Raw genomic sequence first — 195,276 nt, forward strand, 5'->3', positions numbered from 1 at the left:
TCTTTCTCATGGCGTGCGATCATGTGCCGGCCCGCCGCCTGGCAGAGGAAGAACACCGACTTGAGGTTGGTGTCGACGACCGCGTCCCAATCCTCCTCGGTGAAATCGACCGCGTCGGCCCGGCGGATGATGCCGGCATTGTTGACGAGGATGTCCAGCCCACCGAGCTTGGTCACCGTCTCGTCGACGACGCGTGCCACCGGCTCGATGCTCGACAGGTCGGCGGAGACGATCTCGGCACGGCGGCCGAGATCGCGGATCTGCCGCACCGTCTCTTCGGCCGGCGTACGGCCGACGCAGGCGACGTCGGCACCCGCGGCGGCGAGCGCCACCGCGATCGCCTGGCCGATGCCGGTGTTGGCGCCGGTGACGATCGCGACCTTGCCCGTCAGATCGAAGGGATTGGCCATCCCGCTCACGCCAGCTGGCAGATGTCGAGGACGTTCATGTCGGTATAGTCCTGGTTCTCGCCCGCCATCGCCCAGATGAAGGCGTAGGACTTGGTCCCCGAACCCATGTGGATCGACCAGGGCGGGCTGATCACCGCTTCCTCGTTCGCCATGACGATATGGCGGGTCGCCTCGCCCTCACCCATATAGTGGAACACGCGATCCTTATCGAGGTCGTCGAGTTCGAAGTAGAAATAGATCTCGCTGCGGCGCTCGTGGATGTGCGGCGGCATGGTGTTCCACACGCTGCCCGGCTTCAGCACGGTGAGGCCCATCACCAGCTGCGCGCTGTCGCACACGCCGGGGATGACGAGCTGGTAGATCGTCCGCTCGTTCGATTCCTCCAGGCTGCCACGCTCCAGCGCGTTGGCGTCGGCGATGCCGAGCTTGCGGGTTTCGAACGCCTTATGCGCCGGGCAGGACGCCAGATAGAAGCGCGCGCCGTCGCCCGAGAACTGGACGTCCTTGGCGCCCATCGTCACGTACAGGCAGTCCTTGTTGCCGAGCGTGAAGGTCTCGCCGTCGACGGTGACGGTCCCTTCGACCGCGGACACGTTGACGATCGCGAGCTCGCGGCGTTCCAGGAAGGGGTGGCCCTTCGCCGACGCCGGCTCTTCCTGCGCGGGCAGCGCGACGCTGCCGCTCTCCACATGGACGCCACCGATCACGAAGCGGTCGGCATGCGTGTAGTTCAGCACGCACTCACCGGCGCGGAACAGGTTCTGGATCAGGTAGCGGTCACGCAGTTCGTCGTTGGAGACGCACTCCATCATATCGGGATGGGTGGCGTAATAGGTGCGATCGAACATGGGGACTCCTTAGGCGGCGGTGCCGTTGCACATAGTGGAAGAGCTTCCCAAGCCCTTATCACCCTGTGCATCGATGCGATAGGCGCGGCGGACGAGGCCGCTGGTGAGTTCGTGCGCGAGGTCGGCCGCCTCCCAATCCTCCAGCCGATGCTCGGCGACGAGGCGGGCGAGGAAGCCGCAGTCGATCCGTCGCGCGACGTCGTGTCGTGCGGGGATCGACAGGAAGGCGCGGGTGTCGTCGTTGAAGCCGACGGTGTTGTAGAAGCCGGCGGTTTCCGTCGTCATTTCGCGGAAGCGGCGCATGCCCTCGGGGCTGTCGTGGAACCACCAGCTCGGCCCCAGCTTCAGGCACGGATAATGGCCGGCGAGCGGCGCGAGTTCGCGGGCATAGACGCTCTCGTCGAGCGTGAAGAGGATGATCGACAGGTCGCGCGCGGTGCCGAACCGGTCGAGCAGCGGCTTCAGCGCATGGACGTAATCGGTGCGGCCGGGGATGTCGGCGCCCTTGTCCCGGCCATGGCTGGCGAACAGGCCGGCATTGTGGTTGCGCACCGATCCGGGGTGGATCTGCATGACCATGCCGTCCTCGGCGCTCATCGCCGCCATCTCGGTCAGCATCTGCGCGCGGAAGAGTTCGGCATCGGCGGCGGTCCAGTCATCGCCGTTGATGCGCGCGAACAGCGCCTCGCACTCGGCCGTCGACAGGTTGGCGGTCGCCGCGGTCGGGTGGCCGTGGTCGGTCGCGGTCGCCCCCGCCGCGCGAAAGTCGGCACGGCGCTTGCGATGCGCGGCGAGATATCCCTGCCAGCTATAGACGTCCTCGCCGGTCAGTTCGGCGAAGCGCCGCATCGCGCCTGCGAACTGTTCGTGCTCGACGTCGATGACGCCGTCGGGGCGGTAGGTGGTGACGACGCGGCCGTTCCAGCCGCTCTCCCGGATGCGGTGGTGCGCGTCGAGGCTGTCCTGCGCCCCTTCGGTGGTGGCGAGGAAATCGATGCGGAACCGGTCGAACAGCGCACGCGGACGAAAGGCCTCGGTGGCGAGCTTGTCCCCGATCGTGTCGAAATACAGGTCGGCGGTGGCGGGCTCGAAGGCGACCTCCAAGCCGAACACCTCGGCGAACACATGGTCGAGCCACATGCGTGACGGCGTGCCGCGGAACAGGTGGTAATGATCGGCGAACAGGCGCCACGCGGCACGCCGGTCGGTCGCCGGCACCCCGTCGCGCCGCGGGATCGCCAGCGCGTCCAGGTCGACGCCCTGGCTGTAGAGCATGCGGTACAGGTAATGATCCGGCGCGAGCAGCAGCGTGGTCGCATCGGTCCAGTTGTGGTTGTCCGCAAACCAGGTCGGATCGGTGTGGCCGTGCGGGCTGACGATCGGCAGGTCGGCGATTTCGGCATAGAGCGTCCGCGCGATGGCACGGGTGGTCGGGTCGGCGGGAAACAGCCGATCGGGGTGCAATTCCAGCGGGCGCGTCATCGCCTGTTCCTCTCCGTCGCTCTGCGGGTTGCGTGCTGGTAACCGGTGTCAGGTTCAGGCGCAACCTCTGCCATTCCTCCCCGGCACGGGGAGGTGGCGGCGCATAGCGCCGACGGAGGGGGGCATCCACAAGCGACCTCCTGAGTGGAGAGCCCCCTCCACCATTCGGCTGCGCCGAACGGTCCCCCTCCCCGTGCCGGGGAGGAATGGGTCAACTCCCCGGCGAAGCCACCGAGCCGCGCCGGATCAAGGTCGACAGGAACAGCGACGGCTCCTCGACGTCCCCCTCGCCTTCCTGTTCGCCGGCGATCAGCTTCAGCGCCGCCGAACGCGCCATGGAGGCGATCGGCCAGCGGACCGTCGTCAGCGGCGGCCAGACGTGGGCGGCGATCGGCGTGTCGTCGAAGCCGATGATCGACAGGTCGCGCGGGATGTCGAGTCCACGCTGGCGGGCGGCGTGGATCACGCCCGCCGCCATCTCGTCGTTGCTGGAAAAGATCGCCGTCGGCCGCGGGATCACGTCGAGCAGCCGCTCGGCGGCGACCAACCCCGATTCGAACGTATAATTGCCGTCGGCGATCATGCTGCGCGGCATGGCGATGCCCGCCGCGCCCAGCGCCTCCTCGAACCCGGCGCGGCGTTCGCGCGCCGACCGGAAGCCGTGCGGGCCGCCGACAAAGCCGATGCGGCGGTGGCCCTGCGCGATCAGGTAATCGGTCGCGGCGCGCACCGCCTCGCGGTCGTTGGAGGCGACCATATGATCCGGCCCGTCGAGCGCCGCCGAACCCATACGGACATAGCGGCAGCCGATATCGACGCACAGCCGCGCCACCGTGTCGTTCTCGCTGATCGGCGGCATCAGCAGCACGCCGAACAGCCGCTGGCGTTCGAGGAAGTGGCGCAGATCCTCCAGCATCGTCGCCGAACCGCGGTCGAGCGGGCGCACCACCATCTCGAATTCGGTGTCGTGCAGCGCCTCCAGCATGCCTTGCTGGACGTTCATCACCGTCTGCGCATTGGGATTGTCGTGGACGAGGCCGATCAGGAAATTGCGCCGGAGCGCCAGCGCCCGCGCCTGCGGATTGGGAGTATAGCCGAGCTCGCCGATCACGTCCTCGACGCGCTTGCGGGTTTCGTCGTTGAGCAGCGGCGAACGGTTGATGACGCGGCTGACCGTCTTCTTGGACACGCCCGCGATCCGGGCCACGTCGTTGATCGTCGGCTGGCCGGATTTGCGCATGGGGGCGACGATAGCGAGGGCGGGACGGCCGCGCCAGCCCGGCGACTTGCACTCGCCGCGCATATCCGCCATGAAATTGACACCGGTTCCCAAATTGCGGAACGAGAGAGGATCCATGACCAAGGCGCTTACGATCGCTCCGGGCGACAGCGTGGCGACGCTGCTCGAAGACGGCCATGCCGGCGACCGCATCGGCGACGTCGTGCTGACCGCAGACGTGCCGCGCGGCCACAAGGTCGCGCTGACCGCGGTCGAAGCCGATCAGCCGGTGGTCAAGTTCGGCTTTCCGATCGGCCGCGCCCGCCGCAGCATCCGGCCGGGCGAGCACGTCCACAGCGAAAACCTCGCGACCGGCCTGTCGGGGACCGAAAGCTACCGCTACGCCCCCGTCGCGCCGCCCGCGCCAGAGCCGCGATCGCCCGCGACATTCGAAGGCTATGTCCGCGCCGACGGCCGTGTCGGCACCCGCAACGAGATCTGGATCCTGCCGACCGTCGGCTGCGTCGCGCGCACCGCCGAACGGATCGCCAAACAGGCAGGTGCCGCGCTCGCCGGGCAGGTCGACGGCGTTCATGCCTTCACCCATCCGCACGGCTGTTCGCAGCTTGGCCACGACCTCGACGGCGTGCGTGCGATCCTCGCCAGCCTCGCCTGCCACCCCAATGCCGGCGGCGTGCTGCTGGTCGGGCTCGGCTGCGAAGAGAACCAGGTCAAGGAGCTGCTCGCGGCCATCCCGCCCGAACGGCACGGCGCGATCCGCTATCTCACCGCGCAGTTCAGCACCGACGAGGTGGAGGAAGGCTGCGCGCTGGTCGCCGAACTGGCGGCACAGGCGGCATGCCCGCGGCAGACGGTGGGCATCGACCGGCTGGTGCTCGGCGTCAAATGCGGCGGGTCCGACGGCCTGTCGGGATTGACCGCCAACCCGCTGGTCGGCCGGATCAGCGACCGGGTGGTCGAGGCGGGCGGCCGCGTCGTCTTCACCGAGGTGCCCGAGATGTTCGGCGCCGAACAGATGCTGATGGATCGGGCGGTCGATGAGGGCGTGTTCGGATCGATGGTCGGAGTCATCAACGGCTTCCGCCAGTATTTCATCGATCACGGCGAGCCGATCAGCGAAAATCCCTCGCCCGGCAACGTCGCCGGCGGCATCACCACGCTGGAGGAAAAGTCGCTCGGCGCGGTGCAGAAGGCGGGGCGCGGCATCGTCACCGACGTGATCGGCTATGGCGCCCGTATTCGCAAACAGGGCCTGACGCTGCTGGAGGCGCCGGGCAACGACGCCGTTTCCTCCACCGCGCTGGCGGCAGCGGGGGCGACCGCGATCCTGTTCACCACCGGCCGCGGCACGCCGCTGGGCTTTCCGGTGCCGACGGTGAAGATCGCCTCCAATTCCGATCTCGCCGCGCGCAAGCCCGGCTGGATCGATTTTGACGCGGGCGCGGTGCTCGACCAGGGCTTCGTCGAGGCGGAATCGATGCTGCTGGCGCGGATCTGTGCCATTGCATCGGGCGCGCCGACTGCGGCCGAAACCAACGACGAACGCGAGATCGCGATCTGGAAACGGGGTGTGACGTTATGAACCGACTGAGCCACGCGACGCTGGGCCAGCTGCCGACCGCCATCGCCGCCCCGCGCGGCCGTGCCACCCCGGGCGTCGGCATCGTCCATTTCGGCCCCGGCGCCTTCCACCGTGCGCATCAGGCGGCCTATGTCGACACCGTGCTGGAGCACGATCCGCGCTGGGGCATCGCCGCCGTCTCGATGCGCAGCCGCGGCACCGTCGAGGCACTGGAACGGCAGGACGGCCTCTACACGCTGGCGATCCGCGATGCCGAATCGGATATGCGCGTGATCGGCGCGCACCGCCGCTTCCTCGCCCCCGATGCGGCGGCCGAGACGCATGCGCTGCTCGCCGATCCCGCCGTCGGCCTCGTCACCACGACGGTGACCGAAAAGGGCTATTGCCTCGCCGGCGACGGTACGCTCGACATGACCCATCCCGATATCGTCCGCGACCTCGCCGGCGCGGCGGTGCCGGCGAGCGTGGTCGGCTGGATCGTCGCCGGCCTCGCCGCGCGCCGCGCCGTGGGCGCCAAGCCGTTCGTGCCGATGCCGTGCGACAATCTGGCGAGCAACGGCGCCAAGCTGCACGCCGCATTGGTCGCCTTCGCCCGCGCGCAGGACGGGGCCCTCGCCGACTGGATCGCGGGCGAGGTGCGCGTCCCCTCGACCATGGTCGATTCGATCACGCCCGCCTCCGACGAAGCGCTCTACACAGCCGTCGCCGACGCGCTGGGCGTCAAGGACCGCGCCGCCGTGCAGCGCGAACGCTTCACGCAATGGGTGATCCAGGACATCGGCATACCGCTCGGTCCCGATCTCGCCGCGGCGGGCGCCACCGTCACGAGCGACGTCGCCGGCTACGAGAAGGCGAAGCTGCGCATCCTCAACGGCGCGCATTCGACGCTCGCCTATCTCGGCCTGCTGCGCGGCCATGCCAGCGTCGCCGAGGCGATGGCGGATGCCGATCTCGCCCGTTTTGTCGATGCGATGATCCGCGACGACATCATTCCCATGCTGCCGCAGGTCGCGGGACTCGACCTCGACGCCTATCGCACCGCGGTGCTGGACCGGTTCCGCAATCCGGCGATCGTCCACCGGCTCGACCAGATCGCGATCGACGGCTCGCAGAAGCTGCCGTACCGCCTCGGTGACACGCTGTCGGCCAATCGCGCCGCCGGTCGCCTGCCCGCACATGTCGCCGCCGCGCTGGGCGGCTGGGTCGCCTTCCTCATCGCGCGCACCCGCGCCGGCATCGCCATCGCCGATCCCGCCGCCGACCGGCTGGCGGCTGCGGCAAGCGATGCCGACCCGGTCGCCGTCGTCCGCCGCCTGGTCGAAGCCGGCCTCGGCCTGCCGCCGCAGGTCGCGGGCGATGCGCCGCTGCTCGCCGCGATCGAACGCGCGGCGGTGGCGGCCCATGAGGCGCGCTGGAGCGCGCTCTTCGGCTAGCCCCGAATGTGTGTTTCGATGGCTGGGCCAAGCGGACGCTTGTCAATGACACCGGTTTCCAATAGCCTTCCGACCAGAACAGAAGATCAGCGAGAGGGGGGCGTTCAGCCCGACATGATGCCACAGACCGATTCCGCTTCCGTCCAGGATACCGCCCGCGCCTTCGTCGAGGCGCGCCGCGACGGCCGTGCGCTGCCCGACTATCCGGGCACCATCCCGCCCGACCTCGCCACCGCCTATCGCGTGCAGGATGCCGCGCTCGATCTTGCCAGCGGCGCCGTCGCGGGATGGAAGGTCGGGCGGATCAACCCGCCGGTCGACGGCATCGACCGGTTGAGCGGCCCGATCTTCGCCGACACGGTGTTCGACGCGACCGACGGCACGCTGGAGATGCCGATCTTCGCCGATGGCTTCGGCGCGGCGGAAGCGGAATTCCTGATCCGCATCGGCACCGCCCCCGAACCCGCCAAGACCAGCTACACGATGGACGAGGCGCGCGCGCTGATCGATGCCGTGCACATCGGCATCGAGATCGCGAGTTCGCCCTTCCCCGGCATCAACACGCACGGGCCGACGGTCACCATCTCCGATTTCGGCAACAACTACGGGTTGATCGTCGGCGAGAACATCGCCGACTGGCGCTCGACCGACCTCAACGCCTGGCCGATCACGCTCGACATCAACGGCACGCGGATCGGCGCGGCCACCGCCGCGACGATGCTGGACGGCCCGATCGGCGCCGCCCGCTTCCTGTTCGAACATATGGCGGCACGCGGCATCGCGCTGCACCCCGGCCAGTGGATATCGACCGGCGCGGTGACGGGCGTGCACCCGGTGGCGGTCGGGGATACCGTTGCCGCAACATTCGACGGCCGCTACACGATCGGCTGCACGATCAAGGCTCGCTAAGAAGCCTCTCGCAAACGGAGACAAGGATGGCGACGAGACACGAGCGGGGCAGCGACCGGGCGCGGCAGGAAGCGCAGATCGCCGCCGCCGCCTCCACCGTGGGGCGGTATCGCTGGGTGATCTGCGGATTGCTGTTCGCAGCGACCGCGATCAACTATGTCGACCGGCAGATGATCGGCGTGCTGAAGCCGACCATCTCCACCGAACTCGGCTGGTCGGAAACGACCTATGCCGACGTCATCTTCTGGTTCCAGGCAGCCTATGCGATCGGCTATCTGAGCTTCGGCAAGATCGTCGACGTTCTGGGCGCGCGCATCGGCTATTCGATCGCCTTCGTGATCTGGACCGCCGGGCATATCCTGTGCGGCTTCGTCAATTCGGCGTTCCAGTTCAGCCTCGCCCGCGCCTTGCTCGGCATCGGCGAAAGCGGCAACTTCCCCGCCGGCATCAAGGCGGTGACCGAATGGTTCCCCGCCAAGGAGCGCGCGCTCGCCACCGGTGTCTTCAACGCCGGCGCCAATATCGGCGCGATCGTCACGCCTTTGGTCGTGCCGTGGATCGTCATCGACCTGGGCCTCGGCTGGCGCATGGCGTTCGTCATCACCGGCATCGCCAGCCTCGGCTGGCTGGTCGCCTGGATCGCGCTGTACCGCCGCCCGCGCGAGAGCACCAAGGTCAGCGCCGACGAGCTCGCCTATATCGAGAGCGATCCTGCCGATCCCGTCCAGCCGATCGCCTGGGGCAAGCTGATCCGCTATCGCGAAACCTGGGCGTTCGCGCTCGGCAAGTTCCTGATCGATCCGGTCTGGTGGCTGTTCCTGTTCTGGACGCCCGATTTCCTCGGCAAGACCTACAACCTCGACCTCAAGAGCTTCGGCCCGCCGCTGGTCGCGATCTACCTCATCTCCGATATCGGTTCGGTGGCGGGCGGCTGGTCGTCGTCGCGGCTGATGAAGCGCGGCCTTACCGCCAATGCCGCGCGCAAGCTGACCATGCTGGTCTGCGCGATCCTGGTGATGCCGATCTTCTTCGCCCAATATGCCAGCAACGTGTGGATCGCGGTCGCCATCGTCGGCCTCGCCACCGCCGCGCACCAGGCGTTCTCGGCCAACCTCTACACCCTGCCGTCGGACATGTTCCCGCGCGCCGCCGTGGGTTCGGTGATCGGCATCGGCGGAACGCTGGGCGCGGTCGGCGGCATGCTGATGTCGAAGTTCACCGGCTACATCCTCGAAACGACGCACAGCTACACGCCGATCTTCGCGGTCGCCGGTTCGACCTATCTGGTCGCGGTGATCGTCATCCACCTGCTCAGCCCGCGCCTCGCGCGGGTGGATGCCGCCTAAACCGTCAAATCACCCTCACCCTTCCGGCGCGTTCCGCGCCTCCCTCCCTCTCCCGTCGGGAGAGGGATAGACGCCGAAGGCGGCGCTGGGTGAGGGTGACACCCGGAGAGGTTTCTTGAAGCTCATTTCGACCCTCGCGCTCGCCACCGCGCTGCTCGCGACGCCCGCCATGGCGCAGGATGGCCTCCTCTTCCGCGTCTCCGCCGACAAGGACCTCACCGCCGATCGCGCCGGCGGCGACCCCGTCCCCAATTTCCGCAGCGCGGTGACGGTCACGCCCGATGGCGCGATCGGCGGCGCGGCACGCTGGGCGGACGAGGGCTATGTGGCTTGGAAGGCGCCGGGCAACATGATCGCGCAAGCCGGCACGCTCGCCTTCTTCTGGCGCGCGCGCGAGGCCGTGACCGACGCCCCCTTCGTCATCTTCCGCGCCGGCTTCGCCGACCACACCAGCTGGGACATGGCGTTCCTGCGCATCGACTGGAACGGCCACGGTTTCGATGCCTTCGTCACCGACGCCAATCTGTCGCGCCTGCGCGTGTCGTGGCGGATGCCGACGCCGCCGACGCCCGAGCAGTGGAGCCACATCGCCTTCGCCTGGGACGAGACGCAGGGCGTGCGCCTGTTCGTCGACGGCAAGGAAGTGGCGAAACTCACGCAAAAGGCCGACCTCGATTCCGGCCTCGACCAGTTCGGCATGGCCGGCCGCGTCATCTCGCCGCATCAGGTGCAGAGCCGCTACAATTTCATGCGCGGCAGCGACCTCGACGAGATCCGTGTCTACGATCACATGCTACCCGCCGCCGACGTCGCCGCGCTCGCCGCCAAGCAGGAGCCGACGATCACCGCGCCGCGCGATGCCGTCGCCGAACGCACCGCCTGGCTGCACCGCTATGGCTGGGACACGGGTGCACCGCCGGTGCTCGGCGATCCGGTGACGCGCGTCCGCCGCATCGAATTCGCCGATGCCAGGGACCTCAAGGAATGGATGTACAAGGGCGTCGACGGCATCGCCGAGACGACCTGGCCCGGCGTCTACAACCGCTCCAAGCTGCCCGGCCGCGACGATTATTTCGAACTCCCCGACTGGAACGTCTATGTCGAGGGCGGCAAGCGCTACGACCTGACCGTGCCCGCCGGCCAGCGCTTCAACCGCGTCGAGATCCGCGGCGCGGCCTATGGCGACCTGCTGTGGAACGACCGCAAGGTCGCCGGCCGGTCCAGGGGCGTCGTGCGCAGCGTCGATGCGCTGGCCGGGCGGACGGGCGGCACGCTGAGCTTCGTCAACACGATGCAGGAGCAGCCGATCCAGGAGATCTGGGCCTATGACGTGGCGGGCGAGGCGGAGCCTGCGGGCAGCTTCAAGCTCGCCTACACCGTCGATGCCAAGGCCTCGCCGCGGCTCGCCAGCCTCGACCCGCTCAACGCCTATATCGCTGGCCGCTTCCCCGCCGACGAGCGGGCGACGGTGCTGGCGATGCCGTCGTCGGGGATGAAGGTGGCGGTCGGCGCCGGCGCCGCGGGCGCCGCCGGCGGCGCCATGCAGCGCGCGCCGGGCAAGCCGATCGTCCATGTGCTGATTCCGGCGAGCTTCGGCGACGCCTATCCCGACAAGCCGCTGGCGCGCGCCTGGGATTACGGCTGGCAGAACGTGCACGACGGGCTCGACGGCATCGCCATCGACATCCCGGCGCTAGACGCAAAGCCCGATGCGCGCGGGCTGATCGCGCTCAACATCCGCGTCGCCGATCCGATCTGGCCGGCGCGCGCGATGATCGACCTGTCGGTATCGGTGCGCCCCAACCAGGCACGCACCCTGTGGCTGGACCTGCGCGATCGCATCCTGCCGAACGACGGACTGTTCCTGACCATCGCATCCGCCGCGCCGGATTTCGACGCGCAGAGCCTGGACGGGGCGAAGATCCGCCTGGTCTTCAAGCCGCGCAGCGAGGCGGTGGCGGAGCATGTCGCCGACCGCTTCAACCAGGTGCGCGACAATTGGGGCTTCCTGGTCGAGGAACATACCGCCTCCAAGCGCGAGGCGCTGTACCGCCGCGTCTTCGCCGACATCTCCGACCTGCTGCGCGTCGATCCCGATCACGAACAGGGCCGCGCCTATTGGGCGGACATCAATTATCGGCCGGAGAACCTGCCGAAGGTCGCGTTGCCGGCGATCCCTGCGGGCGTGCCGGACTGGGCGGCGCGGCAGCTCGACGACCTCAAGATCACGCGCGACTTCGTGCTGTGGTGGATCGACCACCGCCAGGTGCCCTATGGCGACTTCGGCGGCGGCATCTCCGACGATACCGACCTTACCCAGCAATGGCCGGGCCTGGCGCTGATGGGCGTCGCGCCGGACAAGGTGAACGCCTCGCTCGTCGCGCTGTCCGACGCGGTGTTCCGGAACGGCATGCGGGTGAACGGCCTCGGCTATATCACCACCGACGAACTGCATGCCTATGAAGAAGGGCTCAACTCGGACGCCGAGCGGCTCTACCTCAATTGGGGCGAACCCAAGGCGCTCGAGCGGATCATGGAGACGACGCGGGCGTTGCAGGGCGTGATCCTGAAGAACCCGGCCGGGCACCTGCATTTCGCCACCAACTGGTATGGCGGGCGCAAGATGTACCGCCAGGGCGCCTTCGCCTGGCAAAAGCCGTACAGCTTCACCGTCCTGCACGGGCCGATCCTGCTCGGCCTCTACAACGCGAGTCCCGCGGCGCGCGGCCTCGTCACCGGTGTGATCGACGGCTGGATGGCGCACGGCACGCAAGGCTCGGACGGCACGTGGAGCTACCCCAACGAGATCAACTGGGACACGGACGCGACGCGGGTCGGCGACGGTGGCGGCGTATCCACGCCGTTGCAGGCGGCCTGGGCGTCGTGGCGCTTCACCGGCGACGAGAAGTACCTGCGGCCGATCCAGGCCCGGCTGGGCAAATCGGGCAATGGCATCGCCGAGTTCAACGAAAACGCCTTCGACCTGATGCCGGGCGGCGCGGCGTTGCGCGCACGGATCGCCAAGGCGGCGAGCAACGATCCCTTTGCGCGCTACACCGCCTGGACGGCGAACGGCGACACCGCATCGCTCGCCGCGCTCCATGCCGACGCCTGGGTGGACAAGGCGCAGCACCAGTACATGTATACCGAGGGGCATTGGTGGTCCGACCGCGTCGGCCAGCCCAACGAGATCCTGCAGCGCGAACGGCTGGGCGGCATCGCGCTCAACCGGAACCAGACGTGGCCGGGCAACACGGTAAGCTGGCGCTTCGATCGGGATGGCGCCGCGGAGCAGGTCGCGATCCTGGTGCCGAACCCGACGCGCGAGGCGTTCAAGGTGATCGCCTACAACACCAGCGACGTGGCGCAGCGCGCGACCATGTCGACGTGGAACGTCACCGCGGGCGAATGGAGCGTCACCGTCGACGGCCAGCCGCCGGTGACGGTGCCGCTGGAGCGCAGCGCGGGGACGCAGGTGACCTTCGCGCCGCACGCGACGACGGTGATCGAGGCGAAGCTGCTGCGCGCGACGACGCCGGTCGAGCAGCGCCCCGATATCGGCATCGGCCGCGACGACGTCATGGTGGCGGGGCGGCGGGTGACGCTGACCGTGCACGGGCTGGGTTCGGTGCCGTCCGGTGCGGGCGTGGCGACGCTGGTGACGGCCGACGGGCGCACCGTGGCGCAGGCGGCGATCCCGCCGATCGCCGCGCCGACGGACCTCAAGCCGCGCACGGTGGCGGTGCGGCTGACGGCTCCGGCGGGGGTGGATGCGAAGACGCTGACCGCGCGGATCGCGCTGGACGGTGACGCGGCGGAGGTGACGCGGCTCAACAACGCCGTGGCGCCGGGGCGGTGACCGCGTTCGATCGGCGATCGGTGATCGCCGGGCTGGGGGCGTCCCTCGCCTGGCCGTCGTCCGCCGTGGCGCAAGACACGGAGAAACTCAGCGCAGCGCTCGATGGAGCCGCCACGCTGCCGCCTGCACAGGCGCTGGCGAGCCTGCGCGGGTTCGACGACCGGGCGTTGCCGCCCGCGCGCCGGCTCGACCTGCTGACCGCGCGGGCCGGGCTCGCGGTCGATGCGCAACTCGCCGCCCTGCCGCAGGCCGGCCCGCGCAAGGCCGGCTACCGGCCGCTGCCCGATGCGGGGCCGATCACCCCCGGCCATTACGCGCTGCTGCTCGCGCGGCCGCTCGGGCGGGTCGATCCCCGTGCGGCGCAGCGGCGGCTGACCCGTGAACTCGCCGCCCTGCACGCCCGCGCCGCACGCCTGTTCGCGACGCTCGGCATGGCGGAAGGGACGATCGGCGCCCGCTTCACCGCCTTGTGGCAGGACGAACGGTTCCTCTACGCCGATCCCGCCGCCGCCGTCGCCGACATGGCCCGCAGCCTCGCCGCCGCCCGCATGCGCGTGCCCGCAGCGGTCGGCCCGGTCCCCGCCTGGTGCACCGATGTCGCCGTACGCAGCCTGTCGCCCGCCGAGATCGCCGCCGGCCGCAACGGCTATCGCATCGTGCCCACGCCGACGCAGCAAGGCGCCTATATCGTCGACCTCAAGCAACTCCGCCGCCGCCCGTCGTGGACGCTGCCCAGCGTCGTCGCGCACGAGCTGCTGCCCGGCCACATGATCCAGCTGGGGCTGGAGGGGATCGCCGCGCCGCACCCGCTCCGGATCGACTATGCGGCAAGCTTCGTCGAAGGCTGGGGCATCCATGCCGAGGCGCTGGCGGCGGCGGAGGGTGCCTTTCGCGATCCGCGCGTGCAGCTCGGCCACCTTCACTGGCTGATCTTCCGCGTCGCCCGCGCGCTCGCCGACCTCGGCATCCATCTCGACCGCTGGAGCCTGGATGCGGCACGCGCGCATCTGGTCGCATGGCAGGGCGAGCCCGCCTATTTCGCGCCGTACGACACCGAACTGCCCCGCATCGCCCGCGAACCGGCGAGCCGCGTCGGCGAGGCGATGGCCTGGCTCGCCATCGCCGACGCGGTCGGCACCCGTGCCGGGCGGCGGCGGATCGCGGCGCATCGCCGCCTGCTCGACCACGGCCGGATGCGCATCGAACAGATCGGCAACAGTTTCTAACGCAGGTTGTCGGACCCTCCGGCGTGCTTCGCGCGTCTCACGTACCATTCCGCTCCCTTCGGAGGACTTACGTGGCCGCTTCCTTCCTCCGCCACCTTTCGCCGACGCTGTTGCCCGATCCCAAGCGCACGGTGATCCGCCCGTTCCTGCCCGACGATCCGGAGCCGTTCCGCGTCGAGGACCATCCACGCGGCGACCGGATCGTCGACCGCATCCAGACCATGGACGATGCCGAGGTCGACGCGATGGTCGGCATCATCCTCGAAGGCCTCGGCGCCCGCCATCGCGAGGTGCCCGCGCTGCTGCTGCGCCGGTTCGAGGAGGTATCCGGCCCGCTGAACCTCGATGCGGATCTTTCGGAAGCGCGCAAGATCCTGATCGGCGGCTATTTCAGCGCCGAATATTCGTTCGAGGCGGCGGCGCTGTTCAACCCCAGCATCGTGCCCCACCCCGACCAGAGCGACTGCGCGGAGGGCGCGATCCGCTTCGTCCTGTCGTTGCGCGGGATCGGCGAGGGGCACCTCTCCTCCGTCACCTTCCGCACCGGCACCTGGGGGCCGGCGGACGACGATCTGGTGATCGACCCGCCGGGGCCGCAGGGCGTGCCGCCGGTGCTGGAGGAACCCGATCCGGAACTGGTCCGCCAGATCGGCGCCAAGGCGCTGGTGCAGCTCAATTGCCGCGCCGCCCGCGAGCCTTCCGAAACCGTGCTGTTCCCCGTCGTCGAGAGCCAGAGCCGCGGCATCGAGGACCTGCGCCTCGTCCGCTTCCGCGAGGACGACGGGCGCGAGACCTATATCGGCAGCTACACCGCGGTAAGCGGTGAGCGCGCGCGGCAGGAGGTGCTGCAGACCGACGATTTCCGCCTGTTCCACATGCACCCGGTCGACGGGCCGGTGGCGAGCGGCAAGGGGATGGCGCTGTTCCCGCGCAAGATCGGCGGCAAGTTCGCCGCCCTTTTCCGCCACGACAGCGAGAACCTGTGGTACGGCACCAGCGACACGCCGCTTGCCTGGGACACGCCGACGCGGATCATGCAGCCCGCCTATCCCTGGGAATTCGTACAGATCGGCAATTGCGGATCACCGATCGAGATCGACGAGGGCTGGCTGGTGCTGACCCATGGCGTCGGCATGGTGCGCAGCTATTGCATCGGCGCCGCATTGCTCGACCGCGACGATCCCACCAAGGTCATCGGCCGCCTGCCCGAACCGCTGATCCAGCCGGACGGCGAGACGTGGGACGGCTATGTGCCCAACGTCGTCTATTCCTGCGGCGGGCTGGTGCGCGGGCGGACGCTGCTCCTCCCCTATGCGCTCGCCGACGACATGACGAGCTTCGCCGTCGCGCCCCTCGACGACCTGATCGCCGCGATGCGGTAAGCCTTATGTCCTCCCCCGCCAGGGGGAGGGGGACCGCTCGCCGCAGGCGAGTGGTGGAGGGGGAGGTCAGCGACGTATTGCATAGGAGAGGACACCGCTCACCTGCCCCTCCGTCACGCCTTCGGCGTGCCACCTCCCCCTTGCGGGGGAGGACGTAACCGGTTGCCGACGTCATCACGGGCTTCGCCATCGCGGCGACGCGGCGAGATCCCGCGCGAACCTAATCCTTCCCCGCCCACACCGTCAGCAGCGTATGGGCGATGGCATAAGGCGGCGGCGGCAGGAACGGCCCCCGTTCCCCCGCCAGCACCGCGCGCACCACGTCGCGCGGCACCCACATCGCATCCTCCAGCTCGTTGGTGTCGAGCGTGATCGTATCGTCCTCGGCCGCGCCGATGCAGGCGATCATCAGCGACGAGGGGAACGGCCAGGGCTGGCTGGCGACGTAGCGCACATCGCGCACCCGCACCCCCGCCTCCTCGCCGATCTCCCGCGCCACCGCCTCCTCCACCGATTCGCCCGGTTCGACGAAACCGGCGAGGGCGGAATAGCGCCCCTCCGGCCAGCCCTTGCCGCGCCCCAGCAGCGCGCGGCCGTCATGTTCGGCGATCATGATGACGACCGGGTCGACGCGCGGGAAATGTTCGGTGTAGCAGGCGTCGCACTGGCGCCCCCAGCCGGCGCGGAACAGGTGCGTGGTGCCGCCGCAACGCGCGCAGAAGCGGTGGCGCGCATGCCAGTCGAGCAGGCTGCGCGCCGCGGCATAGGTCGCCGCCTCGCCCGGCTGGAGCGCGGCGAGCATCGTCATCAGCGCGGGCGAGCGCATCGCCGGCGTCGTCCCCTCGCCGCTCGCGGGCAGCAGCGCGGCGACATGCGCGCGATCCCCGCCATCGAGGCCGAGCAGGATCACCTCCGCCGCTTCCGGCAGGTCGGCAAGGCTGGTCCAGGCGAGCCGGCCGTCCGCCGTCACCTCCGGCGTCAGACCGTCAAGCTTGAGCAGCCGCGCACGCCAGTCGAGCTTCGCCGCCAGCGCGGCAGGATCGTGGCGCAACGCATCGGCGCGATCCAGCGTGCCGCCGGTGAAGCCGGGCACGGGGGTCATCGCTTGAACCGCGACAGGTCGGCGGCGAGCGCCTGCACCGTCTCCTGCCGCACCGGCCAGCGATCGGCGGGGAAATAATTGACCATGATCGTACCGCGCACCTTTTTGACGGGATCGACGAAGGCGACCGTGCCGGCGGCACCGCCCCAGCCATAGGTCCCCCTGGACGGCATGCCGCCGGGGCCATCGGCGAGATAGACCGATCCGCCCGCGCCATAGCCCATCGGCACGGCATTGGCCGACGCGCCACCGGTCGCGCCGCCGACCCCGCCGAAGGTGACGCCGGCCGGCAGCAGGTTGGACATGGCGAGCCGCACCGTCTCGGGCTTCATGATCCGCACCCCGTCGAGCGTGCCCCCGTCGGCGAGCATGTGGAGGAACCGGTCGTAATCGCGCGCCGACATCACCAGCCCGGCGCCGCCGTAAGGAAAGCTCGGCGGCTGGAGGTAGACGGAGGTCGCGCCGGGATCGAGCGGGGCAAGGCCCGCCCCCGTGAAGGCGTAATTGGTCGCCAGCCGCGACGCCTGCGCCGCCGGCACCGTCCAGTAGCTGGAGGTCATCTTGAGCGGCGCGAAGATGCGCGTGTCGACGAAACGGTCGAACGGCATGCCGGACGCCACCTCGATCACCCGCCCCATCACGTCGAGGCCGACCGAATAGTTCCACGCCGTGCCGGGCTGCGCGATCAGCGGCGCCTTGGCGACCTGATCGGCGAAGGCGGCGAGCGTCGCGGGCCGCGTGCGCCGCATGCTCGGCTCGATGCTGGCGCTGACCGCGGCGGGCAGGATGCCGAGCCGCTCATATTCCTTCAGCAGCGCGCCCTTGGCGATGATGTTGTAGGTGAGGCCGGACGTGTGGGTCAGCAGCATGCGGATGGTGATCGGCCGCACGGCGGGCACGCTGGCGAGGTTCTGTTCCGGATCGGTCGCGACCCGCATCGTCTTGAATGCCGGGATGTATTTGGCGACGGGATCGTCGAGGCCGATCTTGCCCTCCTCGATCAGCATCATCGCCGCCATCGCGGTGACCGGCTTGGTCATCGAATAGACGCGCCACAGGCTGTCGGGCGTGGCTTGCGGCGCGCCGGCGTCGGTCGCGATCCGGCCTGCGGACACGAACCAGGTCGGCCGGTCGCCGACGCCGAAGGCCGCGACGATCCCCGGCATCTTGTCGTCGCGCACATAGCCGTCGAACAACGCCTGCGTCTGCGGCAGGACGAGGCGGCCCAGCGCATCGCCACCCCCGGCGGGCGCGACCGGCGCGCTCTGCCGCAGCGCCTGGCCGCCCACGGCCGCCGTCGCCGCCAGCCCGGCCAGCGTCAGGCCGACGATTGCGATGACCCGCTTCATTCCACTCTCCCCGTCACGGCCGCCGCGGCCTTGGCGAACAGCGTCGGCAGACCGGCGCGATCGAGATCGGCGATCGGCCACCATTCGCCGTCGGTGTGATGCGCCTGCCCCTCGCCCACGGCAAGCGCCAGTTCGATGTCGAAGTGCGTGAAACCATGGGAGACTGTCGTGTTCCGCAAGCGCCAGTCGACCGCCGCCGGCGCCTCCGCCAGCGCCGGTCGCGTATCGATCCACGGCCCCGTCGGCAGCGCGCGCATCCCGCCGAGCAGGCCTTTGCCCGGCCGCCGCACCAGCAGCACGCGGTCGCCGTCCTGCAACCAGAAGATGGTACCATAGCGCTGCGGCCGTGCCTTCTTCGCCGCCTTCACCGGCAGCCGTTCGGCCACGCCTTCGCGATAGGCGCGGCATGCGGCGGACAACGGGCACAGCAGGCATGACGGCTTTCGGGGGGTGCAGATGCCCGAGCCCAGATCCATCATCGCCTGCGCGAAATCGCCGGCGCGGGCCTCGGGCGTGATCCGGTCCGCCGCCGCACGGATCGCGGTGCGGGCGCCCGGCAGCGGCTCGGACATCGCGAACAGGCGTGCCACCACCCGCTCGACATTGGCATCGACCACCACCGCCCGCCGGCCGAAGGCGATCGCCGCCACCGCCGCCGCGGTATAGGCGCCGAGCCCGGGCAGCGTCCGCAGCACCGCCTCGTCCGCCGGAAACGCGCCGCCGTGTTCCGCCACCACCACCTTCGCCGCGGCGACGAGGTTGCGGGCACGGGCATAATAGCCAAGGCCCGCCCAGGCGGCCATCACCTCCGCCTCGTCCGCCGCGGCGAGCGAGGCGAAATCGGGCCAGCGCGCCACCCAGGCTTCGAATCGCGGGCGCACCGCCGCCACCGTCGTCTGCTGGAGCATCACCTCCGACAGCCAGACGCGATAGGGATCGGCCACCGCGCCGGGCAGCGCCCGCCACGGCAGCACGCGGCGGTGGCGATCGTACCAGGCGAGCAGCAGCGGCGCGATCGTCGCCGGATCGCCGGCAGGTTCGGGGCAAGAGCGTGTAGCGTCCACGCCCCGGCTATGGCATGGAGCCGCCAATGAGCAAGCGCGCCGGCGCCCCCACGTCCGAAGCCCCCCGCCAGAACCGCGCCCGCGCGGTCAGCGAACTGCTGCCCGCGATCCATGGCGCCGCATTCAAGCGATTCGGCTTCGTGCAGAGCGCGCTCGTCACCCGCTGGGCGGAGATCGTCGGCGAACGCTGGGCCGCCGCCTCCGCCCCCGAATCGCTGCGCTTTCCGCCCGGCAAGAAGGCGGACGGCGTGCTGACGTTGGTGGTGCGCAGCGCGCATGCGCCGATGCTCCAGCATATCGCGCCCGAGATCGTCGAGCGGGTCAACCGCTTCTTCGGCTATGCCGCGGTGGCGCGGCTGACGATCCGCCAGGGTGAGGTCGCCAAGCCGATGCCGCGCAGTGCGCCGCCGTCGCTGAAAGCCGCCCCGCCGGAGATCGGCGAGGGGCTGAAGGTGATCGCCGATCCCGAACTGCGCGCCGTTCTCGAATCGCTCGCCGCCGGCGTCCATACGCCGCGCGGCCTTCCCAGGATCAGCTGAGCCCATGACCCGCCTGCCCCTCCTCGCCTCGTTCGGCCTCGCGCTCGTCGCGGCGGCGCCCGCCACCGACTGGAGCGCCGTCTCGCATCAGACGCCCAAGGGCGCCTATGTGTTCGGCAACCCGGCGGCACCGGTGAAGCTGATCGAATATGGCAGCTACACCTGCTCGCACTGCGCCGATTTCGCGAACGAAAGCGCGGCGGTGCTGAAGGAGCAGATGATCCGCTCGGGCAAGCTCAGCCTCGAATACCGCCACCTGATCCGCGATCCCGCGGATCTCGGCGCGGCGGTGCTGGCACGCTGTGCCGGTCCGCGCGGGTTCGCGGCCGCGCATGCGATGATCTTCGCGACGCAGGCGACGTGGCTGCCCAAGCTTGCGACCTATCAACAGGCCCATCCCGATATCGACGCCAGGCCGCCGATCCAGCAGGCGCGCCTCTATGCCGATGCCGCCGGCCTCACCGCCGCGATGCGCGCGCGCGGGCTGACGCCGGCGCGGATCAACGCCTGTTTCGCCGACAAGGCCGGGGTGGACCGGATCACCGCAATGACCGGCGATGCGCCGATCGAGGTGGCAAGCACGCCGACCTTCTACCTCAACGGCGCGTTGCAGCCGCCTTCGACGTGGCAGCAGCTCGAACCCATCCTGCGCGCCAAGGGCGCCCGCTAAGCCGATCAATCAGGAGCGCATTCCCATGAAGTATCTCGCGTCGCTGCTCGTCCTCCCGCTGGCGCTGGCCGGTTGCTCCAAGGAAGGCGGCACGCCCTCGTCGCCCGCCAGCCCCGTCGCCGCGGTCGCCGCGCCCGCCGGACAGGACTGGACGCAGACCGCCGCGCGCACCGCGGAGGGCACGCTGATCGGCAACCCCAATGCGCCGATCAAGCTGGTCGAATACGGCTCGCGCCTGTGCCCGACCTGCGGCGCGCTGGCACGCGAAAGCTTCGGTCCGCTGATGGACAATTACGTCAAATCTGGGAAGGTCAACTTCGAATACCGCGAATTCCTCGTCCACGGCGCCCCCGACCTCCCCCCGGCCCTGCTGGGGAATTGTACCGACGTCACCGCCTTCTTCCCGATCCTGGAACAGATGTATCAGGCGCAGGAAGGCTTCAACACCAAGCTGCAGGCGACGCCGCCGGCGGTGCAGCAACAATTACAGACCGCCAAGCCGGTGGATGCGATCCGCATCATGGCCGAACAGATGGGGCTGATCGATTTCGCCAAGCAGCGCGGCATCCCCGAAGCCAAGGCGCGGGCATGCCTGGCCGACATGACCCAGATCGACCGCTGGACCAAGCAGACGCAGGACAAGAGCGCCGACGGCACCGTCTCTGGCACGCCGACGCTGATCCTCAACGGCAAGAAGGTCGAGGCGGTGACCTGGGGTCAGCTGGAACCGCTGCTGAAGGCGGCCGGCGCGTAAGTCGGTTGTCGCAAGGACGCGACGGACGCGCGTCCTTGCGGGGCTCTCTTGCCAGGCGGAAACATTAGCGGCACTCCCACAGCGTGCAGATCAAGCGGCTTCGCATCGCCGGGTTCAAGAGCTTCGTCGATCCCGCCGACCTCCGCATCGAGCCGGGGCTGACCGGGGTCGTCGGGCCCAACGGCTGCGGCAAGTCGAACCTCCTCGAAGCATTGCGCTGGACGATGGGTGAGAGCAGCGCCAAGTCGCTGCGCGGCGCAGGTATGGACGACGTGATCTTCGCAGGCACCGCCACGCGGCCGCCGCGCGATTTCGCCGAGGTCGCGATCCTGCTCGACACGGGCGGCGACGAGCGCGAGGTGGTCCGCCGGATCGAGCGCGGCGCGGGCAGCGCCTATCGGATCGACGGGCGCGACGTGCGCGCCAAGGACGTGGCGCTGCTGTTCGCCGACGCCGCCACCGGTGCGCACAGCCCGGCCCTGGTCAGCCAGAACCGCATCGGCGCGGTGATCGCCGCCAAGCCCGCCGAGCGCCGCGCGATGCTGGAGGAGGCGGCGGGGATCGCCGGGCTGCACGTCCGCCGCAAGGACGCCGAACAGAAGCTGCGCGCCACCGAGGCGAACCTCGTCCGGCTCGACGAACTGATCGCCGAACAGGACGCACGCGCCGCCCAGCTCAGGCGGCAGGCACGCGCCGCCGAACGCTATCGCGCCTTGTCCGAGCAGATCCGCGTCGCCGAGGCACGGATGATCTTCGCCCGCTGGCGCGATGCGGTCGCCGCCGCCGACGCCGCCCGGGCGGAGGCCGATGCCGCACACGCCCGCGTCTCCGCCGCGACGGCAGGCGAGTGCGAGGCCGCCGCCGCCCAGCAGACGGCGGTCGAAACGGTGGCGACGCGGCGGGCGGCGGCGCTGGCGGCCCGCGACCGCGCTGCCGAGGCTGGCCACGCCCTCGCCACTCTGCGCAGCGAGCGCGCCGCCGCGGCACGCCGGGCCGCGGACCTTGCCGAGGCACGCCGCCGCATCTCCGAGGATCGTGCGCGCGAAGGAACGCTCGCCAGCGACGCCGCGGCGGCACTCGCCAACCTCGCCGAAGAGGTGAAGGCGCTCGACGCCGGCATCGCCGCCGCCGCCGAGGCCGCCCCGCACCTCGCTGCCGCGCTCGCCGAGGCCGAACGCCAGGCGCGCGATGCCGAGGTGGCGCTGGCGCAGGCACTGGCCCGCCAGGCGAGCGAGGCGGCGGAAACGCGCGTCGCCGATGCGGCGCTCGCCGCGGCGCGCGCCCGCGCCGAGCGGGCCGATCGCGACGCCCGGCAGGTCGCGCAGGCGCTCGCCGCACTGGGCAGCGCCGCCCCCCTCGCTGCGGCGCGCGACGAAGCGGTGGCACGGCGCCGCGCGGCAGCGAGCGCCGGCGAAGCGGCCCGCGTCGCGTTGGCGGAGGCCGAGGCCGCCGAACGAACGGCGGCGGCGGAACGCGACGCCGCGGAGGTCGCGCGTGCCGCAGCGCGGGCGGACCTGGCCGCGATCGACAGCGAGGCGGCGGCGCTCACCAAGGCGACGCAGCGCAGCGGGCGCGACCGGCTGCTCGATCACCTGATGCCGTCACCCGGCGTGGAGCGTGCGCTCGCGGCTGCACTGGGCGACGATCTGGAGGTGACGCTCGCCGCCTGGACCGGCGCGGAGCCGGAACCGGGCGATCCCGCCGCGCCGGCAGGCACCACGCCGCTCGCCGCCTGCGTCACCGCGCCGCCGGCGCTCGCCCGCCGGCTGGCACAGACCTTCCTCGCCACGGAGGATACCGGGCAGGCGCTCGCCGTCGGGCAGAGGCTGGTGACGCGGGATGGACGATTGCGGCGCTGGGACGGCTTCGTCGCCAGCGGCAATGGAGCGGCGGCTGCGGAACGGCTGGAACGGCTCGTCCGGCTGGCGGCGCTCCACGCGGCCCGGCCGGCGGCGGCGGCGGCGCTCGAATCGGCAGAGGGCGTGCGTGCGAGGATCGAAGAGGCGATCGCCGGCGCCCGTGCCGCGGCGCGCGGCGCGCGTACCACGCGGGATCAGGCGGATGCCGCCGGGCGCGAGGCCGAACGCGCCGAAGATCGTGCCGCGGCGGCGCTCGAACGGCTCGACCATCAGCGCGCCGATCTGGCGTCGCGCGCCGAGCGCACCGCGACGGAGGCTGCGGATGCACAGGCGGAACGCACCCACGCGGCGGCCGCGCGCGCCGCCCTGCCCGATGGCAATCAGGCGAATGCCGCGGTCGCCGCCCTGTCGCGCGAAGCGGACGCGCATCGCACCGCTGTGGCGCGCGCGCGCGAGGCGCGGGCCGCGTCCGATCGCAGCGTACAGGCCAATCGCGAACGGCTGGCGGCGGCGCAGGCGGATGGGCGCAGCTGGCGCGCGCGTGCCGGTGAGGCGGCGCGCCGCATCGCCGACATGGACAAGCGCGATACGGCACTTGCCCGCGATGCCGCGGAAGTGGACGATCGCCCCGCCGCGCTCGATGCAGCGATCGCCACGGGTGAAGCCGAGCACGCCCAGGCGCGCAGCGACAGCGAAACCGCATCCGCCGCGGAACGCGTCGCCGACGCCGCCCTGCGGCAGGCCGAAGATGCGCATCGGCGCGCCAACGAGACGCTGGCACAGGCGCGGGAGGCGCGGGCGGGCACGCAGGCGCGGCTGGAGAACCAGGAATTGCGCCGCGTCGAAATGGGCCGCCTGTCCGGCGAGCGTTTCGAATGCCCGGCACCGGTGCTGCCCGAACGGTTGGGTTTCGACAGTGACACGGTGCGCCGCACCGACGAAGAGGCGCAGGCCCACGAGCGGCTGTCCGCGGAGCGCGAGCGCATCGGCCCGGTCAATCTGGTCGCGACGCGCGAACTTGCCGAACTGGAGGCAGCCGGCAGGAGCAACGCCGCCGAGCGCGACGAACTGGGGCAGGCGGTGCATCGGCTGCGCGGATCGATCGGCACGCTCAATCGCGAAGGGCGGCAGCGCCTGCTCGCCGCCTTCCAGGCGGTCGACGGCCATTTCCGGCGGCTGTTCACCACCCTGTTCGACGGCGGCGCCGCGCATCTGCAGCTGATCGATTCGGACGATCCGCTGGAGGCGGGGCTGGAGATCATGGCGCAGCCGCCGGGCAAGCGGCTGCAATCGCTCACCCTGCTGTCGGGCGGCGAACAGGCGCTGACCGCGGTCGCGCTGATCTTTGCATTGTTCCTCACCAATCCGGCGCCGATCTGCGTGCTCGACGAGGTCGATGCGCCGCTCGACGATGCCAATATCGAGCGTTTCTGCGGCCTGCTCGACCGGATGACGGAGGAGACCGAGACGCGCTACCTGATCGTCACGCACAATGCGGTGACGATGAGCCGCATGCACCGCCTGTTCGGCGTCACCATGGTGGAACGCGGGGTCAGCCGGCTGGTGTCGGTCGATCTCGGCGGAGCGACCAGCCTGGTGGCGGCGGAATGATCGGCCGCCCCGGCGCGTCGCAGGCCAGCAGCGCCGCCGCCGCACGTCGCTCATAGTCGAGGTGGCCGCGCATGCGGGCGATAAAGGCCAGCGCCTCGGCCCGGTAGACCTCCGGCGACTCGACCGCACCACTGCTGTGGCGTGCGACGAAGCGTCGCACCTCTTCGCCCAGCGCAAGGCAATCCACCTTCAGCGCCCGCGCGGTCCGCGCCCGATCGGCGCTGCCGCCGGCGATATGCGGATCGAAGATCTCGCGATGCTTGAACATCTGATAGGCAGCGAGCAGCCGCACCAGCTCCCAGCGCAGCCGCGCCAGCCCGGCCATGTCCGGCGCGCCACCGATCGCCAGCAGGCGCGCGGCGCGATCCATGTTGGCACGGATGCCCGCCTGATGCTCCAGAAGCCGATCGACCTGCTGCTGATCCTTCATGCGTGCAAGGCTATCGGGGCAAAGGTGACCGAATTCTTACTCACCCATCTATGTCATTGTTTTACATCAGTTATATAGCAGAGTGGGTGGATTCCCAACGACTATGGGTGCGACACCGGCGTCGCCTGCCTTGTACCCGGCCGCCCGAGAACGTACATGGAACGGATGGCGCAGCTCGACACCCGTGAAAAGCTGGCGATCCTCGCCGATGCCGCAAAGTACGATGCCTCCTGCGCCTCGTCGGGGACGGCGAAGCGCGACAGCCGCGACGGCAAGGGGCTGGGATCCACCGAGGGGATGGGCATCTGCCACGCCTATGCACCCGATGGGCGGTGCATCAGCCTGCTCAAGATCCTGCTGACCAACAGCTGCATCTTCGACTGCCACTATTGCATCAACCGCAAGAGCAGCAACGTGCGGCGCGCGCGCTTCACCGCGGACGAGGTCGTCAAGCTGACGATCGCCTTCTACAAGCGCAACTATATCGAGGGGCTGTTCCTGTCGTCGGGCATTATCCGCTCGTCCGACTACACGATGGAGCAGATGGTCGAGGTCGCGCGCAGCTTGCGCGAGGATCATCACTTCCGCGGCTATATCCACCTCAAGACGATCCCCGACGCCGATCCGGAACTGGTCCACCAGGCCGGCCTCTATGCCGATCGCGTGTCGATCAACGTCGAACTGCCGACCGCCAGCGGGCTGAAGCGACTCGCCCCGGAAAAGGACGGCGCGCGGATCGAAGGCGCGATGAAGGATGTGAAGGCGGCGATCGTCGACACCAGCGATGCCCGCCGCAAATACAAATCGGCCCCGCGCTTCGCGCCGGCCGGGCAATCGACGCAGATGATCGTCGGCGCGGATGCCGCGACCGATGGCGAGATCGTTACGCGGGCCTCCACCCTCTACGACCGGTTCGGGCTGCGCCGGGTCTATTACAGCGCGTTCAGTCCGATCCCGGATGCGAGCACGGTGCTGCCGCTGCAACGGCCGCCGCTGATGCGCGAACATCGCCTGTACCAATCCGACTGGCTGATGCGCTTCTACGACTATTCGCCCGCCGAGGTGGTCGCCGCGGCGGACGAGGCGACGGGGATGCTGCCGCTCGACGTCGATCCCAAGCTCGCCTGGGCGTTGAAATTTCGCGAGAGCTTTCCGGTCGACGTCAACCGCGCACCGCGCGAGATGCTGCTGCGCGTACCGGGGCTGGGCGTGAAGGCGGTCGATCGCATCGTCGCCAGCCGGCGCTGGCGGCGGCTGCGGCTGGACGACGTCGCGCGCCTGACGGTGAGCGTCGCAAAGGTCCGCCCGTTCATCGTCGCCGAGGATTGGCGGCCGGTGATGCTGACCGATCGTGCCGAATTGAAGCCGATCGTCGCGCCCAAGTCGCACCAGCTCGAACTCTTTGCCGCGTGAGAATGATTCGCGGGTGAAACGCTCCGTGCCGTGGCCGGTTGGTCGCGGCGAAGGAGACGGCTGATGGCGCTGGCGCAGATTTACGCAGATTTGAAACGCGATCACGACAAGCAGCGCGGCATGCTGAAGGAGCTGGGCGACATGCAGGGTGCCGGACAGGAACGCCGCGACCTGTTCGAGGCGTTCCGCCTAGAGATCCAGAGCCATGCCGCTGCCGAGGAGGAATCGCTTTACGCCACCATGCTGCGCGATCCCGAATTGCGCGACGACGCGCGTCATTCGGTGAGCGAGCACAAGGAGGTCGACGACCTGCTCGGCGAGATGGCGGACCTGGAGTTCGGCTCCGATGCGTGGAGCGAAAAATTCTTCCATATGCGCCGCCGCTACGAGCACCACATCACCGAGGAAGAGGAAGAGATGTTTCCCGCCGCCGCGGAGGAACTGGATTCATCGACCGAGCAGGAACTCGCGACGATCTATGAAGAGCGCAAGCCCGAGGAACTGGAACTGGCCAAGGCCAACCCGCCGGGCGGCGACGAACGCGACTGACCGCCGTGTTGCGCATCGCCACCCTGCCCGCTCCCGACGATTTCGACGCCTGGCGCGACGCCGCGCGTGCGCTGGCGGCGGCGGAGGTGCCGCCGGATGCGGTGGTGTGGCAGGTGGGCGATGCGCCGGTCGACCTGTTCGCGGCGGCAGGCGATGCAGACGCGGCGCCGGCCGCTGCGCCGGCCGGTTTCTCCGTGCCGCGCGGCTTCATCGATCTGGCCCGCAGCGTGGTGATGGCGAACGATCCCGAACGGTTCGCCTTGCTCTACACGGCGCTGTTCCGCCTGCGCCGCGAGCCCAGGCTGGTCGAGGACCATGCCGATCCGCTGGTCCGCCGGCTGGAGGTGCTTGCCAAGAACGTCCGGCGCGACATCCACAAGATGCGCGCCTTCCTGCGCTTTCGCGAGGTGGAGGAGGAGGGCGGCGCCAGCCGCTACGTCGCCTGGTTCGAACCCGAACATCATATCGTACGCGCCAATGCCGCCTTCTTCGTCAACCGCTTCGCCGCCATGCGCTGGTCGATCCTGACGCCGGAGGTGTCGCTGCACTGGGACGGCAAGGCGCTGTCGGAAGGGCCGGGCGCCAGCAAGGCGGACGCGCCGGAGGGCGATCCGACCGAAGAGGTGTGGAAGACCTATTACGCCAGCATCTTCAATCCCGCGCGCGTCAAGATCGGCGCGATGCTGAAGGAGATGCCGCGCAAATACTGGAAGAACATGCCGGAAACCGCGCTGGTCCCGCAACTGATCGCCGGCGCACAGGCACGGGAGAGCGGCATGATCGAGACGGCACGCAGCAGCGTCGGCGGCAACGTCCAGGCGGCGTGGGAGGCGCTGCGCGACGAGGCGGCGGCCTGCACCCGCTGCCACCTCTACAAACACGCGACGCAGACCGTGTTCGGCGAAGGGCCGGTGGATGCGGCGATGATGTTCGTCGGCGAACAGCCGGGCGATCAGGAGGATCTGGCCGGCACGCCCTTCGTCGGGCCGGCGGGGCAGGTGTTCAACCGCGCCGTCGCCGCCGCCGAGATCGACAGGACGCGCGTCTACGTCACCAATGCGGTGAAGCATTTCAAGTTCGAACAGCGCGGCAAGCGGCGCATCCATTCCAAGCCCGACACCGGCGAGATCCAGGCCTGCCGCTGGTGGATCGAACAGGAACAGATGCTGGTCCGTCCACAGGTCACCGTCGCACTCGGCGCCACCGCGGCACGCTCGCTGCTCGGCCGCACCGTGACGATCGGCCGCGAGCGCGGGCGGGCGATCGCGCTGCCCGACGGCGGTGAGGCCTGGATCACCGTCCACCCGAGCTATCTGCTCCGCCTGCCCGACGAGGCGCAGAAGCAGGAGGAATATGCCCGCTTCGTCGAGGACCTGAAACTGGCGAAAGCGGCGTTGCGGGATTAGCTCCCCCCTTCCCTTCCGCCGCCCGATCCGCCAAGCCCCACGCCCATGTTCGAGAAGATCCTGGGCGTCCTTGCCACCTTCACCATCTGGGTGATCTCCAGCGGCGGCTATGTCGGCATCGCGATTCTGATGGCAATTGAAAGCGCGTGCATTCCGCTGCCGTCGGAGATCATCATGCCGTTCGCCGGCTACCTCGTCTCGACGGGGCGGTTCGACCTGTACCTCGCCGCGACCGCGGGGGCGATCGGCTGCAACCTGGGTTCGATCGTCGCCTATGAGGTCGGCAAGCGCGGCGGGCGGCCGGTGGCGGAACGCTGGGGCCGTTACGTGCTGATCGGGCCGGGCGAGCTCGACGCGGCGGACCGTTTCTTCGCGCGCTGGGGCAGCCTTGCCGTGCTGATCGGGCGGCTGCTGCCGGTGATCCGCTCGTTCATCGCCTTCCCGGCCGGCGTCGCGCGCATGCGGCTGGTGCCGTTCCACGTCTATACGTTTATCGGCAGCTGGCCGTGGTGCTTCGGCCTCGCCTGGGTCGGCATGAAGCTGGGCGACAAGTGGGACAGCGACCCGCGCGTCAAGGCGGCCTTCCACCGCGCCGACCTGTTGATCGGCATCGTGCTGGTCGGCCTCGTCGCCTTCTACATCTGGCACCGCGTCCGTGGCCTGAAGCGCACGCCTCAGCCGTAACCGCGCCGTTTCGCCAGCGCGCGCAGATCATCGTCGCGCGTCGGCACCAGCGCCCGCGTCCGCCGCTCGACCGCCGCGACGACTTCCGGCCCGGCGCGCTCGGGCGAGCCGCTGTCGAATGGCGGCCGGGGATCATATTCGAGGCTCAGCTGCACCGCCCGGGCGTGCGCCTCGCCGCGCAGCAATGCGGTCAGCGTCAGCGCGAAGTCGATCCCCGCGGTCACCCCGCCACCGGTGATGCGGTTCCGGTCGATCGCGACGCGCTCCGCGACCGGTTCGGCGCCGAACAGCGGCAGCATGTGGCGCTGCGACCAGTGGCAGCCGGCGCGATACCCCGTCAGCAATCCTGCCGCGCCGAGGATCAGCGAACCCGTGCAGACGCTGGTGATCCAGGTCGCACCGCCACCGATGCTGCTCACCCAATCCATCACCGCATCGTCGGCGATCACGCCATTGACGCCGAAGCCGCCGGGCACGCACAACACGTCGGCGGCCGGCACCTCCGCCAGCGTGGCGGTCGGCTGGATGGCAAAGCCGGCATCGGTCGACACCGGCTCGCGCGTCTTCCACACCAGATCGAGGCGGGCATCGCCGAGTCGCGACAGCACCTGCACCGGCCCGGTCAGGTCGAGTTGCGTGACGTTGGGGAACAGCAGGAAGGCGATACGCAGCGGATCGGTCATGGGCGTCTCCTCTTTGCGAAGCGAATGCCCAGGCGCGCGGCAGCGATGGCCGCGCGCTCCCTTGTGGTGATCCACTCGGCGCCAGTCACGCCCGGCACGCGGATGCTAGACCCGGCGTATGCGCCAGGCAAGCCAGCCCAGCGCGGGCAGTGCGAGCGCGGCCCAGCAGGCGAAGCCGGCCCAGGTGCTCCAGCCGAACCATTCGCTGGGGACGGTACGCAGGAAACCGCCGGCGAAATTGGTCGCGATCACCCACTGCCATACCGGGAAGGTGGTGACGGGCGGCGCGAAGATGTCGGCGGAGGCGATGCAGGCGTTGATCGCGATCGATACGCCCAGCACCATCAGCATCGCCCAGCGTTCGCCGCGCGTGTTCGACCGCATCCATTCCGCGGCGAGGCCGAGCGCAAGCGGCCCGACGGCGGGAATGGCGAAGCGCGGGCCGGTGGTGTTGCCGCCGTCCCAATAGACGTATGCGGCATTGACCAGCAGCACGACCAACGCGCTGCCCGCCGCGGTCAACGCCAAAGCCCGGCGCTGCGGATCACGTCCCCACGCCCACAGGCCGAGCGGCGCCAGCGCCAGCACCGGCGCGACCCAGATCAAGCCGAGGCGGAAGCTGAACAGGATCGATTGCAGCACGCGCGCGCGCGGCATGCCGAGCCCGAACAGGCCCTGGTGCATCCCCTCCCAGCCGACCACCCCGGAATAGCCGACGCGGAACGGCGTACCGAACGCGAGCAGGTTGTAGAGGGCGAGCGGCAGCAGCGCGACCACACCGGCCACCAGCGCCGCGCCGGCCAGCCGCCAGCGGTCCGGCCGTGTCCGCAGCAGCCAGATGCCCCATAGCGCGATCACTCCGCCCGCCAGCACCGCCTGGTGCTCGACCACGACCGCCCAGCCGAGGCTAGCGCCTGCCACGGCGGCCAGCATAGCCGCACGCATTCCCCCGGCCAGCATGCCGCGCCAGATCGCCCACAGCGCCACCACATACAGGTCGGCGACCACGGCATGGCCGAGCAGCGTCGTCGACCATCCCCACACCGGCGTGCCGAGCGCATAGCCCACAGCCGCGAACAGGCCAGCGGCGGCGCTGCCGGTGAGGCCGGTGGCAAGCTCGAACAGCAGCACGGCCGCGAGTGCGGTGAGCACCGCCGGGCCGATCGCGCTGGCGATCCGCGTCCGCAGGCGCAGATAGCGTTCGAAGTCAGCACCGGCGGGAATCGGGCCGAAGCGGCTCGCGCGGTCGCCGGTCACCGCATCGGCGATCCACACCGCCGGCACCGCCATCAGCGTCATGCCGGGCGGCTTGTCGAGATAGGCGTGGCCCGCGAAACTCGCCTTGTCGATCGTCAGATAGGCGAATTCATCGATCGTCGCGTCGCCATCCTCGGCCAGGCTGACCGCCGCGAACAGGCGCGTCGCATTGTTGGCGTTGAGCTCCCACGAGCCGAACCAGGCACAGCTGAACCACACCAGTGCGAACAGCACGATACGCACGGCGCGGAGCGTGCCGGACCGGCGATGCGCCGAGGTGGCCGACAGGGGCTGCGCCGGACGTTCGACGCTTTCGGTGATCGTCGCCAAGTCCGTCCCCCCTCATCGATCCCGACGCCGTTACCGCATCGGGAGAAGCGGGGCTATCGCCGATGGCCCGGGCGACGGAAAGCCACCCCTTGCGTCAGGGGATGCGCGCTTCCTCTGCCTTGCGGGCCTGGTTCTCCTTGCGCGCGGCGCGGGCGTTCTGGACGAAGCAGCCGGTCTGGCCACCGGCGCCGACCGTCGAGCAGGTGCCGATCCCGTTGACGCCGACGCCGGTGTCCAGCGTACCCTGCGCACGGGCCGCCCAGCTTTCGTTCTGCGGCGTCACCTGGAATTCGCGCAACTCCTTGGGCACGCGATATTGCTCGCGCGCGCTGCGCCGTTCGCAGATCACGATTTCCTGCCCGTCGGTGTTGGTCGGGCAGCGTTCGTTGCCGTAGAGGACCAGGACGCCGTTGACCGGCGCGCGCTTGGCGACTTCGCCCGGTGTCTGGATGACCACCGGCTTGGCCGCGCCGGGCTGCGCCGGCTGCGGGCCGACCTGCTGCGCGGCGGCCGGAACCGTCGTCAGCGCCATGGCCGCGATCATGCCCGCCATCGCGATCGTCGTCGTCGTCGCTCGCATATCCGTCCTCTTCAGATCCTCTTCGCCGCCGCGATCGCGACCTTGCATCCCAGGCGGATGAGGCCGCTCAGCACCGGGTAGCCGACCGCATTCTCGGCGCCCGCGGCCAGCGCATGGTCGCGATGCTCCAGCTCCTCCGCCTGGAAATCGGCGATGGCGGTGGAGAGTTCGGGGTCGCTCGATCCCAGTTCGTCCAGCTGATGCTGGTAATGCTTGTCGATCTCCGTCTCCACCGCCGCGGTGCAGGCCATCGCGGCATTGGGGCCGATCGCCGCGGTGATCGCGCCGAGCGCGAAGCCCGCCTTGTCCCAGAAGGGCTGGAACAGGGTCGGCCGCACGCCGCGCCGCGCGATCAGATCGTCGAAGAAGGCGCGGTGCCGCTCTTCCTGGCTCGCCATGTGGTGGATCGCGCGGGCCGCCGGGTGCCGGTCACCCAGCACGGCGAGCTGGCCCGCATAGATGCGCGTCGCGCCATATTCGCCCGCCTGATCGACGCGGATCATCGCCTGCGTCGGTTCGCGCCGGTCGCCGGGTTTCCAGCGGTTCATCGTGCCTTCCTCATGCACCACAAGATAAGCATCGATCCGCCCAATGACAGGATGGCATTGAATCCGGCAAGCGAGACGCCGAACAGCGTCCATTGCGCGGTGTCGCAGCGGACGACCGGCGCATGCATCAGCGCATCGAGGCGCGCCGCCGGCCCCAGCCCACGCAGGTCGACGGTCTGCGTGCAGGCGGTGAAGCCGTTCCACCAATGATATTCGACGCCGGCATGGGCGACGCCGATCGCTCCCGACACCGCGATCAGCAGCGCGGCGAGGATCACGAACGCCTTGGCGATGCTGCGTTGCGGCACCACGAAGGCGAGCAGGGCGAAGGGCAAGGCGGCATAATGCGGCCAGCGCTGCCAATGGCACATCTCGCACGGGTAGAGATGGCCGACCAGCTGCGATCCCCAGGCGCCGGCGAGCAGCGCTGCGGGCAGCAGCAGCGCGATCCAGCGCCCCAGGCGTTCGGACCGGTTCACTTGGCCGCCGGCTTCGCCGCGGGGATCGGCCGCGGCTTGGTCGCCGCCGCCACCTGCGCCGGACCGCCGAGCCGCGCCACCGTCTTCAGCGCATAATAGAGCTGGAAGTCGTCGATGCCCTGCTTCTTGAGCTGGTCCGGCGTCATCGCGAAGCGCGGATCGTCCTTGGTATCCTCCTCGAGGATCTTGTTGTCGGCCTTGACCTCGTTGATGAGGTGGCGGCGCAGGTCCGCCTCGCGGAAGACGGGCCGCGTCTTGATGTCCGGATCGCTGATCTGCGGCACGCGGATATCGGGTTCGATGCCGCCTTCCTGCACGCTGCGGCCCGAGGGGGTGTAATAGCGCGCGGTGGTGAGGCGCAGCGCGGTCTGCGGGCCGAGCTGGAGCAGGGTCTGCACCGATCCCTTGCCGAAGCTGCGTTCGCCCATCACCAGCGCGCGGTGATGGTCCTGCAGCGCGCCGGCGACGATCTCGGAGGCGGACGCGGTGCCCGGGTTGGTCAGCACGACGACCGGCAGGCCGTGCGCATCGTCGCCCGGCTTGGCGAAGTAGCGCTCGATGTCGCTCTTTTCACGGCCGCGCTGCGAGACGATCTCGCCATGATCGAGGAAGGCGTCACTGACCGCGATCGCCTGGGTCAGCAGGCCGCCGCCATTGTCGCGCAGGTCGACGACATAGCCCAGCGGCCGGTGGCCGAGACTCTTGTCGATCGCCATGATCGCGGCGCGCGTGTCGGCACCGGTCGATTCGGAGAAGGTGTTGATGTTGATGTAGCCGACATCGCCGCGCACCTCCCACTTCACCGGCTTCTGGACGATCACCTCGCGGTTCATCGTCACCTCCACCGGCTTGTCCTGGCCGGGGCGGACCAGCGTCAGGCTGATCTTGGTGCCGGGCTTGCCGCGCATCAGGCCGATCGCCTCATCCAGCGTGTCGCCGTAGATCAGCTTGCCGTCGATATGGGTGATGTAGTCGCCCGATTTCACACCGGCGCGCCAGGCGGGTGTATCCTCCTGCGGCGCCACCACCTTGACCGCGCCATCCTCCATCTGGACGGTGAGGCCGAGGCCGCCGTAATTGCCCTCGGTCTGGATACGCAGGTTCTCGTAATCGAGTGCGTCGACGTAGCTCGAATGCGGATCGAGGCTGGCGAGCATGCCCTGGATCGCGCCCTTGATGAGCTTCTGGTCGTCGACCTTGTCGACATAATCCGCCTTGATGCGGTTGAAGACGTCGAGGAACTGGTCGAATTCGCGATAGGTATCGGTGTCCACCGCCGCCATCGCCTGCGTGGCGAGCGGGATGAGGGACAGCGAACCGAGGATTGCGGTCGCGGTAAGCAGCGGACGGGCCATCGATCATCCTGAAGGCGGCGAGAAAACCGCGCACGTTTAGCCGTATTCTGGGGCCAGAGCAAAGCGCAGCACGGCTGAACGGGGGCTGACGGAGCGATACCCGCCGATGCGCTGCGTCAGCCGAGCAGCGCGGCGATGTCCATCGGGCGGCCGCGGCGGCGCAGTTCGACGGTCACGCGCGGTTCCTCGCCGCCGGCCGCGCTGCCGATGCGGGTGCCGGCGGCCACCCTCTGCCCGCGCCGTACCTGCGCTGCGCCCAAGCCGGTGACGAGGCTGGTCCAGCCATCGGCATGGTCGATGATGACGATGACGCCATAGCCGCGGAACGGCCGCGCATAGCGGACGAGGCCGCCGGCGGGGGCGACGACGGGCGCACCCGGCGCGACGGCAAAGGTCAGCCCGCGCGAGCGGACGCCGGCGTCGGACACTTCGTCGAGCCCGATCACCAGCCGGCCAAGCACCGGCAGGCGATAGACGCCGCGCATCGCCGCGGGCCGTTGCGCGCCGGGTGCGAGCGGGCGCGGCAGCGGCCCAGGCAGCGCGGCGAGTTCGGCCGCGGTCGCCTGTGCGGCATCGCCCTCCCCCAGCGCATCGACGAGGTCGCGCGCGCGTTCGCCGAGCGCCAGCGCCCGATCCGATTCGCTCATCGCATCGCGGCCCAACGAGCCGGCGCGGGCGCGGTGGCTCGCCTCCAGACGGGCGAGTGCGATCCGGTCCGCTTCCAGGCGGGCGCGCCCCTGGCGCAGCGCGGCCGCGGCCAGGGCAGCGCTGCCCTCCAGCGCGCGGGTACGGGCGATCGCGCCGCGCACCGCATCGGTGCGGGCGCGGACCACCGGCAACGCGCCGCCGAGCACGGCGCGGACGTGGACGAGGTCGTCGACCGATCCCGGCTGGGCGAGCGCCGCCACCGTCGGACGCCGTGCAAGCGCCACCAGCGCGGCGAGCAACCGGGCGACCGGTGCCTGTTGCCGCCCCAGTGCCTGCTGCTGGTCGGCGAGCAGGCGGCCGACGATCGCCTGCCGTGCGCCCGCGGCGGCGAGTGTCGCCTCCGCCGCCTCCACCCGCGCGGCGAGGGCGGCCTCCTGCCCCCGCGCCCTGTCGGCGGCATCGCGTTCGGCCACCGCCTTGCGGGCGAGGTCGTCTGCCCGGCGCGCGGCGACGGCGGCATCCCGCTTGGCGGCGGCGAGGCGCTGGCGCTGGTCGGGCAGCGACCGGCCGTAGGCGGGAAGAGCGAGCGCGATCAGGGCGAGGCAACAGGCTGCGCGGCGCGGCACGCTCATCCCTCCCGATGATAGGGATGCCCCGCGAGGATCGCCGTCGCGCGGAACAGTTGCTCGGCGAGCATGGCGCGCGCCAGCATATGCGGCCAGGTGGCGCGGCCGAACGACAGCAACAGATCCGCTCCGGCACGCTCGGCATCGTCGAAGCCGTCCGCCGCGCCGATCATGAAGCGCACCTCGCGCGTGCCGGTATCGCGCCACTGTTCGAGACGGCGGGCGAACGCCATCGATCCCAGCACCTCGCCGGTTTCGTCCAGCATCACCCGGATCGTCTGCGCCTCGACCGGCGGCAGCTTGCCACCGGTATCGGGCAGTTCGGTGACACGCGTCGGCCAGGTGATCCGCTTGAGGTAGCGCATCACCAGCTCGGCCTCGGGCGAGCGCCCGATCTTTCCACGCGCCACGATATGAAGGAGGATATCAGGCCTCTGGATCGGTCTGCGGCAGCGGCTTCAGCGACGACGACACGGTATCGCCGAACTGCCACATCCGCTCGAGATTGTAGAAGGTGCGCACCTCGGGCCGGAACAGGTGGACGATGACGTCATTGGCGTCGATCAGCACCCAGTCGGCGGTCGGCAATCCCTCGATCCGCACGCTGCGGCCGAAATCCGCCTTGATCTTTTCGGCGAGCTTGGCCGCCATCGAGGCGACCTGCCGCGTCGAACGGCCGCTCGCGATCACCATATGGTCGGCGATCGACGATTTGCCGGCGAGCGGGATGGAGATCACCTCCTCCGCCTGATCGTCGTCGAGCGACGCCATGATGAGCCGGTGCAGCGCCTCGACCTCGGCCGGATCGGCCGGCCGCACGGCTGGGGTATTACTCGCCAAGGGTACTCCTGGGTTGCTGGGCCGGATGGCGCCGGTGCCAGTCGGGATCGGCCGCGCGGGCCGCGGTGGCGGAGGTCGGGTCGGGGCGGAAGCGCAACAGCACGAGTGCCGGCAATCTCCACGTCGTCCAATGCTTCGCCTGGCCTGCGGGCCGTTGGAAGCGCCGCAGCCAACCCATCGCGACGCTCGCGCGGGCCTGCCCGTCATACCCCGGACGCGCGATCACCGCAATCGGCATCGTGCGCGCGATCTCCCGCCAGCCGCGCCAGCGATGGAATTGCGCCAGATTGTCCCCGCCCATCAGCCAGATGAACCGACGCCGGGGGTAGCGGCGCTGCAGCTTGCGCAACGTGTCGAGCGTGTAGCGGGTGTGCAGCCGCGCCTCGATATCGGTGGCGCGGATCGGCGCCCGCCGCGCCTGTCGCCGCGCGGACGCCAGCCGTGCGGCAAGTGGCGCCATGTCGGTCGCGCCCGCCTTCAACGGATTGCCCGGCGACACCAGCCACCACGCCTCGTCGAGATCGAGTGCACGGATCGCGGCGAGCGTGATCCCGCGATGCCCCCGGTGCGCCGGGTTGAACGATCCACCGAGCAGGCCGGTAGAGATCATGCCTTGGGCCGCCGCCAGTTTTCGCGGCCGTTATAGGCGCGCAGGATTTCCACGTGCGTTTCCGTCACGCGATAGATCAGGATGAAGTCCGTGCGCGGGATGCGCCATTTGCGTTCGATGCCATCGACGACTGCGCCAGCTCCCGGAAACTCGGCGAGGAAGCGGCCGGCCGCGATCGCCGCCCGCCCGATCTCGTCGGCGAAATCACGATCCCGTGCGGCATTGAAATCGTCGATGCGGGCAAGATCCGCTTTGGCGCGCGGCGACCAGACGGTGCGCATCATCCGCGACGGCGTGCGGCGATGCGCTCCTCGATCCAGGCTTCCATTTCGTCCTGGCTGATGCCGCCTTCGCGATCAATGGAGTCGATGCCGTCCTGGATGAAAGCTCGCAGTTCGGCATCATGTTCGGCCACCTTGCGAATGGCTTCCGCCGCGAACTGTTCACCGCTGATGCCGCGCGCTTTCGCCAGATCCTCGACCATGGCGAGCGTTGCCGGATCGAGTGGCGCGGTGATCGATGCCGGAGCGTTCATCCCCGCAACCTACGCCCGCGCCCTGCCCACATCAACCGCGCACCTGCCCCGCGCCGCGGCCGATCCATTTGTAGGTGGTCAGCCCCTCCAGCGCGACGGGTCCGCGCGCGTGCAGGCGGCCGGTGGCGATGCCGATCTCGGCGCCCAGGCCGAATTCGCCGCCGTCGGCGAACTGCGTCGAGGCGTTCCACAGCACGATCGCCGAATCCACCTGCGCCAGGAACCGTTCGGCGGTCGCAGCATCGGCGGCGACGATCGCGTCGGTATGATGGGAACCATAGCGGGCGATGTGCGCCATCGCCTGCTCCACCCCATCGACCATCGCCACCGAGCAGATCGCGTCGAGATATTCCGTGTTCCAGTCCGTCTCTTCTGCGGACGCGGTGCCCGGCGCGATCGCCTGCGCCCCGGCATCGCCACGCACCTCGCAGCCGGCATCGCGCAATGCCGCGATGAGACCGCTGGCATCCGCATAGGCACGGTCGATCAACAGCGTCTCCATCGACCCGCAGATGCCGGTGCGGCGCATCTTGGCATCGACGACGATGCGACGCGCCATCGTGGGTTCGGCGGAGCCATCGACATAGACGTGGTTGATCCCGTCCAGATGGGCGAGCACCGGCACGCGCGCCTCCGCCTGGACGCGCGCGACGAGGCTCTTGCCGCCGCGCGGCACGACGAGGTCGATGGCGCCATCCGCCGCGAGCATCGCGCCGACCGCGGCACGATCGGTGGTCGGCACCAGCTGCACCACGTCCGCGGGCAGACCCGCCTCCGCAAAGCCCGCCGACAGCGCCGTATGGATCGCGCGATTGCTGTGCACCGCCTCCGACCCGCCGCGCAGGATCGCGGCATTGCCCGCCATCACGCACAGCGCGGCGGCATCGGCGGTGACGTTGGGGCGCGATTCGTAGATGATGCCGATGACGCCGATCGGCACGCGGACGCGGCTGAGCTGCAAGCCATTGGGCCGTTCCGCACGATCGATCGTCCGCCCGACCGGATCGGCGAGCCCCGCCACCGCCTCGACACCGGCAGCCATGCCGTCGACGCGGGCGGGATCCAGCTTCAGCCGGTCGAGCAGCGCGCCCAAGAGCCCCCGCGCCTCACCCGCTGCCATGTCACGGGCATTGGCGGCGAGGATCGCGTCCGCATCGGCGCGCAACCGTGCCGCGGCGGCACGGAGCCCCGCGGCCTTGGCAGGGGTCGGCAAGCTTGCCACCGTGCGCGATGCGATCCGGGCGCGGCGGCCCATCTCGGCGATCAATTCGTTCGGATTTTCCATATCGGCCATAGCGTTCGTTACCATGCGATCCCCTCTCGCGCCATGTCCGGACGCTTGCTAGGCTGGTATGCATGTCGGGGGATATCGCAGCAGCAGGGGACTTCATCACGGGCGCGCTCGCCGCGCGCGCGGTGGAGCCGCACGCCGGGGACACGCAGGGTCATGCCGATGGAGGGTTATGCCTCAATTGCGGTACGCGGCTGATCGGCGCGCATTGCCACGCCTGCGGCCAATCCGGTCACGTCCACCGCACGATCGGTGCGATCGGCCATGAGATCGCCCACGGCGTGTTCCATTTCGAAGGCAAGATCTGGCGCACGCTGCCGATGCTCGTCTGGCGGCCGGGCGACCTGACCCGCCGCTACGTCGCGGGCGAGCGAGCGCGGTTCGTATCGCCGCTCGCGGTATTCCTGTTCACCGTGTTCCTGATGTTCGCGACGATCAGCGCGCTGGGTGGCGACATCGCCGAACTGGTGACGCCGGAGCGGATCAGCAGCAACATCGTCGGCTTCGCCCGCGGGGTGGAAAAGGCGCAGGCGGGGCTCGACAAGGCCGAGACGCAGCGCGCCAGGCTGGCCGCGCAGGGTAAGCCGACGCGCGAGGTGGATCAGGAGATCGCCGCCCTGCGCACCACGATCGCCGCGCTCAAGCGGACCCAGGCAGGCGATGGCCCGAACGACCAGTTCACGCTGACCAACGCCAAAACCGGCTGGACGGCGCTGGACCATGGCATCGCAAAGGCGAACAAGAACCCCGGCCTCGCGCTCTACAAGCTGCAGACCAGCGCCTATAAGTACAGCTGGCTGCTCATCCCGATCTCGACGCCCTTCGTGGCGCTGATGTTCCTGTGGCGGCGACGGTTCGGCCTGTACGACCATGCGATCTTCGTCACCTACAGCCTCGCCTTCATGATGCTGATGGTGATCGCGCTGATGCTGATCGGCGTTGCGGGAATCGGCGCAGGCTGGATCGTGCTCGGCGTGTTCGTCATCCCGCCGATGCACATGTTCCGCCAGCTGCGCGGCGCCTACAGCCTGCGCAAGCGCTCGGCGCTGTGGCGTACCGTGGTGTTGCTCGTCTTCGCCTGGACCGCGCTCATCACCTTCGCGCTGCTGCTGGCGATGCACGGATTGACCGACTGACGGGAGCGGCGATCAACACGGAAAGCGCTTCGCCAGCACCTTTGCATAGCCGTCCTTGAGCGGCAGCCGCTTTTCGGCGGGGGAGAGCGCGTCGAGGCCGGTGAGCATGTCGAGGATGCCGATCTTTTCGCCGTCGGGCATGCAGGCGATCGGCGCCTTGCCGGCCGCCTTGCGTGCCGCGCCCTCGGCGCGGAGCTGGCGGGTGGCGGCGTCGGCCTCCGCTTTCAGGACCTGATAATCGGGGTTGGTGAAGGCGGTGAAGGGGTTGGCGCGCAGCGGCGCGGCCTTTGCCAGGAAGGTGCCGACACTCATCGCCGCAGACGCCGGCGCGGCGAGCCCGAGCGAAACAGCGAGGGCGATCAGGACCTTATACGACATCGGCGGCACTCCCAGGGGAATGCCGCCGATTAGGCGTGTCATGCTGACGGGTGGCTGAACCGCCCCCGTGTCCTGCCCGTGCCGTCAGGCGCCAAGCGGGCTCGGCTGGCCGAACGGACCGCCGGGACGGCGCGTCTTGGGGATCGAGGTGCCGGCCCGCGGCACGCTCGCCTTGGGACCCGATGGATCGGGGCGACCGAGATCCTCGCCGGCGATCAGCTTCTTGATCTCGTCGCCCGACAGCGTCTCATATTCGAGCAGGGCACCGGCAAGCAGGTGGAGCTGGTCGACGTGGTCCGTCAGCAGCTGCTTGGCACGGGTCAGTCCGCCTTCGACGATGCCCTTGATCTCGTCGTCGATCAGCTGGGCGGTGGCATTCGACATGCGCACCGGCTGGCTGGACGAATAGCCGAGGAAGGATTCACCCTCCGGCTGGGCATATTCCACCGGGCCGACCTTGTCGGACATGCCCCATTTGGTGACCATGTCGCGGGCAAGGCCGGTCGCATATTGGATGTCGCCCGACGCGCCGCTCGATACCTTGTCGTAGCCGAAGATGATCTCTTCGGCGACGCGGCCGCCCATTGCCACCGCAAGGTTCGCGTACATCTTGTCGCGATGGTAGCTGTAGCTGTCGCGCTCCGGCAGGCGCATCACCATGCCCAGGGCACGGCCGCGCGGGATGATCGTCGCCTTGTGGATCGGGTCGGACGCCTGCTCGTGGATCGAGACGATGGCATGGCCCGCCTCGTGATAGGCGGTCATCCGCTTCTCGTCCTCGGTCATCACCATGCTGCGACGCTCGGCGCCCATCATGACCTTGTCCTTGGCCTCTTCGAACTCAGCCATCGCGACGAGGCGCTTGCCCTTGCGCGCGCCCATCAGCGCGGCTTCGTTGACGAGGTTGGCGAGGTCGGCGCCCGAGAAGCCCGGCGTCCCGCGCGCGATGACGCGGGAATCGACGTCGGGCGCCAGCGGCACCTTCTTCATGTGCACTTCGAGGATCTTGACACGGCCCTCGATATCCGGCCGCGGCACGACCACCTGGCGGTCGAAGCGGCCCGGGCGGAGCAGCGCCGGATCGAGCACGTCGGGGCGGTTGGTCGCCGCGACGATGATGATCCCTTCGTTCGCCTCGAACCCGTCCATCTCGACCAGCAGCTGGTTGAGCGTCTGTTCCCGCTCGTCGTTGCCGTTGCCGAGGCCGGCACCGCGATGGCGGCCGACCGCGTCGATCTCGTCGATGAAGACGATGCAGGGGGCCGACTTCTTGGCCTGCTCGAACATGTCGCGGACGCGGCTGGCGCCGACGCCGACGAACATCTCGACGAAGTCAGAGCCCGAAATCGTGAAGAACGGCACGCCCGCCTCACCCGCGATGGCGCGGGCGAGCAGCGTCTTGCCGGTGCCCGGCGATCCGACCAGCAGCGCGCCCTTGGGGATCTTGCCGCCCAGGCGCGCGAACTTGGTCGGGTCCTTCAGGAAGTCGACGATCTCGGTCAATTCGCTGCGCGCCTCGTCGATGCCGGCGACGTCGTCGAAGGTGACCTTGCCTTCCTTCTGCGTCAGCATCCGCGCACGGCTCTTGCCGAAGCCCATCGCGCCGCCGCCGGTGTTCTTCTGCATCTGCTTCAGCACGAAAAAGGCGATGCCGAGGAAGAGCAGGAAGGGCAGCGAGTTGATGAGCAGATACTGCCAGATCGAGGTGCCCTCGTCCGGCTTGGCCGAGATCGACACGTTCTTCTGGCGCAGATGCTGCACCAGCGACGGATCGGCGATCGGATAGGTGCGGAACTTGTCGCCGCTCGAATAGGTGCCGGAAATCACGTCGCGGCTGATCGCGACATCCTTGACGGTGCCTTCGTCGACCTGATCGAGGAATTTGGAATAGGCGATCGTGTTGCCGCCCGCCGTGCTGGTGCGGCCGTCGAACATGGTCACGAACAAGGCCAGCGCGAGGAGGATGCCGACCCAGATCAGCAGGCTCTTCATCCAGGGATTTCCGCCCCCGTTGCCACCATCATTGCCGCCATCGCCACGCGGCTGCTTGTCGTTGTCGTTCATGGAAAGCCTTTCAGCCGCCAAGATAGGCGCATGGAGGTTAATGGCAATGGAACGGGAGCCCGGATTTACACCGATCAAGCGTTGCGACGGGCCGGCGCGGGCCGAAATCGCCACAATTCGCCCTGCGGCATGGCCAGGACGCCCGCCTGGGTCGCGCGCTTGCCCACCGCCAGCGCATCGAGCAACGCCTCGATATTGGCCGAGTCGCTCCAGCGCGGCGCCACCACGTCCGCCGATTCGATGACCCGGCCGATCGCCCGCCGTGCCAGCCGCCGCCTGAGTTCGCGCGGCAGGCCCGTCACGTCGATCCGGATGCCCCGCCCGCTCGGGCTCGCCCGCTCCGCCCACAGCCAGTCGACGATCGCGCGCACGTCGCCGTCCGCCTCCGCCAGTGCGGCCGCCGATCGGGCGAGCTGCGGCGGCCCGAGCCATTCGTTGGCGTCGAGCAGCCGGCGGAAGCGGGTGCGATCGTGGGCGGGATCATGGTTGGAGGGATCGTCGACGAACGGCACCTCCGCCCGGCGCACGATCGCGCGCAATTCGGCCCGTCGCCATTCCAGCACCGGCCGCACCACCACTACCCCCTCGATCACCGCACGCGGCCTGACGCCGGCGAGCCCCGCGATCCCCGATCCGCGCGCCGCGCGCATCAGAAAGGTTTCGGCCTGATCGTCGACATGATGCGCGGTCGCCAGCGCCTCCGCCCCGATCGCCTGGGCGTGGGCGGCGAGCAGGCGATAGCGGGCATGACGCGCCGCCGCCTGGATGCTGGCACCGGCGATCGGCACCTCGGGCACCAGCGTCGCGTGCGGCACGCCCAGCGTCGCGCAATGCGTGGCGACCATCGCCGCCTCTGCCGCCGCCTGGGGCCGCAACCGGTGATCCACCGTGGCGACGGCGATGCCGCCGGGAAAGGCAGCGTGGGCAAGCGTCAGCATTGCCATGCTGTCCGGCCCGCCGGACACGGCAAGCAACACTCGCGCACGCACGGGCTCGCCCAGCGCGCGCGTCAGATCGTGGTGGAACCGCTCCGCCTCCTGGGCGAAGGGGTCACTTGCACTTGGCGGCGGTACGGCCCTTCTCGACATCGGCCTTCATGCTCGAAGAGATCTTGGTGCCATAGACGTCGGTCAGCTCGCCATAGACCTTGCAGGCATCGGCCGGCTTGTTGAGCTTCATCAGCGCCTGGGCGAGATAATAGAGGCTGTCGGGCGCGCGTTCGCCGTCCGGCATCTTCTTGTAATTGTCGTAGAAGGCCATGGAGGCGAGGCTAGGCTTGCCTTCGTCCAGATAGGCGCGGCCGAGCAGGTTCTGCGCATAGCTCGCCCGGCGGTGCTTGGGATAGGTGGCGACCACCTTCTTGAGCTGCGCCTCCGCCTCGGGATATTGCTTCGCGGTCCACAGGCGGTAGCCGTAGAGATATTCGTCCTCCGGCGTATCGCCGCTCGACGGCTTGTCGACCTTGGCTGCGCTGGCCGACGGCGCGGTGTCGCCGGCTGCGGCGACCGCGGCCGGAGTGGCAGTGACCGGAGTCCGCGTCGGCCGCGCCGGCGCATCGCTGCCGATACCATCGTCGCCCAGCGGCGCGGACGCCGACGCGCCGGCCAGCGCCGGCGTCGTCGCCAGCGATTGCAGCTTACCGTCGGTGGTGCGCTTGTACGCCTCGAACTGGTCCTGCAGCTGGCGCAGTTTGTAGCCGTTTTGCTCGATCTGGTTGGTCATCGACGCGAGCTGCTGTTCGAGCGCGGTGACGCGGCTGGTCAGGTCGGCGACGGCGCTGGTCGCGGGCACCCCGCCGATGCTCTGCGGCGTATCGGGGCGGGTGATCTCGGGCTGGAGATACTGGCCGGCCCCGCCCGGAAAGACCTTGCGCTGCACCGCGCGCATCTCGCTCTCGAGCTTGCCGACGCGGCCCTCGACATTGCTCTGCGCCGTGGCGGCGGCCGGGATCAGGATGGTGGAGGCGGCAAGCGCCCAGATGATCGTACGCATGGTCAAGGCACCCCCCGGCGCGACATTGGTGGATTAACGGGCGTCATAGCTGCATCCGCGCACCTGTCGCCAGCCTTAAGGTGCCGACGAATTGCCAGTCGCCGCAGGTTCTTGGCTCGATTGCAGGTTGGCGCGTGCCGTGTCGTCCTCGGCGGCACGAGAGGTCCGACGCTCGCGGCGCGGCCGGTCCGTCTCACGCCCACTCTCCCGCGCCGTCTCGCGGGACGCCGCGGCGCTGGGCGAGGGCGTCGGCGCCGGCTGACCGGCGAGCCGCGCCGCGATCGCCGGGCCGCTGACCCGCACGTCCTTGATCGCGCGGCTGCCATCGCCCAGCGGCGGGATCGCCGACCCGTTCAGCGTCACCGCCAGCTTGTCCGGACGGCCGACGTTGATCTTGGGATCGTTGGCGCCCGCGGGCACCACGAAGCGTTCGCCCGGCTTCATCGTGCCGAGGTACAGCGTCTTGTTGTCGGCGTCGTAGACGCGCAGCCAGACTTCGTCATTGGCGGTCAGCACCACCTCGCCGCCGGTCGGCGCGGCCGGCGATGCGGCTGGCGTCGGCTTGGGCGCGATCGTCTGCGCGACGACAACTTCGTCGGCGGGCGCACTCGTCTGCGGGCGGAACAGGCCGGTGCCATACCACAGGCCGACAAGGATCAGCACGGCGAGCGCGATGCCGACGCCCAGCGCTGCGACCCCGCGCGAGGGCACGCGGGCCGGATCGGCCGTCTCGTACGGCACATATTCGGGCTGGCGCGGCCCCAGCCGGTCGAGCTCGCGGCGCACGTCCTGTGCGATGGCGACCTCGTCGACGCCGACGGCGCGCGCATAGGCCTTGGAAAAACCCATCGCATAGGTCGGCGAGGGCAGTGCCGTATAATCGCCCGCTTCCAGTGCCTCCAGGTGGCGCTGCGGCACGCGGGTGCGCGCGGCGACCTCCGCCAGGCTCAGCCCCCGGCTGTCCCGCGCATCACGCAACCGCTCGCCCGGCCGGGCCGGGGGAACAGGGTTCGGGTTGGGCTGGCCGGGATCGACCTCGTCCATTCGTGTCTCCAAGGGAGGGTGCGCTGACGGGCGCGACATTCCTCCATGCCTTACGGCAAGTCAACGCAAGCGCCACCCGGTTCGGCGGCGTTTCAGGCCAGATCGACGCCGTGCGCCCCCGCCCAGTCGGTCAGCGCGGCCCGCATGTCGCGCGGCGGCCGGGCAACGAGTTCGGCGACGTAGGCGCGGCAGGCGGCATGATCCAGGCTGCGCACCATCGCCTTGATCGGGCCGATCGCCGCCGGCGTGATCGACAGCCGGTCGATGCCGAGCCCGATCAGCGCCATCGCCTCCAGCGGCCGCCCGCCCATCTCGCCGCACACCGCCAGCGTCACCCCCGCTTCGCGCGCGGGTGCGATGACGCGGGCCAGAAAGCGCAGGATCGACGGGCTGAGCCAGTCGTAGCGTTCGGCAAGCTTGGGATTGGCGCGATCCGCGGCGAACAGGAATTGCGTCAGGTCGTTGGTGCCGACCGACAGGAAATCGATCTCCGGCAGCAGCAGGTCGAGCTGTTCGGCGAGCGCCGGCACCTCCAGCATCGCGCCGTAGCGGATCTCGACCGGCAGCCGCCGGCCGCGTTGGCCGAGCCAGTGGCGCTGCGCCTCGAACAAGGCCTTGGCCTCGGCGAACTCCCACGCCTCCGACACCATCGGGAACATGACGTTGAGCGTGCGGCCCGCCGCCGCCTCGATCAGCGCGCGGGCCTGCACCTTCATCAGGCCGTCGCGGTCGAGCGCCAGGCGCAGCGCGCGCCAGCCCATCGCCGGATTCTCCTCGTCGGCATCCGCCTTGTTGAGATAGGGCAAGGCCTTGTCGCCGCCGATATCGACGGTGCGGAAGATCACCGGCCGGTCGCCGGCGGCATCCAGCACCTCCTTGTATAGGCGCTGCTGCCGCTCGCGCTGGGGCAGCGTCGCCGACACGAGGAACTGGAACTCGGTGCGGAACAGGCCGATGCCGTCGGCGCCGGTGATGTCCAGCGCCGCGACATCGTCGCGCAGGCCCGCGTTGACCATCAGCGTGATGCGGTGGCCGTCCTGCGTCTCGGGCGGCACGTCGCGCAGCGCGGCGAAGGCGGCCTTGCGCTTCTGGCGCAGCGCCAGCTTGGCTTCGAATGCCTCTTCCATCGCCGCGGAAGGGCGCGCGAACACATTACCCGCAACTGAATCAAGCAGCAGCAGGTCGCCTTCCGCGATCAGCCGCCGCACATCGCGGACGCGACCCAGCACCGGCACCCCCATCGCACGCGCGACGATGGTGACGTGCGCGGTCAGCGATCCTTCCTCCAGCACCACGCCCTTCAGGCGCCGCTTGTCGTATTCGAGCAGTTCGGCAGGGCCCAGGTTGCGGGCGATCAGGATCGTGTCCTGCCGCAGGCCGAGCTGCGCCGCCGTCCCCATCTGACCCGAGACGATGCGCAGCAGCCGGTTGGAGAGATCCTCCAGGTCGTGCATGCGATCGGCGAGCAAGGGATCGTCGATCTGGCGCATGCGCTGGCGGGTGCGCTGCTGGACACGCTCGATCGCGGCTTCGGCGGTGAGGCCGGAATCGATCGCCTCGTTGATCCGCCGCGCCCAGCCCTCGTCATAGGCGAACATCTTGTAGGTCTGCAGCACCTCTTCATGCTCGCCGCCGACGCCGAACTCCGCCTCGCGCGTCATGCGGTCGATCTGCTCGCGCATCTTGTCGAACGCGGCATAGACGCGGTGCCGCTCGGCATCGATATCCTCGGCGACGGTGTGCTCGACGACGATGCGCGGCTGGTGGAAGACGGCGTAGCCCGATCCCATGCCCTCGACGAGCTTCTGGCCGAGCAGCCGCACCGCCGCGGTCGACTGCGGCCGGTTGCTCGCTGCGGCGGCGGTGTCGATCAGGCCGGCATTGGCGATCAGTTCGGACAGCACCATCGCCACCGTCTGCAACGCCTCGATCTCGACATCCTGATAGCGGCGCTGTTCGCTGTGCTGCACGGCGAGAACGCCGACCGCGCGTTCGCGGCGGATGATCGGCACGCCGGCGAAGCTGTGGTAGCGTTCCTCGCCCGTTTCGGGCTTGTAGGCGAAGTCGGGATGGCTCGCCGCCTCGTCGAGGTTCAGCACCTCGACATCCTCGGCGATCGTGCCGACCAGCCCCTCGCCCAGCGCCAGCTTGGTGACGTGCACCGCCGCCTGGTCCAGCCCGCGGGTCGCGAACAGCTCCAGCACGCCCTCGCGCAGGAGATAGATCGAGCACACCTCGCTATCCATCGCCTCGGCGATGATGCCGACGACGGCGTTGAGCTTGGCCTGGGCCGGATTGCGACCGGCCATCACGTCGTGCAGGCGGGTGAGGATTTCGCGGGCGGAGGCGGCGGCCGAGCTGGGCATGACGCTACGGCTAACAGATGCCGCGGCCGGGTGCCACGCAACATTGTGTGGGGTGGGTCGAAACCCTTCCTCCCCCGCCAGGGGGAGGTGGCAGCGCATCAGCGCTGACGGAGGGGGAGGTAAGCGGCGGCCGTCATGCTCGCGGAACCGCCCCCTCCACCATTCGCCTTCGGCGAACGGTCCCCCTCCCCCGCTGAAGCGAGGGAGGAATTAAAGGTCGAATAATCCGTCCTGGCTGCCGACGGGCGGGTTGAGGCCGAGGTGCTTCCAGCCGCCGGCATTCAGCACGCGGCCGCGGGCGGTGCGGGCGACGAGCCCCAGCTGGATGAGGTAGGGTTCGATCACCTCCTCGATCGTGTCGCGCGGTTCGGAGAGGCCGGCGGCGAGCGTTTCGACGCCGACCGGGCCGCCGCGATAGATGTCGGCGATCATGTGGAGGTAGCGCCGGTCCATCGCGTCGAGGCCGAGCGAATCCACCTCCAGCCGGTTGAGCGCGCGATCCGCGGCGATGCGATCGACGGTGATCGTGCCCGCGACATTGGCGAAGTCGCGCACCCGGCGCAGCAGCCGGCCGGCGATGCGCGGGGTGCCGCGCGCGCGCCGGGCGATCTCGCCCGCGCCATCGGGGGCGATCGCAAGGTCGAGCAGCCCGGCGGCGCGCGTCACCACCCGCGTCAGCTCCTCCACCGTATAGAATTGCAGGCGCACCGGGATGCCGAAACGGTCGCGCAGCGGCGTCGTCAGCAGCCCCTGCCGCGTCGTCGCGCCGACCAGGGTGAAGCGCGGCAGGTCGATCCGGACCGAGCGCGCCGACGGCCCTTCGCCGATCATCAGGTCGAGCGCGCGATCCTCCATCGCCGGGTACAGCACCTCCTCCACCGCAGGCTGGAGGCGGTGGATCTCATCGATGAAGAGGACGTCGCCATCCTCAAGATTGGTGAGCAGGGCGGCAAGATCGCCCGATTTCGCGATGACGGGGCCGCTGGTCGCGCGGAAGCCGACGCCCATCTCGCGCGCGATGATCTGCGCGAGCGTCGTCTTGCCGAGGCCCGGCGGGCCGAAGAACAACACATGGTCGAGCGCATCGCCGCGGCTGCGCGCCGCCTCGATGAACACACGCAGGTTCTCGCGCGCCGCCTGCTGGCCGACGAATTCATCGAGGTTCTTGGGCCGAAGGGCGGCATCGACGTCCTCGGGGCGGCGGCTGGCGGAGAGGAGGCGGTCGCTGTCGGTCACGTTCCGTTCCGTAGCGCCGCCCGCCGCCGCGGGCAAACCTATCCGCAGCCGAGCACGCGCGAGAGGAGCGCGAGCGACAGCGGCTCGCAGAAGCGGAAGCCGAAGCGATCCTCGCGCGTCCAGCAGATGGTGCCGAAGGCGGCGGCGTTGACCTCCGGCAGCAGCACGCTGCCCGCCTGGCCGCTGCATACCGCCGCGTCGCTGCGCAGCTTCACTCCGCCGGGCGAGATATCGAGGATATCGACGGCGATCCGCCGGTCGGCGATGCGCAGGCTGGCGGTCGCCGCCATCGCGAAGCGCGGCGTGCGCGCGACGAGGCCGCGATCGTCGCGCAGGCGGAAGATGGTGTCGATGCGCTGCGCCACGTCGAACTCGACACCCGCCTTGTAGCCGTTGACCCAGCGCACCGTCGCCGCGACCTCCGCCAGCCCGCGCACCGCGATGCGCAGTCGCTCGCCGACCACCGGCATCGCGGTGAAGCGCGCCATCAGGCCGTGTTCGGAGATATCGTGGACGAGGCAGGCGGATTCGGCCGCCGCATGCGCGACGCGGCCGATCAGCAGCACGCTGGCATGGCGCTTGTCGCGGCGCTGGTCGCGGGGTGGCGGGGCGAGCGCCGGGATGGCGATGGGAGCGTGCATCATCGGTCGGTGCGGTCCTGCGCGAAGGCGGTGGGGCGGGAAGCGGCGGTGCGGATCATCCGCGAACGGAACTTGACGCGTTGCCAGAAGGTCGCGTCGGTCACCCGCCATTCGCGGATGGCGGTGGCGACCTGCGCGTCGATCAGCGTTTCGGCGTCGACCCGCGGCAAGGCGGCGTAGCGGCGGGCGAGCGCCTCCAGCGAGGGCAAGGTGGCGCTATGGCCGGGGGGCAGGCAGGATGCGGGCATGGCGTTAGGTTCCGAACAAGGCGCGGGTCGCGCCGCCTAGCGAGAGCTGGTCGAACTTGAGGCGCATCGTCATGTACGGCCCCTGCCGGGTGTAGCGATCGTCCTCGAAGTCGCGGTCGCGGTAGCCGGCGACATTGTAGCCGGCGCTGATCCACAGGTTGGCGGCGGGCGAGACGCCGACGGACGGGCCGCCGCTCCACGACCAGACGTTGCGGCTCCAGGCGTGCTGCACCGAGCCGGTGACGCCGATGTCGAACCGGGTGCCGATATCCTGCCTGAGGTCGAAGCCGACCACGTCGATGAACCCGTCGTAGGTATCGTCGGCATAGCGGCCGGCGACGTACTTGGCGCCGTAATAGACGGTCGCTTCGATGCCGTGGCCGAGCCCCTCGGCACCGCTGCGATAGTTGAGCGCGAGGTTGTTGACGACGCGGCTGGTCACCTGGTCGCCGGCGCCATAGGCAGGCACGCCCAGCACGTTGCCGTCGTCGAACGCGCCGTCCGCGCTTTCGTGGCGGAATTCCAGCCGTTCGAGCAGCGACCAGCGGCTGTCGAGCGGCCGCCAGGCGAGCGCGAGGTCGGCGCTCGCCTGCGTCGCGAGCGCGCCCGAGGCGTTGCGGACGCGGAAGGCGCGCAGGCTCGACGCGATCGTCCGCCCCTCGCCCAGGCTGCGCAGCAGGCTGGTGACGAGGCCGAAGCGATCGTCGTTGCGGCCGTCGCGATATTCGATGCGGCCGGTCCACGACCAGCGGGCGGCGCGATAGGTGGCGCCGAGCGTCGCGGCGGCGAAATCCGCATCGCCCTGGCCGTTGCCACCGCCGCCGATCGTCCCTCCCGAGGCGACCGGCTGGAAGGCGTTGATGACCGCGCCCTGCGGGATGCGCCCGCGCACCGTGCTGGTCGCGTCCCAGGTCGCATCGACCGACCAGCGCTTGCCGAGCGGGAGCGACTGGCTGAGGCCGTATTGCGCGTAGGTCCGCCCGCCGTTCTCGCCGATGGCCTGCTGGTTGAGCGTGCTCATCAGCTTGGCGCCGGTCCAGGGCGCGACGTCGAAGCCGACCTGCGCGGTGTGGGCGGTATAATCCTTGCCGCTGGCGATCTCGTAGCCGGTGAGCAGGCGGATGCCCTGCTTCACCTTCCACGCCGCGGTGATCTGGTGGCGGACGGGGAAGTCGACCGACGCCTTCTCGCCGCCGGGCGCGAACTGCGTCTGGCCGGCGAGCGTCAGCCTGCCGCCGAACAGCGACTGCGTGCCGCCGAGGGTGAGCAGCCGCGAGTCGCGATCGGCACCGTCAAGGCCGCGGTCGGACGCGAACTGCCCGCCGACGAAGACGGTACCGGTGGCGCGGCGGTATGCGAGCCGCGCCTCGCCGGCGGTGCGCGTCGCCGGGCTCAGCAACATGTCCTGATACCAGGCGGTGCCGGTCACGCTCAGCCGGTCGGTGAGCGCATAGCGGCCGTCGAGCCCGAGCTTGCGCGTGCCTGCCTCGACGAGGTTCTGCTGGCCGACGCCGAAACCGCCGTCCTGCTGGCGCACGTAACCCAAGAGGTCGAGGCCGCCGCCGTGATGCTCCGCCTCGGCGAGGAAGGCGATGTCGCGGCCGATGCCGCGCTTGCCACCCGCGGCGAACTCCCCGCGAATCTCGGTGGCGGCACCGATCCGCGCCTTGACGTCCGCGCCGGCGACGGTCGCGTTGCCGGCGGTTTCGTCGCGGATCACGCTGGCACCGACGGTGACCCGGCCGAGCTTGGCGGCGACGCGGCCTGCGGCGGCGAGCTTTTCCGTCCTGCCGCCCTCCACCTCGTAGTCCGCGACGATGAAGATCGGATTGAGGCCGGCATCGCGGCTCAGCACCGGCTCGCGGAAGCGCACCGTGCCGAGATCGACGTCGATGTCGTAATCGATATGGCGGGTCAGCTGCGTCGAGGAGACGATCAGTTCCGAACGGAAGCGGTCGCGCACCTCGATCCGCACCTTGTCGCTGTTGGGCACGATGCCGCGGGCACGCAGGCGATAGGGGCCGCTGAGGCCGTTGCCCTGGATCTCGTCGCGGGCATAGAGCGTGTCCGTCTTGGCGGCGAAGCCCTGTACCGACAGCGTGGCGCCCTCATAGGCCGCCTTCACGCCGTTGAGCGTCCGGCTGTAGCGGGTCAGCTGCGTGTCGGTGAAACCCGTCTCGAAATCGCCGAACAGCGCGTAGAATTCCCGGCGTTCGAGGCGCAGGTACAGCTTGCGGCGGGTGGCGGCGTCATAACCCTGCGCGCTGCCGTCGCCATAGACGGTGTAATAGCGGTTGGGATCGATCGTACCGAGCAGGCCGCGCGTCGGATCGTAGGCACGGTCGCTGTCATAGGCGATCGTCATCAGCCACGATCCCTTGATCCGCCCCTTGGCGTAAAAGGCGAGCTGGCCGTCGGTGACGACCGCGTTGCGCTGTGCGCGGGGCAGCGACCGCCCGTGCTTGCTCAGCATGTCGTAGCCGACGCTGCCCGCGCCGAAGCCGACGACCATCCAGTCCTGCTGCGCCGCCTCTAGCCAGGCGCGGATCTCGCTGGTGCGGACCTGACGGTCCTCCTGCAGCGAAACCACCGCATGCACCGCGCCCGCCTGCGTCGTCGGCTGCAGCGCGATGAAGGCATAGCCGTCGTCGCCGACGACGCGTGCAGTGGTGGCGCTGCGTTCGCGGCCGGCGAGCTGGCGGCCTTGTTCCAGCGCCGCCTCGATCGCCGCCTGATAGGGCTGGTCGACGCGGAACGGCACCAAAGTGCCGGCGCGCACCGGCCGCCCGTCCTTGTCGGTGACACGCACCGCGATCAGCGGGCGGTTGAGCCCGTCGGCCTTCAGCCGGCTCTTCGCGGCATCGAAGGTCGCGCGCACGGGGGCGCCGGCATAATGGACGTGACGCTCCAGCGTCTCGACCACGCGGCCATCCTCGGCGAGCACGCGCGCGACGAGGCGATTGTCGCCCGGCTGAAGCGGCAGGCCGGTCCATTTCGACACCGCCACCGCGCCGGCACCGTCGCTGCCGTCGAAGGCGAGCGGATCGGTAGCGCGGCCGTTGACGGTCAGCGCGACCCGCTGGCCGGGGGCATGCTGGATCGCGACGCGCAGCACCGGCGCGCGCGGGTTGTGGTCGACTGCGGGGAACAGCCAGCCGATGCCGGGCGCCTGCCCCGTCAGCCATTCGCGGTTGCCCGCCGCATCGGCATCGCTCGCGACCGCGATCGGCAGCGCATCGTTCGCCGCAGCCTTCTGCCCGGTCGGTCGCAGCTGGAAGTCGACGCGCTTCAGCACGCCGCCGTCCGCTTCGACGAAGCGCGAGATGGCGCTCTTCGCCTGGCGCGTGTCGATGTCGCAGGCGACGGGGGCATGGCTGGCGGGGACGCTCGCGGTATCGAGCTGAACGACGTGGCGGCCCGGCCGCACGCCCTCGAAATGGTACAGGCCGTCGCGGTCGGTGACGACGAAGGTGCCGTCCTCCAGCAGCAGGCGGATGCCGGCGACGCCCTTGCGCTGGGCGACGGGGTCGCCGCAATCGCCCTCGGTCACGCGGCCGATCACGGTCATGGCATCGGTGAACAGCAGCGGGCGCAGGCGGACCGAGGCCGCCGCCGCATTGCTGGTGACGCGCGCCGCGCCCGACACCTGCGCACGGTTCAGCGCCTCGCCGGAGGGGGCGCCGGGTGCGACGGTGACGACATAGCGGATCTCGGCGGTGGCATTGGCGGGGATGGCGGGGATCGCGAAGCTGAGGTTGCGGCCGTCGGCCGTCACGCTCGGTTCGGCGCCGCCGCGGGTCGAGCCCCGCTCGTAGCGCAGGCCCTGCGGCAGATAGTCGGACAGGGTGAGCCCGGTCGCCGTCACGCTGTCGCGATTGCGCACCTGGATACGATATTGGATGAAGTCGCCCGGCGAGGCCTCGCGCACCGAGGCGGTCTTGGTCAGCAGCAACGTGCCGTCGCCCGGCCGGTCGAGCGGCACGTCGACATAGACGGGGTTCTGGTCGACCAGCGTCAGGAAACCGCCGTAGCTCGCATCGGCGATGATGAACGGGTCGCCCGCCGGATCCTGCAGCGCGGCGAGCGTCGCGCGGTCGACCACCGAGGGTGCGGTATAGTCGCCCGGCGGCACGATCTTGAGCGAATAGCGGCCCGGCCGCGCGAAGGGGAAGCGGAAGCGCCCCGGCATCGCGGCATAGCGCCGGCCCGATGCGTCGGTGACCGCGGCGCCGCTGACGACCGTGGCGGGATAGCGGCTGGTGCCGTCGTCACCGAAGACGACCGCAGGCTGGCCCGATTCGTCGAGCAGCGTCACCTCGGCGCCGTCGACCACGTCGCCGGTACGCGAATCGAAGACATAGCCGGCGGGATCGATCAGCAGGTCGATCGTCGAGCCATAGCTGTATTCGTCCTCGGTGAAGCTCAGCCGCAGCCGGTCGCCGCGCTTCAGGTGGAGCGAACAGGGCGCCAGATTGGGATCGCTGGTGTCGTTGGCGGCCGGCACCGCGCCGGCGAACACGCCGGTATCCGCTCCCGTTTCCAGCAGCGGCAGCTTGCCGGACACGCGGCCGGTGTCGAAATCGACGAACACCGTCTCGCGCACCAGCGGGTCGCGATTGTTGCCCTCGGCATCGATCACCATGACGAGCGGCGAGGTGACGTCCACGGCGGCGAGCCGGGGCGCGGCGGCGAGCGTCGCGGCATCGATCCGCGCGGGCGTGAACATCGGCGGATTGCCTTCGCACCGCATGCCGGTGGGCACATAGCCCTGGGGCAGCAGGCGGAAGGTGAAGCTGGTCGGCCGCTTCGCACGCTCGGTATCGAAGCCGACGGCGTTGGATTGCACGACCTGGTCCGCGCCGCCCGACCGATAGGTGAGTGTCGCCACATTCTCGACATGCGTCTGCGCCGCCGCCGGCAGGGCAGCGCCAAGACCTGCGAGACAGGCGAGCATGCGAAGGAAGGGGCGTACGATGGGCATGAGCGGGGCCGTGTCCCGGCGCGAGGGGGGCCGCGCCGGGAGGATGGCAACTCCTTGCTGAGGGGTTGGGCTTAGTTGATCTTGACGCGGAAGCTCGCCGCCACGGACGTGCCGCCCGCCAGCGTCGGGATCGTCGCCGTTACCGTCTTGGTGCTGGCGTTGAACGACCCGGTGTAAGGTCCTGCCGCCTGGCTGCCGTCGTCGTTCTGCGGGAAGCCGTTGAGCAGGCAGACGCCGCCGACGCCGATGCCGCCGACCGTGATCGATCCGGGCACATAGGTGGTGTTGGCGGGAATCACGTCGGTCAGGTTGACGCCGCTCGCCGGGGTGAGGAGGGTCGCGTTGGTGACGGTTAGGCAATATTGCACGATCGCCCCGGGCAGCGCCTTGGGATTGATCGTACTGACCCCGTCCGAGATGACCGCGGCGGTCTTCGTCACCGACAGGTTCACGCTGTGTACGCCGACCTCGTAGGAGGCATAGGCCCAGCCCTGGCCGTTGCGCGGCGCGTCGTAGCCGAGCACGCCGTCATTGTCGTCGTCGGCGAAGACGACGTCGATCTCATTGTCCTGGTTCAGCGTGTTGAGCGGCGTCGGGATCAGCGCCGTACCGGCCGTGCCGCTCGCGCCGCCGGTCGCGACCGTGGCATCCAGCCCGACCTGCGCCATCGAGGCGAGCGGCGAGGTCGGGATATCGCCGACGATGAACACCGTGGCGCGGCCGTCGGCGGGCAGTTCGTCGATGAAGTTGGCGGTGTCGACGCCCGGATCGTAGGTGCCGTTGTTGTTCGAATCGACGTAGATCTTGAGGTTGGCGAGATCGAAATTGTCCGTGCCGGTCAGGATGCCGGCCGGGATCAGCTGGTTGGCCGCCAGCAGGAAATCCTGCGTGCCGTTGGTGTTGTTGGTCACCTGGAACGTCGTCACCGCACCGGTCTGGCCCAGGTTGACCTGCGTTGCGGCATTCTGCGTCGTGATGACGGTCAGGTTGACCTTGCGGTCGACGACGAAGGTCGCGGTGTTGGACGTCGCCGTGCCGGCGGCACCGTTGACGGTGTAGCTGGCGGTGGCGGTGTTGGTGATGGTGGTACCGGCGGCGGTGCCGGTGGTGGACTGCGCATGCGCGGTCCCGATCGACGCCAGTCCGGCCGTTCCGGCCAGCAACCAGCGCCGCGCCCCTGTTGCGGTCATCGGTGTTGCTCCTTGCTTGGTAATCGTGTGGGGGAAATTCACTTGAGGACGGCCTGGAATGCGCGTTCACCCCCCTGCCCGGCCGCCAGCGTGCCAGGGAGGCGCCACCGCACGTGGGTGACATCGGCGGCGCCCGCCGCGCGCGTCCCGCCGTCGGGCGTGGCGACGCGCAGGTCGGCGAGGGCGCCATAGGTCTTGCCGTCGACCGACACCTCGGGCGCCTCCGCCGCCGCGCCGCGATAGGCGACGTTGCGCGGCACCGGATTGGCGAGCACGACATTGCCCAGCGCCGCCGACCCGGTGTTGCGATAGGCGACCACGACGGTGATCCGGTCGCCCGGCACCGCCCGCGCCGCCGGCACCACAGTGGTGCGGGTCGAGCCGTCGGACGCGGCGACGCGCCGTTCCACCATCATGCGCGTGGTGACGGTGAGCGGGCCTTCGGAGGTTGCAGGCCTGGCGGCGGTCGCAGGCTCGGCGGCAGGCGCAGGCATGGCGATGCATGCGACGCCGGCGGCGAACACCGCGGCCAGGGAACGGGTAGTCATGGCAGGATTCCTCATCGGATAGTGACCTGGAACTGGACGGTATGGGTGGTGAAGCCGCCGACCGGGCCGAGCGCGACGCTGATCGCCCGGCCGTCGGCGCGGCCGGCATCGTCGTCCGCCGCATCGGTGAGGGGGACGGCATCGAGCATCAGGCTGCCGGGCAGGTAGGCGGTGCCGGCGGGAATCGGATCGTCGATCCGCGCCGCCGCCGAAGAGCCGGCGAAGCGCGCCTCCAGCCGATAGGTGACGACCGCGCCCGTCACCGGGCGGCTCGACCCGTCGGGCGCGCGCACGCTCTGCGATTTGGAGAGTACCGGCACCGCCGCCGCCCGCACGCCGATCGGCACCGCGACCGCGGCGAGCGCGCCGGTCGACCCGGTCACCGCGGTGGCGCCGCCGTCGCCGGCCTTGGCGAACGCCGTGCCGGCAGGGCCGCTGCCGGTCGCGGCGCGCGCCTCGACGCTCAATGCGGCGACCGTGATCCGCTCCGCGGCGGGATCGAGCAGCACGACGAGGCGCACCGCCTCGCCCGCGTCAAGCAGCGGGGTGCGGCGGTCGGTCAGCACCCTGTCGACGGCCGGATCGAAGCGGCCGTCGCCATCGGCATCGATCGCGATCAGCCGCACGGCGACGCTGGCATCGGACGGCCGCGCGGCGATTTCGAAGGCTTCGCGCCCGTTGCCCGTGTTGGTGAGCCGGAGCGGGATCGCCGCGCCTTCGGCGGGCACGTCGATCGCCACGTCGTCGGTACGGGCGAGCGCGACGTCGAGCCGCTCGGCGACCAGCATCGCGACCGGATTGGATGGCAGGCTGTACGTGCCCTCGCCCTCACGCACCGTGACGGTCGCGACGTTGGTGACCAGCGTACCGGCCCGCGTCTCCGCCCGCGCCGTATTCACCGGCACCAGGCAAGCAAGCAGCGCGCACGACGACGTCAGGATGGCGGCATCGTGCCGCCAGATCCCACCTCTACTTGCGCTGAAGACTCGCAAGATGCGCAATGCCCGCCCCGTTTCTATGCCCGGGGCTGAAAATCGGCTGCGCTACTTAAACAAAACCTACAAAACCAATTCGACGATCGATAGTTACGATGCACCCGTTCCGGTGATCGGGCAGCGGACCGGACCTTGTGCCCCCGCACGAGGGCGATCCACCTCCGCGGGCCGGGAATTGACCGCGATTCCGATCGGTACAGTCATGCTGTCCTACATCGTTTTCGTTGCAATCCAGCGGCTTACCGCCGAGATTTGAACCGTTTCAGGCGGCGCCAAGCCGGCGCAGATAGGCGGTGACGGCGGTGTAGCCCGAATCGCTCAGCGAGATTTCCATCCGCCGCCGGTCGACCGGATCGATCACGCGATCGACGAGCTTCAGCTTGTGGAGGTGATCGATCCAGCGTTGCGAGGTGGTGACCGGCGCATGCGCGCTCGCCACCAGCGTCTTGACGTTCATCGTCCGGCGCTCCTCGTGCGCGACGAACAGCGCGAGCAGCATGTCCCAGGCCGGTTCGTGGAACAGCTCGGCCGGGAAGTGATCGAAGCGGGCCATGCGCTGCGCCAGCAGCTGCTTGGCGAGTTCGCGTGCCTCCGGTTGCGGCGGCGCAGGCAGGTCGGCGGGCACATCGCGTCCCCCGCCGGTCAACTGGTCGGCGCGGGTGCCGAATTCCGTCGCGATCGCAGAGAGCTGCGTCGTCAGGTCCTTGACCAGACCGGCGATGGATTCATGTGGCACGTCGCATTCCCCAAAAAAGCGTCGTCAGCTCCGTTCCCGCTATCATCGACGTGCCAAAAAACACAAGTATATCCGCTATATGGCCATTTTGGTCCGGCGAACGTCGGCCGCGCCGCCCCGCCTGCATCCTTTACGCCGGCAGATGCGTTGCTGCGGCATGCCGGCACCGTTCCTAAGTGCCTAAAAAGGTTTCAGGTGTCGCCAGTTTCATCCGGTCATCCCACCGCGCACATCCAGGCGATCGGCACCGCCGTTCCGGCGCAGGACGTCCACGCCGCCTTCATCGACTGGGCGGCCGAGCGGGTCGAGCCACGCGTGCGGCCGGTGTTCGCCCGCATGGCGGCGCGGGCCGGCATCGCGCACCGCTGGTCGGTGCTGTCCGCCGCGGACGGCGCCAGCCCGGTGGCGCCCGGCGGGTTCTACGCCGGCGAGCATCCCGGCACGGCCGCGCGGATGGAAACCTATGCGCGCGAAGCCCCCGTCCTCGCGCTCGCCGCCGTCGCCGATCTCGCCACGCGGGCGGACCTGTCGGGGATCACCCATCTGGTGGTGGCGAGCTGCACCGGTTTCGTCGCGCCGGGCATCGACCAGATCATCGCCGCCCGGCTCGGCCTGTCGCCCGACACCGAGCGGCTGCTGATCGGCTTCATGGGCTGCTACGCCGCGGTCGTGGCGCTGCGCAGCGCCCGCCATATCGTGCGATCCGATCCGGCGGCGCGCGTGCTGGTGGTGACGGTGGAACTGTCCTCGCTGCACCTGCAGGACACGACCGCACTCGAACCGCTGCTCGCCATGCTCCAGTTCGGCGACGGTGCCGCAGCGGCGCTGGTCAGCGCGGAGCCCCAGGGTATCGCGCTCGGCCGGCCGTTCGCCGCGACGCTGCCCGATAGCGCCGCACTGATCCGCTGGACGATCACCGACACGGGCTTTGCGATGCACCTCGACGGGGCGGTGCCGGCACGGATCGGCGCGGCGCTGGGCGATGCCGATTTCGCCGCGGCGGTCACCGGCTCAGCCGATCCCGCCTCGCTGTTCTGGGCGGTGCATGCCGGCGGCCGCTCCATCCTGGACGCCGTGCAACAGGCACTGGCGCTGCCCCGCGAAGCGCTCGGCGCGTCGCGGGCGGTGCTGGCGGACAATGGCAACATGTCGTCGGCGACGCTGATGTTCGTGCTCGCCCGCCTGCTCGCTGATCCCCCACGGCAGGCCGAGGGCGTGGCGCTCGCCTTCGGTCCCGGCCTCGCCGCCGAGGGGCTGGCGTTGCGCCGCGCGGCATGAGCCTCGCCGTCCGCACTGAGGCGGAGGAGCTGATGGACGCCGACGACCTGCCGGCCGACGTCTATGCCGCGGTGGTCGCCGACCTGGCGCGGGTCAACACGGTGACGCTGGCGGCGCGCCCGACGCTCGCCTTCCTCGATCGCGCGGTCGGGCAGCGAAGCAGGCTGCGGCTGGTCGACGTGGGTTATGGCGATGGCGACATGCTGCGCCGGATCGCGCGCTGGGCGGCGCGGCGCGGCATCGTCGCCGAACTGGTCGGTATCGACCTCAACCCGCGCAGCGAGGCCGCAGCGCGTGCGCATAGCCCGCGCGACCTGCCGATCGAGTGGCGGACCGGCGATTATGCCGATCTCGCCGGTGAAGGCTGGGATGTCGTCCTCTCCAGCCTCGTCGCGCACCATATGACGCGGCCTCAGCTGATCGCCTTCCTCCGCTTCATGGAGCGCGAGGCGGCCTGTGGCTGGCTGGTCAACGATCTTCATCGCCACGGCTTCGCGTATCGCGGGTTTCCGCTGCTCGCCCGCCTCGCCCGCTGGCACCCGATCGTGCGGCACGACGGCACGCTGTCGATCGCCCGCTCCTATCGCCCCGCCGAATGGCCGCCGCTGCTCGCCGCGGCAGGGATCACCGATGCGCGCGTGTTCCGCGCCTTTCCGTTCCGGCTGTGCGTCGAACGGCTGCGCTGATCGTCGGGGGCGGACCGGCGGGGTCGGCCGCGGCGATCCGGCTGGCGCGTGGCGGCGCCCGGCCGCTGCTGCTGGAGCGGCATGCCGATGGCGATGCACTGTGCGGCGGCTTCGTCAGCTGGCGCACGATCGAGCGTCTGATCGCCCTCGGCATCGATCCCGACCGGCTCAATCGCGACCGGTTGACGCAGGTGACGCTGTTCGCAGGGAACCGTGTGCGCGAAGCGACACTGCCGCAGCCGGCGCTCGGCGTGTCGCGGCGGCGGCTGGACACGCTGTTGCGCGCCGCCGCCCTCCACGCGGGCGCCGCCGTGGAAGGCGGCGTGACGGTGCGCACGATCGAAGGATCGACCGCGCAGCTGGCCGATGGCGCGACGATCGCCGGCGATGCGCTGTTCCTAGCCACCGGCAAGCATGACCTGCGCGGCCTCGCCCGCCCGGCGGCGGCGCGGGGCACCGACCCGACGCTGGGCCTGCGCGTGCGGCTGGCGTCCTCCCCCGCGCTGACGCAGGCGCTCGCGGGTCGGATCGAGCTGCACCTGTTCGATCGCGGCTATGCCGGCATCGCCTTGCAGGAGGATGGCAGCGCCAACGTCTGCATGGCGGTGCACCGGTCGCGATTGCAGACCGCGGGCACGCCCGCCGATCTGCTCGCCGCGCTGGGCCGGGAATCGCCCCGCCTCGGCGACCGGCTCGCCTCGCTCGCCGCCGACGCGGACGTCGATGCCATCGCCAACGTGCCCTATGGCTGGCGGCAGCGCAGCGGCATGGCCGGCCTGTTCCGGCTCGGCGACCAGGCGGGCGTCATCCCCTCGCTTGCCGGCGAAGGCATGGGGATCGCGCTGGCGAGCGGCTTGGGGGCCGCCGACGCCTTTCTGGTCGGCGGACCGGTGGCAGCGGCGCCCTGGCAGCGGCGCTTCGCCCGCCGCCTCGCCCGGCCGATGGCCATCGCCGGGGCGGTCCGCCGCATCGCCGAGAGCCGTTGGTCGGCCGCCGCGATCGCGGCGATGCCGCCCGGACTGATCCAGGTCATGGCCCATGCGACCAGAATGGGGCCATGATGGTTGACGACGCCTCCGGCCCTCACGAAATTGGAAGCCATGGATCAGCTCAATCTCTCGGAAACCGAATGGCGCAAGCGGCTGACGCCGGCGCAATACCACGTCCTGCGCGAGGCAGGCACCGAACGCGCCTTCGCCGGCGCGCTCACCGACAACAAGGCGGACGGCCTGTATCATTGCGCGGCCTGTCACCTCGACCTGTTCGACAGCGCCGACAAATACGACAGCGGCTCGGGCTGGCCCAGCTTCACCCAGCCGATCGAGGCCGATCGGGTCGCGGACCACACCGACACCAGCCACGGCATGCGCCGCACCGAAACGCGGTGCGCGCGCTGCGACAGCCATCTCGGCCACGTCTTTCCCGACGGGCCGCCGCCGACCGGCCTGCGCTATTGCATGAACTCGATCGCGCTCGAATTCCGGGCGCGCAAGGCGGCCTGACGCGCCGGACGGCTGCGGGGGCGTGGCGGGTTCGGCTTGTGGGGAACGCGGTTAACCGGTAGTTGCTGCGCCCTTCATGGCCCGTGCGCGCACCCCCCGCTCCGCTCCCGCTCCCCGCTCTCGCTGGCGCCGGCGGATCGTCATCACCTTGCAGGTCCTGATCGGGCTCGCGATCCTCGCTTTCGGGGCATTGGTGATCGCGGTCTATGTCGCGCGATCGCAGTTGCCGAGCTTCGACGAGCTGAAATCGTCGCCCAACGGCCAGATGATCCGCGTCCATGCCGCCGACGGCAGCGTGATCGCCTCGCTCGGACCGAGCTACGGCGAATGGCTGTCGTACGACCGGATCCCGACCGTGATGCGCGAAGCGACGATCGCGGTGGAGGATCGCCGCTTCTACGACCATCCCGGCGTCGATCCGGTCGGCATCCTGCGCTCGTTCGTGGTCAATTACCAGCGCGGGCGCCGGGTGCAGGGCGGATCGACGCTGACCCAGCAGCTCGCCCGCACCGTCTTCCTCAGCAACCAGAAGCGGATCGGCCGCAAATTCCGCGAAGCCATCCTGGCGCTCGCGCTCGAACGCAAGTTCAGCAAGGAAGAGATCCTCGACCTCTACCTGAACAAAGTCTATTACGGCGGCGGTGCCTACGGGATCGACGCCGCCAGCCGCAAGTTCTTCGGCCATGGTGCAGAGCGGCTTAGTCTTGCCGAAGCGGCGGTGATAGCCGGCCTGGTCAAGGCGCCGTCCAACTATTCCCCCACCGCCGACGTCGATGCCGCCAAGGGGCGCGCCGGCGTGGTGCTTCGGCAGATGGTGCGCGGCGGCTTCATCACCCAGGCGCAGGCGGACGCCGCCGATGTCGCCGACCTCAAGCTCAGCCCCGAACCGCGGCAGAATTCGGCGCGCTACTTCACCGACTGGGCGCTGCCGCAGCTCGACACGCTGATCGACGAGACGCAGGCGCCGCTGGAGGTGTGGACGACGCTGGACCTCGGCATGCAGCGCGATGCCGATGCCGCGATCCGTGCCAACGCCCCGCCGGGCGTGCAGGGCGCGCTCGTCAGCCTCGACCGCGACGGCGCGGTGCGGGCGATGGTCGGCGGCAAGGATTACGTGTCGTCGATCTACAATCGCGCGACGCAGGCGGTGCGCCAGCCGGGATCGGCGTTCAAGCTGTTCGTCTACCTCGCCGCGCTGGAGGCGGGCCACAAGCCCGAGGATAAGATCGTCGACGAGCCCGTGACGATCGACGGCTGGAGCCCGCGCAACGATTCGCGCCGCAATTCCGGATCGGTGACGCTGCGCACCGCCTTTGCCTATTCGCTCAACACGGTGGCGGCCAAGCTGGGGCAGGAGGTGGGCTTTTCCACCGTCGCCGACATGGCGCGCCGCTTCGGCATCACCACGCCGATCAACACCCATCCGGCGATGGTCCTCGGCACCAGCGACGTGCGCCTCATCGACATGACCCGCGCCTTCGCCAGCGTCGCCAACAAGGGCGTGGCGGTGACCCCCTATGGCATCACCCGCGTCACCGCCAACGGGCAGGAGATCTACCGGCACGAGGTGGATCGCAGCCGCGTGCTCGTCGCGCCCTATGTCGCGGCGGAGATGGTCGACCTGCTGCAGACCACGGTCAACACCGGGACCGGCCGTTCGGCGCAGATCGGCCGGCCGGTGGCGGGCAAGACCGGCACCACCACCTCGCTGAAGGACGGCTGGTTCCTCGGCTTCTCCAGCGGCCTCACCACGGGCGTGTGGATGGGCCGCGACGATGCCCGGCCGGTATCCGGCCTGCACGGCGGCACCGCGCCGGCGCGCGCCTTTGCCGCGTTCATGAAGCCTGCCACCGCCAACCGGCCGATCGAGCAGTTCGAGACGCAGGTGACGCTGCCCGAGTGGCAGCTGGAGCCCGACGAGGAGGCGTATTTCGGCCAGCCCGACAACGGCACCGCGATGGTGGACGAGGACGGCAATCCGATCGCGGCGCCCTCGCGCGACGATGGGCAGCAGGCGGAGGATGACGGCGTGCCGCAGGCGCCGCCGACCCAGCCGCAGCAGCAGCTCGACGATCTGATCGATCGCGTCACCGGCCGCGATGCTCCCCGCGACGCCCCGCCGCCGCGCGAGGTGCAGCCCGATGGCCGGCGCGACGACCGGCGCCGCGACCTGCCCCCGCCCGTCCGCCAGCCGCTACAGCGGCCGCTTCAGGACGAACGCCCGATCCAGTGAAGCGCGGCACCGTGCGTGCGTAGCCAGGCGCGTGCCGGCGTCGGATCGGCACCGTACAAGCGTTCGACCAGCGCGTGGAAGACGGGCGCGTGGTTCATGTGCACGCGATGCGCGACCTCATGCGCCACCGTCGCGCGCCGGACCCAGCCGGGCGCGAGGATCAGCCGCCAGCTGTAGCGGATCACCCCGTCGACGGCGCAGCTGCCCCAGCGCCCGCGCGCATCGCCGATCCCGACCCTGGCGACGGTGACGCCGGCCTTGGCGGCATAGTCCATCGTCTCGGCGGTCAGCAGGTCGAGCGCTTGCCGCTTCAGCCATGTCTCGACCCGGCGCGGCAGCGTCGCGATCGGCCCTGACAGCGACAGCGTGTCGCCGACCACCTCCACCCGACGCCGGGCACCCGGTTGCCACGCGATCGTCAGCGCCGCGTCGGCGACGGTGAGCACCATGCCCGGCGCATAGGGCTGTGGCTGCGGCAGGGTGGCGCGCTGGGCGGCGATCCAGTCCGCCTTGCCCTGCGCCCAGGCCAGCGCCGGCTTCAGCGCCGCGCGCTTGGGGACGACCAGCCGCACCGCGCCGCTCGCCGGATCGATCGACAGCCGTATCCGCCGCGCCGTGGGATGGCGGACGACCTCGAACGGCGTGGTCACAATTCGCGATCGATGACGTGGTTCTCGAGGTCGCCGACATCGGCTTCGCTCACCGTCCAGCCCCGCACGGAGATGCCGGCGGCGTGCACCGTCTCACGATCGCCGCTGATGAGGTAATGCCAGTCGCGCAACGGCTCGCCCGCCGCGCGCAGGCGGTAGGCGCAGGTGGAGGGCAGCCAGTCGATTCCGCGCACGTTGCGCGCGGTCAGCCGCACGCATTCGGGCACATAGGCGTGGCGGTGCTTGTAATCCGAGCAGAAACCGCTGCGCCGGTCGAGCAACCGGCAGGCGACGTTGGTCGGCACGATGGCGCCGGTATCCTCGTCCTCCAGCTTGTGGATGCAGCATTTGCCGCAACCGTCGCACAGCGCCTCCCATTGCGCACGATCGAGCTGTTCGATCGGCAGCTCCCAGAAGTTCGTCATCTCGCCCAGCGCTTGATCTCGTCGGCCACGGCTTGCGGCCCCTTGTCGGAGGGCAGCAGCGCAAGCGGCTTGCCGTCCGGATCCATCAGATAGGTGGTGCGGCTGTGGTTCACCAGATAGCCGCCACCGGGCTGTGTCTCACCCTTGCCGGCATAGATGCCATAGGCCTTGGCGATGCCCGCGACCTGCTGCGGCGTGCCGGTCAGCCCCACCATGCGCGGGTGGAAGGCGGCGACGAAGCTCTTGAGCACCTTGGGACTGTCACGCTCGGGATCGACGCTGACGAACACCGGCACGATCCGGCGCGCGAGGTCGGGATCGCTGGCATCGACCATCGCCAGCCCCTTGCCGATCGCCGCCGCATCGACGGGGCAGACATCCGGGCAGAAGGTATAGCCGAAGTACATGATCCGGTACTTGCCGGCGAAATCGCGGTCGGTGACGGTGCGGCCGTCCTGGTTCACCAGCGTGAAGGGGCCGCCGATCCGCGCGCCGGCCAGCGGCGGTGCCTCCGTCGGCTGCGGCTGGCATGCGACGAGAGCGAACGCGGCGAACGGTACGGCGGCCCGCAGGAGACGGCGCAGGTCTGGGCGCAAAATGTTCATGACCACGCCAGCTGTGATCTGTTACCTGCGGCAGGGCAAGCCTTCCTCGTCAAGGGACCGTCCATGATCCGCCCGCGTCATCTCCTCCTGCTCGCTCTTGCCGCCGCCTCCGCGCCGGTCGCCGCGCAGCAGCAGTCGGAAAGCTACAAGTTCCTGTCGGCGATCGAGAAGGAGGACGGCAAGGCGGTCACCACGATGATCGAGACGCCGGGCAGCACGATCATCAACACCAAGTCGCCGACCACCGGCAAGGCCGCGCTGCACACGCTGATCGGCCATTCGGGCAGCATGTACGTGCAATATCTGTTGCAGCACAAAGCCGATCCCAACATCCGCGACGGCAAGGGCAACACGCCGCTGATGCTGGCGGCGCTGGCCGGCCGCGAGGACCTGGTCGACCTGCTGCTCGCCTACAAGGCGAATCCGAACCTCGCCAACCAGTCGGGGCAGACCGCACTGATCCTGGCGGTCAACGCGCGCGAAGAGGCGATCGCGCGGACCTTGCTCAACAAGGGCGCCGATCCCGACCAGACCGACAACATGGCCGGCCTGTCGGCGCGCGACTATGCGCTGCGCGATTCGCGCAACCCGATGATGGTCCAGCTGTTCAAGGATGCGCCCAAGAAGGCGCGCGCGCAGGTTGCCGGCCCCAAATTCTGATCGGGTTTCGCGCTACGCCGTCACCACGGGCGCGCCGACCAGCCGCGCCACCTCGGTGAAATCGGCCGCCACTGCCTGCACTCCCAGCGCCTTCAACCGCGCATCATGGCCGACGCCGCAATGCGTGCCGGCGCACAGGCCGATCACATAGCCGCCCGATGCCACCGCCCCGGTGGCACCGACCGGCGAATCCTCGATGATCGCGCAATCGGCGATCGGCACGCCGATCGCGGCGGCACCGTGCCAGTAGAGATCGGGCGCGGGCTTGCCCTTGGCCACATGTTCGCGGCCGCTGTAGATATGCTCGCCGAACGCGTCCGCGAGGCCGATATGGTCGAGGTGGCGGCGGATCCAGCGCGTCGGACTGGACGAGACGACCGCGCGCGGCAGGTCGGCGGGCAGCGAGCGGACGAACGCCACCGCACCCGCGACCGCGTCGATCCCCGCTGCCATCGCGCGCGCATCCTCCGCCTCGCGTGCGGCCTGGAAGCTGTCGGGCAGCGGACCGCCGATCCAGCGTTCGATCGCGGCGCGGAAATCGGGACCGGCCAGCCCCATGAAGTTCGCCATTGAATCCGCCGGCGTGGTCGGATGCCCCGCCCCGGTCAGCCATTCCGCGATCTGGCGGTTGCCGGCATATTCGCTCTCGATCAACACGCCGTCGAAGTCGAAGAGCAGCCCTGCGAACCTCATGCCGCCATCGCCTTGCGTGCGCCGAACAGCGCGCTGCCGACGCGCACATGCGTCGCGCCGAGCGTCACCGCCGTCGCATAGTCGCCGGACATACCCATGCTGAGGCCGCTCAGCCCCTCCTCACGCGCCAGCTTGGCGAGCAGCGCGAAATAGGGCGCCGGCTCGACATCGGCGGGCGGCAGGCACATCAGCCCGACGACCGGCAGACCGGCGGCGCGCGCCCGCTCCAGCAGGGCGGGCAGATCGGCGATGGCGCAGCCCCCCTTTTGATCCTCGGCACCGATATTCACCTGTACGAAGCAATCGGGCCGCCGCCCCGTCTTCGCCATCGCCGCCGCCAGCGCATCGACCAGCGACGGGCGATCCACCGTGTGGATCGCGTCGAACAACGCCACCGCATCCTCGGCCTTGTTGGATTGCAGCTGGCCGATCAGGTGCAGCGCAACGTCGGCATAGGCATCGCGCAACGCCGGCCATTTCGCCGCGGCTTCCTGCACGCGATTTTCACCGAAGACGCGATGGCCCGCATCCAGCAACGGGCGGATCGCCTCGGCCTCCTGCGTCTTGGAGACGGCGATCAGCGTCACGTCGGCAGGATCGCGGCTGGCGAGCCGCGCGGCCTGCGCGATGCCGTCGATCACGGCGGTGAGGGGAGTGGCGGCGGGTGGACGGGTGGCGGCGGTCATGCGCGCCGCTATAGCGGCCGGGTGGCCAATCTGAACCGCAATATCGATCCACGCCGCCATGCGTGGCTGATGACCGACGAGCGGATCGACGCGGACCTGCCGGCCGTCCTCCGCGCGCTGCCGCCGGGGGCGGGCGTGGTGTTCCGCCACCGCAGCCTGCCGCGGGGCGAGCGACACCGGTTGTTCCTGCGCATCCGCCGGCTGGCGCAGGCACGCCGTCTCCGGATCAGCGCCGCCGGGGGGCTGCCGGGGGCGCCGGGCCATGGCGGCCGCGATGCGCTGACCTATCCGGTGCACGATCGGAGCCAGGCGGTGGCAGCCGTGCGGGCCGGCGCCGCGTGGCTGTTCGTCTCGCCGATCTACGCCACCCGCTCGCATCCCGGCGCCCGGCCGCTCGGCGTGTCGCGCGCGTTGGCGATGACCAACGGGCTGGCTGCGAGCCGGGTCGCGCTCGGCGGCATGACGGCCACGCGCTGGCTCCGGCTGCGGCGCTATGGGTTCGAGGGTTGGGCGGCGATCGACGGGCTGGTCACGACGATGCAGTCCGGGCCCAAGCCCAAGGCCGCATTGGCCCCGCCGGACCACGCCGACCTAAGCCGCTCGTGCTGAGCCTGTCGAAGCACAGGTAAGACTCACGCCCGGCGACACGCGCCGCGTCCTCTATCAGCTGATGTTGCGGCGGAAGCATCCAGCCATCATCACGACGCCGCTACCGCAGCATCCAACGCCAGGATCAGAAGCGGAAGGCGGTCCCGACGTAGACCGACTGGCTGTCGTGCCGCGTGTCGTCCAGGCGGGCCAGCCGCTCGCGATCCGAGCGATAGCGCATGCCGGCGGTCACATCCAGGTTGCGGGTCAGCGCGTACGAGCTGCTGACGTCGACCGAATAGCTCGGCAGCTCCTGCGTCAGCTTGGGCGTGTTCTCCAGCGGCCGGTCGGCGACCGCCTGCAGGCGGCTGCTCGCGCGGCCGGCGCGGTAGGTCAGCGCCACGTCGGTCGATTCGCGGCTGCCCGGGATCGGTCCCAGGTCGATCCGGTTCATCGCCCCCGATACGGCGAAGCGCTTCCAGCCTACCGACACGCCCAGATTGTAGGCGATCGGCTGGATGCCGACGGTCGGCGTCGGTACTGCGGCGGCGCGGCCGGCATCGACCAGCGCGGTGCGGTTCGACCGTGCCCGGACGGCGACGGTCACCGCGCGCTTGTCCTGCCGCGCCTCGGCGGGGGTGAAGCGGAACTCGCTGCTGTCGAGGCCACCGCGCGCAATCGCTGCAGCCAGGCGCGGATCGGCCGCGGCGGGGGTAAAGGCGCCGGCGAAGCGTACCGGAGCGACCCGCTTGACGGGGCGGCTGCGCTCGCTCGCGCCGAACGCGGGTGCCACGACGATACCGGTGGCAACCAGCGCCCCCGTCATCATCACAGCCATCGCACGCCCCATGGCACGCTTCGCAAACACAAGCAGTCCCCTCGACTCCCGCTGCAACGCGCCTAACACGATTCAGGCGCATGCCAATATGGCAGCCTCACTTACCGGTGCGACATTTTGTCCGACTGTTGCAATCAGCACACAGATTTTGGGACTCGATGCGTCGCTTGCGGGGGGTCCGCTGCATCTATAGAGCGGATGCGCTCCAATTTTTGCAGGACAGTCACGCCCATGATCCGCTCGTTGCGCACCGCTCTCATGGTCGCCGCCATCGCCCTGCCGCTCGCCGCCTGCGGCGGCCGCAGCGGTGGCAAGGCCGTCGCCCAGTCAGACCTCGCCGCATCGAAGGTCACGACGATCGGCGTCAATTCCTACCTGTGGCGCGCCAGCCTCGACACGCTGTCGTTCATGCCGCTGCTGCAGACCGATTCCAACGGCGGCGTCATCGTCACCGACTGGTACGTCAATCCGCAGGTGCCGACCGAGCGGATGAAGGTGACCGTCTCGATCCTCGACCAGGATCTGCGCGCCGATGCCGTGCGCGTCGCCGCTCTGCGCGAGGTCAATCGCGGCGGCCAGTGGGTGTCCGCCCCCGTCGCCGCATCGACCACGCAGAAGCTGGAGGACGTGATCCTCACCCGCGCCCGCGACCTGCGCCGCGCGTCGATCGCGGGCTAATCCGGTTCATGGTTGAGCGTTTCAACGCATTGACGGCGGACCGGGCCTGGCAGCAGGTCTGGGACGAGCGACAGACCTTTGCCGCCCGCGACGACAGCGGCAAACCGCAAAGCTACGTGCTGGAGATGTTCCCCTATCCGTCGGGGCGCATCCACATGGGCCACGTGCGCAACTACACGATGGGCGACGTGCTGGCGCGCTTCCGGCGGATGCGCGGCTATGAAGTGCTCCACCCGATGGGCTGGGACGCGTTCGGCATGCCGGCCGAGAATGCGGCCATGGAAAAGCAGGTGCATCCCGGCACCTGGACCCGCGCCAACATCCAGACGATGAAGGCGCAGCTGAAGCGCCTCGGCTTCGCGCTCGACTGGAGCCGCGAGCTCGCCACCTGCGAGCCGGACTATTACGGCCACGAACAGGCGCTGTTCCTCGACATGTTCGCCGCCGGCCTCGTCTATCGCAAGGAATCGGCGGTCAACTGGGATCCGGTCGACATGACCGTGCTCGCCAACGAACAGGTGATCGACGGCCGCGGCTGGCGATCGGGCGCTTTGGTCGAGAAGCGCAAGCTCAGCCAGTGGTTCCTCAAGATCACCGACTTCGCCGATGAACTGATCGAGGGGCTCGGCCGCCTCGAACACTGGCCGGACAAGGTCAAGCTGATGCAGGAGAACTGGATCGGCAAGAGCCAGGGGCTGACCTTCGGATTCCAGGTGTCGAACGGCGAGACGATCGAGGTGTTCTCGACCCGCCCCGACACGATCTTCGGCGCCAGCTTCGTCGCTGTCGCCGCGGATCACCCGATCGCGCAAGCACTCGCCGGTCGGCCCAAGGTCGCCGCGTTCATCGAGCGCTGCAAGCAGGGCGGCACCACCGCCGCCGAACTGGAGACGCAGGAGAAGCTGGGCTTCGACACCGGCCTCACCGCCGTCCACCCGTTCGATGCCGACCGGCAGCTGCCCGTCTACATCGCCAATTTCGTGCTGATGGACTATGGCACCGGCGCGGTGATGGGCGTGCCGGCGCACGACCAGCGCGATCTCGATTTCGCCCGTAAATACGGCCTCGCCGTGCAGCGCGTGGTGTCCGACGGCGCGCTCGCCGATCCGGTGTTCGACGGCGACGAAGCCTATACCGGCCCCGGTGCCCTGGTGAATTCGCACTTCCTCGACGGCATGGACGTCGAGGACGCCAAGCGCGCGGTCATCACCCGCGCCGAGGATGGCGGCTGGGGCAAGGGATCCACCGTCTATCGCCTGCGCGACTGGGGCGTCAGCCGCCAGCGCTATTGGGGCACGCCGATCCCGATCATCCACTGCGACGCCTGCGGCGCGGTGCCGGTGCCCAAGGACCAGCTGCCCGTGGTGCTGCCCGAGGACGTGTCCTTCGCCGTTCCCGGCAACCCGCTCGACCGGCATCCGACGTGGAAGCACGTCCCCTGCCCCACCTGCGGCAAGGCTGCGGTCCGCGAAACCGACACGCTCGACACGTTCGCCGATTCGAGCTGGTATTTCATCCGCTTCGCCAGCCAGCCCAAGGACAAGCCTTTCGACCGCGCCGTCGCCGAAAGCTGGCTGCCGGTCGGCCAGTATATCGGCGGCGTGGAGCATGCAATCCTCCACCTGCTCTACGCGCGGTTCTGGACGCGCGCGTTGAAGCACATCGGCCAGCTCGATATCGCCGAACCGTTCACCGGCCTGTTCACGCAGGGCATGGTGACGCACGAGACGTACAAATCGTCGGACGGCCGCTGGCTCTCCCGCGATGACGTGCGCGACGGCGTGGAGATCGCGACTGGTGATCCTATCACGGTAGGCCGGGTCGAGAAGATGTCGAAGTCGAAGAAGAACACGGTCGATCCCGAACCGATCGTCGACCGCTACGGCGCCGATGCGACGCGCTGGTTCATGCTGTCGGATTCGCCGCCCGAACGCGACCTGCCGTGGAGCGAATCGGGCATAGAGGGCGCCTGGCGCTTCGTGCAGCGACTGTGGCGCCTCTTCGACGGTGAGGCCGCAGCGCCCGGAGAAGGCGGCGATCCCGCGCTCGACCGCAAGCTGCACCAGACCATCCTCGGCATCGAACAGGATATCGAAGCGCTCGCCTTCAACAAGGCGGTGGCGAAGCTGTACGAACTGGTGACGGCGATCGAACGCGCCGCTCCATCGGCATCGCGCAGCAACGCCGTCTACACGCTGATGCTGCTGGTCGCGCCGATGATCCCGCACGTCGCCGAGGAAGCCTGGGCGGCCAAGGGCTTCGACGGCTTGATCGCCGACGCCCCCTGGCCGGAGGTCGACGCGCGCCTGCTCGTCGAGGACGAGGTGACCATCGCGGTGCAGGTCAATGGCAAGCTGCGCGACACGCTGACCCTGCCCAAGGACTTGCCCAAGGACGCGATCGAGGCGGCGGCATTGGCTTCCGACAAGATCGTCCGCATCCTCGATGGCAAGCCCCCCAGGAAGGTGATCGTCGTGCCCGGACGCCTGGTGAACCTGGTCGCATGAGCCGTCTGCTGCTCCTCGCCCCGCTCGCGCTGATGACGGCGGGTTGCGGGCTCCAGCCCTTGTACGGCGGCGGGCCGGGCGGCAGCGTCGCACAGACGCTGGCCGACATCGAGGTCGCGCCGATCCAGGGCAAGGCGGGCTGGCTGATGGACAACGCCCTGCGCGATCGTCTCGCCGCCAGCGGCACCGCCCGCTATCGGCTGGATGTGAAGCTGGACGACAGGATCCAGGGCTTCGGCGTGCGGCGCGACGATGCGGTGACGCGCGAGCGGCGCACGCTGCGCGCGCGCTACCAGCTGGTGAACCTGGCCGACGGCAGCGTGCTGATCGACGCCACCGCCGGCTCGGATGCGGGCATCGACGTGGTGCAGTCGGAATATGCGACGATCGCGGCGGAGAACACCGCGCTGGAGCGGTTGTCCGGCATCGTCGCCGATCAGATCGTCGCCCGCCTCGCCGTCTACGCGCGCGGCCGTTCCAAGCCGCGGTGAAGACGCGGCCATGAAAGCCAATGCGCGCGACATCCGCTCCGCGCTGGAACGCCCGTCGCCCGATATCCGGCTGTACCTGCTGCATGGGCCGGATGGTTCGGCCACCGCGGAACTCGCCGCCCTGCTCGCCAGGGCGATGGGGCCGGACGCCGAACGCATCGACCTGGACGGTGCGACGCTGCGCTCCGATCCGGCGCGGCTGGCGGACGAGGCGGCCTCGCTGTCGCTGTTCGGCGGCGCACGGCATATCCGCGTGTCGCCGGCGGGCGAAGAGTGCCTCGACGCCTTTACCGCGTTGCTCGAGGCCGACCATGCCGGCAATCCCGTCGTGGCGCTGGCGCCGACGGTCAAATCCACCGCCAAGATCGTCAAGCTGGCGATCGAGTCCCGCTGCGCCATGGCGTTCGCCGCCTATGAGCCCAGCGCTGCCGATCTGGAGCGGCTGGCCGCCACGATGGCGCGCGACCAGGGCTTGCGTCCCGCGGGAGCCGTTGCGGCGCGTCTCGCGTCTGCTTGCGGCGGCGACCGCGCGGTGCTGGCCCGCGAGATCGAGAAGCTGGCGCTGTTCCTCGATGCCGCCCCGGATCGCCCGCACGATCTCGACGAAGCGGCGCTGGACGCGATCGGTGCCGATCTGGGCGAGGCGGAGATGACGCAGGTCGTCGATGCCGTGATTGGTGGCCATACCGCGGCCTTGGGCGCCGAACTCGCGCGCCTGGACGAAGCGGGGACGTCACCGATCCCCTGGTTACGCCTGCTCGCGCGCCGGCTGATGACGCTCGCCGAGATGAAGGCGGAGATCGATGCAGGCGCCACGCAGGACAGCGTGTTCAAGCGGCACCGCATCTTCTTTCGTGAAGAGGCGGCGACCGGCCAGGCGCTGCGCCGCTGGAACGCCGCCATGCTGTCCGCCGCGCTGCTGCGCGTGCGTCAGGCGGAACGGGCGATCATGGCCAGCGGCAATGCCGGCAGCGTGCTCGCCGATCATGCCCTCACCGAACTCACCCGCGGCGTCGAACGGCGCGGGTAGGCGTCGCCTTCACCGGCACGCACCGTTCGCCCTGAGCGTGTCGAAGGGCATGAGTCTCACCTGTGCTTCGACAGGCTCAGCACGAACGGTTTTCGGTCACTTCACCGGCCTCTAATCCGCCGTCAGCGCAAGACACGATCGAACAATGCCAGCGCCCATCCCGTCGCCGCGACGAACAGGGCGGGATCGTATCGCGGTCCTTCATCGCGCAGGAAGGCATGCTGGGCATTCACCTCATGCCAGCCATAAGTGGCGCCGACCGCTTCCAGCCGGGCGCGGATCGCCTCCCGCCCGGTGAAGGGAACATGCGGGTCCTGTCGTCCCCATACGAACAGCGTTTCGGCACGTAATTCGGCCATCCGGACGAGGCTGTCGTCGCGCCGGCCTTCGCCCAAGGTGCCGGAATGGATATCGGTCGGGTAGAAGAGCGCCGCCGCACTCACCCGCGGGTCCAGCGCCGCGCGATAGGCCAGATGCCCGCCCAGGCATACGCCGATCGTCCCCAACCTGCCGTTGCACGCAGGGTGCGCCTCCAGCGCGTCGAGCGCGCGGCGCGCATCGGCATCGAAGGCTGCCACCGGCTTGGCGAACTTCAGCGCATTGCCGCGATCGGTGCCGGCGGCATCGTAACGCAGCACCGTCCCCGGCGCCTCATGCTCGTGATAGACCTCCGGCACCGCGACGACATAGCCATGGCCGGCGAAGAACGCCGCTAGCCGGCGGATCGGATCGGTGACCTGGTAGATTTCCGAAAACAGCAACAGGCCGGGAAACCGCCCCTCCCCCGCCGGGCGGAACCAGTGCGTGCGCATCACGCCACCGTCGGCGACGGGCAGATCGTCATGTTCGTGCGACAGCAGAATCATCAGATCGTATCGCCGGTCAGCCGCTGGCAGACCATGTCGAGTTGATCGAGCGTCGAATAGGTCAGCGTCAGCGTGCCGCCCTTCTCGCTATGCGCGATCCGCACGTTGAGGCCGAGCAGGTCGGACAATTGCCGTTCCAGCGCGGCGATATCGGCATCGGGCGTCGTCAGGGCCGCCCGTTCGCGTGAACCGCCCGCCCGCTCGGGCTTGGCGCCCTTGGCCAGCTTTTCCGTCTCGCGAACGGACAGTCCCCGCGCCACGACCTGCTCCGCCAGCGCTTCGACATCGCGGGCGCCCAGCAAGGCGCGGGCATGCCCCATCGATAGCGAACCATCGGTCACGCGGTCCTGCACGGCCGCAGGAAGTTCTAGCAATCGCAATAGGTTAGCGACATGGCTGCGCGACTTGTGGACGATCTTGGCCAATGCCTCCTGCGTATGGCCGTATTCGCCGGCGAGCCGCTGATACGCCTGCGCCTCTTCGATCGCGTTGAGATCCTGCCGCTGGATATTCTCGATCAGCGCGATCTCGAGCGTCTGCGCGTCGTCGAAGTCGCGGACGACGACCGGCACTTCATGCAGGCGCGCGCGCTGCGCCGCCCGCCAGCGCCGCTCGCCGGCGACGATCTGATAATCGTGCCCGTGCGGCCGAACGACGATCGGCTGGATCAGCCCGCGCGCGCCGATCGACGCCGCCAGTTCGTCGAGCAGCGCGTCGTCGAAGTGACGGCGGGGCTGATCCGGATGCGGCGACAATGCACTGACCGGCAGCATGCGCACGCCGGTCGGCACGGCGGTGTTGGCGCCGGGGGTCACCGGCGCCTCGGCGGCCATCTCGCCGAGCAGGGCGCTCAGCCCGCGGCCCAGTCCGGCCGGGCGGCGCTTCGCCGCGTCGCTCATGCCGCCACCGCCGCGGCGTGCGGCAGCCGCGCGATCAGTTCGCGGGCAAGGTCGATATAGGCCTGTGACCCCGAGCAGCGATGGTCGTAGATCAACGCTGGCAACCCATGGCTCGGCGCTTCGGACAGGCGGACGTTACGCGGGATCACCGTGTCGAACACCACCCGGCCGAGCACCGCGCGCACATCGGCGGCGACCTGATCGGTCAGGCGGTTGCGGCGATCGTACATGGTCAGCGCCACGCCCAGGATCGCGAGCCCCGGATTGAACCGCTCGCGGATGCGCTCCACCGTCGTGAGCAGCTGCGACAGGCCCTCCAGCGCGAAGAACTCGCATTGCAGCGGCACCAGCAACTTGTCCGCCGCGACCATCGCGTTGATCGTCAGCAGGCCGAGCGACGGCGGACAATCGATCAGCACGATGTCCCAGCGGCCATGCGACCGCCGCAGCGCGCGATCGAGCCGATGCGTGCGATGTTCGAACTCGACCAGCTCGATCTCCGCTCCCGACAGATCCTGCGTCGCCGGAACCAGGTCGAGCCGGGGTACGCGCGTGGTGATGACCGCGTCAGCAATCTCCGCTTCGCCGACCAGCACATGATAGCTGGACCGTCCACGCTGAGCATGGCCGATGCCTAACCCGGTGGAGGCGTTACCCTGTGGGTCCAGGTCGATCAGCAGCACCGTCTTGCCGGTGGCCGACAGAGCCGTGGCGAGATTGATCGCGCTCGTCGTCTTGCCGACGCCGCCCTTCTGGTTGGCCACAGCAATCACGGTCATCGCGCTTATCCTCTCTTGCGATCGACGATCAGGATCGATGATCCGGGATCGGTCAGGCTATGTTCCACGTGAAACACTCTGCGGCGGTCACGCTGCAATGCGGCAAGTGCATCGTCGTCGATCCGCCCTCGCGGCAAAATCCAGCGCGTGTTCGGTTTGGCGCAATGGTCCGCCGCTTGCAAAAGCTTTTCGACGGACGCCACCGCGCGCGCTGAAATAATGTCGAATACGCTTTCGACAGCTTCCACCTTGCTCGAGACGATGAAGGCATTGTCGAGGTGCAGCCGCTCTGCACAATCCTGCAGGAAGGCCGCACGGCGTTTCCGCGGCTCTACCATCGTAACACTGCCGTCGAACAGGATGGCGACGACAATGCCGGGAAACCCGCCGCCCGTGCCGATATCGAGCCATGACGCGGCGGATTGTTTCACGTGAAACATCAGCTGCGCGGAATCCAATGCATGACGGTCCCAGATGCTCGGTACAGTGGAAGGTGCGATCAGGTTCTGACGCTCATTCTCTCCCGCCACCAAAGCCAAAAAGGCCGCAACCTTCTCCGCCTTATCCTCGCCGAACCGATCGGCAATGACCGTCCGGGCCTCGTCTTCAGTCATGCCGCCGCTCGTTGTGCATACAGGTAGATCGCCGACAACGCCGCTGGCGTAACGCCGCGGACGCGGGCCGCAGCGCCGAGCGACACCGGCCGCGCGAGGCTTAGCCGATCGATCATCTCGTTCGATAATCCGGGAATCGCACGATAATCCAGATCCTGCGGCAACGTTGCCGCCTCTTCCCGCTTCATGCGCGCGATCTCGTCCGCCTGCCGTTCGAGGTACGGAGCATAACGGGCATCCTCCACCACTTCATCAACGACACTCTGCGATCCGTCGAGTCCCGGCGCGACGATATCAACCGAAGCCCCCGGCATCCGCAGCCATTCGTACGCGGTCCGTCGACTGCCATCCTGTGCGACCTGCGCACCGCGCGCTGCGAGTTGCGACGCCGTCCACTCGTGCTGCAATGCAGCGTGAACGGATCGGCGTTGTTCGCTGCGGCGCAACTGGTGCTCCCGCCGCTCCGTCGTCAGGCAATCGAGATCCTGGGCGATCGGCCCGAGCCGGGTTTCCGCATTGTCGGCGCGCAGCGACAACCGGTACTCGGCGCGCGCGGTCAACATGCGGTAGGGTTCGGTAACCCCTTGCAGGACCAGATCGTCGATCATCACCCCCAGGTAGCTGGTCGATCGATCCAACACGCACGGCGACAGATCGCAGGCCACCGCGGCGGCGTTGAGCCCGGCGACAAGGCCTTGCCCCGCCGCTTCCTCATAGCCCGTTGTCCCGTTCAACTGCCCGGCGCAGAACACACCGGGGATCGCCGCCAACGCCAGTGTAGCGTCCAGCGCACGCGGATCGAGATAGTCATATTCCACCGCATAACCCGGCATCGTGATTCGGGCGCGCTCCAGCCCGGCGATGCTCCGCACCATCGCCTCCTGCACGTCGGTCGGCAATGATGTGGACAATCCGTTCGGGTAGACAGTCGGGTCGTCCAATCCCTCGGGCTCCAGAAACACCTGATGCCCGTCCCGATCCCCGAAACGGTGCACCTTGTCCTCGATCGAAGGGCAATAGCGCGGCCCCTGCCCCTCGATATCGCCACCGAACAGCGGCGATCGATCAAGCCCGGATCGGATCGCGTCATGCGTCGCCATGTTCGTACGCGTCACCGCACAGGCGACTTGTGGCAGCCGCCGCGTCGGGCTCATCGGGGACATGGTCCAAGGCTCGCGATCGGACGGCTGCTCATCCAGCCGCGCCCAGTCGATCGTGCGGCCATCGATTCGCGGCGGCGTGCCCGTCTTCAAGCGTTGCAGCGGCAGCCCAAGCGCCCGCAGTTGCAGCGCCAATGCGCGGGCCGGACGCTCGCCGATCCGTCCGCCCTCATGCCGCTCGTCTCCCCGGAACATCCGGCCGCCGAGGAACGTCCCCGTCGCCAGCACCACCGTATGCCCCGCGATACGGCTACCGTCACCCAGCACGACACCATCGACCCGCCCGTTGCGCAGGCTGAGGGCATCGACATCGCCCTCGCCGATGGTGAGATGAGGCAGATCGGCCAGCATCCGCTGGATCGCCGCAGCGTAGAGTCGTCGGTCCGCCTGCACCCGCGGCCCCTGCACCGCCGCACCCTTGCTACGGTTGAGCATGCGGTAATGGATCGCCGCCGCGTCCGCGGCGCGTGCGATCAATCCGTCGAAGGCGTCGACCTCCCGCACGATATGCCCCTTGCCCAACCCGCCGATCGCAGGGTTGCAGGACATCGCGCCGATCTGCCGGCGGTCATGGCTGATGAGAAGGGTGGTGGCCCCGCGCCTTGCCGCAGCGGCTGCCGCTTCGGTGCCGGCATGGCCGCCACCCACGACGATCACGTCATACATGCCGCTTCGCCTAGGTCAGCGCGGCGTCCGGGTCAAAACTGTTCCACGTGGAACATCACTTTCCGATGCAGAACCGTCCGAAAAGCGCATCCAGCATCGTCTCGGTCGCGTCCAAACCCAGGATGCTTCCCAGCACGCGCTGCGCCACCCGCAATTGCTCGGCGATGATGAGCAGGTCGTCCTCCGCCGGTGCGAGCGCGTCACCCGCGGCACGGCATGCCGCCCGCTCGCTATCCCGCAGCGCCAGCATATCGCTACGCGGCATCAGCAATTCGGCACGCCCGGCGATCATCGTCCACAGCTGCTGAACACTCGCTGTATCACTCTGCGCCACCGTCACGTCGGCCAGCGGCACGTCTTCCCGCCCGGGCTGATCGGCTCGCGCCTTTACCCAGAGCGCATCCGGCCGCGGCGGCTGGTCGTCGCCTAGCCACAACAGGATATCGGCGCGACCGATCGCCGCCTCGGCGCGCTCCACCCCGATCCGTTCGATCGGATCGTCACTCGCTGTCAGGCCTGCGGTATCGGTCACCTGATAGACGATGCCATCGCGCACCACCGTCGCTTCGATCCGATCGCGGGTCGTCCCCGCGATGGCCGAAACGATCGCGACATCGCGCTGGCTCAGCAGATTGATGAGCGTCGATTTGCCGCTGTTCGGCGGCCCGGCCAGCACCACCTGCACGCCGTCCCGCAGCCGCTCGACCGGCGGATTGGCCAGCACCGCCTGCAGCTCGGCCACCAGCGCATTCTTGCCGTCAACGATCGGAGCGATGTCATCCGCCCCCACATCGTCTTCATCGGCGAAGTCGAGCTGCGCTTCGGTCAGCGCCGCCAGCATCGCCAGACGATCCAGCCAGCCGCGGATCTGCTGACTGACGATCCCCTCGGCCGCCGACAGAGCGGCGACCCGCTGCCGCTCGGTATCGGCGGACAACAGGTCGGCTAGGCCTGCCGCCTCGGCGAGGTCGATCCGGCCGTTGCCCAGCGCCCGCCGGGTGAACTCTCCCCCTGTCGCCGCGCGCAATCCGGGAATGGCCGCCAGCGCCGCCAGCACTGCCGCGATCACCGCACGACCACCATGGCAATGCAGCTCCGCCAGATCTTCTCCGGTCGCCGTGTGGGGGCCGGGAAAGACCAGCACCAGCGCACGATCGAGCACCGCGCCGGACGCATCGCGAAGCACCCTCACCCGCGCGCTACGCGGCGCCGGCAGCGTTCCCGCCAGGCGCTCCACCGCCGCCAGCGCCAATGGACCGCTCACCCGGATCACGCCGATCCCGGCCGGTGCCGCGCCGCTCGACAGCGCAAAGATCGTCGCCATCAGCCGCCCGACTTGCCGCCCGCGCTGGTCGCCTGCTCGAACATCTGCCGCCACATGGCGAAGCCCGCCTCGCTCATCGGCGCCCAGCTCTTCATCATGTTTTCGAGCAGCTCGGGGCGGACCTGACCGTTCATCGCTTCCAGCAGCGATCCGACGTACCGCTCGTGCAGCGGCGTCAGGTCGGGCAGGCCCATCGCGCGTCGTGCCTCTTCCGGCGTCAGATCCACGTCTACCGTCACCTTCATCGTATCGCCCCTTGAAGCAGCCCTCTTGGCCATTGCATAGCCGAGGCCGCCCCCACGCGCGAGAGGACCCCTATGAGCAAGACTATCCAGATCGGGACGCTGGACGACCGCGGCCAGTTCGACGTCTATGTCGCCGAGCCGAGCGGTACGCCCCGCGCCGCCGTCGTCGTCATCCAGGAGATTTTCGGCGTGAACGCCGGCATCCGCAGCAAGGCGGACGCCCTTGCCGAAGCCGGCTATCTCGCGCTGGCGCCCGATCTGTTCTGGCAGATCGCACCGGGCGTCGAGCTCGATCCCGACGTTCCCGATCAGATGCAGCAGGCCCTGAGCTTGATGGGCAAGTTCAACCAGGATGCCGGCATCCGCGATATCGAAGCGACGATCCGCACCGCCCGCACCCTGCTGAACGATGCACAGGATGCCAGCGGCATCGCGGCCAAGGTCGGCGTGGTCGGCTATTGCCTGGGCGGCCGCCTCGCCTTCATGACCGCGACGCGCACCGACGTGGATGCCGCGGTCGGCTATTACGGCGTCGGCATCGACGGCCTGCTTGGCGAAAAGCACGCCATCGCCCATCCGGTGCTGCTCCACATCCCGCAGGAGGATCATTTCGTCGACCATGATGCGCAGGCACGCATGCATGCCGGGCTCGACGATCATCCCAAGGTCACGCTCTATGACTATCCGGGCGAGGATCACGGCTTCGCCGCAGCGATGGGCCAGCGCCGCTCCGAAGCCGCCGCCCGCCAGGCGGACGAGCGCACCGCCGCCTTCTTCGCCGAGCATCTCGGCTGATACGAAAAGGGGGGCTCTGCGGCCCCCCTTCTCTTATCCGAACAGCGTCATGACCCCGACATTGGGGTCGACCACCCCTTCGTAGATCATCTTGCCGGCGACATAGAGGATCACCAGCAGGCCGATGTAGGCGATCCAGCGATAGCGCTCGATATACTTGGCGATGATGTTGGCGGCGATGCCCATCAGCGCCACCGACAGCAGCAGCCCGATGATGAGGATGCCGGGATGCTCGCGCGCCGCACCGGCGACGGCCAGCACGTTGTCGAGGCTCATCGACACGTCGGCAACCGCGACCGCCCAGGCCGCCGCGGCGAAGCTCTTGGCAGGCTTCAGCCCCGATGTTTCGTCGCCTGCCACTTCCGGCGATCCAGCATTGTGCTCCTGGCGCAGTTCGCGCCACATCTTCCACGCGACCCACAGCAGCAGGATACCGCCGGCGAAGATCAGCCCGATCACGCCGAGCAGCCAGCTTACCGCCAGCGCGAAGATGATCCGCAGCACCAGCGCGGCGAGGATACCGATCAGGATCACCTTCTTGCGCTGGTCGATCGGCAGGCCCGCGGCGAGCGCACCGACGACGATCGCATTGTCGCCGGCCAGCACCACGTCGATCATCAGCACCTGCACGAACGCCGACAAGGCCGAGGGCGAGCCGAGGTTCGAGAAATCATTGACGATATGCTGCCAGATCTCGGCCGGCGATCCCGGCCCGCTGGCGGCGGCCGCGCTCAGCATGGCGATGATGGACACGTATGACACTCCCGGTTGATGCCTCGAGTGCATAACGCAGCAGCGCGCGAAAGCCATGGCTTGCACGCGCTGCGAGGATTGTAAGGTTTTGTTGCTGATCCCCCCCCGTTCGTGCTGAGCCTGTCCGCAGCACGTTTGGGGGAGCGGGCCGGACGCGGGCAAAGCCCGCGTCGTCGGACGGGTTGCCTTGCGGCACCCGCCGGCCGCGCTGGCGCGAGTCAGCCGGACGTCGCCGGCTGCCGCACTGCGCACTACTGATTCATGCTGTCGAAGAAATCCTCGTTGGTCTTCGAATTCTTCATCTTGTCGAGCAGGAACTCCATCGCGTCGATCGTGCCCATCTGCATCAGGATGCGGCGCAGGACCCACTGCTTGCTGAGCTTGTCCTTGTCGACCAGCAGTTCTTCCTTGCGGGTGCCCGACTTGCCCACGTCCAGCGCCGGGAAGACCCGCTTGTCGGCGACCTTGCGGTCGAGGACGATTTCGGAATTGCCGGTGCCCTTGAACTCTTCGAAGATCACCTCGTCCATGCGGCTGCCCGTATCGATCAGCGCGGTGGCGATGATCGACAGCGAACCGCCCTCCTCGATGTTGCGCGCCGCACCGAAGAAGCGCTTGGGCCGTTGCAGCGCGTTGGCGTCGACACCGCCGGTCAGCACCTTGCCCGAGGACGGGACGACCGTGTTGTAGGCGCGGCCGAGGCGGGTGATGCTGTCGAGCAGGATCACCACATCCTTCTTGTGCTCGACCAGGCGCTTGGCCTTTTCGATAACCATTTCAGCAACTTGCACGTGACGCTGCGCCGGTTCGTCGAAGGTCGAGGACACCACCTCGCCCTTCACGCTGCGCTGCATGTCGGTGACTTCCTCGGGCCGCTCGTCGATGAGGAGGACGAGCAGGAACACCTCGGGATGGTTGTCGGTGATCGCTTTGGCGATGTTCTGCAACATCACCGTCTTGCCGACGCGCGGCGGCGCGACGATCAGCGTGCGCTGGCCCTTGCCCTGTGGCGAGACGATGTCGATGACGCGCGCCGACTTGTCCTTCTGCGTCGGATCGGCGGGATCGAGCGTCAGCTTCGATTCCGGATACAGCGGCGTCAGATTGTCGAAGTTGACGCGGTGACGCACCGCATCCGGATCGTCGAAATTGACGCTGGTAAGCTTGGTCAGCGCGAAATAGCGCTCGCCGTCCTTGGGCGCGCGGATCTCACCCTCGACGGTGTCGCCGGTACGCAGCCCGTGCTTTCGCACCTGATTGGGCGAGATGTAGATGTCGTCCGGCCCGGCGAGATAATTTGCCTCCGGGCTGCGCAGGAAGCCGAAGCCGTCCTGCAGGACCTCGATCGTGCCGAGGCCCATGATCTGGTCGCCGTTCTCGGCCTGCACCTTCAGGATCGCGAACAGCAGATCCTGCTTGCGCAACGTCGAGGCGCCCTCGACCCCCAGCTCTTCGGCCATGCTGACCAGCTCGGCAGGGGTCTTTTTCTTCAAGTCTTTGAGATGCATGGAATAATCCGAATGCGGAAGTCGGGGGGAGATAGCTTGGGTCGGCGAAGGAACCGCAGCGACGAAAAGCCGATAGGAGGAACGCGGAGTCACCGGACGGCGGCTCTACGCGCGATGAGGAGGTAAGAGCGGCGGCAGGGTTCGTCAAGCGGATTGCCGCCCGCCCTGCCATCTCGACCCGGAACGACGTCTCAGAACGGCTTCACGAACGCCAGCACGACGATGACGATCGCCATCAGCGCCGGCACCTCGTTGACCATGCGCAGCGTCCGGCCGGTCAGCCGCATCTCGCCGCGCGCCAGCCGCCTGGCATAGCCGACCGCCCAGCCGTGATAGCCCGACAGCAGCAGCACGAAGAGCAATTTGGCATGCAGCCATCCTTCGCCCCAATGCTGGCCGATCGTCGCCAGCGTCAGGCCCAGCACCCACACCGCGACCATCGCCGGGGTCAGGATGATGCGGCGCAGCTTCGTCTCGCGCAGGGTCCACAGCGCCGCTTCTTCCGCGCGCCCGGCAGCCAGGGCCTCCTGGTGATAGACCAGGTAGCGCGGCAGCATGAACATGCCCGCCATCCAGAAGATCACGACGATCACATGCGCCGCGACGATCCACAGGTACGCGCCCGCCAGCCAGTCCATCATAGCCCCCGCACCCGCGCCAGCAGCCGCTCGACATGGGCGACCGGCGTGTGCTGGCCGATGCCGTGCCCCAGGTTGAACACATGCGGACGATCCGGAAACGCTGCGAGCACCCGGTCGATGCCGGCGTCGAGTTCCGCCCCACCGGCAAGCAGCGCCAGCGGATCGAGGTTGCCCTGCACCGACATGCCCTGCGGCAGCACCGCATCCGCCCAGGCCGGGTCGACCGTCTCGTCGAGGCCGATCGCATCCACCCCCGTCTCGCGGGCGTAGGCAGGCAGCTTGCCGCCCGCACCCTTGGGGAAGCCGATGATGCAGGCATCGGGACAGCGCGCGCGCAGCCCCGCGACGATCGCGGCATTGGGCGCGATCACCCAGCGTTCGAACTGCGCCGGCGACAGCGATCCTGCCCAGCTGTCGAACAGCTGGACTGCCTCCACCCCGGCCGCGATCTGCCGCGCCAGATAGTCGATCGTCATGGCGACGATCGCATCGATGATCGCCTGGAACGCGCCCGGATCGGCATAGGCGACGCTGCGCGTCTCGCCCTGGTCCTTCGACCCCTGCCCCGCCACCATATAGGTTGCAACCGTCCAGGGAGAGCCGGCAAAGCCCAGGAAGGTGATCTGGGGCGGCAGGGCGGCGGCCACCCGCTCGCAGGTCGCATAGACCGGCTCCAGCCGCTCCGGCACCCGTTGCAGCGCCGCCAGCGCGTGATCCACCAGCGGTGGCGCCAGCCGCGGCCCCTCCCCCGGTCCGAACGTCAGGTCCTGCCCCAGCGCCCAGGGCACCATCAGGATGTCGGAGAACAGGATCGCCCCGTCGAAGCCGAAGCGGCGGATCGGTTGCAGCGTCACCTCCGCCGCCGCGTCCGGGTCGGTGGCGAGCGCCAGGAAGCCGCCCTTCTCCGCCCGCAGCGCGCGATACTCCGGCAGGTAGCGTCCCGCCTGACGCATCAGCCAGATCGGCGGCACGGACGGCTTGGCACCCCGCAGGACGGCGAGCAGCGGCTTGTTCCCGGGGGCGGTATTCACAGGGTCGGGCAGGGCCTTCTTCCTATATAAGAAGATTCTAGAAAAGGATGATGCAGTGGTTGGCACGTGGAACGCGGGATAAAGCGTTTCATGCCCTAATCACCCACAGGTTGACCGGCAAGAAGCCGCGATTCCGTGTCGATTCGGCGATCCGCATGCCCGGTATCCACAGGCTGTGGATAAATCCATTCCCTGTGGGCGCGGCTGTGGATGGAATGCGGGTTGTCCACGCCGCGCCGGTCGCTTGGCGAGGGTGCCGAGTTGCCCTATCCCTTGTCCCCATGTTGTCCACATTTCGGCCCCGGCGCTTCATGAAGATCGTGCGGAAGAGCACGATCTTGCCACGGTACCGGCCCGCTCCCCCTCCCGGCCGCCCATCAGGATACCGTGTGGGTGGCCGGGAGGGGGAGCGGGCCGGTACCGTCCCACGCGCGAAGGCGCGTGGCCGATGATGCGCCTGCACCTCCACCTCCTGTCGGATTCGACCGGCGAGACGCTGGAGAACATCGCCAAGGCCGCACTCGCCCAATATGACGACGTCGAGACCGTGCGCCATTTCTGGCCGATGGTGCGCACCGAGGCGCACCTCGAACGCATCCTTCAGGAGATCGCGCAGAACCCCGGCCTCGTCGTCTTCACGCTCGTCAACGTCGCGACGCGCCGTATCCTCGAACAGCGCTGCCTCGCCCTGGGGCTGCCGGCGGTGGCGCCGCTCGACCCGGTGAACGATGCGCTGTCGGGGCTGCTCGGCCAGCAGGCCAAGGCGCGGCCCGGCCGCCAGCACGCGCTCGACGCCGCCTATTTCGCGCGCGTCGATGCCATCCAGTGGACGATCGCGCACGACGACGGCATCGCGCACGAGGATTGGGAAGAGGCCGATATCGTCCTCGCCGGCGTGTCGCGCTCGTCGAAGACGCCGACCTCGATCTATCTCGCCAACCGCGGGTGGAAGACGGCGAATATTCCGATCGTCGTCGAGAGTCCGCCGCCGCGCATCCTGTTCGCGTTGCAGCGGCCGCTGGTCGTCGGCCTCACCACCAGTGCCGATCGGCTGATCCAGATCCGCCGCAACCGCCTGCTCTCGCTCAACCAGATGCCCGACACCGCCTATGTCGAGGAGGAAGCGGTGACGCGCGAGATCGCCTATGCCCGCCGCATGTTCGCCGACAATGGCTGGCCGGTGATCGACGTCACCCGCCGCTCGATCGAGGAAACCGCCGCAGCGATCATAGCGCTGGCGAACCAGCGCAAGGTGTGATGTGTCACGCCCCTTTCGTCATTCCGGCGAACGCCGGGACCCATGGATGCGGGCGGCTGATGGTTCGCGCTTCGTCCGGATGCGTCGTAACCATGGATCCCGGCGTTCGCCGGAATGACGGATAAAGGTGTGATCGTGAGCAAGCTCCTTCTCGCCTCGCAAAGCGCCTCGCGCCGCGCCATGCTGAGCGCGGCCGGCGTGCCTTTCGACGCCACCGCCGCCGGCGTCGACGAGGATGCCGCCAAGGCGTCGCTTGCCGGATCGAAACCCCGCGACCTCGCCGATGCGCTCGCCGAGCTGAAGGCGGTGAAGGTCAGCCTGCGCCACCCCGACCGTCTGGTGCTCGGCAGCGACAGCGTCGTCGCGCTCGCCGACGGCACCTTGCTCGACAAGCCCGAGAGCCGCGAAGAGGCCGCCGAACATCTCGCCCGCATGTCCGGCACCCGCCACGAACTGTGGAGCGCCGCGGTGATCGCGGAAGGCGGCCGCCCGGTCTGGCGGCATGTCGAGGTCGCCCGGATGCACGTCCGCCCGCTCTCCCCCGCCTTTATCGATGCCTATCTCGACGGGGAATGGCCGGCCATCGCCGGCTGCGTCGGCTGCTACCGGATCGAGGGGCCGGGCGCGCAGCTGTTCACCCGGATCGAGGGCAGCCAGTTCACCGTGCTCGGCCTGCCGCTGCTCAACGTCCTCGATTATCTCAGAACCCGCGGAGTCCTGCCGGCATGAACCGACCCTATGCTGAAGTGATCGGTGATCCGATCGCGCAGTCCAAATCGCCGATCATCCACGGCTTCTGGCTCGAAGCGCTCGGCCTCGACGCCGAATATCGCAAGACCCTGGTCACCGCCGACGACCTGCCGCGCTTCTTCGCCGAGCGGCGCGAGGATCCCGACTGGCGCGGCTGCAACATCACCATGCCGCACAAGCTCGCCGCGCTCGACCATGTCGAGGATCGCGGCGACGTGCGCAGCGGCATCGGCGCGATCAACACCGTGTTCCGGGCAGAGGACGGCACACCCGTCGGCACCAACACCGATGCCGGCGGCTTCTACGCCCCGCTCGCCGGTTTCGACCTGACCGGCAAACCGGTGACAGTCGTCGGCGCCGGTGGTGCCGCCCGCGCGATCCTGTTCGCGCTCGCCCGCATGAACGTCGGCCCGGTGACGTTGCTCAACCGCAACGTGCTGAAGGCAGGCGTGCTGCTGTCGTCGTTCGGCCTCAGGGGGCAGGCGCTGCCGCTCGCCAGCCCGCTTGCCCCCGATACCGCGCTGCTGGTCAACGCCAGCACGCTCGGCATGGCCGGGCAGCCGCCGCTCGACCTCGATATTGACGGCCTGGGCGAAGAGGCGATCGTCTACGACATCGTCTATGCCCCGCTGGAGACGCCGCTGCTCGCCGCCGCGCGCGCGCGCGGGCTGGAGACGGTGGATGGCCTGGAGATGCTGATCGGCCAGGCGGCGCTCGCCTTCGAACTGTTCTTCGGGGCGGAGCCGCCGCGCGATGGCGACGATGCGTTGCGCGACCTGCTGACGGCATGACGATCCTGGGCCTCACCGGCTCGATCGGCATGGGCAAATCCACCGTCGCCGCGATGTTCGCGGCCGAAGGCGTGCCGGTGTTCGATGCCGATGCCGCCGTGCATCGGTTGCAGGGGCCGGGCGGTGCGCTGATCGCAGCGATCGAGGCGGCCTTCCCCGGCACCACAGGGCCGGCGGGGGTAGACCGCCCTGCCCTCGCCGCGGCGGTGCTGGGCGATGATGCGGCGATGAAGCGGCTGGAGGCCATCGTCCACCCCGCCGTCGCCGCGGAGCGGGCCGCCTTCCTCGCCGACCATGCCGATGCACCGCTGATCGTGTTCGATATCCCGCTGCTGTTCGAAACCGGCGGCGACGCGGCAGTGGATCGCGTCGCGGTCGTCTCCGCCGCGCCCGACGTGCAGCGCGCCCGCACGCTCGCCCGCCCCGGTATGACGCCCGCCAAGTTCGACGCGATCCTCGCCCGCCAGCTGCCCGACGCGACAAAGCGCGCGCGCGCGCATGTCGTCATCGCCACCGACGTGCCGTTCGACAGCACGCGCGAGGCGGTCCGCCGCGTCATCGCTTGCATGGCGGCGCGCCCGGGCGGATAGAAGGATCATGCGCGAGATCGTCTTCGACACCGAAACCACCGGCCTCAGTTTCGCCGGCGGCGACCGGCTCGTGGAGATCGGCTGCGTCGAGATGGTCAACCGCGTCGAAACCGGCCGCACCTTCCACGCTTATTACCATCCCGAACGGGGCATGCCGGCCGAGGCGCAGGCGGTGCACGGCATCACCGAGGCGTTTCTCAGCGACAAGCCTAAATTCGCCGACGCGGTGCACGACCTGGTCGACTTCCTCGGCGATGCGCCGCTGGTCGCGCACAATGCCGGCTTCGACTTTTCCTTCCTGAACGGCGAGTTGCAGAAGTGCGGCCGGCCGATCGTCCATGTCGGGCGGATGGTCGATACGCTGCAGATCGCGCGCAGCCGCCATCCCGGCGCCAAGCACACGCTGGATGCGCTCTGTTCGCGCTTCGGCGTCGACCGGTCGCACCGCGTGCTGCACGGCGCGTTGCTCGACGCGCAGCTGCTCGCGCAGGTCTATGTCGAGCTGATGGGCGGTCGCCAGATCGGCCTGGGCCTGGTCAGCGACGTGGCGGCGGTGGAGAGCGTGCAGGTCGCGGTGCGCAAGCCGGTGACGGTGCGCCCGCCGCGGACGTTCCGCGCCTCGGCGACGGAACTTGCAGCCCACGCCGCATTTGTTGCCAAGTTACAGGATCCGCTTTGGGGGGTCGAGGCGTTCGAATAACGCCAACCGGGTACAGGCCAACAGGCCGGCCCACATTGATGGAGAAGACGATGGATATCCGGATTTCTGGTCACCAGGTCGCAACCGGCGACGCGCTCAAGGATCATGCGAGCGACCGGCTTCAGGGTATCGCCACCAAATATTTCGCCCGTGCCATTTCGTCGGAGGTGACGTTCAGCAAGGGGCCGCACGACGTCGGCTTCCGCTGCGACATCGTCGTCCACGTGATGAAGGGGCTGGTGCTGAAGGGCAGCCACCAGGCGCAGGATGCCCATCCCGCCTTCGACGGGGCGGCCGGCAAGATCGAGACGCAGCTGCGCCGCTACATGCGCCGCCTCAAGGATCGCCACGCCAGCGAAGCGGTCGCGATGCAGGAGGACATGGGCTACGACAATGCCGGCTATACCCTGTTCCAGGAAGCGGTGGCCGAAGAGGATGCCGGCGATGCGCCGCTCATCATCGCCGAGACGCGCGTCGACATTCCCGATGCCAGCGTGTCGGACGCGGTGATGATGCTCGACCTGCGCAACACCGCGGCGCTGCTGTTCCGCAACGCCGGCACCGGCACCTACAACATGGTCTATCGCCGCGGCGACGGCACGATCGGCTGGGTCGAGCCGCAGCGGGTCGAGGCAACCCAGCCCGCCGCCGGCTGACCTTCCTATCCCCCGCCGGACCGGCTAGGGCCGGCGGGGTTCCTCCCCTTCCCCAGAAAGCGTCATGCAAGACTTCAGCGACCTGCTGCGTCCGGAGGCCGTCTACAAGGACGTTGCCGTCGCCCATAAGAAGGGCCTGTTCGCGCAGCTCGCCACCGCGGCGGATGCGCTCGGCCTCGACGGGCGGCTGACCGCCGAGCGGCTGGTCGCGCGCGAGAAGATCGGCTCGACCGGCTTCGGCGGCGGCGTCGCCATCCCGCATGCCCGCCTGCCCGATCTGCCGGCGGTGACCGGCGTCTTCATGCGCCTTGCCCAGCCGATCGAATTCGATGCGGTCGACGATCTGCCGGTCGACCTCGTCTTCATGCTGGTGTCGCCGGTGGAGGCGGGGGCGGAGCATCTGAAGGCGCTCGCCCGCGTCTCGCGGCGGCTGCGCGATCGCACCTTCCTCGGCAAGCTGCGCGGGGCGGGTTCGCCCGATGCGCTCTACGCCTTGTTCACCGCCGACGCGGCGCGCGATGCCGCCTGAGGATGCGGGCGCCACGGCGCATTACCGGGCGCTGGAGTCGCTCTATGCCGCGGCGCCGATCAACCGCCTGTTCGAATCGCGGCTGGAGATCGTCGAGGCCGGCGTCGCGCGCATCCATTTCCGTATCGACGAACGCCATTACCACGCCGCCGGCGCGGCGCACGGCACCGGCTATTTCAAGATGCTCGATGACGCCGCCTTCTATGCGGCGAACAGCCTCGTCACCGATCGCTTCCTGCTCACCACCGCCTTCAACCTGCTGCTGACCCGTCCGCTGAAGGCGGGGCCGGTGGTGGCGGAGGGGCGCTGGATCAGTGGCCGGCGCCGCGTCTACGTCGCCGATGCGCGGCTGATCGACGCCGACGGCGAGGAAGCGGCGCGGGGCACCGGCACCTTCATGCGCTCGCAGATTCCGCTGTCCGGCCTGCCCGGCTATCGCATCCCGTGACGCAGCGCCTGCCGACGCAGCTCGTCGTCGGCGCGCTGGTGCGCCGGGTCAACGACGCGGGCGGCATTGCCATGATCCGGGCCAGGGGTGACCCCCATAGTGGCGGCATCCTGCTGCTGGTCGACGATCGTTCAGGTCCGGTACGGGTGCTGGAACGCACGATCGGCCTGGATGGGACTGTGAGTCTGACCGATTCGGTCCCGTCCGATGGGGCCGAGGCCTATTGGCAGCGGCGGCGGTCGCGCGATCCCGATCTGTGGGTCGTCGATCTGGACGGCGCGGAAGCCCAACGCTTCGCCGCTGAAACGATCCTGGCCGATTGACGCATCGCGCGCGGCATGGCGATGCCACAGCCATGTTGAAAACGCGTTGTGCTGCGCCGGGGTGCGATCCGGGCCGGTGACGCAGTCGGGGGGACACCCGGACGATCCGGCCTGGCCGGTTTGCCCGTGATCCAACCGCATGTCGAATACGTTGATGACGATCATGCAGCGTGCCGCGATCATCGCGGCGATGACCCTCTCGCTGGCCGGCCTCGCCGGTGCTGCCTCTGCCGAAACGCCCGATCGCACCGCGATCCCCGCGCCGGCTTCTGCGGTTCAAGTCATCAACACCGTTGCCCCCATCGCGGTTCCCGCCCCCCGCGCCGCCCCGGCGCTGCAGATGGTGCAGAGCCTGCCCGTTTCCCGCCCCGCCGCCCTTCCGGCCGTCACCGAAGACGATGGCGATTACGACAGCCTCGCCGAAGCCGTCGCGGCGCAGCAGAGCGCCGAGATCGACGAGGCGCAACGCTGCCTCGCCGGTGCGATCTATTTCGAATCCAAGGGCGAACCGCTCGCCGGCCAGCTCGCCGTCGCCAACGTCATCATCAACCGCTCGAAATCGGGCCGCTTCCCTGCCGACGTGTGCTCGGTGGTGAAGCAGCGTGGCCAGTTCAGCTTCGTGCGGGGCGGTGAAATCCCGTCGATCGACGAAGGCCGCACCGCCTGGCGCACCGCCCTCGCCGTCGCCAAGGTCGCGATGGCCGCCGCCTGGGAAAGCCCCGCCCCCAAGGCACTGTTCTTCAACACGCCGGATCGCCGCCCCGGCCGCAATCTCACCCGCATCGCGATGATCGGCCACCACGTCTTCTATCGCTGATTGCCGCCCCAGCATTATCCATGGGTGCTTGCCCCGTTCGCTGAATGTTCCTAAAGCGGCGGTCATGCTCGACATGGCCCCGGCTTCCTGCCTCGACGGCGGCGATCCCGCGATCTGCGCTGCCGATGTGGCGCGCGGCGTCACCCGGATGCTGCTGCGCCACGACCTCACCACCATCCCCGAAGTCCCGCTGGAGGGCGGCCGCCGCGCCGACCTGATGGCGGTGGATGCCCGCGGCCAGCTGGTGATCGTCGAGATCAAGGTGTCGCGCGCCGACCTGATGGGGGATGGCAAATGGCCCGATTACCTCGGCCATTGCGATCGCTATTATTGGGCGGTGCCGGCCGGCTTCGACCTCGCGCCGCTCGACGGCAGCGCCTTCCTGCCGGAGCGGACCGGCGTGATCGTCGCCGACCGCTACGATGCGGCGATCGTGCGCGAGGCGCATACCGTGCCGCTGCCCGCGCACGTCCGCAAACGCTGCACCCTCGCCTTCGCTAGGCGGGCGGCCCGGCGGCTGACCGGACTGATCGATCCCGACGCCTTCGTGGAGTGATCGGGGAGCATCCCGCGCTCACCCTCACCCTTCCGCGGCTGCGCCGCTCCTTCCCTCTCCCGTCGGGAGAGGGGAAAGACGCCGAAGGCGGCGAAGGGTGAGGGGGGGCGCGTCCTGCCTACAATTGATGCCCTGTCCGGTCGCGTTTGGTCGCCAGATAGCGCGCATTGTGCGGGTTGGGCGGCAGCGCATGCGGCACCCGCTCGATCACCGCGATTCCCGCCGCCTCCAGCCCGGCGACCTTGGCGGGATTGTTGGTCAGCAGCCGCACCGACCGCTGGCCGATCAGCTCCAGCATCCGCGCCGCCACGCCGAAATCGCGCGCATCCACCGCAAAACCCAGCCGCGTGTTGGCATCGACCGTGTCGAACCCCTGATCCTGCAGCGCATAGGCGCGCAGTTTGTTGACCAGGCCGATCCCCCGCCCCTCCTGCCGCAGGTAGAGCAGGATGCCCCAGCCATACGCACGGATCGCCGTGATCGCGCTACGCAGCTGCGGCCCGCAGTCGCACTTCAGGCTGCCGAGCACATCGCCGGTCAGGCATTCGCTGTGCAGCCGCACCAGCGGCGGCGCGCCATTGGGCTGGCCGATCAGCAGCGCGACATGCTCGTCGCTCGAATCGGGCGCGCGAAAGGCGACGATCTCCGCATCCTCGGCGCCATCGACCGGCAGCCGCGCCCGCGTCGCCAGCCGCAGCGCGCGCGCGTCCTGATGCGCCTCGATCGCCCGTGGCGCGATCGTCACCTCGGGATCGCGCCCGTCGATGACGAAGGCGGGCAGCAGCCCGGCGATTCGCGCCAGCCGGATTGAGGCGAGGCTCGCGACCGGCCGGTCGACCGCCATGGTGCGGAACGGACCTTTCAACGGCGTCGCGAGGTCGAATTGCGGGTCGGCAAGCGCCACCGCGGTGGAAAAGTCGAGCCAGGGTGCCGGCTCGATCACCACCGGCGTATCGGGATCGGCGGCGGCGAGCTGGTTGGTCAGCTTCAGCGTCGCCGCCCGCCCGCTGGAGATCAGCAGCGGAAAGCCGCCATCGGCCGCGAACGCCGCGACACCATTGGGGTCGGCGGTTTCCACCGCGAGCAGGGGCAGGGGGGCTTCGCCGTCGGCATGGATCGCGATCGGCCAGCCGCGGCGCAGCGCGTCGATCGCCCGTGCCACGTCGCGCGCGGTGTCGGACGGGCGGTTCAAAAGGCGAACTCGGTCATGATCGGCACATGGTCCGACGGCTTCAGCCAGCTGCGGCAATCCTCGAACACGCTGTGGCTCACCGCCGCCGCGGCGACGTCGCCCGTCGCCCACATATGGTCGAGCCGCCGGCCGCGATCGTTCCTGGTCCAGTCGGGCGAGCGATAGCTCCACCAGGTATGCAGCCGCGCCGGCGCCGGGTGGAAATGCCGGCCCAGGTCGACCCAGTCGTTCGACGCCTTCAACCGGTCGAGCGCCTCGACCTCGATCGGCGTATGGCTGACCACCTTCAACAGCGCCTTGTGGCTCCACACGTCGCTCGGCAGCGGCGCGATGTTGAAATCGCCGGTCAGGATGGTCGGGCCATCGAGGTCCCTGGACCAGGCGGTCATCCGCTCGACGAAATCCAGCTTCTGCCCGAACTTCGGATTGACCGCGCGATCGGGCACGTCGCCGCCGGCCGGTACGTAGACATTCTCCAGCCGCACGCCGTTCGGCAGCCGCACGCCGACATGCCGCGCCTCGCGATTGGCTTGCCAGTCGAACCGATCGTCCTCGGCGATCGGCACCCGGCTGAGGATCGCGACGCCATGATGCATGCGCTGGCCGTGGATGACGATATGGTCGTAGCCCAGCGCGCGGAACGTATCGAACGGGAAGTCGGCGTCGATCACCTTGGTTTCCTGCAGGCACAGGATGTCGGGTTCGGCCTCGCGCAGGAACTGCTCGACGATGGCGATCCGGAAGCGGACCGAATTGATGTTCCACGAGACGATCTTCACGCGCCGCCATGTAGCGAGGGGAGGGAGCCGCCGCCAGACGTACCGGGCTTTTGGCAAAACCCTTGGCGTCGCGCGCATCCTGCCCCACATGGGCGACAACGCATACGAAGGAGCAGCTTTTGGCCACGTTAGGAATGTCGCCAGCCGAGAAGCAGGCGGTCGAGGCTTTCCGCCGCGACGTCGTCGAACCGTCGATGACCTCCCTCGTCATCATCGATTTCTGGGCGGAATGGTGCGGGCCGTGCAAGGCGCTGGCGCCGGTGCTGGAAAAGGTCGCCGCGGCCTATGCCGACAAGGGCGTCGTGCTGGCCAAGGTCGATACCGACAAGAATCAGTTCATCGCCGCGCAATTCCAGATCAAGTCGATCCCGACCGTCTATGCGATGTTCCAGGGCCAGCTGGTCGCCGACCTGACCAATGCCCGCACCGAATCGCAGCTGCGCACCATCCTCGACCAATTGCTGAAACAGCTGCCGATCCAGTCGGCGGATGCCGATGCGGCGGCGGAGATCGAGCCGCTGATCGCGATGGGCGAGGACGTGCTGGCGGAGGGGGATGCGGCGCGCGCGCTGTCGATCTTCGACCAGTTGTTCGAGATGGCGCCGGATCATCCCGCCGTCCTCTCCGGCCGCATCCGCGCCCTCGTCGCCGCGGGCCAGACCGAAGAGGCGCAGGCGGCGATCGACGCCTTGCCCGCCGACCTCAAGGATGCCGGTATCGAGCGCGCCAAGGCGACGCTCGCACTGGCGCAAAGCGCGCAGCCGGTGGAGGATTTCGCGGGGCTGGAGGCGGAGGTCACCAACAACCCCGACGACCACGAACGCCGCTTCGCGCTCGCCAACGCGCAGATGGCGGCGGGCAACCGCGATGCGGCGGCGGACAACCTGCTCTACATCGTCGCCGCCGACCGCGAATGGAACGAAGGCGCGGCGCGCTCGCAGCTGCTCAAGCTGTTCGAGGTCGTCGGGCTGGAGGATCCCTGGGTTTCCGCGCAGCGCCGGCGACTCTCCGCGATCCTGTTCGGATGACGAACCCGACGCGCCTGTCGATCTTTCCCTTGCCCGGGGCCTTGCTGTTCCCGGGCATGCACCTGCCGCTGCACATCTTCGAGCCGCGCTATCGGGCGATGGTGAGCGATGCGATGGTGCGCGACCGGCGCATCGGCATGATCCAGCCGATGGGAATGGCGGGCGGCGGCGATCGCCCGGCGCTCTACGACATCGGCTGCGTCGGCAGGATCGCCGAGGTCGAGGCGCTGGACGACGGCCGCTACAATCTGGTGCTGGAGGGCGTGGCGCTGTTCCGGGTGCTGCGCGAACTCGACGTAACGACCCCGTTCCGCCAGGTCGAGGCGGCATTGCTGCCGGTGCCGGAGGACGAAACGCTGTCGCTCGGCCGGCGATCGTCGCTGGAACTGGAATCGCGCCGCTTCGCCGATACGCAGGGCTATGCGGTGGATTGGGAGGCGGTCGGCCGGCTCGACGATGAAAGCCTGGTCAATGGCATCGCCCAGATCGCGCCGTTCGATGCCGCCGCGAAGCAGGCGCTGCTCGAGGCACCGGATATCGAGACGCGCGCCGAACTCATCATCCAGCTGATGCAATTCTTCGGCCGCCACGACGGCGAGGACAAGGTGACGCTACAATGAGCATCGACCCCTGGCTGCTCGAACGGCTGGTCTGCCCTGTGACCCGGCAGCCGTTGCGCTACGACGAAGCCGCGCAGGAACTGGTGTCGGAGGCCGCGGGCCTCGCCTATCCGATCCGCGACGGGGTGCCGGTGATGCTGGCGGACGACGCGCGGCGCCTCTGACGCAGAGCCGCCGTCAACCGACCAGCGCCAGCGCCGCCATCAGCAGCGCAGCGACGCTGGGGTAGAAGGTCAGCGCGAAGCCCAACGCACGCGCCTCCGCGCCGTCGCGATAGCCGGTCCAGAACAGCAGCCGCCCGGCCGAGAAGCACGCCGCGAACAGCGCCACCGGCACCCGTGCATGGTCGCTGACCAGGGTCAGCGCGCCATAGGCCAGCAGCGCGAGCAGCGCCTGTTCCGCGGTGTTGCGCAGCACCGCATTGGCCGCATCCACCCGCGGATCGATGCCGTTGCCGCCGTCGATCGCGTTCGTCGAGCCATAGCGCCGCCGCGCCACGTCGCCGATCGCCGCTGCGACCCACAGGCCCAGCGTCAGCGCCGCGATCCCCAGCGTGAACAGCCGCGCATCCAGCGTCGCGGCATAGCTGCGCGCATAGCCGATGATCGCCGCCGCCAGCGTCAGCCCCAACCCGATCCCGATCCCGCGCGCCACCCCGCGCTGCGCCCTGCTCATCGGCGTAGCGGGAGCAGGGGCGGAGGCCGGGGCGGGAGGCGAGGGGGCCGGCTCGCTCACACCAGCAATCCCTGCAGCAGCTTGGGCAGCGCGCCGCTTTCGCCGCGCGCCTCCGCCATGAAGCGGTTCTTGAGCGGCGGCAGCTTGTCGACCGCGCTGATCCCGAAGCGGCGCACCGCACTCGCCGTCTTGCCGGGGATGCCGAACAGCCGGGTCAGCGTATCGGTGGCGGCGGCGACCATCAGCGTGTCGAGCCCGCGCCAGCGCTGGTAGCGTTCGAGCAGCGCGGGATCGCCGAGGTCGAGCCCCAGCCTCTTGCCCTCCACCAGCACCTCGGCCAGCGTCGCCACGTCGCGCAGGCCCAGGTTGAGCCCCTGGCCCGCGATCGGATGGATACCATGCGCGGCATCGCCGACCAGCGCCAGCCGCTCCGCGGTGATCCGCGCCGCATGGTGGAAGCCCAGCGGATAGCTCGCGCGCGGGGAGGGGGCGGAGAGTTCGCCCAGAAACCCGCCCATGCGCTTGCTCGCTTCGGCCAGGAAGGCCCGATCGCCCAGCTTCATCATCGCCGGCCCGTCCGCCCCCCTCACCGACCAGACGATCGCAGACCGGTGGCCGATCTCGTCGTCTGGCAGCGGCAGCAGCGCGAACGGGCCGGAGTGATAGAAGATCTCGAACGCGATATCCTCATGGCTGTGTTCGTGGTGGAAGGCGCCGACGATCGCCGCGTGATCGTATTGCCAGCGCGCCACCGGGATGCCCGCCGCCTCGCGCGTCGGCGAATGGCGCCCCTCCGCCGCGACCAGCAGGGCTGCGGTCACGGTTGCGCCCGAATCGAGCGTCGCGGTGACGCCGGCCGGGCCACGCACCACCTGCGTCGCGCGCGTCTGCATGCGCAGGTCGACATGGGTCGCCGCGCTCGCCGCCTCGAACAGCGCGCGCCGCAGCAGCTTGTTCTCGTACATGGTGCCCAGCGGATCGTCGCGTTCGCCGGGGCGGAAATCGAGCTTGCCGGGGGCAAGACCGTCGCTCACCCGGATATGCCGGATCGCGCAGCCCTGGCCCGCCAGCCGCGCACCGACGCCGATCGCATCGAGCATCCGCCCGCTTGCGCTGGCGATCGCGGAGGCGCGCCCGTCGAAACCGGGGGCGAGCATCACCGCCGGGTCGGCGGGATCGACGACGATGCTGCCGACCCCATGCGCATCGAGCGCGAGCGCCAGCGTCGCGCCGACCAGGCCGCCGCCGAGGATGATGACGTCTGTGTCCATGCCTTCCCCCTACAGGCCGCGGTGGCCCGTGCCAACGCCGATCCATCGCAGCCGTCTTGACGGAACGCCGCCGCGGCCCGATGATTCCGGCGATTTTTCGCACATTGAAGGGATCGGGCGATGGCGAGCCGTGCGCAGCCAGGCTTGTTGCGTGAGACGGTGAAGGCGGGGGCGGTGCGCGGCGGAGCGCTGATCGCGGCGATCGCCATCATCCTGGTGACGCTGCTGATGGTGCTGGCGCTGGCGAGCTACCATGCCAGCGACGCCGCGCTCAACACCGCCTCGGGCGGGCCGATCCAGAACCTCGCGGGCCCGCCGGGGGCGTGGTTCGCCGATCTGGCGCTGACCGTCTTCGGGCCGGCGGTGGCGCTGCTGCTGCCGGTCGGGCCGATCGTCGCGGCGCGGCTGTGGCGCGACCAGCCGCCGGGGCGCTGGACGGCGATGCTGCGCAATGCGGTGATCGGCGTCGCGCTGATGGCGGCGGCGCTCGCCTTTGTCTCCGATTCCTCGGTGCTGGCGCTGCCTGCGGGGTGGGGCGGGGTGGTCGGCCTGTCGGTGGCGCGTCTCGTCGCATGGGCGCTGTCCTTCATCGGCCAGCCGGGCACCGAACGCTGGCTGGCGCGCGGCATCGGCCTCGTCATCGGCGTCGCCGGCATCATCGTCTGGGCGAAGAGCCTGGAGATCGACCTCGGCGAACGCCGCTTCCGCCTGCGCCGCATCCGCACCGCCGACGGCGAGACGATCGAGGATGTGTACGATTACGACGTGGACGAGGAGGAGGATGAGGAGCCGCTGCAACTCGCCCGCAAGGTGGTGGAGCCGCGCGCCGTCGCCACCCCCGATCCGCGCCCCGCGCCGGTGATCGCCGACCGCACCGTCGCCCCCTCCGCCGCCCGGCCCAAGCCGAAGCAGCAGAGCCTCGACCTCGGCTACACCTATGCGCTGCCGCAGATCGACCTGCTCACCCCCGCGCCGCCCGCGCCCAAGGGGACGATCGACAAGGCCTCGCTGGAGCGCAACGCCCGCCTGCTCGAAAACGTGCTCGACGATTTCAAGGTGCACGGCGTCATCAACGAAGTGCGCCCCGGCCCGGTCGTGACCATGTACGAACTGGAGCCCGCGCCCGGCATCAAGGCCAGCCGCGTCATCGCGCTCGCCGACGATATCGCCCGCAACATGAGCGCGGTGTCGGCGCGCGTCGCGGTGATCCCCGGCCGCAACGTGATCGGCATCGAGCTGCCGAACCAGAAGCGCGAATCGGTCAGCCTGCACGAACTCGTCGGCAGCCAGACGTTCGAGGATCAGGCGGCGCAGCTGCCCATCATCCTCGGCAAGAACATCGCCGGCGATCCCGTCATCGCCGATCTCGCGCCGATGCCGCACCTGCTCGTCGCGGGCACCACCGGATCGGGCAAGTCGGTCGGCCTCAACTGCATGATCCTCTCGCTGCTCTACCGGCTGACGCCCGACCAGTGCCGGATGATCATGATCGATCCCAAGATGCTCGAACTGAGCATGTACGACGATATCCCGCACCTGCTGTCCCCCGTCGTCACCGATCCCGCCAAGGCGGTGCGCGCGCTCAAATGGGCGGTGGAGACGATGGAGGATCGCTACCGCCAGATGTCGTCGGTCGGCGTGCGCAGCCTGGCAGGCTTCAACGACAAGGTGCGTGCCGCCAAGGCCAAGGGCCAGCGCCTCGGCCGCCGCGTGCAGACCGGCTATCACCCCGAAACGGGCCAGCCGGTGTATGAGGAGGAGCAGCTCGACTACGAGCCGCTGCCGCAGATCGTCGTCATCGTCGACGAGCTGGCCGATTTGATGATGACAGCGGGCAAGGAGGTGGAATTCCTGATCCAGCGCCTCGCGCAAAAGGCGCGCGCCGCCGGCATCCACCTCATCATGGCGACGCAGCGCCCGTCGGTCGACGTCATCACCGGCGTCATCAAGGCGAACCTGCCGACCCGCATCAGTTTCCACGTCACCAGCAAGATCGACAGCCGCACCATCCTGGGCGAACAGGGCGCCGAACAGCTGCTGGGGCGCGGCGACATGCTCTACATGCCCGGCGGCAAGGGCATCGTCCGCGTCCACGGCCCCTTCGTCAGCGACGACGAGGTGCGCGGCATCGCCGATCACTGGCGCGCCCAGGGTCAGCCCGACTATATCAGCTCGGTCACCGAAGAACCCGAAGACAGCTTCGCACTGGAAGGCGCACCGGAGGGCGAGGACACGGCCGAGGACCAGCAGTACCGCGCCGCGATCCAGCTGGTGTGCGAATCGCAAAAGGCCTCGACCAGCTGGCTCCAGCGCCAGCTGCGCATCGGCTACAATTCGGCGGCGCGGCTGATCGAAAAGATGGAAAAGGACGGCATCGTCAGCCGCCCCGACCACGTCGGCCGCCGCGAGGTGCTGCGCGATACGGAGGGGCACGCGATCTGAGCGCGGGCGCGCGTTCGCCAGGGCTGATCGACATGCAGAATGAAGGACCCTCTTCATCCTCCCCCCCAGGGCAGGGCTATCGCATATGGCGATGATGGCTGCCGGCGGCGGGTGAAGGGGCATGCCGTCCCATTATCCTTCGTCACCCCGGACGTGTTCCGGGGTCCACCGTGCCGCAAAACCCAGAGCGTATTGGTGTGCGGCACGGTGGATGCCGGACCAAGTCCGGCAAGACGGAGGATTGAAGAACACCCGGATCAGACAGCCCATTGCAATAGCCCTGCCTTGGCAGGGAGGGATTGAATGTCGATTGGTCTTAAGCCCCCGATGGACGATCGCGTATGGGTCCGCGGTGCTGCCTGCCATCGACCTCGTTTAAGTAACCGCGCGATCCACGCTGTCCTATTTGGAAAAGCCGTGAAACACCGCTCCGAGATCGTCCCGTCCATCGTTCTTTGACATCCGCTCGCACTCGCTGACGACACCTGCGTTCGTGCGACTTTTGTGACCTTTCGCGGCCACGCTTGCCCGAAACCGCTTGATCCGGGCTACCGACCTGCCACGCTATCGCTTTGATATAACACATCGGGGGAACGCCAGTGAAACGCATCACCGCAGCCGTCACGCTGACCATCGCCGGCGCGGCGATGGCGCAGGATAGCGGCCCCACCGTCGCACCGCCCGCGGCGATCGTCGCCGACGGCATCCCGCCGGTGCCGCAGGCTCTCGCCGACGCGACGCGGCCCTATCTCGAATCGCGCGCCGCCGGGTTCGACGGCTGGAACCCGGTGACGCGCGGCGTGCTGGTGTCCACCCGTTTCGGCAATACCGCGCAGCTGCACGAGGTGGCGATGCCGCTGGGCATGCGGCGGCAGCTGTCGTTCGAGGCGGATGCGATCGCCGGCGCCAGCTACGCGCCCAGACGCGGCGACGTGCTGGTGGTGCAGAAGGACGTCGGCGGCAGCGAATTCTGGCAGCTCTATACGCTGAAGGACGGCCGCCTCACGCTGCTCACCGACGGCAAGAGCCGCAACGCGATCAACGCCTGGAGCCACGACGGGCGCTGGCTCGGCTATTCCTCCACGCGCCGCAACGGGACGGACAACGACCTCTACATCATCGATCCGCGCGATCCCAAGAGCGACCGGCTCGTTGCCAGGGTGCAGGGCGGCGGCTGGGCGATCGGCGACTTCGCGCCCGATGCGAAGACCGCGGTGGTCAGCCAATATCTGTCGGTCAACAAGACCAACCTGTACCTGATGAACGTCGCCACCGGCCGCATGACCCCGATCGGCGACCCGGCGCAGCCGATCGCCTATGGCGATGCGAAGTTCGCGCCTGACGGTACCTTGTGGGTGACCTCGGACGAAGGATCGGACTTCCAGCGTCTCGGCACGATCGATCCGCGCACGGGCCGCTTCACCGCGGTGGCGCCCGAGGCGAAGTGGGATGTCGCCGGCTTCGACATATCCGACGACGGCCGCACCATCGCCTATGTCGTCAACGAAGCGGGCATCGACCGGCTGAAGCTGCTCGATGTCGCCAGCCGGCGGGCTCGCACCGTGCCGCTGCCCGCGGGCGGGATCGGCGGGGTGGCGTTCGCACCCTGGGGGGCGCTGGGCTTCACGCTCACCTCGGCGAAGGCGCCGGCCGATACCTATTCGCTCGATCCCGCGACGCTGAAGGTGACGCGCTGGACGGCGAGCGAGACCGGCGGCCTCGATCCGCAGCGCAACGCCGAGCCCGAATTCATCGAGGTGAAGAGCTTCGACGGCGAACCCGTCTCGGGCTTCCTCTACCGCCCCGATCCGAAGCGCTGGCCGGGCAAGCGGCCGCTGCTGTTCAACATCCATGGCGGGCCGGAGGGGCAATCGACGCCTGGCTTCCTCGGCCGCAACAACTATCTCATAAACGAGCTCGGGATCGCGATCTTCTATCCCAACGTCCGCGGCTCGACCGGGTTCGGCAAGCGCTTCGTCGCGCTCGATAACGGGCCGTTCAAGCGCGAGGATTCGGTGAAGGACATCGGCGCCTTCCTCGACCGGCTGGAAAGGGACCCGCGCATCGATCCCAAACGGATCGCGGAGACGGGGGGCAGCTACGGCGGCTACATGTGCTATGCGGTGGCGATCCGCTACGGCGACCGGTTCAAGGCGGCGAACTGCATCGTCGCCATCTCCAATTTCGTCACCTTCCTCGAAAACACGCAAAGCTATCGCCGCGACCTGCGCCGGGTCGAATATGGCGACGAGCGCGTGGCCGAGCAGCGCGCCAAGCTGACCGCGATCAGCCCGCTGACCCGCGCCGCGGAGCTGAAGATCCCGCTGATGGTCGTCACCGGCGGCAACGATCCGCGCGTGCCGGCGTCGGAGGCGAACCAGATGATCGCCGCGGTCCGCGCCAACGGCGTGCCCGCCTGGCACCTGCTGGCCAAGGACGAGGGCCATGGCTTCGCCAAGAAGGAGAACCAGGACTATCAGTTCTGGACCAGCCTCCTGTTCTGGCGCGCCAACCTGCTCGGGCCGGGCAAGTGAAGGGGGGCCGCCGGGGGCTTGAACCCCGGCGGCCTTTGGCGGTTAAGCACGCATTCAACGCTCGCCCTGCATCAGGATGCCCATGATCCGATACGCATTTGCCCTCACCGCGCTGGTCGCGCCCGCCGTCCTCCCCGCCCAGGCGACCGGCGATCTCGCCGCGGTGCAGCGGCACCTCCAGTCGGTCGAGACGATGACCGCCGACTTCACGCAGACCGATCGCAACGGCAAGGTGCTGACCGGCACCTTCACCCTGAAGAAGCCGGGCAAGCTGCGCTTCCAATATGAAAAGGGCGTGCCGATCCTGATCGTCGCAGAGGGTGGCGCGCTGACCTTCATCGATTATTCGGTACGGCAGGTGCAGCGCTGGCCGATCAAGAATTCGCCGCTCGGCGTGCTGCTCGATCCCACCCGCGACATCACGCGCTATGCGCGGCTGGTGCAGACCGGCAACGACGCGGTCGTATCGGTCGAGGCGAACGATCCGAAGCATCCCGAATATGGCCGCATCACATTGATCTTCGCGCGCCAGCCCTCGGCGCCGGCGGGTCTGTCGCTGCAAGGCTGGGTGGCGCTCGACAGCCAGAACAACCGCACGACGATTCGCCTGTCGAATCAGCGATTCGGCGTACCGGTTAGCGACCAGACGTTCAAATGGAACGACCCACGGCGGACCAATAGCCGCTGACAGGGCAGAATCCGACCCGTCATTCATGCAAGCGACAGGTTGCTTGGCCTAGAAGGGCCCTCGCGGATGTGGGGCGTCCGGGATTTTTCCCCCTGTTGCCCGGATGACATCAACCACTTCCCGCCTGCGTGACGAACGCTAGGTCGGCCCTCGCTCCATGCCCCCGGAGCGGGGGCCATTCCGTTTATGGCGTTGGCGTTGCTGGGACGGTCAGTGGAAATCGCGTGACGGCGGCATGATCCGCACGTCGCGCGGGTGGCGGCCTCGGGGGTCCTGGCTGACGATCGGCTTGGGGCGGATCACCTCGTCCACCGGCAGCAGCGGCGTCTCGGCCCGGTAATCGGAAGAGAGGCGCGCGAGTTCTGCGGTGCGGTCGTATGCCTGGGTCGTCATCAGGTGGACGACGCCTTCGTCGCTCCGCTGGATCACCCCTTCCAGCACCAGCAGCCGCGCCGCCATCACCGCGCGCCGGTGCGCCTCGAAATCGCGCGCCCAGAGCAGGGCGTTGGTGATTCCCGTCTCGTCCTCGATCGTCACGAAGATCGCATTGCCCTTGCCCGGCCGCTGGCGGACCAGCACCACGCCGGCGACGCGCGCCCGCCGCCCGTCCCGCGCGCGGGCCGCCTCGGCGCTCGACAGCACGCCCTCGGCGGCGAACACGGGCCGCAGGAATCGCATCGGGTGATCCTTCAGCGACAGCCGAGTCGTCTGGTAATCCGCCGCCACCTGTTCGGACAGCGGCATGGCGGGCAGGCGCGCATCCGCCTCCTCGGCCAGCTCGGGTGCGTCCGCGGCGGCGAACAGCGCGAGTTGCCTGGGGGGCGTGCGCCGCACCTCCCACAAGGCATCGCGCCGCGGCATCGCGATCGAGCCGAAGGCATCGGCATCGGCGAGCAGGTTGAGCCCGCGCGTCGGCAGTCCGGCCCGCGCCGCCACCGCCTCGATGCCGGCGAAGGGCTCCTCGCCGCGCGCGGCGACCAGCGCCTCCGCCCAGGCCTGCCGGAATCCGTCGACCTGGCGGAACCCCAGCCGGATCGCGTGGCTGCCGTCGTCGAGCGGCTCCAGCGCATTGTCCCAGCCGCTCGCATTGACGTCGACGGGGCGGACGACGACGCCATGGTCGCGCGCGTCCTGCACCAGCTGCGCGGGCGCGTAGAAGCCCATCGGCTGCGCGTTGAGGATCGCACAGCCGAACGCGGCCGGGTGGAAGCATTTGATCCACGACGACACGTACACCAGCCGCGCAAAGGACAAAGCGTGGCTCTCGGGGAAACCGTAGCTGCCGAACCCCTCGATCTGCTTGTAGCAGCGCTCGGCGAAGTCGCGCTCGTAGCCGCGGCCGACCATGCCGCCGACCAGCTTCTCGTGGAAATTGTCCATGCCGCCGACATGGCGGAACGTCGCCATGGCGCGGCGCAGCTGGTTCGCCTCGCCGGGGGTGAAGCCGGCGGCGACGATGGCGAGCTTCATCGCCTGTTCCTGGAACAGCGGCACGCCATAGGTTTCGCGCAACAGGGTGCGCAATTCGTCGGCCGGTCCGCACCGGGGATCGGGGGAGGGGAAGTCCACCGCCTCGCGGCCCGCGCGCCGCCGCAGATAGGGATGCACCATGTCGCCCTCGATCGGCCCGGGCCGCACGATCGCCACCTGCACGACCAGGTCGTACAGCTTGCGGGGGCGCAGGCGCGGCAGCATGTTGATCTGCGCGCGGCTTTCCACCTGGAACACGCCGATGCTGTCGCCCCTGCACAGCATGTCGTAGACCGGTGGCGCGTCGGGCGGGATGGAATCGAGGTCGTGCCGGCCGAGGCCGTGCTCGTCCATCAGGTCGAACGCCTTGCGGATGCAGGTCAGCATGCCGAGCGCCAGCACGTCGACCTTCATCAGCCCCAGGCAGTCGATATCGTCCTTGTCCCATTCGATGAAGGTCCGGTCCTTCATCGCGCCGTTGTGGATCGGCACCGTCTCGTCGAGGCGGTTCTGGGTCAGCACGAAGCCGCCGACATGCTGCGACAGATGGCGGGGAAATTCGAGCAGCTGCGCCACCAAATCGCACAGCCGCGCGATTTCGGGCGTGGCGGTGTCATAGCCGGTCTGCTGGAGATGCTTGTCCTCCAGCCGATCGGTGAAGCTGCCCCAGATCGTGCTGGTCAGGCGCTGGGTCACATCCTCCGACAGGCCCAGCACCTTGCCGACCTCGCGCACCGCGCTGCGCGGCCGGTAGTGGATCACCGTCGCCGCGATCGCCGCGCGGTGGCGGCCATAGCGCTCGTAGATATATTGCATCACCTCCTCGCGCCGCTCGTGCTCGAAATCGACGTCGATATCGGGCGGCTCGTTGCGCTCGGCGGATACGAAGCGCGAGAAGAGCAGGTCGTAGCGCATCGGATCGACCGAGGTGACGCCGAGCAGCCAGCACACCGCCGAATTGGCGGCCGACCCGCGGCCCTGGCACAAGATCGGCGGGCTGGTGGTCCGCGCGAAGCGGACGATGTCGTGCACCGTCAGGAAATAATGGGCATAGCCCTGCGACCGGATGAGCGCGAACTCCTCATGCAGCAGGCCGAGCAGCTTGTCGGGGACATAGCCGTCGTAGCGGTCGATCGCGCTCTGCCAGGTGAGATGCTCCAGCCAGTCCTGTGCCTGCCAGCCGGCGGGCACCGGCTCGTGCGGATATTCGTAGCGCAGTTGGTCCAGCCGAAACTCAATCCGGTCGAGCAGCCGCAGGCTCTCGGCGACCGCCTCCGGCCAGCCGTGGAACAGGCGGGCGATCTCGGCTGGCGGCTTCAGATGCCGTTCGGCATTGGCGGCGAGCAGGCGTCCGGCGTGCGCGACGGTGCGCCCTTCGCGGATGCAGGTGACGATATCGTGCAGCGGCCGTGCGTCGGGCTGCGCGTAGAGCGCATCGGTGGTCGCGAGCAGCGGGACGCCGGCCTGTGCCGCGATCCGCGCATGGCGCGCCAGGCGGCGGCGGTCGCGCCCGCCGCGCGGCATGGTCACGCCCAGCCATGTTCGCCCCGGCGCCATGTCGGCAAGCAGCGCCAGCGTGGCGGCCAGGCCGGGATCGCTGCGCATCGGCGGGATCAGCGCGTCCGGCATCGGCTCAGCGGGCGTCGTGCTGCTGTCGGGCAGGGCGATCAGCAGCAGGTCCTCGCAATGCCGGGCGAGATCGCCCAGCCCCAGGATGCAGCCGCCCTTCACCGCCCTGCGGTTGCCGACCGTCAGCAGCCGCGTCAGCCGTCCCCAGCCATGCCGCGTGGCGGGATAGGCGACGATATCGGGCGTGCCGTCGGCGAACACCAGCCGCGCGCCCACCACCAGCCTGAAGTCGAGCGGCGGCAGGCGCTGGCCGAGCAGGCCCTGTTCGGCGCGCTGCAAGGCATCATGGGCACGGACGACGCCGGCCACCGTGTTGCGATCGGCGATGCCGATGGCGGCAAGCCCCAGCTCCACCGCGCCTGCCACCATGTCGCTCGGGTGACTCGCGCCATGGAGGAAGGAATAATTGGTCGCCGCGACCAGTTCGGCGAATCGCGGCGCATCGCTCATGCGAACAGCCCGTGCAGGTACCAGCGCGGGTGGTCGCGCTCGTCGTGCAGGCCGTGGCGGAAAATCCAGTATCGGCGGCCGCGCCGGTCCTCGATACGATAATAGTCGCGCGTCGGGATCGTCGCGTCGTGGCGGCGCCACCATTCGCCGGCGATCCGCTCCGGCCCCTCGGCACGGGCGACCTCGTGGACCCGCCGCCGCCAGCGGAAGCGGTGCGGCGGGCCGTCCGGCACCTCGGCCATCACGCTCTCGATCGGCTGCGGCGGGTCGAACAGGTAGATAGGGCGCAGCGGCGGCTCGCCCGCCTCCGCCGCGGGCCAGGCGGCGGGCGCGTCGGCGGCGGCAGGGGCGGTGGCGGGCAGCATCAGCTCGGCCTGCTCGGGGATATGGCTGTCGCGCGGGGCGAAGCGGCGCACCCGCCCGCGGCCCAGCCGCGTCGACAGCTGGTCGACCAGCTGCTCCACCTGGCCGCGCTGCGCCGCGCCGCCCTCCAGCCGCAGCTGCGCCGCATCGAGCCGCTCGGCCAGCGCCACGTCCAGCCGCACTAGATCATAGCCGAAACCCGGATCGAGCGGGTCGGCGAGGCTGTCGATCCGCTCGGCGAACAGGCGCATCAGCAGCGCCACGTCGCGCGTCGGCTGCCCCGTCTCGATGCGCAGCGACTGGACATGGCCATCGGCGCGGAACAGCCGCGCCTCCCAGCGCCGGCCGCCCTGGTGCCGCTCGTCGAGCGTTCGCGCCGCCTCGCCGGCAAGCTCCTCCAGCACGTCCAGCGCATCGTCGGTACGCGCGATCGGCTCGGCGAAGCGGCGCTCCACCGCGATCGGCGCCACGCGCACCTTCGGCCGCACCGGCGCCCGGTCGTCGCCAGCCAGCCGGCGCACCGCGCTTGCCGCCGCCTCGCCGAATCGCGCCGCGATGCCGGCGATCGGCCGGGCCATGACGTCGCCGACCGTCTTCAGCCCGGCACGGGTCAGCGCCACCGTCGCATCCGCATCCAGTTCCAGCGCCGCGACCGGCAACCGCTTCACCGCGCGCCGTTCGTCGGGGGCGGGGGCGCCGGCATAGCGGGCCAGTGCCTGCGCGATTTCCGGCGTGTCGCCGAAGGCGTGGCGGGCGAGGATGCCGCGCCGCGCCATCCGCGCCTCCACGTCCGCCGCCAGCGGCCGCTCGCCGTCGAAGGCATGGGTGCAGCCCGCGACGTCGATCACCAGCGCATCGGGCGGCGCCAATGCCACCGTCGGGCTGTAGCGCGCGCAGCCGTCGGCCAGCCGCTCCAGCCAGTCCATGTCGGCATGCGGATCGGCGGGGAATACCTCCAGCTCCGGCACGCGCGCCCGTGCATCGGCCAGCGTCAGGCCCGGCTCCAGCCCCAGGCGTGCCGCGGTACGATCGGTCGCGGTCAGCCGTACCGCCTGGCCGATCGTCTCGACGAAGGCGACCGGCGTCTCACCCGCTTGCACGAACAGGTGCGGCCGGGTGGCGCGCAGCCGGTCGATCGGCAGCCAGGGAAAGACCAGCGCCAGATAGCGGCGCTCCACGGAAACTCTTGGCATTGCGATCCCACTCCACGCGCCAGCGGCCGCCGGCGGGGCCGCCCCGCCGGCGAAGGCATTCGACGTCATAGGCGGGCAGGCCGGGAGCCTCCCCGCCGATTCCCTGATCCAGCGCGGTGGACGTCGCCGCCGCCACCGCCCAGCGCGTCGCCGCGGCGCTGACCGTCGGCTCCGCGCCGACCCGCAGCGACAGCACGGTGACGCCCGATGCCTCCGCCGCCAGCATCAGCCGCCGCGTCGCCGTGAGGTCCAGGCCGGGTGCGCGGCCGACGCTTTCCACCAGCACGCACCCCAGGCCGGCGCAGCGTGCCGCATCCGCCGCCGCGCGCAGCAAGGCCGCTTCGTCGGCGACGATACCCAGCACCAGCGCATCGGCGGGCAGGCCCAGTTCGATGAGGCCAGTGGCATGCAGCCGGCCCTGCGCGCGCTCGCATGCCTCGGTGCGCAACCACAGCAGCGGCAGCGCGCCCGCCGCCAGCGCATTGGCGATGCCGAATCCCGCCCCGCTCGCCCCGTCCTCGGCATCGAGCGCGTAGATCTCGTGCAGCTGCGCGGTGGCGAGGCCCTGCATCAGCCAGCCGTCCACCGGTGCCGGTGCCGCTTGCGCAGCCCCCGTACCGGCGGCAATGCCGCGCAGCCGGGCGATCAGGGCGGACGAGTCGTTCATCCATGTTCTTGTAATGTTCTAGATATCGAGTCGCCAAGCCCCAATCTGCACGCAATTTTCACGATGGGGGTTGCGGCCCCCGAAAGGCGCTGCTAGTGGCGCGCCTCACCCAGCCGGTTCGCCGGTTCAGGCGCCAGAGCGGGCGTAGCTCAGGGGTAGAGCACAACCTTGCCAAGGTTGGGGTCGAGGGTTCGAATCCCTTCGCCCGCTCCAGTTTTCCACCATGATGGTCGCACCAAAAACCCTCCGACGCGGGCGGCAGCTGCTGCATACCGCCCGGCCGAACGGGTGCGCCGATCAGTGCGCCGCGCCGGTGACGATCGGATAGGACACGATCAGCGTCAGCGGCGTCTTGCCGACCTGGCGGATACCTACCGTCGCGCCGGTGTAGAGATAGGCGGCCATGCCGGGCTTCAGCGGCTTCGTCTCCGCGCCCGACGACACCACCCCTTCGCCCGACAGGACGTAATAGACCTCGTCATGCGCCAGCGGATGCGGGCCGATCGCGGCGCCGACGTGCAGCACCCGCTTGCGGAATTCCATCGTGCGCACCGGCACGGCATCGCTGATCCGATAGGCGGTGCTGGTGCCGATCCTGCCATGCGGCGTCGGCTCCTCGCGCATCACCGTCCGCTCGTCGACCACCACCATCGGCCGCTCTGTCGGCGCAGCGGGCACGGTTTGCGCTGCCAGAATTAAAAGTCCCGAGATCATTGCCATAGTCGCCTCCATCTTTGCGGTTTGCGGGATGTTGACATGCGAGCCTGCACACAGCATGCTTCTGACACCGGTTACCTTAGCAGGGACAAGCACCGGTGGCGAGATCATCGGAACGATGGCCGCACAGCGGGAGGATGGCAGCCACGACCTGCCGAATGCGTCATTCTCCCATGACTCTGCGCCGACGCCGGTTACCGGTGTCAGCGCGTGAAAGGCCTCAAAGGCCGTTGGGGAGTGATGTGAGATGATCGGACGTTCGACCTTTGCCCGCGCCGGTGCCGGCCGCCTTGCCGGCGTATCGACGGCCGCGCTGATGCTGGGCATGCTGCTGCCCGCCGCCGCGTTTGCGCAGGCGGCGAAGATCCCGGCGACGCCGGACCAGCCGGGCAGCCCGCCGCACACCGATCCCGCACCCGCCCAGACCGCCGTCGTGCCGGAAGGGCAGCCCGCCGATCCCGCTGCCGACGTCCAGCCGCAGACCACCGCGCCCGACGGCACAGAGGGCGGCGCCGACATCGTCGTCACCGGCTTTCGCCGCAGCCTGGATGCAGCGCTCAACGTGAAGCGCGAGTCGGTGGCGTCGGTCGATGCGATCGTGGCGGAGGATATCGCCAAGTTCCCCGACCAGAATCTGGCCGAATCGCTGCAGCGTATCCCCGGTATCTCGATCCAGCGCGACGCCGGTGAAGGCCGCGCGATCACCGTTCGCGGCCTCGGCGCGCAATTCACCCGCGTCCGCGTCAACGGCCTCGAAACGGTCGCGACCTCGACCGACGGCGCCTCGTCGAACCGCGACCGCGCGTTCGATTTCAACGTCTTCGCCTCCGAACTCTTCAACTCGATCGTCGTCCACAAGACGGCCGAGGCCAGCCTCGACGAAGGATCGCTGGGCGCGGTGGTCGACCTCAACACCGGTAATCCGCTCGGCGGCAAGACCGGCTTCACCGGCGTGCTGTCCGGACAGGCGAGCTACAACGACCTGTCGAAGAACTTCGGCCCGCGCATCGCCGGGCTGCTGTCGTACAAGAACGATGCGGGGACCTTCGGCGCCTCGCTGTCCGCGGCCTATCAGAAGACCAACAATTTCGAACTCGGCAACAACACGGTGCGCTGGTCGCAGGGCGTGTTCGATTCGGTGAACGGCACGCCCTGCTTCACCCAGCCCAACCGCGGCGGCGCCTATACCAACAACGCGACGTGCGACGCGGTCGCGCTCGCCTTCCACCCGCGCATTCCGCGCTACGGCTCGGTGCGGCATGATCGCGAGCGGCTGGGCATCACCGGCAGCGTGCAATGGGCGCCGAGCGACGCGACCAAGATCTCGATCGACGGCCTCTATTCGCGCTTCAAGGAGACGCGTGAGGAGAAATGGGGCGAGGTGCTGCTGCGCTCCAACGAGCGGCAGATGGACGTCAGCAACTACACCATCGATTCGAACAACAACCTGATCGCGGCGACCATCAACGACGCGTGGGTGCGCACGGAACATTATCTGCGCAAGTCGCAAACCGAATTCTACCAGATCGGCGGCAGCTGGGACCAGGACGTGACGGACACATTCCGCTTCACGTTGCTGGGCGGTTATTCGAAGTCGGACGCGACGATCCCGGTCGAGACGACCTTCGTCTTCGACGATCGCGACGCGCAAGGCTTCCGCTACGATTACACCAATTCGCGCAGTCCCCTCATCAGCTTCGGTACCAGCGTCACCGATCCGGCGAATTTCCAGCTTGCGGAAATTCGCGACCGGCCGTCGGAAACGGTCAACAACTTCCGCACCGCGCAGCTGCGCACCGAATGGGACGTCACCGAGGGCCTGCAGATCAAGGCCGGCGGCCTCTATCGCCGCTTCGCGTTCGATACCAAGGGCTTCTCACGCGATGCGGTGGTCTGCCCCAACGCGGGCGGTCGCGACGTGGTACTGGGCACGATCACCTGCACGCCCAATACCAACATCGGGCCGACCGCGGTCTACGGCTTCCCGGCGACCAATCTGGGCGAGATCTTCAACCTCGGCCGCGCCGGTCAGCCGACGGGCACGACCACGCAGTTCCTGATCCCCAACATCGCCGCCGCGGCGCAATATACCGGCCTCTACAACCGCACCGCCGCGGTGCTGGTCGGCGATACGCGCAGCGTGTCCGAAGAGGTGACCGGCGGCTATGGCGAGTTCGACGTAAAGGGCGATCTCGCCGGCCTGCGCTATGCTGCCAATGTCGGCATGCGCTACGTCCACACCGCGCAGAAATCGACCGGCCTGTCCTCCGCCACCGTCAACGGCACGACGGTGAACACGCCCGCGACGGTGGAACGGAGCTATGACGACTGGCTGCCGGCGATCAACGTCGCGCTGTTCCCGGCCGACAAGGTCATCATCCGCGGCGCGATCGCCAAGGTCATCACGCGGCCGACGCTGGGCAGCCTGACGCCGGGCGGCTCGGTCGACGGGTTCAACTATCGTGTCAGCTTCGGCAATCCGCAGCTCGACCCGTTCCGTGCGACCTCGTTCGACCTGTCGGCGGAATGGTATTTCGCGCCGCAATCGATCTTCTCGGTCGCGGCGTTCAAGAAGAACATCGAAAGCTTCCCGGTCTCGCAGCCGCGTTCGGGCACCTTCGCCTCGACCGGCCTGCCGCTGTCGGTGATCCCGGCCAGCTCGCCCGCCGCGCAGAATCCGGAAGGCCAGCTGTGGACGATCACCCAGCCGATCAACGGAACCGGCGCCTCGCTGAAGGGCGTCGAGATCGCGCTGCAATCCTCGTTCCGCTTCCTGCCCGGGTTCCTCAAGAACTTCGGCTTCCTCGCCAACGCCACCTTCATCGATTCGTCGGCGGCCTATACGCAAGGGGGACCGGCGACGAGCGTCTCGCGCGGTGTGATCAACCCGGTGACCGGCGCGGTGACGACGGCAGGCGGCGTGCTCGGCGCCTATCCGAACGTCACGCGGACCGCGACGCTGTTCGGCCTGTCGAAGCGCGCCTACAATGGCACGCTCTACTATGAGGACGCCAAATTCTCGGCACGGGGTTCGATCAGCTATCGCAGCCCGTATATCGATGCGGCGTCGGCGACGGGCAATCTGTTCGAGGGGTATAACAAGACGATCAACGTCGATGCCTCGCTGCGTTACAAGCTGACGCAGAATTTCGAACTGTCGCTGGAGGGGACCAACCTGACCGACCAGTATCGCGACCGCTACGTCGATCTCGACGCCAACCGCAATTACGAGAACAACCACTTCGGCCGCACGTTCCTGATGGGCGCGCGCTTCAAGATGTGAGCGGTATGATCGATCGGCGCGGGGCATTGCTGGCGGCGCTCGCTGCCGGCTGGACAGGGACGGCGGCGGGTGCGCAGATCCCGGCGCCACGGGGAGCGGGCAGCGCAGGACCGGGCCTGCCCGATCCCGCCGAGACGATCGACCTGTGGCCGGGCAATGCGCCCGGCATGCCCCAGGTGCCGCCGGTCGAGGTGGTCGACGAACGCAGCACCGATCCGGCGCTACCGGATCGCGCGGTGCGGGGCATCGTGCGACCGCGGCTGGCGGTGTTTCGACCGGCGGTTGCCAACGGATCGGCGCTGCTCGTTACCCCCGGCGGCGGCTATGCGCGCGTCGTCATCGACAAGGAAGGCTATGAGCTCGGCCGCTGGCTGGCGGCGCGCGGCTGGACCGTGTTCGTCCTCTTCTACCGCCTGCCCGGCGATGGCTGGGCGGCGGGGCCGGACGTAGCGCTGTCCGATGCGCAACGCGCGATGCGACTGATCCGCCACCGTGCCCGCAGTTACGCCATCCGGCCCGATCGCGTGGCGGCGCTGGGCTTTTCGGCAGGCGGGCATGTCTGCGGGGACCTCGCCACGCGCTGGGCGGCCAGCACCTATGCGCCGATCGATGCCGCCGATCGGCTGAGCGCGCGTCCCGATGCCGCAGCGCCGATCTATGCGGTGCAATCCATGACGCGGCCGCTGGCGCATGCCGGATCGCGCGACCTGCTGCTCGGTCGCCAGCCGACCAGCGCGCTGGAGGCTGCGCACAGCCCGGCGCGCAACGTCACCGCGCAAACGCCGCCCTGCTTTCTGGTCCATGCCGAGGACGATCCGGTGGTCGACGTCGGCAACACCCTGGAGTTCCGGGCCGCGCTCAAAGCGGCCCGCGTTCCGGTGGAGACACATCTGTTCGCGCAGGGCGGCCATGGCTTCGGCCTGCGCCGTGCGGCGGGCAAGCCGGTGGAGGCGTGGCCGACACTGTTCCTCGCCTGGGCGAAGAGCCTTGGGTTCAGCTGAGCTTTCGCGAGCGCGTCCGGGCGTATAGGGCGCGCCGATGACCAGCGGCGCGCTCCACGACCTGTTCCTTTCGACGCTGATCCGGCAGGCGGGCGGCAACCGGCGCCGCTGGCGGCTCGTGCTGGGAGACGTACGCGTCTACGATACGGCGACGCATCCGCACTGCAATTGGTCGGTGACGCCCACGGGCTCGGCGGCGGAAAACGACACGGTGGAGCGGATCGCCGACGATCTGCGCAGCACCCATCCGATCGTCCGCGGCTAATCGCCCGATGCTACCCGGCTGCATGTGCCGTAGCCCGGCGGATAAGGCCTTTTACCAAACCGTTGTCCAGAAAGCGGACACATCAACGTCGTATTCGTATACTTTTTAAGTAATCCCTGTTGCCCGTCGAAAACGTTTCTTGTACCCATCCGAAACGGATACAGATCGTGATACCGAAAATCGTCGGGCACGGTTCGTCAGCGGATGGGAGATGAGCGTGAACAGCGACGAGCGCCAGTGCATATGTCAGTTGCTGGACGACGCGCTGAACCTGCTGGACGCGAATAACGCCCGCCTGCCGGCTATTCTCGTCAGTCAGGCTCTGGAGGCGCTGGAATGCCCGGTCAGGCCATCGGTTACTCCGTCCGTTGCAGCGGCAGCGCTACAATCTCCGTGAGCCAGCTGCGGATCGTCGACCGGCCCGTGGTGGTCAGCGCCAGCATGGTCACCCGCCGATCGCTGAGGTCGTCGCTGCCGAGCACGAGGCCGCGGTCCTGCAACAGCTTGATCCAGCGCAGCGCGGTGGTGCGCGGCACGCCCGCGGCGGCGCAGCAGGCGTTGGTGGTCACCGTCGCGCCGTGCAGCCCCTCGGCGAACAGGAAGAGCATGATGTCGAGGCCGGGATTGGCGAAGAGCGACGCTTCGAGATGGGTGCCGAGTTTGCGCCGGGCCGCCGCGATGCTGCGCGCCAGAACCGCAATCTCCGCATCCGCCGCGTCGTGCCCTTCGACGATGGCGTGAACAGGCGCTCCGGCGAACGTGGTGCCACCGGTGTCGCCGAGGTGCAGGGCCGAGACATTCTGTTCGCGTAAACCGGCGTCCATCGTGATCGTTGCTCCCGTTATTGCCCCACGGCATAACCGGAGCCGATCCGAAATCAAGCCGTGTCGTCGATATCCGGCCCGATCGGCACGCCATCACGGCGATACCGATCGAACGATTCACGTAAGTTAGCGCCAAGTTCTTCCAGTGTCACGGCCTCCAGCCGCCGTTCCACCGGGGTCGATGCGCGCAGCAGCTCGGCGATCGCCAGTTGCGCCTGGGTGATGCGATCCACGCCTTGCAGGCTGTGCATATGGTGGCGCAGCGTATCGGGATTGCCGGCGAGGTCGAAGGCGAGGTCGGCGAGCAGGCCGGTCAGGCCGACCAGTTCGTCAGCCAGCGCATGGGCGAGTGCCGGCTCCACCGCACAGGCGCCGTCCACGGCGATGACGTCGGCCCTCACTTGCTGCACAGTTTCAGAAGGCTGCGGGCCAACTGGTCGCCCGGCACCGGCTGGGTCGCCATGCGGCGGGAGAGGACGAAGCCTTGTGCCCGGTCTTCCGCCTGAACGAGGCAATAGCCGCCGCCGGCCTGCAACGCACGGATGCCGGCATCACCATCCTCGCCGTCCGCCCCGAGCAGCAGGCCGACCGCCTCCGCCCCCGCTGCCTTGGCGACCGAGGCGAACAGAATGGAGATCGACGGCCGCTCGCCCGCCACGGGGTCGCGCGGCAGCAACCGCAGCCGCCCGCCCGGCCAGGTGTCCAGCGCGACATGGTGGTCGCCCGGCGGCGCCAGGTAGATCGTGCCCTGTTCCACCGCCATGCCGTCTTCGGCGAGGACGATGCGCGGCGCGATCTCCGCGGCCAGCTTGTCGATCATCGTGCCGGCGAGGCCCGGCCCCAGATGCTGCACCACCACCGTCGGCGGACAATTGGCGGGAAAGCTGCCGAACAGGTCGAACAGGCTCTGCGTCGCCGCCGCCTCGCCGCCGATGGCGAGGATGCGGCCGTTCCAGTCCATCGGCGGCGCGGCGACCGCCTTGGCCGTCGCGGCCCCCTTCACCACCGCGCCCTTGGCGGCCTTGATCCGTTTACCCAGCTTGGCGAGGATCTTGTCGAATTCCGCCGCCACCGCGACCTTGGGCTTGGGGAAGCAATCGATCGCGCCCAGGCGCAACGCCTCCACCGATGCCTCCGCCCCCGCTTCGGTGCGGGTGGAGAACATGATGACGGGCATCGGCTTCTTGTCCATCATCTCGGCGAGATATTCGAGGCCGCTCATCCCCGGCATCTCGACATCCAGCGTCATGACGTCGGGATGCAATTGCTCGCGCATGCTGCGCGCTTCGTCGGCACCGTCGGCGGAACCGACGACGACCACACCGGGAATCCGCTCCAGTGCGCCCGACAGCAGGGCGCGCATGGTGAGCGAATCATCGACGACGAGAACCTTTACCGGGGCGGCCATGGCCTTGAAATCCTTGGAGTGTGAAGACGATGGGTCAGGCGGCATCGGCCAGCGACGACGATCCTTCGGCCAGGCGTTCCAGCGCCAGCACCAGGATCAGCCGCTGGTCGATCGTCGCCAGGCCTTCGAGGAAGTTCGCCGCCGGCGTTTCGCCGATATCGGGCAGCGGCTGCATGCCGTCGTCGGGCACGGTGACGATGTCGTTGACGGCATCGACGATCAGGCCCTGCAACTGCTCGCCGATCCGCACGACGATGATGACGTGGCGCGACGACGGATCGGTCATCCCCCAGCCCAGACGATGGCTGAGGTCGAGCACCGGCAACACGACGCCGCGCAGGTTGACGACGCCGCGGACATGCGGCGGCACGTTGGGCAGCGGCGTCGCCGGCGACCAGGCGCGGATCTCGCGGATCGCCATGATGTCGACGCCGAGCACCTGCTCGCCGATCTGGAAGGTGATGAGCTGACGGGACATGGGCGGCTCTCCTCAGTGCAGCACGCGGCGGATCGCCGCGGCCAGCTTGTCGGGGTGGAAGGGTTTGACGATCCAGCCGGTCGCGCCCGCGGATCGCGCGCGCTGCTTCTTCTCGTCGGAGCTTTCGGTGGTCAGCACCAGGATCGGCAGGTTGCGATGCCGGTCCTGTTCGCGCACCCGCTCGATCAGGCCGAAGCCGTCGAGGCGCGGCATATTGATGTCGGTGATGAGCAGGTCCGGTTCCGCGCCGCCCAGGCGTTCGAGCGCCTGAACGCCATCCTCGGCCTCCAGCACCTTGTAGCCGAGATCGGTCAGCGCCGCCTTCAGCAGCATGCGCATGCTGGGCGAATCGTCGACGGTCATGATCGTGCTGGACACGGGGTTTCCTTCGTTGGGGATCGGGGTCATCAGAAGAACTCGACGTCGCCGGAGGTGTCGGCGGCAGGGGCGGGAGCCAGCACGATGCGCGGGCGTTCGGGCGGGCGCTCGCTGGCGATCCGGCAGCGGGCGAGGCCCAGGGTCGGGCGGAATTCGACGCGGCGCGCGCCATGCCCGCCGACATCCTCGCCGACCAGCGCGATGCGTTCGTCGCGCAGGAAGCGGCGCGCGAACAACGCGTTGGTCGCGCCGATATCGCGGAAGCCGTCGCGCAAGCTGGCGCCGCCATAGATGCGGGCCTTCAGATTGGATCGCGTCGCGCCCATCGCCATCATCGCGTTGATGAGCACTTCCATCGCATAGACGCCGTAGCGCTGGAGCGAGCGCACATCGGTTTCGCCGCTGCCCGGCTCGGCGAGCAGGAAGTGGTTGAGCCCGCCGACCTTGGCGACCGGATCGTAGAGGCAGGCGGAGATACAACTGCCGAGCACCGTGGTCAGGACGACGCCGGGGTCGTCCGACACCTTGGTCTCGCCCTGCATGATGGTGACGCGGACGAGGCCGTCGGCGGCGCGGGGCAGGGCGCTCATGCCCGGCACTCCTGCAGCAGGCGCGCCGCGATGCGTGACAGCGGCAGCTGCGCGGTGACCGCGCCGATCTGCTTGGCGGCGGCGGGCATGCCATAGACCACGCAGCTGTCCTCATCCTGGCCGATCGTCATCGCGCCTGCCTCCTTCATGCTCTTGAGGCCCAGCGCGCCATCGGCGCCCATGCCGGTGAGGATCGCACCCACTGCCGAGGCGCCGGCCCAGCGTGCGACCGACAGGAACATCCGGTCCACCGAGGGGCGATGGCCGCTCATCTTCTCGTCGGCAACGAGGCGGCAGCGGCGCAGCGTGCCGCCGGTGATTTCGAGGTGCTGCGATCCGCCGGGCGCGACCAGCACCTGGCCCGACCCCAGCGGCGTACCCGCCCGGGCGACGCCGACGCGTGGCGCCGACAGCCGGTCGAGCCGCGCAGCGAAGGTCGGGACGAAGCTTTCGGGCATATGCTGCACGATCACCGTCGGCGGGCAATTGGCGGGAAAGCCGGACAGCAGCTCGATCAGCGCCTCGACGCCGCCGGTCGACGAACCGATCGCGATCATCGCATCGGCACGCGGCGTATAATTGGCGGGGGCACGCGGCGCCGCGGGAGCGTGACGCGCACGTACCCGGCTCCGCGCCGCCGCCTTGACCAGCCGTGCGAGATCTTCGCCCAGCCCCTCGCCGAACGCGCGCGCCGGCTTTTCGTAGCAGTCGAACGCGCCCAGTTCGAGCGCGCGGATCGTCGCATCCGCCCCCCGGCCGGTCAGCGTCGACAGCATCACCACCGGCATCGGGCGCAGGCGCATGATCTTGTCGAGGAAGTCGAGGCCGTTCATCCCAGGCATCTCGACGTCGAGGGTGATGACGTCGGGGTTGAGCGCCTTGATCATCTCGCGCGCGCTGTGCGGCCCGTCGGCGGTGCCGACGACCTCGATCTCGGTGTCCTGCGACAGGCTGTGCGCGACCATCGCGCGCATCGTCGGCGAATCGTCGACGACCAGGGCTCGCACGCTCATGCCGCCACCTTCTGGAACGTGGTGCGGCCGACGCAGGCGAAGCGGGGGGCAACCGATGCCGCCAGCCGCTCGGAATGACCGATGTAGAGGAACCCGCCGGGCGCGAGATGGTCGGCGAGGCGGCTCTGCAACCGTTCCTTCGTCGGATCGTCGAAATAGATCATGACGTTGCGACAGAAGATCGCGTCGAATGTCCCGCGGATCGGCCATGCCTCCAGCAGGTTCAGCTTGCGGAAGGCGACGCGTTCGCGGACCAGCGGATGCACCTCCGCCTGATCGCCGACGCGCGCCATCCAGGTGCTGCGCAGCGACTGGGGGACGCCGGAGGCGGTATCGAGCGCGTAGCGGCCGGCCTTGGCGGCGGCGAGGATCTCGGTCGACAGGTCGGTGGCGAGCACGCGCAGGTCGGTGCGGGCGAGCCGCTGGCCGTTGCCGCGCTCCTTGCCGAACATCGCCATCAGCAGGGAATAAGGCTCCTCGCCGCTCGAACAGGCGGCCGACCACAGCCGCACCTTGCCGCGCGCCGCCAGCCGCTGGTCGAGCGCGGGCCAGGCATGTTCGAGGAAATGGTCGAAATGATGCGATTCGCGGAAAAAGCTGGTGTGATTGGTGGTCAGCGCGTCGATCGCCTGCGTGCGCTCGTCGTCGTCGCGATCGATCAGCGCGATGTAATCGGCGAAATTCGTCAGGCCTTGCGCCCGTACGCGCGGCGCCAGCCGGCCGTAGACCAATTGCATCTTGCCGGGCGGCATCAGGATGCCGGCTTCCTCATAGACGAAGGCGCTGATCGCGGCGTGATCGGCGGCGTCGAAGCGGAATTCGGTAGGCCGGTTCGCCACCATGCGCGCGGCGGTCATGCGGCGAGCCCTAGCGGTGCCGCGGCCAGCCGCGGATCGCGCCGCCAGCGCGAGATCAGCGCATCGACGTCGAGGATCAGCGCGACACGCCCGTCGCCGAGGATGGTGGCGCCGGCAAGGCCCGGGATCGCCTCGTAATTCGCCTCCAGGCTCTTCACCACCACCTGGCGCTGGTCCTGGATCGAATCGACCATCAGCACCGCCTGACCGGTGTCGGATTCGACGACGATCAGCACGGCCTGCGCGGGATCGGTCTGTGCCCCGTGGATGCCGAGCTGTTCGGCGACGCGGTGGACCGGCACGTACGACCCGCGCACGTCGAGCAGCGAGGCGGTGGGGCCGAGCACCTTCACGCCGTCGTCGCTCGGCCGCAGGCTCTCGACGATATGGCCCAGCGGGATGACGAAGGTCTGGTCGCCGACGGTGACGATCATGCCGTCGAGCACGGCGAGCGTCAGCGGCAGCGACAGCGCGAAGCTGGATCCCGAACCGAGGTTCGAGCTGATGCCGATCCGGCCGCCCAGCGCCTGCACGTTCTTGCGCACCACGTCCATGCCGACGCCGCGGCCGGAGATGTTGGACACGGTCGCCGCGGTGGAGAAGCCGGGGGCGAAGATGAGGTTGTCGGTTTCCTCGTCCGACAGGATCGCATCGGCGGCAATGATGCCGCGCTCGATCGCCTTGGCGCGCACCCGCTTGCGGTCGATGCCGCGGCCGTCGTCGGCGACGGTGATGACGATGCGTCCGGAATGATGCGCCGCCGACAAGGTGACGACGCCCTCCTCGGCCTTGCCCGCGGCGAGGCGATCGGCCGGCGTTTCCAGGCCGTGGTCGACGGCGTTGCGGATCAGGTGGGTCAGCGGTTCGCCGATGCGCTCGACGACGGTCTTGTCGACCTCCGTCATCTCGCCGACGATATCCAGGCGGACGCGCTTGCCGGTTTCTACCTCCAGCTCGCGGATGATGCGTGGCACGCGGCTGAACACCGTCTTCATCGGCTGCGCGCGGATCGCCATGGTCGATTCCTGCAACTCGCGCGTCAGGTGATCGAGGTCGGTGAGCTCGCTGATTCCGCCCAGTGCATGTTCGGACAAACGCTGTGCCAACATCGCCTGCGTGATGACGAGTTCGCCGACGAGGTTCACCAGCCGGTCGAGCTTGTCGAGGTCGACGCGGATCGTCTGCACCGCCGCCGGGGCTGGCGTGCGCGGCGCAGTGGGTTCGGCGGGGATCACGGTCGCGACCGGGGCCGATGCCGGCGCGGCTGTGACCGCTACCGGCTCGGCGATCACCGCTTCGGCGGCATCGAGCAGATCGACGAGCAGGTCGTCCGCCGCCACGGCCGGTGCGCCGAGGCGGGTGATGGTGAGGTCGCACGCGCCCATGAATTCGAAGATCGCGCGAATGTCGTCCTCGGCGACGGCAGCGGGCACGATCGCGGTCCAGCCGAGATACGAGCATTCGGGATGCAGGTCGTCCAGCGTCGGCAGCGCGGCGAGGTCGACGGCGATCACCTCGCCCTCCAGCATCGTCAGTTCGCGCAGCAGCAGAAGCGGATCGCCGCCATTCTCCAGCGCATCCGGGCCGGGAACGAAGGTGACCTGCCAGTCGCCGTCCGGCGCAGCCGGCGCCGGCGCCTCGCACAGCGCGAACAGGTCGTCGAAATCGTCGAGGCCGGCGGCGACGGGGGCCGCGGACGGCAGGTCGTCGAGGATGACCAGCACCGGTTCGGCCGGCGTCGAGGCGGCCACCAGCCGCGCCAGCATCGCCGCGTCCGCCGGCGGCTCGCCGCCGTCGCGCGCGGCGGCGACATGGTCGGACAGCATGTCGAAGGCGCCGACGATCGTGCCGAGCAGGTCGGAGGTCAGCGACAGCGTGCCGTTGCGGACCAGGTCCAGCAGCGTCTCATATTCGTGGGTATAGGCCTGCAACCGCTCGTGACCGAACGCGCCCGCGCCGCCCTTGATCGAATGCACCGAGCGGAAGATGGTGTTGATCGTCTCGTGATCGTGGCCGTTCTGGCGCACGCTCGCGAAGCTCGCCTCCATCGTGGCGAGGCCTTCGTCGCATTCCTGAAAGAAGATCTGCTGGATCTCGTCGAGGTTCATCGTCGGTCCTTTCAGGCGCCAGCCACGGGGGCGAGCGCCGCATCGAGCCCGGCCAGCGTCACCATGCGGGCGAGCGCATCACTGCGCGCGTCGAGGCGGAAGGCGAGTCCGCGCGTCGCCGCGGTGGCGCGGGCACTCGCCAGCACTTGCAGGCACGCCTGGCCTATGCGCGTCACCTCCGCGCCGTCGAGATGCAGCGGCTCGCCATGCTCGATACGGGCGAGCAGCGCATGGCGCAGCGGACCGGCGGCGGTCGTATCGAGCGTGGGGGGAAGCGGGTGCGGCATGGCGGCGGTGGTTCCTCGGGAGAAGCGGCGGATCAGAATTCCGACCAGTCGTCGGTGGCGACGGCCAGGGCGGTGTTGCCGGTGCGGCGGCCCGCCCCGCGCGATTGGGCGGCGATGCGGCGGCCGGCGTCGGCAGCGCGCTGTTGCAGGCGGTGGACGGTGTTGGCGGGTGCGGCGGTCGGCGCGCGACGGTCGGTGCGGAAGCGCGCCATCTGCCCGGCGAGCGCATCGGCCTCGGCTGACAATGCGCGGGCGGCGGCGGTCGCCTGTTCGACCATGGCGGCGTTCTGCTGCGTCACCCCGTCCATCTCGCCGACGGCGGTGTTGACCTGTTGCAGCCCGGTCGCCTGCTGTTCGGCGGCGGTGGCGATCTGCGACACCAGCGCACTGATGTCGCCGAAGCGACCGATCAGTCGTTGCAGCGCCTTGCCGGTTTCGCTGACCAGCTCGACGCCGGCATCGACCTGCTCGGCCGACGCGGTGATGCGTGTCTTCACGTCCTTGGCGGCTTCCGCGGAGCGCTGCGCCAGTGCGCGCACTTCGGAGGCGACGACGGCGAAGCCCTTGCCCGCGTCACCCGCCCGCGCCGCCTCGACGCCTGCGTTCAATGCGAGCAGGTTGGTCTGGAAGGCGATGCCGTCGATGACCGAGATGATCTCGGAGATTTCGTTGGAGGATCGTTCGATGCCGCCCATCGCATCGACCGCGCGCGCGACGACCTCGCCCGATTGTTCCGCCTCGCCGCGCGCTTCGGCGACGACGCCGTTGGCGCGGGTGGCGCTGGCCGCGGTCTGGCGGACGGTGGCGGTGATCTCGTCCATCGCCGCGGCGGTTTCCTCCAGGCTCGCGGCCTGCTGCTCAGTGCGCTGCGACAAATCGTCGGAGGCCTGGAGGATGTCGGTCGAGCCGGTGTTGATGCTGGCGGCCGCCTGATTGACCGCGGCGACAGCGGCCATCATCGCGTCCATCGCACCGTTGAAATCGTTGCGCAGCCCGGCGAATTCCGCAGGGAAATCGGCTGAGATGCGGAAGGTGAGGTTGCCTTGCGCAAGTTCGCCCAGTCCTTCGGCGAGCGCGGCGGCCATGGCACGCTGCGCCTCGGCGGTGTTCGCTTCTTCCATGTTGCGGCGGAAGATCGCCATGGCGGTGGTCATCCGGCCGACGCAGTCGCGGTTGTCGGTATGCGCGATCGGGCCGTCGAGATCGCCCGCGGCCAGCGCTTCCATGCGCACCACGGTGTCGACATAGGGACGGCAGACGATGCGCCCGGCGAACAGGGTGGTGCCGACCATCGTCGCCACGGTCAGCGCCGATACGCCGATATCGATCAGTGGCGCGGTGTGGATCACGCCGGTGGCGGCACCGGCGGTGATGCCGACCGGGATCGCGCCGAGCGCGCCCTGCACCATCGCCAGCGTGCGGAATTTCACACGGATCGGCGCATGCTTCTCGAACCAGCTGAACATCGGCAACGTCTCCATCCACGACCCGCGGAAGAGGTCCGCCCGGTCCATGGAGCGCGAAAATTGCCGCGGCTGCTTAACGACGCGTTGAGCAACCGAATTGAGTGTAATCAGAGGGTTGTAGCAGCCGGGCCGGCGCATGAACCGCCCGGTGCGACGGCGGGTCGGGTGCGTGGCGGGGCGGCACGCGCGCCGATGCCGGTCATTGTCGTTGTATCGCACGGGTGCCGCCTTTCCTGGTAAGAGGTCGCTGGAACGCGAATCGATCATCGGGTCGATGCGCGCAGGACGTCAGCCGTTCAGAATTCCGACCAATCGTCGGCGGCGACCGCAGCAGCCCCGCCTCCGGTGCTGCGCCGGGCAGCACGGGCGATGCGGCGACCGGCATCGGCGGCGCGGTTCTGCAACTGGTGGACGACCGATCCGGTACGGGGCGCCTCACTGCCTGCGGCGATCTTGAAGCGGGCGACCTGGCGGGCGAGTTCGTCGGCCTCGGCCGACAGGCTGCGTGCGGCGGCAGTGGCTTCCTCTACCATCGCGGCATTCTGCTGCGTCACGCCGTCCATCTCGCTGACCGCGACGTTGACCTGCTGGAGGCCAGTCGCCTGATGCTCGGCGGCCGTGGCGATCTGCGCGACCAGCGTGCTGATCTCGCTGATCCGCACGATGATGCGGTCCAGCGCCTTGCCCGTCTCGCTGACCAGTTCGACGCCGGCGTCGACCTGTTCGGAGGAAGCGGTGATGCGCGTCTTGACGTCCTTGGCCGCCTCGGCGGAGCGTTGCGCCAAGGCGCGCACCTCGGAGGCGACGACGGCGAAGCCCTTGCCGGCATCGCCCGCGCGTGCCGCCTCGACGCCTGCATTCAGCGCCAGCAGATTGGTCTGGAAGGCGATGCCGTCGATGACCGAGATGATCTCGGAAATCTCGTTCGACGAACGCTCGATCCCGCTCATCGCGTCGACGGCACGGCGCACGACGTTGCCCGATTGCTCGGCCTCGATCCGCGCCTCCTCGACCACGCTGTTGGCGCGGATCGCGCCTTCGGCGGTCTTGCGGACGGTGGAGGTGATCTCGTCCATCGCCGCGGCGGTTTCCTCCAGGCTCGCCGCCTGCTGCTCGGTGCGCTGCGACAGGTCGTCGGACGCCTGACGGATGTCGGTTGCGCCGTTGTTGATGCCGCTCGTCGCCTCGGTCACTGCGCTCATCGTCTCGGCGACGGCGTCGAGTGCGCGGTTGTAGTCGGCGCGCAGGCGCTCGTAATCGGCCGGGAACGGCTGTTCGATACGGTAGCTGAGATCGCTTGCGGCAAGACGGGTCAGGCCCTCGCCCAATGCTGTCACGATCACCGTCTGCGCTTCGTTGGCACGGGCCACCGTCTCGGCATTGCTGCGGAAGACTTCCATCGCGCGGGTCATGCGGCCGACGCAGTCGCGATATTCGGTGTAGTTGATGGGCGATTCGAGGTCGCCTTGCGCCAGCCCCTCCATGCGCACCACGGTGTTGACGTAGGGATCGCAGATCATCTTGCCGGCAAAGGCGATCAGCGCGGCGGTGAGCACGGCGAACATCGCTGCGATGCCCGTATAGATTTCCCCCGATCCCGGCGGGCTCGATTCGGCGAAGTAGGTGGTGGCGACGCCGCCGCCGGCCAGAGCGGTCTGCGCGACGAGCAGAACCTTGAACTTGGTGCGGATCGGCGCATTCTTTACGAACCAGGAAAGCATCGTCGTGTCCTTTGACGAGGAGGCAGGTGACGAGCCGTTGACGCGCCTGCCCGGACGAACCGGATGTGCGCACCATTGCGGGCATCTGCATCCACAATGGACCGACACCGGTAAAAAGGAAGTTAAGTATGCCCGCTTCGGAACATTGCTCAGATTGGTTTTTCCGTGGGGACGCGGGAGATTACGGCGTATGACCGGTTACACGCTGGGCGATGTTGTGCCGCGCATCGCGGCCGATGCCTTCGTGGCGCCGGGCGCGCACGTCATCGGCCGGGTCGTGCTCGGCGAACGGGCCTCGGTGTGGTTCGGTGCGGTGCTGCGCGGCGACAACGATCCGATCGTGATCGGCGCCGACAGCAACGTGCAGGACGGCGCGATCGTCCATGCCGATCCCGGCGTACCGACGACCATCGGCCGCGGCGTGACCATCGGGCATCGCGCGATCGTCCATGGTGCGACCATCGGCGACAACAGCCTGATCGGCATGGGCGCGACGATCCTCAACCGCGCGACGATCGGTGCCGATTCGATCGTGGGCGCCAATGCGCTGGTGACGGAGGGCAAGGCCTTCCCCGACGGATCGATGATCGTCGGCAGCCCGGCGCGGGTGGCGCGCCCGCTTACCGAGGCGGAGATCGCCGGTCTGCGCCTGTCGGCCGCGACCTATGTCGCCAATGCGCGGCGCTATGCGGCGGAGCTTACCCCGCTCTAGGCGAAGCCGGCGGAGGCCTCGGCGACGAAGCGAGCGGTCGCCGCGGGCGCGGTGACGGGGATCATGTGGCCGCCTTCGATCACCTCGATTCGAGCGCCAGGAATCTCATTGGCGCTGCGGTGGCCGTGCAGTGCCGGTGCAAGGATCGCATCGTCGCGGCCGAAGAGAATGGCGACCGGGACCGCAAGGTCGGCATAGCGCGCCGCGATCCCGCCGATTTCGGCGCCTGCGGCGGCGAGGTCCGCGGCGGCGGCGGCGATCGCGCTCGGCCGCTGGGCCAACGCACCGCCGCCGCGCGTCGCGAAGTCGGCGGGTGGCAGTTCGGGCGCGAACACCGCCTGCAAGCTGCGCTCGCGGGTCAGGCGGGTGAGCGGCGTGCCGATCGTTTGTGCCACCAGCCGACGCAGCGATGGCGGAATCGCGGTGAGCGCGCGGAACGCCTCCGGCACCTCGTCCTGCGACTGGGTGAGCGGCGCGATCAGGGCAAGGCCGCGCACCAGGTCCGGCCGCTCCAGCGCCAGCGACAGCGACAGCGCACCACCCAGCGAATGGCCGACCAGCAGCGGCCGGTCGAGGCCCAGCGTCTCGATCAGGCGGCCGATCATCGCGCCCTGTTCGGCGATCGACGGTTCGCCGTCGTCGTCGGCGGTCGAATAGCCGGAGCCCGGCCGGTCGACCAGGATGACGCGATGATCGGCGCTGAGGATGTCGAGCATCCCGTAGCTGAAATTGCGCAGCTGCCCACCAAGGCCGTGGATCATGACGATCGCCGGGCCGCTGCCGCGATCGACGTAGTGCAGGCGTGCACCCGGCACCTGCATGTGGCGTCCGTCCTGCGGCACCAGCCGCTCCGCCTCGCGCGCGATCCGGTCGGCATAGAAGGACAGGCCTAGGCCGCCCGCCGCGGTCAGCGCCGCGCCGCCGAGCAGCGATCCGAAGGTCCAGCGCACACCGCTCGTCATGTCCGTTCCATCCTTCCGGCCGATGAAGGCCGGCGAATGTAGCAGGTCGCGCCGGTTTGTCAGGCGGTCGTGATGACTCCGTCGATCACCGCCACCGGCCAGGGTGCGAGCCGCTGGCCGATACAGGGTCCGCCGACGCACAGACCGTCATCGATGGTGAACAGCGCGCCGTGCCAGCTGCACGCGATCAGATCGCCGGAGGGGCTGAGATAATCGTCGAGCGCCTGCGCCAGCGGTACGCCGGCATGCGGACAGCGATCGACGTAACCGACCACCGTGCCGCCCCGCCGCACGACGAAGCCGTGGAAGCGGCCGGCGCGCATCTGCAGGACGAAATTGCGGGCGGTGCCGTCGGGGATCGCCTCCAGCCGTGACAAGGCGACGCCCGGCGGCGTCGCCGACAGCCGCTCGCTCACGCGTCCGCGTCGGGCTGGCGGCCGGGGTGCGCGGTGGCGGCGAGCGCAGCGGTACGCGCAGCGGCCGCGACCAGGCGCGGGTAGGGCGTGACGTCGACGCCAAACCGCTCCGCCGAGTAGAGCGCCGGCACGGTGATGCAGTCCGCCAGCGTCGGCGCCGCACCATAAGCGAAGCCATCGCCGTGCCGTGCGATCAGCGCCTCGACCGCGGCGAAGCCCTCCGCCATCCAATGCGCCATCCAGGCGTTCACCTGCGCATCGCTGCCGCCGAAATCCTGGCGCAGCGCCTTCAGCGTGCGCAGGTTGTGCAGTGGATGCACATCGGTGGCGATCGTCGCGACCATGCCGCGCACGATGGCGCGGCCGTTCGCGTCGTCGGGCATCAGCGGTGGTTCGGGAAAGCGCTCGTCCAGCCATTCGAGGATCGCGACGCTCTGGGTGAGGATCACGCCGTCCACCTCCAGCGCCGGCACCAGTCGCTGCGGATTGAGTGCGGCATAAGCGGGATCCGCCTGCCCGCCGGTGCGCAGGTCGTGGTTGACCTGTTCGTAGGCGAGGCCCTTCAGCGCCAGCGCGATGCGGACTCGATAGGCGGCGCCCGAACGCCAGTAACCGTGCAGGATCACGCCGTGCGATCCTGCGGCAGCGTCGCCTTGGGGAAGTCCGCCCACACCGCATCGTAATCGAGCTGCGCATGATCCAGTGCATGCGTGGTCGGGCGGTAAGGCCAGCAGCTTTCCAGCATGAAGGCCATAGTGCCGTCGATCTTGTGCGGCTTCAGCTCGGCGGCGGACGCGCCCTGCCAGCTGGCAAGGTCCGGTCCATGCCCTGCCATCAGATTGTGCAGCGAAATGCCGCCGGGCTGGAACCCCTCCGCCTTCGCATCATAGGCACCGGCGATGAGGCCCATCGCCTCGCTCATCACGTTGCGGTGGAACCAGGGCGGGCGGAAGGTATCTTCCGCCACCATCCAGCGCGCCGGGAAGATGACGAAATCGGCATTGGCCCGGCCGGGCACGTCGCTGGGCGAGGTCAGCAGCGTGAAGATCGACGGATCGGGATGGTCGAAGCTGACCGTGCCGATCGTGTTGAAGCGTGCAAGGTCGTAACGCCAGGGCGCCAGGTTGCCGTGCCACGCCACCACGTCGAGCGGGCTATGGTCGAGCGTCGTCGTCCACAGCGACCCCATGAATTTCTGGATGACTCCGGTCGGCCGGTCGCGATCCTCGAACCAGGCGACCGGCGTCTCGAAATCGCGGGCGTTGGCAAGGCCGTTGGCGCCGATCGGGCCGAGGTCGGGCAGGCGGAACAGGCTGCCGTGGTTCTCGCAGACATAGCCGCGTGCGCTGCCATCCGGCAGTTCGGCGCGGAAGCGCACGCCGCGCGGCACCAGCGCGATCTGCCCCGGCGCGATGTCGATCCGGCCGAGTTCCGTCAGCAGCGCGAGCCGCCCCGCCTGCGGCACGAACAGCAGTTCGCCGTCGGCATCCATGAACACCCGGTCGATCATGTCGGCGTTGGCGGCATAGACGTGCAGCGCGACGCCTTCGAGATCGGCGGGATGCCGATTGGCCAGCATCGTCGTCATGCCGTCGATCAGATCCGTGCCCGGCGCGGCATCGGCGCAGGGATCCCAGCGCAGCCGATTGGGGGCAAGCGGCGCATCGCTGGTGCCGGGGGCGAACAGCGTCGCTCCTTCGTAGCGGGCATAGGGCGGATGCTCGGCGGTCGGCCGCATGCGGTAGAGCCACGACCGACGGTTCTCATGCCGCGGCGCGGTGAAGGCGGTGCCGGACAGCTGCTCGGCATACAGGCCGAAGGCGGGCCGTTGCGGCGAATTGCGCCCGATGGGGAGGGCGCCGGCGATGGTCTCGGTAGAGACGTGATTGCCGAAGCCGGGGATGTAGGCGGGGTGGTGGTCGGTCATCGTTCTGGCGTCCTCTCCCAACATTCCCCTCTCCCATCGGGAGAGGGGTAAGCTCGCGTCAGCGAGCGCGGGGTGAGGGTGGGTGCGGGATGGCGACTGAGTCCCGTCCGCCCTCACCCCTCCGCCGGCTTGCCGGCTCCCTCCCTCTCCCGGAGGAAGACGGGTTAGGCCACCCGCCCCGTATCTCCCGTCACTGCGGAACAAGTCCGGGGTGACGAAGGAATGGGTCAGGCGTCGACGGTAATCACACCCCGCCGAATCTGATCCAACTCAATCGATTCATACAACGCCTGGAAGTTGCCGTTGCCGAAGCCTTCGTTGCCCTTCCTCTGGATGATCTCGAAGAAGATCGGCCCGACCATCGTTTCGGTGAAGATCTGCAACAGCAGCCCTTCCTCGCCGACGTTGCCGTCGATCAGGATGCGGTTGCGCTTCAGCCGGTCCAGGTCTTCGCCATGGTTCGGCACGCGCTTGTCGACCAGTTCGTAATAGGTCTCGATCGTGTCCTGCAGCCGGACGCCGCGGGCGCGCAGCTTTTCCACCGTGGTGTAGATATCGTCGGTGGTCAGCGCGAGGTGCTGGATGCCCTCGCCGTTGTAATCGCGGATGAACTCCTCGATCTGGCTCTTATCGTCCTGGCTTTCGTTCAGCGGGATGCGGATCGCCCGGTCGGGGGCGATCATCGCCTGGCTGAACAGGCCGGTCGCCTTGCCCTTGATGTCGAAATACTTCTGCTCCTCGAAGCCGAAGATCTGGCCGTAGAAGGTCGACCAGGTACGCATCTGGCCGCGGCGGACATTGTGGGTGAGGTGGTCGAGCAGGTCGAGGCCGACGCTGTTTTCCGCTTCGGCTTCGGCCGCACCGGGAACCTGATCCCAATCGTCGTACACGCTGCCCGCCGCGCCGTGCCGGTCGACGAGGTACAGCAGCGAACCGCCGATCCCCTCCAGCGCCGGCACGCCGTCCAGCGCGGCGCCGGCCGGTGCGGGCTTGGCGCCGCGCCCGATCGCCGCATCATAGGCAGCCTCAGCATCCTGAACGCGAAACGCCATGGCGCTGGCCGAGGGGCCGTGCGCGGCGCGGAACTCGGCGGCGTGGCCGGTCGCTTCGCGGTTGATGATGAGGTTGATGCGGCCCTGCTTGTAGCGGGTCAGCGCCTTCGTCTTGTGCGTGGAGGCGGCGACGAAGCCCAGCGCCTCGAACTGCGCGGCGAGCGCATCCGGATCGGGCGAAGTGAATTCGCAGAATTCGAAGCCGTCCAGCCCCATCGGATTGACGTCGATATGATCGTTCGAACCGTCGGTCATGCTGTTCGCTCCAGATGGTATCTTCTGTTACCAGTTTCCTGCGTCATTGCCAAACCGGTGTCAACTGATACGAACCCGCCATGACCTCGTCCCGTCTCGTTCTCGACGAATTCATCCCGTACCGCCTTTCGGTTACGTCGAACCTGGTCAGCGACTCCATCGCCCGCGCCTATGAATCGCTGTTCGGGCTGACCATTCCGGAATGGCGGCTGGTCGCGGTGGTGGCGGAGACGGGGGGGATCACCCAGCAGGCGATCGGCATGCGGACGCGGATGGACAAGGTGACGGTGTCGCGCGCGGCGATCGCCCTGGTCGATCGTGGCCTGCTCGCCCGCCGCGCCAATGCCGAGGACCGCCGGTCGCACCTGCTCGAGCTGACCGATGCGGGGCGGGACCTGTATGCGGCGGTAGCGCCTAAGGCGCTCGACCTCGAAAGCCGCATCTTCGCCGCCTTCGATCCGCAGGAGGTCGCGCAGTTCATGGCGATGCTGCGACGGATCGAAAGCGTGGCGCTGTCGATCGGCGGATAAGCTCGACGGGCACATTTGTGCGACATTTGCCGCCTAGAGCCACGCCCGACACATAAAAGGGCTGATTCGGACATGCGACTGGTGGCGGGGATGATGATCGCGGCGAGCTGGCCGGCGATGGCGGCGGCGCAACAGCAGCCACCCGCGGCGCCGACGCCGGCTCCCGCGCCAGTCACATCGCCCGTAGCGGTCGAGCCCCAGGTTCAGACGCAGGCTCCCGCCGGCTCGACGGCCGTTGCCGCCCAGCAGCCTGCCACCACGCCGGCTCCGGCTGCGCAGGGCGGCGGCGAGGACGAGGACGAGATCGTCGTCACCGGCCGCCGCCCGGTCGGCTCGGTCGTCGGCGACATCCCGCCCGAACAGGTCCTCAATCCCGCCGATATCCGCGCCTATGGCGTCAGCAACGTTTCCGACCTGCTCAACGAGCTGGCGCCGCTCACCACGAGCGGTGCGGGTGGCGCGCCGGTGGTGCTGGTCGATGGCAAGCGCATCTCCGGCATCCAAGAGGTGCGGGATTTCCCGAGCGAATCGATCCTGCGCGTCGATATCCTGCCAGAGGAGGTGGCGCTGAAATACGGCTACACCGCCGATCAGAAGGTGGTGAACATCGTCCTGCGGCGCCGCTTCCGCTCGACCAGCGTCGAGGTTGCCGACACCGCACCGACGGAAGGGGGCAGCAACGCGCCGCTCGCCCAGGTCGGCATCGTCGCCTTGCGCAACGGCGCCCGGCTGAACATCACCACCAAATACCAGCAGAGTTCGGCATTGACCGAATCGGAACGCGATATCGCCGCCGCAACGACCGAAGGTGCCGCCACCGGCTTCGACCAGCGGCCCTATCGCACGCTGCAGCCATTCACCCGCAACGTATCGACCAATGCCACCTATGCCCGGCCGATCGGCGATGTGACCGCCTCGATCAATGCCGAGGTGGCCACCAGCGACAGCATCGGCCAGTTCGGCCTGCCTGCGACGACGCTGACCGTGCCCGCCGGCAGCCCGTTCAACACCTCCGGTGCGAGCACCGCGATCACGCGCGTGCTGGACGGTGGCGACTTCAAGCCGCTGTCGCAGAGCAGCCAGGGGCTGACCGCGCATGTCGGCACCAGCCTCAACGGCAAGCTGAGCGAACGCTGGCAGTGGACGGTCACCGGCAGCTACGACCGGGCGGAGAACCGCACCTTCACCGAAACCGGCGTCGACGCGACGCCGTTCCAGACGCGGCTCAATGCCGGCGATCCGTTCGCCGACCCCAACGGTCGGTTGACGGTGGCCGATGTGCTGCCCGCCGCCGGCAACCGGGCGCGCTCCACCAGCAACAGCGGCGAAGTGGAGGCGCTGGCCAACGGGCCGCTCTTCTCGCTGCCGGCCGGCGACGTGACCACCGCGATCCGTGTCGGCGCGGACACCACCAACCTGTCGAGCCGGTCGTTCCGGGCGGGACTCGCCTCGGCCGGCGACATCTCGCGCAGCAGCGCCGATGGGCGGATCAACCTCGACCTGCCGATCGCCAGCCGCAGCCGCGCCGTACTCGGCTTCCTCGGCAACCTGTCGGTGAACGGCAATGCGGCGGTCAGCCAGCTGTCGGACTATGGAACGCTCACCTCCTACGGCTATGGCGTCAACTGGGCGCCGATCACCGCGGTGCGGCTGATCGGCTCGATCAACGAACAGGAACTGGCGCCCAGCGCAGCGAATCTCGGCAACCCGGTGGTGGTGACGCCTAACGTCCGCGTCTTCGACTTCGTGCAGGGACAGACGGTGACGGTGACGACGGTCACCGGCGGCAATCCCGACCTGCAGGCAAGCAACCGTCGCGTGACCCGGCTGGGGCTGACCCTGACGCCGTGGAGCCTCAAGCAGCTGTCGCTGACGGTCAGCTACACCAAGCAGGACGTCCGCGATCCGATCGGCAATCTGTCGTCACCCACGGCGGCGCTGGCGGCGGCCTTTCCGGGGCGCTTCATCCGCGATGGCGGCGGCAATCTGATCCGCGTCGACAGCCGGCCGATCAATTTCGCGCGATCCGAAAACGAGCAGATTCGCACCACGCTGTCTTTCTCCAAGCCGTTGAAATCCAGGGTGCAGCGGGAATTGGAGGCGTTCCGTGCCGGTACCGGTCCCAATCCGTTTGCCGGCATGCAGTTTCCGGGGCGACGTGATCGGTCCGGCGATGCGGCGGGCGAGCGGCGGCGGGACGATGCGCCGCCGGGCGACCAGCCGCCGCCGCCCGGTGCGGAACGGCCAGCAGGTGACGCGCCCCAGCAGGGCGATGCGCCGCGCGGCGCGAACGATGGGGGTGATCGCGGGCCTGGCGATGGCGGTGGCCGTGGGTTCGGTGGTGGCGGCTTCGGCGGCGGAGGACGCGGCGGCTTCGGGGGACGCGGCGGTGGCGCTGGCCAGGGCCGCATCTTCTTCACGCTCACCCATGTCTGGCGCTTGCGCCAGCAGACGACCATCGCCGATGGCGGTCCGGTGCTCGATGCGCTGAACGGCGATCTGATCGGTGGCGGCAGCGGCCAGGCGCGGCACGAATTCAACGGTACGGCCGGCATCACCAACAACGGCTTGGGGGCGGTGCTCAAGGCGAACTACGTCACCGGCAGCCGGGTCAACGGCGGCACGCCGGCCAATCCGCTGCCGCTAGCCTTCCAAGGGCTGGCGACCGCGGACTTGCGCCTGTTCGCCAACCTCGAACAGATCCTGCCGCTCGTGAAGGCGCATCCCTGGGTGCGTGGCACGCGCGTGCAGTTCGAGGTCGATAATATCCTCAACAGCCGCCAGCGGGTGCGCGATGCGACCGGCATCACGCCGATCAGCTATCAGCCGGATTACCTCGATCCGCTCGGCCGCACGATCAAGCTCAGCATTCGCAAGCTGTTCCGTTAGAACCCAATCCGGCGGCCGAGCCAATCGGCCGCCTGTTCGGGCGTGCGTTTGTCCCTGTCGCGATCGACCTGATAATTCGCCTCGCGCATCACCGCGACCGGGATACGGCCGACGAGCGGCGCGAGCGCGGCGACGAAGCGTGCGTCCCGGGCACGATCCGGGGCGACGAGCAGCAGCGCATCGTAGCTGGGGATGGCATGGCGCGGATCGGCGAGCACGGTCAGCCGGTCCGCCGCGATGCGCCCGTCGGAGGAAAAGGCGGAGATCACGTCCGCCTCGCCGCTCGCCAATGCCTGATACATGAACGTGGGGGCGTAGGGCGTCGTCGCCCGGAAACGCAGCGGATAGGCGCGGCGCACCGCTGCCCATTCGCGGCGTTCCAGAAATTCGAGATCGCTGCCGAGACGCAAGTCGGGCGCAGCGGCGATCAGATCGGTCAGGCTGGCGATGCCGCGTCGTTTCGCGTCGTCGCCGCGCATCGCGAAGGCGTAGGCGTTCTCGAAGCCCAGGGCGCCCAGCACGCGCACGCCACTCGTGCCCTGCGTCCAGCGGCCGATCGCCGCCGCCATGGCGGCAGGCGCCGGAACGTCGCGACGGTGCATCGGCCCGGTCCACACGGTTCCGGCATAATCGACATAGACGTCGATCGCGCCGCTCGCGAGTGCGCCATAGATCACCGCCGATCCCAGCCCCTCGCGATAGCGCACCTGATAGCCCGCACGCGTCAGCCGGTCGCCGATCAGCCGCGCCAGGATATATTGTTCCGAAAAGTTTTTGGCGCCGACCGTCACCACCCGGTCACCGCCACCGCGCGACCATAACGGCGCCAGCGCGAGCAACAGGCCGGCGGCGAGCGCCAGCACGGCGCCCAGCCACGTCGCGCGGCGACGGCGGGCGATGCCGCGCTCGATGAGGCCGATCAGCGCATCCACGGCCAGCGCCAGCCCCGCCGCGGCGACGCAGCCGGCGAGCACCAGCGCCCAGTTCTGCGTCTGCAACCCGGCGAAGATCATGTCGCCGAGGCTCGGCTGACCCACTGTGGTCGACAGTGTCGCCGCGCCGATCGTCCACACCGCGGCGGTCCGGATGCCGGCGATCAGCACCGGCGCGACCAAGGGCGCCTCGACCAGCCGCAGGGCCTGTGCCGGCGTCATGCCGACCGCCTTCGCCGCCTGCGTGATCGCCGGGTCGATGCCGGTGAGGCCGGCGACGCCGTTGCGGATGATCGGCAGCAGCGCATAGAGCGTCAGCGCGATCAGCGACGGCAGGAAGCCGAGCGCCGCGATGCCGCCGCCGACCAGCCCCGACAGCCACAGCAGCAGCGGATAGAAGAGCGCGAGCAAGGCGAGGCTGGGAATGGTCTGGATGAGGCTGGCGATCCCCAGGATCGCGCCGCCGATCCGCCGCCGCCGTGCAGCCAGAACCGCCAGCGGCAGGCTGATCGCGATGCCCAGCAGCAACGCCGCCGCCGACAGCAGCACATGTTGCGCGAGGAGCGGCGGCACGCGGCCGAATGCGTCGAGGAAGGCGCTCATCGGCTCAGCCTGCGCAGCCGCTCGGCCTGGTCGCGCGGCACCGCGACCAGCGCCTGCGCCGCTTCGCCGCCCTTGCCGGCGAGCAATGCGGCGGGGCTCTCGTCCGCGACGATCCGCCCGGCCTGCATCACCAGCACGCGATCGGCGAGCAGCAGCGCCTCCGCCATGTCATGGGTCACCAACACCGTGGTGAGGCCCAGGCGATCGTGCAGCTGCCGGATCTCGCCGCCCAGCGCATCGCGAGTCACCGGATCGAGCGCGCCGAAGGCTTCGTCGAGCAGCAGCAACTTGGGCTGCGCCGCCAGCGCGCGGGCAATGGCGACACGCTGGCGCTGGCCGCCAGACAGCGCAGCGGGCCGCCGCGCCGCCACATCGCGGGGCAGCGCCACCAGATCCAGCAGCGCACCGACATCCGGGGGCGGATCGGCGGCGATGCGCGGGCCGATGCCGATATTCTCGGCCACCGTCATGTGCGGGAATAGCCCGATCTCCTGGAAGACATAGCCGATCCGCCGTCGCAAGGCAGGCGCAGGCCCGGCGGCGACGTCCGCACCGTCGATCAGCACGCGGCCAGCATCGGGATCGATCAACCGGTTGATCGTCTTGAGCAAAGTCGATTTGCCCGATCCCGAGGTGCCGACGAGTGCGACGAAGCTGCCCGCATCGATCCCCAGCGATACGCCGTCCACCGCCAGCGTATCGCCGAACCGCTTGGTAACCCTATCGAAGCGGAGCGATTCTGCTGGCATCAACCGCGACGATGCGGGATGCCTGCGACAAAGTCCAATCAACGGGCATGCGGAAGAGGATGAGCGATGAGCGAAGTGAAGGCGATCTTCATCACCGGCGGCGGATCGGGCATCGGTCGCGCCGTTGCGCGCCTGTTCGCCAGCCGTGGCTGGCGGGTCGGCATCGCCGACGTCAACACGGCCGGCCTCGCCGAGACGCTGGCGTTGCTGCCCGCCGGTATGGCGGAAAGCTATGCGATGGACGTGCGTGACCGCGACGGCTGGACGACCAGCCTCGACGCCTTCACCCGCGCGAGCGGCGGGCGGCTCGATGTCCTGTTCAACAACGCCGGCATCGGCACCGGCGGTCCGCTGGCCGAGGCGAGCTTCGACGATCTCGACCGCACGGTGGCGATCAATTTCACCGGCGTGCTCAACGGCGCCCGCATCGGCCATGCCTATCTGGCGAAGACGCCGGGATCGGTGCTGCTCAACACCTCATCGGCATCGGGCATCTACGGATCGTCGGGCCTTGCCACCTATTCGGCGACCAAGTTCGCAGTGCGGGGGCTGAGCGAGGCGCTGGACGGCGAATGGTACCGCGAGGGCATCAAGGTCCGCTGCCTGCTGCCGAGCTTCATCGAGACACCGCTGCTCGACGGTGTCGCCGGCGGCACGAACCGGTCGATCCGCGAGGCGGTGACCGGCGCCGGCCTCGAACTGACGCCGGTCGATCGCGTCGCCGAGGCGGCGTGGGCGGCCGTGCATGGCGATTCCGTCCACACCTATGTCGGCAAGACCGCCGAACGCCTGCGCTTCGCGGCGCGCTGGATGCCGGGGGCGCTGCGCAAGCGGATGCGGCGGTCGCTGCGCTGAACCTTCAGTCCGTCATCCCGGCGTTCACCGGGATGTCGGATGAGAGTGAGTAGCTTACTCGTCCACGATGGCGTCGATCGCTTCGGCCATCTCGACATCCCGGCCCGACAGGCCGCCGGCATCGTGCGTGGTCAGCAGGATTTCGACGCGGTTGTAGACGTTGCGCCATTCGGGATGGTGGTTCGCCTTTTCCGCCATCAGCGCGACCTGCGTCATGAAGCCGAATGCCTCGACGAAGTCGGCGAAGACGAGGCTGCGGGTGATCGCATCGCGCGCTTCGTCATAATCCCATTCGGGCAGGCCATCGAGCGCATCGGCGCGTTCGGCTTCGCTGAGGGGCTCGATCATGTCGCGTCTTCCTTGCTGGAGGGCAGGGGCACGGGGTATGGCGACGGCGATGAGCGGGCAAGATGCTTATGGGCCGGCGCCGGACGCCGCCGCGATCGAGGGGATCGCCCGCGACACGATCGCGCGGCTGCCCGCGGTGTTCGCGGCGCACCTCGGCGACGTGCTGCTGCTGATCGAGGAAGAGGCGGATGCGGAGACGCTGGCGGCGCTCGGCCTCGACCATCCGCTCGATCTCACCGGCCTCTACCACGGTCGGCCGATCGGCGAGAAATCGTCGATGGATTCGGGTGCGATGCCCGATTCCATCCACCTCTATCGTCAGGCGATCCTGGCCGAGTGGGTGGAGACGGGGGTGCGGCTGGACGATCTCGTCCGCCATGTCACCATCCACGAGATCGGCCATCATTTCGGCCTGTCCGACGACGACATGCATGCGCTCGAAGACGCGGTGGTCGATTGACGTGCCTCTCATTGACCGGCGTCGGCTGCCTGCGCGGCGGGCGGATGCTGTTCGAAGGGCTCGACCTGACGCTCGGCGCCGGCGAGGCGGCACTGGTGACCGGCCCCAACGGCGTCGGCAAATCGAGCCTGATCCGGATCGCCGCCGGGCTGCTGCGGCCGGTGGCGGGCAGCGTCATGCGTGACGGCGCGGTGGCGCTGCTGGCCGAAGCGCATGCGCTCGACCCCGAACTGCCGCTGGCACGGGCGCTGGCCTTCTGGATCGGCGCGCGGGCCGGGGCGGCGCTGGCTGCGGTCGGACTGGAGGGGCTCGGCGAAGTGCCCGTCCGCATCCTCTCGACTGGGCAGCGGCGGCGTGCCGGCATGGCGCGGATCGTCGGTAGCGCGGGGCCGATCTGGCTGCTCGACGAGCCGGCGAACGGGCTCGATGCAGAGGGCCTGGCGCGGCTGGAGGCGCTGATCGCCGCGCACCGCGCCGATGGCGGCATCGCGCTGGTCGCGACGCACCAGCCGATCGCTCTGCCCGGCGCGCAGGCGGTGGTGCTGCGGCGATGAATTTTGCCGGTCTTGTCGTGCGGGATCTGCGTCGGGCCTGGGCGGGGGGCGGCGCGGCATGGCCGGTCGCTTTCTTCCTGCTGGCTGCCATCCTGTTTCCGTTCGCGGTCGGGCCGGAGGCGGCGTTGCTGGCGCGGATCGGCGGCGGCGTGATCTGGGCGGCGGCGCTGCTCGCTGCCTTGCTGCCGGTCGAGCGGCTGGTGGCGCCCGATCAGGAAGCGGGGGTGATCGACCAGTTCGCGGTGCGCGAGGTGCCGCTGGCGTTCGTCGCCTTCGCCAAGACGGTGGCGCATTGGCTGGGCTTCGCGCCGCCGCTGATGCTCGCCGCCGTGGTCGCGGCGGGGTTGTTCGACCTGTCGGCGGCGACGCTGCTGCGCGTCGAGCTGGGCCTGCTGATCGGAACGCCGGGGCTTGCCGCGCTCGCCGTCGCCACGGCGGCGCTGGTCGCCGGCTTGCGGGGGAGCGGCGGGCTTGCCGGGCTGGTCATGCTGCCGCTGGCGATCCCGCTCCTCATCTTCGGGGCGGGATCGCTGGAGGGCGGCACGGGGGCGTTGCAGTGGCTGGGGGCGATCAGCCTGTTGCTGACGTCGGGCGGGCCGTGGATCGCTGCACTTGCGCTACGGATCGCCGCCGACTGACCGCCCGATCCGGCAATGCGGCGTTACAATCCGTTATAATAACTGCCAGGATCAGGAATGATGATCCGAAGCATAGACCATCGCCGCCGCCGTTCCCGTCGCCGGTTTTAGGTGAAACCATTCGGGACGATCGATCGCAGTCAGAAATGCCAGCACGGTCAGGCCGAAGACCAGCAGGGCAAGCCTGCCCCACAAGGGGTTGAGTTCGGTTTCGCTGGTGTCGCGCTGGGCGATATCGTCGTTGGACTGCATCGATTGAGCCTCCATGCTGGTGGTCGATGGCATGTAGACTCGATAAGCCTTCTATACGACGAGCGTTCCGTAACGTTTTCTTGCTGCGCCGCACCACGTGGGGATGATGCGACGAACCGCCCGGTCAGCGGCTCCAGCGCGCCCAGATCGCGGTCGGCAGGGCGAGGCCGCGCGCCTCTTCACGCACGCCCAGCTCACCCGCCTCGACGGTGCCGGGCAGGTCGGCGAACAGTTGCGCGAGCAATTCGCGGATCGCCAGCGCCGACATCCGCACCGCATAGACGGTGAGGAACAGGAAGCGGCTGTCGGCATCGAGCAGCTTGCGGCAATCGGCGAGCAGCCGGGGCAGATCCTCCTCCAGCCGCCAGACCTCGCCCTCCGGCCCGCGGCCGTATTTGGGGGGATCGAGCAGGATGCCGTCGTAGCGGCGATTGCGACGCACCTCACGGCTCACGAACTTGGCGGCATCGTCGACGATCCAGCGCATCGGCGCATCGGCCATGCCGGAGAGCACGGCATTGGCCTTTGCCGCCTCGACCGATTTCTTGGACGCATCGACATGCACCATCCGGGCGCCGGCCGTCCCCATCGCGAGCGTGCCGACGCCGGTATAGCCGAACAGGTTCATGCATTCCGGCGATTCGAGCCCGGCGACGCGCTCGCGCATCCAGCTCCACACCGGCGCCATGTCGGGGAAGAAGCCGAGGTGGCGGAACGGCGTCGTCTGCGCGGTAAAGCGGACCGCGTCCCATTTCAGCGGCCAGCCTTCGCGCGGCACGGGCTCTGCGAACACCCAGCGGCCGCCGCCATCCTCATCGCTCGCCGGGATGAACTCACCCTGCGCCTTCCAGTCGCCCCGCGCCGGCGCCCACATCGCCTGCGGCTCGGGACGGATGAAGCGGAAGCGGCCATAGCGCTCCAGCTTGCGGCCATGGCCCGAATCGACCAGGCCGTAATCCGCCCAGGGTTCGCCGATCAGCGTCGCGAGCGTCATGGGCGGGGCACGGCGCGTTCGCCGATATAGGCGGTGACCGCCTCGAAGGTGCCGGGCAGGCTGGCGCAGCGTTCCTCGCGATCGAACAGGTCGCCGATCCGGCCGGGCAGCACCGGGCGCTGGCCGGTGGCGCGCTCCACCGCGTCGCCGAACTTGGCGGGATGCGCGGTGGCGAGCGTCACCACGGGCACGTCGCTGGGGTGGCGGCGGGCGGCGGCGAGCGCGATGGCGGTGTGCGGGTCGATCACCTGGCCGGCGCGTTCGTGCGCCCAGCGCATCGCCAGCGTCATGTCGTCGAGGTCGACGCGGTCGCTCGCGAACAGTGCGGCGCCGGTGTGCTGCGCATTGGTCAGCCGCATCGCGCCCGACGATTCGAACCCCTGCATCTGGGCCGCGAGCGCCGCGCCGTCGCGCGCGCCGAGATCGAACAGCAGGCGTTCGAAATTGGAGCTGACCTGGATGTCCATCGACGGCGTCGGCGTCTGCTGCACCACGCCCTTGCTGTAATCGCCCGCGGAAATCGCGCGGTGGAGGATATCGTTGACGTTGGTGGCGACGATCAGCCTGGCGACCGGCAGGCCCATCTTTGCCGCGACATAGCCGGCGAACACGTCGCCGAAATTGCCGGTCGGCACCGAAAAGGCGACTGCGCGGTTCGGCGCGCCCAGGCGGACGGCGGCATAGAAATAATAGACCACCTGCGCCATCAGCCGCGCCCAGTTGATCGAATTGACCGCCGACAGCGCGTACCGGCCGGAGAAGCCGGGGTCGTTGAACATCGCCTTCACCAGCGCCTGCGCCGTGTCGAAGTCGCCGTCGATCGCGATGTTATGCACGTTGGGGGCGAGCACGGTCGTCATCTGCCGCCGCTGCACCTCGCTGACCCGGCCGGCGGGGTGGAGCATGAAGATGTCGACGCCGCGGCGCCCCGCCAGCGCGTCGATCGCCGCCGAGCCGGTGTCGCCGCTGGTCGCGCCGACGACGGTGAGATGGCGGTCGCTGCCGGTCAGGAACCGTTCGAACAGCAGGCCGAGCAATTGCAGCGCGACGTCCTTGAACGCCAGCGTCGGTCCGTGGAACAGTTCGAGCAGCCACTGGTCGTGATCGAGCTGGACGAGGGGCGTCACCGCGGCATGCGCGAAGCGGCCATAAGCGGCGGTGCACAGCTCGCGCAGTTCCTCCGGCGTCAGCGCATCGCCGACGAACGGCGTCATCACCGCCACCGCGGTATCGACGTAGGACAGATTGGCGAGGCCGGCGATCTGCTCGGGCGTCAGGCTCGGCCAGGCGTCGGGCAGGTAGAGTCCGCCGTCCGACGCCAGCCCGGCGAGCGTGACGTCACGGAAATCGAGCGCGGGCGCGGTCCCACGGGTGCTGACATAGCGCATCGCGGCTGGGTAGCGGGGTGCGGCGCAACGGGCAACGACGGGATTTCTTGGCCGCGGTGCGATTCGGGTATCGCGCATCCGCCCCTCCGGAGGCTCGGAAGTTGGCGAAGTTGCCACTACGTCCCGCTCGAAATCGCTTCCCCGACCGGTGCCGGCAGGCACGGGAGCGAGGGGGCGTCGGTGGGGCATGCGCGGGGGTATAGACGGCGTGGTGCGTGTAGGACAGCGGGATTGGGAGGGGATGTGTGTCGGTAGTCGACTGTAAGTCAAGCAGCGTCTGGACAATCGCGACGGCGAACGGCGGCGTTCGTTGGTGAGAGGTATTGCGCGTTTCTCCTTCACCGGAATTTAGCTTTGGTAGGATCCAATCGGGAGTCCCTAAGAGTTCCTTTTTGTGAAGCTCCCGTTTGTGCGCTGAAGCGGGTTACTGATTTTTGCGGCAGGAGGAGGAACCATATGCCTCAGCATACGAGCGGTCGAAGCAGGTGATTAATCCGTCGACCACGTCTAGATTCGGCGGCGGGCCAGCAGAAAGACTAGGCTGAAATGTACCGTCCGGCTGTCGCTGCATGATCGTAGGTGCCGGGAGTGCAGCCAAACGCTGTCTGGCTTGCTTCAACGCGGCGAGGTCATGCTTGAGGAAAGCGATCGTGGCATCAGCGTAGGTGTTCCAAGCATCCTGAGATTGGCCGAGCATGCTTGTCGGACGCTTGGCACGCTGGAAGAGGACGATCGCTTCGCTGGTACGGCCAAGCTCCGCAAGAATCTGCCCCTCATGCCAAACCAACGAGTCGATGCGCATCTGCAGCATCTCGCGATAGATACGAATTAACTCGGCGGCTTTGGTGCGGCAGCCCGGCTGGGATGCGACAGAGCGCCAACCTCTTTGCGGGTCCTGGTCGAATGTCGCAATGTCCTCGTTCAAAATACGGGATTCTTCGCCGCAAGATGATCCAACAGCTGGCGATTGCATGGCACCCGCAAGTCCGAGAACAAGAGCAAGGAACACGCCAGCCTCCCGATGTGATAGTTTGACAAACGTATTTCACATCTCGACAAGGCGAACAACCGTTTGGCAAGGGTTGGGAGTTAGGTAGCTATTGCCATCTACCCGCTGCAAAAAGAAATTAGGGTGTTACCGCGTACTGGCGCCCGCGACTTCGATTGATAATCATTTGCGGTAAATTGAAAGCACAATTATTTAACAATTACAGCATGTTCCGGTCGCTCAACCCCTCACGGCATCGCGCCACGGCATCGCGCCAGCCGCTACCCCCCGCCGGCGCAGTGCCAGTGCGTAGATCACCGCGGCGATGGTGGCGAACAGGAACCATTGCACCGCATAGGACAGGTGGTTGTTCGGCACCGACGACAGGTCGGGGCGGTCGTTGGCGGCGAGGCCCAGGGCGGGTGTGTCGGCGACCAGCAGCAGGGGCTGCGGGCGGTGGTCGAACAGCGATCCGATCAGCGAGCGCGAATCGGGGGCGTGGCTGATGAAGCCGCTGACCGGGCCGCCGGACCAGCGCGGCTTGAACATCGGATCGGTGGTGGTGCCGAGCTGGACGAGCAGGCCGTTGCCGCAATCGGCGATCAGGCGGAAACCGGCGGCACCGGCGCCGGCGAGGCGCTGACCGTCGGGCCGCGTGCAGACGGCCGATGCGCGGCGGAACAGCAGGCGGTCGTCGGGGCGATCGGGGAAGGCGACCGGCGGCAGCGCCGGGTTGCGGGCGAGCTGCGCCAGATAGGCCTGCTTCTTCGGCGCGCGATCGAGCAGCTGCCACAGGCCGAGGCCGATCATCGCCGCCACCGCGAGCGTGACGAGGATCGTGGGGACGAGCGGGATGCGTGTCATGGGCCGGGGTCGATGCGTCCTTCGCGCGCGGCGTTGCGATATTCGGCGGACATCAGCGCGGCCTTGGCGATGCGCAGCGACCAGATGACGCCGGCGAGCGTCACCGGGATCCAGATCAGCATGTGCAGCCACAAGGGCGGATGCACGGTGAGTTCGAGCGTGATCGCCGCCGCGGTGACGATCGTGCCGAGGATCAGCGTCAGGAACGCCGCCGGCCCGTCACCGACGTTGAATTGCGTGAAGTCCAGCCCGCAGGCGGTGCAGCGGTCGGCGAAGCGGATCCAGCCGGCAAAAAGACGGGGCTGGCCGCACCGCGGACACAGCCCCTTGCATGCGACCTCGAGGATCGCGGGCGGCGACGATGCGCCCGGCCCGGTCGATCCCGGTCCGGTCAACCGATGTGGACCGGCGCGCCCCAGCCGCCCCAGACGTAGACGGTGACGAACAGGAACAGCCACACGACGTCGACGAAATGCCAATACCAGGCGGCCGCTTCGAAGCCGAAATGCTGGCGCGGCGTGAAGTCGCCCTTGTAGGCGCGGATCAGGCAGACGATCAGGAAGATCGTGCCGATCAGCACGTGGAACCCGTGGAAGCCGGTCGCCATGAAGAAGGACGCGCCATAGTTCAGCCCCTTGAAGGGGAAGGGCGCGTGGATGTATTCATAGGCCTGGATGCTGCTGAACAGCACGCCGAGCACGACGGTGAGCCACAGCCCCTTGAGCACGCCGTCGCGATTCCCGACGCCCAGGATGCCCCACAGCCCCGTCTTCTCGCCGCCGCGCTGGTTGTGGATCAGCGCGTGGTGCGCCCAGGTGACGGTGGTGCCGCTGGTCAGCAGGATCAGCGTGTTGAGCAGCGGCAGTTCGAAGGCGTTGATGACCTGCAGCCCCTTGGGCGGCCATTGCGCGACGATGGCGCTCGCCCCCTCGGCGGCGCGCTCCACCTGGCCGTCGACGAAGCTCATCGCGGTCGGGAACAGCGAAAAGTCGAAGAACGCCCAGAACCAGCCGACGAAGAACATGACCTCGGAGGCGATGAACAGGATCATGCCGTAGCGGAAGTGCAGCTGGACGACGGGGGTGTGATCGCCGTGATGCGCCTCGCGCACCACGTCCGCCCACCAGCTGTACATGGTGAACAGCACGCCCGCGAGGCCGGCGAAGAAGATCCAGCCGCCGCCGTTCGCCTTTTCGGCGCTGAGGTGGCCGCCATGCATCCACATGATCGCGCCCGTCGCCATCACCAGTGCCGAAAGCGATCCGAACAGGGGCCAGATGCTGGGGGGCAGGATGTGGTAATCGTGGTTCTTGGCGCCGGCCATGGTCAGGTCCCTGTTCTCTTATCCTCTTGGGCTATGCTCTAGCCTCAGGATTTGGCGGAATCCACCGGGTAAAACGTATAGGAGAGGGTGATCGTCTCCACGTCGCTAGCATCCGGATCGTCGATGATCCTGGGATCGACGTAGAAGATCACCGGCATGCGCTGCGTCTCGCCCGGCTTCAGCGTCTGCTGGGTGAAGCAGAAACACTGGATCTTGGTGAAGTATTTGCCCGCCTGCGCCGGCGTGACGTTGAACGTCGCGGTGCCGGTGACCGGCTTCGCACCGGTGTTGGTGGCGGTGAAGAACGCCATGTCGCGGGCGCCGATCTTCACCGTTTCCGACGCCTGTTCGGGGGCGAAGCGCCACGGCATGCCGGGCGCGACATTGGTGTCGAAATCGATGCGGATCAGCTTGTTCACCGCGCCGGGCGCCTCCTGCCCGCGCTGCGTGGTGCCGTTGAGGCCGGTCACCTGGCAGAACAGGCGATACAGCGGCACGCTCGCCCAGGCGACGCCGGTCATCACGCAGATGCCGAGCACCGCCAGCAGGGCGGTGCGCAGCTGGCGCCCAGTGCTGCCGGCGCCCTGCGTCACATCATCCCCTGGCGGATCTTGGTGATCGCGATGGCGAAGATCAGCAGCACGAACGCACCGAGCAGCAGCGCCATCACCCGCGCGCGCGCATGCTGGCGGCGGCGGATCAGGTCCTGGTCGTGCTGCGGATCGGGGGGAAGAGTCATGCGTACACCCAACGGTCGACGACCAGCGCGCCGAACACCACGAACAGATAGAGGATCGAATAGCTGAACAAGCGCTTTTCCGGCTTCATCGCATCGTCGGCGTGCGTGTGCCGCGTCGCGACGACCAGCGCCAGCGCGGCGAACAGCGCGGTGGTGACGGCGGCGACCAGGCCATAGATCGGCCCGGTCAGCCCGAGCGGCCAGGGCGCGATCGCGGCGATCGCCATGGGCACGGTGTAGAGCCCGATCTGGTGCCGCGTGGTCCGCTCGCCCGCCACGACGGGCAGCATCGGCACGCCGGCATTGGCGTAATCCGTCTTCACGAACAGCGCGAGCGCCCAGAAATGCGGCGGCGTCCACAGGAAGACGAGCGCGAACAGCAGGACCGGCAACACCGCCACGTCGCCGGTCGCCGCCGCCCAGCCGATCAGCGGCGGAAAGGCGCCGGCGGCGCCGCCGATGACGATGTTCTGCGGGGTACGGCGCTTCAGCCAGACGGTGTAGATGAGGACGTAGAACAGGATCGACAGCGTCAGAATCGCCGCGGCGGCGAGATTGACGGCAAAATACATCAGAATGACGGAGAACGCGCCCAAGCCGACGCCGAAGTGCAGCGCCGCCTGCCGGTCCATGCGCCCCGCGGGCAGCGGCCGCTTCTGCGTGCGGCGCATCTTGGCGTCGAGATCCGCCTCATACCATTGGTTGAGCGCGCCCGCGGCGCCCGCGCCCAGCGCGATGCACAGGATCGCGGTGAAGCCCAGCACCGGATGGATGCCGACCGGGGCCGCCAGCATGCCGCACAGCCCCGTGAAGACGACGAGCGTCATCACCCGCGGCTTGGTCAGCGCCAGGAAGTCGCGCCAGTCGGCGGGGGGCAGCAGGGGCGTAGCGGCGCTCATGATCGCGCCGCCTATACGCCGGACGGGCGGCGGGGGGAAGCGCGCGACTATCGTCTTGATCCACGTCAAGCGACTCGGGCGCGTCGGGAACGATCGATCGGGCAGGCGGTTAGCGAGGCTATAGCATGATATTTCTCCGGGGAAGATGACGATGGCAACCCGTATCGCCGACACTCCAATCGCAGGGTCGCAGTTCCTGACCGACAGTTTCCAGCGCGGCCTGGCGCATTGGAACCGCGAGCGCCTGGAGCCCGGCTTTCCGACCGCGGACTGGCAGCGCACGCTCGATCGCGACGTGCGCATGCAGCGGCTGGAAGGCGGCTTCCTGGAGGAGTTGCGCGAAGAGGTGCGCGACGAGGCCGCCGCCGCGCCGACCGACGTCGAGGGCTTCATCGCCTGGTTCGAGGAACTGAAGGCGAGCGGCCCCGGCCAGCACGACCGGCTGTTCCCCTGGCTGTCCGACGAAGCGACGCTGGACCAGATCCGCTGGTTCTTCGAGCAGGAGGCGGCCGGCGAGGCGGGCTTCGACGATCTCGTCGCGATGACCCAGGTCAAGCTGCCCAAATTCCCTAAGCTCGAACTCGCCCGCAATTACTGGGACGAGATGGGCCGGGGCAACGCCAAGGGCATGCACGGCCCGATGCTCGATGCGCTCGTCGAGACGCTGAAGGTCGATCCCGTCATCGAGAACACGCTGTGGCAGAGCCTCGCGCTCGCCAATGCGATGACCGCGATGGCGACCAACCGCCGCTATGCCTGGCATTCGGTGGGCGCGCTGGGCGTGATCGAGCTGACCGCGCCGGATCGCTCGGCCGCGACGGCCAAGGGCCTGCGACGATTGGGCTTTTCCGACAAGGAGCGCCGCTATTTCGACCTGCATGCGGTGCTCGACATCAAGCATAGCGAGGATTGGAACCGCGAGGCGATCCGTCCCGCCGTGGAGGAAGACCCGCGCCGCGCAACCGCCATGGCGGAAGGCGCGCTGATCCGCCTGAAGTGCGGCGAGCGCTGCTTCGAGGCGTATCGCGCGGTGCTGATGGATTGAGGGCTGGCGTCTGCCCCGGACAGGTTGAGGAAGGACCCATGCGCGTGCCTGCTACGCGTGTGCGGGATTGGGTTCAGATACTCGACCATAACATCGTCATCCCCGCGCAGGCGGGGATCCATACTGGCTGACGATGCGGCTCCTTCGCAAAGCCGCGTGATTATGGATCCCCGCCTGCGCGGGGATGACGGAAGCTGTATGTATCGCCAGAGGTATACGAGCGGTCGCATGCCGCCGGTACTTGCCTGACGGATGAAAGCCGCTAGCGTTCCTGTGATGGATACCCCGGTTCGCGGCGTGCCGCGCTCGCTCTTCGCCTATTCGATCTTCTACGGTGGCATGGTCTGCATCGCGGGCGTGCTCGGCAACAAGCAGGTGGCGCTGGGGCCGCTGTCGGCGCTGGGGCCGCTGGTCGGCCTCGGGCCGTTGGCGGTAGAGGCGGGGATCTTCGCGTTCCTGCTGCTGGTGGTGGTGTCGAGCGCGGTCGCCGAGCTGCATGGGCGAACCATCGCCAACCGGCTGGTGCAGATCGGCTTCGTGCCGCTCATCGTGTCGATCCTGCTGTCGATCGTCGTGCTCGCCGTGCCCGCGGCGGCGGACATGGACCCGGTGCGGCGCGATGCCTTCGCCACGATCATGGGCGGCACGCCGCGCATCTGGCTGGGCGGGATCGTCGCTTATGGCATCTCGCAGACGCTGAACGTCACGATCTTCGCCGCACTGAAGGGGCGCGAGGGCAGCGGCCTGCTGTGGCTGCGCGCCGGGCTTGCCAGCATGCTGAGCCAGGTGGTGGATACGCTGCTGTTCGTCACCATCGCCTTTGCCGGCGTGTTCCCGATCGGTGAACTGCTGCTCGGCCAGATGATCGCCAAGGTGGCGCTGTCCGCCATTCTGGTGCCGCCGCTGATCTACCTGTTCGTTGGGCTGGGGAAAAAGCTGGATCGCGTCTAAGTCCGCTCTCCCGAGGCGGGGGTGTGGCAAAGCTGGTTGTGGAGGGGACGGTCCAGAGGCACTGAGCTCGCCGCTTACCTCCCCCTCCGTCATGCCTTCGGCATGCCACCTCCCCCTGGCGGGGGAGGAATATGAAGTTCTCCCTTGCTTTAGCGGGGGAGGGGGACCGCTCGGCGCCAGCCGCGCGGTGGAGGGGGCGGTTCCGCGAGGACTGAGCGCGCCGCTTGCCTCCCTCCGTCACCGCTTCGCGGTGCCACCTCTTGGGCTATCGCAGATGGACTGTCCGCGGCGATGTTCCTTCATCCTCCGCGATGCCGGACCAAGTCCGGGGTGACGACGGATATCGGGATGGCATGTCCCTTCAACCGAGCCCAGCAACAGCTTTATGCGATAGCCCTCCCCCGGCGTAGGAGGAACGAGGACATTGCCGGGGCTATCCCGTCCTTCCCCCCGCCGCTAAAGCGCGCGCGTGATGACCGATTCCGCCGCCACCGCCGCCCTGCTCGCCAAGGCCGAGACGCTGACCGAGGCGTTGCCCTACCTGCAACGCTATGCGGGCCGCACCTTCGTGGTGAAATACGGCGGCCATGCGATGGGCGATCCCGAACTGGCGCGCGATTTCGCCGAGGACGTGGTGCTGTTGAAGGCGGTCGGCATCAATCCGGTGGTGGTGCACGGCGGCGGGCCGCAGATCGGCGCGATGCTGAAGCGGCTGGGCGTAGAATCGCGCTTCGTCGACGGCCTGCGCGTGACCGATGCGGAGACGGCGCGGATCGCCGAGATGGTTTTGGCGGGATCGATCAACAAGGAGATCGTCGCCTGGATCGGCCAGGCCGGCGGCCGCGCGGTCGGCATCTCCGGCAAGGATGCGGGCCTCGTCACCGCCGAAAAGGTCGGCCGCACCACCCCCGATACGTTGCAGGGGATCGAGCGGCACGTCGACCTGGGCTTCGTCGGCGAGCCGGTGGCGGTCGACCGGACGATCATCGACACGCTGTCGGCGAGCGGCATCATCCCCGTCGTCGCCCCGATCGCGCTGGGCAAGGACGGCGCGACCTACAACATCAACGCCGACACGATGGCGGGCGCGATCGCCGGCGCGCTGGGCGCGTCGCGCTTCTTCCTGCTCACCGATGTCGCCGGCGTGCTCGACAAGGATCGCAACCTGCTGACCGACCTCGACCCCGCGCGCATCGCGGCGTTGAAGGCGGGCGGGACGATTTCGGGGGGCATGATCCCCAAGGTCGACACCTGCGTCGCCGCGGTCGAGGCGGGCGTGGACGCGGCGGTGATCCTCGACGGGCGGGTGCCGCATGCGATGCTGCTGGAGATCTTCACCTCCGCAGGCGCGGGGACGCTGGTGCACGCGTGAGCCAATTCCTCCCTTGGCGCAGCCGGGGGAGGGGGCGTGGCGGGTGTGTTTCCGCGGGCACTTAGTTTGCCGCTTACCTCCCCCTCCGTCACCGCTTCGCGGCGCCACCTCCCCCTGGCGAGGGAGGAATAATGAACTCCTCCCTCGCTTTAGCGGGGGAGGGGGACCGCCCGCGTAGCGGGGGGTGGAGGGGGGCTCTCCGCGAGCACGGCGCGCATGGCTGTCCCTCGGCGCCGTCGCGACGCACCCCCTGTTCGCGGGCGCGGTAAATCGCTAGGGCGGGGCGGACCCCCAAGACGGAGCCCCGCGTGATCGCGCTCACCCTTATCCAGATCATCCAGGTGCTGCTCGACGTGGTACGCTGGATCATCATCGTGCAGTTCGTGCTGTCGCTGCTGATCGTGTTCAACGTCATCAACACGTCGAACAACTTCGTGCGCTCGCTGCACTACGGCCTCGACCGGCTGACCGAGCCGCTCTACCGGCCGCTGCGCCGGGTGTTGCCGAGCGCGGGCGGGATCGACCTGGCGCCGCTCGCCGTGCTGGTGCTGATGATGATCGCCAACATCATCCTCAACAATGTCGCATCCGCGATCATCCTGAACGGCGCTGCATGACCGCCGCGATCATCGACGGCAAGGCGCATGCCGCCGCCCTGCGCGGCCGCGTCGCCGATGCGGTCGCCGCGTTCCGCGAGCGCGCCGGCCGCGCGCCGGGCCTCGCCGTGGTGCTGGTCGGCGAGGATCCCGCGTCGGCGGTCTATGTCCGCAACAAGGGCAAGGCGACGCGCGAGGCCGGCATGGCAAGCTTCGAGCATCGCCTGCCCGCCGATACCGATGCGGCGACGCTGCTCGCGCTGGTCGCGCAGCTGAACGCCGATCCGGCGGTGGACGGCATCCTCGTCCAGCTGCCGCTGCCGGCGCATATCGATGCCGAGGCGGTGCTGCTGGCGATCGATCCCGACAAGGACGTCGACGGCTTCCACCCGGTCAATGCCGGGCGGCTGGCGATCGGGGCGGAGGGCTTCGTGCCCTGCACGCCCCTGGGCTGCCTGATGCTGCTGAAGGACGTGCATCCGCAGCTTGCCGGGCTGGAGGCGGTGGTGATCGGCCGTTCCAACATCGTCGGCAAGCCGATGGCGCAGCTGCTGCTCCAGCAGAGCTGCACGGTGACGATCGTGCACAGTCGCACGCGCGACGTCGCCGCGCACACCCGCCGGGCGGATATCCTGGTCGCCGCCGTCGGTATTCCCCGCTTCGTGCAGGGCGACTGGATCAAGCCGGGGGCGACCGTGATCGATGTCGGTATCAACCGCACCGATGCGGGGCTGGTCGGCGATGTCGACTTCGCGGCGGCGCAAGGCCTGGCGGGGGCGATCACGCCGGTGCCGGGCGGCGTCGGGCCGATGACGATCGCCTGCCTGATCCGCAACACCTATGTCTCCGCCTGCCGGCGCGAGGCGCTGGACGCGGTGGCGCTGTGATCGGGCGGCCATGATCGAGCTCTTCGTCTCGTCGCTCATCACCTTTTTCGTGGTGATCGATCCGCCGGGCTGCGCGCCGATCTATGCCGGCCTGTCGGCGGGCGCATCGGCGGCGCAGCGGCGCGCCATGGCGATCCGGGCGGTGGGCGTGGCCAGCGCGATCCTGCTGGTCTTCGCGCTGTTCGGCGAGCCATTGCTGCGCGGCCTCGGCATCAGCCTGGCGAGCTTTCGCATCGCGGGCGGCATCATGCTGTTCCTGATCGCGCTGGAGATGGTGTTCGAAAAGCGCACGCAGCGCCGCGAGGATCGCGCCGCCGAAGTCGCCGCCGATCCCGAGGTGGAGGACGTGTCGATCTTCCCGATGGCGATGCCGATGATCGCCGGGCCGGGATCGATCGCGACGGTGATGCTGCTGATGGCACGCACCAACGGGATCGAGGCGACCGCGGTGGTGCTGGCGGCGATGGCGACGATCCTGCTGCTGACGCTGGTGGCGCTGCTCGCCGCGGGGCCGCTGATGCGGCTGCTGGGGACGCGGATCGAGGCGGTGATCACCCGCCTGTTGGGCGTGTTGCTCGCCGCATTGGCGGTGCAGTTCGTGATGGACGGGTTGCAGGTCAGCCTGCGCTGAACCTGCTGATGTTCGTCATCGTCTGCCAAGGGGTTGCCGAGGGGCTCCGTGACTCAGGCGTGCCGCTCCCGAATGGCATGCGGTATCGCCTGGCCTGACGTCAGACGAAGCCGAGGTTCCAGCCCGATGCGTTGTAATTGCCCATGTTGGGCAGGACTGTGGTGAGGTCGCCGTTGCCGACGCCGAACCAGCTGGCCAGCGTCGCGGCATATTGGTCGACCGCGATCGTCGGCAACAGGCGACCCTGGCCGACGTCGTCGGGCGTGCCGTTGCCGACCGCGGGCGGCGTGCCGTAGAAGCGGCGACCGCGCACCGCGCCGCCCATGACGAGATGGTGGCTGCCCCAGCCGTGGTCCGATCCATCGTCGTTGGATTGCAACGTCCGCCCGAAGTCCGATGCGGTGAAGCTCGTCACCTTGTCCGCGACGCCCAAAGCGACGGTGGTGTCGTAGAAGGCGCGCATCGCGTCGGCGACCTTGCCGATCAATCCGGGATGCTGCGCGACGAGATTGTCGTGCAGGTCGAATCCGCCGATCGAGACGAAGAACACCTGCCGCTTGGCGCCCAGTTCCGACGACACCGAGATCAGCCGCGCGACCATCCTGAGCTGGTCGGCAAGGCTGTTGCCGGTCGGGAAGAGCGGGAAGTTCGCCGCCGGGGCGCCGGCGAGCGCGCCGCTGACCTGGGTATAGGTGTCGAGCGCGCGCTTGCTGACGCGGGCGTGCTCGCCGGCGAAGAGGTTGGCGTTGCTGCCGGTCATCAGGCTGCGCAGCGTCGCCGCCGCGGTGGTCGAGCCGTAGAGGGAGCTGGCGTTGTTGATGAGCGCGATCGGGCCGCCGGTGCCGATCGCATATTGCACCGCCGCCTTGCCGGTGAGGTACACCGCATTGCCGCTGGCGTTGATGCAGGTCAGCGTCGAGGCGCCGTTGCCTGACTGGAACAGGTCGCCGATCCGACCGCCCCAGCCCGAGGTGGCGCCTTCGGGATTGGAGGCCTGAAAATAGCTTTGCTGGTCGTTGTGGCTAAACAACTTGGGCGGCAGGCGGACGCTGTTCGCCTGATATTGCGCCTTGGTCGTCGGCTGGACGAGGGTGCCGACGTTGAGCGCGACGGCGAGCTTGCCCTGATCGAACAGCGGCAGCAGCGAAACCATCGTCGGCGCCAGCGCATATTGCCGCCCGCCGGGCAGCGCGCTCGCCGGGTTGAGCAGCGTCGCCGCCAGTGATTCGCGATTGAGCGCGATGTTGGAACGCGCGGCGAGATAAGCGGCATAGCTGGCCTGGTCGTAGGCGGGCAGCGTGTTGGCGTAATCGTTGCCGCCGTAGAGGAAGATGCAGACCAGCGCCTTGTAATCGGTGGCGGTCGCCGCCGCCGCCTCGCCGATCGCGGCGAGGCTGGTGACGAAGGGCGTGGCGACCCCGGCGACGCCGAGGGCGGCGGAGCGCTTGAGGAAGGCACGGCGGGAGGCGTCTCGGGCGAAATCCATGGGGCTCACCGCAGGGTCAGGAAGTCGGGGGAGGCGAGCGTCAGCAGCAGCGCGATGCCGACGCGGTTGGTGGCGGCGTTGTTCGCCGTCATCGCGACGCTGTCGACCGCGGCGCGGATCGCGCTGACGGTGGCGGCGCCGAGCTGGCCGGCGGCGAGGACGAGGTTGACCTCGTCGACCAGCGCGGCGCTGTCGGACGCCTTGGCCGTGAGGTCGGAATAGTCCGGCTTCATGTCGCCGGTGCCGTTGGCGACCAGGGCCTGCATGTAGTTGACGTAGGCGACGACGCTTTGTTCGTTGGTGATCTGAAATTCCGGCGCGACGAGGCCGGCGTTGCTGATCGCGGTGGCGGGCGGCGTGTAGGCGGGGCGGAAGAAGTTGATGACGGTGGCGCTGCGCCCCATCGACTGGCCGAGCCGGTTGGATTGGCTGGAGGTGTCGCCGAAGCCCCAGGCGTTGGAGGCGGAGGCGATCTTCGCCAACCGCGCCCAGGCGGTGAGCCGCATGACGGGTTCGCGCAGCTTGCCGGCGGTGGTGCTGGCGAGGGCGTCGTCGCTGCGCGCCTCGGTGTCGAGCAGGATCGCCTTGATGACCGCCTTCATGTCACCGCGTACGCCTGCGCCGTTGTTGGCGAAGACGGCGGCGACGCGGCCGACATAGGCGGGCGAGGGGTTGCTGGTGACGAGGCGCTGGATCAGCTGCTTCGAGACGAAGGGCGGCAGGTTGGCATGCGCGAAGATCGTGTCGAGCGCGGTCCTGATCGCCGCCATGCCGCCGCCGCTGGTCGAGGTGCCGAGAAAGCTGGCGGTGCCGGTTTCGTTGATCGCGGCGTTCATCACCAGCGGCTGGCGATAGCGATCGGGCGTGCTGCTGACCGTGGTGGCGAGGCTCAATCCGGTGAAGACGCGGGCGAGGCCGGAGACGTCGGCCGGCGTATAGGTTTCGAGCGGGACGCCGGCATTGGTCCTGACGCTGCCGTCGGCATTCAGCTGGTAGAGGCCGAGCGTGAACAGCTGCATCAGCTCGCGCGCGTAATTCTCGTCGGGCTGCGCGCCGGTCGCGGCATTGGCCTTGCGGTTGCCGAGGAAGGTGAGGAACGATCCCATCGCCGCGTTGGTGGTGATCGCATCCAGCAGCGTGCGGTAATTGCCGAAGGCGTTGTCGAGCAGCACGTCGACATAGGCCGCGGTGGCGAACTGCTTCCAGTTGAGATTCACCCCGCCGATGCCGACGACGAGCATGTCGAGCAGCGCCATGCCGATGCGCTGGCGCAGCTGGTCGGGCTCGGCGATCATCTGTCGCCACAGCGTCGTGTCGAAGCCTGCCTCGCCGTTGATGTTGGCGGCGACGGCGTAGCCGTTGGCGACGAGCCAGTCCCAATGCGAGGTCGCGCGCGGCAGTGCGAACTGGTCGTCGATCCAGCCTTCGTAGCGGCGGCTGACGACCGTATCGATCATCGTGCGGGTCGCGCCCATGGTGCTTTGCGCGAGGAAGCGGCTGGCCTGCGTCGGGGTGATCGCGGCGGGGGCGACGACGACGGGTGTCGATGCGGTCGGCGCCGGACCGCCTGTGCCGCCGCTGCCGCAGGCGGCGAGCAGCAGCGCCGGCGCGAGCGTGCCGCCGAGTTTCAGCGGATCCGCTCCGCCCGCGTCGTCCGAAACGATGGCGAGCGTATCGGCGCCCGCCGGATCCTGATCCAGCATCGTGTTGCAGTCCCCCGACCGGCGCGCTCGAACACCCTCCCGCGAGCGTTCCGGACCTGTAGCGGCACCATAGCAGGCGAGATGTTAACGAAGAGGCTTAACGCCGATCGGGTCGGCGCGGATCGGGCCGGGTTGGCCGCAGCCGTAACGAAAAACGCCCCGGGGTGAGCCGGGGCGTTTTAACCTGTTCGGTCCGGGATCGTCACGGGAGTAAATCCCGTAAGCCTGTCCCCGCGGAGGCGGGGATCGATCGCGGCTTTGCCGCGTCGGCCGGGCCGGGCGGGTTTTCGCCCGCCCGCCGTCAATCGATCTTCGGCAGGGTTTCGAACTGGTGGTAGGGCGGCGGCGAGGAGAGCGTCCACTCCAGCGTCGTCGCGCCTTCGCCCCAGGGATTGTCCGGCGCCTTCGGCCCCGCGATCAGCGAATAGATCACGTTGACGAAGAAGATCACCATGCCGGCGGCCATGATCTCATAGCCGTGCGTCGCGATCGCGTTCCACGTCGCATAGGCATCCGGATAGTCCGGATAGCGGCGCGGCATGCCCTGCAGGCCGAGGAAGTGCATCGGGAAGAACAGCACGTTCACGCCGACGAAGAACACCCAGAAGTGCAGCTGGCCGAGGAACTCGTTGTACATCTTCCCGAACATCTTCGGGAACCAGTAGTAGAAGCCGGCGAACAGGCCGAACACGGCGCCCAGGGACAACACGTAGTGGAAGTGCGCCACGACGTAATAGGTGTCCTGCATGTAATCGTCGATGCCGCCGTTGGCGAGCACGACGCCGGTGACGCCGCCGACGGTGAACATGAAGATGAAGCCGATCGCCCAGACCATCGGCGTCTTGAACGACAGCGAACCGCCCCACATCGTCGCGATCCACGAGAAGATCTTGATGCCGGTCGGTACCGCGATGACCATGGTGGCGGCGGTGAAGTACATCTTCACGTTCACGCTGAGGCCGGTGACGAACATGTGGTGCGCCCACACGACGAAGCCGACGACGCCGATCGCGACCATGGCATAGGCCATGCCGAGATAGCCGAAGACGGGCTTGCGGCTGAACGTGGCGATGATCTGGCTGACGATGCCGAAGCCCGGCAGGATCATGATGTACACTTCGGGGTGGCCGAAGAACCAGAACAGGTGCTGGTAGAGGATCGGATCGCCGCCGCCGGCGGGGTCGAAGAAGGTGGTGCCGAAGTTGCGGTCGGTCAGCAGCATGGTGATCGCCGCGGCGAGCACCGGCAGCGCGAGCAGCAGCAGGAAGGCGGTGACCAGCACCGACCAGACGAACAGCGGCATCTTGTGCAGCGTCATGCCCGGCGCGCGCATGTTGAAGATGGTGGTGATGAAGTTGATCGCGCCGAGGATCGACGAGGCGCCGGCGAGGTGGAGCGACAGGATCGCCATGTCCACCGACGGCCCGGGCTCGCCATAGGTCGAGAGCGGGGCGTAAACCGTCCAGCCGGTGCCGGCGCCGCCGAAGAAGGGCGAGGCGAGCAGCAGCGAGAACGCCGGGATGAGCAGCCAGAAGCTGACGTTGTTCATCCGCGGGAACGCCATGTCCGGCGCGCCGATCATGATCGGCACGAACCAGTTGCCGAAGCCGCCGATCATGGCGGGCATGACCATGAAGAACACCATGATGAGGCCGTGCGCGGTGATGAGCACGTTCCACAGGTGGAGCGCATGGTCGAGGCCGCCGTCGCCGCCGGGCAGGAAGTTCGCCCAGCCGACGAGATACTGGATGCCGGGATGCGCCAGCTCGGCGCGCATCAGGCCCGAGATGGCGCCGCCGATGATCCCAGCGACGATCGCGAAGATCAGGTAGAGGGTGCCGATGTCCTTGTGGTTCGTCGACATGAACCAGCGGGCGAAGAAGCCGGGCTTGTGATCGGCATCGTGATGCGCGTGATCGTCGTGCGCGACGAAAGCGTGGGGGTGGAGAGCGGTATCCGTCATCTTACTGTCCCGCGTTGCCGGTGGCCGGGTTGCCGGTCGCACCCTGCGTCGTTGTCGGAGAGGCATTGACCTCGGTGGTGGGGCGCAGCACCGGTTCCGTGCCGTTGTCGGGGCCGGTGATCGCGTCCGCTTCCCGCGCCTCCTCGCGCTTCACCGCGGAGCCTTCTGCGCCCGGCTGCGGGATCACCTTGTCCGAGGGCGCCTTGCTGCCCGGCATGGTGCCGCCCTTGGCGCGGACCCAAGCGGCGAATTCCGCAGGCGGAACCGCCTGCACCGCGATCGGCATGAAGGCGTGGCGCGCGCCGCACAATTCGGAGCACTGGCCGAAGTAGAGGCCGGGCTTTTCGATGGTGAAGCTCGTTTCGTTGAGACGGCCGGGCACCGCGTCCAGCTTGATCCAGAAGGCGGGCACCGCCCAGCTGTGGATCACGTCCTGCGAGGTGGTGATGAGGCGGATCGGCACGCCGACCGGCAGCACGATGCGGTTGTCGACCGCGAGCAGGCGCGGGCCGTCGGCATCGGTGCGGAACCGCTCGCCCTTGGCGACCTGATCCTTTTCCTTCAGCATGTTGGCGGTGATCTCGAACCCGCCGTTATCCGGGTATTGATAGCTCCAATACCATTGGTTGCCGATCGCCTTCAGCGTCACCGCGCCCGCCGGGGCGGGTTTGAACTGCGCCTGCAGCAGCCCGATCGAGGGCACGGCGATCAGCACCAGGATGATGACCGGTGCCAGCGTCCAGATGATCTCGATCGCGGTGTTGTGGCTCGTCTTGGACGGGATGGGGTTCGCCGCCTTGCGATAGCGGACGACGACCCAGAGCAGCAGCAGCAGGACGAAGACGCTGATGATCGTGATGAGCGGGAACAGGATCGAATCGTGGAACCAGTGCGCGAACTGCCCGTTGCGCGTGACCTGCGGTTGCAGGCCGATGCGGCCGTCGACCGGATGGCCGACGCCGGGCTCGATCGCGGTCACCGGTGCGCCGTCCTGTGCGAGCAGCGGCGAGGTGGGAGCGGCCGGCGGCGTCGCGGCCGCCGTGGTCGGCGCGACGTTCGACACGCCGGCCGGAGCGGCGGCGGCCTGCGGTTTCGGCGATGCCTGTGCGGCGACCCCCATGCCTGCAAGCGCCAGCCCCGCGGCGAGTGCGATCCCCTTGAACCCTGTGCGCATGCGTGTCGTCACCCCGTCCTATTCCCTCGCCCGCCCGGCGTGCGGGCCGTTCCGGGCGCGGAAATTGCACCCCTTTTGCCATGGCCTATACGCGCGGGCACGGCGGGCCTCAAGCGCCACACCCATGTTTATGACGCGCGGGCGCTTGGCGCAGGCGTGGCGAGTTCTTATGGAGCGGCCATATCCGACGCAGTTTTCGTGAGACGCATGATGACCGACGACGACGTGCTGGCCGAATTCCGCGCCGCCGATGCCCTGCTGGAAGGGCATTTCATCCTGTCGTCCGGCCTCAGGAGCTCGCGCTACCTGCAATGCGCCCGCGTGCTGATGGACCCGCGCCGGGGCGCGCGGCTGGCGGAGGCGCTGGTGGAGCGGATCCCGGCGGAGCTGAAGGCGCGGATCGGCGCAGTCGTCTCCCCGGCGATGGGCGGCGTGATCGCCGGGCACGAGATGGCGCGCGCGCTGGGCGTCGAGGCGATGTTCGTCGAGCGGCCGACCGGTACCTTCGAATTGCGCCGCGGGTTCCGCCTGGAGCCGGGGCAGGAGGTGCTGATGATGGAGGACGTCGTCACCACCGGGCTGTCGTCGCGCGAGGCGATTGCGGCGATCGAGGCGGCGGGCGGGCGCGTGATCGCGGGCGCCGCGCTGGTCGACCGGTCTGGCGGGACGGCCGATCTGGGCGTGCCGTTCTTTCCGCTGATCCGGCTGGACGTGCCGACCTATGCGGCCGATGCGGTGCCGCCCGAACTGGCCGCGATTCCTGCGCTCAAGCCGGGGAGCCGGGCGGCTTGACCGATCGCCTTCGCGCCGCCGACGATCGCCTTCGGCTGGGGGTCAACATCGACCATGTCGCGACCGTCCGCAATGCGCGCGGCAGCGGCTATCCCGATCCGGTGCGCGCCGCGCTGCTGGCGGCCGAAGCGGGGGCGGACGGCATCACCGCGCACCTGCGCGAGGATCGGCGGCATATCACCGACGACGATATCGCCCGGCTGTCGGCGGCGCTGACCGTGCCGCTCAACCTCGAAATGGCGGCGACGGACGAGATGCTGGGCATCGCGCTGCGCCACCGCCCGCATGCGGCCTGCATCGTGCCGGAAAAGCGCGAGGAGCGGACGACCGAGGGCGGTATCGATGCCGCCGGACAGCACAACCGGCTGGCGCCGCTGGTGGCGGAGCTGGGTGCGGCGCGGATCCGCGTCTCGCTGTTCATCGAGCCCGACCCGCGCCAGATCGAGGCGGCGATGCGACTGAGCGCGCCGGTGGTCGAGCTGCACACCGGCCGCTATGCCGAACTGGACGGCGAGGCGCGCGCCGAGGAGCTGCGCCGGCTGGCCGATGCCGCCGCGCTGGCGGTGAAGAACGGCATCGAGGTGCACGCCGGCCATGGCCTGACCTTCGACAATGTCGGGCCGATCGCGGCGATTCCGCAGGTGCGCGAATTGAACATCGGCCATTTCCTGGTCGGCGAGGCGCTGTTCGTCGGGCTGGACGAGAGCGTGCGGCGGATGCGCGAGGAGATGGATGCGGCGCGTGGGTGATCCCGTGCCGGGGAGGATCGGCGCATGATCGTCGGCCTGGGGTCGGACCTGTGCAATATCGAGCGAATCCAGGCGTCGCTGGAGCGGTTCGGCGCGCGCTTCGAAACCCGCGTGTTCACCGACGCCGAGCTGGCGCGCGCCGCGCGGCGGCCGTTCACGCGGGCCGGCACGCTCGCCAAGCGCTTCGCGGCGAAGGAGGCGTTTTCGAAGGCGGTCGGCACCGGCTTCAAGGCGGGCGTGTTCATGAAGGATATCGGCGTCGTCAACGCCCCCTCGGGCGCGCCCACGCTGGCGCTGACCGGCGGCGCGAAGGAACGCCTTGACGCGATGATCCCCGACGGCCACGTCGCACGGATACATTTGACCCTGACCGACGATCATCCCTGGGCACAGGCCTTCGTGATCATCGAGGCGATTCCGGATCCCCAGCCATGAAGGAAGCGGTGTTGGACGGCAGCAAGCCCAGCGAAGCGGCGGCGGCAGGGGTGGCGGCGCCCGAACCGGCCGCGGCGCCCCCAAAGAAGTCGACCGACTGGTGGGGCGAGATCAAGGGCATTTTCTGGCTGGTACTGATCGTGCTCGGCTTCCACAGCTTCATCGCCAAGCCCTTTTACATCCCGTCCGAATCCATGCTGCCCGGCCTCAGGATCGGCGACCGGCTGGTGGTGTCGAAATTCGCGTATGGCTGGTCGTTCGTCTCGCCGACGATCCCCAACCCGGTCGCGATCTTCAAGAGCCTGGTGCTGCGTGAACCGGAGGAAAGCTGGAGCGTCGGCCTGCCGTTCGTCCACGGCCGCCTGTTCGGCAGCCTGCCGACGCGCGGCGACGTGGTGATCGTCACCCCGCCGGGCACCCGCAACGATTACATCAAGCGCGTCATCGGCCTGCCCGGCGACACGCTGGCGGTGCGCGGCGGCACGGTGATCCTGAACGGCAAGCCGATCCAGCGCGGCCCGCTGCATTACGTCGACCTGCCGGTCGATACCAACAGCCCGTGCAGCGAGAGCGAATATTACGGCGCCAAGCGGCCCGCGCCCCAGGGCTCCAAGCGCGGCGGCTACGTCTGCCACCTGCCGATCGTGACCGAGACGCTGCCCAACGGCCGCCATTACGACACGGTCGATCTGGAACCGGACAGCCCCGGCGACAATTACGGCCCGGTGAAGATCCCCGCCAACCACGTCTTCCTGATGGGCGACAACCGCGACCGGTCCGCCGATAGCCGTTTCGCGCTGTCGCAGCTCGGGCTGGGTGGCCCGGTGCCCTATGAGAACCTGGGCGGCCGCGCCGAATTCCTCACCTTCAGCCTGGATGGCGATGCGACGCTTAACCCGCTGACCTGGTGGGGATCGCTGCGCTCGGGCCGTGCCGGCCTGTCGCTCCATCCCGCATCGGACAAATAGCATGAGCGACGCAGCGACCGGCCCCGCGATCGTGCAGGATCCGAGCCCGAACGAGTTGCGCGATCCGTTCGTGCGGCAGGAGCTGAAGCGGGCGACGGTGTGGCTGGGCCTCGCCGGTGCCATCGCGCTGGCGGTGATCCTGGTGCAGCCGCTGCTCATCATCTTTGCCGGGCTGGTGTTCGCGGCCCTGCTCGACGGCGGCGTGCGGCTGCTCGGCAAGGTGCTGCCGATCGGGCGCGGCTGGCGGTTGCTGATCGTCGTCCTGCTGACGATCGCCTTCCTTGCCGGCACCTTCTACCTCACCGGCGTGCAGGTGTCGGCGCAGGTATCGCAGCTGCGCTCGACGCTGGAATCGCAGGCGAACCGGGTGACGAGCTGGCTGAGCACGCAGGGCCTGATGCCCGGTGCCTCCGACGTCAGCGGCATCGCACGGCAGGCGTTGTCCTCGGTCGGGCGGATCACCTCCTGGGTTGGCACCGCCTTCGGCGCGCTGACGACGATGTTCATGATCGTCGTCATCGGCCTGTTCGTGGCGATGGACCCTCGCACCTACCTGCGCGGCCTCGAATGGATGGTGCCGCGGCGCAACCGCGCGGAGTTCTCCGTCGTCGTCGAGTGGATGGGCAAGACGCTGCGCCGCCTGCTCGCCGGCCGCCTGCTCGGCATGGTGGCGGAGGGCATCCTGACCGGCGTCGCGCTGTCGATCGGCGGCGTGCCGATGGCGATGATTCTGGGCATCCTGACCGGATTGCTCGCCTTCATCCCCAATATCGGCGCCTTCATCAGCGGCGCGCTGATGATCGCGGTCGGTTTCTCGGCGGGCACCCATGTCGGCTTCTGGGCGATCGGCACCTATGTGATCGTGCAGGGCTTCGACGGCTACGTGCTGCTGCCGATCGTCGCCAAGAAGACGGTGGACCTGCCGCCGGCGCTGACGCTGGGTGCGCAGATCATGGCCAGCGCGCTGTTCGGCATCCTGGGGCTGGCGCTCGCCGATCCGATGACGGCGATGGTGAAGACCGCCCTGGAACGCAGCGCCGAGCGCGAGGGCGAGCAGGATTCAGGTAAGGGCGTCGAATAGCGCCAGGTAGCGCGCGGCGGAGTCGCTGCCGGGCTGCGGCACCGGCACCGGGCGCGGGGCGTCCAGCCAGTGGGTGAGCGCGGCGGCCAGCGCGGCGGGATCGTCCATCGCGACGATGCTGCCATGCGCCGGCGTCGCGACGATCTCCTGCACCGACGGGCTGCAGGCGGTGGCGACGACGGGCGTGCCGACCGACAGCGATTCGCGCAGCACACCGGGCACGCCTTCGTAATCGGAAGGCAGCGCGAGAACGCCGGCGCGGGCCATAGCTGGCAGCGGATCGGCGACATGGCCGGGCAGGTGGACGCGGCCGGCGAGGCCGGCGTCGCGGACCTGCCGTTCCAGCGCGCCGCGGAGTTCGCCCTCGCCGAGGATCACCACCTGCACATCGGCGGGCAGCGCCGGGACGGCTGCGACCAGCCGGTCCCAGCGCTTCTGCGGCGCAAGGCGGCCGACACCCAGGACGATCCGCCCGGCGGGGAGCGGCGGCACGGCGGCGGCGGCGTCGTCGTGGAGGGCGGGCGGATTGGGGATGACGCTGGTGCGCAATTCCATGCGCGTCGCGCGCGCCGCCTGCGCCGCCGTGGCCGGCGTCATCGCCACGAGGTGATCGAGGAAACGGCCGTGCTGCGCCAGCCACAGCCGCTGCCCGGTGCCGAGCAACAGGCCATGGTCGCCGCGCTGCGTGGCATTGGACATCTTGGCGACGATCGGCGGACACTCCGCGCCCAGCCGTGCGCGCAGCCAGGCGGCGACCAGCGTATAATGGTTGCCGGCGCAGAACACCGCATCGGGGCGCAGGTGCCGGACGATGGCGGGCAGCCGGACAAGCTGCCGCGCATAGCCGCGCCCGCCCATCGGCTCGATGGCGAGGCCGGGCGGGATCTCGCCGGCAAGCGCGCCGCGCGAATCGCCGATCGCCAGCGTCACCCGCCGCCCCGCCGCCAGCCAGCCGCGGGCGAGGCGCAACTGCGCCCGCTCGACGCCGCCGCCTGCCAGGTCCTGGGCAAAGGTGAGGATATGGTCGGCCGGCATCGTCTTGAAACGTCTGCCATAGGTGTGCGTGACGCGACAGTGAAACGAAATTCATGTGCACGAAAGGTCGATTGAGGTTAAGCGGCGGGCACCATCATCGTTCGGACCAACGGGTGCAGATCGACCATAGCGCAGGCCGTCCCCACGCCGAGATCGTGCCGCCGTCCCCGGACATCGCGGGGCTACAGCCCTTGAAAACCATCCGGAGCCGTTGGCCTGCGATCATCGGCGGGCTGGTCACGCTCGCCATGCTGGCGGGTCTGGCGCATGAGCTGCTGAACGCCGGTCTTGCCGGCCTGGAACGGGCGACGCCGCGCAACCCGTTGTTCTACCTTGCCTTCGCATTGCTCTATTTCGTGCCGCCGGTCGCCGACTATGTGATCTTCCGCCGGCTGTGGGGGATCCCGCTCGCCGGGCTCGTCGCGCTCATCAAGAAGCGGATCGCGAACGACGTGGTGATGGGCTATTCGGGCGAGGCCTATTTCTATGCCTGGGCGCGGGCGCGCGCGCAGCTGGTCGCGGCGCCGTTCGGGGCGGTGAAGGACGTGTCGATCCTGTCGGCGATCGCCGGCAATGCGGTGACGCTGGCGATGATCGCGATCGCGCTGCCGGTCGGGCGCAACCTGATCCCGCCGGAAATGATGCGCTACGTCTACGGGTCGCTGGCGGTGATCTTCGGCACGTCGCTGCCGTTCCTGATCTTTTCGCGCAAGGTGTTCTCGCTGCCGCGCGGGCAATTGTGGTTCGTGTTCGGCGTGCATTGCGCGCGGCTGATCCTGGGGGCGTTCTTCCTGGCGCTCGCCTGGGCGCTGGCGATGCCGAGCGTGGCGCTCGGCACGTGGCTGTTCCTGTCGGCCGGGCGGATGCTGTTCTCGCGCCTGCCCCTGCTGCCCAACAAAGACCTGCTTTTCGCCAACTTCGCGATCCTGATGATCGGCGAAGACCAGGCCCTGTCGGAGCTCATCGCCTTTACCGCAGCCGCGGTGCTGCTGGTGCATGCGCTGCTGATCCTGGGCTTCGGCCTGCACCATCTGGCGACGAGGAAGCCGGCATGAAGCGTGTTGCGTTCACTCTGGCGGCGGTAGCGGCGGCGGCGGCAGCGATGACGGCGGCACCGGCCGCCGCACAGGTGCTGGGCAGCGACGAGGCGGCGTGCCGGCCCGGCGGCGGCCCGGCGATCCTCGCCCAGGTCGTCGGCATGAAGGACCGGCAGGGCCGCATCAAGCTGGAGCTGTATCCCGCCGACGACGAGGATTTCCTGAAGGACGACAACGTGCTGGTGGCGCAGGGCAAGACGTTCCGCCGCGTCTGGACCGGCATCCCGGCGAGCGGCCCGGTCGCGGTGTGCATCCGCGTGCCGCGCCCCGGCCGCTACGCGCTGCTCGTCACCCACGATCGCGACGGCAAGAACAAGTTCAATTTCTTCAAGGACGGCGCCGGCTTCCCCGGTTCGGGCAAGCTCGGCATGTCGCGCCCCAAGCTGCCGCAGGCGGTGGTCGACGTCGGCGAGGGCACGGCGGAGCGCGTCGTCCGCATGCAGTATCTGCGCGGGATCATGAGCGGTTTCGCCCCGCTGAAGGACAATTGAGGCGCGCCATGCGGATCGTCGACGTCAACGAGATCTATTCGCCGACCGGCGGCGGGGTGCGCACCTATATCGATCGCAAGATCGAGGTGCTGGCCGGCATGGGTCACGAGCTGATCGTGCTCGCCCCCGGCCGCGAGGACCGGATCGAGGAGCGGCCGGGCGGCGGCGCGGTGCATTACATCAAGGCGGCGGGCATGCCGTTCGATGCCAATTACGGCCTGTTCTGGGATGCCGAGCCGCTCCACCGCCGGCTCGATGCGCTCGACCCCGACGTGGTCGAGAATTGCTCGCCGTGGAAGAGCGCGTGGATCGTCGCGCAATGGCGCGGCCGGGCGATCCGGTCCTATTTCATGCACAACGACAATCTGGAGGCCTATCCCAAGCGCTGGTTCAAGCAGCTCGCCTCCGGCAAGCGGATCGAGCGCGCCTTTTCCTGGTACGACCGCTATCTCGGCCATTGCCTCGACCAGTTCGACACGGTGGTGACCAACGGCCCGTCGCTGACCCGCCAGCTCGCCGCGCGCGGCGTGCATGTCGATGCGACCATGCCGCTCGGTATCGAGCGGGCGCATTTCTCACCCGACCTGCGCGACGAATCGCTGCGCACCGCGCTGCTCCAGCAATGCGGCCTGCCGCCGCACGCGCATCTGCTGCTGGGTGTCGGCCGCCATCATCCCGAAAAGCGGTGGCCGACGGTGATCGACGCGGTGCAATGCGTCGGCGCCCAGGCGCCCGTCGGCCTCGTGATCCTGGGCCAGGGCATGGATACCAAGACGCTGGAACGGCATATCGGCGACAATCCGCACATCCGCCTGTTCAAGCCGGTGTACGACCGCCGTCGGCTGGCGACGATCATGGCGAGCGCCGATGCCTATATCCACGGCTGCGGCACCGAGACGTTCGGGCTGGTGCCGGCGGAAGCGCTGGCAAGCGGCACGCCGCTGATCGTGCCCAACGGCGGCGGCACCGCCGAGATCGCTGACCCGCGCTACGCCGAGGTGTACGAGCAACGCGACGCGCGCTCCTGCGCGGATGCGATCCTGCGGCTGCTGGCGCGGGACCGGCCGATGCTGCGGCGCGCGGCGCTGGTCGCCTCGTCCCGGGTACGCACCGACGAGGAGCATGCCGCCGATCTGGTCGCGCATTATGCCGCGGTGATCGCGGCCAAGGCGGGTCAGCCGGCGAGAAGGTCCGCGTAGGCCGCCGGCCGGTGCCGGCGGAACGCGGCAAAGGTCGCGGTGATGCTGGCGAGCAGTGCGGGCACGCCGGTGTCGCCCGGATGCACCGCGATGCGGACGTTGCGCGTCGGCTGCAAGGCATGGCGTAGCACGCCGGCCGCGGCGAGCGAGCTCAGCTGTCGCGGGCGGCTGCGGCTGGCCCAGGTGATGACTGGCCCGCGCGCGACCGTGGCGCCGCCGGGCTGCCAGACGCGGGCGTGATCCTCCGCCAGCGCGAAGCCTGCATCCTTCAGCGCGGCACGCGCGCCTTGCGAATAGAGCCAGGCGGGGGCGATGAAGCCAGTGGCGGCGCGGCCGGTGACATCCTCCACCAGCGCCTTGCCGCGGCGCATGCGCAGCAGCGCCTCGGCATGGCTGAGGCCCAGGAATTCGCCTTCGCCCGCCGTCATATGCTTGGCCTTGAACGCGGCGGAGCCGCCGGCATGCGCACTGTCGTCGCGGTGCGTCCAGCCGTGGACGAACATCTCGATACCCTCGTCTGCCCAGCCGCGCAGGCGGGTGGCGAAGGCGGGGGTGATCGGCGCGCTGGACCAGTGATCGGGCACCACCAGCATCGCGAGCCGCCGGCCGACATGCGGGGCGAGATGGTCGAGCAGGCGGTCGACCTCCCCCTCGAAACGGGGCGAGACGTCGTGGATCGAGGCGAACAGGCGTTTCATCGCGTGCGATGATAGACGCGCAACAGCTCGTTGCCCATCGGCAGCGTGGCGGTCAGCCGATAGTCGCGTGCGACGGCGGCGACGACCAGGGCGCGGCCGATGGGCCGTTCGCCCTTGAACGGCGGCCGCATGACGATCACCGCGGGGCGTGCCGCGAGGATGCGGCGAATCTCGCCATCCTGGTCGACGCCGGTCGCCCCCGCTTCGCGCATGCGGGAGAGGTGTGAGGACACGAGATAGGGCGAGAGGGCGCAGCGCCCCGTTGCGGCATAGATCATCGGATTGCCGGAATAGACGTAGAGGCAACCCGGGCCGTGGCCGACCGCCCGGGCGATCGCGGCGAGCTGTCGCGCGTCGCCGCGCTCCATGCGCTGGACGAGCAGCGTGATCTGTCCGGCGAGCGCCGCGGTCAGCAGCAGCGCCGAGGTCCAGCGCCGCTGCCATGTCGCGCGACCGAGCAGGCCGGCGGCGGCGGCGCAGGCGGGCAGCAGGATCGGCAGCGCATAATGATCGAACCAGGGGCGGAAGACGAGCACGCTGCCGATCGCCACCGCCAGCCACAGCGCGACGAAGCGCCGTTCGGCGGCGCCGGCGGACGGCGTCTCGCGACGCAGGGCGAGGACGGCGAGCGAGACGACCGGCGACACGATGAGGATCAGCTGGCCGAGGTTCTGCGCCAGCTCGCCGAGCGGGTCGGGGTTGCGATGGAAGATCGAGATGAAATTGGCATAAGCGAAGGCATCCCATCGCCCGATTGCGGCATACCAGGCGGCAGCGATGCCGGTGGGGGCGAGCGCGACGGCCGCCAGCGCGGCGCCATAGGCCAGCGTCACCACCGGCCGGCGCGTCGCCCGCCAGTCGGCGAGCATCAGCCACAGGCCGAAGAAGATGCCTTCGAAGACGACCGAATATTTGATCTGCAACGCGATGCCGACCAGCACCATCGCCCCGAAGCCGCGCGCTCGCGTGATGTGCGGCGGCACGATCAGCAGCGCGGCGACGATCATCAACAGATTGTAGAAGACCGGCGCCTGCCCGTCCTGCCCGCCGAGCAGCACCAGCCAGAGCAGATAGGCGATGCCCGCCGCGGTCGCCCCGGCGGCGTAGCCCAGCCGATCGGCGAGCCGGGCGACTGCCCATGCGGTGGCGATCGCGCTGGCGGTGGCGAGCAGCTGATAGGCCAGGATGCCGGCGGGAAAGCCGAGCCGGGCCGGGATCGCGTACAGGAGGAACAGCCCGACCGGCTTGCGATCCCAGATATCGACGAAGGGCAAAGCGCCCTGCCACATCCGCAAGGCGGTGACGAAGTAGAATTCCTCGTCGACATGCACCACCGGATTGCCGAAAGTCAGCGCCCGCGCGCCGATCGCGACGAGGATCAGGACCGGCAGGCGCAGCCGCGGATTGGCGAGGATGGGCATCAAGGCGGCCTAGCCGCGCCACGGCCGCGTGCCAACGGCCAGTGCATCGGCCATAGCACCCGTCATGCCCCCCGCTACGGGCATGACAGGTGCGGTCGGCGTGGCTCAGTTGAGGACGACGGTCACCGCGCGGCGGTTCTGCGCCCAGCTCGCCTCGTCCGATCCCAGCGCGACCGGGCGTTCCTTGCCGTAGCTGATCGTCGTCAGGCGCGACGGGTCGATGCCCTTGGCGACGAGATAATTCTTGGCGGCATTGGCACGGCGATCGCCGAGGCCGAGGTTGTATTCGCGCGTGCCGCGCTCGTCGGCATGGCCTTCGATCGTCGCGCGCACCTGCGGATAGCGTTGCAGCCAGGCGGCCTGGCTGTCGAGGATCGCGCGCGCATCGGCGTCGACGTCGCTCTGGTCGAGGCCGAACAGCACGGTGTTGGACGTCACCGAGCGGCGGAAATCGGCATCCGAACCGGGCACGACGGTGTCGCCGACCGGACCGGTCGCGGGCGGGGGCGTGTTGAGGCCGGCGGTGTTGTCGACCGGAGGCGGCGGCAGCTGCTTGGGCTTGCTGGCGCAGGCCGCCAGCGAAGCGAGTGCGGCTGCGGCGAGCAGCGTGTGGGTCAATCTTGCCATCGTCATGTCTCCCGTGACTGGAACGTTTCGCCCCCGAAACTCCCTGTTCGTAACGCTTTACGGCCGCAAGGGTCCCCAGGCCGGATCCGACCCGTCGAGCGGCGTCGGGATGCGGCGCTCGACCTGGCCGGTCAGGTCGACCATCCACAGGTCCGCCTTGCCGCCGCTGCCCGAGCCCGAGCGGTAGAAGGTGATGACGCGGCCGTTGGGCGACCAGCTCGGCCCCTCGTCCTGGCCGCGGGTCAGGATCTTCTCGCCGCTGCCGCTGGGCGACATGGTGCCGATGCGGAAGGCGCCGCCCAATTTGGTGAAGGCGATGAGGTCGCCGCGCGGGCTCCACACCGGCGTCGCATAGCGGCCGCCGCCGAAGCTGATCCGCTGCTGGTTCGATCCGTCGGCGTTCATCACGTAGATCTGCTGGCCGCCCGACCGGTCGCTCTCGAACACGATGCGGCTGCCGTCGGGCGAATAGCTGCCGCCGGTATCGATGCCGGGCGAATTGGTGAGCCGCTGCGGCGTACCGCCCTGCGCCGAGACGCGGTAGATATCGGTGTTGCCGTTCTGCGCCATCGAGAAGAGAATCCAGCGGCCGTCGGGCGAGAAGCGCGGCGCGAAGGTGAGGCTGGCGTTCTGCACCACCCGGCGCGGGCGGCCCGAACCGAGATCGTAGACGTAGATCGACGGCCGGTCGTTTTCGTAGCTCATGTAGACGATCGACTGCTGGTTCGGTGCGAAGCGCGGCGTCAGCACGATCGACTGGCCGTTGGTGAGGAAGCGGTGGTTGGCGCCGTCCTGGTCCATGATGGCGAGGCGCTTGATGCGCTTGCCCTTCGGCCCCGTTTCGCTGACGTAGACGACGCGGCTGTCGAAATACGGACCTTCGCCGGTCAGCCGCGAATAGACCATGTCGGCGCATTTATGGCCGGCGCGCCGCCAGTCGGCGGGCGAGACGACGAAGCCGGTACGCTTCAGCTCGATCTTGGAAAAAACGTCGTACAGGTAGCAGCCGATCGTCAGGTTGCCATCGCCGTTGGCGCGGACGAAGCCCTGAACGAGCGCCTGCGCGCCGGTGCCGCCCCAATAGTCGAATGCGGGGGCGTTGACCTCCTGAAAGCCGACGGGGCGCAACTGGTTGGCGCCCAAGGGCGTGAACAGCCCCGAGTTCCTGAGGTCGTTGGCGATGATGTCCGCCATCTGCCGGCCGAGCGCGTCGGTGGAGCCGGCGGGCGTGTCGACGACCTGGGCGGTCGGCATCGCGGGGATGGCGATCGGCATCGGTGCCGAGACGCCGCCGGTGACGGAAACCTCAAGCGGCGCCGGACCCTGCTGTCCCGTGGGCGCGGCCTGATCCTGCGGTGCGGGTGCATCCTGCGCCATGGCGGGGGCGGCGAGGGCGACGCCCAGCGCTACGAGCAGGGATCGGATCATGGGCATCGTCTGAAACCTCTTTACCTTCACTGGCACCAATCCCTCGTCACCCCGGACCCGTTCCGGGGTCCACGTGTCCGCGGCGGCTGGCCTCTCGCCGCCTGCGTCGCCGCTTGCCGCCCGGTGGACCCCGGAACACGTCCGGGGTGACGCCATGTGTGCGGCAGGACTCACCGGATCTTCCACTGGAAGTTGATGTTGTTCCAGCCGCCCGACGGGGTGGAATAATATTCCGCCGGCAGCTTCAGCGGCGAGCAGCCCTTGAAGGCGGCGACGCCGAGGTCGATCACGCGCTGCTTGTAGCGTTCGTTCTCGTCGGTCACCCCGGCCTGGCGGACCATGCGCGGCGTGGCGGCGAGCGTGCCGTCCTCGTTCAGCTTGAGGTTCAGCGTGGTAACGATCTCGTTGGCGCCGGGGCCGGGGTTCACCTGCCGATCGGCGCAAGGCTGGATCTGCCGTGCGATCGCCTGGACGATGCCGGCCATCGCGCGCGCGTCGATCTTGGCGGCGCGGGGGGCGGTGGAGGTGCTGGTCGACGGTTCGCTGGTCAGCCCCTCCAGGAAATTGGCGCCGAGCCGCGATCCGCGCGGCTTGGCGGCCTTGGCGGTTTCGCTGTTGCCGGTGCCCTTGGTGGCGGCGGGCTTGGCTGGTGCGGAGGGCTTGGCCGCGGTCTTCGCCGGTTTGGCAGGGGCGGCCTTCGCCGTTTCGCGGGCGGGCGCTGGCTTGGCTGCGGGTTTCGCCGGAGCTTCCGCCGCGGGCTTCGGCTTGGGTTGTGGCTTGACCGGGGCAGGCTTGGGCTTGGGGGCCGGCGCGGGCTGGGGCTTGGGCGGGGCCGGTTTGGGCGGCGCCGGCTTGGGCTGGGGCGCGGGCGGTGCGGGTTCGGGTTCCGGCTCGGGTTCGGTGACCGGTTCCGCAGGCGGCGCGGCATCCTCCGGCTCGCCCTGTTCGGGGGCGACCGACTGGGCGGGCGGGGTGACGGATTGCGGCGCGGTCGCCTCCAGCCCGACGTCCTTCACCAGGCTGACCTCCATCGGGGTCTGCTGGAGTTTTTCAGGGTTGGGCGTGGCGAGGAAGCCGACCGACAGCAGGCCGAAGAGCACGACGTGCCCCGCGACCGCGACGCCAAGGCCGATCTTCTCCGCGCGATCCATCAGCGGGCGTCTCCGCCTTCCACCGTCACCAGCGACACCCGATTGAGGCCGGCGCGGTTGAGTTCGCCCATCACCCGCATCACCCGGCCGTAGTCGAGCGCACGGTCGGCGCGCAGGAACACCTGCGGCGGCTCACCGCCGGCCTGCACCGCGGCGATCTGTTCGAGGCGCTGCGGCAGCGCGGTTTCGGCGATTTCCTCGTCGTCGAGGAACAGCTTGCCCGTCGCGTCGAGCGACAGCTGCACCGGCTTTTGATCCTGGTCGAGCGCCTTTGCCCGGCTGTCGGGCAGGTTGACCGGCACGCCCGCGGTGAGCAGCGGCGCGGTGACCATGAAGATGATGAGCAGCACCAGCATCACGTCGACCAGCGGCGTGACGTTGATGTCGGCGACCGGCGCGCGCCGGCCCCGCCCGCGCTGCGAGGGGAGGTTCATGGCCATGGCTCAATCCTCCCCGACACGGGGAGGTGGCGCCGCGCAGCGGTGACGGAGGGGCAGCCAAGCAGCGCTTCCGCCTGTGGCTGCCCCTCCACCAGCTTCGCTGGTCCCCCTCCCCGTGCCGGGGAGGAATGAAGAGACGCCGCTCACCGCGAACCGTCCAGCTGGCGCGAGAGGGTGGTGTGGAAGCCGTCGGCGAAGCGATTGAGTGCCGCCTCGATACGGTTCACGCCGTGGCTGAAGCGGTTGTAGGCGATCACCGCCGGGATCGCGGCGAACAGGCCGATCGCGGTGGCGAACAGCGCCTCGGCGATGCCGGGGGCGACCACCGCGAGGCTGGAATTCTGTGCCTGGGCGATGCCGGTGAAGCTGCGCATGATCCCCCACACGGTGCCGAACAGGCCGACGAAGGGCGCGACCGAGCCGATCGTCGCGAGGATGTTGAGCCGGTCGCCGATCCGGTCGATCTCCAGCGCGGCGGCGGCGCCCATCGCGGTCGCGAGGCGTTCGCGCGTGCCGCCCTTGTCGATTGATCCGCCCGCGGTGGAGCGGCGCCATTCCTTCACGCCCGCCACGAAGACGCGCGCCGAGGGCAGGTCCTTGTCCCCTTCCGCCTTGTAGAAGGCGTCGATATCCTCCGCCTTCCAGAAATCGCGCTCGAACCCGGCCATGCCCTTGCGGATACGGCCCAGGCGCCGCCAGAAGGCGATGATGAGCGCCCAGGTCCAGATGCTGGCGCCGAGCAGCCCCGCCATCACGATCTTCACGACCACGTCCGCCTGCAGGAACAGTGCGACCGGCGACAGCGTCGCCGCATCCATGTTGAACACCGGATTCATGAAGAGGTCCCCTGCCAGATCAGGCTTTGATAGATGTTGACCCACGCGGCCGGTTGACGCTTCGGCCGCCCCGATGGCGCGACCAGCGCCGCCGTGACCTCGGCCTCCGTCAGAACAAGCGGACCGCGCCTGACTGTTTGATGAATGACGACGCTGGCGGCGCGCACGACGGCCACGCGGCTGACGACGAGCAGCGCATCGTCGAGGCGCGCGGGCGCGCGGTAGCGGATGGAAAGATCGGCGACCGCATAGGCGCCCTCGCCCGCATCGTGGACGCCGCGCTGGTCGATCCCGGCGAGGCGCAGCATGTCGGAGCGCGCACGCTCCATGTAGCGCAGGTAATTGGCGTGATAGACGACGCCGGACAGATCGGTGTCCTCGAAATAGACGCGCACCGGGAACCGGTGCTCGCGCCCTTCGAAGCGTCCCGCCTGCGGCTGGTCGATCGCGTCCTCACCCATAGGGTGGCGGCGTTAACCGAACCGCGCGCCAGGGGAAACCCCATAGGCGCGTGGCCCGGGCAGGATCAGTGGGTTACGACGGCGCCCGTGTCGGCGAAGACGCTGGGGTCGAGTTCCAGCCGCGGGCGCGCAGCGGGGATGGCGGCGGGGACTGCCTGCACCACCGCCCCGGCGGGCGTCGCGACGTTCATCGCCATGCGGTTCGCCGCCGCCCGCTGGGCGCGCCAGGCGTCGAAGGCGGCGTAGAAATCGGTGAAGGGCTTTTCCAGCACCGCCAGCCGCCCGGCGGCAAAGGCGGGCAGATCGGCCGCGGTGACGGTCGCGCTGTCGGCCAGCGTCGCGGCCGCGGCGTTGCAGAAGGCGTCGTGCGCGGGCACCTGGCTGAAGAAATTGTAGAGCCGCGTCATCTGGTCGTCGTAGCGATCCTGCCAGTCGCCGCCGCCGCTCTTGAATTCGGCGGCAAGGCGGGTCTGCGCGGTGGCGAGCGCCGCCTTCTGCTGGGTCAGCAGCGCATTGTAGCCTGCGACGATCGCCGCCTCGTCGGTCCCGCGACAGGCGAGCGCGGCGACGTTGAGCGCGGCGCGCATGTGCCAGACGGTGGCATCGGCACTGAGGTTGCGATTGGGCGTGGCATAGCGGCCGTCGCTCATCAGCGCGGGGATCGCCATGCCGGCATAGCCGCCCTTGGGCATCGCAAGCGGGGCAGGAGCGGGCGTGGGAAGCGGCGGCGGGGCGACCGCCACCGTCTTCGGCTTGACCGCGCAACCGGCGAGCAGCGCCAGGCCGACCGCGGTGAGAGCTATGTAACGGCGCATCGCACGAATCCTTCCCTGCCCCCCGGCAAGGTGCGGATCATCGCGCAGGAATGGTTAACGCGAGGTAAGGATCACGCTGAATCCCTCCCCGGCACGGGGGGGGGGACCGCGCTGCGCAGCGGCGTGGTGGAGGGGCAGCCCCAGGCGACGGTGCTGTTTGGCTGCCCCTCCGTCAGCCTGCGGCTGCCACCTCCCCGTACCGGGGAGGATTTTTACGCGGTGCGCCTTTCCAGCGCGCTTGCGGCCTCGGTCATCAAGGCGGCGATGATGTCGGCGATCGGTTCCTCCCGGGTCACCATACCGACCGACTGGCCCGCCATGACGCTGCCATGTTCGATATCGCCGTCGATCACCGCACGGCGCAGCGCCCCGGCCCAGTAATGTTCGATCTGCAACTGCGCCTCGGCCATGGCGACGCGGCCTTCGTCGAGGCTCTGCGCGACCTCGCGCTGCTTGGCGGTGAAGAGCTCGCCGCCGGCATTCTTGAGCGCGCGCACCGGGATCACCGGCAGGCGCGGGTCGATCTGCACGCTCGCCACCGCGTCGCGGGCGGACGCGCGGATGAACGCCTTCTTGAAATTGGCATGCGCGATCGATTCGGTCGCGCAGACGAAGCGGGTGCCGAGCTGGACGCCCGCTGCGCCCATGTCGAGGTATCCCGCGATCGCCTCGCCGCGGCCGATGCCGCCGGCGACGAACACCGGCACCGCCTCCGCGATCTCGGGCAGCATCTCCTGCGCGAGGACGCTGGTGGAGACGGGGCCGATATGGCCGCCCGCTTCCATCCCCTCGATCACCAGCGCGTCGACCCCCGAACGGATCAGCTTCTTGGCCAGCGCCAGCGTCGGCGCGAAGCAGATGACCCTGGCGCCCGATTCCTTGATCGCCTCCAGCGCGCCCTTGGGCGGCAGGCCGCCGGCGAGCACGACGTGGCCGACCCGGTGGCGCGCGCAAACGGCGATCAGGTCGAACAGCGCGGGGTGCATGGTGATGAGGTTGACGCCGAACGGCCGGGCGGTCAGCGCCTTCGTGCCCGCGATCTCGGCGTCGAGCAGCTCGGGCGTCATCGCGCCGCAGGCGATCACGCCGAAGCCGCCGGCGTTGGACATGGCGGCGACGAGGTTGCGCTCGCTGACCCACGACATCGCGCCGGCCATGATCGCGACCTCGCTGCCGAGGAAGGCGGCGCCGCGCGCCATGCGGCGCTGCAATCTCTCCCCTCCTGCGTGCAGGGGGGGCTGGGGGAGGGCCTGGATGGCGGTTTCGTTGGCAGCAAGGGTCATGGCTTACGCCATGCCCTCCCCCAGCCCCTCCCGCAAGCGGGAGGGGAGTTTACCGGCTTACGCCGCCTCGGCGTCCAATCCGTAGGCGGTGTGGAGGACGCGGACTGCCAGCTCCGTTTCGTCTTCGTGGATCAGGACCGACACCTTGATCTCGCTGGTCGAGATCGCCTGGATGTTGATGCCGCGCGCGCCCAATGTGGTGAACATCGTGCTGGCGACGCCCGCGTGGCTGCGCATGCCGACGCCGACGACCGAGATCTTGGCGACGCGCGTATCGTGCACCAGCTCGCCGAAGCCGATCGCCTCGCGCGCCTGGTTGAGCGATTCCAGCGACCGCGCGAGGTCGGCGGACGGCACGGTGAAGGTGACGTCGGTCGAGCCGTGGTTGTGCGCGATATTCTGGATGATCATGTCGACGTTGATGTTCGCATTCGCGAGCGGTTCGAAGATCGCGGCGACGGCGCCCGGCTTGTCGGGGACGCTGGTCAGGGTGATCTTCGCCTCGTTCTTGTCGTGCGCGATGCCGGTGATCAGCTGGCGTTCCACGTCGTCAATCTCCTCTTCGCCGACGATCATCGTGCCGGGCAATGTGTCCGCCATCGGAGCATCCTCGCCGGTGAAGGACGAGAGCACCTGGACGCGGACCTGTTCCTTCATCGCGAGGCCGACCGACCGGGTCTGCAGCACCTTCGCGCCGACGCTGGCGAGTTCCAGCATCTCTTCATAGGTCACCTTGGCGAGCTTGCGCGCGCGCGGCACGATGCGGGGATCGGTGGTGTAGACCCCATCGACGTCCGTATAGATGTCGCAGCGATCGGCCTTCACCGCGGCCGCCACCGCGACAGCCGAGGTGTCCGACCCGCCGCGGCCGAGCGTCGTTACCCGATTGTCCTCGGCCAAGCCCTGGAAGCCGGGGATCACCGCCACCTCGCCCGCGCCCATGCTGGCGAGCAGTGCGTCCGTCTCGATCGTGCCGATCCGCGCCTTGGCATGGGCATCGTCGGTGTGGACGGGCAGCTGCCAGCCGAGCCACGAGCGCGCCTTCACCCCCGCCGCCTGGAGCGCGATCGCCAGCAGGCCGCTGGTGATCTGTTCGCCCGCCGAGACGACGACGTCATATTCCTTCGGGTCGTAGAGCGAGGACGCTTCGCGGCAGAAGCCGACCAGTCGATCGGTCTCACCCGCCATCGCCGACACGACGACGGCGACCTCGTTGCCCGCCTCCACCTCGCGTTTGACGCGCGCCGCGACGCTCCGGATGCGCTCGATCCCGGCCATCGACGTGCCGCCGAACTTCATCACGATCCGCGCCATGGGTTCTCGCCAAACTCCTTGGGGTAAAGGGGCCGTCCTGATAGGTAGCGGCCATGGGAAGCGCAAGCAGCACGATCGATCCTCCGCGGGCCAGCACGATTGACCCCCGCGAAGCCAAGCATTTCGGGGCCATGGCGCAGGACTGGTGGGACCCCAAGGGCTCGTCGGCGATGCTGCACCGGCTGAATCCGGCACGCCTCGGCTATATCCGGGCCGCGATCGACCTGCATTGGGACGGCGACGACACCAGCTTCACGCCGCTTGCCGGCAAGGCCGCGCTGGATGTCGGCTGCGGTGCCGGCCTGCTGTGCGAACCGCTGGCGCGATTGGGCGCGGAGGTCACCGGCATCGATGCGGCAGCGGAGAATATCGCGGTGGCAGCCACGCATGCGGCGGCGAGCGGGCTCGCCATCGACTATCGCGCCGTCGGCGTGGAGGCGATGACGGGGCGCTTCGACCTCGTCACCAGCCTGGAGGTGATCGAGCATGTCGCCGATCCCGCCGGCTTCGTCCGCGGCCTTGCCGAATGCCTTGCCGACGACGGGCTGCTGATCCTGTCGACGCCCAACCGCACGCCGCTCTCGCACCTGGCGCTCATCACGCTGGCGGAGGGGACGGGTCGCATCCCGCGCGGCACGCACGATTGGGACAAGTTCCTGACCCCGGACGACCTCACCGACCTGCTGACCCGCGCCGGGCTGACGGTAACCGATGTGACGGGGCTGGGCTTTTCGCCGGCCAAGGGCTTCGTGCTGAGCGAATCGACGGCGCTCGATTATTTCGTCACCGCGAAGCGCGTGCGGGCTTAACCGAGCGCCTGATCGAGCAGCTTGGCGAGACGAAGCCCGCCGCGCTCCACCTCCAGCCGGGCGACGGGGACGATCCGGTCGATCGTCGCCTCGTCCAGCGTCACCTTGGCAGGTGACGGCGCGCAGGGATCCCCCTTCAAGGCGCTGGCATAGACCACGTCATGCGCGACCTGCCATGATTCGCGGCTCCAGTCGGTGACGGTGCCGGCGGCGATCCGGCGCTTCTCCGCGGCGGGATAGCGGCGGACGAGGCTGGGGCCGCTGGTGATCGCGCGCTCGGCGAGCGTGCCGTCCCAGATCGAGTGGAGATTGAAGCGCCTGGGGCTGTAGCTGCCATATGCGGCGGCGAGGTCGTTGCCGCCCTTGTCGTGCTTCTCGCCGGCATGGAGCGGCTGGTGCAGGTCGCCGACGAAGTGGATCAGGAAGACGAGCGCCTGCGCGCGCTCCTTCGCCGAAGCACGGCGGTCCTTGAGGATCGCGACGTCGCGCGTGATCTGCGCCGAGACGCAATTGCCGTCCTTGCAGGCCTCCTCCAGCGTGAAGGGCGCGCAGACGTCCACGTCCTGGAAATGCCAGTTATAGGCATAGCCGAAGCGCGGCTTGCCATCCGGGCCCTTCAGCGGCTTGACGCAATCGGCCCAGGTGCTGGCGCCCTCGATCGTGGTGGCCGGGCATTGCGGCGTATCGAGTAGCGGCGTCTGGGCGAGCAGCTTGCGGATCGCGACGCGGGTGCGCGGCGCGACATTGGCATAAGCGATCCGCGCCACCGTCTGATGCCCGAATTCCCAATAGGCCTGGGCAGGGGCGGCGAAGGTCAGGGCGGCAAGCGCCACGGCGGTGAAGCGAAGCGAGATCATGGCGACGCTTTAACGATCGGACAGTGATGCTGACAGTGAAAAGGCGTTCACTCGTCGCCGTAGACCGCCACCTCGCGCAGGCCCGCTGCCGTGGCGCGGGCGCGGTACATGCCGGGGGTGGTGAAGGTCCAGACGGCCTCGCCGCCGGGCGCGGTGACGATCACGCCGCCGGTGCCGCCCAGCGCCTTCACCTCTGCCATCACCGCCTCGGCCGCGGCCTGCGGGCTGTCGCCGGCCAGGCGGATGCGCGCCGCGATCTCATGCGCGACGCCGACCCGGATGAAGAATTCGCCCGAGCCGGTGCAGGAGACGGCGCAGGCGCGATCGTCGGCGAAGGTCCCCGCGCCGATCAGCGGCGAATCGCCGATCCGCCCCCAGCGCTTGCCGGTGACGCCGCCGGTGGAGGTCGCGGCGGCGAGATGGCCGGCGGCATCGCAGGCGACCGCGCCGACCGTGCCGTACTTCATGTCGACGTCGAACGCGTCGGCTCCATTCGCGTCCCGGGCGCGGGCGAGCAGTTCGTCGAGCTGGCGGCGGCGCTCCGGCGTGGCGAACCAGGCGGGGTCGACCGCCTCCAGGCCCTGTTCGCGGGCGAAGCTTTCCGCACCGGTGCCGCTCAGCAGCACGTGCGGGCTCGCCTCCATCACGCGGCGGGCGAGCGCCACCGGCGAGCGCGTGGTGGTGAGGCCGGCGGCGGCGCCGGCGGCACGATGGTGGCCGTCCATGATCGCGGCGTCGAGTTCGATCGTCCCGTCGCGGCCGAAGGCGGCGCCGCGGCCGGCGTTGAAATGCGGATCGTCCTCCAGCACCTGCACCGCCGCCTCGACGGCGTCGAGGGCGCTGCCGCCGGCCGACAGGATCGCGCCGCCCCGATCGAGCGCGAGGGCGAGCGCCGCGCGCACGCCGGCATCCTGTTCGGGCGTCAGGCGGTGGCGCTCGATCGATCCGGCGCCACCGTGGATCACCAGCGACCAGGGGATGGGGGTCATGATGCAGCCTTATGCGGATGGGGCAGGGGACGCAGCCCGATAAGCGGGCGCAGCCAGGCGATGCGGCGCCCGAGCTGGTAGAACAGGAGGCAGCCGGCGACGGTCGCCGCGACCAGCACCGCGAACTCGGCGCCGCCGGGCAGGCCTGCCGGCATCAGCCAATAGGCGACGACGACGATGATCGTCTGGTGGACGAGGTAGAAGGGGAAGACCGCCTCGGTCAGCATCTGCCGCACGGGCGCATCGCGGTTCCAGTGCCGCTCGGCGAAACCGATCAGCGCGACGATCGTCCCCCATTGCTGCACCGCATGCGCCGCGCCGTAGAGCGGGTAGACCCAGCGCGGCGCCCCGCCGTCCAGCACCAGCTCGACCGCGAGGATGAAGCCGTAGCCGGCGATGCCCATCGCCGCGCCGGCCCAGCGCCAGCGCACGCAGGCGGCGAGCACCGGCGCCGATCCCGCCAGCGCGAAGCCGAAGAGGAAGGCGGGCAGGTAGCTCATGTGCGCCATCGCATCGTGCGCAGGGTCGTGCGTCTCATAGCCCATCGGGAACCACCAGGCATGGATGCAGACCAGCCAGGCGAGCGGCAGCACGATCAGCGCCGGTCCGGCGAACAGGCGATCGAACACCCGCTGTGCGCCGCGCCAGCGGACGGCGATGACCAGCAATGCCAGGACCAGGGTGTAGAGCCACAGGTAGAGCACGAACCACAGGTGGTTGAGCGCCGGCAGGACGATGCCGCCGAGCGCGCCGAAGCGGAAATAATCATGCACCCAGAAGGAGAGGAAGCCGCCGGCATAGCCATGCTGCGTCACCAGCTCGACCCAGCTTTGCGGCGGCACCACTACTGCGACGCCGAAGGCGAGCGGCACCAGCAGCCGCGCGGTGCGCTGGCGCAGGAAACCGCCGGTATGGCTCGCCCGGCTGAGCAGCGCGCGGCTGGCATAGCCCGACACCACGAACAACAGGCTGAGCCGCCAGGCATTCACCGCCAGCATCGGCAGCACCGCCCAATCCGCGCCATTCGGGCTCTTGGCATGGAAACCCCAGGGCACGAACACCATGCCGACGTGATAGACGATCAGGATCGCGAAGGCGGCGACACGCAGCCAGTCGAGGCCGTAATGGCGGGAGATAGGTACGCGGGACATGGAACCGCCCCCGCCCTACACCACCGACTTTGAACCGCAACCCGGCTGCTGTATATAGCGCCCCATGTCCTTACGTCCGTGGCGCGATATCGTCCGCCGTCAGAGCCGCCAGATCATGGTCGGCAACGTTCCCGTGGGCGGCGATGCCCCGGTCACCGTGCAGACGATGACCAACACGCCGACGCCCGATATCCGCGCGACGCTGGATCAGATCCGGCGTTGCGAGGAGGCCGGCGTCGACATCATCCGCGTCTCCTGCCCCGATGTCGAATCGACCGCGGCGCTGAGGCAGATCGTGCGCGGCAGCCGCGTGCCGATCGTCGCCGACATCCACTTCCACTACAAGCGCGCGCTGGAGGCGGCGGATGCGGGCGCGGCGTGCCTGCGGATCAATCCGGGCAACATCGGCAGCAGCGAACGCGTCGCCGAGGTGGTGCGCGCCGCCAAGGCCAACGGCTGTTCGATCCGCATCGGCGTCAACGGCGGCTCCCTGGAAAAGGACCTGCTGGAGAAATACGGCGAGCCGTGCCCCGATGCGCTGGTGGAAAGCGCGCTCGACCATATCAAGCTGCTGCAGGATCACGATTTCCACGAATATAAGGTCGCGGTGAAGGCGTCGGACCTGTTTCTCGCGGTCGCCGCCTACCAGCAGCTGGCCGAGGCGGTGGATTGCCCGCTGCACCTGGGCATCACCGAGGCGGGCGGCTTCGTCGGCGGTACGGTGAAGTCGTCGATCGGCATCGGCAGCCTGCTCTGGTTCGGCATCGGCGACACGATCCGCGTCTCGCTGTCGGCGGAGCCCGAGGACGAGGTGCGCGTCGGGTTCGAGATCCTGAAGGCGCTCGGCATCCGCAATCGCGGCGTGCGCGTCGTCAGCTGCCCGTCCTGCGCACGGCAGGGCTTCGACGTGATCCGGACCGTGCAGGCGCTGGAGGAGCGGTTGCAGCATATCCGCACGCCGATGAGCCTGTCGGTGCTCGGCTGCGTCGTCAACGGCCCCGGCGAGGCGCGCGAAACCGACATCGGCATCACCGGCGGCGGCAACGGCAAGCACATGGTCTATCTGTCGGGCGTCACCGACCACCATGTCCAGGACGAGGGCATGATCGATCATATCGTCCGCTTGGTCGAGGCCAAGGCGGCGGAGATCGAGGCGGCGGAGGCGGTCGCGCAGCCGCAAGCGGTGGCCGCGGAATAGCCGATCTGTTACGATCGCCATCGGAGGATTTGCGATGACCTTTCACGCCCGCGTCGAGGATAGTGGCGAAGTCGTTCTGCCGGCCTCCGTGGCGCGCGCGCTTGGGCTGAATCCCGGCGATCACCTTCGCATCGACCAACAGGGCTCGCAGATCGTGCTCGCCTCTGACGCGGATGTGGTCGCGGCGGGGCAACGGGCGTTCCGGGCGACGATCACGCGGCCCTTCACCGTCGATGACTTCATTGCCGATCGCCGGGCAGAGGCCGCCCGCGACTGATGTATGTCCTCGATGCATCGGCATTGCTGGCGGTGCTGCTCGGCGAGAAGGGGGCCGAAGTCGTAGGTCCGCATCTGCGCGAGGCGGAGGTATCCATCGTCAACGTCTGCGAGGTGCTGACCAAAGCGGTGGAGCAGGGCGCCGACGTCGATGTCGTCCAGCGAACGTTGGACAGCTATGGCTTTCGTACCCGTGCCTTTCGCGATGCGCACGCACGCCAGTCCGCACTGCTGCGGCCGCTGACCAAGCCCCTTGGTCTGCGATTCGGCGATCGGGCCTGTCTCGTGCAAGGCATATTCAGCCGTATGCCGATCCTGACCGGTGACCAAGACTGGATGAAGCTGGACCTTGATCCCGCGCTCGGCGTCGATATCCGCCTGATCCGATGAGCCGGCACGTCTCGCCCGTCACCGCCTTCGGCGTCGCCGCGGGCGGGATCGCCGTCTACGCGGCGATGGATGCCATCATGAAGGGGTTGTCGATCGCGCATGGCGCCTATGCGGCGGTGTTGTGGCGCTCCGTCGCCGGCGTGGTGCTGCTCGGCCCGGTCTTCCTCGCGCGGCGCAAGGCGTGGCCGACGCGCGCCGCGCTGCGCCTGCATGGCGCGCGCGGGCTGATCGCCGGCGGATCGGTGCTGCTGTTCTTCTGGGGCCTCGTCCGCGTGCCGATGGCGCAGGGCGTGGCGCTGACCTTTCTGGCGCCGTTGATCGCGCTCTTCCTCGCCGGGTTGACGCTGGGCGAGCGCATCCGCCGCGCGGCGATCGGGGGATCGCTGATCGCCAGCCTCGGCGTCCTCGCCATCGCCGCAGGCCAAGTGCAGGCGCGTGCCTCGGAGGAGATGGTGCTGGGCAGCGTGGCGATCATCGTCGCCTCCATCCTTTATGCCGGCAGCCTGATCCTGCTGCGGCGGCAGGCGCAGGTCGCCGACCCGCTGGAGGTGGCGCTATTCACCAGCATCGTGCTGAGCGGATTGCTGCTGGTCGGCGCGCCGTGGTTTGCCGCCATGCCGATGGCGGCGGACCTGCCCGCGATCGTCGCCGCCGCCGCGCTCGGCTCGGTGTCGGCGGTGGCGCTCGCCTGGGCCTATGCGCGCGCCGAGGCGCAGGTGCTGGCGCCGGTCGAATATACCGCCTTCGTCTGGTCGGCGCTGTTCGGCTGGCTGGTCTTCGCCGAGCGCGTGTCGCCGTGGACGGTGGCGGGGGCGCTGCTCATCATCGCCGGGTGCCTGGTCGCGGTGCGCAAGCCCGCGCCGGGGCCGCAGATCGAGGTTGCGCAATGATCCGTCCCGCCACGCCCGCCGATGTCGCCACCATCCTCGGCTTCGTGCGCGACCTTGCCGCATTCGAGCGCGAGCCCGATGCGGTGGAGGCGACGGAGGCGAGCCTGCACGATGCGCTGTTCGGGCTACGGCCGGCGGCGGAGGCGGTGATCGCCGAGGATGCCGACGAGGCGCTCGGCTTCGCGCTGTTCTTCCACAATTTCTCGACGTGGAAGGGGCGGCGCGGGCTGTATCTGGAAGATCTGTACGTGACGCCCGAGGCGCGCGGCAAGGGCGTGGGGACCGCGCTGCTGCGCCATCTCGCCGGGCTGGCGGTGGAGCGCGACTGTGGCCGGTTCGAATGGGCGGTGCTCGACTGGAATGCCGATGCCATCGCCTTTTACCGCCAGATGGGCGCGGTGGGGCTGGAGGATTGGACCGTGCAGCGCGTCGATGGCGACGCGCTGCGACGGTTGGCGAAAGCCGACTGACTTAGTCGTCGCGGCCCGGCACGTCGTGGTCGTGCGGTTCCTCGCCTTGCGCCTTGGCGGCTTCGTAGCGCTCGACCGCCTCCAGCGTGATGCGGCGCGCTTCGTCGGCATCGCCCCAGGTGCCGATGCGCACCCACTTCTTCTTCTCCAGGTCTTTGTAGTGGGTGAAGAAATGCTCGATCTGCTCGAAGACGATCTCGGGCAGATCGTCGCGGCCGCCGACCTTGGTGTAATACGGGAAAGTCGAATCGACCGGCACGCAGACGAGCTTTTCGTCGCCGCCGGCCTCGTCTTCCAGGTTCAGCACCGCGATCGGCCGCGCCCGCACGACGCAGCCCGGAATGAACGGCGAGCGCGAGACGACCAGCGCATCGAGCGGATCGCCGTCCGGCGACAGCGTATGCGGCACGAAGCCGTAGTTCGCCGGGTAGCGCATCGGCGTGTGCAGGATGCGGTCGACGAACAGCGCGCCCGACGCCTTGTCGAATTCGTATTTCACGGGCTCGCCGCCGGTCGGCACCTCGATGATGACGTTGAGGTCGTCGGGCGGGCTCTTGCCGACCGGAATCAGATCGATACGCATGAAAGTCCCTTGTTGGTCGTTACCTGCTGCGGTCAGCGCGGCATCAGCAGCTTGTCGAGGCCGGTCTCTCCCGTGCCGACCTTCTGGAGGCGCGGATAGCGGGGGCCGCCGTGATAGTCGATGGCGACTTCGCGATAGCGTGGCCCGTTCTTGACCAGCAGGCGGATCGGATCCTTCGAGGATTGCGCCGCCACGATCGCCGCCTTCATCACGTCGCCGCTATACGCCGCGCCATTGACCGCCTGGATCACCGTGCCGACGTCCAGCCCGGCCTTGAACGCGGGCGAATCCCAGATCACCGCGCTGACCTCGCCATCGCGGCCGACCTGGAGGCCGACAGAGAAGCTAACGTTGATCGTGCCGCTCTTTTCGGCGCGGGTGAAATAGGGCGTGGGTTCGGGGCCGTAGACCAGCTTGTAGCCGTTCATCGCAAAGCCCTCGACCGGCGCAGGCTGGCCCGTTTCGGTGAGGCGCCGCTGGAGGAAGCTCGCCCAGTCATACGGCTGGATCGCGTTCAGCGTCGCGGCGACATCGTCGAACGTATAGGTCAGCTCGCCCCAGTCGCCGTCGCGCACGCCGAAGAAGGCGCGGGCGAAATCGTCGATCGACTTGGTGCCGCCCGACTGCTGGCGGAGCATCGCATCGACCTCCATCCAGACCATCAGGCCCTCGTTGTAATAATCCTCGCTGCGCTGCCAGCTGGTCCAGCCCTTGGGCTTGCGCGAGGAGATGATCGGATCGTTGGTGGTGTCGATGAGGTTGCGCCACTGGCGTGCGGGCGCCAGCGCATAGCTGCCGGCGATGCCGGCATAGGCGTCCAGCGTGTCCTGCTTGCTGACCAGGCCCGAGCGCGCCTGGAGGACGTAGCCCCAGAATTGCGTCTGCCCCTCATACACCCACAGCGACTTGTCGCGCATCGGCGTGCGGTAGTCGGGCGTCCACAGTTCGGCACCGCGGCGGAACTTGCCGTCCCAGCTATGGGTGAATTCATGCGGCAGCAGATTGCGGGCGGCGACGTTGACGTCCCATTCGGTGAAATAAGTCGGGCGCGACCCGTTTTCCGAGCTGCGATGATGTTCGAGGCCGATGCCGCCCAATTGGTCGGACAGCGACAGCAGGAATTCGTAATGATCGTAATGCTGCGCGCCGAAGGTCTTCACCGCCTGTTCGACCAGCCGCTTGTGCGCATCGATCTGTTCGGGCTTGGCGGCGAGCAGTTCGGGCGAATCGGCGAAGACGTTGAGGTTGACCCGCGGGCTGAGCGCCCAGACCTTGCCGTAGCGGCCGGCGAGCAGCGGCGAATCGACCAGGATCTCGTAATTCGTCTTGTCGTAGGTGTAGGTGGAGCCGGTCGCCTTGGACGGGATCGCACCCGCCGCCGTCCAGCCGGTGGGGAACTTCACCGTCATCTGCACCGGGATCTGGCGGGTGAAATAGCCCGCCGGGTAGAGGCTGACCGAATTGGGCTGCAGGCTGATGAGGTTGGGCGTCACCGCGATGCGGCCCTGGTCGCTCTTGGTCGCCGACAGGAACTGGAACTCCGCCTCCAGCGTCCGGACGCCGGCGGGCACGTCGATGTGGAAGGCGAAGACGTCGACCATGTCGCGCGTCCAGGGAATGACCTTGCCGTTGCCGCGGATGACGAGCCCGGCGAGCTTCTCGATCTCGCCGCGCGGGGAATGCGCGCCGGGCAGCCACTTGGGGAACAGCAGCGCCATCGGCCCCGCCTTGGCGACCGGGATCGTCTCGCGGACGCGGAAGATGCCGCGTTCGGTATCGGTGGCATCGACGTCCAGCTTCAGCGTGCCGGGGTAGGGGATGTCCTGGGCGAGCGGGATGGTGTCGGTGAACGGCACCGGCTGGGGGGCGCTGTTGCCCGCGGGGACCTGCGCCAGAGCGGGCGCGGCAGCGGACAGGAAGAGGGAGGCGACGAGAAGCTTGCGGATCATGGAAATCCTTCGGGCGATAGATTGTTGCGCAAATGTGTAATCGTGCAAAAGGTCAGCCGTCCAGCCTTATCAGCCGCTGCTGCCACCCAGCACGTTGATGGTGAAGGCGAGCACGCCGAGGTTGAAGACGAAGGCGGCGAGCGACTGGCCGAGCACGACGCGGCGGATACGCTGCGACCCGATCGACACGTCGGACGTCTGGAAGGTCATGCCGAGCGTCGCGCTGAAATACAGGAAATCCCAATAATCGGGTTCCTTCGTATCCGGAAAGTCGAGCCCGCCGCTGTCCTTCGCCTCGTCATTGGCGAGATAGAAGAGGTGGGCGTAATGCAGCGCATAGACCAGGTTGGAGAATAGCCAGGCGAGCACCAGCGTGGCGATGACCAGGGCGATCGCCAGCGCGTCGTTGCGCCCCTTCAACTCGCCGGCCACGGCGACGAGGATGACGATCATCGTCGCCGCCGTGATGCCGAGCAGCACCCCGCGATTGGCGTCGTTGTCCCGCGCCGCGCGTCGCATGCGATCGGCGGTGGCATGGCCGAACAGCGGCACCAGCGAGATGAGGAACAGCAATGCCGCGATGTCGAACCCCGCCATCACGCCGCGCCCCTTGCCCAGCGTCGGGATCAGGAGCGCGAGGGCGGCGGCGAACACCAGCACGAACAGCGCGAAGCGCGGCGGCGCGATGCGGCTGCCGATCCCCCAATAGCGTTGTGTCCGGATCATGTCGGGGGTGCTAGCGCGCCGCCACGCTCTCGCCTAGATACCGCGGCCTTATGGCCCGTATCGAAACGCCGCGCCGGGTGCGCGGGACCCAGGATATCTTCGGCGAAGACCAGCGCCGCTTCACGCAGGTGCTCGACACGTTCGATCGCGTGCGGCGGCTGTATTGCTTCGCCCGCGTCGACCTGCCGGTGTTCGAGGCGACGGAGGTGTTCGCACGCTCGATCGGCGAGACGACCGACGTGGTGTCGAAGGAAATGTACACCTTCCCTGACCGCGGCGGCGATTCGCTGACCCTGCGGCCGGAATTCACCGCCGGCATCGCGCGCGCCTTCCTGACCGAAGGGTGGCAGCAATATGCGCCGCTGAAGCTCGCCACCAGCGGCGCGGTGTTCCGTTACGAGCGGCCGCAGAAGGGGCGCTATCGCCAGTTCCACCAGATCGATGCCGAGATCCTGGGCGCGCCCGAGCCGGCGGCGGACGTCGAGCTGCTGGTGATGGCCGACCAGTTGCTGCGCGACCTCGGCATCGCAGAGGGCGTGACGTTGCAGCTCAACACGCTGGGCGATGCCGCGACCCGCGAGGCGTGGCGCACCGGCCTGGTCGCGCATTTCGAGGCGCATCGCGGCGAACTGTCCGAGGACAGCCTGACCCGGCTCGACAAGAATCCGATGCGCATCCTCGATTCCAAGGACCCGCGCGACCGGCCGATCGCCGATGCGGCGCCGGATATCGATGCGTTCCTGACCGACGAGGCGCGCGCCTTCTTCGACGCGGTGACCGCGGGGCTGGATGCGGCGGGGGTCGCATGGACGCGCAACGCACGGCTGGTGCGGGGGCTGGATTACTATCGCCACACCGCGTTCGAGTTCGTCACCGACCGGCTGGGCGCGCAGGGGACGGTGCTGGCCGGCGGGCGCTACGACGGGCTGGTGGAGAGCCTGGGCGGGGCGCCGACCGCCGGTGTCGGCTGGGCGGCGGGCGTCGAGCGGCTGGCGATGCTGCTGGCGGAGCCGCGGGCGGACGTCTTGGATGTGATCGTTGCGTTGGAGGACGATGGGCTATCGGGGCTCGCGTTTCGTGTTCTCAAGGCGCTGCGTGATGCGCAATTCTCGGCAGACCTGATCGCGACGGGTTCGCCTCGCAAACGGTACGACAAGGCGATGAAGGTCAATGCACAGGTTCTTGCATCGGTTACCCGTGATCGCGAAGGGCGGGCGGTCATCAATACCCGCTCTGCGGTGCAGACCGAGACCTCCGTTGCTGTTGCCGCGATTCTTGAGGGCGTAGCGCAGTGATGGCCTGCTTCGTCATCCCCGCGAAGGCGGGGATCCATAATCACGATGGGCGCGAAAGTGCCGCACGATCAGCCACTATGGATCCCCGCCTTCGCGGGGATGACGGGCTTGCGTCGCCGGGAATTGGTGCCGCATGACCACCATCTCCCGCGAACGGATCGCGCAGATCGAGGCGCGGCGGGACGAGTTGCAGGCGCTGATGGCGACCGGCGACCTGCCTTCCGACCGGTTCGTCGCCGTGTCCAAGGAATATGCCGAGCTGGAGCCGGTCGCGCAGGCGGCGGGCGAGGTGCGGCGGCTGCGCCAGGAGGCGGAGAGCCTCGCCTATATGGCGGAGGACACCGGCGACGAGGAATTGCGCGCGATGGCGGCCGAGGAGCTGCGCGAGAACCGCGCCGCGCTCGACGCCGCCGACCGCCGCCTCGCGCTGGCGCTGCTGCCGCGCGATGCCGCCGACGAACGCGCGGCGATGCTGGAAATCCGCGCCGGCACCGGCGGCGACGAGGCGGCGCTGTTCGCCGGCGACCTGCTGCGCATGTACCAGCGTTATGCCGAGACGCAGGGGTGGCGGGTCGAGGTGATCTCCTCCTCCTCGTCGGACGCCGGCGGGTTCAAGGAGGTCGTCGCCTCCGTCACCGGCACCGGCGTATTCGCGAAGCTGAAGTTCGAGGCGGGCGTCCACCGCGTCCAGCGCGTGCCGGTGACCGAGGCGGGCGGGCGCATCCACACCTCCGCCGCGACGGTCGCGGTGCTGCCCGAGGCGGAGGAGGTCGACGTGCGCATCGACGAGGCCAAGGACCTGCGCATCGACGTGTATCGCTCGTCCGGCCCCGGCGGCCAGTCGGTCAACACCACCGACAGCGCGGTGCGCATCACCCACTTGCCGACCGGCCTCGTCGTCATCCAGCAGGACGAGAAGTCGCAGCACAAGAACAAGGCCAAGGCGCTGAAGGTGCTGCGCACCCGCCTGTACGAGGCGGAGCGCGAGCGGCTGGCGAGCGAGCGGTCGGGCACCCGGCGCGCGATGGTCGGCTCGGGCGATCGCTCCGAGCGCATCCGGACGTATAATTTTCCGCAGGGGCGGGTGACCGACCACCGCATCAACCTGACGCTCCATCGCCTGCCGGAAATCCTGGAAGGCGAGATGGACGAGCTGATCGGCGCGCTGATCGCCGAGGACGAGGCCGAACGGCTCGCCGCGCTGGATGGGTGAGGCCGGACGTCCGATCGTCTGCCTACGTTCGTCATCCCGGCGCACGCCGGGATGACGGATTGAGGGTGTCGGGCTCTTCCCTCCACGCCGCCATCGCCGACGCGGCGGCGCGGTTCGGCTTCTCGCCTACGGCACGGCTCGATGCCGAGCTGCTGATGGCGCATGCGCTCGGCATCGACCGCAATGCGCTGCTGCTCGACATACAGCGCCCGGTGCCGCCGGGCTTCGCCGCGCTGGTCGAACGTCGCGCGGCGCACGAGCCGGTCGCCTATATCACCGGCACGCGCGGCTTCTGGACGATCGACCTTGCGGTCGGTCCCGGCGCGCTGGTGCCGCGGCCCGACAGCGAGACGCTGCTGGTCGCCGGGATCGCGCATTTCGCCGGCCGGGCACCTGCGACGATCCTCGACCTCGGTACCGGTCCCGGAACGCTGCTGCTCGCCGCACTGGACGAATGGCCTGCGCGCGGCCTCGGCATCGATCGATCGGAGCAGGCGCTGGGCTATGCACGGACGAATGCCGCGGCGCTCGGCATGGCGCCGCGTGCGTCGTTCGTCCGCGGCGACTGGGCGGCGGCGATCGACGCGCGCTTCGACCTCGTGCTCGCCAATCCGCCCTATATCGGGACAGCCGAGGCGCTGCCCGACGAAGTGCGCCGCCACGAACCCGCCTCCGCCCTGTTCGCCGGCCGCGACGGCCTCGACGATTACCGCAGCCTCGCGCCGCAGCTGGCGGGGCTGATCGCGCCGGGTGGGTGCGCGGCGGTGGAGATCGGCCACACCCAGGCCGATGCGGTCGCCGCCGTGTTCGCCGCAGCGGGCCTTGCGAGCGTGGTCCACTGCGATCTGGGCGGGCGCGATCGCTGCCTGCTGGCGACGCCGGTGGAGGCGCACGCGCCACAGGGTTGAAAGAAGGGACCGCAATCCGCATATTTCGCTTGTCGGACCTGCCCGTCGCCAGCTATTGGTCGGGCCGGGGCACGCTTCATCAACGATTGCGCGGTAATCGTCGGGCGGTGACCCGCATCCTTCGTCAGCAGGCCGCTCTCGCCCGGCGGCCATGACAGGCTCGAGCGTTGCCTATGGCACGCCGCGACCCGGAGGGTTGCACCGTACGACCGGGAGCGAAGGCCGGAGGATCGGCCGGATTGGTTTTGAGGACCATTTACTCAGATCATGGGACAGTAGCTTGATCAACAATCGGCAGAACGGCCGTCGGCGCGGCCGTGGCGGCAACAACAACGGCGGCGGCAACGGTCCGCGGCAGGGCGGCCAGGGGCGGCCCGACAACGGCAATCGCATCGACAGCCGTGCGCGCGGCAACGCCAACCAGCTGTTCGAAAAGTACAAGAACCTCGCCAGCGAGGCGCAGCGCCAGGGCGACCGGGTCAACACCGAATATTACCTGCAGTTCGCGGATCATTATTTCCGCGTGCTCGCCGATCAGCGCGGCCGCTTCGAGGACAATCAGCCGCGCCGCCAGCAGCCCTTCGACCTCAACGACGACGAGGATTACGGCGACGAGGGCGAACCGATCCGCGCCGGCGAGCAGGACGGTGACGTCCAGCAGCCGCAGCAGCGCGAGGATCGCCCGCAACGCCAGAGCCGCAACTGGGAAGAGCGCGGCAATCGCGACGATCGCGGCAACCGGCCGCAGCGCGAGGAGCGCGGGGCGCAGGACGATCGCGGCCAGCGCGAAGACCGTGTCCAGCGGGAAGACCGGCCGCAGCGGGACGAACGTCCGCAGCGCGAGGATCGCGTCCGCCGTCCACGTTTCGATGCGGAACAGCCGGTGGAGGTCGCCGGCCAGCGCCGCGCCGATCCGGTCGCCGAGGGCGAATCGCTCACCGAGCGGGCCGAGGCGGTGCTCGAAGCGGATTCGCCGGTATTGGCGCCCAAGCCGCGCCGCGGCCGTCCGCGCCGTGATGCGCAGCCCGCTGCACCGGCGACGGCGCAGGATGCCGAGCCGGAGAGCAACGGTGTCGACGCCGACCGCCTGCCGCCGTCGCTCAACATCGCCGCGGCCAACGATGCCGACGACGAGGCGCCCAAGCCCCGCCGTCGCCGCACCACGCGCACTCCGGCCGCCGAAGCGCCAGCGGCCGAATAAGCCGCCGCTCAGCTGCCGATGCAGGAAGGGCCGGTTCCGCGAGGAGCCGGCCCTTTCGCGTTGGACGCCCGTGCCATCATGCGGAGCGACGACCGACCGTCTTCGCTCTGGAGCGCCCGACACGATCCGGTCGTTCAAGCCCTAATCGTCGAACCGGTCGACATTCTCGTCATGGCCGGTGCCCGAACTGAGGAAGACGAGGCCCATCAGCGCGCCCGCCATCACCACCGATCCGCCGACGCCGCCCAGCACCGCCAGCATCGTCACCAGCGCCAGCGGCCCCTGGACCCAGGCCAGCGCCACGATCGCGGCGGCGCTGCACGTCGCGGCGGCCAGCACCATCCAGGCCATGATCGCGCGAAAGCGCCCCCAGGCGTAAGCGGCATGGGCAGGATCGTCGAGGCCGGGACCGGGTTCACGCATGTTTTTGCCAATGCCGCGCAAACGTGATCTGTTCCAGTCCGCACCGCCGTTCGCACGATGGCCGGCGGGCGGGACGAGGAGGCGCATGGCATGACGATCGGAGCGATCCTGCGGAACAAGGGGGGCGACATCGCATCATTGCCTCCGACGGCGACGGTGGAGCAGGCGGTGGCGCTGTTCGCCGAACGGCGGATCGGCGCGGTGCCGGTGGTGGATGGCGGCGCCGTCGTCGGCATCTTTTCCGAACGCGACGTGGTCCATTGCCTCGCGGGCGAGGGCGCCGCGGCGCTCGGCCGGTCGCTGGAGGCGGTGATGACGCGGCCGGTGCAGACGGTGACGTCGGCGGAGCCGGTGATCGGCGCGCTGTCGCTGATGACGCGCCGGCGCATCCGCCACCTGCCGGTGGTGGAGGGCGAGGCGCTGGTCGGCTTCGTCTCGATCGGCGATCTCGTCAAATATCGCATCGACCGGATCGAGGCCGATGCCGCGGCGATGCGCGACTATATCCAGCAGGGTTAGGCGGCGAGCGGGCGCTTCGTCACCAGCGCGATCAACTCGCGCACCGTGTCGCGTGCGAACAGCGCCAGCCACATGCCGTAGCTGGCCGCGCCGATCGCGACGAGGATGCCGAGGCGCGCCGCGGGCTCCAGCGGCGGCAGCGTGCGATCGGCGAGCGTCACCACCACCGCCATCGCGATCCCGGCGACGGCGGACGGCGCGATGGCGGCGGCAAGGTCGCGGGCGCGCGCGCCGATCACCGGCAAGGATCGCCGGGTGCTGAACGCCAGGTACAGCGGATAGGCGGCGATCCAGCTCCACGCGAGGCCTTGAGCCCCCCAATGCACGCCGATCAGAAAGGCGACGGCGAGCAGGAGCGCGCCGACCGCGCCGTTGCGGGCACCGATGCCGGGCCGCCCACGCGCATCGCAGGCCGGAGCATAGAGCACCTGCACCGTCATGAACGGCATCGCCACCGCGAGCAGCCGCACCACCGGCGCCACCTCCGCCCATTTTGCGTCCAGCATCGTCAGCACCAGCGGCTCGGCCGTCGCGGCGAGCCCGCAGTAGAAGGGCATGGCGACCAGCATGATGATCCGCACCGAGCGGATGAAGGCGCGCGCTACGCCTTCGGCATCGTGCTGCATCCGGGCATAGGCGCTGAACGCCACTTCGTTGAGCGGCGGCACGAACTTCGACACGAAGATCTGCGCGAGGAACAAGGCGGTGGTGTAGATGCCGAGCTGGTGCGGATCGAGCCGCCGGCCGCCGATGAACACGTCGGCCTGGCTCTGCAGGAACCAGAAGAACTGCCCCGCCGCCATCACGCCGCCATAACGGGCGAGATGCCCGACGCCGCGAAAGTCGAAGCTGGGCCGGATCAGCGAGCGTGCGCCCCAGGTCAGCATGACAGCGCGGACCGCATAGAGCGCGATCGGCGCCCACACGAGCGTCCACACGCCCCAGCCCGCGAGCGCCCCGCCCAATGCCGCCGCGGCGCCCGCCAACGATGCCGCGATATTGGCGCTTGCCTGGCGCCGGAATTCCATTGCCCGGCTGAGCAGCGCATAGGGCAACGCAGCGAAGGGCGTGATGACGTAGATGAGCGCCTGCACGCGCAGCAGCGCCGCGACCTCGGGCTGACGGTAATAGGCTGCGGCGAGCGGCGCGAGCACGATCTGCGCGAGGCCAAGGCCAGCGTTGAGGACGATCAGCATCCCGAACAACTGCCTGACCTGCCGCGGCGTCACGTCGTCGCGCTGGATCAGTCCGCTCGCCAGTCCATAGCCGTTCAGCATGTTGAGGAAGACGAGCACGACGCCCGTCATCGCGTAGAGGCCATAGTCGCGCGGATCGAGGATGCGGATGACGAGAAAGGTCGCCGCCCATTGCACCAGCTGCGCCAGGATCTGGCTTCCCGAACGCCACAGCACGGCGCGGCGGACCTGAGTCGCCAGCGATTCGGGTGCGGAGGGGGTATCAGCCGGCGCGGGATGCATCACGATCCCCTACCGGCCCGAGCCTTCACATCCCGTAAACCCAAGGATTTCCGCCATCGGCGCGGCAATGTGACAGAAAAATGCAAAAAGGGTTTGACCGTTCGAAACGGCCCGCCTAGAGGGGCGTCACCGCAGCGACGGGCCGAACGGCTGGTTGTCGAGGTCGCAGACAATCTGGTGCGCTGAGCCTCTTCGAGGAGGGGTGATGAAGCTGCGCCGGTTCTTTTGTCTGATCGTTCTTTGACATTGTAGGTAAGATGAAGGGACATGTGGGCGGCGGCTCGTGTGTGCTGGTTCCTCAGGGGCTGGTGTGCACGTTAAGCGAATAAGCCGTTCGTATGTCTCGTTACATATCCATTAGT

The 195,276-nt window shown here is 69.0% G+C and carries 195 protein-coding genes, 1 tRNA gene and 1 riboswitch (1 of these 197 only partly in view); of the genes, 82 read left to right on the forward strand and 114 right to left on the reverse strand.

Annotated features, from left to right (window positions below; translation table 11 throughout):
- The 4 genes from kduD to ACTZQ5_RS06390 form a co-directional block, all read right to left on the reverse strand.
- Positions 1-410 carry the 5' portion of a 2-dehydro-3-deoxy-D-gluconate 5-dehydrogenase KduD gene (gene kduD / locus ACTZQ5_RS06375; RefSeq protein ID WP_443584324.1) on the reverse strand. The gene continues 361 nt to the left of window position 1, outside the view, so 410 of the gene's 771 nt are visible here — the first part of the coding sequence; it begins with the start codon at positions 408-410; the stop codon falls past the left edge of the window.
- A 5-nt stretch (positions 411-415) separates the two neighbouring features.
- On the reverse strand, positions 416-1,258 hold the full coding sequence (gene kduI / locus ACTZQ5_RS06380; RefSeq protein WP_443584325.1) for a 5-dehydro-4-deoxy-D-glucuronate isomerase: 843 nt from the start codon (positions 1,256-1,258) through the stop codon (positions 416-418).
- Positions 1,259-1,267: 9 nt separating this feature from the next.
- Positions 1,268-2,740: a glucuronate isomerase gene (uxaC, locus tag ACTZQ5_RS06385; protein WP_443584326.1), complete on the reverse strand. Its 1,473-nt coding sequence runs from the start codon at positions 2,738-2,740 to the stop codon at positions 1,268-1,270.
- A gap of 211 nt (positions 2,741-2,951) precedes the next feature.
- Positions 2,952-3,980: a LacI family DNA-binding transcriptional regulator gene (locus ACTZQ5_RS06390; protein WP_443584327.1), complete on the reverse strand. Its 1,029-nt coding sequence runs from the start codon at positions 3,978-3,980 to the stop codon at positions 2,952-2,954.
- Positions 3,981-4,095: 115 nt separating this feature from the next.
- Here ACTZQ5_RS06390 and ACTZQ5_RS06395 point away from each other — a divergent pair, with 115 nt between their 5' ends.
- The 7 genes from ACTZQ5_RS06395 to ACTZQ5_RS06425 all read left to right on the forward strand — a co-directional run bounded on the left by ACTZQ5_RS06395 (position 4,096) and on the right by ACTZQ5_RS06425 (position 15,717).
- Positions 4,096-5,562 carry a UxaA family hydrolase gene (locus ACTZQ5_RS06395; RefSeq protein WP_443584328.1) on the forward strand — a complete coding sequence of 489 codons (1,467 nt, stop codon included), beginning with the start codon at positions 4,096-4,098 and terminating at the stop codon, positions 5,560-5,562.
- Positions 5,559-6,995, forward strand: coding sequence for a mannitol dehydrogenase family protein (locus ACTZQ5_RS06400; protein ID WP_443584329.1), 1,437 nt, complete (start codon positions 5,559-5,561; stop codon positions 6,993-6,995). Before ACTZQ5_RS06395 ends, ACTZQ5_RS06400 begins: the two co-directional genes overlap by 4 nt.
- Before the next feature lie 114 nt (positions 6,996-7,109).
- A complete protein-coding gene (locus tag ACTZQ5_RS06405) occupies positions 7,110-7,904 on the forward strand; it encodes a 2-keto-4-pentenoate hydratase (protein ID WP_443584330.1) in 795 nt (264 codons plus the stop codon).
- 26 nt (positions 7,905-7,930) lie between these two features.
- Positions 7,931-9,250 (forward strand): MFS transporter, encoded by a 1,320-nt coding sequence (locus ACTZQ5_RS06410; RefSeq protein WP_443584331.1) that lies wholly within the window; start codon positions 7,931-7,933, stop codon positions 9,248-9,250.
- Between the two features lie 169 nt (positions 9,251-9,419).
- The gene (locus ACTZQ5_RS06415) at positions 9,420-13,109 is read left to right on the forward strand and encodes a LamG-like jellyroll fold domain-containing protein (protein WP_443584512.1); all 3,690 of its coding nucleotides are present in this window, start codon (positions 9,420-9,422) and stop codon (positions 13,107-13,109) included.
- Positions 13,106-14,335, forward strand: a complete 1,230-nt coding sequence (locus ACTZQ5_RS06420; protein ID WP_443584332.1) for a DUF885 family protein — start codon at positions 13,106-13,108, stop codon at positions 14,333-14,335. The genes ACTZQ5_RS06415 and ACTZQ5_RS06420 overlap by 4 nt, the downstream gene beginning before the upstream one ends.
- 71 nt (positions 14,336-14,406) lie before the next feature.
- Positions 14,407-15,717: a glycoside hydrolase family 130 protein gene (locus ACTZQ5_RS06425; protein ID WP_443584333.1), complete on the forward strand. Its 1,311-nt coding sequence runs from the start codon at positions 14,407-14,409 to the stop codon at positions 15,715-15,717.
- A gap of 220 nt (positions 15,718-15,937) precedes the next feature.
- Here the strand turns inward: ACTZQ5_RS06425 and nudC are convergent, their stop codons facing one another.
- The 3 genes from nudC to ACTZQ5_RS06440 are packed head-to-tail and all read right to left on the reverse strand — an operon-like array spanning position 15,938 to position 19,232.
- Positions 15,938-16,819 carry an NAD(+) diphosphatase gene (nudC, locus tag ACTZQ5_RS06430; RefSeq protein ID WP_443584334.1) on the reverse strand — a complete coding sequence of 294 codons (882 nt, stop codon included), beginning with the start codon at positions 16,817-16,819 and terminating at the stop codon, positions 15,938-15,940.
- Complete coding sequence (locus ACTZQ5_RS06435; RefSeq protein WP_443584335.1) at positions 16,816-18,168, reverse strand: serine hydrolase domain-containing protein; 1,353 nt, start codon at positions 18,166-18,168, stop codon at positions 16,816-16,818. The genes nudC and ACTZQ5_RS06435 overlap by 4 nt, the downstream gene beginning before the upstream one ends.
- Positions 18,165-19,232, reverse strand: coding sequence for an A/G-specific adenine glycosylase (locus tag ACTZQ5_RS06440; RefSeq protein ID WP_443584336.1), 1,068 nt, complete (start codon positions 19,230-19,232; stop codon positions 18,165-18,167). Before ACTZQ5_RS06440 ends, ACTZQ5_RS06435 begins: the two co-directional genes overlap by 4 nt.
- 26 nt (positions 19,233-19,258) lie before the next feature.
- On the opposite strand from ACTZQ5_RS06440, the gene ACTZQ5_RS06445 reads away from it, so the two are divergent.
- The 4 genes from ACTZQ5_RS06445 to ACTZQ5_RS06460 all read left to right on the forward strand — a co-directional run bounded on the left by ACTZQ5_RS06445 (position 19,259) and on the right by ACTZQ5_RS06460 (position 24,665).
- The gene (locus ACTZQ5_RS06445) at positions 19,259-19,771 is read left to right on the forward strand and encodes a DUF721 domain-containing protein (RefSeq protein ID WP_443584337.1); all 513 of its coding nucleotides are present in this window, start codon (positions 19,259-19,261) and stop codon (positions 19,769-19,771) included.
- A gap of 4 nt (positions 19,772-19,775) precedes the next feature.
- A complete protein-coding gene (locus ACTZQ5_RS06450; RefSeq protein ID WP_443584338.1) occupies positions 19,776-20,441 on the forward strand; it encodes a DsbA family protein in 666 nt (221 codons plus the stop codon).
- Positions 20,442-20,466: 25 nt separating this feature from the next.
- Positions 20,467-21,195: a thioredoxin domain-containing protein gene (locus tag ACTZQ5_RS06455; RefSeq protein WP_443584339.1), complete on the forward strand. Its 729-nt coding sequence runs from the start codon at positions 20,467-20,469 to the stop codon at positions 21,193-21,195.
- Between the two features lie 83 nt (positions 21,196-21,278).
- On the forward strand, positions 21,279-24,665 hold the full coding sequence (locus ACTZQ5_RS06460; RefSeq protein WP_443584340.1) for a chromosome segregation SMC family protein: 3,387 nt from the start codon (positions 21,279-21,281) through the stop codon (positions 24,663-24,665).
- On the opposite strand, the gene ACTZQ5_RS06465 is transcribed toward ACTZQ5_RS06460, so the two are convergent.
- On the reverse strand, positions 24,607-25,095 hold the full coding sequence (locus tag ACTZQ5_RS06465; protein WP_443584341.1) for a hypothetical protein: 489 nt from the start codon (positions 25,093-25,095) through the stop codon (positions 24,607-24,609). The two genes, ACTZQ5_RS06460 and ACTZQ5_RS06465, sit on opposite strands and share 59 nt — an antisense overlap.
- A 165-nt stretch (positions 25,096-25,260) precedes the next feature.
- On the opposite strand from ACTZQ5_RS06465, the gene ACTZQ5_RS06470 reads away from it, so the two are divergent.
- The 4 genes from ACTZQ5_RS06470 to ACTZQ5_RS06485 all read left to right on the forward strand — a co-directional run bounded on the left by ACTZQ5_RS06470 (position 25,261) and on the right by ACTZQ5_RS06485 (position 29,147).
- Positions 25,261-26,508: a putative DNA modification/repair radical SAM protein gene (locus ACTZQ5_RS06470; protein ID WP_443584342.1), complete on the forward strand. Its 1,248-nt coding sequence runs from the start codon at positions 25,261-25,263 to the stop codon at positions 26,506-26,508.
- Between the two features lie 63 nt (positions 26,509-26,571).
- Positions 26,572-27,057 (forward strand): hemerythrin domain-containing protein, encoded by a 486-nt coding sequence (locus tag ACTZQ5_RS06475; protein ID WP_443584343.1) that lies wholly within the window; start codon positions 26,572-26,574, stop codon positions 27,055-27,057.
- Positions 27,058-27,065: 8 nt separating this feature from the next.
- Positions 27,066-28,463, forward strand: coding sequence for a UdgX family uracil-DNA binding protein (locus ACTZQ5_RS06480; protein WP_443584513.1), 1,398 nt, complete (start codon positions 27,066-27,068; stop codon positions 28,461-28,463).
- A 45-nt stretch (positions 28,464-28,508) separates the two neighbouring features.
- Positions 28,509-29,147, forward strand: a complete 639-nt coding sequence (locus tag ACTZQ5_RS06485) for a DedA family protein (RefSeq protein ID WP_443584344.1) — start codon at positions 28,509-28,511, stop codon at positions 29,145-29,147.
- Here the strand turns inward: ACTZQ5_RS06485 and ACTZQ5_RS06490 are convergent.
- From ACTZQ5_RS06490 to ACTZQ5_RS06550, 13 genes are all read right to left on the reverse strand, one after another.
- Positions 29,138-29,830, reverse strand: a complete 693-nt coding sequence (locus tag ACTZQ5_RS06490; protein ID WP_443584345.1) for a DJ-1/PfpI family protein — start codon at positions 29,828-29,830, stop codon at positions 29,138-29,140. The genes ACTZQ5_RS06485 and ACTZQ5_RS06490 overlap by 10 nt on opposite strands.
- Before the next feature lie 19 nt (positions 29,831-29,849).
- Positions 29,850-29,929, reverse strand: a riboswitch (ZMP/ZTP riboswitch).
- A gap of 6 nt (positions 29,930-29,935) precedes the next feature.
- Entirely contained in the window at positions 29,936-31,417 is a 1,482-nt protein-coding gene (locus ACTZQ5_RS06495; RefSeq protein ID WP_443584346.1) for a glycosyltransferase family protein, read from the reverse strand.
- 94 nt (positions 31,418-31,511) lie between these two features.
- On the reverse strand, positions 31,512-31,997 hold the full coding sequence (locus ACTZQ5_RS06500; protein ID WP_443584347.1) for a hypothetical protein: 486 nt from the start codon (positions 31,995-31,997) through the stop codon (positions 31,512-31,514).
- Positions 31,998-32,008: 11 nt separating this feature from the next.
- On the reverse strand, positions 32,009-32,545 hold the full coding sequence (locus tag ACTZQ5_RS06505) for a demethoxyubiquinone hydroxylase family protein (protein WP_443584348.1): 537 nt from the start codon (positions 32,543-32,545) through the stop codon (positions 32,009-32,011).
- On the reverse strand, positions 32,542-33,024 hold the full coding sequence (locus ACTZQ5_RS06510; RefSeq protein ID WP_443584349.1) for a disulfide bond formation protein B: 483 nt from the start codon (positions 33,022-33,024) through the stop codon (positions 32,542-32,544). Before ACTZQ5_RS06510 ends, ACTZQ5_RS06505 begins: the two co-directional genes overlap by 4 nt.
- Positions 33,021-34,379 carry a S41 family peptidase gene (locus ACTZQ5_RS06515; RefSeq protein WP_443584350.1) on the reverse strand — a complete coding sequence of 453 codons (1,359 nt, stop codon included), beginning with the start codon at positions 34,377-34,379 and terminating at the stop codon, positions 33,021-33,023. Before ACTZQ5_RS06515 ends, ACTZQ5_RS06510 begins: the two co-directional genes overlap by 4 nt.
- Positions 34,380-34,495: 116 nt before the next feature.
- Positions 34,496-35,659: a murein hydrolase activator EnvC family protein gene (locus ACTZQ5_RS06520; protein WP_443584351.1), complete on the reverse strand. Its 1,164-nt coding sequence runs from the start codon at positions 35,657-35,659 to the stop codon at positions 34,496-34,498.
- Positions 35,656-36,078, reverse strand: coding sequence for a 23S rRNA (pseudouridine(1915)-N(3))-methyltransferase RlmH (locus ACTZQ5_RS06525; RefSeq protein WP_443584514.1), 423 nt, complete (start codon positions 36,076-36,078; stop codon positions 35,656-35,658). The genes ACTZQ5_RS06520 and ACTZQ5_RS06525 overlap by 4 nt, the downstream gene beginning before the upstream one ends.
- 1 nt (position 36,079) lies before the next feature.
- On the reverse strand, positions 36,080-36,493 hold the full coding sequence (gene rsfS / locus ACTZQ5_RS06530) for a ribosome silencing factor (protein WP_504434240.1): 414 nt from the start codon (positions 36,491-36,493) through the stop codon (positions 36,080-36,082).
- Positions 36,483-37,103, reverse strand: a complete 621-nt coding sequence (locus ACTZQ5_RS06535) for a nicotinate-nucleotide adenylyltransferase (protein ID WP_443584352.1) — start codon at positions 37,101-37,103, stop codon at positions 36,483-36,485. Before ACTZQ5_RS06535 ends, rsfS begins: the two co-directional genes overlap by 11 nt.
- Positions 37,100-37,387, reverse strand: coding sequence for a type II toxin-antitoxin system RelE/ParE family toxin (locus ACTZQ5_RS06540; RefSeq protein ID WP_443584353.1), 288 nt, complete (start codon positions 37,385-37,387; stop codon positions 37,100-37,102). The genes ACTZQ5_RS06535 and ACTZQ5_RS06540 overlap by 4 nt, the downstream gene beginning before the upstream one ends.
- A complete protein-coding gene (locus ACTZQ5_RS06545) occupies positions 37,384-37,638 on the reverse strand; it encodes a hypothetical protein (protein WP_443584354.1) in 255 nt (84 codons plus the stop codon). Before ACTZQ5_RS06545 ends, ACTZQ5_RS06540 begins: the two co-directional genes overlap by 4 nt.
- Positions 37,639-37,669: 31 nt before the next feature.
- The gene (locus ACTZQ5_RS06550) at positions 37,670-38,932 is read right to left on the reverse strand and encodes a glutamate-5-semialdehyde dehydrogenase (protein ID WP_443584516.1); all 1,263 of its coding nucleotides are present in this window, start codon (positions 38,930-38,932) and stop codon (positions 37,670-37,672) included.
- 62 nt (positions 38,933-38,994) lie between these two features.
- On the opposite strand from ACTZQ5_RS06550, the gene ACTZQ5_RS06555 reads away from it, so the two are divergent.
- The gene (locus ACTZQ5_RS06555) at positions 38,995-40,065 is read left to right on the forward strand and encodes a DUF3667 domain-containing protein (RefSeq protein WP_443584355.1); all 1,071 of its coding nucleotides are present in this window, start codon (positions 38,995-38,997) and stop codon (positions 40,063-40,065) included.
- Positions 40,066-40,077: 12 nt separating this feature from the next.
- On the opposite strand, the gene ACTZQ5_RS06560 is transcribed toward ACTZQ5_RS06555, so the two are convergent.
- The 13 genes from ACTZQ5_RS06560 to ACTZQ5_RS06620 form a co-directional block, all read right to left on the reverse strand.
- A complete protein-coding gene (locus ACTZQ5_RS06560) occupies positions 40,078-40,443 on the reverse strand; it encodes a hypothetical protein (RefSeq protein ID WP_443584356.1) in 366 nt (121 codons plus the stop codon).
- 84 nt (positions 40,444-40,527) lie between these two features.
- Positions 40,528-42,507, reverse strand: a complete 1,980-nt coding sequence (gene ftsH, locus ACTZQ5_RS06565) for an ATP-dependent zinc metalloprotease FtsH (protein WP_443584357.1) — start codon at positions 42,505-42,507, stop codon at positions 40,528-40,530.
- A gap of 74 nt (positions 42,508-42,581) precedes the next feature.
- Positions 42,582-43,595, reverse strand: a complete 1,014-nt coding sequence (gene tilS / locus ACTZQ5_RS06570; RefSeq protein ID WP_443584358.1) for a tRNA lysidine(34) synthetase TilS — start codon at positions 43,593-43,595, stop codon at positions 42,582-42,584.
- On the reverse strand, positions 43,558-44,499 hold the full coding sequence (locus ACTZQ5_RS06575) for a hypothetical protein (RefSeq protein WP_443584359.1): 942 nt from the start codon (positions 44,497-44,499) through the stop codon (positions 43,558-43,560). Before ACTZQ5_RS06575 ends, tilS begins: the two co-directional genes overlap by 38 nt.
- 75 nt (positions 44,500-44,574) lie before the next feature.
- Positions 44,575-45,543, reverse strand: a complete 969-nt coding sequence (locus tag ACTZQ5_RS06580) for a helix-turn-helix domain-containing protein (RefSeq protein WP_443584360.1) — start codon at positions 45,541-45,543, stop codon at positions 44,575-44,577.
- A 92-nt stretch (positions 45,544-45,635) separates the two neighbouring features.
- On the reverse strand, positions 45,636-47,909 hold the full coding sequence (gene ptsP, locus ACTZQ5_RS06585; protein WP_443584361.1) for a phosphoenolpyruvate--protein phosphotransferase: 2,274 nt from the start codon (positions 47,907-47,909) through the stop codon (positions 45,636-45,638).
- Positions 47,910-48,119: 210 nt separating this feature from the next.
- Positions 48,120-49,145 carry a Holliday junction branch migration DNA helicase RuvB gene (gene ruvB / locus ACTZQ5_RS06590; RefSeq protein ID WP_443584362.1) on the reverse strand — a complete coding sequence of 342 codons (1,026 nt, stop codon included), beginning with the start codon at positions 49,143-49,145 and terminating at the stop codon, positions 48,120-48,122.
- A 38-nt stretch (positions 49,146-49,183) separates the two neighbouring features.
- Positions 49,184-49,789: a PilZ domain-containing protein gene (locus ACTZQ5_RS06595; RefSeq protein WP_443584363.1), complete on the reverse strand. Its 606-nt coding sequence runs from the start codon at positions 49,787-49,789 to the stop codon at positions 49,184-49,186.
- Positions 49,786-50,034 carry a hypothetical protein gene (locus tag ACTZQ5_RS06600; protein WP_443584364.1) on the reverse strand — a complete coding sequence of 83 codons (249 nt, stop codon included), beginning with the start codon at positions 50,032-50,034 and terminating at the stop codon, positions 49,786-49,788. The genes ACTZQ5_RS06595 and ACTZQ5_RS06600 overlap by 4 nt, the downstream gene beginning before the upstream one ends.
- A 4-nt stretch (positions 50,035-50,038) precedes the next feature.
- Complete coding sequence (locus tag ACTZQ5_RS06605) at positions 50,039-54,988, reverse strand: DUF11 domain-containing protein (RefSeq protein ID WP_443584365.1); 4,950 nt, start codon at positions 54,986-54,988, stop codon at positions 50,039-50,041.
- A 98-nt stretch (positions 54,989-55,086) separates the two neighbouring features.
- Complete coding sequence (locus ACTZQ5_RS06610) at positions 55,087-56,205, reverse strand: hypothetical protein (RefSeq protein WP_443584366.1); 1,119 nt, start codon at positions 56,203-56,205, stop codon at positions 55,087-55,089.
- 38 nt (positions 56,206-56,243) lie between these two features.
- Positions 56,244-56,753, reverse strand: a complete 510-nt coding sequence (locus tag ACTZQ5_RS06615; protein WP_443584367.1) for a hypothetical protein — start codon at positions 56,751-56,753, stop codon at positions 56,244-56,246.
- Positions 56,754-56,764: 11 nt separating this feature from the next.
- Positions 56,765-57,658, reverse strand: a complete 894-nt coding sequence (locus tag ACTZQ5_RS06620) for a hypothetical protein (RefSeq protein WP_443584368.1) — start codon at positions 57,656-57,658, stop codon at positions 56,765-56,767.
- Positions 57,659-57,746: 88 nt separating this feature from the next.
- Here ACTZQ5_RS06620 and ACTZQ5_RS06625 point away from each other — a divergent pair, with 88 nt between their 5' ends.
- Positions 57,747-58,004: a hypothetical protein gene (locus ACTZQ5_RS06625; RefSeq protein WP_443584369.1), complete on the forward strand. Its 258-nt coding sequence runs from the start codon at positions 57,747-57,749 to the stop codon at positions 58,002-58,004.
- 6 nt (positions 58,005-58,010) lie between these two features.
- On the opposite strand, the gene ACTZQ5_RS06630 is transcribed toward ACTZQ5_RS06625, so the two are convergent.
- Positions 58,011-58,484 (reverse strand): hypothetical protein, encoded by a 474-nt coding sequence (locus ACTZQ5_RS06630; protein WP_443584370.1) that lies wholly within the window; start codon positions 58,482-58,484, stop codon positions 58,011-58,013.
- 195 nt (positions 58,485-58,679) lie between these two features.
- On the opposite strand from ACTZQ5_RS06630, the gene ACTZQ5_RS06635 reads away from it, so the two are divergent.
- The 5 genes from ACTZQ5_RS06635 to ACTZQ5_RS06655 all read left to right on the forward strand — a co-directional run bounded on the left by ACTZQ5_RS06635 (position 58,680) and on the right by ACTZQ5_RS06655 (position 64,183).
- Entirely contained in the window at positions 58,680-59,762 is a 1,083-nt protein-coding gene (locus tag ACTZQ5_RS06635) for a type III polyketide synthase (RefSeq protein ID WP_443584371.1), read from the forward strand.
- Positions 59,759-60,448, forward strand: coding sequence for a methyltransferase domain-containing protein (locus tag ACTZQ5_RS06640; RefSeq protein WP_443584372.1), 690 nt, complete (start codon positions 59,759-59,761; stop codon positions 60,446-60,448). The genes ACTZQ5_RS06635 and ACTZQ5_RS06640 overlap by 4 nt, the downstream gene beginning before the upstream one ends.
- Positions 60,427-61,509, forward strand: a complete 1,083-nt coding sequence (locus ACTZQ5_RS06645; RefSeq protein WP_443584373.1) for an NAD(P)/FAD-dependent oxidoreductase — start codon at positions 60,427-60,429, stop codon at positions 61,507-61,509. The genes ACTZQ5_RS06640 and ACTZQ5_RS06645 overlap by 22 nt, the downstream gene beginning before the upstream one ends.
- Before the next feature lie 39 nt (positions 61,510-61,548).
- Complete coding sequence (gene msrB, locus ACTZQ5_RS06650) at positions 61,549-61,950, forward strand: peptide-methionine (R)-S-oxide reductase MsrB (RefSeq protein WP_443584374.1); 402 nt, start codon at positions 61,549-61,551, stop codon at positions 61,948-61,950.
- A 76-nt stretch (positions 61,951-62,026) separates the two neighbouring features.
- Complete coding sequence (locus tag ACTZQ5_RS06655) at positions 62,027-64,183, forward strand: transglycosylase domain-containing protein (RefSeq protein WP_443584375.1); 2,157 nt, start codon at positions 62,027-62,029, stop codon at positions 64,181-64,183.
- On the opposite strand, the gene ACTZQ5_RS06660 is transcribed toward ACTZQ5_RS06655, so the two are convergent.
- From ACTZQ5_RS06660 to ACTZQ5_RS06670, 3 genes are read right to left on the reverse strand one after another with little or no spacing between them, the layout of a single operon-like run.
- Complete coding sequence (locus ACTZQ5_RS06660; protein ID WP_443584376.1) at positions 64,159-64,833, reverse strand: M48 family metallopeptidase; 675 nt, start codon at positions 64,831-64,833, stop codon at positions 64,159-64,161. The genes ACTZQ5_RS06655 and ACTZQ5_RS06660 overlap by 25 nt on opposite strands.
- Entirely contained in the window at positions 64,830-65,258 is a 429-nt protein-coding gene (locus ACTZQ5_RS06665) for a YcgN family cysteine cluster protein (protein WP_443584377.1), read from the reverse strand. The genes ACTZQ5_RS06660 and ACTZQ5_RS06665 overlap by 4 nt, the downstream gene beginning before the upstream one ends.
- Positions 65,255-65,863 carry an SCO family protein gene (locus ACTZQ5_RS06670; RefSeq protein WP_443584378.1) on the reverse strand — a complete coding sequence of 203 codons (609 nt, stop codon included), beginning with the start codon at positions 65,861-65,863 and terminating at the stop codon, positions 65,255-65,257. Before ACTZQ5_RS06670 ends, ACTZQ5_RS06665 begins: the two co-directional genes overlap by 4 nt.
- A 63-nt stretch (positions 65,864-65,926) precedes the next feature.
- Here ACTZQ5_RS06670 and ACTZQ5_RS06675 point away from each other — a divergent pair, with 63 nt between their 5' ends.
- Complete coding sequence (locus ACTZQ5_RS06675) at positions 65,927-66,523, forward strand: ankyrin repeat domain-containing protein (RefSeq protein WP_443584379.1); 597 nt, start codon at positions 65,927-65,929, stop codon at positions 66,521-66,523.
- 12 nt (positions 66,524-66,535) lie between these two features.
- On the opposite strand, the gene ACTZQ5_RS06680 is transcribed toward ACTZQ5_RS06675, so the two are convergent.
- A complete protein-coding gene (locus ACTZQ5_RS06680; protein WP_443584380.1) occupies positions 66,536-67,216 on the reverse strand; it encodes an HAD family hydrolase in 681 nt (226 codons plus the stop codon).
- Positions 67,213-67,902 carry a YggS family pyridoxal phosphate-dependent enzyme gene (locus tag ACTZQ5_RS06685; RefSeq protein WP_443584381.1) on the reverse strand — a complete coding sequence of 230 codons (690 nt, stop codon included), beginning with the start codon at positions 67,900-67,902 and terminating at the stop codon, positions 67,213-67,215. The genes ACTZQ5_RS06680 and ACTZQ5_RS06685 overlap by 4 nt, the downstream gene beginning before the upstream one ends.
- A gap of 21 nt (positions 67,903-67,923) precedes the next feature.
- Here ACTZQ5_RS06685 and ACTZQ5_RS06690 point away from each other — a divergent pair, with 21 nt between their 5' ends.
- Positions 67,924-68,511, forward strand: coding sequence for a thiamine phosphate synthase (locus ACTZQ5_RS06690; protein WP_443584382.1), 588 nt, complete (start codon positions 67,924-67,926; stop codon positions 68,509-68,511).
- 124 nt (positions 68,512-68,635) lie between these two features.
- Here the strand turns inward: ACTZQ5_RS06690 and ACTZQ5_RS06695 are convergent, their stop codons facing one another.
- On the reverse strand, positions 68,636-69,328 hold the full coding sequence (locus ACTZQ5_RS06695; RefSeq protein WP_443584383.1) for a hypothetical protein: 693 nt from the start codon (positions 69,326-69,328) through the stop codon (positions 68,636-68,638).
- Positions 69,329-69,559: 231 nt separating this feature from the next.
- Between ACTZQ5_RS06695 and ACTZQ5_RS06700 the strand changes: the two genes are divergently transcribed.
- The 4 genes from ACTZQ5_RS06700 to holA are packed head-to-tail and all read left to right on the forward strand — an operon-like array spanning position 69,560 to position 74,034.
- A complete protein-coding gene (locus tag ACTZQ5_RS06700) occupies positions 69,560-70,006 on the forward strand; it encodes a DUF3576 domain-containing protein (RefSeq protein WP_443584384.1) in 447 nt (148 codons plus the stop codon).
- A gap of 8 nt (positions 70,007-70,014) precedes the next feature.
- Positions 70,015-72,513 (forward strand): leucine--tRNA ligase, encoded by a 2,499-nt coding sequence (gene leuS, locus ACTZQ5_RS06705; protein WP_443584385.1) that lies wholly within the window; start codon positions 70,015-70,017, stop codon positions 72,511-72,513.
- The gene (gene lptE / locus ACTZQ5_RS06710; protein WP_443584386.1) at positions 72,510-73,004 is read left to right on the forward strand and encodes an LPS assembly lipoprotein LptE; all 495 of its coding nucleotides are present in this window, start codon (positions 72,510-72,512) and stop codon (positions 73,002-73,004) included. The genes leuS and lptE overlap by 4 nt, the downstream gene beginning before the upstream one ends.
- 10 nt (positions 73,005-73,014) lie before the next feature.
- Positions 73,015-74,034 carry a DNA polymerase III subunit delta gene (holA, locus tag ACTZQ5_RS06715; protein ID WP_443584387.1) on the forward strand — a complete coding sequence of 340 codons (1,020 nt, stop codon included), beginning with the start codon at positions 73,015-73,017 and terminating at the stop codon, positions 74,032-74,034.
- 122 nt (positions 74,035-74,156) lie between these two features.
- Here the strand turns inward: holA and ACTZQ5_RS06720 are convergent, their stop codons facing one another.
- Genes ACTZQ5_RS06720 through ACTZQ5_RS06750 form a run of 7 tightly spaced genes read right to left on the reverse strand, consistent with a single transcriptional unit; the run spans position 74,157 to position 80,587 of the window.
- Positions 74,157-74,900 (reverse strand): dienelactone hydrolase family protein, encoded by a 744-nt coding sequence (locus tag ACTZQ5_RS06720; protein ID WP_443584388.1) that lies wholly within the window; start codon positions 74,898-74,900, stop codon positions 74,157-74,159.
- On the reverse strand, positions 74,900-75,799 hold the full coding sequence (locus ACTZQ5_RS06725; RefSeq protein WP_443584389.1) for a ParB/RepB/Spo0J family partition protein: 900 nt from the start codon (positions 75,797-75,799) through the stop codon (positions 74,900-74,902). The genes ACTZQ5_RS06720 and ACTZQ5_RS06725 overlap by 1 nt, the downstream gene beginning before the upstream one ends.
- The gene (locus tag ACTZQ5_RS06730) at positions 75,796-76,578 is read right to left on the reverse strand and encodes a ParA family protein (RefSeq protein ID WP_443584390.1); all 783 of its coding nucleotides are present in this window, start codon (positions 76,576-76,578) and stop codon (positions 75,796-75,798) included. Before ACTZQ5_RS06730 ends, ACTZQ5_RS06725 begins: the two co-directional genes overlap by 4 nt.
- 5 nt (positions 76,579-76,583) lie before the next feature.
- On the reverse strand, positions 76,584-77,192 hold the full coding sequence (gene rsmG, locus ACTZQ5_RS06735; protein ID WP_443584391.1) for a 16S rRNA (guanine(527)-N(7))-methyltransferase RsmG: 609 nt from the start codon (positions 77,190-77,192) through the stop codon (positions 76,584-76,586).
- Positions 77,189-79,018 (reverse strand): tRNA uridine-5-carboxymethylaminomethyl(34) synthesis enzyme MnmG, encoded by a 1,830-nt coding sequence (gene mnmG, locus ACTZQ5_RS06740; RefSeq protein ID WP_443584392.1) that lies wholly within the window; start codon positions 79,016-79,018, stop codon positions 77,189-77,191. The genes rsmG and mnmG overlap by 4 nt, the downstream gene beginning before the upstream one ends.
- 55 nt (positions 79,019-79,073) lie before the next feature.
- Entirely contained in the window at positions 79,074-80,342 is a 1,269-nt protein-coding gene (mnmE, locus tag ACTZQ5_RS06745; RefSeq protein ID WP_443584393.1) for a tRNA uridine-5-carboxymethylaminomethyl(34) synthesis GTPase MnmE, read from the reverse strand.
- Positions 80,342-80,587 carry a DUF6489 family protein gene (locus ACTZQ5_RS06750; protein ID WP_443584394.1) on the reverse strand — a complete coding sequence of 82 codons (246 nt, stop codon included), beginning with the start codon at positions 80,585-80,587 and terminating at the stop codon, positions 80,342-80,344. The genes mnmE and ACTZQ5_RS06750 overlap by 1 nt, the downstream gene beginning before the upstream one ends.
- 72 nt (positions 80,588-80,659) lie before the next feature.
- Here ACTZQ5_RS06750 and ACTZQ5_RS06755 point away from each other — a divergent pair, with 72 nt between their 5' ends.
- Positions 80,660-81,382, forward strand: coding sequence for a dienelactone hydrolase family protein (locus ACTZQ5_RS06755; RefSeq protein ID WP_443584395.1), 723 nt, complete (start codon positions 80,660-80,662; stop codon positions 81,380-81,382).
- 33 nt (positions 81,383-81,415) lie between these two features.
- Here ACTZQ5_RS06755 and ACTZQ5_RS06760 read toward each other — a convergent pair whose 3' ends face one another.
- From ACTZQ5_RS06760 to hemE, 4 genes are all read right to left on the reverse strand, one after another.
- Positions 81,416-82,120 (reverse strand): TerC family protein, encoded by a 705-nt coding sequence (locus tag ACTZQ5_RS06760; protein WP_443584517.1) that lies wholly within the window; start codon positions 82,118-82,120, stop codon positions 81,416-81,418.
- A gap of 266 nt (positions 82,121-82,386) precedes the next feature.
- Positions 82,387-83,643 carry a transcription termination factor Rho gene (gene rho, locus ACTZQ5_RS06765; RefSeq protein WP_443584396.1) on the reverse strand — a complete coding sequence of 419 codons (1,257 nt, stop codon included), beginning with the start codon at positions 83,641-83,643 and terminating at the stop codon, positions 82,387-82,389.
- A 191-nt stretch (positions 83,644-83,834) separates the two neighbouring features.
- Entirely contained in the window at positions 83,835-84,281 is a 447-nt protein-coding gene (locus ACTZQ5_RS06770) for a CopD family protein (protein WP_443584518.1), read from the reverse strand.
- Positions 84,281-85,315 carry a uroporphyrinogen decarboxylase gene (gene hemE / locus ACTZQ5_RS06775; protein WP_443584397.1) on the reverse strand — a complete coding sequence of 345 codons (1,035 nt, stop codon included), beginning with the start codon at positions 85,313-85,315 and terminating at the stop codon, positions 84,281-84,283. The genes ACTZQ5_RS06770 and hemE overlap by 1 nt, the downstream gene beginning before the upstream one ends.
- Positions 85,316-85,763: 448 nt before the next feature.
- On the opposite strand from hemE, the gene ACTZQ5_RS06780 reads away from it, so the two are divergent.
- From ACTZQ5_RS06780 to ACTZQ5_RS06830, 11 genes are all read left to right on the forward strand, one after another.
- Entirely contained in the window at positions 85,764-86,573 is an 810-nt protein-coding gene (locus ACTZQ5_RS06780) for a pyruvate, water dikinase regulatory protein (RefSeq protein ID WP_443584398.1), read from the forward strand.
- Positions 86,574-86,687: 114 nt separating this feature from the next.
- Positions 86,688-87,302, forward strand: coding sequence for a Maf family protein (locus ACTZQ5_RS06785; RefSeq protein ID WP_443584399.1), 615 nt, complete (start codon positions 86,688-86,690; stop codon positions 87,300-87,302).
- On the forward strand, positions 87,299-88,114 hold the full coding sequence (locus ACTZQ5_RS06790) for a shikimate dehydrogenase family protein (RefSeq protein WP_443584400.1): 816 nt from the start codon (positions 87,299-87,301) through the stop codon (positions 88,112-88,114). Before ACTZQ5_RS06785 ends, ACTZQ5_RS06790 begins: the two co-directional genes overlap by 4 nt.
- Positions 88,111-88,704 (forward strand): dephospho-CoA kinase, encoded by a 594-nt coding sequence (gene coaE, locus ACTZQ5_RS06795; RefSeq protein ID WP_443584401.1) that lies wholly within the window; start codon positions 88,111-88,113, stop codon positions 88,702-88,704. The genes ACTZQ5_RS06790 and coaE overlap by 4 nt, the downstream gene beginning before the upstream one ends.
- Before the next feature lie 7 nt (positions 88,705-88,711).
- Positions 88,712-89,404 (forward strand): DNA polymerase III subunit epsilon, encoded by a 693-nt coding sequence (gene dnaQ, locus ACTZQ5_RS06800; protein WP_443584402.1) that lies wholly within the window; start codon positions 88,712-88,714, stop codon positions 89,402-89,404.
- Positions 89,405-89,454: 50 nt separating this feature from the next.
- Positions 89,455-90,060: a ribosome hibernation-promoting factor, HPF/YfiA family gene (hpf, locus tag ACTZQ5_RS06805; protein WP_443584403.1), complete on the forward strand. Its 606-nt coding sequence runs from the start codon at positions 89,455-89,457 to the stop codon at positions 90,058-90,060.
- Between the two features lie 64 nt (positions 90,061-90,124).
- Positions 90,125-90,589 (forward strand): PTS sugar transporter subunit IIA, encoded by a 465-nt coding sequence (locus ACTZQ5_RS06810; protein WP_443584404.1) that lies wholly within the window; start codon positions 90,125-90,127, stop codon positions 90,587-90,589.
- Positions 90,579-91,037, forward strand: a complete 459-nt coding sequence (locus ACTZQ5_RS06815; RefSeq protein ID WP_443584405.1) for a PaaI family thioesterase — start codon at positions 90,579-90,581, stop codon at positions 91,035-91,037. Before ACTZQ5_RS06810 ends, ACTZQ5_RS06815 begins: the two co-directional genes overlap by 11 nt.
- Positions 91,034-91,360 (forward strand): DUF1491 family protein, encoded by a 327-nt coding sequence (locus ACTZQ5_RS06820; RefSeq protein ID WP_443584406.1) that lies wholly within the window; start codon positions 91,034-91,036, stop codon positions 91,358-91,360. The genes ACTZQ5_RS06815 and ACTZQ5_RS06820 overlap by 4 nt, the downstream gene beginning before the upstream one ends.
- 154 nt (positions 91,361-91,514) lie before the next feature.
- Positions 91,515-92,177, forward strand: coding sequence for a cell wall hydrolase (locus ACTZQ5_RS06825; protein WP_443584407.1), 663 nt, complete (start codon positions 91,515-91,517; stop codon positions 92,175-92,177).
- A gap of 64 nt (positions 92,178-92,241) precedes the next feature.
- Positions 92,242-92,733, forward strand: coding sequence for an MmcB family DNA repair protein (locus tag ACTZQ5_RS06830; RefSeq protein ID WP_443584408.1), 492 nt, complete (start codon positions 92,242-92,244; stop codon positions 92,731-92,733).
- A 118-nt stretch (positions 92,734-92,851) separates the two neighbouring features.
- On the opposite strand, the gene ribA is transcribed toward ACTZQ5_RS06830, so the two are convergent.
- The gene (gene ribA, locus ACTZQ5_RS06835) at positions 92,852-93,925 is read right to left on the reverse strand and encodes a GTP cyclohydrolase II (protein ID WP_443584409.1); all 1,074 of its coding nucleotides are present in this window, start codon (positions 93,923-93,925) and stop codon (positions 92,852-92,854) included.
- Complete coding sequence (locus ACTZQ5_RS06840; RefSeq protein ID WP_443584410.1) at positions 93,922-94,704, reverse strand: exodeoxyribonuclease III; 783 nt, start codon at positions 94,702-94,704, stop codon at positions 93,922-93,924. Before ACTZQ5_RS06840 ends, ribA begins: the two co-directional genes overlap by 4 nt.
- Positions 94,705-94,838: 134 nt before the next feature.
- On the opposite strand from ACTZQ5_RS06840, the gene ACTZQ5_RS06845 reads away from it, so the two are divergent.
- The 3 genes from ACTZQ5_RS06845 to ACTZQ5_RS06855 are packed head-to-tail and all read left to right on the forward strand — an operon-like array spanning position 94,839 to position 96,516.
- A complete protein-coding gene (locus ACTZQ5_RS06845; RefSeq protein WP_443584519.1) occupies positions 94,839-95,732 on the forward strand; it encodes a tetratricopeptide repeat protein in 894 nt (297 codons plus the stop codon).
- Positions 95,729-96,352 carry an LON peptidase substrate-binding domain-containing protein gene (locus ACTZQ5_RS06850; protein WP_443584411.1) on the forward strand — a complete coding sequence of 208 codons (624 nt, stop codon included), beginning with the start codon at positions 95,729-95,731 and terminating at the stop codon, positions 96,350-96,352. Before ACTZQ5_RS06845 ends, ACTZQ5_RS06850 begins: the two co-directional genes overlap by 4 nt.
- Positions 96,349-96,516 (forward strand): Trm112 family protein, encoded by a 168-nt coding sequence (locus tag ACTZQ5_RS06855; RefSeq protein WP_443584412.1) that lies wholly within the window; start codon positions 96,349-96,351, stop codon positions 96,514-96,516. The genes ACTZQ5_RS06850 and ACTZQ5_RS06855 overlap by 4 nt, the downstream gene beginning before the upstream one ends.
- 13 nt (positions 96,517-96,529) lie before the next feature.
- Here ACTZQ5_RS06855 and ACTZQ5_RS06860 read toward each other — a convergent pair whose 3' ends face one another.
- The gene (locus ACTZQ5_RS06860) at positions 96,530-97,087 is read right to left on the reverse strand and encodes an MAPEG family protein (protein ID WP_443584413.1); all 558 of its coding nucleotides are present in this window, start codon (positions 97,085-97,087) and stop codon (positions 96,530-96,532) included.
- Positions 97,084-98,298: a UbiH/UbiF/VisC/COQ6 family ubiquinone biosynthesis hydroxylase gene (locus ACTZQ5_RS06865; protein ID WP_443584414.1), complete on the reverse strand. Its 1,215-nt coding sequence runs from the start codon at positions 98,296-98,298 to the stop codon at positions 97,084-97,086. The genes ACTZQ5_RS06860 and ACTZQ5_RS06865 overlap by 4 nt, the downstream gene beginning before the upstream one ends.
- Before the next feature lie 120 nt (positions 98,299-98,418).
- On the opposite strand from ACTZQ5_RS06865, the gene ACTZQ5_RS06870 reads away from it, so the two are divergent.
- The 3 genes from ACTZQ5_RS06870 (at position 98,419) to ACTZQ5_RS06880 (ending at position 103,962) form a co-directional block, all read left to right on the forward strand.
- Entirely contained in the window at positions 98,419-100,740 is a 2,322-nt protein-coding gene (locus ACTZQ5_RS06870) for a DNA translocase FtsK (protein ID WP_443584415.1), read from the forward strand.
- Between the two features lie 599 nt (positions 100,741-101,339).
- Entirely contained in the window at positions 101,340-103,274 is a 1,935-nt protein-coding gene (locus ACTZQ5_RS06875) for a S9 family peptidase (RefSeq protein WP_443584416.1), read from the forward strand.
- A gap of 82 nt (positions 103,275-103,356) precedes the next feature.
- Complete coding sequence (locus ACTZQ5_RS06880; RefSeq protein WP_443584417.1) at positions 103,357-103,962, forward strand: LolA family protein; 606 nt, start codon at positions 103,357-103,359, stop codon at positions 103,960-103,962.
- Positions 103,963-104,172: 210 nt separating this feature from the next.
- Here the strand turns inward: ACTZQ5_RS06880 and ACTZQ5_RS06885 are convergent, their stop codons facing one another.
- The 3 genes from ACTZQ5_RS06885 to ACTZQ5_RS06895 are packed head-to-tail and all read right to left on the reverse strand — an operon-like array spanning position 104,173 to position 109,734.
- Positions 104,173-107,511 carry an error-prone DNA polymerase gene (locus ACTZQ5_RS06885; protein ID WP_443584418.1) on the reverse strand — a complete coding sequence of 1,113 codons (3,339 nt, stop codon included), beginning with the start codon at positions 107,509-107,511 and terminating at the stop codon, positions 104,173-104,175.
- Positions 107,508-109,052: a Y-family DNA polymerase gene (locus ACTZQ5_RS06890; RefSeq protein WP_443584419.1), complete on the reverse strand. Its 1,545-nt coding sequence runs from the start codon at positions 109,050-109,052 to the stop codon at positions 107,508-107,510. Before ACTZQ5_RS06890 ends, ACTZQ5_RS06885 begins: the two co-directional genes overlap by 4 nt.
- Positions 108,961-109,734: a hypothetical protein gene (locus ACTZQ5_RS06895; protein WP_443584420.1), complete on the reverse strand. Its 774-nt coding sequence runs from the start codon at positions 109,732-109,734 to the stop codon at positions 108,961-108,963. The genes ACTZQ5_RS06890 and ACTZQ5_RS06895 overlap by 92 nt, the downstream gene beginning before the upstream one ends.
- A gap of 138 nt (positions 109,735-109,872) precedes the next feature.
- Here ACTZQ5_RS06895 and ACTZQ5_RS06900 point away from each other — a divergent pair.
- A tRNA-Gly gene (locus tag ACTZQ5_RS06900) sits at positions 109,873-109,947 on the forward strand.
- An 84-nt stretch (positions 109,948-110,031) separates the two neighbouring features.
- Here ACTZQ5_RS06900 and ACTZQ5_RS06905 read toward each other — a convergent pair.
- A complete protein-coding gene (locus ACTZQ5_RS06905) occupies positions 110,032-110,448 on the reverse strand; it encodes a cupin domain-containing protein (protein ID WP_443584520.1) in 417 nt (138 codons plus the stop codon).
- A gap of 250 nt (positions 110,449-110,698) precedes the next feature.
- Here ACTZQ5_RS06905 and ACTZQ5_RS06910 point away from each other — a divergent pair, with 250 nt between their 5' ends.
- From ACTZQ5_RS06910 to ACTZQ5_RS06920, 3 genes are read left to right on the forward strand one after another with little or no spacing between them, the layout of a single operon-like run.
- On the forward strand, positions 110,699-113,734 hold the full coding sequence (locus ACTZQ5_RS06910) for a TonB-dependent receptor (RefSeq protein WP_443584421.1): 3,036 nt from the start codon (positions 110,699-110,701) through the stop codon (positions 113,732-113,734).
- Between the two features lie 5 nt (positions 113,735-113,739).
- On the forward strand, positions 113,740-114,735 hold the full coding sequence (locus ACTZQ5_RS06915; RefSeq protein ID WP_443584422.1) for an alpha/beta hydrolase: 996 nt from the start codon (positions 113,740-113,742) through the stop codon (positions 114,733-114,735).
- 37 nt (positions 114,736-114,772) lie between these two features.
- Positions 114,773-115,000 carry a hypothetical protein gene (locus ACTZQ5_RS06920; protein WP_443584423.1) on the forward strand — a complete coding sequence of 76 codons (228 nt, stop codon included), beginning with the start codon at positions 114,773-114,775 and terminating at the stop codon, positions 114,998-115,000.
- 356 nt (positions 115,001-115,356) lie between these two features.
- Here the strand turns inward: ACTZQ5_RS06920 and ACTZQ5_RS06925 are convergent, their stop codons facing one another.
- From ACTZQ5_RS06925 to ACTZQ5_RS06980, 12 genes are all read right to left on the reverse strand, one after another.
- On the reverse strand, positions 115,357-115,824 hold the full coding sequence (locus tag ACTZQ5_RS06925; protein ID WP_443584424.1) for a hypothetical protein: 468 nt from the start codon (positions 115,822-115,824) through the stop codon (positions 115,357-115,359).
- Positions 115,825-115,877: 53 nt separating this feature from the next.
- The gene (locus tag ACTZQ5_RS06930; RefSeq protein WP_443584425.1) at positions 115,878-116,225 is read right to left on the reverse strand and encodes a hypothetical protein; all 348 of its coding nucleotides are present in this window, start codon (positions 116,223-116,225) and stop codon (positions 115,878-115,880) included.
- Entirely contained in the window at positions 116,222-117,232 is a 1,011-nt protein-coding gene (locus tag ACTZQ5_RS06935; protein ID WP_443584426.1) for a chemotaxis protein CheB, read from the reverse strand. Before ACTZQ5_RS06935 ends, ACTZQ5_RS06930 begins: the two co-directional genes overlap by 4 nt.
- 34 nt (positions 117,233-117,266) lie before the next feature.
- The gene (locus tag ACTZQ5_RS06940) at positions 117,267-117,710 is read right to left on the reverse strand and encodes a chemotaxis protein CheW (protein ID WP_443584427.1); all 444 of its coding nucleotides are present in this window, start codon (positions 117,708-117,710) and stop codon (positions 117,267-117,269) included.
- Between the two features lie 12 nt (positions 117,711-117,722).
- Complete coding sequence (locus ACTZQ5_RS06945) at positions 117,723-118,088, reverse strand: response regulator (protein ID WP_443584428.1); 366 nt, start codon at positions 118,086-118,088, stop codon at positions 117,723-117,725.
- A gap of 29 nt (positions 118,089-118,117) precedes the next feature.
- Entirely contained in the window at positions 118,118-118,678 is a 561-nt protein-coding gene (locus ACTZQ5_RS06950) for a chemotaxis protein CheD (RefSeq protein WP_443584429.1), read from the reverse strand.
- On the reverse strand, positions 118,675-119,691 hold the full coding sequence (locus ACTZQ5_RS06955) for a protein-glutamate methylesterase/protein-glutamine glutaminase (RefSeq protein WP_443584430.1): 1,017 nt from the start codon (positions 119,689-119,691) through the stop codon (positions 118,675-118,677). The genes ACTZQ5_RS06950 and ACTZQ5_RS06955 overlap by 4 nt, the downstream gene beginning before the upstream one ends.
- Positions 119,688-120,548 (reverse strand): CheR family methyltransferase, encoded by an 861-nt coding sequence (locus tag ACTZQ5_RS06960; protein ID WP_443584431.1) that lies wholly within the window; start codon positions 120,546-120,548, stop codon positions 119,688-119,690. Before ACTZQ5_RS06960 ends, ACTZQ5_RS06955 begins: the two co-directional genes overlap by 4 nt.
- Positions 120,545-122,656 (reverse strand): chemotaxis protein CheA, encoded by a 2,112-nt coding sequence (locus ACTZQ5_RS06965; RefSeq protein ID WP_443584432.1) that lies wholly within the window; start codon positions 122,654-122,656, stop codon positions 120,545-120,547. The genes ACTZQ5_RS06960 and ACTZQ5_RS06965 overlap by 4 nt, the downstream gene beginning before the upstream one ends.
- Before the next feature lie 11 nt (positions 122,657-122,667).
- Positions 122,668-122,943 carry an STAS domain-containing protein gene (locus ACTZQ5_RS06970; protein ID WP_443584433.1) on the reverse strand — a complete coding sequence of 92 codons (276 nt, stop codon included), beginning with the start codon at positions 122,941-122,943 and terminating at the stop codon, positions 122,668-122,670.
- 32 nt (positions 122,944-122,975) lie between these two features.
- The gene (locus tag ACTZQ5_RS06975; protein WP_443584434.1) at positions 122,976-124,409 is read right to left on the reverse strand and encodes a methyl-accepting chemotaxis protein; all 1,434 of its coding nucleotides are present in this window, start codon (positions 124,407-124,409) and stop codon (positions 122,976-122,978) included.
- A 296-nt stretch (positions 124,410-124,705) separates the two neighbouring features.
- Positions 124,706-126,130 carry a methyl-accepting chemotaxis protein gene (locus ACTZQ5_RS06980; RefSeq protein WP_443584435.1) on the reverse strand — a complete coding sequence of 475 codons (1,425 nt, stop codon included), beginning with the start codon at positions 126,128-126,130 and terminating at the stop codon, positions 124,706-124,708.
- Between the two features lie 190 nt (positions 126,131-126,320).
- Here ACTZQ5_RS06980 and ACTZQ5_RS06985 point away from each other — a divergent pair, with 190 nt between their 5' ends.
- Positions 126,321-126,842: a gamma carbonic anhydrase family protein gene (locus ACTZQ5_RS06985; protein ID WP_443584436.1), complete on the forward strand. Its 522-nt coding sequence runs from the start codon at positions 126,321-126,323 to the stop codon at positions 126,840-126,842.
- Here the strand turns inward: ACTZQ5_RS06985 and ACTZQ5_RS06990 are convergent.
- The 5 genes from ACTZQ5_RS06990 to hppD all read right to left on the reverse strand — a co-directional run bounded on the left by ACTZQ5_RS06990 (position 126,839) and on the right by hppD (position 131,454).
- A complete protein-coding gene (locus tag ACTZQ5_RS06990) occupies positions 126,839-127,804 on the reverse strand; it encodes an alpha/beta fold hydrolase (protein ID WP_443584437.1) in 966 nt (321 codons plus the stop codon). The genes ACTZQ5_RS06985 and ACTZQ5_RS06990 overlap by 4 nt on opposite strands.
- A gap of 59 nt (positions 127,805-127,863) precedes the next feature.
- Positions 127,864-128,220, reverse strand: coding sequence for a Rieske (2Fe-2S) protein (locus tag ACTZQ5_RS06995; protein ID WP_443584438.1), 357 nt, complete (start codon positions 128,218-128,220; stop codon positions 127,864-127,866).
- Positions 128,217-128,846 (reverse strand): maleylacetoacetate isomerase, encoded by a 630-nt coding sequence (maiA, locus tag ACTZQ5_RS07000; RefSeq protein ID WP_443584439.1) that lies wholly within the window; start codon positions 128,844-128,846, stop codon positions 128,217-128,219. Before maiA ends, ACTZQ5_RS06995 begins: the two co-directional genes overlap by 4 nt.
- Positions 128,843-130,147 carry a homogentisate 1,2-dioxygenase gene (gene hmgA / locus ACTZQ5_RS07005; RefSeq protein WP_443584440.1) on the reverse strand — a complete coding sequence of 435 codons (1,305 nt, stop codon included), beginning with the start codon at positions 130,145-130,147 and terminating at the stop codon, positions 128,843-128,845. The genes maiA and hmgA overlap by 4 nt, the downstream gene beginning before the upstream one ends.
- Before the next feature lie 227 nt (positions 130,148-130,374).
- Positions 130,375-131,454: a 4-hydroxyphenylpyruvate dioxygenase gene (gene hppD, locus ACTZQ5_RS07010; protein ID WP_443584441.1), complete on the reverse strand. Its 1,080-nt coding sequence runs from the start codon at positions 131,452-131,454 to the stop codon at positions 130,375-130,377.
- Between the two features lie 80 nt (positions 131,455-131,534).
- On the opposite strand from hppD, the gene ACTZQ5_RS07015 reads away from it, so the two are divergent.
- Both ACTZQ5_RS07015 and ACTZQ5_RS07020 read left to right on the forward strand, forming a co-directional pair.
- Entirely contained in the window at positions 131,535-131,984 is a 450-nt protein-coding gene (locus ACTZQ5_RS07015) for a MarR family winged helix-turn-helix transcriptional regulator (protein WP_443584442.1), read from the forward strand.
- A gap of 72 nt (positions 131,985-132,056) precedes the next feature.
- Positions 132,057-134,873 (forward strand): TonB-dependent receptor, encoded by a 2,817-nt coding sequence (locus ACTZQ5_RS07020; protein ID WP_443584443.1) that lies wholly within the window; start codon positions 132,057-132,059, stop codon positions 134,871-134,873.
- Here the strand turns inward: ACTZQ5_RS07020 and ACTZQ5_RS07025 are convergent.
- Together ACTZQ5_RS07025 and ACTZQ5_RS07030 are read right to left on the reverse strand one after the other, a co-directional pair.
- A complete protein-coding gene (locus ACTZQ5_RS07025; RefSeq protein WP_443584444.1) occupies positions 134,870-136,408 on the reverse strand; it encodes an ABC transporter permease/substrate-binding protein in 1,539 nt (512 codons plus the stop codon). The genes ACTZQ5_RS07020 and ACTZQ5_RS07025 overlap by 4 nt on opposite strands.
- A complete protein-coding gene (locus ACTZQ5_RS07030) occupies positions 136,405-137,157 on the reverse strand; it encodes an ATP-binding cassette domain-containing protein (protein ID WP_443584445.1) in 753 nt (250 codons plus the stop codon). The genes ACTZQ5_RS07025 and ACTZQ5_RS07030 overlap by 4 nt, the downstream gene beginning before the upstream one ends.
- Positions 137,158-137,223: 66 nt before the next feature.
- On the opposite strand from ACTZQ5_RS07030, the gene ACTZQ5_RS07035 reads away from it, so the two are divergent.
- Positions 137,224-138,012 carry an SDR family oxidoreductase gene (locus ACTZQ5_RS07035; RefSeq protein ID WP_443584446.1) on the forward strand — a complete coding sequence of 263 codons (789 nt, stop codon included), beginning with the start codon at positions 137,224-137,226 and terminating at the stop codon, positions 138,010-138,012.
- A gap of 54 nt (positions 138,013-138,066) precedes the next feature.
- Here ACTZQ5_RS07035 and ACTZQ5_RS07040 read toward each other — a convergent pair whose 3' ends face one another.
- The gene (locus ACTZQ5_RS07040) at positions 138,067-138,360 is read right to left on the reverse strand and encodes a 4a-hydroxytetrahydrobiopterin dehydratase (protein WP_163957116.1); all 294 of its coding nucleotides are present in this window, start codon (positions 138,358-138,360) and stop codon (positions 138,067-138,069) included.
- 49 nt (positions 138,361-138,409) lie between these two features.
- Here ACTZQ5_RS07040 and ACTZQ5_RS07045 point away from each other — a divergent pair, with 49 nt between their 5' ends.
- Genes ACTZQ5_RS07045 through ACTZQ5_RS07055 form a run of 3 tightly spaced genes read left to right on the forward strand, consistent with a single transcriptional unit; the run spans position 138,410 to position 140,012 of the window.
- Complete coding sequence (locus ACTZQ5_RS07045; protein ID WP_443584447.1) at positions 138,410-138,820, forward strand: metallopeptidase family protein; 411 nt, start codon at positions 138,410-138,412, stop codon at positions 138,818-138,820.
- A gap of 11 nt (positions 138,821-138,831) precedes the next feature.
- A complete protein-coding gene (gene ccmA / locus ACTZQ5_RS07050) occupies positions 138,832-139,374 on the forward strand; it encodes a heme ABC exporter ATP-binding protein CcmA (RefSeq protein ID WP_443584448.1) in 543 nt (180 codons plus the stop codon).
- Positions 139,371-140,012, forward strand: a complete 642-nt coding sequence (locus ACTZQ5_RS07055) for a heme exporter protein CcmB (protein WP_443584449.1) — start codon at positions 139,371-139,373, stop codon at positions 140,010-140,012. Before ccmA ends, ACTZQ5_RS07055 begins: the two co-directional genes overlap by 4 nt.
- Before the next feature lie 51 nt (positions 140,013-140,063).
- Here the strand turns inward: ACTZQ5_RS07055 and ACTZQ5_RS07060 are convergent, their stop codons facing one another.
- The 10 genes from ACTZQ5_RS07060 to ACTZQ5_RS07105 all read right to left on the reverse strand — a co-directional run bounded on the left by ACTZQ5_RS07060 (position 140,064) and on the right by ACTZQ5_RS07105 (position 147,460).
- Complete coding sequence (locus ACTZQ5_RS07060) at positions 140,064-140,297, reverse strand: hypothetical protein (protein ID WP_443584450.1); 234 nt, start codon at positions 140,295-140,297, stop codon at positions 140,064-140,066.
- A 91-nt stretch (positions 140,298-140,388) separates the two neighbouring features.
- Positions 140,389-141,258, reverse strand: coding sequence for a class I SAM-dependent methyltransferase (locus tag ACTZQ5_RS07065; RefSeq protein ID WP_443584451.1), 870 nt, complete (start codon positions 141,256-141,258; stop codon positions 140,389-140,391).
- Complete coding sequence (gene thrC, locus ACTZQ5_RS07070; RefSeq protein WP_443584452.1) at positions 141,255-142,646, reverse strand: threonine synthase; 1,392 nt, start codon at positions 142,644-142,646, stop codon at positions 141,255-141,257. The genes ACTZQ5_RS07065 and thrC overlap by 4 nt, the downstream gene beginning before the upstream one ends.
- A gap of 424 nt (positions 142,647-143,070) precedes the next feature.
- Positions 143,071-143,655 (reverse strand): hypothetical protein, encoded by a 585-nt coding sequence (locus ACTZQ5_RS07075; protein WP_443584453.1) that lies wholly within the window; start codon positions 143,653-143,655, stop codon positions 143,071-143,073.
- A 219-nt stretch (positions 143,656-143,874) separates the two neighbouring features.
- The gene (locus tag ACTZQ5_RS07080; RefSeq protein ID WP_443584454.1) at positions 143,875-144,498 is read right to left on the reverse strand and encodes an SURF1 family protein; all 624 of its coding nucleotides are present in this window, start codon (positions 144,496-144,498) and stop codon (positions 143,875-143,877) included.
- A complete protein-coding gene (locus ACTZQ5_RS07085) occupies positions 144,495-144,893 on the reverse strand; it encodes a DUF983 domain-containing protein (RefSeq protein WP_443584455.1) in 399 nt (132 codons plus the stop codon). Before ACTZQ5_RS07085 ends, ACTZQ5_RS07080 begins: the two co-directional genes overlap by 4 nt.
- Positions 144,890-145,822: a cytochrome c oxidase subunit 3 gene (locus ACTZQ5_RS07090; protein WP_443584456.1), complete on the reverse strand. Its 933-nt coding sequence runs from the start codon at positions 145,820-145,822 to the stop codon at positions 144,890-144,892. The genes ACTZQ5_RS07085 and ACTZQ5_RS07090 overlap by 4 nt, the downstream gene beginning before the upstream one ends.
- A 44-nt stretch (positions 145,823-145,866) precedes the next feature.
- Positions 145,867-146,415: a cytochrome c oxidase assembly protein gene (locus ACTZQ5_RS07095; protein WP_443584457.1), complete on the reverse strand. Its 549-nt coding sequence runs from the start codon at positions 146,413-146,415 to the stop codon at positions 145,867-145,869.
- Positions 146,412-146,561: a cytochrome c oxidase system small membrane protein gene (locus tag ACTZQ5_RS07100; RefSeq protein ID WP_443584458.1), complete on the reverse strand. Its 150-nt coding sequence runs from the start codon at positions 146,559-146,561 to the stop codon at positions 146,412-146,414. The genes ACTZQ5_RS07095 and ACTZQ5_RS07100 overlap by 4 nt, the downstream gene beginning before the upstream one ends.
- Positions 146,558-147,460, reverse strand: a complete 903-nt coding sequence (locus ACTZQ5_RS07105; protein WP_443584459.1) for a heme o synthase — start codon at positions 147,458-147,460, stop codon at positions 146,558-146,560. The genes ACTZQ5_RS07100 and ACTZQ5_RS07105 overlap by 4 nt, the downstream gene beginning before the upstream one ends.
- Before the next feature lie 151 nt (positions 147,461-147,611).
- On the opposite strand from ACTZQ5_RS07105, the gene ACTZQ5_RS07110 reads away from it, so the two are divergent.
- From ACTZQ5_RS07110 to ACTZQ5_RS07135, 6 genes are all read left to right on the forward strand, one after another.
- Positions 147,612-148,505, forward strand: coding sequence for an iron-containing redox enzyme family protein (locus ACTZQ5_RS07110; RefSeq protein ID WP_443584460.1), 894 nt, complete (start codon positions 147,612-147,614; stop codon positions 148,503-148,505).
- Between the two features lie 276 nt (positions 148,506-148,781).
- Positions 148,782-149,456 carry a queuosine precursor transporter gene (locus tag ACTZQ5_RS07115; RefSeq protein ID WP_443584461.1) on the forward strand — a complete coding sequence of 225 codons (675 nt, stop codon included), beginning with the start codon at positions 148,782-148,784 and terminating at the stop codon, positions 149,454-149,456.
- Between the two features lie 472 nt (positions 149,457-149,928).
- Positions 149,929-150,828, forward strand: a complete 900-nt coding sequence (gene argB, locus ACTZQ5_RS07120; RefSeq protein ID WP_443584521.1) for an acetylglutamate kinase — start codon at positions 149,929-149,931, stop codon at positions 150,826-150,828.
- A gap of 308 nt (positions 150,829-151,136) precedes the next feature.
- Positions 151,137-151,445, forward strand: coding sequence for a YggT family protein (locus tag ACTZQ5_RS07125; RefSeq protein WP_443584462.1), 309 nt, complete (start codon positions 151,137-151,139; stop codon positions 151,443-151,445).
- A complete protein-coding gene (folD, locus tag ACTZQ5_RS07130; protein WP_443584463.1) occupies positions 151,442-152,311 on the forward strand; it encodes a bifunctional methylenetetrahydrofolate dehydrogenase/methenyltetrahydrofolate cyclohydrolase FolD in 870 nt (289 codons plus the stop codon). Before ACTZQ5_RS07125 ends, folD begins: the two co-directional genes overlap by 4 nt.
- Before the next feature lie 10 nt (positions 152,312-152,321).
- Positions 152,322-152,942, forward strand: coding sequence for a MarC family protein (locus ACTZQ5_RS07135; RefSeq protein WP_443584464.1), 621 nt, complete (start codon positions 152,322-152,324; stop codon positions 152,940-152,942).
- 100 nt (positions 152,943-153,042) lie between these two features.
- Here ACTZQ5_RS07135 and ACTZQ5_RS07140 read toward each other — a convergent pair whose 3' ends face one another.
- From ACTZQ5_RS07140 to coxB, 4 genes are all read right to left on the reverse strand, one after another.
- Positions 153,043-154,428, reverse strand: coding sequence for a DUF1501 domain-containing protein (locus ACTZQ5_RS07140; protein ID WP_443584465.1), 1,386 nt, complete (start codon positions 154,426-154,428; stop codon positions 153,043-153,045).
- A 5-nt stretch (positions 154,429-154,433) separates the two neighbouring features.
- Positions 154,434-156,131 (reverse strand): DUF1800 domain-containing protein, encoded by a 1,698-nt coding sequence (locus tag ACTZQ5_RS07145; protein WP_443584466.1) that lies wholly within the window; start codon positions 156,129-156,131, stop codon positions 154,434-154,436.
- 301 nt (positions 156,132-156,432) lie between these two features.
- A complete protein-coding gene (gene ctaD / locus ACTZQ5_RS07150) occupies positions 156,433-158,094 on the reverse strand; it encodes a cytochrome c oxidase subunit I (protein WP_443584467.1) in 1,662 nt (553 codons plus the stop codon).
- Position 158,095: 1 nt separating this feature from the next.
- Positions 158,096-159,268 (reverse strand): cytochrome c oxidase subunit II, encoded by a 1,173-nt coding sequence (gene coxB, locus ACTZQ5_RS07155; RefSeq protein ID WP_443584468.1) that lies wholly within the window; start codon positions 159,266-159,268, stop codon positions 158,096-158,098.
- Between the two features lie 210 nt (positions 159,269-159,478).
- Here coxB and pyrE point away from each other — a divergent pair, with 210 nt between their 5' ends.
- From pyrE to ACTZQ5_RS07180, 5 genes are read left to right on the forward strand one after another with little or no spacing between them, the layout of a single operon-like run.
- Positions 159,479-160,060 carry an orotate phosphoribosyltransferase gene (gene pyrE / locus ACTZQ5_RS07160; protein WP_443584522.1) on the forward strand — a complete coding sequence of 194 codons (582 nt, stop codon included), beginning with the start codon at positions 159,479-159,481 and terminating at the stop codon, positions 160,058-160,060.
- A complete protein-coding gene (locus ACTZQ5_RS07165; RefSeq protein ID WP_443584469.1) occupies positions 160,057-160,809 on the forward strand; it encodes a pyridoxine 5'-phosphate synthase in 753 nt (250 codons plus the stop codon). The genes pyrE and ACTZQ5_RS07165 overlap by 4 nt, the downstream gene beginning before the upstream one ends.
- A gap of 24 nt (positions 160,810-160,833) precedes the next feature.
- On the forward strand, positions 160,834-161,244 hold the full coding sequence (gene acpS / locus ACTZQ5_RS07170) for a holo-ACP synthase (protein WP_443584470.1): 411 nt from the start codon (positions 160,834-160,836) through the stop codon (positions 161,242-161,244).
- A complete protein-coding gene (gene lepB, locus ACTZQ5_RS07175) occupies positions 161,241-162,212 on the forward strand; it encodes a signal peptidase I (RefSeq protein ID WP_443584471.1) in 972 nt (323 codons plus the stop codon). The genes acpS and lepB overlap by 4 nt, the downstream gene beginning before the upstream one ends.
- A 1-nt stretch (position 162,213) precedes the next feature.
- Positions 162,214-163,293 carry an AI-2E family transporter gene (locus ACTZQ5_RS07180; protein WP_443584472.1) on the forward strand — a complete coding sequence of 360 codons (1,080 nt, stop codon included), beginning with the start codon at positions 162,214-162,216 and terminating at the stop codon, positions 163,291-163,293.
- Here ACTZQ5_RS07180 and ACTZQ5_RS07185 read toward each other — a convergent pair.
- On the reverse strand, positions 163,273-164,328 hold the full coding sequence (locus ACTZQ5_RS07185) for a glycosyltransferase (protein WP_443584473.1): 1,056 nt from the start codon (positions 164,326-164,328) through the stop codon (positions 163,273-163,275). The genes ACTZQ5_RS07180 and ACTZQ5_RS07185 overlap by 21 nt on opposite strands.
- A 191-nt stretch (positions 164,329-164,519) precedes the next feature.
- On the opposite strand from ACTZQ5_RS07185, the gene ACTZQ5_RS07190 reads away from it, so the two are divergent.
- From ACTZQ5_RS07190 to ACTZQ5_RS07200, 3 genes are read left to right on the forward strand one after another with little or no spacing between them, the layout of a single operon-like run.
- A complete protein-coding gene (locus tag ACTZQ5_RS07190) occupies positions 164,520-165,383 on the forward strand; it encodes a hypothetical protein (protein ID WP_443584474.1) in 864 nt (287 codons plus the stop codon).
- On the forward strand, positions 165,380-165,916 hold the full coding sequence (locus ACTZQ5_RS07195; protein WP_443584475.1) for a DUF2141 domain-containing protein: 537 nt from the start codon (positions 165,380-165,382) through the stop codon (positions 165,914-165,916). The genes ACTZQ5_RS07190 and ACTZQ5_RS07195 overlap by 4 nt, the downstream gene beginning before the upstream one ends.
- Before the next feature lie 8 nt (positions 165,917-165,924).
- Entirely contained in the window at positions 165,925-167,115 is a 1,191-nt protein-coding gene (locus ACTZQ5_RS07200) for a glycosyltransferase (RefSeq protein WP_443584476.1), read from the forward strand.
- On the opposite strand, the gene ACTZQ5_RS07205 is transcribed toward ACTZQ5_RS07200, so the two are convergent.
- From ACTZQ5_RS07205 to ACTZQ5_RS07255, 11 genes are all read right to left on the reverse strand, one after another.
- On the reverse strand, positions 167,091-167,813 hold the full coding sequence (locus tag ACTZQ5_RS07205) for a DUF2334 domain-containing protein (protein ID WP_443584477.1): 723 nt from the start codon (positions 167,811-167,813) through the stop codon (positions 167,091-167,093). The genes ACTZQ5_RS07200 and ACTZQ5_RS07205 overlap by 25 nt on opposite strands.
- On the reverse strand, positions 167,810-169,234 hold the full coding sequence (locus ACTZQ5_RS07210; protein WP_443584478.1) for a hypothetical protein: 1,425 nt from the start codon (positions 169,232-169,234) through the stop codon (positions 167,810-167,812). The genes ACTZQ5_RS07205 and ACTZQ5_RS07210 overlap by 4 nt, the downstream gene beginning before the upstream one ends.
- A 105-nt stretch (positions 169,235-169,339) precedes the next feature.
- Positions 169,340-169,861, reverse strand: a complete 522-nt coding sequence (gene pal, locus ACTZQ5_RS07215) for a peptidoglycan-associated lipoprotein Pal (protein ID WP_443584479.1) — start codon at positions 169,859-169,861, stop codon at positions 169,340-169,342.
- 57 nt (positions 169,862-169,918) lie between these two features.
- Complete coding sequence (gene tolB, locus ACTZQ5_RS07220; protein ID WP_443584480.1) at positions 169,919-171,289, reverse strand: Tol-Pal system beta propeller repeat protein TolB; 1,371 nt, start codon at positions 171,287-171,289, stop codon at positions 169,919-169,921.
- A gap of 170 nt (positions 171,290-171,459) precedes the next feature.
- On the reverse strand, positions 171,460-172,440 hold the full coding sequence (tolA, locus tag ACTZQ5_RS07225) for a cell envelope integrity protein TolA (protein WP_443584481.1): 981 nt from the start codon (positions 172,438-172,440) through the stop codon (positions 171,460-171,462).
- On the reverse strand, positions 172,440-172,880 hold the full coding sequence (tolR, locus tag ACTZQ5_RS07230) for a protein TolR (protein WP_443584482.1): 441 nt from the start codon (positions 172,878-172,880) through the stop codon (positions 172,440-172,442). The genes tolA and tolR overlap by 1 nt, the downstream gene beginning before the upstream one ends.
- A 143-nt stretch (positions 172,881-173,023) precedes the next feature.
- A complete protein-coding gene (tolQ, locus tag ACTZQ5_RS07235; protein ID WP_443584483.1) occupies positions 173,024-173,716 on the reverse strand; it encodes a protein TolQ in 693 nt (230 codons plus the stop codon).
- Entirely contained in the window at positions 173,713-174,177 is a 465-nt protein-coding gene (locus ACTZQ5_RS07240) for a YbgC/FadM family acyl-CoA thioesterase (protein WP_443584484.1), read from the reverse strand. Before ACTZQ5_RS07240 ends, tolQ begins: the two co-directional genes overlap by 4 nt.
- 65 nt (positions 174,178-174,242) lie before the next feature.
- The gene (locus ACTZQ5_RS07245) at positions 174,243-174,992 is read right to left on the reverse strand and encodes a hypothetical protein (protein ID WP_443584485.1); all 750 of its coding nucleotides are present in this window, start codon (positions 174,990-174,992) and stop codon (positions 174,243-174,245) included.
- A gap of 212 nt (positions 174,993-175,204) precedes the next feature.
- Positions 175,205-176,191, reverse strand: coding sequence for an NAD(P)H-dependent flavin oxidoreductase (locus ACTZQ5_RS07250; protein WP_443584523.1), 987 nt, complete (start codon positions 176,189-176,191; stop codon positions 175,205-175,207).
- A 141-nt stretch (positions 176,192-176,332) separates the two neighbouring features.
- Positions 176,333-177,589, reverse strand: a complete 1,257-nt coding sequence (locus ACTZQ5_RS07255; RefSeq protein WP_443584486.1) for an aspartate kinase — start codon at positions 177,587-177,589, stop codon at positions 176,333-176,335.
- A gap of 53 nt (positions 177,590-177,642) precedes the next feature.
- Here ACTZQ5_RS07255 and ubiG point away from each other — a divergent pair, with 53 nt between their 5' ends.
- On the forward strand, positions 177,643-178,398 hold the full coding sequence (ubiG, locus tag ACTZQ5_RS07260; RefSeq protein WP_443584487.1) for a bifunctional 2-polyprenyl-6-hydroxyphenol methylase/3-demethylubiquinol 3-O-methyltransferase UbiG: 756 nt from the start codon (positions 177,643-177,645) through the stop codon (positions 178,396-178,398).
- Here the strand turns inward: ubiG and ACTZQ5_RS07265 are convergent.
- The 3 genes from ACTZQ5_RS07265 to ACTZQ5_RS07275 are packed head-to-tail and all read right to left on the reverse strand — an operon-like array spanning position 178,395 to position 181,395.
- Positions 178,395-179,255: a S1/P1 nuclease gene (locus tag ACTZQ5_RS07265; RefSeq protein ID WP_443584488.1), complete on the reverse strand. Its 861-nt coding sequence runs from the start codon at positions 179,253-179,255 to the stop codon at positions 178,395-178,397. The genes ubiG and ACTZQ5_RS07265 overlap by 4 nt on opposite strands.
- A gap of 47 nt (positions 179,256-179,302) precedes the next feature.
- Positions 179,303-180,235, reverse strand: coding sequence for an isoaspartyl peptidase/L-asparaginase family protein (locus tag ACTZQ5_RS07270; protein ID WP_443584524.1), 933 nt, complete (start codon positions 180,233-180,235; stop codon positions 179,303-179,305).
- A 5-nt stretch (positions 180,236-180,240) separates the two neighbouring features.
- Positions 180,241-181,395: an acyltransferase family protein gene (locus ACTZQ5_RS07275; RefSeq protein ID WP_443584489.1), complete on the reverse strand. Its 1,155-nt coding sequence runs from the start codon at positions 181,393-181,395 to the stop codon at positions 180,241-180,243.
- A gap of 64 nt (positions 181,396-181,459) precedes the next feature.
- Here ACTZQ5_RS07275 and ispG point away from each other — a divergent pair, with 64 nt between their 5' ends.
- From ispG to ACTZQ5_RS07300, 5 genes are read left to right on the forward strand one after another with little or no spacing between them, the layout of a single operon-like run.
- The gene (gene ispG, locus ACTZQ5_RS07280) at positions 181,460-182,593 is read left to right on the forward strand and encodes a flavodoxin-dependent (E)-4-hydroxy-3-methylbut-2-enyl-diphosphate synthase (protein WP_443584490.1); all 1,134 of its coding nucleotides are present in this window, start codon (positions 181,460-181,462) and stop codon (positions 182,591-182,593) included.
- 34 nt (positions 182,594-182,627) lie between these two features.
- Positions 182,628-182,870: an AbrB/MazE/SpoVT family DNA-binding domain-containing protein gene (locus ACTZQ5_RS07285; protein WP_443584491.1), complete on the forward strand. Its 243-nt coding sequence runs from the start codon at positions 182,628-182,630 to the stop codon at positions 182,868-182,870.
- Positions 182,870-183,259 carry a type II toxin-antitoxin system VapC family toxin gene (locus tag ACTZQ5_RS07290; RefSeq protein WP_443584492.1) on the forward strand — a complete coding sequence of 130 codons (390 nt, stop codon included), beginning with the start codon at positions 182,870-182,872 and terminating at the stop codon, positions 183,257-183,259. The genes ACTZQ5_RS07285 and ACTZQ5_RS07290 overlap by 1 nt, the downstream gene beginning before the upstream one ends.
- Positions 183,256-184,149 (forward strand): DMT family transporter, encoded by an 894-nt coding sequence (locus tag ACTZQ5_RS07295; protein ID WP_443584493.1) that lies wholly within the window; start codon positions 183,256-183,258, stop codon positions 184,147-184,149. The genes ACTZQ5_RS07290 and ACTZQ5_RS07295 overlap by 4 nt, the downstream gene beginning before the upstream one ends.
- Complete coding sequence (locus ACTZQ5_RS07300) at positions 184,146-184,619, forward strand: GNAT family N-acetyltransferase (RefSeq protein ID WP_443584494.1); 474 nt, start codon at positions 184,146-184,148, stop codon at positions 184,617-184,619. The genes ACTZQ5_RS07295 and ACTZQ5_RS07300 overlap by 4 nt, the downstream gene beginning before the upstream one ends.
- 1 nt (position 184,620) lies before the next feature.
- Here the strand turns inward: ACTZQ5_RS07300 and ppa are convergent, their stop codons facing one another.
- From ppa to ACTZQ5_RS07315, 3 genes are all read right to left on the reverse strand, one after another.
- The gene (gene ppa / locus ACTZQ5_RS07305; RefSeq protein WP_443584495.1) at positions 184,621-185,202 is read right to left on the reverse strand and encodes an inorganic diphosphatase; all 582 of its coding nucleotides are present in this window, start codon (positions 185,200-185,202) and stop codon (positions 184,621-184,623) included.
- Between the two features lie 32 nt (positions 185,203-185,234).
- Positions 185,235-187,151, reverse strand: coding sequence for a M61 family metallopeptidase (locus tag ACTZQ5_RS07310; RefSeq protein ID WP_443584496.1), 1,917 nt, complete (start codon positions 187,149-187,151; stop codon positions 185,235-185,237).
- Between the two features lie 69 nt (positions 187,152-187,220).
- Positions 187,221-187,877: a DUF1345 domain-containing protein gene (locus ACTZQ5_RS07315; RefSeq protein ID WP_443584497.1), complete on the reverse strand. Its 657-nt coding sequence runs from the start codon at positions 187,875-187,877 to the stop codon at positions 187,221-187,223.
- 50 nt (positions 187,878-187,927) lie between these two features.
- Between ACTZQ5_RS07315 and hisS the strand changes: the two genes are divergently transcribed.
- The 4 genes from hisS (at position 187,928) to ACTZQ5_RS07335 (ending at position 192,494) form a co-directional block, all read left to right on the forward strand.
- Positions 187,928-189,172, forward strand: coding sequence for a histidine--tRNA ligase (hisS, locus tag ACTZQ5_RS07320; protein ID WP_443584498.1), 1,245 nt, complete (start codon positions 187,928-187,930; stop codon positions 189,170-189,172).
- Positions 189,173-189,305: 133 nt separating this feature from the next.
- A complete protein-coding gene (gene prfA / locus ACTZQ5_RS07325; protein WP_443584499.1) occupies positions 189,306-190,385 on the forward strand; it encodes a peptide chain release factor 1 in 1,080 nt (359 codons plus the stop codon).
- A 65-nt stretch (positions 190,386-190,450) separates the two neighbouring features.
- Positions 190,451-191,293 (forward strand): peptide chain release factor N(5)-glutamine methyltransferase, encoded by an 843-nt coding sequence (prmC, locus tag ACTZQ5_RS07330; protein ID WP_443584500.1) that lies wholly within the window; start codon positions 190,451-190,453, stop codon positions 191,291-191,293.
- 280 nt (positions 191,294-191,573) lie between these two features.
- Complete coding sequence (locus ACTZQ5_RS07335; protein ID WP_443584501.1) at positions 191,574-192,494, forward strand: DUF4167 domain-containing protein; 921 nt, start codon at positions 191,574-191,576, stop codon at positions 192,492-192,494.
- A 141-nt stretch (positions 192,495-192,635) separates the two neighbouring features.
- Here ACTZQ5_RS07335 and ACTZQ5_RS07340 read toward each other — a convergent pair whose 3' ends face one another.
- Positions 192,636-192,917, reverse strand: a complete 282-nt coding sequence (locus tag ACTZQ5_RS07340; RefSeq protein WP_443584502.1) for a hypothetical protein — start codon at positions 192,915-192,917, stop codon at positions 192,636-192,638.
- A gap of 90 nt (positions 192,918-193,007) precedes the next feature.
- On the opposite strand from ACTZQ5_RS07340, the gene ACTZQ5_RS07345 reads away from it, so the two are divergent.
- Positions 193,008-193,436 carry a CBS domain-containing protein gene (locus tag ACTZQ5_RS07345; protein ID WP_443584503.1) on the forward strand — a complete coding sequence of 143 codons (429 nt, stop codon included), beginning with the start codon at positions 193,008-193,010 and terminating at the stop codon, positions 193,434-193,436.
- On the opposite strand, the gene ACTZQ5_RS07350 is transcribed toward ACTZQ5_RS07345, so the two are convergent.
- Complete coding sequence (locus tag ACTZQ5_RS07350) at positions 193,433-194,914, reverse strand: lipopolysaccharide biosynthesis protein (RefSeq protein ID WP_443584504.1); 1,482 nt, start codon at positions 194,912-194,914, stop codon at positions 193,433-193,435. The genes ACTZQ5_RS07345 and ACTZQ5_RS07350 overlap by 4 nt on opposite strands.
- Between the last annotated feature and the right edge of the window lie 362 nt (positions 194,915-195,276).

Origin of the sequence: Sphingomonas cellulosilytica (assembly GCF_052321755.1) — a bacterium.
In the GTDB taxonomy this organism is placed as follows: domain Bacteria; phylum Pseudomonadota; class Alphaproteobacteria; order Sphingomonadales; family Sphingomonadaceae; genus Sphingomonas.

Excerpts from the sequence above, each read along its gene's own strand:
- kduI (WP_443584325.1), bottom strand. The coding sequence starts at position 1,258 with ATGTTCGATCGCACCTATTACGCCACCCATCCCGATATGATGGAGTGC.
- uxaC (WP_443584326.1), bottom strand. The coding sequence starts at position 2,740 with ATGACGCGCCCGCTGGAATTGCACCCCGATCGGCTGTTTCCCGCCGAC.
- ACTZQ5_RS06390 (WP_443584327.1), bottom strand. The coding sequence starts at position 3,980 with ATGCGCAAATCCGGCCAGCCGACGATCAACGACGTGGCCCGGATCGCG.
- ACTZQ5_RS06395 (WP_443584328.1), top strand. The coding sequence starts at position 4,096 with ATGACCAAGGCGCTTACGATCGCTCCGGGCGACAGCGTGGCGACGCTG.
- ACTZQ5_RS06400 (WP_443584329.1), top strand. The coding sequence starts at position 5,559 with ATGAACCGACTGAGCCACGCGACGCTGGGCCAGCTGCCGACCGCCATC.
- ACTZQ5_RS06405 (WP_443584330.1), top strand. The coding sequence starts at position 7,110 with ATGATGCCACAGACCGATTCCGCTTCCGTCCAGGATACCGCCCGCGCC.
- ACTZQ5_RS06410 (WP_443584331.1), top strand. The coding sequence starts at position 7,931 with ATGGCGACGAGACACGAGCGGGGCAGCGACCGGGCGCGGCAGGAAGCG.
- ACTZQ5_RS06415 (WP_443584512.1), top strand. The coding sequence starts at position 9,420 with ATGGCGCAGGATGGCCTCCTCTTCCGCGTCTCCGCCGACAAGGACCTC.
- nudC (WP_443584334.1), bottom strand. The coding sequence starts at position 16,819 with ATGACCCCCGTGCCCGGCTTCACCGGCGGCACGCTGGATCGCGCCGAT.
- ACTZQ5_RS06435 (WP_443584335.1), bottom strand. The coding sequence starts at position 18,168 with ATGAAGCGGGTCATCGCAATCGTCGGCCTGACGCTGGCCGGGCTGGCG.
- ACTZQ5_RS06445 (WP_443584337.1), top strand. The coding sequence starts at position 19,259 with ATGAGCAAGCGCGCCGGCGCCCCCACGTCCGAAGCCCCCCGCCAGAAC.
- ACTZQ5_RS06450 (WP_443584338.1), top strand. The coding sequence starts at position 19,776 with ATGACCCGCCTGCCCCTCCTCGCCTCGTTCGGCCTCGCGCTCGTCGCG.
- ACTZQ5_RS06455 (WP_443584339.1), top strand. The coding sequence starts at position 20,467 with ATGAAGTATCTCGCGTCGCTGCTCGTCCTCCCGCTGGCGCTGGCCGGT.
- ACTZQ5_RS06465 (WP_443584341.1), bottom strand. The coding sequence starts at position 25,095 with ATGAAGGATCAGCAGCAGGTCGATCGGCTTCTGGAGCATCAGGCGGGC.
- ACTZQ5_RS06470 (WP_443584342.1), top strand. The coding sequence starts at position 25,261 with ATGGCGCAGCTCGACACCCGTGAAAAGCTGGCGATCCTCGCCGATGCC.
- ACTZQ5_RS06475 (WP_443584343.1), top strand. The coding sequence starts at position 26,572 with ATGGCGCTGGCGCAGATTTACGCAGATTTGAAACGCGATCACGACAAG.
- ACTZQ5_RS06485 (WP_443584344.1), top strand. The coding sequence starts at position 28,509 with ATGTTCGAGAAGATCCTGGGCGTCCTTGCCACCTTCACCATCTGGGTG.
- ACTZQ5_RS06490 (WP_443584345.1), bottom strand. The coding sequence starts at position 29,830 with ATGACCGATCCGCTGCGTATCGCCTTCCTGCTGTTCCCCAACGTCACG.
- ACTZQ5_RS06500 (WP_443584347.1), bottom strand. The coding sequence starts at position 31,997 with ATGCGAGCGACGACGACGACGATCGCGATGGCGGGCATGATCGCGGCC.
- ACTZQ5_RS06505 (WP_443584348.1), bottom strand. The coding sequence starts at position 32,545 with ATGAACCGCTGGAAACCCGGCGACCGGCGCGAACCGACGCAGGCGATG.
- ACTZQ5_RS06515 (WP_443584350.1), bottom strand. The coding sequence starts at position 34,379 with ATGGCCCGTCCGCTGCTTACCGCGACCGCAATCCTCGGTTCGCTGTCC.
- ACTZQ5_RS06520 (WP_443584351.1), bottom strand. The coding sequence starts at position 35,659 with ATGAGCGTGCCGCGCCGCGCAGCCTGTTGCCTCGCCCTGATCGCGCTC.
- ACTZQ5_RS06535 (WP_443584352.1), bottom strand. The coding sequence starts at position 37,103 with ATGATCTCTACCGGCCTGCTCGGTGGATCGTTCAACCCGGCGCACCGG.
- ACTZQ5_RS06540 (WP_443584353.1), bottom strand. The coding sequence starts at position 37,387 with ATGATGCGCACCGTCTGGTCGCCGCGCGCCAAAGCGGATCTTGCCCGC.
- ACTZQ5_RS06545 (WP_443584354.1), bottom strand. The coding sequence starts at position 37,638 with ATGAACGCTCCGGCATCGATCACCGCGCCACTCGATCCGGCAACGCTC.
- ACTZQ5_RS06550 (WP_443584516.1), bottom strand. The coding sequence starts at position 38,932 with ATGGCCGATATGGAAAATCCGAACGAATTGATCGCCGAGATGGGCCGC.
- ACTZQ5_RS06555 (WP_443584355.1), top strand. The coding sequence starts at position 38,995 with ATGTCGGGGGATATCGCAGCAGCAGGGGACTTCATCACGGGCGCGCTC.
- ACTZQ5_RS06560 (WP_443584356.1), bottom strand. The coding sequence starts at position 40,443 with ATGTCGTATAAGGTCCTGATCGCCCTCGCTGTTTCGCTCGGGCTCGCC.
- ftsH (WP_443584357.1), bottom strand. The coding sequence starts at position 42,507 with ATGAACGACAACGACAAGCAGCCGCGTGGCGATGGCGGCAATGATGGT.
- tilS (WP_443584358.1), bottom strand. The coding sequence starts at position 43,595 with ATGTCGAGAAGGGCCGTACCGCCGCCAAGTGCAAGTGACCCCTTCGCC.
- ACTZQ5_RS06575 (WP_443584359.1), bottom strand. The coding sequence starts at position 44,499 with ATGCGTACGATCATCTGGGCGCTTGCCGCCTCCACCATCCTGATCCCG.
- ACTZQ5_RS06580 (WP_443584360.1), bottom strand. The coding sequence starts at position 45,543 with ATGGACGAGGTCGATCCCGGCCAGCCCAACCCGAACCCTGTTCCCCCG.
- ptsP (WP_443584361.1), bottom strand. The coding sequence starts at position 47,909 with ATGCCCAGCTCGGCCGCCGCCTCCGCCCGCGAAATCCTCACCCGCCTG.
- ACTZQ5_RS06595 (WP_443584363.1), bottom strand. The coding sequence starts at position 49,789 with ATGATGCACGCTCCCATCGCCATCCCGGCGCTCGCCCCGCCACCCCGC.
- ACTZQ5_RS06600 (WP_443584364.1), bottom strand. The coding sequence starts at position 50,034 with ATGCCCGCATCCTGCCTGCCCCCCGGCCATAGCGCCACCTTGCCCTCG.
- ACTZQ5_RS06605 (WP_443584365.1), bottom strand. The coding sequence starts at position 54,988 with ATGCTCGCCTGTCTCGCAGGTCTTGGCGCTGCCCTGCCGGCGGCGGCG.
- ACTZQ5_RS06610 (WP_443584366.1), bottom strand. The coding sequence starts at position 56,205 with ATGACCGCAACAGGGGCGCGGCGCTGGTTGCTGGCCGGAACGGCCGGA.
- ACTZQ5_RS06615 (WP_443584367.1), bottom strand. The coding sequence starts at position 56,753 with ATGACTACCCGTTCCCTGGCCGCGGTGTTCGCCGCCGGCGTCGCATGC.
- ACTZQ5_RS06625 (WP_443584369.1), top strand. The coding sequence starts at position 57,747 with ATGCGCAATGCCCGCCCCGTTTCTATGCCCGGGGCTGAAAATCGGCTG.
- ACTZQ5_RS06640 (WP_443584372.1), top strand. The coding sequence starts at position 59,759 with ATGAGCCTCGCCGTCCGCACTGAGGCGGAGGAGCTGATGGACGCCGAC.
- msrB (WP_443584374.1), top strand. The coding sequence starts at position 61,549 with ATGGATCAGCTCAATCTCTCGGAAACCGAATGGCGCAAGCGGCTGACG.
- ACTZQ5_RS06655 (WP_443584375.1), top strand. The coding sequence starts at position 62,027 with ATGGCCCGTGCGCGCACCCCCCGCTCCGCTCCCGCTCCCCGCTCTCGC.
- ACTZQ5_RS06665 (WP_443584377.1), bottom strand. The coding sequence starts at position 65,258 with ATGACGAACTTCTGGGAGCTGCCGATCGAACAGCTCGATCGTGCGCAA.
- ACTZQ5_RS06670 (WP_443584378.1), bottom strand. The coding sequence starts at position 65,863 with ATGAACATTTTGCGCCCAGACCTGCGCCGTCTCCTGCGGGCCGCCGTA.
- ACTZQ5_RS06675 (WP_443584379.1), top strand. The coding sequence starts at position 65,927 with ATGATCCGCCCGCGTCATCTCCTCCTGCTCGCTCTTGCCGCCGCCTCC.
- ACTZQ5_RS06680 (WP_443584380.1), bottom strand. The coding sequence starts at position 67,216 with ATGAGGTTCGCAGGGCTGCTCTTCGACTTCGACGGCGTGTTGATCGAG.
- ACTZQ5_RS06685 (WP_443584381.1), bottom strand. The coding sequence starts at position 67,902 with ATGACCGCCGCCACCCGTCCACCCGCCGCCACTCCCCTCACCGCCGTG.
- ACTZQ5_RS06695 (WP_443584383.1), bottom strand. The coding sequence starts at position 69,328 with ATGGCTGTGATGATGACGGGGGCGCTGGTTGCCACCGGTATCGTCGTG.
- ACTZQ5_RS06700 (WP_443584384.1), top strand. The coding sequence starts at position 69,560 with ATGATCCGCTCGTTGCGCACCGCTCTCATGGTCGCCGCCATCGCCCTG.
- leuS (WP_443584385.1), top strand. The coding sequence starts at position 70,015 with ATGGTTGAGCGTTTCAACGCATTGACGGCGGACCGGGCCTGGCAGCAG.
- lptE (WP_443584386.1), top strand. The coding sequence starts at position 72,510 with ATGAGCCGTCTGCTGCTCCTCGCCCCGCTCGCGCTGATGACGGCGGGT.
- holA (WP_443584387.1), top strand. The coding sequence starts at position 73,015 with ATGAAAGCCAATGCGCGCGACATCCGCTCCGCGCTGGAACGCCCGTCG.
- ACTZQ5_RS06720 (WP_443584388.1), bottom strand. The coding sequence starts at position 74,900 with ATGATTCTGCTGTCGCACGAACATGACGATCTGCCCGTCGCCGACGGT.
- ACTZQ5_RS06725 (WP_443584389.1), bottom strand. The coding sequence starts at position 75,799 with ATGAGCGACGCGGCGAAGCGCCGCCCGGCCGGACTGGGCCGCGGGCTG.
- ACTZQ5_RS06730 (WP_443584390.1), bottom strand. The coding sequence starts at position 76,578 with ATGACCGTGATTGCTGTGGCCAACCAGAAGGGCGGCGTCGGCAAGACG.
- rsmG (WP_443584391.1), bottom strand. The coding sequence starts at position 77,192 with ATGACTGAAGACGAGGCCCGGACGGTCATTGCCGATCGGTTCGGCGAG.
- mnmG (WP_443584392.1), bottom strand. The coding sequence starts at position 79,018 with ATGTATGACGTGATCGTCGTGGGTGGCGGCCATGCCGGCACCGAAGCG.
- mnmE (WP_443584393.1), bottom strand. The coding sequence starts at position 80,342 with ATGGCGACGATCTTTGCGCTGTCGAGCGGCGCGGCACCGGCCGGGATC.
- ACTZQ5_RS06750 (WP_443584394.1), bottom strand. The coding sequence starts at position 80,587 with ATGAAGGTGACGGTAGACGTGGATCTGACGCCGGAAGAGGCACGACGC.
- ACTZQ5_RS06755 (WP_443584395.1), top strand. The coding sequence starts at position 80,660 with ATGAGCAAGACTATCCAGATCGGGACGCTGGACGACCGCGGCCAGTTC.
- ACTZQ5_RS06760 (WP_443584517.1), bottom strand. The coding sequence starts at position 82,120 with ATGCTGAGCGCGGCCGCCGCCAGCGGGCCGGGATCGCCGGCCGAGATC.
- rho (WP_443584396.1), bottom strand. The coding sequence starts at position 83,643 with ATGCATCTCAAAGACTTGAAGAAAAAGACCCCTGCCGAGCTGGTCAGC.
- ACTZQ5_RS06770 (WP_443584518.1), bottom strand. The coding sequence starts at position 84,281 with ATGGACTGGCTGGCGGGCGCGTACCTGTGGATCGTCGCGGCGCATGTG.
- ACTZQ5_RS06780 (WP_443584398.1), top strand. The coding sequence starts at position 85,764 with ATGATGCGCCTGCACCTCCACCTCCTGTCGGATTCGACCGGCGAGACG.
- ACTZQ5_RS06785 (WP_443584399.1), top strand. The coding sequence starts at position 86,688 with ATGACGGATAAAGGTGTGATCGTGAGCAAGCTCCTTCTCGCCTCGCAA.
- ACTZQ5_RS06790 (WP_443584400.1), top strand. The coding sequence starts at position 87,299 with ATGAACCGACCCTATGCTGAAGTGATCGGTGATCCGATCGCGCAGTCC.
- coaE (WP_443584401.1), top strand. The coding sequence starts at position 88,111 with ATGACGATCCTGGGCCTCACCGGCTCGATCGGCATGGGCAAATCCACC.
- dnaQ (WP_443584402.1), top strand. The coding sequence starts at position 88,712 with ATGCGCGAGATCGTCTTCGACACCGAAACCACCGGCCTCAGTTTCGCC.
- hpf (WP_443584403.1), top strand. The coding sequence starts at position 89,455 with ATGGATATCCGGATTTCTGGTCACCAGGTCGCAACCGGCGACGCGCTC.
- ACTZQ5_RS06810 (WP_443584404.1), top strand. The coding sequence starts at position 90,125 with ATGCAAGACTTCAGCGACCTGCTGCGTCCGGAGGCCGTCTACAAGGAC.
- ACTZQ5_RS06815 (WP_443584405.1), top strand. The coding sequence starts at position 90,579 with ATGCCGCCTGAGGATGCGGGCGCCACGGCGCATTACCGGGCGCTGGAG.
- ACTZQ5_RS06825 (WP_443584407.1), top strand. The coding sequence starts at position 91,515 with ATGACGATCATGCAGCGTGCCGCGATCATCGCGGCGATGACCCTCTCG.
- ACTZQ5_RS06830 (WP_443584408.1), top strand. The coding sequence starts at position 92,242 with ATGCTCGACATGGCCCCGGCTTCCTGCCTCGACGGCGGCGATCCCGCG.
- ACTZQ5_RS06845 (WP_443584519.1), top strand. The coding sequence starts at position 94,839 with ATGTCGCCAGCCGAGAAGCAGGCGGTCGAGGCTTTCCGCCGCGACGTC.
- ACTZQ5_RS06850 (WP_443584411.1), top strand. The coding sequence starts at position 95,729 with ATGACGAACCCGACGCGCCTGTCGATCTTTCCCTTGCCCGGGGCCTTG.
- ACTZQ5_RS06855 (WP_443584412.1), top strand. The coding sequence starts at position 96,349 with ATGAGCATCGACCCCTGGCTGCTCGAACGGCTGGTCTGCCCTGTGACC.
- ACTZQ5_RS06865 (WP_443584414.1), bottom strand. The coding sequence starts at position 98,298 with ATGGACACAGACGTCATCATCCTCGGCGGCGGCCTGGTCGGCGCGACG.
- ACTZQ5_RS06870 (WP_443584415.1), top strand. The coding sequence starts at position 98,419 with ATGGCGAGCCGTGCGCAGCCAGGCTTGTTGCGTGAGACGGTGAAGGCG.
- ACTZQ5_RS06880 (WP_443584417.1), top strand. The coding sequence starts at position 103,357 with ATGATCCGATACGCATTTGCCCTCACCGCGCTGGTCGCGCCCGCCGTC.
- ACTZQ5_RS06885 (WP_443584418.1), bottom strand. The coding sequence starts at position 107,511 with ATGAGCGATGCGCCGCGATTCGCCGAACTGGTCGCGGCGACCAATTAT.
- ACTZQ5_RS06895 (WP_443584420.1), bottom strand. The coding sequence starts at position 109,734 with ATGAACGACTCGTCCGCCCTGATCGCCCGGCTGCGCGGCATTGCCGCC.
- ACTZQ5_RS06905 (WP_443584520.1), bottom strand. The coding sequence starts at position 110,448 with ATGATCTCGGGACTTTTAATTCTGGCAGCGCAAACCGTGCCCGCTGCG.
- ACTZQ5_RS06910 (WP_443584421.1), top strand. The coding sequence starts at position 110,699 with ATGATCGGACGTTCGACCTTTGCCCGCGCCGGTGCCGGCCGCCTTGCC.
- ACTZQ5_RS06915 (WP_443584422.1), top strand. The coding sequence starts at position 113,740 with ATGATCGATCGGCGCGGGGCATTGCTGGCGGCGCTCGCTGCCGGCTGG.
- ACTZQ5_RS06920 (WP_443584423.1), top strand. The coding sequence starts at position 114,773 with ATGACCAGCGGCGCGCTCCACGACCTGTTCCTTTCGACGCTGATCCGG.
- ACTZQ5_RS06925 (WP_443584424.1), bottom strand. The coding sequence starts at position 115,824 with ATGGACGCCGGTTTACGCGAACAGAATGTCTCGGCCCTGCACCTCGGC.
- ACTZQ5_RS06935 (WP_443584426.1), bottom strand. The coding sequence starts at position 117,232 with ATGGCCGCCCCGGTAAAGGTTCTCGTCGTCGATGATTCGCTCACCATG.
- ACTZQ5_RS06940 (WP_443584427.1), bottom strand. The coding sequence starts at position 117,710 with ATGTCCCGTCAGCTCATCACCTTCCAGATCGGCGAGCAGGTGCTCGGC.
- ACTZQ5_RS06950 (WP_443584429.1), bottom strand. The coding sequence starts at position 118,678 with ATGAGCGCCCTGCCCCGCGCCGCCGACGGCCTCGTCCGCGTCACCATC.
- ACTZQ5_RS06955 (WP_443584430.1), bottom strand. The coding sequence starts at position 119,691 with ATGAGCGTGCGAGCCCTGGTCGTCGACGATTCGCCGACGATGCGCGCG.
- ACTZQ5_RS06960 (WP_443584431.1), bottom strand. The coding sequence starts at position 120,548 with ATGACCGCCGCGCGCATGGTGGCGAACCGGCCTACCGAATTCCGCTTC.
- ACTZQ5_RS06965 (WP_443584432.1), bottom strand. The coding sequence starts at position 122,656 with ATGAACCTCGACGAGATCCAGCAGATCTTCTTTCAGGAATGCGACGAA.
- ACTZQ5_RS06970 (WP_443584433.1), bottom strand. The coding sequence starts at position 122,943 with ATGCCGCACCCGCTTCCCCCCACGCTCGATACGACCGCCGCCGGTCCG.
- ACTZQ5_RS06975 (WP_443584434.1), bottom strand. The coding sequence starts at position 124,409 with ATGTTCAGCTGGTTCGAGAAGCATGCGCCGATCCGTGTGAAATTCCGC.
- ACTZQ5_RS06980 (WP_443584435.1), bottom strand. The coding sequence starts at position 126,130 with ATGCTTTCCTGGTTCGTAAAGAATGCGCCGATCCGCACCAAGTTCAAG.
- ACTZQ5_RS06985 (WP_443584436.1), top strand. The coding sequence starts at position 126,321 with ATGACCGGTTACACGCTGGGCGATGTTGTGCCGCGCATCGCGGCCGAT.
- ACTZQ5_RS06990 (WP_443584437.1), bottom strand. The coding sequence starts at position 127,804 with ATGACGAGCGGTGTGCGCTGGACCTTCGGATCGCTGCTCGGCGGCGCG.
- hmgA (WP_443584440.1), bottom strand. The coding sequence starts at position 130,147 with ATGACCGACCACCACCCCGCCTACATCCCCGGCTTCGGCAATCACGTC.
- hppD (WP_443584441.1), bottom strand. The coding sequence starts at position 131,454 with ATGACCGACGGTTCGAACGATCATATCGACGTCAATCCGATGGGGCTG.
- ACTZQ5_RS07015 (WP_443584442.1), top strand. The coding sequence starts at position 131,535 with ATGACCTCGTCCCGTCTCGTTCTCGACGAATTCATCCCGTACCGCCTT.
- ACTZQ5_RS07020 (WP_443584443.1), top strand. The coding sequence starts at position 132,057 with ATGCGACTGGTGGCGGGGATGATGATCGCGGCGAGCTGGCCGGCGATG.
- ACTZQ5_RS07025 (WP_443584444.1), bottom strand. The coding sequence starts at position 136,408 with ATGAGCGCCTTCCTCGACGCATTCGGCCGCGTGCCGCCGCTCCTCGCG.
- ACTZQ5_RS07030 (WP_443584445.1), bottom strand. The coding sequence starts at position 137,157 with ATGCCAGCAGAATCGCTCCGCTTCGATAGGGTTACCAAGCGGTTCGGC.
- ACTZQ5_RS07035 (WP_443584446.1), top strand. The coding sequence starts at position 137,224 with ATGAGCGAAGTGAAGGCGATCTTCATCACCGGCGGCGGATCGGGCATC.
- ACTZQ5_RS07040 (WP_163957116.1), bottom strand. The coding sequence starts at position 138,360 with ATGATCGAGCCCCTCAGCGAAGCCGAACGCGCCGATGCGCTCGATGGC.
- ACTZQ5_RS07045 (WP_443584447.1), top strand. The coding sequence starts at position 138,410 with ATGAGCGGGCAAGATGCTTATGGGCCGGCGCCGGACGCCGCCGCGATC.
- ACTZQ5_RS07055 (WP_443584449.1), top strand. The coding sequence starts at position 139,371 with ATGAATTTTGCCGGTCTTGTCGTGCGGGATCTGCGTCGGGCCTGGGCG.
- ACTZQ5_RS07060 (WP_443584450.1), bottom strand. The coding sequence starts at position 140,297 with ATGCCATCGACCACCAGCATGGAGGCTCAATCGATGCAGTCCAACGAC.
- ACTZQ5_RS07065 (WP_443584451.1), bottom strand. The coding sequence starts at position 141,258 with ATGACGCTCGCGACGCTGATCGGCGAACCCTGGGCGGATTACGGCCTG.
- thrC (WP_443584452.1), bottom strand. The coding sequence starts at position 142,646 with ATGCGCTATGTCAGCACCCGTGGGACCGCGCCCGCGCTCGATTTCCGT.
- ACTZQ5_RS07080 (WP_443584454.1), bottom strand. The coding sequence starts at position 144,498 with ATGACACGCATCCCGCTCGTCCCCACGATCCTCGTCACGCTCGCGGTG.
- ACTZQ5_RS07090 (WP_443584456.1), bottom strand. The coding sequence starts at position 145,822 with ATGGCCGGCGCCAAGAACCACGATTACCACATCCTGCCCCCCAGCATC.
- ACTZQ5_RS07100 (WP_443584458.1), bottom strand. The coding sequence starts at position 146,561 with ATGACTCTTCCCCCCGATCCGCAGCACGACCAGGACCTGATCCGCCGC.
- ACTZQ5_RS07105 (WP_443584459.1), bottom strand. The coding sequence starts at position 147,460 with ATGAGCGCCGCTACGCCCCTGCTGCCCCCCGCCGACTGGCGCGACTTC.
- ACTZQ5_RS07110 (WP_443584460.1), top strand. The coding sequence starts at position 147,612 with ATGGCAACCCGTATCGCCGACACTCCAATCGCAGGGTCGCAGTTCCTG.
- ACTZQ5_RS07115 (WP_443584461.1), top strand. The coding sequence starts at position 148,782 with ATGGATACCCCGGTTCGCGGCGTGCCGCGCTCGCTCTTCGCCTATTCG.
- argB (WP_443584521.1), top strand. The coding sequence starts at position 149,929 with ATGACCGATTCCGCCGCCACCGCCGCCCTGCTCGCCAAGGCCGAGACG.
- folD (WP_443584463.1), top strand. The coding sequence starts at position 151,442 with ATGACCGCCGCGATCATCGACGGCAAGGCGCATGCCGCCGCCCTGCGC.
- ACTZQ5_RS07135 (WP_443584464.1), top strand. The coding sequence starts at position 152,322 with ATGATCGAGCTCTTCGTCTCGTCGCTCATCACCTTTTTCGTGGTGATC.
- ACTZQ5_RS07140 (WP_443584465.1), bottom strand. The coding sequence starts at position 154,428 with ATGGATTTCGCCCGAGACGCCTCCCGCCGTGCCTTCCTCAAGCGCTCC.
- ACTZQ5_RS07145 (WP_443584466.1), bottom strand. The coding sequence starts at position 156,131 with ATGCTGGATCAGGATCCGGCGGGCGCCGATACGCTCGCCATCGTTTCG.
- ctaD (WP_443584467.1), bottom strand. The coding sequence starts at position 158,094 with ATGACGGATACCGCTCTCCACCCCCACGCTTTCGTCGCGCACGACGAT.
- coxB (WP_443584468.1), bottom strand. The coding sequence starts at position 159,268 with ATGCGCACAGGGTTCAAGGGGATCGCACTCGCCGCGGGGCTGGCGCTT.
- pyrE (WP_443584522.1), top strand. The coding sequence starts at position 159,479 with ATGACCGACGACGACGTGCTGGCCGAATTCCGCGCCGCCGATGCCCTG.
- acpS (WP_443584470.1), top strand. The coding sequence starts at position 160,834 with ATGATCGTCGGCCTGGGGTCGGACCTGTGCAATATCGAGCGAATCCAG.
- lepB (WP_443584471.1), top strand. The coding sequence starts at position 161,241 with ATGAAGGAAGCGGTGTTGGACGGCAGCAAGCCCAGCGAAGCGGCGGCG.
- ACTZQ5_RS07180 (WP_443584472.1), top strand. The coding sequence starts at position 162,214 with ATGAGCGACGCAGCGACCGGCCCCGCGATCGTGCAGGATCCGAGCCCG.
- ACTZQ5_RS07185 (WP_443584473.1), bottom strand. The coding sequence starts at position 164,328 with ATGCCGGCCGACCATATCCTCACCTTTGCCCAGGACCTGGCAGGCGGC.
- ACTZQ5_RS07195 (WP_443584475.1), top strand. The coding sequence starts at position 165,380 with ATGAAGCGTGTTGCGTTCACTCTGGCGGCGGTAGCGGCGGCGGCGGCA.
- ACTZQ5_RS07200 (WP_443584476.1), top strand. The coding sequence starts at position 165,925 with ATGCGGATCGTCGACGTCAACGAGATCTATTCGCCGACCGGCGGCGGG.
- ACTZQ5_RS07205 (WP_443584477.1), bottom strand. The coding sequence starts at position 167,813 with ATGAAACGCCTGTTCGCCTCGATCCACGACGTCTCGCCCCGTTTCGAG.
- ACTZQ5_RS07210 (WP_443584478.1), bottom strand. The coding sequence starts at position 169,234 with ATGCCCATCCTCGCCAATCCGCGGCTGCGCCTGCCGGTCCTGATCCTC.
- pal (WP_443584479.1), bottom strand. The coding sequence starts at position 169,861 with ATGGCAAGATTGACCCACACGCTGCTCGCCGCAGCCGCACTCGCTTCG.
- tolB (WP_443584480.1), bottom strand. The coding sequence starts at position 171,289 with ATGATCCGATCCCTGCTCGTAGCGCTGGGCGTCGCCCTCGCCGCCCCC.
- tolA (WP_443584481.1), bottom strand. The coding sequence starts at position 172,440 with ATGGATCGCGCGGAGAAGATCGGCCTTGGCGTCGCGGTCGCGGGGCAC.
- tolR (WP_443584482.1), bottom strand. The coding sequence starts at position 172,880 with ATGGCCATGAACCTCCCCTCGCAGCGCGGGCGGGGCCGGCGCGCGCCG.
- tolQ (WP_443584483.1), bottom strand. The coding sequence starts at position 173,716 with ATGAATCCGGTGTTCAACATGGATGCGGCGACGCTGTCGCCGGTCGCA.
- ACTZQ5_RS07240 (WP_443584484.1), bottom strand. The coding sequence starts at position 174,177 with ATGGGTGAGGACGCGATCGACCAGCCGCAGGCGGGACGCTTCGAAGGG.
- ACTZQ5_RS07245 (WP_443584485.1), bottom strand. The coding sequence starts at position 174,992 with ATGCGCCGTTACATAGCTCTCACCGCGGTCGGCCTGGCGCTGCTCGCC.
- ACTZQ5_RS07250 (WP_443584523.1), bottom strand. The coding sequence starts at position 176,191 with ATGGCGCGCGGCGCCGCCTTCCTCGGCAGCGAGGTCGCGATCATGGCC.
- ACTZQ5_RS07255 (WP_443584486.1), bottom strand. The coding sequence starts at position 177,589 with ATGGCGCGGATCGTGATGAAGTTCGGCGGCACGTCGATGGCCGGGATC.
- ubiG (WP_443584487.1), top strand. The coding sequence starts at position 177,643 with ATGGGAAGCGCAAGCAGCACGATCGATCCTCCGCGGGCCAGCACGATT.
- ACTZQ5_RS07265 (WP_443584488.1), bottom strand. The coding sequence starts at position 179,255 with ATGATCTCGCTTCGCTTCACCGCCGTGGCGCTTGCCGCCCTGACCTTC.
- ACTZQ5_RS07275 (WP_443584489.1), bottom strand. The coding sequence starts at position 181,395 with ATGTCCCGCGTACCTATCTCCCGCCATTACGGCCTCGACTGGCTGCGT.
- ispG (WP_443584490.1), top strand. The coding sequence starts at position 181,460 with ATGTCCTTACGTCCGTGGCGCGATATCGTCCGCCGTCAGAGCCGCCAG.
- ACTZQ5_RS07285 (WP_443584491.1), top strand. The coding sequence starts at position 182,628 with ATGACCTTTCACGCCCGCGTCGAGGATAGTGGCGAAGTCGTTCTGCCG.
- ACTZQ5_RS07290 (WP_443584492.1), top strand. The coding sequence starts at position 182,870 with ATGTATGTCCTCGATGCATCGGCATTGCTGGCGGTGCTGCTCGGCGAG.
- ACTZQ5_RS07295 (WP_443584493.1), top strand. The coding sequence starts at position 183,256 with ATGAGCCGGCACGTCTCGCCCGTCACCGCCTTCGGCGTCGCCGCGGGC.
- ACTZQ5_RS07300 (WP_443584494.1), top strand. The coding sequence starts at position 184,146 with ATGATCCGTCCCGCCACGCCCGCCGATGTCGCCACCATCCTCGGCTTC.
- ppa (WP_443584495.1), bottom strand. The coding sequence starts at position 185,202 with ATGCGTATCGATCTGATTCCGGTCGGCAAGAGCCCGCCCGACGACCTC.
- ACTZQ5_RS07310 (WP_443584496.1), bottom strand. The coding sequence starts at position 187,151 with ATGATCCGCAAGCTTCTCGTCGCCTCCCTCTTCCTGTCCGCTGCCGCG.
- ACTZQ5_RS07315 (WP_443584497.1), bottom strand. The coding sequence starts at position 187,877 with ATGATCCGGACACAACGCTATTGGGGGATCGGCAGCCGCATCGCGCCG.
- hisS (WP_443584498.1), top strand. The coding sequence starts at position 187,928 with ATGGCCCGTATCGAAACGCCGCGCCGGGTGCGCGGGACCCAGGATATC.
- prfA (WP_443584499.1), top strand. The coding sequence starts at position 189,306 with ATGACCACCATCTCCCGCGAACGGATCGCGCAGATCGAGGCGCGGCGG.
- ACTZQ5_RS07340 (WP_443584502.1), bottom strand. The coding sequence starts at position 192,917 with ATGCGTGAACCCGGTCCCGGCCTCGACGATCCTGCCCATGCCGCTTAC.
- ACTZQ5_RS07345 (WP_443584503.1), top strand. The coding sequence starts at position 193,008 with ATGACGATCGGAGCGATCCTGCGGAACAAGGGGGGCGACATCGCATCA.
- ACTZQ5_RS07350 (WP_443584504.1), bottom strand. The coding sequence starts at position 194,914 with ATGCATCCCGCGCCGGCTGATACCCCCTCCGCACCCGAATCGCTGGCG.